Origin of the sequence: Sphingomonas cavernae, assembly GCF_003590775.1 — a bacterium.
Lineage (GTDB): Bacteria > Pseudomonadota > Alphaproteobacteria > Sphingomonadales > Sphingomonadaceae > Sphingobium_A > Sphingobium_A cavernae.
The window spans coordinates 1,133,251-1,363,936 of record NZ_QYUM01000003.1; the positions used below are offsets into that span (position 1 = coordinate 1,133,251).

213 protein-coding genes, 1 tRNA gene and 4 pseudogenes (2 of these 218 running past the window's edge) are annotated in these 230,686 nt (G+C 63.3%); 134 read left to right on the top strand and 84 right to left on the bottom strand.

The window, feature by feature from the left end; genetic code table 11:
• On the top strand, positions 1–1,487 hold the 3' portion of the coding sequence (locus D3876_RS13085; RefSeq protein WP_119762824.1) for a Ppx/GppA family phosphatase. The gene continues 25 nt to the left of window position 1, outside the view; 1,487 of the gene's 1,512 nt are visible here — the last part of the coding sequence; the start codon falls outside the window, past its left edge; the stop codon is at positions 1,485–1,487.
• Between the two features lie 238 nt (positions 1,488–1,725).
• Here the strand turns inward: D3876_RS13085 and D3876_RS13090 are convergent, their stop codons facing one another.
• Together D3876_RS13090 and rnd are read right to left on the bottom strand one after the other, a co-directional pair.
• The gene (locus D3876_RS13090) at positions 1,726–2,034 is read right to left on the bottom strand and encodes an I78 family peptidase inhibitor (RefSeq protein WP_119762826.1); all 309 of its coding nucleotides are present in this window, start codon (positions 2,032–2,034) and stop codon (positions 1,726–1,728) included.
• Between the two features lie 2 nt (positions 2,035–2,036).
• Positions 2,037–3,233 (bottom strand): ribonuclease D, encoded by a 1,197-nt coding sequence (gene rnd, locus D3876_RS13095; protein WP_119762828.1) that lies wholly within the window; start codon positions 3,231–3,233, stop codon positions 2,037–2,039.
• A 104-nt stretch (positions 3,234–3,337) separates the two neighbouring features.
• On the opposite strand from rnd, the gene aspS reads away from it, so the two are divergent.
• From aspS to ahpD, 4 genes are all read left to right on the top strand, one after another.
• The gene (aspS, locus tag D3876_RS13100) at positions 3,338–5,119 is read left to right on the top strand and encodes an aspartate--tRNA ligase (RefSeq protein WP_119762830.1); all 1,782 of its coding nucleotides are present in this window, start codon (positions 3,338–3,340) and stop codon (positions 5,117–5,119) included.
• A 137-nt stretch (positions 5,120–5,256) separates the two neighbouring features.
• A complete protein-coding gene (locus tag D3876_RS13105; protein WP_119762832.1) occupies positions 5,257–6,039 on the top strand; it encodes a polyphosphate kinase 2 family protein in 783 nt (260 codons plus the stop codon).
• Between the two features lie 208 nt (positions 6,040–6,247).
• Positions 6,248–6,793, top strand: a complete 546-nt coding sequence (locus D3876_RS13110; RefSeq protein ID WP_119762834.1) for a peroxiredoxin — start codon at positions 6,248–6,250, stop codon at positions 6,791–6,793.
• Between the two features lie 197 nt (positions 6,794–6,990).
• The gene (ahpD, locus tag D3876_RS13115; protein WP_119762836.1) at positions 6,991–7,512 is read left to right on the top strand and encodes an alkylhydroperoxidase, AhpD family; all 522 of its coding nucleotides are present in this window, start codon (positions 6,991–6,993) and stop codon (positions 7,510–7,512) included.
• 118 nt (positions 7,513–7,630) lie between these two features.
• On the opposite strand, the gene greB is transcribed toward ahpD, so the two are convergent.
• Positions 7,631–8,116 carry a transcription elongation factor GreB gene (gene greB, locus D3876_RS13120; RefSeq protein ID WP_119762838.1) on the bottom strand — a complete coding sequence of 162 codons (486 nt, stop codon included), beginning with the start codon at positions 8,114–8,116 and terminating at the stop codon, positions 7,631–7,633.
• A gap of 145 nt (positions 8,117–8,261) precedes the next feature.
• On the bottom strand, positions 8,262–10,274 hold the full coding sequence (locus tag D3876_RS13125; protein WP_119762840.1) for a lytic transglycosylase domain-containing protein: 2,013 nt from the start codon (positions 10,272–10,274) through the stop codon (positions 8,262–8,264).
• Positions 10,275–10,372: 98 nt separating this feature from the next.
• Here D3876_RS13125 and dapA point away from each other — a divergent pair, with 98 nt between their 5' ends.
• The 9 genes from dapA (at position 10,373) to D3876_RS13170 (ending at position 20,903) form a co-directional block, all read left to right on the top strand.
• Complete coding sequence (dapA, locus tag D3876_RS13130) at positions 10,373–11,248, top strand: 4-hydroxy-tetrahydrodipicolinate synthase (RefSeq protein ID WP_119762842.1); 876 nt, start codon at positions 10,373–10,375, stop codon at positions 11,246–11,248.
• Complete coding sequence (gene smpB, locus D3876_RS13135; protein ID WP_119762844.1) at positions 11,248–11,730, top strand: SsrA-binding protein SmpB; 483 nt, start codon at positions 11,248–11,250, stop codon at positions 11,728–11,730. Before dapA ends, smpB begins: the two co-directional genes overlap by 1 nt.
• Complete coding sequence (locus tag D3876_RS13140; protein WP_119762846.1) at positions 11,723–12,304, top strand: DUF2062 domain-containing protein; 582 nt, start codon at positions 11,723–11,725, stop codon at positions 12,302–12,304. The genes smpB and D3876_RS13140 overlap by 8 nt, the downstream gene beginning before the upstream one ends.
• Positions 12,305–12,383: 79 nt before the next feature.
• Entirely contained in the window at positions 12,384–14,426 is a 2,043-nt protein-coding gene (locus D3876_RS13145) for a M13 family metallopeptidase (RefSeq protein WP_119762848.1), read from the top strand.
• Between the two features lie 212 nt (positions 14,427–14,638).
• The gene (locus D3876_RS13150; protein WP_119762850.1) at positions 14,639–17,059 is read left to right on the top strand and encodes a hybrid sensor histidine kinase/response regulator; all 2,421 of its coding nucleotides are present in this window, start codon (positions 14,639–14,641) and stop codon (positions 17,057–17,059) included.
• A 76-nt stretch (positions 17,060–17,135) separates the two neighbouring features.
• Positions 17,136–17,492 carry a response regulator gene (locus D3876_RS13155; protein WP_119762852.1) on the top strand — a complete coding sequence of 119 codons (357 nt, stop codon included), beginning with the start codon at positions 17,136–17,138 and terminating at the stop codon, positions 17,490–17,492.
• Between the two features lie 193 nt (positions 17,493–17,685).
• On the top strand, positions 17,686–18,765 hold the full coding sequence (gene recA, locus D3876_RS13160; RefSeq protein ID WP_119762854.1) for a recombinase RecA: 1,080 nt from the start codon (positions 17,686–17,688) through the stop codon (positions 18,763–18,765).
• A gap of 191 nt (positions 18,766–18,956) precedes the next feature.
• On the top strand, positions 18,957–19,583 hold the full coding sequence (locus tag D3876_RS13165; protein ID WP_119763850.1) for a glutathione S-transferase family protein: 627 nt from the start codon (positions 18,957–18,959) through the stop codon (positions 19,581–19,583).
• A gap of 54 nt (positions 19,584–19,637) precedes the next feature.
• Positions 19,638–20,903, top strand: coding sequence for a dicarboxylate/amino acid:cation symporter (locus D3876_RS13170; protein ID WP_238475358.1), 1,266 nt, complete (start codon positions 19,638–19,640; stop codon positions 20,901–20,903).
• Here the strand turns inward: D3876_RS13170 and D3876_RS13175 are convergent, their stop codons facing one another.
• Entirely contained in the window at positions 20,904–22,247 is a 1,344-nt protein-coding gene (locus D3876_RS13175) for a dicarboxylate/amino acid:cation symporter (RefSeq protein WP_119762856.1), read from the bottom strand.
• Positions 22,248–22,472: 225 nt separating this feature from the next.
• Entirely contained in the window at positions 22,473–24,506 is a 2,034-nt protein-coding gene (locus D3876_RS13180) for an elongation factor G (RefSeq protein WP_119762858.1), read from the bottom strand.
• A gap of 219 nt (positions 24,507–24,725) precedes the next feature.
• On the opposite strand from D3876_RS13180, the gene alaS reads away from it, so the two are divergent.
• Positions 24,726–27,380: an alanine--tRNA ligase gene (gene alaS / locus D3876_RS13185; protein ID WP_119762860.1), complete on the top strand. Its 2,655-nt coding sequence runs from the start codon at positions 24,726–24,728 to the stop codon at positions 27,378–27,380.
• A gap of 253 nt (positions 27,381–27,633) precedes the next feature.
• On the opposite strand, the gene D3876_RS13190 is transcribed toward alaS, so the two are convergent.
• Positions 27,634–29,412, bottom strand: a complete 1,779-nt coding sequence (locus D3876_RS13190) for a cation:proton antiporter domain-containing protein (protein WP_119762862.1) — start codon at positions 29,410–29,412, stop codon at positions 27,634–27,636.
• Positions 29,413–29,654: 242 nt separating this feature from the next.
• On the opposite strand from D3876_RS13190, the gene ybaL reads away from it, so the two are divergent.
• The gene (gene ybaL, locus D3876_RS13195; protein WP_119762864.1) at positions 29,655–31,265 is read left to right on the top strand and encodes a YbaL family putative K(+) efflux transporter; all 1,611 of its coding nucleotides are present in this window, start codon (positions 29,655–29,657) and stop codon (positions 31,263–31,265) included.
• Positions 31,266–31,268: 3 nt separating this feature from the next.
• Here the strand turns inward: ybaL and D3876_RS13200 are convergent, their stop codons facing one another.
• Together D3876_RS13200 and D3876_RS13205 are read right to left on the bottom strand one after the other, a co-directional pair.
• Positions 31,269–32,879: a bifunctional GNAT family N-acetyltransferase/carbon-nitrogen hydrolase family protein gene (locus tag D3876_RS13200; RefSeq protein ID WP_238475359.1), complete on the bottom strand. Its 1,611-nt coding sequence runs from the start codon at positions 32,877–32,879 to the stop codon at positions 31,269–31,271.
• 3 nt (positions 32,880–32,882) lie between these two features.
• Positions 32,883–34,103, bottom strand: a complete 1,221-nt coding sequence (locus D3876_RS13205; protein ID WP_119762866.1) for an NADP-dependent isocitrate dehydrogenase — start codon at positions 34,101–34,103, stop codon at positions 32,883–32,885.
• A gap of 111 nt (positions 34,104–34,214) precedes the next feature.
• Between D3876_RS13205 and D3876_RS13210 the strand changes: the two genes are divergently transcribed.
• Positions 34,215–34,949, top strand: coding sequence for a phosphatidylserine decarboxylase (locus tag D3876_RS13210; RefSeq protein WP_420801962.1), 735 nt, complete (start codon positions 34,215–34,217; stop codon positions 34,947–34,949).
• Complete coding sequence (locus D3876_RS13215; protein WP_119762868.1) at positions 34,946–35,725, top strand: CDP-alcohol phosphatidyltransferase family protein; 780 nt, start codon at positions 34,946–34,948, stop codon at positions 35,723–35,725. The genes D3876_RS13210 and D3876_RS13215 overlap by 4 nt, the downstream gene beginning before the upstream one ends.
• Here the strand turns inward: D3876_RS13215 and D3876_RS13220 are convergent.
• A complete protein-coding gene (locus D3876_RS13220) occupies positions 35,685–35,930 on the bottom strand; it encodes a hypothetical protein (protein ID WP_147417659.1) in 246 nt (81 codons plus the stop codon). The genes D3876_RS13215 and D3876_RS13220 overlap by 41 nt on opposite strands.
• Positions 35,931–36,224: 294 nt before the next feature.
• Between D3876_RS13220 and rpsB the strand changes: the two genes are divergently transcribed.
• The 14 genes from rpsB (at position 36,225) to D3876_RS13290 (ending at position 49,885) form a co-directional block, all read left to right on the top strand.
• Positions 36,225–37,040, top strand: a complete 816-nt coding sequence (gene rpsB / locus D3876_RS13225; RefSeq protein ID WP_119762872.1) for a 30S ribosomal protein S2 — start codon at positions 36,225–36,227, stop codon at positions 37,038–37,040.
• 89 nt (positions 37,041–37,129) lie between these two features.
• Positions 37,130–38,056, top strand: a complete 927-nt coding sequence (gene tsf / locus D3876_RS13230; protein WP_119762874.1) for a translation elongation factor Ts — start codon at positions 37,130–37,132, stop codon at positions 38,054–38,056.
• Positions 38,057–38,203: 147 nt separating this feature from the next.
• The gene (gene pyrH, locus D3876_RS13235) at positions 38,204–38,929 is read left to right on the top strand and encodes a UMP kinase (RefSeq protein WP_119762876.1); all 726 of its coding nucleotides are present in this window, start codon (positions 38,204–38,206) and stop codon (positions 38,927–38,929) included.
• Between the two features lie 4 nt (positions 38,930–38,933).
• Positions 38,934–39,491: a ribosome recycling factor gene (frr, locus tag D3876_RS13240; protein ID WP_119762878.1), complete on the top strand. Its 558-nt coding sequence runs from the start codon at positions 38,934–38,936 to the stop codon at positions 39,489–39,491.
• Positions 39,488–40,231, top strand: coding sequence for an isoprenyl transferase (locus D3876_RS13245; protein WP_274378985.1), 744 nt, complete (start codon positions 39,488–39,490; stop codon positions 40,229–40,231). The genes frr and D3876_RS13245 overlap by 4 nt, the downstream gene beginning before the upstream one ends.
• A complete protein-coding gene (locus D3876_RS13250; protein ID WP_119762880.1) occupies positions 40,228–41,019 on the top strand; it encodes a phosphatidate cytidylyltransferase in 792 nt (263 codons plus the stop codon). Before D3876_RS13245 ends, D3876_RS13250 begins: the two co-directional genes overlap by 4 nt.
• A complete protein-coding gene (locus tag D3876_RS13255; protein ID WP_119762882.1) occupies positions 41,016–42,173 on the top strand; it encodes a 1-deoxy-D-xylulose-5-phosphate reductoisomerase in 1,158 nt (385 codons plus the stop codon). Before D3876_RS13250 ends, D3876_RS13255 begins: the two co-directional genes overlap by 4 nt.
• Complete coding sequence (gene rseP / locus D3876_RS13260; RefSeq protein ID WP_119762884.1) at positions 42,170–43,303, top strand: RIP metalloprotease RseP; 1,134 nt, start codon at positions 42,170–42,172, stop codon at positions 43,301–43,303. The genes D3876_RS13255 and rseP overlap by 4 nt, the downstream gene beginning before the upstream one ends.
• A 74-nt stretch (positions 43,304–43,377) precedes the next feature.
• Positions 43,378–46,029: an outer membrane protein assembly factor BamA gene (bamA, locus tag D3876_RS13265; RefSeq protein ID WP_420801963.1), complete on the top strand. Its 2,652-nt coding sequence runs from the start codon at positions 43,378–43,380 to the stop codon at positions 46,027–46,029.
• Positions 46,029–46,628 carry an OmpH/Skp family outer membrane protein gene (locus D3876_RS13270; RefSeq protein WP_119762888.1) on the top strand — a complete coding sequence of 200 codons (600 nt, stop codon included), beginning with the start codon at positions 46,029–46,031 and terminating at the stop codon, positions 46,626–46,628. The genes bamA and D3876_RS13270 overlap by 1 nt, the downstream gene beginning before the upstream one ends.
• 9 nt (positions 46,629–46,637) lie before the next feature.
• Entirely contained in the window at positions 46,638–47,117 is a 480-nt protein-coding gene (fabZ, locus tag D3876_RS13275) for a 3-hydroxyacyl-ACP dehydratase FabZ (protein ID WP_119762890.1), read from the top strand.
• 192 nt (positions 47,118–47,309) lie between these two features.
• On the top strand, positions 47,310–47,540 hold the full coding sequence (gene rpmE, locus D3876_RS13280; RefSeq protein ID WP_119762892.1) for a 50S ribosomal protein L31: 231 nt from the start codon (positions 47,310–47,312) through the stop codon (positions 47,538–47,540).
• Positions 47,541–47,565: 25 nt separating this feature from the next.
• Positions 47,566–48,876 carry a M20/M25/M40 family metallo-hydrolase gene (locus D3876_RS13285; RefSeq protein WP_119763860.1) on the top strand — a complete coding sequence of 437 codons (1,311 nt, stop codon included), beginning with the start codon at positions 47,566–47,568 and terminating at the stop codon, positions 48,874–48,876.
• Positions 48,877–49,027: 151 nt separating this feature from the next.
• Positions 49,028–49,885, top strand: a complete 858-nt coding sequence (locus D3876_RS13290) for a bile acid:sodium symporter family protein (RefSeq protein ID WP_119762894.1) — start codon at positions 49,028–49,030, stop codon at positions 49,883–49,885.
• Positions 49,886–49,910: 25 nt separating this feature from the next.
• On the opposite strand, the gene D3876_RS13295 is transcribed toward D3876_RS13290, so the two are convergent.
• Positions 49,911–50,909: a SphA family protein gene (locus D3876_RS13295; RefSeq protein WP_119762896.1), complete on the bottom strand. Its 999-nt coding sequence runs from the start codon at positions 50,907–50,909 to the stop codon at positions 49,911–49,913.
• Between the two features lie 329 nt (positions 50,910–51,238).
• On the opposite strand from D3876_RS13295, the gene D3876_RS13300 reads away from it, so the two are divergent.
• A complete protein-coding gene (locus D3876_RS13300; RefSeq protein WP_119762898.1) occupies positions 51,239–52,366 on the top strand; it encodes a BamA/TamA family outer membrane protein in 1,128 nt (375 codons plus the stop codon).
• Positions 52,367–52,381: 15 nt separating this feature from the next.
• Here the strand turns inward: D3876_RS13300 and D3876_RS13305 are convergent, their stop codons facing one another.
• The 4 genes from D3876_RS13305 to D3876_RS13320 are packed head-to-tail and all read right to left on the bottom strand — an operon-like array spanning position 52,382 to position 55,074.
• Positions 52,382–53,317 carry a formylglycine-generating enzyme family protein gene (locus D3876_RS13305; RefSeq protein ID WP_119763862.1) on the bottom strand — a complete coding sequence of 312 codons (936 nt, stop codon included), beginning with the start codon at positions 53,315–53,317 and terminating at the stop codon, positions 52,382–52,384.
• 53 nt (positions 53,318–53,370) lie between these two features.
• The gene (locus tag D3876_RS13310) at positions 53,371–53,865 is read right to left on the bottom strand and encodes a DUF202 domain-containing protein (RefSeq protein WP_119762900.1); all 495 of its coding nucleotides are present in this window, start codon (positions 53,863–53,865) and stop codon (positions 53,371–53,373) included.
• A 17-nt stretch (positions 53,866–53,882) separates the two neighbouring features.
• The gene (locus D3876_RS13315; protein ID WP_119762902.1) at positions 53,883–54,515 is read right to left on the bottom strand and encodes a YidH family protein; all 633 of its coding nucleotides are present in this window, start codon (positions 54,513–54,515) and stop codon (positions 53,883–53,885) included.
• Between the two features lie 13 nt (positions 54,516–54,528).
• Complete coding sequence (locus tag D3876_RS13320; protein ID WP_119762904.1) at positions 54,529–55,074, bottom strand: DUF4136 domain-containing protein; 546 nt, start codon at positions 55,072–55,074, stop codon at positions 54,529–54,531.
• 306 nt (positions 55,075–55,380) lie between these two features.
• Between D3876_RS13320 and D3876_RS13325 the strand changes: the two genes are divergently transcribed.
• From D3876_RS13325 to D3876_RS13345, 6 genes and pseudogenes are all read left to right on the top strand, one after another.
• On the top strand, positions 55,381–56,922 hold the full coding sequence (locus tag D3876_RS13325; RefSeq protein ID WP_119762906.1) for an arylsulfatase: 1,542 nt from the start codon (positions 55,381–55,383) through the stop codon (positions 56,920–56,922).
• Between the two features lie 87 nt (positions 56,923–57,009).
• Positions 57,010–57,834, top strand: coding sequence for an acid phosphatase (locus D3876_RS13330; RefSeq protein ID WP_238475360.1), 825 nt, complete (start codon positions 57,010–57,012; stop codon positions 57,832–57,834).
• Positions 57,831–58,751, top strand: a complete 921-nt coding sequence (locus D3876_RS13335) for an HAD family hydrolase (protein WP_119762908.1) — start codon at positions 57,831–57,833, stop codon at positions 58,749–58,751. Before D3876_RS13330 ends, D3876_RS13335 begins: the two co-directional genes overlap by 4 nt.
• A 67-nt stretch (positions 58,752–58,818) precedes the next feature.
• Positions 58,819–58,998 (top strand): annotated as a pseudogene (locus D3876_RS20890) (transposase); the annotation flags it as partial.
• A 29-nt stretch (positions 58,999–59,027) separates the two neighbouring features.
• The gene (locus D3876_RS13340; protein WP_238475177.1) at positions 59,028–59,600 is read left to right on the top strand and encodes an IS5 family transposase; all 573 of its coding nucleotides are present in this window, start codon (positions 59,028–59,030) and stop codon (positions 59,598–59,600) included.
• Between the two features lie 365 nt (positions 59,601–59,965).
• Positions 59,966–60,613: a response regulator gene (locus D3876_RS13345; protein ID WP_119763866.1), complete on the top strand. Its 648-nt coding sequence runs from the start codon at positions 59,966–59,968 to the stop codon at positions 60,611–60,613.
• 42 nt (positions 60,614–60,655) lie between these two features.
• Here D3876_RS13345 and D3876_RS13350 read toward each other — a convergent pair whose 3' ends face one another.
• Positions 60,656–61,309, bottom strand: a complete 654-nt coding sequence (locus tag D3876_RS13350) for a hypothetical protein (protein WP_238475361.1) — start codon at positions 61,307–61,309, stop codon at positions 60,656–60,658.
• Positions 61,310–61,319: 10 nt separating this feature from the next.
• Positions 61,320–62,099 (bottom strand): DUF2092 domain-containing protein, encoded by a 780-nt coding sequence (locus tag D3876_RS13355; protein ID WP_182912007.1) that lies wholly within the window; start codon positions 62,097–62,099, stop codon positions 61,320–61,322.
• 462 nt (positions 62,100–62,561) lie between these two features.
• On the opposite strand from D3876_RS13355, the gene D3876_RS13360 reads away from it, so the two are divergent.
• A complete protein-coding gene (locus tag D3876_RS13360) occupies positions 62,562–63,212 on the top strand; it encodes a response regulator (protein WP_119762912.1) in 651 nt (216 codons plus the stop codon).
• A 5-nt stretch (positions 63,213–63,217) separates the two neighbouring features.
• On the opposite strand, the gene D3876_RS13365 is transcribed toward D3876_RS13360, so the two are convergent.
• Both D3876_RS13365 and D3876_RS13370 read right to left on the bottom strand, forming a co-directional pair.
• Positions 63,218–64,375 (bottom strand): sensor histidine kinase, encoded by a 1,158-nt coding sequence (locus tag D3876_RS13365; protein ID WP_182912008.1) that lies wholly within the window; start codon positions 64,373–64,375, stop codon positions 63,218–63,220.
• A gap of 348 nt (positions 64,376–64,723) precedes the next feature.
• Positions 64,724–64,813 (bottom strand) — tRNA-Ser (locus D3876_RS13370).
• A 270-nt stretch (positions 64,814–65,083) separates the two neighbouring features.
• Between D3876_RS13370 and D3876_RS13375 the strand changes: the two genes are divergently transcribed.
• The 9 genes from D3876_RS13375 (at position 65,084) to D3876_RS13420 (ending at position 73,707) form a co-directional block, all read left to right on the top strand.
• Complete coding sequence (locus D3876_RS13375) at positions 65,084–66,127, top strand: lytic murein transglycosylase (RefSeq protein ID WP_119762916.1); 1,044 nt, start codon at positions 65,084–65,086, stop codon at positions 66,125–66,127.
• Complete coding sequence (locus D3876_RS13380; RefSeq protein ID WP_119762918.1) at positions 66,111–66,890, top strand: septal ring lytic transglycosylase RlpA family protein; 780 nt, start codon at positions 66,111–66,113, stop codon at positions 66,888–66,890. Before D3876_RS13375 ends, D3876_RS13380 begins: the two co-directional genes overlap by 17 nt.
• The gene (locus D3876_RS13385; RefSeq protein ID WP_119762920.1) at positions 66,887–68,047 is read left to right on the top strand and encodes a D-alanyl-D-alanine carboxypeptidase family protein; all 1,161 of its coding nucleotides are present in this window, start codon (positions 66,887–66,889) and stop codon (positions 68,045–68,047) included. The genes D3876_RS13380 and D3876_RS13385 overlap by 4 nt, the downstream gene beginning before the upstream one ends.
• A gap of 88 nt (positions 68,048–68,135) precedes the next feature.
• Positions 68,136–68,801 carry a dTMP kinase gene (tmk, locus tag D3876_RS13390; protein WP_119762922.1) on the top strand — a complete coding sequence of 222 codons (666 nt, stop codon included), beginning with the start codon at positions 68,136–68,138 and terminating at the stop codon, positions 68,799–68,801.
• Positions 68,798–69,787, top strand: coding sequence for a DNA polymerase III subunit delta' (locus D3876_RS13395; RefSeq protein ID WP_119762924.1), 990 nt, complete (start codon positions 68,798–68,800; stop codon positions 69,785–69,787). Before tmk ends, D3876_RS13395 begins: the two co-directional genes overlap by 4 nt.
• Positions 69,788–69,792: 5 nt before the next feature.
• Positions 69,793–71,364, top strand: a complete 1,572-nt coding sequence (gene metG, locus D3876_RS13400) for a methionine--tRNA ligase (RefSeq protein WP_119762926.1) — start codon at positions 69,793–69,795, stop codon at positions 71,362–71,364.
• Positions 71,365–71,490: 126 nt separating this feature from the next.
• Complete coding sequence (locus tag D3876_RS13410; RefSeq protein ID WP_119762930.1) at positions 71,491–72,267, top strand: TatD family hydrolase; 777 nt, start codon at positions 71,491–71,493, stop codon at positions 72,265–72,267.
• Positions 72,268–72,346: 79 nt separating this feature from the next.
• Positions 72,347–73,114, top strand: coding sequence for an MBL fold metallo-hydrolase (locus D3876_RS13415; protein ID WP_119762932.1), 768 nt, complete (start codon positions 72,347–72,349; stop codon positions 73,112–73,114).
• Positions 73,111–73,707, top strand: a complete 597-nt coding sequence (locus D3876_RS13420) for a retropepsin-like aspartic protease family protein (RefSeq protein ID WP_119762934.1) — start codon at positions 73,111–73,113, stop codon at positions 73,705–73,707. Before D3876_RS13415 ends, D3876_RS13420 begins: the two co-directional genes overlap by 4 nt.
• 166 nt (positions 73,708–73,873) lie before the next feature.
• On the opposite strand, the gene D3876_RS13425 is transcribed toward D3876_RS13420, so the two are convergent.
• Positions 73,874–74,719: an SDR family NAD(P)-dependent oxidoreductase gene (locus D3876_RS13425; protein ID WP_119763870.1), complete on the bottom strand. Its 846-nt coding sequence runs from the start codon at positions 74,717–74,719 to the stop codon at positions 73,874–73,876.
• A gap of 308 nt (positions 74,720–75,027) precedes the next feature.
• On the opposite strand from D3876_RS13425, the gene D3876_RS13430 reads away from it, so the two are divergent.
• The 6 genes from D3876_RS13430 (at position 75,028) to D3876_RS13455 (ending at position 83,896) form a co-directional block, all read left to right on the top strand.
• Positions 75,028–76,857, top strand: coding sequence for a flavin-containing monooxygenase (locus tag D3876_RS13430; RefSeq protein WP_119762936.1), 1,830 nt, complete (start codon positions 75,028–75,030; stop codon positions 76,855–76,857).
• Positions 76,858–77,008: 151 nt separating this feature from the next.
• A complete protein-coding gene (locus tag D3876_RS13435) occupies positions 77,009–78,424 on the top strand; it encodes an aromatic ring-hydroxylating oxygenase subunit alpha (RefSeq protein WP_119762938.1) in 1,416 nt (471 codons plus the stop codon).
• 62 nt (positions 78,425–78,486) lie between these two features.
• The gene (locus tag D3876_RS13440; protein ID WP_119762940.1) at positions 78,487–80,274 is read left to right on the top strand and encodes a thiamine pyrophosphate-binding protein; all 1,788 of its coding nucleotides are present in this window, start codon (positions 78,487–78,489) and stop codon (positions 80,272–80,274) included.
• Positions 80,275–80,426: 152 nt separating this feature from the next.
• A complete protein-coding gene (locus D3876_RS13445; RefSeq protein ID WP_119762942.1) occupies positions 80,427–81,860 on the top strand; it encodes an aldehyde dehydrogenase family protein in 1,434 nt (477 codons plus the stop codon).
• Positions 81,861–81,863: 3 nt separating this feature from the next.
• Positions 81,864–83,462 (top strand): SMP-30/gluconolactonase/LRE family protein, encoded by a 1,599-nt coding sequence (locus tag D3876_RS13450; RefSeq protein ID WP_119762944.1) that lies wholly within the window; start codon positions 81,864–81,866, stop codon positions 83,460–83,462.
• 20 nt (positions 83,463–83,482) lie between these two features.
• On the top strand, positions 83,483–83,896 hold the full coding sequence (locus tag D3876_RS13455; protein ID WP_119762946.1) for an EthD domain-containing protein: 414 nt from the start codon (positions 83,483–83,485) through the stop codon (positions 83,894–83,896).
• A 315-nt stretch (positions 83,897–84,211) separates the two neighbouring features.
• Here D3876_RS13455 and D3876_RS21255 read toward each other — a convergent pair whose 3' ends face one another.
• The 9 genes from D3876_RS21255 to D3876_RS13500 all read right to left on the bottom strand — a co-directional run bounded on the left by D3876_RS21255 (position 84,212) and on the right by D3876_RS13500 (position 91,784).
• Positions 84,212–85,138 carry a DNA cytosine methyltransferase gene (locus D3876_RS21255; protein ID WP_220475463.1) on the bottom strand — a complete coding sequence of 309 codons (927 nt, stop codon included), beginning with the start codon at positions 85,136–85,138 and terminating at the stop codon, positions 84,212–84,214.
• A gap of 4 nt (positions 85,139–85,142) precedes the next feature.
• A complete protein-coding gene (locus D3876_RS21260; protein ID WP_147417660.1) occupies positions 85,143–85,313 on the bottom strand; it encodes a Com family DNA-binding transcriptional regulator in 171 nt (56 codons plus the stop codon).
• A gap of 122 nt (positions 85,314–85,435) precedes the next feature.
• A complete protein-coding gene (locus tag D3876_RS13470; protein ID WP_182912010.1) occupies positions 85,436–85,999 on the bottom strand; it encodes a host-nuclease inhibitor Gam family protein in 564 nt (187 codons plus the stop codon).
• Complete coding sequence (locus D3876_RS13475; protein WP_119762954.1) at positions 85,996–86,766, bottom strand: hypothetical protein; 771 nt, start codon at positions 86,764–86,766, stop codon at positions 85,996–85,998. Before D3876_RS13475 ends, D3876_RS13470 begins: the two co-directional genes overlap by 4 nt.
• A gap of 10 nt (positions 86,767–86,776) precedes the next feature.
• The gene (locus D3876_RS13480) at positions 86,777–87,139 is read right to left on the bottom strand and encodes a hypothetical protein (protein WP_119762956.1); all 363 of its coding nucleotides are present in this window, start codon (positions 87,137–87,139) and stop codon (positions 86,777–86,779) included.
• Complete coding sequence (locus D3876_RS13485) at positions 87,136–87,336, bottom strand: hypothetical protein (protein ID WP_147417661.1); 201 nt, start codon at positions 87,334–87,336, stop codon at positions 87,136–87,138. The genes D3876_RS13480 and D3876_RS13485 overlap by 4 nt, the downstream gene beginning before the upstream one ends.
• A 2-nt stretch (positions 87,337–87,338) precedes the next feature.
• Positions 87,339–87,896 carry a DUF4376 domain-containing protein gene (locus D3876_RS13490; protein ID WP_119762960.1) on the bottom strand — a complete coding sequence of 186 codons (558 nt, stop codon included), beginning with the start codon at positions 87,894–87,896 and terminating at the stop codon, positions 87,339–87,341.
• Positions 87,889–90,789: a hypothetical protein gene (locus D3876_RS13495; protein ID WP_119762962.1), complete on the bottom strand. Its 2,901-nt coding sequence runs from the start codon at positions 90,787–90,789 to the stop codon at positions 87,889–87,891. The genes D3876_RS13490 and D3876_RS13495 overlap by 8 nt, the downstream gene beginning before the upstream one ends.
• A 68-nt stretch (positions 90,790–90,857) precedes the next feature.
• Entirely contained in the window at positions 90,858–91,784 is a 927-nt protein-coding gene (locus D3876_RS13500; protein WP_119762964.1) for a phage protease, read from the bottom strand.
• Positions 91,785–91,965: 181 nt separating this feature from the next.
• Here D3876_RS13500 and D3876_RS13505 point away from each other — a divergent pair, with 181 nt between their 5' ends.
• Positions 91,966–92,850 carry an NYN domain-containing protein gene (locus D3876_RS13505; protein WP_182912011.1) on the top strand — a complete coding sequence of 295 codons (885 nt, stop codon included), beginning with the start codon at positions 91,966–91,968 and terminating at the stop codon, positions 92,848–92,850.
• Here D3876_RS13505 and D3876_RS13510 read toward each other — a convergent pair.
• Both D3876_RS13510 and D3876_RS13515 read right to left on the bottom strand, forming a co-directional pair.
• The gene (locus D3876_RS13510) at positions 92,823–93,314 is read right to left on the bottom strand and encodes a phage virion morphogenesis protein (protein ID WP_182912012.1); all 492 of its coding nucleotides are present in this window, start codon (positions 93,312–93,314) and stop codon (positions 92,823–92,825) included. The genes D3876_RS13505 and D3876_RS13510 overlap by 28 nt on opposite strands.
• 70 nt (positions 93,315–93,384) lie before the next feature.
• Positions 93,385–94,656 (bottom strand): phage minor head protein, encoded by a 1,272-nt coding sequence (locus D3876_RS13515; protein WP_119762970.1) that lies wholly within the window; start codon positions 94,654–94,656, stop codon positions 93,385–93,387.
• Positions 94,657–94,813: 157 nt separating this feature from the next.
• On the opposite strand from D3876_RS13515, the gene D3876_RS13525 reads away from it, so the two are divergent.
• The 7 genes and pseudogenes from D3876_RS13525 (at position 94,814) to D3876_RS20265 (ending at position 97,980) form a co-directional block, all read left to right on the top strand.
• Positions 94,814–95,800, top strand: coding sequence for a helix-turn-helix domain-containing protein (locus D3876_RS13525; protein ID WP_147417662.1), 987 nt, complete (start codon positions 94,814–94,816; stop codon positions 95,798–95,800).
• A gap of 17 nt (positions 95,801–95,817) precedes the next feature.
• Positions 95,818–96,258, top strand: coding sequence for a hypothetical protein (locus D3876_RS13530; RefSeq protein WP_119762976.1), 441 nt, complete (start codon positions 95,818–95,820; stop codon positions 96,256–96,258).
• A 104-nt stretch (positions 96,259–96,362) separates the two neighbouring features.
• A pseudogene (locus D3876_RS20905) lies at positions 96,363–96,542 on the top strand (transposase); the annotation flags it as partial.
• Positions 96,543–96,571: 29 nt separating this feature from the next.
• Positions 96,572–97,144: an IS5 family transposase gene (locus tag D3876_RS13535; protein WP_238475177.1), complete on the top strand. Its 573-nt coding sequence runs from the start codon at positions 96,572–96,574 to the stop codon at positions 97,142–97,144.
• A 48-nt stretch (positions 97,145–97,192) separates the two neighbouring features.
• Complete coding sequence (locus D3876_RS13540; RefSeq protein WP_119762978.1) at positions 97,193–97,438, top strand: hypothetical protein; 246 nt, start codon at positions 97,193–97,195, stop codon at positions 97,436–97,438.
• The gene (locus tag D3876_RS13545; RefSeq protein WP_119762980.1) at positions 97,438–97,617 is read left to right on the top strand and encodes a hypothetical protein; all 180 of its coding nucleotides are present in this window, start codon (positions 97,438–97,440) and stop codon (positions 97,615–97,617) included. The genes D3876_RS13540 and D3876_RS13545 overlap by 1 nt, the downstream gene beginning before the upstream one ends.
• 15 nt (positions 97,618–97,632) lie before the next feature.
• On the top strand, positions 97,633–97,980 hold the full coding sequence (locus tag D3876_RS20265; protein ID WP_147417663.1) for a hypothetical protein: 348 nt from the start codon (positions 97,633–97,635) through the stop codon (positions 97,978–97,980).
• 829 nt (positions 97,981–98,809) lie between these two features.
• Here the strand turns inward: D3876_RS20265 and D3876_RS13560 are convergent.
• Together D3876_RS13560 and D3876_RS13565 are read right to left on the bottom strand one after the other, a co-directional pair.
• On the bottom strand, positions 98,810–99,298 hold the full coding sequence (locus D3876_RS13560; protein ID WP_119762986.1) for a nitroreductase/quinone reductase family protein: 489 nt from the start codon (positions 99,296–99,298) through the stop codon (positions 98,810–98,812).
• 43 nt (positions 99,299–99,341) lie between these two features.
• A complete protein-coding gene (locus D3876_RS13565; RefSeq protein WP_119763872.1) occupies positions 99,342–100,166 on the bottom strand; it encodes an IclR family transcriptional regulator in 825 nt (274 codons plus the stop codon).
• A gap of 159 nt (positions 100,167–100,325) precedes the next feature.
• Here D3876_RS13565 and D3876_RS13570 point away from each other — a divergent pair, with 159 nt between their 5' ends.
• From D3876_RS13570 to D3876_RS13585, 4 genes are all read left to right on the top strand, one after another.
• On the top strand, positions 100,326–101,891 hold the full coding sequence (locus D3876_RS13570) for an acetate--CoA ligase (RefSeq protein ID WP_119762988.1): 1,566 nt from the start codon (positions 100,326–100,328) through the stop codon (positions 101,889–101,891).
• A gap of 17 nt (positions 101,892–101,908) precedes the next feature.
• Entirely contained in the window at positions 101,909–103,060 is a 1,152-nt protein-coding gene (locus D3876_RS13575) for an FAS1-like dehydratase domain-containing protein (RefSeq protein WP_119762990.1), read from the top strand.
• Between the two features lie 137 nt (positions 103,061–103,197).
• Positions 103,198–104,412 carry a CaiB/BaiF CoA transferase family protein gene (locus D3876_RS13580; protein WP_119762992.1) on the top strand — a complete coding sequence of 405 codons (1,215 nt, stop codon included), beginning with the start codon at positions 103,198–103,200 and terminating at the stop codon, positions 104,410–104,412.
• Between the two features lie 37 nt (positions 104,413–104,449).
• A complete protein-coding gene (locus tag D3876_RS13585; protein ID WP_119762994.1) occupies positions 104,450–105,361 on the top strand; it encodes an SDR family NAD(P)-dependent oxidoreductase in 912 nt (303 codons plus the stop codon).
• Positions 105,362–105,366: 5 nt separating this feature from the next.
• On the opposite strand, the gene D3876_RS13590 is transcribed toward D3876_RS13585, so the two are convergent.
• From D3876_RS13590 to D3876_RS13620, 7 genes are all read right to left on the bottom strand, one after another.
• Positions 105,367–106,521, bottom strand: coding sequence for a sulfotransferase family protein (locus D3876_RS13590; protein ID WP_119762996.1), 1,155 nt, complete (start codon positions 106,519–106,521; stop codon positions 105,367–105,369).
• Between the two features lie 38 nt (positions 106,522–106,559).
• Positions 106,560–107,300: a 3'(2'),5'-bisphosphate nucleotidase CysQ gene (locus D3876_RS13595; protein WP_119763874.1), complete on the bottom strand. Its 741-nt coding sequence runs from the start codon at positions 107,298–107,300 to the stop codon at positions 106,560–106,562.
• An 8-nt stretch (positions 107,301–107,308) separates the two neighbouring features.
• Positions 107,309–109,255: a sulfate adenylyltransferase subunit CysN gene (cysN, locus tag D3876_RS13600; protein WP_119762998.1), complete on the bottom strand. Its 1,947-nt coding sequence runs from the start codon at positions 109,253–109,255 to the stop codon at positions 107,309–107,311.
• A gap of 163 nt (positions 109,256–109,418) precedes the next feature.
• Positions 109,419–110,324 carry a sulfate adenylyltransferase subunit CysD gene (gene cysD / locus D3876_RS13605; protein ID WP_119763000.1) on the bottom strand — a complete coding sequence of 302 codons (906 nt, stop codon included), beginning with the start codon at positions 110,322–110,324 and terminating at the stop codon, positions 109,419–109,421.
• Between the two features lie 107 nt (positions 110,325–110,431).
• A complete protein-coding gene (locus D3876_RS13610; protein ID WP_119763002.1) occupies positions 110,432–111,697 on the bottom strand; it encodes an alkyl sulfatase dimerization domain-containing protein in 1,266 nt (421 codons plus the stop codon).
• Positions 111,694–112,707, bottom strand: a complete 1,014-nt coding sequence (locus tag D3876_RS13615; protein WP_119763004.1) for a zinc-dependent alcohol dehydrogenase — start codon at positions 112,705–112,707, stop codon at positions 111,694–111,696. The genes D3876_RS13610 and D3876_RS13615 overlap by 4 nt, the downstream gene beginning before the upstream one ends.
• Before the next feature lie 17 nt (positions 112,708–112,724).
• Positions 112,725–113,546 carry an SDR family NAD(P)-dependent oxidoreductase gene (locus tag D3876_RS13620; protein WP_119763006.1) on the bottom strand — a complete coding sequence of 274 codons (822 nt, stop codon included), beginning with the start codon at positions 113,544–113,546 and terminating at the stop codon, positions 112,725–112,727.
• Between the two features lie 151 nt (positions 113,547–113,697).
• Between D3876_RS13620 and D3876_RS13625 the strand changes: the two genes are divergently transcribed.
• The 7 genes from D3876_RS13625 (at position 113,698) to D3876_RS13655 (ending at position 118,968) form a co-directional block, all read left to right on the top strand.
• Positions 113,698–114,567 (top strand): helix-turn-helix transcriptional regulator, encoded by an 870-nt coding sequence (locus D3876_RS13625; RefSeq protein ID WP_238475364.1) that lies wholly within the window; start codon positions 113,698–113,700, stop codon positions 114,565–114,567.
• A 117-nt stretch (positions 114,568–114,684) separates the two neighbouring features.
• Positions 114,685–115,836, top strand: coding sequence for a sulfotransferase family protein (locus D3876_RS13630; RefSeq protein ID WP_119763008.1), 1,152 nt, complete (start codon positions 114,685–114,687; stop codon positions 115,834–115,836).
• A gap of 3 nt (positions 115,837–115,839) precedes the next feature.
• Positions 115,840–116,307 (top strand): VOC family protein, encoded by a 468-nt coding sequence (locus D3876_RS13635; RefSeq protein ID WP_119763010.1) that lies wholly within the window; start codon positions 115,840–115,842, stop codon positions 116,305–116,307.
• Positions 116,304–117,104 (top strand): SDR family NAD(P)-dependent oxidoreductase, encoded by an 801-nt coding sequence (locus D3876_RS13640; protein WP_119763012.1) that lies wholly within the window; start codon positions 116,304–116,306, stop codon positions 117,102–117,104. The genes D3876_RS13635 and D3876_RS13640 overlap by 4 nt, the downstream gene beginning before the upstream one ends.
• Entirely contained in the window at positions 117,101–117,604 is a 504-nt protein-coding gene (locus D3876_RS13645; RefSeq protein WP_119763014.1) for a nuclear transport factor 2 family protein, read from the top strand. The genes D3876_RS13640 and D3876_RS13645 overlap by 4 nt, the downstream gene beginning before the upstream one ends.
• Positions 117,605–117,731: 127 nt before the next feature.
• Complete coding sequence (locus tag D3876_RS13650; RefSeq protein ID WP_119763878.1) at positions 117,732–118,109, top strand: VOC family protein; 378 nt, start codon at positions 117,732–117,734, stop codon at positions 118,107–118,109.
• 40 nt (positions 118,110–118,149) lie between these two features.
• Positions 118,150–118,968: an NAD(P)-dependent oxidoreductase gene (locus D3876_RS13655; RefSeq protein WP_119763016.1), complete on the top strand. Its 819-nt coding sequence runs from the start codon at positions 118,150–118,152 to the stop codon at positions 118,966–118,968.
• 4 nt (positions 118,969–118,972) lie between these two features.
• Here D3876_RS13655 and D3876_RS13660 read toward each other — a convergent pair whose 3' ends face one another.
• The 6 genes from D3876_RS13660 to D3876_RS13695 form a co-directional block, all read right to left on the bottom strand.
• The gene (locus D3876_RS13660; protein WP_119763018.1) at positions 118,973–119,305 is read right to left on the bottom strand and encodes a nuclear transport factor 2 family protein; all 333 of its coding nucleotides are present in this window, start codon (positions 119,303–119,305) and stop codon (positions 118,973–118,975) included.
• Positions 119,302–120,108 carry an SDR family NAD(P)-dependent oxidoreductase gene (locus D3876_RS13665; RefSeq protein ID WP_119763020.1) on the bottom strand — a complete coding sequence of 269 codons (807 nt, stop codon included), beginning with the start codon at positions 120,106–120,108 and terminating at the stop codon, positions 119,302–119,304. The genes D3876_RS13660 and D3876_RS13665 overlap by 4 nt, the downstream gene beginning before the upstream one ends.
• A gap of 29 nt (positions 120,109–120,137) precedes the next feature.
• Complete coding sequence (locus D3876_RS21310) at positions 120,138–121,049, bottom strand: SDR family NAD(P)-dependent oxidoreductase (RefSeq protein WP_274378986.1); 912 nt, start codon at positions 121,047–121,049, stop codon at positions 120,138–120,140.
• Positions 121,050–121,078: 29 nt separating this feature from the next.
• Entirely contained in the window at positions 121,079–121,414 is a 336-nt protein-coding gene (locus tag D3876_RS13685) for a hypothetical protein (RefSeq protein ID WP_119763880.1), read from the bottom strand.
• Entirely contained in the window at positions 121,411–122,613 is a 1,203-nt protein-coding gene (locus tag D3876_RS13690) for an aromatic ring-hydroxylating oxygenase subunit alpha (RefSeq protein ID WP_119763022.1), read from the bottom strand. The genes D3876_RS13685 and D3876_RS13690 overlap by 4 nt, the downstream gene beginning before the upstream one ends.
• An 82-nt stretch (positions 122,614–122,695) precedes the next feature.
• Positions 122,696–123,286 carry a TetR/AcrR family transcriptional regulator gene (locus tag D3876_RS13695; RefSeq protein WP_119763024.1) on the bottom strand — a complete coding sequence of 197 codons (591 nt, stop codon included), beginning with the start codon at positions 123,284–123,286 and terminating at the stop codon, positions 122,696–122,698.
• A 128-nt stretch (positions 123,287–123,414) separates the two neighbouring features.
• Between D3876_RS13695 and D3876_RS20910 the strand changes: the two are divergent.
• Positions 123,415–123,594 (top strand): annotated as a pseudogene (locus D3876_RS20910) (transposase); the annotation flags it as partial.
• A 29-nt stretch (positions 123,595–123,623) separates the two neighbouring features.
• Positions 123,624–124,196 (top strand): IS5 family transposase, encoded by a 573-nt coding sequence (locus tag D3876_RS13700; protein ID WP_238475177.1) that lies wholly within the window; start codon positions 123,624–123,626, stop codon positions 124,194–124,196.
• Here the strand turns inward: D3876_RS13700 and D3876_RS13705 are convergent.
• Complete coding sequence (locus D3876_RS13705) at positions 124,193–125,257, bottom strand: aldo/keto reductase (RefSeq protein WP_119763884.1); 1,065 nt, start codon at positions 125,255–125,257, stop codon at positions 124,193–124,195. The two genes, D3876_RS13700 and D3876_RS13705, sit on opposite strands and share 4 nt — an antisense overlap.
• 388 nt (positions 125,258–125,645) lie before the next feature.
• Here D3876_RS13705 and D3876_RS13710 point away from each other — a divergent pair, with 388 nt between their 5' ends.
• The 8 genes from D3876_RS13710 (at position 125,646) to D3876_RS13745 (ending at position 134,709) form a co-directional block, all read left to right on the top strand.
• Entirely contained in the window at positions 125,646–128,048 is a 2,403-nt protein-coding gene (locus tag D3876_RS13710; protein ID WP_238475365.1) for a TonB-dependent receptor, read from the top strand.
• Positions 128,049–128,373: 325 nt separating this feature from the next.
• Positions 128,374–129,060 carry a TetR/AcrR family transcriptional regulator gene (locus tag D3876_RS13715; protein WP_119763028.1) on the top strand — a complete coding sequence of 229 codons (687 nt, stop codon included), beginning with the start codon at positions 128,374–128,376 and terminating at the stop codon, positions 129,058–129,060.
• An 87-nt stretch (positions 129,061–129,147) separates the two neighbouring features.
• Positions 129,148–130,131: an acrylyl-CoA reductase (NADPH) gene (acuI, locus tag D3876_RS13720; RefSeq protein ID WP_119763030.1), complete on the top strand. Its 984-nt coding sequence runs from the start codon at positions 129,148–129,150 to the stop codon at positions 130,129–130,131.
• A gap of 17 nt (positions 130,132–130,148) precedes the next feature.
• Positions 130,149–131,342: an FAS1-like dehydratase domain-containing protein gene (locus D3876_RS13725; RefSeq protein ID WP_119763032.1), complete on the top strand. Its 1,194-nt coding sequence runs from the start codon at positions 130,149–130,151 to the stop codon at positions 131,340–131,342.
• A gap of 20 nt (positions 131,343–131,362) precedes the next feature.
• Complete coding sequence (locus D3876_RS13730) at positions 131,363–133,045, top strand: class I adenylate-forming enzyme family protein (RefSeq protein ID WP_119763034.1); 1,683 nt, start codon at positions 131,363–131,365, stop codon at positions 133,043–133,045.
• Positions 133,042–133,455: a nuclear transport factor 2 family protein gene (locus D3876_RS13735; RefSeq protein ID WP_119763036.1), complete on the top strand. Its 414-nt coding sequence runs from the start codon at positions 133,042–133,044 to the stop codon at positions 133,453–133,455. The genes D3876_RS13730 and D3876_RS13735 overlap by 4 nt, the downstream gene beginning before the upstream one ends.
• A 70-nt stretch (positions 133,456–133,525) precedes the next feature.
• The gene (locus D3876_RS13740) at positions 133,526–134,287 is read left to right on the top strand and encodes an SDR family NAD(P)-dependent oxidoreductase (RefSeq protein WP_119763038.1); all 762 of its coding nucleotides are present in this window, start codon (positions 133,526–133,528) and stop codon (positions 134,285–134,287) included.
• The gene (locus tag D3876_RS13745; RefSeq protein WP_119763039.1) at positions 134,284–134,709 is read left to right on the top strand and encodes a nuclear transport factor 2 family protein; all 426 of its coding nucleotides are present in this window, start codon (positions 134,284–134,286) and stop codon (positions 134,707–134,709) included. Before D3876_RS13740 ends, D3876_RS13745 begins: the two co-directional genes overlap by 4 nt.
• Here the strand turns inward: D3876_RS13745 and D3876_RS13750 are convergent.
• The gene (locus tag D3876_RS13750) at positions 134,701–135,048 is read right to left on the bottom strand and encodes a hypothetical protein (protein ID WP_238475366.1); all 348 of its coding nucleotides are present in this window, start codon (positions 135,046–135,048) and stop codon (positions 134,701–134,703) included. The genes D3876_RS13745 and D3876_RS13750 overlap by 9 nt on opposite strands.
• Before the next feature lie 97 nt (positions 135,049–135,145).
• On the opposite strand from D3876_RS13750, the gene D3876_RS13755 reads away from it, so the two are divergent.
• The 4 genes from D3876_RS13755 to D3876_RS13770 all read left to right on the top strand — a co-directional run bounded on the left by D3876_RS13755 (position 135,146) and on the right by D3876_RS13770 (position 139,040).
• The gene (locus D3876_RS13755) at positions 135,146–135,928 is read left to right on the top strand and encodes a hypothetical protein (protein WP_119763041.1); all 783 of its coding nucleotides are present in this window, start codon (positions 135,146–135,148) and stop codon (positions 135,926–135,928) included.
• Positions 135,929–136,028: 100 nt separating this feature from the next.
• Positions 136,029–136,772: an SDR family oxidoreductase gene (locus tag D3876_RS13760; protein ID WP_119763043.1), complete on the top strand. Its 744-nt coding sequence runs from the start codon at positions 136,029–136,031 to the stop codon at positions 136,770–136,772.
• Positions 136,773–136,807: 35 nt separating this feature from the next.
• Positions 136,808–138,277: an aldehyde dehydrogenase family protein gene (locus D3876_RS13765; protein ID WP_119763045.1), complete on the top strand. Its 1,470-nt coding sequence runs from the start codon at positions 136,808–136,810 to the stop codon at positions 138,275–138,277.
• Between the two features lie 16 nt (positions 138,278–138,293).
• Positions 138,294–139,040: a TetR/AcrR family transcriptional regulator gene (locus tag D3876_RS13770; protein ID WP_119763047.1), complete on the top strand. Its 747-nt coding sequence runs from the start codon at positions 138,294–138,296 to the stop codon at positions 139,038–139,040.
• A 6-nt stretch (positions 139,041–139,046) separates the two neighbouring features.
• Here the strand turns inward: D3876_RS13770 and D3876_RS13775 are convergent, their stop codons facing one another.
• Genes D3876_RS13775 through D3876_RS13790 form a run of 4 tightly spaced genes read right to left on the bottom strand, consistent with a single transcriptional unit; the run spans position 139,047 to position 143,160 of the window.
• The gene (locus tag D3876_RS13775) at positions 139,047–139,847 is read right to left on the bottom strand and encodes an enoyl-CoA hydratase/isomerase family protein (protein WP_119763049.1); all 801 of its coding nucleotides are present in this window, start codon (positions 139,845–139,847) and stop codon (positions 139,047–139,049) included.
• A gap of 9 nt (positions 139,848–139,856) precedes the next feature.
• Positions 139,857–142,064, bottom strand: coding sequence for an acyl-CoA dehydrogenase family protein (locus D3876_RS13780; protein ID WP_119763051.1), 2,208 nt, complete (start codon positions 142,062–142,064; stop codon positions 139,857–139,859).
• A gap of 17 nt (positions 142,065–142,081) precedes the next feature.
• Entirely contained in the window at positions 142,082–142,909 is an 828-nt protein-coding gene (locus D3876_RS13785; protein WP_119763053.1) for a coniferyl-alcohol dehydrogenase, read from the bottom strand.
• Positions 142,910–142,929: 20 nt separating this feature from the next.
• The gene (locus tag D3876_RS13790) at positions 142,930–143,160 is read right to left on the bottom strand and encodes a ferredoxin (RefSeq protein WP_119763055.1); all 231 of its coding nucleotides are present in this window, start codon (positions 143,158–143,160) and stop codon (positions 142,930–142,932) included.
• 297 nt (positions 143,161–143,457) lie between these two features.
• On the opposite strand from D3876_RS13790, the gene D3876_RS13795 reads away from it, so the two are divergent.
• From D3876_RS13795 to D3876_RS13815, 5 genes are read left to right on the top strand one after another with little or no spacing between them, the layout of a single operon-like run.
• On the top strand, positions 143,458–144,666 hold the full coding sequence (locus D3876_RS13795; RefSeq protein WP_238475367.1) for a cytochrome P450: 1,209 nt from the start codon (positions 143,458–143,460) through the stop codon (positions 144,664–144,666).
• A gap of 2 nt (positions 144,667–144,668) precedes the next feature.
• Positions 144,669–145,073: a Zn-ribbon domain-containing OB-fold protein gene (locus D3876_RS13800; protein WP_119763059.1), complete on the top strand. Its 405-nt coding sequence runs from the start codon at positions 144,669–144,671 to the stop codon at positions 145,071–145,073.
• Positions 145,070–146,236: a thiolase family protein gene (locus tag D3876_RS13805; protein ID WP_119763886.1), complete on the top strand. Its 1,167-nt coding sequence runs from the start codon at positions 145,070–145,072 to the stop codon at positions 146,234–146,236. Before D3876_RS13800 ends, D3876_RS13805 begins: the two co-directional genes overlap by 4 nt.
• A gap of 4 nt (positions 146,237–146,240) precedes the next feature.
• Positions 146,241–146,984: a DUF2889 domain-containing protein gene (locus tag D3876_RS13810; protein ID WP_119763061.1), complete on the top strand. Its 744-nt coding sequence runs from the start codon at positions 146,241–146,243 to the stop codon at positions 146,982–146,984.
• A gap of 46 nt (positions 146,985–147,030) precedes the next feature.
• Positions 147,031–148,347, top strand: coding sequence for an amidohydrolase family protein (locus tag D3876_RS13815; protein WP_119763063.1), 1,317 nt, complete (start codon positions 147,031–147,033; stop codon positions 148,345–148,347).
• A gap of 66 nt (positions 148,348–148,413) precedes the next feature.
• Here D3876_RS13815 and D3876_RS13820 read toward each other — a convergent pair whose 3' ends face one another.
• The 5 genes from D3876_RS13820 to D3876_RS13840 form a co-directional block, all read right to left on the bottom strand.
• Positions 148,414–149,970, bottom strand: a complete 1,557-nt coding sequence (locus D3876_RS13820) for an arylsulfatase (RefSeq protein ID WP_119763065.1) — start codon at positions 149,968–149,970, stop codon at positions 148,414–148,416.
• Positions 149,971–150,128: 158 nt separating this feature from the next.
• Positions 150,129–150,755 (bottom strand): MSMEG_1061 family FMN-dependent PPOX-type flavoprotein, encoded by a 627-nt coding sequence (locus tag D3876_RS13825; protein ID WP_119763067.1) that lies wholly within the window; start codon positions 150,753–150,755, stop codon positions 150,129–150,131.
• A 32-nt stretch (positions 150,756–150,787) separates the two neighbouring features.
• On the bottom strand, positions 150,788–152,056 hold the full coding sequence (locus D3876_RS13830; protein ID WP_119763069.1) for an amidohydrolase family protein: 1,269 nt from the start codon (positions 152,054–152,056) through the stop codon (positions 150,788–150,790).
• Positions 152,049–152,885: a helix-turn-helix domain-containing protein gene (locus D3876_RS13835; RefSeq protein WP_119763071.1), complete on the bottom strand. Its 837-nt coding sequence runs from the start codon at positions 152,883–152,885 to the stop codon at positions 152,049–152,051. The genes D3876_RS13830 and D3876_RS13835 overlap by 8 nt, the downstream gene beginning before the upstream one ends.
• Positions 152,886–153,004: 119 nt before the next feature.
• Positions 153,005–154,486: a class I adenylate-forming enzyme family protein gene (locus tag D3876_RS13840; RefSeq protein WP_238475369.1), complete on the bottom strand. Its 1,482-nt coding sequence runs from the start codon at positions 154,484–154,486 to the stop codon at positions 153,005–153,007.
• Positions 154,487–154,612: 126 nt separating this feature from the next.
• Here D3876_RS13840 and D3876_RS13845 point away from each other — a divergent pair, with 126 nt between their 5' ends.
• Positions 154,613–155,560 carry an enoyl-CoA hydratase/isomerase family protein gene (locus D3876_RS13845; protein ID WP_238475370.1) on the top strand — a complete coding sequence of 316 codons (948 nt, stop codon included), beginning with the start codon at positions 154,613–154,615 and terminating at the stop codon, positions 155,558–155,560.
• On the opposite strand, the gene D3876_RS13850 is transcribed toward D3876_RS13845, so the two are convergent.
• The 5 genes from D3876_RS13850 to D3876_RS13870 are packed head-to-tail and all read right to left on the bottom strand — an operon-like array spanning position 155,522 to position 161,138.
• Positions 155,522–156,916, bottom strand: coding sequence for an amidohydrolase family protein (locus D3876_RS13850; RefSeq protein WP_119763074.1), 1,395 nt, complete (start codon positions 156,914–156,916; stop codon positions 155,522–155,524). The two genes, D3876_RS13845 and D3876_RS13850, sit on opposite strands and share 39 nt — an antisense overlap.
• Positions 156,910–158,091 carry a CoA transferase gene (locus D3876_RS13855; RefSeq protein ID WP_238475371.1) on the bottom strand — a complete coding sequence of 394 codons (1,182 nt, stop codon included), beginning with the start codon at positions 158,089–158,091 and terminating at the stop codon, positions 156,910–156,912. Before D3876_RS13855 ends, D3876_RS13850 begins: the two co-directional genes overlap by 7 nt.
• Position 158,092: 1 nt before the next feature.
• Positions 158,093–159,589 carry a class I adenylate-forming enzyme family protein gene (locus D3876_RS13860; protein WP_119763076.1) on the bottom strand — a complete coding sequence of 499 codons (1,497 nt, stop codon included), beginning with the start codon at positions 159,587–159,589 and terminating at the stop codon, positions 158,093–158,095.
• Between the two features lie 10 nt (positions 159,590–159,599).
• A complete protein-coding gene (locus D3876_RS13865) occupies positions 159,600–159,890 on the bottom strand; it encodes a hypothetical protein (protein ID WP_119763078.1) in 291 nt (96 codons plus the stop codon).
• Between the two features lie 21 nt (positions 159,891–159,911).
• Positions 159,912–161,138, bottom strand: coding sequence for a CaiB/BaiF CoA transferase family protein (locus D3876_RS13870; protein ID WP_119763080.1), 1,227 nt, complete (start codon positions 161,136–161,138; stop codon positions 159,912–159,914).
• A 233-nt stretch (positions 161,139–161,371) separates the two neighbouring features.
• Between D3876_RS13870 and D3876_RS13875 the strand changes: the two genes are divergently transcribed.
• Entirely contained in the window at positions 161,372–162,163 is a 792-nt protein-coding gene (locus tag D3876_RS13875) for an SDR family oxidoreductase (RefSeq protein WP_119763083.1), read from the top strand.
• Positions 162,164–162,363: 200 nt separating this feature from the next.
• Positions 162,364–162,663: a hypothetical protein gene (locus tag D3876_RS13880; protein ID WP_119763085.1), complete on the top strand. Its 300-nt coding sequence runs from the start codon at positions 162,364–162,366 to the stop codon at positions 162,661–162,663.
• Between the two features lie 119 nt (positions 162,664–162,782).
• Here the strand turns inward: D3876_RS13880 and D3876_RS13885 are convergent, their stop codons facing one another.
• Positions 162,783–163,235: a MarR family winged helix-turn-helix transcriptional regulator gene (locus D3876_RS13885; RefSeq protein WP_119763087.1), complete on the bottom strand. Its 453-nt coding sequence runs from the start codon at positions 163,233–163,235 to the stop codon at positions 162,783–162,785.
• 65 nt (positions 163,236–163,300) lie between these two features.
• Positions 163,301–164,557 (bottom strand): acetyl-CoA C-acetyltransferase, encoded by a 1,257-nt coding sequence (locus D3876_RS13890; protein ID WP_119763089.1) that lies wholly within the window; start codon positions 164,555–164,557, stop codon positions 163,301–163,303.
• Between the two features lie 267 nt (positions 164,558–164,824).
• Here D3876_RS13890 and D3876_RS13895 point away from each other — a divergent pair, with 267 nt between their 5' ends.
• The 4 genes from D3876_RS13895 to D3876_RS13910 all read left to right on the top strand — a co-directional run bounded on the left by D3876_RS13895 (position 164,825) and on the right by D3876_RS13910 (position 170,925).
• On the top strand, positions 164,825–166,495 hold the full coding sequence (locus tag D3876_RS13895) for an MFS transporter (RefSeq protein ID WP_119763091.1): 1,671 nt from the start codon (positions 164,825–164,827) through the stop codon (positions 166,493–166,495).
• Between the two features lie 178 nt (positions 166,496–166,673).
• Positions 166,674–168,863 (top strand): TonB-dependent receptor, encoded by a 2,190-nt coding sequence (locus D3876_RS13900; RefSeq protein ID WP_119763093.1) that lies wholly within the window; start codon positions 166,674–166,676, stop codon positions 168,861–168,863.
• A gap of 43 nt (positions 168,864–168,906) precedes the next feature.
• On the top strand, positions 168,907–169,947 hold the full coding sequence (locus tag D3876_RS13905; RefSeq protein WP_119763095.1) for an NAD(P)H-dependent amine dehydrogenase family protein: 1,041 nt from the start codon (positions 168,907–168,909) through the stop codon (positions 169,945–169,947).
• Between the two features lie 39 nt (positions 169,948–169,986).
• The gene (locus D3876_RS13910) at positions 169,987–170,925 is read left to right on the top strand and encodes an SDR family NAD(P)-dependent oxidoreductase (RefSeq protein ID WP_119763097.1); all 939 of its coding nucleotides are present in this window, start codon (positions 169,987–169,989) and stop codon (positions 170,923–170,925) included.
• Positions 170,926–171,027: 102 nt separating this feature from the next.
• Here the strand turns inward: D3876_RS13910 and D3876_RS13915 are convergent, their stop codons facing one another.
• Genes D3876_RS13915 through D3876_RS13925 form a run of 3 tightly spaced genes read right to left on the bottom strand, consistent with a single transcriptional unit; the run spans position 171,028 to position 173,796 of the window.
• Positions 171,028–171,897, bottom strand: a complete 870-nt coding sequence (locus tag D3876_RS13915) for an SDR family NAD(P)-dependent oxidoreductase (protein ID WP_119763098.1) — start codon at positions 171,895–171,897, stop codon at positions 171,028–171,030.
• Positions 171,894–173,114, bottom strand: coding sequence for an MFS transporter (locus tag D3876_RS13920; protein WP_119763100.1), 1,221 nt, complete (start codon positions 173,112–173,114; stop codon positions 171,894–171,896). Before D3876_RS13920 ends, D3876_RS13915 begins: the two co-directional genes overlap by 4 nt.
• 22 nt (positions 173,115–173,136) lie before the next feature.
• Entirely contained in the window at positions 173,137–173,796 is a 660-nt protein-coding gene (locus D3876_RS13925) for a TetR/AcrR family transcriptional regulator (RefSeq protein WP_119763102.1), read from the bottom strand.
• A gap of 90 nt (positions 173,797–173,886) precedes the next feature.
• Here D3876_RS13925 and D3876_RS13930 point away from each other — a divergent pair, with 90 nt between their 5' ends.
• The 16 genes from D3876_RS13930 (at position 173,887) to D3876_RS14005 (ending at position 189,334) form a co-directional block, all read left to right on the top strand.
• A complete protein-coding gene (locus D3876_RS13930) occupies positions 173,887–175,239 on the top strand; it encodes a hypothetical protein (protein WP_119763892.1) in 1,353 nt (450 codons plus the stop codon).
• Positions 175,236–176,657, top strand: a complete 1,422-nt coding sequence (locus D3876_RS13935; RefSeq protein WP_119763104.1) for an acyl-CoA reductase — start codon at positions 175,236–175,238, stop codon at positions 176,655–176,657. The genes D3876_RS13930 and D3876_RS13935 overlap by 4 nt, the downstream gene beginning before the upstream one ends.
• 104 nt (positions 176,658–176,761) lie before the next feature.
• Positions 176,762–177,517 (top strand): SDR family oxidoreductase, encoded by a 756-nt coding sequence (locus tag D3876_RS13940; protein WP_119763106.1) that lies wholly within the window; start codon positions 176,762–176,764, stop codon positions 177,515–177,517.
• A gap of 72 nt (positions 177,518–177,589) precedes the next feature.
• A complete protein-coding gene (locus D3876_RS13945; protein WP_119763108.1) occupies positions 177,590–178,954 on the top strand; it encodes a spinster family MFS transporter in 1,365 nt (454 codons plus the stop codon).
• A 17-nt stretch (positions 178,955–178,971) separates the two neighbouring features.
• Positions 178,972–179,274: a DUF1330 domain-containing protein gene (locus tag D3876_RS13950; protein WP_119763110.1), complete on the top strand. Its 303-nt coding sequence runs from the start codon at positions 178,972–178,974 to the stop codon at positions 179,272–179,274.
• 15 nt (positions 179,275–179,289) lie between these two features.
• A complete protein-coding gene (locus D3876_RS13955; protein ID WP_119763112.1) occupies positions 179,290–180,006 on the top strand; it encodes an alpha/beta hydrolase in 717 nt (238 codons plus the stop codon).
• A 16-nt stretch (positions 180,007–180,022) separates the two neighbouring features.
• The gene (locus D3876_RS13960; protein ID WP_119763114.1) at positions 180,023–180,811 is read left to right on the top strand and encodes an acid phosphatase; all 789 of its coding nucleotides are present in this window, start codon (positions 180,023–180,025) and stop codon (positions 180,809–180,811) included.
• A gap of 32 nt (positions 180,812–180,843) precedes the next feature.
• Positions 180,844–181,497 carry a carboxymuconolactone decarboxylase family protein gene (locus tag D3876_RS13965; RefSeq protein WP_119763116.1) on the top strand — a complete coding sequence of 218 codons (654 nt, stop codon included), beginning with the start codon at positions 180,844–180,846 and terminating at the stop codon, positions 181,495–181,497.
• A gap of 299 nt (positions 181,498–181,796) precedes the next feature.
• Complete coding sequence (locus D3876_RS13970) at positions 181,797–183,278, top strand: TonB-dependent receptor (protein WP_220475465.1); 1,482 nt, start codon at positions 181,797–181,799, stop codon at positions 183,276–183,278.
• Complete coding sequence (locus tag D3876_RS21065) at positions 183,209–184,072, top strand: TonB-dependent receptor domain-containing protein (RefSeq protein ID WP_119763893.1); 864 nt, start codon at positions 183,209–183,211, stop codon at positions 184,070–184,072. The genes D3876_RS13970 and D3876_RS21065 overlap by 70 nt, the downstream gene beginning before the upstream one ends.
• A gap of 216 nt (positions 184,073–184,288) precedes the next feature.
• Positions 184,289–184,519 carry a biotin/lipoyl-containing protein gene (locus D3876_RS13980; protein WP_119763120.1) on the top strand — a complete coding sequence of 77 codons (231 nt, stop codon included), beginning with the start codon at positions 184,289–184,291 and terminating at the stop codon, positions 184,517–184,519.
• Between the two features lie 12 nt (positions 184,520–184,531).
• On the top strand, positions 184,532–185,635 hold the full coding sequence (locus D3876_RS13985; protein WP_119763122.1) for a Gfo/Idh/MocA family protein: 1,104 nt from the start codon (positions 184,532–184,534) through the stop codon (positions 185,633–185,635).
• 120 nt (positions 185,636–185,755) lie between these two features.
• Complete coding sequence (locus D3876_RS13990; RefSeq protein ID WP_119763124.1) at positions 185,756–186,223, top strand: MarR family winged helix-turn-helix transcriptional regulator; 468 nt, start codon at positions 185,756–185,758, stop codon at positions 186,221–186,223.
• Complete coding sequence (locus D3876_RS13995; RefSeq protein WP_238475372.1) at positions 186,223–187,299, top strand: phosphotransferase family protein; 1,077 nt, start codon at positions 186,223–186,225, stop codon at positions 187,297–187,299. The genes D3876_RS13990 and D3876_RS13995 overlap by 1 nt, the downstream gene beginning before the upstream one ends.
• A complete protein-coding gene (locus D3876_RS14000; protein WP_119763126.1) occupies positions 187,296–188,591 on the top strand; it encodes an acyl-CoA dehydrogenase family protein in 1,296 nt (431 codons plus the stop codon). Before D3876_RS13995 ends, D3876_RS14000 begins: the two co-directional genes overlap by 4 nt.
• Complete coding sequence (locus D3876_RS14005) at positions 188,588–189,334, top strand: SDR family NAD(P)-dependent oxidoreductase (protein ID WP_119763128.1); 747 nt, start codon at positions 188,588–188,590, stop codon at positions 189,332–189,334. The genes D3876_RS14000 and D3876_RS14005 overlap by 4 nt, the downstream gene beginning before the upstream one ends.
• A 43-nt stretch (positions 189,335–189,377) precedes the next feature.
• On the opposite strand, the gene D3876_RS14010 is transcribed toward D3876_RS14005, so the two are convergent.
• Positions 189,378–192,194 (bottom strand): TonB-dependent receptor, encoded by a 2,817-nt coding sequence (locus D3876_RS14010; protein ID WP_119763130.1) that lies wholly within the window; start codon positions 192,192–192,194, stop codon positions 189,378–189,380.
• A 240-nt stretch (positions 192,195–192,434) separates the two neighbouring features.
• Positions 192,435–193,502, bottom strand: coding sequence for an AraC family transcriptional regulator (locus tag D3876_RS14015; RefSeq protein WP_119763897.1), 1,068 nt, complete (start codon positions 193,500–193,502; stop codon positions 192,435–192,437).
• Positions 193,503–193,663: 161 nt separating this feature from the next.
• On the opposite strand from D3876_RS14015, the gene D3876_RS14020 reads away from it, so the two are divergent.
• The 3 genes from D3876_RS14020 to D3876_RS14030 all read left to right on the top strand — a co-directional run bounded on the left by D3876_RS14020 (position 193,664) and on the right by D3876_RS14030 (position 199,398).
• The gene (locus D3876_RS14020; RefSeq protein ID WP_119763132.1) at positions 193,664–194,641 is read left to right on the top strand and encodes an enoyl-CoA hydratase/isomerase family protein; all 978 of its coding nucleotides are present in this window, start codon (positions 193,664–193,666) and stop codon (positions 194,639–194,641) included.
• A 162-nt stretch (positions 194,642–194,803) separates the two neighbouring features.
• Positions 194,804–195,823, top strand: a complete 1,020-nt coding sequence (locus D3876_RS14025; RefSeq protein ID WP_119763134.1) for a helix-turn-helix transcriptional regulator — start codon at positions 194,804–194,806, stop codon at positions 195,821–195,823.
• 110 nt (positions 195,824–195,933) lie between these two features.
• Positions 195,934–199,398: an indolepyruvate ferredoxin oxidoreductase family protein gene (locus D3876_RS14030; protein ID WP_119763136.1), complete on the top strand. Its 3,465-nt coding sequence runs from the start codon at positions 195,934–195,936 to the stop codon at positions 199,396–199,398.
• Positions 199,399–199,413: 15 nt separating this feature from the next.
• On the opposite strand, the gene D3876_RS14035 is transcribed toward D3876_RS14030, so the two are convergent.
• Positions 199,414–200,214: an enoyl-CoA hydratase/isomerase family protein gene (locus D3876_RS14035; protein WP_119763138.1), complete on the bottom strand. Its 801-nt coding sequence runs from the start codon at positions 200,212–200,214 to the stop codon at positions 199,414–199,416.
• Between the two features lie 127 nt (positions 200,215–200,341).
• On the opposite strand from D3876_RS14035, the gene D3876_RS14040 reads away from it, so the two are divergent.
• Complete coding sequence (locus D3876_RS14040) at positions 200,342–202,021, top strand: FAD-dependent oxidoreductase (protein ID WP_119763140.1); 1,680 nt, start codon at positions 200,342–200,344, stop codon at positions 202,019–202,021.
• Positions 202,022–202,099: 78 nt separating this feature from the next.
• Here D3876_RS14040 and D3876_RS14045 read toward each other — a convergent pair whose 3' ends face one another.
• The 3 genes and pseudogenes from D3876_RS14045 to D3876_RS14050 all read right to left on the bottom strand — a co-directional run bounded on the left by D3876_RS14045 (position 202,100) and on the right by D3876_RS14050 (position 204,395).
• The gene (locus D3876_RS14045; protein WP_338014316.1) at positions 202,100–202,732 is read right to left on the bottom strand and encodes an IS5 family transposase; all 633 of its coding nucleotides are present in this window, start codon (positions 202,730–202,732) and stop codon (positions 202,100–202,102) included.
• A pseudogene (locus D3876_RS20915) lies at positions 202,702–202,911 on the bottom strand (transposase); the annotation flags it as partial. The gene D3876_RS14045 and the pseudogene D3876_RS20915, both read right to left, overlap by 31 nt.
• Before the next feature lie 476 nt (positions 202,912–203,387).
• On the bottom strand, positions 203,388–204,395 hold the full coding sequence (locus D3876_RS14050) for a zinc-dependent alcohol dehydrogenase family protein (protein ID WP_119763142.1): 1,008 nt from the start codon (positions 204,393–204,395) through the stop codon (positions 203,388–203,390).
• Positions 204,396–204,583: 188 nt separating this feature from the next.
• Between D3876_RS14050 and D3876_RS14055 the strand changes: the two genes are divergently transcribed.
• From D3876_RS14055 to D3876_RS20920, 7 genes are read left to right on the top strand one after another with little or no spacing between them, the layout of a single operon-like run.
• On the top strand, positions 204,584–205,921 hold the full coding sequence (locus tag D3876_RS14055; protein ID WP_238475373.1) for an aromatic ring-hydroxylating oxygenase subunit alpha: 1,338 nt from the start codon (positions 204,584–204,586) through the stop codon (positions 205,919–205,921).
• Positions 205,922–205,932: 11 nt separating this feature from the next.
• Entirely contained in the window at positions 205,933–207,114 is a 1,182-nt protein-coding gene (locus tag D3876_RS14060) for an FAS1-like dehydratase domain-containing protein (RefSeq protein WP_119763144.1), read from the top strand.
• Complete coding sequence (locus D3876_RS14065; protein ID WP_182912015.1) at positions 207,111–208,772, top strand: class I adenylate-forming enzyme family protein; 1,662 nt, start codon at positions 207,111–207,113, stop codon at positions 208,770–208,772. The genes D3876_RS14060 and D3876_RS14065 overlap by 4 nt, the downstream gene beginning before the upstream one ends.
• Before the next feature lie 43 nt (positions 208,773–208,815).
• Positions 208,816–209,811, top strand: a complete 996-nt coding sequence (locus D3876_RS14070; RefSeq protein WP_119763146.1) for a thiamine pyrophosphate-dependent dehydrogenase E1 component subunit alpha — start codon at positions 208,816–208,818, stop codon at positions 209,809–209,811.
• Positions 209,808–210,794 carry an alpha-ketoacid dehydrogenase subunit beta gene (locus D3876_RS14075; RefSeq protein WP_119763148.1) on the top strand — a complete coding sequence of 329 codons (987 nt, stop codon included), beginning with the start codon at positions 209,808–209,810 and terminating at the stop codon, positions 210,792–210,794. Before D3876_RS14070 ends, D3876_RS14075 begins: the two co-directional genes overlap by 4 nt.
• Positions 210,795–210,842: 48 nt before the next feature.
• Positions 210,843–211,337: an alpha/beta fold hydrolase gene (locus tag D3876_RS14080; protein ID WP_238475374.1), complete on the top strand. Its 495-nt coding sequence runs from the start codon at positions 210,843–210,845 to the stop codon at positions 211,335–211,337.
• Positions 211,303–211,530: an alpha/beta fold hydrolase gene (locus D3876_RS20920; RefSeq protein ID WP_238475375.1), complete on the top strand. Its 228-nt coding sequence runs from the start codon at positions 211,303–211,305 to the stop codon at positions 211,528–211,530. The genes D3876_RS14080 and D3876_RS20920 overlap by 35 nt, the downstream gene beginning before the upstream one ends.
• Positions 211,531–211,684: 154 nt before the next feature.
• Here D3876_RS20920 and D3876_RS14085 read toward each other — a convergent pair whose 3' ends face one another.
• The 4 genes from D3876_RS14085 to D3876_RS14100 all read right to left on the bottom strand — a co-directional run bounded on the left by D3876_RS14085 (position 211,685) and on the right by D3876_RS14100 (position 216,428).
• Positions 211,685–213,793, bottom strand: coding sequence for a PKD domain-containing protein (locus D3876_RS14085; protein WP_119763150.1), 2,109 nt, complete (start codon positions 213,791–213,793; stop codon positions 211,685–211,687).
• Positions 213,794–213,815: 22 nt separating this feature from the next.
• Entirely contained in the window at positions 213,816–214,814 is a 999-nt protein-coding gene (locus D3876_RS14090) for an acyl-CoA dehydrogenase family protein (RefSeq protein ID WP_238475376.1), read from the bottom strand.
• Positions 214,811–216,019, bottom strand: coding sequence for an acyl-CoA dehydrogenase family protein (locus D3876_RS14095; RefSeq protein ID WP_119763903.1), 1,209 nt, complete (start codon positions 216,017–216,019; stop codon positions 214,811–214,813). Before D3876_RS14095 ends, D3876_RS14090 begins: the two co-directional genes overlap by 4 nt.
• Positions 216,020–216,113: 94 nt before the next feature.
• Positions 216,114–216,428, bottom strand: coding sequence for a Rieske (2Fe-2S) protein (locus D3876_RS14100; RefSeq protein WP_119763154.1), 315 nt, complete (start codon positions 216,426–216,428; stop codon positions 216,114–216,116).
• 175 nt (positions 216,429–216,603) lie between these two features.
• On the opposite strand from D3876_RS14100, the gene D3876_RS14105 reads away from it, so the two are divergent.
• The 5 genes from D3876_RS14105 to D3876_RS14125 all read left to right on the top strand — a co-directional run bounded on the left by D3876_RS14105 (position 216,604) and on the right by D3876_RS14125 (position 221,835).
• Positions 216,604–217,068, top strand: a complete 465-nt coding sequence (locus D3876_RS14105; RefSeq protein ID WP_119763156.1) for a VOC family protein — start codon at positions 216,604–216,606, stop codon at positions 217,066–217,068.
• A 3-nt stretch (positions 217,069–217,071) separates the two neighbouring features.
• Positions 217,072–218,811, top strand: coding sequence for an FAD-dependent oxidoreductase (locus D3876_RS14110; RefSeq protein WP_119763158.1), 1,740 nt, complete (start codon positions 217,072–217,074; stop codon positions 218,809–218,811).
• On the top strand, positions 218,808–219,578 hold the full coding sequence (locus tag D3876_RS14115) for an SDR family NAD(P)-dependent oxidoreductase (protein ID WP_119763160.1): 771 nt from the start codon (positions 218,808–218,810) through the stop codon (positions 219,576–219,578). The genes D3876_RS14110 and D3876_RS14115 overlap by 4 nt, the downstream gene beginning before the upstream one ends.
• Positions 219,579–219,769: 191 nt before the next feature.
• The gene (locus tag D3876_RS14120) at positions 219,770–220,915 is read left to right on the top strand and encodes an acyl-CoA dehydrogenase family protein (protein WP_119763162.1); all 1,146 of its coding nucleotides are present in this window, start codon (positions 219,770–219,772) and stop codon (positions 220,913–220,915) included.
• Complete coding sequence (locus D3876_RS14125; protein ID WP_119763164.1) at positions 220,915–221,835, top strand: acyl-CoA dehydrogenase family protein; 921 nt, start codon at positions 220,915–220,917, stop codon at positions 221,833–221,835. Before D3876_RS14120 ends, D3876_RS14125 begins: the two co-directional genes overlap by 1 nt.
• 9 nt (positions 221,836–221,844) lie before the next feature.
• Here D3876_RS14125 and D3876_RS14130 read toward each other — a convergent pair whose 3' ends face one another.
• The 7 genes from D3876_RS14130 to D3876_RS14160 all read right to left on the bottom strand — a co-directional run bounded on the left by D3876_RS14130 (position 221,845) and on the right by D3876_RS14160 (position 229,974).
• The gene (locus tag D3876_RS14130) at positions 221,845–222,222 is read right to left on the bottom strand and encodes an EthD domain-containing protein (RefSeq protein ID WP_119763166.1); all 378 of its coding nucleotides are present in this window, start codon (positions 222,220–222,222) and stop codon (positions 221,845–221,847) included.
• 97 nt (positions 222,223–222,319) lie between these two features.
• A complete protein-coding gene (locus tag D3876_RS14135) occupies positions 222,320–223,240 on the bottom strand; it encodes a TIGR03619 family F420-dependent LLM class oxidoreductase (RefSeq protein WP_119763168.1) in 921 nt (306 codons plus the stop codon).
• A 161-nt stretch (positions 223,241–223,401) separates the two neighbouring features.
• Positions 223,402–224,610, bottom strand: coding sequence for a CaiB/BaiF CoA transferase family protein (locus D3876_RS14140; protein ID WP_119763170.1), 1,209 nt, complete (start codon positions 224,608–224,610; stop codon positions 223,402–223,404).
• Positions 224,610–225,734 carry a CaiB/BaiF CoA transferase family protein gene (locus D3876_RS14145; RefSeq protein ID WP_119763172.1) on the bottom strand — a complete coding sequence of 375 codons (1,125 nt, stop codon included), beginning with the start codon at positions 225,732–225,734 and terminating at the stop codon, positions 224,610–224,612. Before D3876_RS14145 ends, D3876_RS14140 begins: the two co-directional genes overlap by 1 nt.
• A 6-nt stretch (positions 225,735–225,740) precedes the next feature.
• Positions 225,741–227,162 carry an aromatic ring-hydroxylating oxygenase subunit alpha gene (locus D3876_RS14150; RefSeq protein ID WP_119763173.1) on the bottom strand — a complete coding sequence of 474 codons (1,422 nt, stop codon included), beginning with the start codon at positions 227,160–227,162 and terminating at the stop codon, positions 225,741–225,743.
• A complete protein-coding gene (locus D3876_RS14155) occupies positions 227,152–228,432 on the bottom strand; it encodes an amidohydrolase family protein (RefSeq protein ID WP_119763175.1) in 1,281 nt (426 codons plus the stop codon). The genes D3876_RS14150 and D3876_RS14155 overlap by 11 nt, the downstream gene beginning before the upstream one ends.
• A 138-nt stretch (positions 228,433–228,570) precedes the next feature.
• The gene (locus tag D3876_RS14160; RefSeq protein ID WP_119763177.1) at positions 228,571–229,974 is read right to left on the bottom strand and encodes an aromatic ring-hydroxylating oxygenase subunit alpha; all 1,404 of its coding nucleotides are present in this window, start codon (positions 229,972–229,974) and stop codon (positions 228,571–228,573) included.
• A 166-nt stretch (positions 229,975–230,140) separates the two neighbouring features.
• Here D3876_RS14160 and D3876_RS14165 point away from each other — a divergent pair, with 166 nt between their 5' ends.
• Both D3876_RS14165 and D3876_RS14170 read left to right on the top strand, forming a co-directional pair.
• Positions 230,141–230,470 (top strand): 2Fe-2S iron-sulfur cluster-binding protein, encoded by a 330-nt coding sequence (locus D3876_RS14165; RefSeq protein ID WP_119763179.1) that lies wholly within the window; start codon positions 230,141–230,143, stop codon positions 230,468–230,470.
• A 125-nt stretch (positions 230,471–230,595) separates the two neighbouring features.
• Positions 230,596–230,686 carry the 5' end (the start) of a cytochrome P450 gene (locus D3876_RS14170; RefSeq protein ID WP_238475378.1) on the top strand. The gene runs 1,145 nt beyond the window's last position, so only the first 91 of its 1,236 coding nucleotides appear in the window; it begins with the start codon at positions 230,596–230,598; its stop codon lies beyond the right edge, outside the window.

Here is a 230,686-nt window from a genome sequence, read left to right on the forward strand (position 1 = left end):
GTACGCGCGCACTGTCCCGTGCCGAGCAGAGCGGACGCCGCGCGATCATCGACATCGGCTCCAATTCGATCCGCCTTGTGGTCTTCGACGGGCCCGAGCGGCTGCCCGCGATCCTGTTCAACGAAAAGGTGATGGCCGGCCTCGGGCGCAACCTTTCACGCGACGGATTGATCGACGCCGCGTCGGTCGAGACGAGCGTCCGTGCGCTGCGCCGTTTCCGCCAGCTCGCGCTCGAAATGGGCGTCTCCAGCATGCGCACCGTCGCTACTGCCGCGGTGCGTGAGGCGAGGAATGCGTCCGAATTGCTCGCGCGCATCGCCGAACTCGGGATCGAGACCGAGCTGCTTTCGGGGCAGCAGGAGGCCGAGGCCGCGGGGCTCGGCGTGATCTCGGCCATCCCCGACGCAGACGGCATCGTCGGCGATCTCGGGGGTGGTAGTCTGGAGCTGATCCGCGTGCGCGACGGGGAGACGCTGGGCTCGGTCTCGCTGCCACTCGGCGTGCTGCGGCTCGCCGCAATCCGGCAAAAGGGCAAGAGCGCGCTCAAGGCGACGCTCGCCAAGATGCTCAAGAAACAGGGCTGGCTCAGTGAGGCGAAGGGGCTGCCCTTCTACATGGTTGGCGGGTCATGGCGTGCGCTCGCGCGGCTCGACATGCATCTCGCCGATTATCCGCTGCCCATTATCCATCAATATCGGATGGAGCCCGACCGGGCGCAGCACCTTGTCCGCTCGCTGGCCAAGGTCGATCGCAAGAAGCTGCAGGCGTTGCCCACGCTCAGCGCCTCGCGCATTCCGACGCTGGGCAACGCCGGCATCCTGCTCTCGGCGCTTGTGCGCGAGCTGGACAGCAATGAGCTGATCGTCTCGGCCGCGGGCTTGCGCGAAGGACTGTTGTTTCAGATGCTGGACGCCGAGCAGCGTCGCGCCGACCCGCTGATCGTCGCCGCCCGCGCCGAGGGCGTGCGCGAAGGCCGTTTTCCTGAACATGGCGACCTGCTCGAAACCTGGATCGCGCCGCTCTTTGCCGATGAAACGCCCGAGTCGGCGCGGCTGCGTCACGCCGCCTGTCTGCTCGCCGACGTCGCCTGGCGCGCCAACCCCGAATTCCGCGCCGAACGCGGACTCGAAACCGCGCTGCACGGCAATTGGGTCGGGATCGACGCCACCGGTCGCGCGATGATTGGCCAGGCGCTGGCGACAAGCTTCGGCGTTGGCGCGACGCCGCTGCAGCAACTCGCCCCGCTCGCCTCGCAGGACGCGCTCTATGAGGCGGTGATCTGGGGTCTTGCGATGCGGCTGGGCCAACGCTTCAGCGGCGGCGTCGCTGCACCCTTGCTCGCCAGTTCGATCGGGATTGAAGGCAATGCGCTCGAACTCGCGATCGATCGCAGCGAAACGAGCCTCTATGGCGAGGCGGTCGAGCGCCGCCACCGTCAGCTCGCCAATGCGCTCGGCATTTCCTATCGCATGGTCCTGAAGGACTGAGCGCGACGGGCCTTGCCCCATCCATTGCCGTCATTCCAGAAGCCGATTTTCTCCAAATCTCTGATTTGGTTAGAAAATCGAGCTATGTGGAATCCATGAACACCGAGCTCAACGGCACAGTCGCCGTGTTCATGGATTCCGGGTTCCAAGTCGAACCAGCGAAAAACCTCCGGTTTTTCGGGTTCGGCTAGGCCCCGGAATGACGGCGATTGGGCAATCGTTCACGCGCATAGACGCATCAACCGCAGCTAATCTGCGTCACCTTCTGATCGTCGTCATAGACGATCGTCAGCCGGTCGGTGCGATAGTCCATCGTCATCGCCGAACGCGGCGGCCCCCAGCGCAGCGTGCGTGCGCCGCTCGCCTTGAGTGCGGTGGCGCCAAGCTCTGCAGACACGGTCTGACCCACGAACTGCTGAAGCGCATCGCCCTTGCATGCAGCGGGCACTTCACCCACCTCACCGCCGCCGCCGTTGTCGCCGCCACTGGCGGTGGTCGTCGCGCAGCCGGCGAGCAGGGCGGGCAGGATCATCAGGGGCAGGCGCATGGTCAGCTCTCCTCGTCGTTCTCGACGCGGTCATTCTCGGCGCGGGTCATCACCAGTTTGCCGTGGCGCACGGCGAAGGCAAGCCTGCCCTCGACCAGCGCGAGCGCGTCGCTGCCGAACTGCTCGAAGCGCCAGCCCTCGAGTATCTGGAGGTTCTTGCGGTTGCCTGCCGCGAGCATTTCGAGCTCTTCGGTCCTGGCAAGCAGCCGGGGTGCCACATTGGCATCGCGCGCGCGAATCTTGAGCAGCAGCTTGAGCAGGTCGGCCACCAGCGCGCCTTCGCGGCCAAGGCCGGGCTTGCGGTCGTCGCGCGACGGCATTTCAGCCGCCGGCAACGGCTTCGCCGCTTCCAGCGCCGCCATCATTCGCGATCCGATATCATTGCCCGCCCAGCTTCCCGAAAGCCCGCGCACACGCGCCAGATCGGACTGCACCTTGGGCGGGTGCGCGGCGAGGTCGGCCAGCGTTTCGTCCTTGACGATGCGGCCGCGCGGCAGGTTCTTGTTCTGCGCCTCGCGCTCGCGCCACGCCGCCAGCGCCTTCAGTCGTCCGAGCACCTCGGGCTTGCGGCTCGGCATCTTGACGCGTTGCCACACCTCTTCGGGCTCGTTCACATAGTTGGATGGCTCGGCGATCCGTTCCATCTCCTGATCGAGCCATTCGCCGCGCCCGGTCTTGCGCAGCTTTTCGAGCATGCGCGGGAAAATCTTTGAAAGATGCGTCACGTCGCCGATCGCATATTCGATCTGGCGCTTGTCGAGCGGGCGGCGGCTCCAGTCGGTGAAGCGTGCGCCCTTGTCGAGCGTGATCCCCAGCCAGCTATCGACAAGGTTCGAATAGCCCACCTGATCGCCCTGGCCCAGCGCCATCGCCGCGATCTGCGTGTCGAACAGCGGGTGCGGCGTCTTGCCCGTCAGATTGTGGACGATCTCGATATCCTGCCCGCCCGCGTGGAAGACCTTGAGCACGTCCTCATTGTTGACGAGCAGGTTGAGCAGCGGCGTCAGGTCCATGCCGTCGGCCTTGGGGTCGATCGCAGCCGCCTCGGCTTCGTCGGCGATCTGGATCAGGCAGAGATCGGGCCAATAGCTGTTCTCGCGCATGAACTCGGTGTCGACCGCAATAAAGGGCGACCGGGACAGGCGTTCGCAGAGTTGGGCAAGCGTCTCGGAATCGGTAATCAGTGGATGGATATGCATCAAAGCCCCTTAGCGCCGACTCGCGGCTTGACAAAGCGGCTTTGCCCCTGTGTTACGCGGCCTTTGCTGGTCCGCACCACATATAATCGGAAAAGAAGAGCTTCATGCACGCCTATCGCACGCACAACTGCGCCGAATTGCGCGCTTCCCATGTCGGGGAAACCGTCCGTCTCTCCGGCTGGATTCACCGCAAACGCGATCATGGCGGGCTGCTCTTTGTCGATTTGCGCGATCATTACGGCATCACCCAGATCGTCACCGACATCGATTCGGAGGCGTTCAAGGCGATCGACGGCGCGCGCGCCGAGTCAGTCATCACGATCACGGGTGACGTGGTCGCCCGCTCGGCGGAGACGAAGAATTCCAACCTGCCGACAGGCGAGATCGAGCTGCGCGCGCGAGAGGTGACCGTCCAGTCGCAGGCGCAGGAACTGCCGCTTCCGGTCTTCGGCGATCAGGAATATCCCGAGGATATCCGCCTGAAATACCGTTTCCTCGATCTTCGCCGCGAGCGCATCCACAACAATATCGTGCTGCGTTCGAAGGTGATCGCGTCGATCCGCAAACGCATGATCGGTCAGGGCTTCACCGAGTTCCAGACGCCGATCCTGACCGCGTCCTCGCCCGAAGGAGCGCGCGACTATCTCGTGCCCAGCCGCGTCCACCCCGGCAAATTCTACGCGCTCCCGCAGGCGCCGCAGATGTTCAAGCAGCTCCTGATGGTCGCGGGCTTCGATCGCTATTTCCAGATCGCGCCCTGCTTCCGCGACGAGGATGCGCGCGCCGACCGATCGCCCGGCGAGTTCTACCAGCTCGATTTCGAGATGAGCTTCGTCACGCAGGACGACGTCTTCAACGCGATCGAGCCCGTGCTCCACGGCGTGTTCGAGGAATTCGCCAACGGCCGCAGCGTTACCCCGGCGCCGTTCCCGCGCATCCCGTACCGCGAATCGATGCTGAAATACGGCAACGACAAGCCCGATCTGCGCAACCCGATCATCATCAAGGATGTCTCCGACCATTTCGTGGGCTCGGGCTTCGGCATCTTTGCCAACATCGTCGCAGGCGGCGGTGTGATCCGCGCGATCCCGGCACCCAAGGCGGGCGAAAAGAGCCGCAAATTCTTCGACGAGATGAACGACTGGTCGCGCCAGGAGGGCTTCTCCGGGCTCGGCTATATCAACATCAAGGGCGGCGAGGCGGGCGGCCCGATCGCCAAGAATCACGGCCCCGAAGCCACCGCAAAGCTGGTCGCGGCGCTCGGCCTCGGCCCCGATGACGGCGTGTTCTTCGCCGCCGGCAAGGAAGCCGACGCCGCGAAGCTCGCGGGACTTGCGCGCACGCGCGTCGGCGAGCAGCTCGAGCTCATCGACCCCAACACATTCGAATTCTGCTGGATCGTCGATTTCCCGATGTTCGAATGGGACGAGGACAACAAGAAGGTTGATTTCAGCCACAACCCCTTCTCGATGCCGCAGGGCGAGCTCGCCGCGCTGGAGACCAAGGATCCGCTCGATATCCTCGCCTATCAGTACGACATCGTCTGCAACGGCGTCGAGCTGTCGTCGGGCGCGATCCGGAACCACAAGCCCGAGATCATGTACAAGGCGTTCGAGATCGCCGGGTACAGCAAGGAAGAGGTCGACACCAATTTCGCGGGCATGATCAACGCGTTCAAGTTCGGCGCGCCGCCGCATGGCGGCTCGGCGCCGGGCATCGACCGCATCGTCATGCTGCTCGCCGACGAGCCCAATATCCGCGAGGTCATCGTCTTCCCGATGAACCAGAAGGCCGAGGATCTGATGATGGGCGCGCCGAGCGAGGTCAGCCCCAAGCAGCTCCGCGAACTTCATATCCGCCTCGTCGAGCCGCAGCAAAAGAGCTGACCGACTGTCTCGAAACCGCACAACCGTCATGCTGAACTTGTTTCAGCATCCATGAACACGGTATCGAACGAATAGGATCAACACCGTGTTCATGGACCCTGAAACGAGTTCAGGGTGACGGAAGGAGCGCTTCGATCATGCCCATCGATCTGGCCGATTACGAAAAAGGCGAAAAGTTCGACGGCGACTATGACGAGGCGCTGAAAGCCGCGCAGGAACGGCTTTCGCAGATCCAGGCGGCCTACATCTATCGCGGTGCCCGTGCGATGCTCGTCTTCGAAGGATGGGACGCGGCGGGGAAGGGCGGTGTCATCAGCCGGCTGACCGGCGAACTCGATCCGCGCTATTTCGAGGTGTGGCCAATCCAGGCGCCGACCGTTGAGGAGAAAGAACGCCATTTCCTCTGGCGCTTCTGGCAGAGATTACCCGGCGCCTCGGACATCAACATCTTCGACCGGAGCTGGTACGGTCGCGTGCTCGTCGAGCGCGTCGAGGGCTTCGCGAGCGAGGCGGAATGGCGCCGCGGCTATGACGAGATCAACGAGTTCGAGGCGCAGCAGAAGGATTGCGGCACGACAATCGTCAAGCTGTTCCTCCACATCACCCAGGAGGAGCAGGACGATCGTATCCGCAAGCGGCTCGATCATCCGTGGAAGCGGTGGAAAACGGGGGCCGAGGATTTCCGCAACCGCGCACGGCGCGCCGACTATCTCGTCGCGATGCAGGACATGTTCGCGCGTACCGATACGCGCTGGGCGCCCTGGACGGTGTTCGACGCCAACAATAAAAAGGCCGCGCGTATCGCGATCCTCAATCATGTTGCGGACAGGCTCGCCGCGAACGTCAGCATGGATCCGCCGGCACTCGATCCGGAGGTGCTCAAGATCGCTGCGAAACAGATCGGCTATCGCGCCGACTGACCTTCCGTTTGATCGATGCACTCGATCATAGCGCGCTGAATAATCGATTGGATGATCTGCTGCGTTCGCGTTATGTGCATCTCCGTCGGGCGGTTCCGCTCGGCAAACAGCTAAAGAAAAAGATTTCAGGAGAGTGGTTTGGTCCGAACCGGTCCTAAACCGCCCTCCATGTTGCGATGCAGCCAGTTTTGAACAAGGAGAATACGAAATGGCACTTACCGTTGGCGACAAGTTCCCCGCCCTCACCGTTCCCGTCCAGCAGGGCACCTCGGCGCTTCCCGCCGGCGAGACGATCGATCTCGGCAAGACCGACGGCAAGTGGAAGGTCGTGTTCTACTGGCCCAAGGACTTCACCTTCATCTGTCCGACCGAAATCATCGGCTATGGCGAGCTGGTCAAGGATCTCGCGGATCGCGACGCCGTCCTGATCGGCGCGTCGACCGACACCGATTTCGTCCACTTCGCGTGGCGCAAGTCGGACGAACGTCTGGCGAACTGCGATTTCCCCTGGATCGCGGACAACAAGAAGGAACTGGCTGAGGCTCTGGGCATCGTCGCGAAGGAAGAGGGCGTTGCCTACCGCGCCACCTTCATCGTCGATCCGCACAATGTGATCCAGCACGTGACGGTGAACGGCCTCAACCAGGGCCGCAACCCGTCCGAGGCGATCCGCGTTCTCGACGCGCTGCAGACCGACGAGCTCTGCCCCTGCAACTGGCAGGCGGGCGAAGAGGTCCTCAAGCCGGCCGCCTGATCACGGTTCTGACCTGATCGAAAGGGGCGCGGGGTTCACACAATTCCGCGCCCTTTTTTTATGCCGGCGCTGCCGGCCAGACGCTCGGAGTACCCCGGCGAAAGCCGGGGTCCAGGAGTCACTTGCACCGAGCCCGTCACACTGGACCCCGGCTTTCGCCGGGGTACTTCAAATCAGTCTTTCAAGGAGAACACCCCATGTCGCTCAAGGAATTTGCGGAAACGCTTCCCGATTTCGCCAAGGATATCCGCCTCAACGTCGGTTCGCTGCTCAACGACGCCGCACTTGGCGACCAGCGCAAATATGGCCTGCTGCTCGCGACCGCGCACGGCACGGGCTACAAGCCGCTCGTCGACGCCGCCGAGGCCGAAGTTGAGGGCAAACTGTCGCCCGAAGCCGCCAACGCCGCGCGCGCGGCCGCCGCGATCATGGCGATGAACAACGTCTATTACCGCTTCGTCCACCTCGCTTCGAACAAGGAATATGCGACCTTGCCGGCAAAGCTGCGCATGAACGTGATCGGCAATCCGGGCATCGAGAAGGCCGATTTCGAACTCTTCAGCCTTGCCGTGTCGGCGCAGAATGGCTGCGGCATGTGCATCGACAGCCATGAAAAGGTGCTCCAGCAGCACGGCGTCAACGCGGAGACGATCCAGAGCGCCGCGCGTATCGGCGCGGTGATGACCGCGGTTGCCACGATCCATTCGGCGGTGGCCTGATCCAAACCCCTCCCGGTGTCATCCCCGCGAAAGCGGGGATCCAAGCGGTGCTTCAGCCATCGCCGCGCTTGCCAGCATTGTATGGATTCCCGCTTTCGCGGGAATGACACTGAGGGAATCAATTGGTCGGATAGCTGATCGTCAGTATCTCATATTCGCGCGGGCCTGCGGGCAGTTCCACCCGTCGGACATCGCCCACGCCCGCACCCCGCAGCGCGCGAGCGATCGGCGCATTCCAGCCGACCAGGCCCTTGCCCGCATCGGCTTCGTCATCGCCAACCAGCGTCAATATCTTTTCGCGGTCGTCCTCGTCGACGATCGTGATCGTTGCGCCGAAAAACACGCGCCCGCGATCCTCCTGCCGCGCGGGGTCGACCACCTTGGCGGCCTTCATCTTCTTCGATAGCCGGTTCAATGTCCGGTCGATCTCGCGCAGCCGCTTGCGGCCATAGATATAGTCGCCATTCTCCGAACGGTCGCCATTGCCCGCCGCCCAACTGATCGTCTCGACCAGCCTGGGTCGCTCGACCGCGAACAGTGCGTCATATTCGGCGCGCAGCCGCGCATAGCCCTGCGGCGTGATGTAATTGGGACGGTCGTTCATGAGAGCCTCATACCGTCATGCTGAACTTGTTTCAGCATCCATGAACACCACCCTTCGAGAATAATCTCCGCGGCTCGCGTTGATGGACCCTGAAACAAGCCTGTCCTGAGCTTGCCGAAGGGTTCAGGGTGACGGCGATGTTGACTTAACCCGGCGAACGCTTGCCGAGATACCATGACAGCGGCATCCGCGACCCGCGCGAACGCGCGCGATCGGGGTGCATCGCGTCGTAAACCACCGCATTCTCGAGAACGCGCTGCACATAGTTGCGCGTCTCGAACAGCGGAATCGCCTCGACCCAGTCGATGATGTCCACACTTCCCGTGCGCGGGTCGCCATTGGCGGCCAGCCATTTGTTCACATTGCCCGGCCCCGCGTTATACGCCGCAACCGCAAGCGGATAGCTGCCGCCATAATAGCTGAGCATCCGTCCGAAATAGGTCGAACCGAGCCGGATATTGTAGCTCGGATCGCGTGTCAGCGCGCCCAGATCGTAGCTCATGCCCAGCTTGCCCGCGGTCTCGCGCGCGGTGCCCGGCATCAACTGCATCAGCCCGCGCGCGCCCGCATGGCTCACGGCCTCGCGGTCGAACTGGCTTTCCTGCCGCGTGATGGCGTGGATCATCGTGAACTGCGTCTCATGCCCCGAAGGCACGCTCACCACCGGAAAGCCTGCCCTTACATAGTCATTATGGCCGTTCAGGCCGGCGCTGCGCCCGATCATCACCGCCAGATCGGGACGTCGAATCTGCGTCGCCAGTTCGGTGGCGAAATGATGATCGAGGTCGCTTTTGGCGTCGCTGGAAATGGTGCGCAGGAACAATGTCTGGTCGCGCCAGTCGTCGATCTCGCCGAGCAGCCTGGCGGCCTTGACCACGCTGCGGTTGAAGAAGGCCGAGCGTTCGGCGGCCGAGGGGGTGATCGATGCGGTCGGCGTCGGCGCGGGGATTGGACGGCCGAGCCGTTCGAGCGCGAGCTGGCCGTAAAACTGATCGGGAAAGCCCGCCGCCTGTCCGAAAAAGCCGTTGGCTTCCGCGCCGCGCCCTGCGGCCAGCGCCGCGCGTGCCGCCCAGTAATAGCCCTTGGACTGCGTCTGGGGGGAACGCGCGGCGGTTGCGTAGCGGCGGAACATCCCGATCGCGTCCGCAGGCCGACCCAGCCGCTGCATCGCGACCGTGCCCGCCAGCCAGACAAGACTGGTATAGTCGTCGCGCTCGCCGAGCGGGCGGTCGCGCACGTCGATGCCGGGCGCATAGGCGTCGTCGACGCGCGAGGCGATGCTGTAGGCGAGCTGGTATTGCCGATCGTTCGCCGCGCCGCGCGCGTTGGTCAGCAGCGTCTCGTACCATTCTTCGGCATCGAGTGGCTGTTTCGTCAGGTTTCGCGGAGAGGAGAGCAACGCGCGCGCCGATGCCACCTGGCTGGTGTTGCGCAGCCAGCCAGCGCGGTCGACGATATAGCCCGGGTCGTTGCGGTATTGCGCGTCGATCGCGCTCGCCTTTGCCGCTGCGTCGGGAGCGCGCGTCTGCATTGCGATGCGCGCGTCGAAAAACTGCCGCTTGGCCCCTGACACAAGGCTTAGCTGGCGCACCGCGCTGCTGGTGCTGCCTTCCCAGAGCAGCTTTTCCATGCGCTGGTCATGATCGGTCTGGGTGAGCGCGGACGAAAACATGCCGAGAATGCGCGCTTCGTCCTCGGGAGGCAGCGCGCCGCCCAGCCAGGCGCGGCGTGCGGCAGCGCGCGCCTCTTCCTGTTGGCCAAGCGCGGCCAGCGCCACTGCGTGGCGCGCGTTGCCCGTCGCCGTCAGCGCTGGCTGGCGCGCGAAATAGGCGTTTACCTGCTGTGGGGAATCGCGATTGGGATCGATCCGGCCCTCGGTGGTCTTGCGCATCGCGCTTTCGCCAGGCCAGCCCGGATTGGCGATGAGGAAGCTGGCGTAGGAGGAAAAGGGGAAGCTGTCGCTCTGGCGCAGCCGGTTCCACTGCACCACCGATTCGCCTACCGGATCCATCCGCGACGGCGGCTGCAGACTTGCCGCGCCCCCGCTGATCTGCGCGCGATACCAGCTCCGCTGGTCGGCGGTCAGGTTCTGGGCGATTGCGGCGCTGGAAGAAAAGAGCAGCCCTGCGGCGATCAATCGTACAACCATGCTGGACATGTTGGTGGTGCGGTCCTTATCAGGCGCGGAACATGGGGACATCCGTGACATAGCCGTATCTATGACGCGGAATGCCATCGAAATGAAGGAGTAAAGGCATGTTTTCCGGGTCGATACCGGCTCTGGCGACGCCGTTTCGCGGCGGAACGTTCGATGAGGAGAGTTTCCGCACCTTCATAGACTGGCAGATTTCCGAGGGTTCCAGGGGACTCGTCCCCTGCGGCACCACGGGCGAATCCGCGACCATGTCGATCGAGGAGCACAATCGTGTCGTCGCGGTTTGCATCGAGCATGCCGATGGGCGCGTTCCGGTGATCGCGGGCTGCGGGTCGAACGACACGATCGCAGCGCTCGAGCATATGAAGTCCGCGCAGGCCGCGGGCGCGACCGCCGCGCTCGTCGTCGCCCCCTATTACAACAAGCCCAACGCGCAAGGCGTGTACGCGCATTTCGCGTATCTCGCCGAGCGCTGCGATCTGCCGATGGTGCTCTATAACGTACCCTCACGCACGATCACCGATATCGACGTCGAGACGATGGGGCGCCTCTCCGAGATACCCAGCATCATCGGCGTGAAGGACGCCAGCGGCAATGTCGCGCGCGTCACCGCGCAGCGGCTCGCCTGCGGAACCGACTTTGTCCAGCTTTCGGGCAATGATGACATGGTGCTGGGCTTCATGGCGATGGGCGGGGCGGGCTGCATCTCGGTCACCGCAAACGTCGCGCCGCGCCTGTGTGCCGAGTTTCAGGCCGCCTGTGCATCCGGCGACTGGGACGTCGCGCTGGAACTTCAGGATCGGCTTTTTCCGCTCCATGTCGCTTTGTTCACCGATGCTTCACCGGGCCCGGTGAAATACGCGATCAATCGCCTACATAAGGATTTCACGACCGAAGTTCGCCTGCCGATGACGCCGCCCTCCGCGGCGAGCCGCGCGGCGGTGGACAAGGCCATGGAGCAACTTGGACTGATCTGATGGCCCGCCCGCGTCCCGCCAGTTTCGAGAAAGTGAAGACCGTCGCCGAGAACCGGCGCGCGCGTTACGAATATTTTCTCGAGGAATTCTTCGAGGCGGGGATCGCGCTCACCGGAACCGAGGTCAAGTCGCTGCGCTTCGGTGAGGGCTCGATCGCCGAAAGCTATGCCGAGGTGAAGGACAACGAGGTCTGGCTGGTCAACGCCAACGTCCCCGAGTTCAGCCACGGCAACCGCCACAATCACGAACCCAAGCGGCCCCGCAAGCTGCTGCTCCATGAGCGCGAGATCAACAAGCTGCGCGTCGGCGTGCAGCGCGAGGGGATGACGCTGATCCCGCTCTCGATCTTCTTCAACGGCCGCGGCCGGGCCAAAGTCGAACTCGCGCTCGCCAAGGGCAAGAAGATGCACGACAAGCGCGACACCGAGAAAGCGCGCGACTGGAAGCGCGAGCAGGGCCGCATCCTGAGGCAAAATGGCTAGGCACGAGCACGGGCTGCTCGCCTGGATCCGCAAACACACGCCGCATCGTGACGAAATGCTGAAGAGTCGGTGGCTTCGGCCGTTCGCGCACAGGATCGCGCATTCCGAACTCTGGCGCTTCACCCGGCGTTCGGTGCCGCGTGGCGTGGCGCTCGGGCTGATCGTCGGGATCTTCCTGCTGATACCGGGTGTCCAGATCATTGGCGTCGCGCTGCTGGCGCTTCCGTTTCGGGCCAACATCCCGATCGGTGTGGCGATGACCTTTCTCAGCAACCCGGCAACGACGCCCTTTCTGCTGGGCAGCTCGATCATCGTCGGCAACCGCGCCTTCGGGCTTCACGCCGACGTTGCGACCTTCATGCAACTGATCTCCGAAGGCGCTGGCATCAGCCAATGGACCGCGTGGTTTCTGTCCGACGCGGCCCCGGCGCTGCTCGCGGGGCTTTTCATCATCTCGGTGATCGCCGCCGCGGTCGGCTATGTGCTGGCGATATTCCTCTGGCGATTGTGGATCGGCGCGAAATGGCGCCGCCGCGGACACAAGCCGATCGAGCTGTCGACCAACGGCCAATAGGCTTCGACGGGCGTCGATTTGATTCCCGCGCTTCGGCGGCTAAAACTTTTGGTTTCAGTTGAAACAAGGGGAATCCTCGATGAAATCCGCGCTCTTCCTGTTGTTGGCGTCGACCACGCTCGCGGGGGCTACCGTTGCGCTCGCCGAAACCGCCGACACTGCGCCGGCCGCCGCCACCGCGGCCAAGCCTGAACTCGGCGCTTTCGGCTTCGACGAGGCGGGGATGAACCGTGCGGCAAAGCCGGGCGACGATTTCTACGAATATGCCAATGGCGCCTGGGCCAAGGCGACCCCGATCCCCTCCGACCGCTCGAATTACGGCATGTTCACGCGGCTCGACGATGTGTCGCGCGCTCGCACGCGCGAGATCCTCGACGCGGTGAAGGATGATCGGACGAGCAAGATCGGCAACGCCTATGCGGGCTTCCTCGACGAAGCCGCGATCGAGGCGAAAGGGCTCGGCCCCATCAAGCCCTGGCTCGACCAGATCAAGGGCGTGAAGACCAGGGCCGAATATGCCAGGCTCGCCGGACAGGCCGACCGCAACGGCGTCGGCGGGCCCGTTGGCGCCTTTATCGGGCAGGATGACAAGAGCCCCGAAAACTATGCGCTCACCATGTTCCAGTCGGGGCTGGGCATGCCCGACCGCGATTACTATCTGAGCACCGACAAGAAGCTCGCCGACACGCGCGCGGCCTATCTCGCGCACCTCCAAAAGGTGCTGACGCTTGCCGGAGAGCCCAACGCCGCTGCGCGCGCGCAGGCGCTGCTCGCCTTCGAGACCGAGATCGCGAAGGTCCACTGGACCAAGATCGACAGCCGCGACGCGACCAAGACCTACAACAAGATGACCGTCGCCGAGCTCGTCAGGGACGCGCCGGGCTTCGACTTTGCGGCCTATTTTCACGCCATCGGCGCGCACGTCGATTCGCTGATTGTCGCGCAGCCGAGCGCGATCAAGGGAACCGCGGCGATCGTCGCGAACGCCGACCTCGCGGTGCTCAAGGATGCGATGCTCGTTCGCACGCTCGACGGCTATTCGGACTATCTGCCCAAGGCGTTCAGCGATGAAGCCTTTGCGTTCTATGGCACCACGCTTTCGGGCACGCCGCAGATCGAGCCGCGCTGGAAGCGTGGCGTCAGCTTCGTCACCCGCGCGCTCAGCGACGAGGTCAGTCAGCTCTACGTCCAGCGCTATTTCCCGCCCGAAACCAAGGCCGCGGCCGATACTCTCGTCAAGAATGTCATCGCCGCGATGGACAAGCGCATCCAGGGGCTCGTCTGGATGGCGCCCGAGACCAAGGTCAAGGCGCGCGCCAAGCTTGCCGCCTTCAAGCCCAAGATCGGCTATCCCGACAAGTGGCGCGATTTCGCGGGGCTGGAGATCAAGCGCGACGACGCGTTGGGCAACGCCATCCGCTCGGCCAATTTCGAGCATGACTATAATGTCGGAAAGCTCGGCAAGCCGATCTATCGCTGGGAATGGGGCATGACGCCGATGGAGGTGAATGCCTATGCCAATTTCTCGATGAACGAGATCGTCTTCCCCGCCGCGATCCTTCAGCCGCCCTTCTTCGATCCGCATGCCGACCCCGCGGTCAATTATGGCGGCATCGGCGCGGTGATCGGGCACGAGATCAGCCATCATTTCGACGATCAGGGCAGCAAGTACGATGCCACCGGCACGCTCACCGACTGGTGGACCGCCGACGACGTCAAGAAGTTCAACGCGCTGACCGCGCAGCTTGTGGCGCAATATGACGCTTATGAGCCGCTTCCCGGCGAGCATGTGAAGGGCCAGCTCACCCTGGGCGAGAATATCGCCGACCTCGCCGGCCTTACCGTGGCGCATGAAGCCTATAAGGCGTCGCTTGGCGGCAAGCCGGCGCCCGTGATCGACGGCTTCACCGGCGATCAGCGCTTCTATCTGGGCTGGGCGCAGGTCTGGCGTCGCAACTACCGCGAGGCCAATCTGCGCCAGCGGCTGCTGACCGATCCGCATTCGCCCTCCGCGCAGCGCGCCTGGGTCGTGCGCAATCTCGATCCCTGGTACGGCGCATATAATCCCGATGCGTCGGCGAAGCTGTATCTGTCGCAGGATAAGCGCGTCCGCATCTGGTGAAGCCCTCAATGTGATCTTGGCGACCCAATATTTCCCGCTCATCCTGAGTAGGGGCTGAGCTTGGCGAAGACCCGTATCGAAGGAGGTCCTTCGAGATGCCATTTCGCCAAGCTCAATGGCTCCTCAGGATGAGCGGTCGTGGTTTGACGCCGCATTTGCCGAACGCCAGTGCTTGACGGCAATCGGAGCGGCGGCGAAGAGGGCAATTGCCCATGAACGCACCGCCGCTCCAAGCCCTCACCGAAGACGCTGCGCCGCGCCCGACGCCGCTTGCTCCTCATGCCGGTGACCGCTGGCTTGTGCTGATCGTCGGCGCGGCGGCGCTGTTCTCGGGGCTGCTGATCCTCTGGGCGAGCCAGAACCTCGCCATCGCTGCGGGTTTCGTGGCGACGCTCGTGCTCATTGCCACGCTGATGCTCGTCTTTCGTCGGCTGTATCCGCCGCAACAGACGGTCGTTGGGACGATCGACTGGTCGCTCACGCGCGAGGCGGCTGACAATGACAACGCTGCGGTCGCGATCACCGACAGGGCCGGGCGGCTGGTATGCGCCAACGACCTGTTCGGCGCGTGGTTTCAGGGCTTTCCGACCCCGCCCAGCCTCGCCGTCGGGCAGGCGGGCATAACGCAGCTCACCGCCGCCGGGCGCGATGCGTGGCGCGACGGCCAGGCCGATGTCGATCTCATCGAGTTCAACGGCATGCGCTTTTCCGCGCGGCTTCTTCGCTCGGGGCAGTCGGACGATCACCTGCTGTGGCGCTTCCGTCGTCACCGTACGCTCGATCTGCGCGCAGAGGCGCGGCGGCTGATCGAAGGCGAGGGTGGGGATCGCCTCGGCGAAGCCGGCATCATGATCGCGCTGGTCGGCGGCGAGGGACGCATCCGTGCGGCCAATCGTGCGTTCGTCGCCCGCGCTGCGGGCCGCGCGGACGCGCCGATCGAGGGGCGCGATTTCGTGACCCAGCTCGTCTCCGATCGCGAGGGCGTGATTCGCTTCGCCGAGGAGGGCGCAAAGGGCACCGCGCTGCGGCTGCTGCAAATGCCGCTCGAAGCCGGCGTCATCGACAGTCCGACGCTGCTCTTTCTGATCGACGATGAATATGCGGTGTCGGGGCGCATCGGTGGACCGGGTGGCACGGGCAGCCATCTCCAGACCCTGCTCTCGATGCTTCCGCTCGGCCTCGCGCTCACCGATCGCGACGGCCGGTTCCTGTTCGTCAACGACGCCTTTGCGCGCGCGGCCGGAATCGATGAAGGGACGATGCCTGTCTATCCCGGCGATCTCGTCGTCCGCGAGGACAAGGCGGCCGTCGCCGATACCGTGCGCCGCTTCGGTGCGGGGCAGCAGGCGCTTTCGGGCGATATCGCAGTCCGCCTGCGCAACAATCCGGAGGAGCCCGTCGCGCTCACCATCGCGGGCGCGCGCGGGCTTGGCGAGGCGGCGGTGCTGCTCTCGCTCAAGGACTCGAGCGAGGAATCAAAGCTCAAGCGTCAGGCCGAACAGGCAACCAAGATGCAGGCGGTCGGTCAGCTTGCGGGCGGCGTTGCGCACGACTTCAACAATATCCTGACCGCGATCATCGGGCATAGCGACCTGATGCTGATGCGCCATGCTCCCGGCGACAGCGACTATGACGACATCCAGCAGATCAAGAGCAACTCCAACCGCGCCGCGGCCCTGACGCGCCAGCTCCTCGCCTTTTCGCGCCAGCAGACATTGCGCCCGCAGGTACTCCAGCTTCCCGACGTCATTTCGGAGGTGTCGAACCTCCTCAAGCGCCTGCTTGGCGAAACCGTGATCCTCAACGTCAGCCACGGCCGCAATCTGGGTGCGGTGCGCGCCGATCCGGGCCAGCTCGAACAGGTGATCGTCAACCTCGTGGTCAACGCGCGCGATGCAATGCCCAAGGGCGGCAGCGTCACCATTCAGACTTATGCCGTCCCGGCGCGCGACGTGCGTCAGATGGGCAGCGAAATCCTGCCCATCGTCGATTATACCGCGCTCAAGATCAGCGACACCGGCACGGGGATCGCGTCCGAACTGCTCCCCAAGATTTTCGAGCCATTCTTCACCACCAAGGAAGTGGGCAAGGGAACGGGACTCGGTCTCTCGACCGTTTACGGCATCGTCAAACAGTCGGGCGGCTTCATCTTCGCCGATTCAAGGCTGGGGGAGGGGACAAGTTTCATCATCTACCTGCCCGTCCATGACGCGGAGGAAGCGGTGGAGACGGGGCCGGCGCCCAAGGTCAAGCAGGGCGAACTATGGGGCAGCGGCACCATCCTCCTCGTCGAGGATGAGGACATGGTTCGCGCGGTCGCCGAGCGTGCGCTAACGCGCCATGGCTACACCGTGCTTACAGCCAGCAATGGCGAAGATGCGCTGGAGATGTTGGCGCAGGGCGTCGAGATCGACCTGCTCATTTCCGACGTGGTGATGCCCACCATGGATGGGCCGACGATGGTGCGTCAGGCGCGCAAGACATGGCCCGATCTCAAGATCCTGTTCATGTCGGGCTATGCCGAGGAGCAGTTGCGCAAGTCGATCGACCTCGATCGCGTCGCCTTTCTTCCCAAGCCCTTTTCGGTTCATCAACTCGCCGAGGCGACGCGCGCTGCGATCGGGGCCAAATAATGCTGGCGCACGGCGAAACGATTTCCGCATCGAATAATTCGCTTTCGACGACCGCCGTCGCTGCTATTGAGGCGCCATGATAACACCCCTGCGCATTCTGATCGTCGAGGACGAGCCGCTCATCGCGATGATGCTGGAGGATTTCATAGAGGCGCTGGGGCATAAGCGCGCGGGGACCGCGGATTCGGTCGCGACTGCTCTGCCTCTCGTCGAGCGGGGCAGCTTCGATGCCGTCATTCTCGACGTAAATTTACGTGGCGGCGAGCTGTGCTGGCCCGTGGCGGACAGGCTGGTCGAAGACGGCAAGCCATATCTGCTCGCCAGCGGCGGGCAGGCCGAGGCGCTGCCCGGCGCGCACGCAACCGCGCCCGTACTCGCCAAGCCCTTCACCATGGACGGCGTCCGTGTCGCGTTGGACAGACTGGCGGGCTGATTCCGTCCCCTCTCATTGTCATTCCCGCGAAAGCGGAAATCCCGACGATTTTGGACTCCTTGTTTCTCAAAAAATGACCCGGCAGGGGCGCCGGAACATTTTTTGTTCCACTCTTGTTCCAATAGAACAAATGCTGTACGAAGCTCTCACGCGTTGAACCGGACGGGTGTTCGATCTACGAGAGGAAGCGGCCATGTCGGCACAATTGAAGCTCATCGATTCCGATAAGAAGACGGGGAATATGGACAGGCAAAAGGCTCTCGAAGCGGCACTCGCGCAAATCGACCGCGCGTTCGGAAAAGGCTCGGCAATGAAGCTGGGTTCGCGCGAGGCGATGGAGATCGAAGCGATTTCGACGGGCTCGCTCGGGCTCGACATCGCGCTCGGCATCGGCGGTTTGCCGCGCGGCCGCGTGGTCGAGGTTTACGGGCCTGAAAGCTCGGGCAAGACGACGCTTGCGCTCCATGTCATTGCAGAGGCCCAGAAAATGGGCGGCACCGCGGCTTTCGTCGATGCCGAACATGCGCTCGATCCGGTTTATGCCAAGAAGCTCGGGGTCGATATCGACGAACTGATCGTGTCGCAGCCCGATACGGGGGAACAGGCGCTCGAAATCGTCGATACGCTCGTCCGCTCCAACGCGATCGACGTGCTCGTCGTCGATTCGGTCGCCGCACTGGTGCCGCGTGCCGAGATCGAGGGCGAGATGGGCGACAGCCATGTCGGCCTGCAGGCGCGCCTGATGTCGCAATCACTGCGCAAGCTGACGGGCTCGATCAGCCGTTCGCGCTGCATCGTGATCTTCATCAACCAGCTCCGCATGAAGATCGGCGTGATGTACGGCAATCCGGAAACCACGACCGGCGGCAACGCGCTCAAATTCTACGCTTCGGTCCGTCTCGACATTCGTCGTACCGGCCAGATCAAGGACCGCGACGACATCGTCGGCAACGCGACGCGCGTGAAGGTCGTCAAGAACAAGGTCGCGCCGCCCTTCAAGCAGGTCGAATTCGACATCATGTACGGCGCGGGCATTTCCAAGGTCGGCGAGATTCTCGACCTTGGCGTCAAGGCCGGGCTCGTCGAGAAGTCGGGCGCCTGGTTCTCCTATGATTCGATCCGGATCGGGCAAGGCCGCGAGAACGCCAAGACCTATCTCAAGGAGAATGCCGAGGTGATGAACCGCCTCGAAAACGCGATCCGCGCGCGCACCGACGCGGTCGCCGAAGAGATGATGACCGGACCCGATGCGGAGGATGACGGCGAACTCTGATCGTACTTCCCGGAAAAGTGGGTACCGGTTTTCCGGCCAGGAAGTACGCATAGGCGCCGCACTTTCGCATCAAGCACCCAAAAGGCCCGTCGCGCGTCGGCGGGCCTTTTCCGTTTCAGGCGCGTGCAATTTTCTTTCACGATTCAAGGGAAAAGTGCGAACATAAGCGCGGACAGCCATGGAGAGTGCTTGTGACCATCATCGTCCACCACCTCGAAAATTCGCGATCGCAGCGCGTGCTCTGGATGCTCGAGGAGGTCGGGCTCCCTTATGAGGTCAAGCGCTACGAGCGCGACAAGAAGACGATGCTGGCGCCGCCCGAGCTCAGGAAAGTGCACCCGCTCGGCAAGTCCCCTGCCATAGAGGATGGCGATCGCATCATCGTCGAGACGGGCGCTGTCATCGAGTATCTGGTCGAGCGCGCCGACGGCAAGCTCGGTCCTCCGCCGCACCGCGACGACATTCTGCGCTACCGCCATTTTCTTCATTATGCCGAGGGTTCGCTGATGCCGCCCTTGCTCGTCATGCTCGTGATCAATCGCATGGGTATCCTCGGAAAACCGGTGCGCCCGCGCATTCAGACAATGATCGACACGCATCTCGACTGGCTCGAATCCGAGCTTTCGACGCGCGAATGGTTTGCGGGCGATGTCTTCACCGCGGCCGACGTCATGATGAGCTTTCCGCTCGAGGCAGCGCGGCAGCGCGCGGGACTTTCGAAATCGCGCCCGCATCTGACCGCCTGGCTCGACCGCATCCACGCGCGCCCGGCCTACAAGGCCGCACTCAAAAAGGGCGGGCCCTATGCATTTGCCTGAGACAAGCGGGGAACACCGCACCTAATCAACACGTTAGTCGCGGGAGGAGTATCCATGTCCCTCCAGTTGAAGATGCTGATCGGCTTCGTGATTGGCCTGACGGGCGGGCTCATCGTCCATATGGTCGCGCCCGGCGCGCCCTGGCTTGAGACATTCACTACTTACATCACCCAGCCGATCGGCCAGATCTTCCTCAGGCTGCTCTTCATGCTCGTCATACCGCTGCTCTTCTCAGCGCTGGTGATGGGCATTGCCGAGATGGGCGACATCGGCGCGCTCAAGCGGATCGGCGTCAAGACGCTCGCGATCACCGTGGTCGTGTCGACAATCGCGGTGCTTCTGGCGCTGACCGTCGTCAACCTGCTCAAGCCCGGATCGGGCGTGGACCCCGCGCTGGCGCAGATATTGCTCGCCGACGCGCGCGACGGCGCGCAGGCGATCGTCGCGGGCGGAAAGGAAGCGCCGACGGGGATCGACGCGCTGGTCAACATCATCCCCAGCAATGTCGTCACCGCGATGTCGAGCAACGACATCCTGGCAGTGATGTTCTTCGCGCTGATGTTCGGCATCGGCCTGCTGCTCGTCGAGACCCCGGCGGCGCAGCAGCTTCAGCGCGCGATCGAGGGTATTTTCGACGTGACGATGCGGCTGATCGGCATCGTCATCCGCCTCGCGCCGATCGCGGTCGCCTGTTTCATGTTCAATCTGGCCGCGATCTTCGGCTGGGACCTGCTTGCCCGGCTCGGCGCCTATGTCGGGGTCGTGTTGCTCGCGCTCGGGCTGCAGATGTTCGTCGTCTATCCGCTGATGATCAGGCTAGCCGCGGGGATGTCACCCGTCTCTTTCTTCCGCGGTATCCAGGAAGCGATGGTGATGGCCTTTTCCACCGCGTCGTCCAACGCCACGCTGCCCACCGCGCTGCGTGTCGCCGAGAACAATCTGCACCTGCCGCCACGCGTCTCGCGGTTCGTCCTCACAATCGGCGCGACCGCCAACCAGAACGGCACCGCGATGTTCGAGGGCATCACCGTCCTCTTCCTCGCGCAGTTCTTCGGGGTCGACCTGACGCTTGCGCAGCAGGCGATGGTGCTCCTCATCTGCATTCTCGGCGGGATAGGCACCGCGGGTGTTCCCGCAGGCTCGCTCCCCGTTATCGCGCTCATCCTCGGCATGGTCGGCGTACCGCCCGAAGGGATCGGGCTGGTGCTGGGCGTCGATCGTTTCCTCGACATGTGCCGCACCACGCTCAACGTCACCGGCGACCTCACGATTGCCGCGGTCGTCGCGCGCGGCGAGACGACCGAACAGCAACTTGCCTGATCAGGCGCGGAAGGAGTCGGGGGCCCTGTCTTCGGCGGCTTCAGGCGTGTGCAGGATATGGTGCGTCGAGGGCGCGTGCGGTGGCTCGATCTCGGCGGGCTCGAGCGGGTCGAGCTTGCCTTCCCACTTCGCGACGACGACGCTCGCCACCGCGTTGCCCACCACATTGGTTGCCGAACGGCCCATGTCGAGAAAGTGGTCGACCGCCAGGATCAGCAGCAGCCCGGCCTCGGGAATGTCGAACAGCGCCAGCGTTGCCGAGATCACGACAAGGCTCGCACGCGGCACGCCCGCAATGCCCTTGGACGTGATCATCAGCACCAGGAGCATCGTGATCTCCTGACCCAAAGTCAGGTCGATGCCATAGGCCTGCGCGATGAAGATCGTCGCGAAGGTCATGTAGATCATCGAGCCGTCGAGGTTGAACGAATAGCCGAGCGGGAGCACGAAACTCGCGATCTTGGGCGGCACGCCGAACCGGTCGAGCGCCTCGAGCGTACGCGGATAAGCGGCCTCGGACGAGGCGGTGGAAAAGGCGAGGATGATCGGCTCGCGGATATAGCGCAGCAGCAACCCGGTGCGCTTGCCGACGATCACGAAGGCCGCGCCGATCAGCACGATCCAGAGCACGATCATGCCGATGTAGAAGCTGCCCATGAAAAAGGCGAGGTCGCCCAGCACCGCAGGACCGCGCTCGGTGAGCGTGCCAGCGACCGCGGCGAACACCGCGAAGGGGGCGAAGCGCATCACATAGTCGGTGATCTGGAGCATGACCTGCACCAGCGCCTCGATCCCCTTGACCAGCGGCTGCCCCTTCTCGCCGACTGCGGTTAGCGCGACGCCCACGAACAGCGAAAAGACCACGATCTGCAGGATCTCGTTCTTCGCCATCGCGTCGATCATCGATGCGGGGAAGATGTGCGCCACGAACTCCTTGAGGTTGAAGCCCGCGCGCTCGACGCCGCTGGCGGCTTCGACCGGGGGGAGCGGGAAGTCGAGCCCCACGCCGGGCTGGAGGAAATTCACGAGAATGAGGCCAAGCGTCAGCGAGACGAGGCTCGCGCTCATGAACCACGCGAGCGACTTGAGGCCGACGCGGCCCAGCGCCGAAGTGTCGCCCATATGGACGATCCCGACGACCAGCGTGGAAAAGACGAGCGGCGCGATGATCATCTTGATCAGCCGCAGGAAGATGGTGGTGACGATCGAGAAATAGCCCGCGATCTCGGTCAGCCGCGCGCTGGCTTCGGGGGTGGCGTTGCCGATGGCTGCGTTGAGCCCCCAGCCACAGGCGATGCCGAGCACCAGTCCGGCAAGAATATAATAGGTCAGGCGCTTGGCCACAGGTGTCCCCCCTTCATCACTAGAGCACTTCCCGAAAAAGTGGGAACCGGTTTTTCGGCCGGGAAGTGCTCAAAATCCTGAATCGAGAGCCTTTCTTGTCCGGCAAGGCGATTCCGCCTTGCCGGGAAAGGCTCGAAGCAGCCTACCAAGAGGATTGCCGCCGCCGGGTCAAGCCGATGCTTCAACCCGGCGGACGAACGGATGGCTTGCCCGCGCAGCGCCGTGTCAGACGGCGGCGCTTGCCTTTGCGTGCTGGACGATGTGCTCGGCCAGCTTGCCGCCCAGTTCGGAGAGATGGTCGAACCGCGCCTCAAAGCTCGCCAGGCCCTGGCTCAGCGAACGCAGCTCGGCATCGAGCCCGTGCAGCTCCGCTTCGGGCAGGAGCACGTCGATCCGGTCCCAGCGCGACCAGCCCTCGCGCGGGTTGATGCCGAGTACCTGACCGCGCCGGCTCGACACCGCCGAACTCACGCGCGACGTGGCGCTTCCCGGGGTCAGGATGGCCACCTGCCAGATCGGTTCGAGCAGATAGGGCACGCACCCCGGCAGCGCCTCCGACATCGCGATCCGTCCCGCAAGGCGAAAGGCAAGTTCGGAGCTGTCGACGCTGTGAAAGGACCCGTCGATCAGCGTCACGCCGACGTCGACCACCGGAAAACCCAGCGGTCCGTGCTCCATCGCGTCGCGGACTCCAAGCTCGACCGCGGGGATCCATTGCTTGGGAATCGCGCCCCCGGTGATCTTTTCGTTGAATACGAAGCCAGCGCCGCGTTCGAGCGGGTGCACTTCGATGATGACGTCGCCATATTGGCCGTGTCCGCCCGACTGCTTCTTGTGGCGTCCCCTTTGGGTCACCGATTTCCGGATCGATTCGCGGTAGGGCACGCTTGGCCTGCGCGTGTCGACCGCCACGCCATAGCGCCGCTTGAGCTTGGCGATCGTCGCCTGAAGATGCTCGTCGTTCACCCCGCGCAGCAGCATCTCGCGTGCGCTTTCATCATGTCCCCAGCGGAGCGAGGGGTCTTCCTCGACCAGCTTGTGGAGCGCGGCCGACAGCCGGACATCATCCTTGCGATCCTGCGTCGAGATCGCAACCGCGCTGTTCATTACCGGCGCGGACGCGGTGCGCGTGGGCGCGGTCACCTTGCGCCCGATGCCGAGAAGGTCGCCGCTGTGCACCGAATCGACCTTGGCGATCGCGATCACGTCGCCGGGATCGGCGTTGCTCGTCTTGGCGGTGTTGGCGCCCTGGACAAAAAACAACCCGCCAATGCGGGTCGCTTCTCCGGCAGGGTCGATCAGTTCGCCGCCTTCGGCCAGCGGCGCGCCCCAGACCCTGGCATAGGCCAGCCTTCCCACCGGGCTGCCGTGGGAGATCTTGAGCACATAGCTGCTTGGATCGGTTGCGCCGATGCGCGCGGCGGCGGCTTCGGGCGCCGGGGCTTCGTGGCGAAGCATCTTGAGCAGCCGGCGAATCCCGAAGCCGTTCAGCGCCGATCCGAAGAGCACGGGTACCACCAGCCCTTCGCGCACCTCGCGCGCCAGATCGGCGCACACCATGTCCAGGCTGGGCGTCTGATCCGAAATGAGCTGCTCGAGCAGGTCGTCGTCATGGTCGGCGAGCTGTTCGAGCATATGGAAGCGATCTGCGGCCTCGCGGTCCGCCATGTCCGCCGGAATGTCGATGCGTTCGGATTCCTTGCCCGGCCGATAATGATAGGCGCGCTCGAGTGCGAGATCGACAAAGCCCTTCACTTTCTCGCCCTCGCGTATCGGAATCTGGCGCGCGAGCAGCGTTGCGCTGCTCATCGGCTCCAGTGCGGCGAGCAGTTCGTGGATCGAACCGCGCGCCTGGTCGATCTTGTTGACGAATATGGCGTGCGGAACGCCGAGTTCCTCGATCCGTCGCAGCACCGGTTCAACGAGCGATGCGCGTGCGGGGTCGGGGTCGATCACGATCAGCGCAAGGTCTGCGGCGCTGAGCGCGGCGTCGCCGTCGGCGGCGAAGCCGATCGACCCTGGCGTGTCGATCAGCGCAAAGCGATCTCCAAGATATTCGAGCCGGGCCAGGTTGATCTCTGTCGATCCGCCGCGCGCGCGCGCCTCCGGGCTCGCGTCGCCCGTGCTCGTACCGGCTTCCACCGCGCCTTGACGGCTGATCGCGCCGGCGGCGAACAGCAGCGCTTCCATGAGGCTTGTCTTGCCGGCTCCTGCCGGGCCGACAAGCGCCACAGCCCGGACTCCTTTCATGGTTTCCATGATGGCTCTCCTTCAGGCCGCATCCTTCCAGCCCGCGGATCAAGGCAGGACGGGACGCGGCTCTCCCGTCCGGCGGGTATTGAGGCGCAGCTTCGCCTTTTCATACTCTGCGACGATGCGCTCCGCCAGCGCTCGAAATGGGCAGTCCATGCGCATTAATCGGCGGCGAACACCAATCACGGCCTTTTCACACCGCTTCGGCTCACCTAAGTGCGTCTCATGACCTCGACCAACGACATTCGCCGCTCCTTCCTCGACTATTTCGAGGGGCAGGGCCATGCGCGCGTCCAGTCCGCGCCGCTCGTTCCGCACAACGATCCCACGCTCATGTTCGTGAACGCCGGCATGGTGCCCTTCAAGAATGTCTTCACGGGGCTGGAGAAGCGCGACTATTCGACCGCGACCTCGTCCCAGAAGTGCGTCCGCGCGGGCGGCAAGCACAATGATCTCGACAATGTCGGCTATACCGCGCGGCATCACACCTTTTTCGAGATGCTCGGCAATTTCTCGTTCGGTGATTACTTCAAGGAACAGGCGATCACGCATGCGTGGACGCTGCTGACCAAGGAATGGGGCCTTCCCGCCGACAAGCTCACCGCCACCGTCTATCACACCGATGACGAGGCGTTCGAGCTATGGAAGAAGATCGCGGGCCTGCCCGAAAGCCGGATCATCCGCATTCCGACCAAGGACAATTTCTGGGCGATGGGCGACAGCGGCCCGTGCGGTCCATGCTCCGAGATCTTCTACGATCACGGCGATCACATCTTCGGCGGCCCTCCGGGATCGCCCGATGAGGATGGCGATCGCTTCGTCGAGATCTGGAACCTCGTCTTCATGCAGTATGAGCAGGAAGACAACGAGATCGTCCGCGATCTGCCGCGTCCCTCGATCGACACGGGCATGGGGCTCGAGCGTCTCGCCGCGGTACTCCAGGGCGTCCACGACAACTACGACACCGATACCTTCAAGGCGCTGATCGCCGAGTCGGGCGAACTGACGAAGACCGCCACCACCGGCGACAATCAGGCGAGCCACCGCGTGATCGCGGACCATCTGCGCGCCTCGGGTTTTCTCGTCGCTGACGGCGTGCTGCCTGCCAATGAGGGCAGGGGCTATGTGCTCCGCCGCATCATGCGCCGCGCGATGCGCCACGCGCACTTGCTCGGCGCGAAGGAGCCCCTGATGCACCGCCTTGTCCCCGCGCTCGTCGCGGAAATGGGCGGCGCCTATCCCGAGCTCGTCCGCGCCCAGCCGCTGATCGAGGCGACGCTCCAGCAGGAAGAGACGCGGTTCCGCCAGACGCTCGCCAATGGCCTGCGCCTGCTCGATGAGGCGACGGCGGGCTTCAAGGCCGGGGACACGCTTCCCGGCGAAACCGCGTTCAAGCTCTACGATACTTTCGGATTCCCCTATGATCTGACCGAGGACGCGCTGCGCGCCCAGTCGTTGCTCGTCGACCGTGCCGGCTTCGATTCTGCGATGGCGGAACAGAAGGCCGCCGCGCGCGCCGCCTGGAAGGGCTCGGGCGACAAGGCCTCGGAAGAGGTCTGGTTCGACATTGCCGAGGAGCATGGCGGCACCGAATTCACCGGCTACACCGCGGCTGAAGGTGAGGGCGAGGTCGTCGCGATCGTCAAGGACGGCATCCGCGTCGACAAGGCCGAGCCGGGCGATGCGGTCGTGATTCTGACCAACCAGACCCCTTTCTATGGCGAGAGCGGCGGTCAGATGGGCGACGCTGGTATCATAAGCAGTGACAAAGGGTTGAAGGTCATTGTTGAAGATACGTCAAAACCGCTTGGCCGGCTTCACGCGCATCAGTCGAAGGTCGAAAGCGGCAGCATTGCGGTGGGCGACACCGTCCATCTCGCGATCGACGCCGAGCGCCGTACGCAGCTTCGTGCCAATCACTCGGCAACGCACCTGCTCCACGCGGCGCTGCGCGAATGCCTTGGCGGCCATGTGACGCAGAAGGGCAGCCTTGTCGCGCCCGATCGGCTGCGCTTCGACTTCTCGCATCCGAGTGCGCTCACCACGGTCGAGATCGCCACGATCGAGGCTGATGTGAACGCGCAGATCCGCGGCAATGAAAGCGTCTCGACGCGCCTCATGACCCCCGACGACGCGGTCGCTGCGGGCGCGCTCGCGCTGTTCGGCGAGAAATATGGCGACGAGGTGCGTGTGCTTTCGATGGGCGCCGATGCGGGCAAGACCTATTCGGTCGAGCTTTGCGGCGGCACGCACGTTCGTGCGCTCGGCGACATCGCGATCTTCAAGATCATTTCCGAGAGCGCGGTTTCGAGCGGTGTTCGCCGTATCGAGGCGCTGACCGGCGAAGGCGCACGCACCTGGCTCGTGGCGCGCGATGAACGCCTGAAGGAAGCCGCCGCTGCGCTGAAGACCGCGCCCGACGACGTGCCCGCGCGCGTCGCCGCGCTGATGGAAGAGCGCAAGCGTCTCGAACGCGAACTCGCCGATGCGAAGAAGGCGCTTGCCATGGGCGGCGGCGGTACGGCGGAAGCGGCGGGGCCCGAGCAGGTCGGCGGTTACGCGTTCCTCGGCCAGGTCGTAGAGGGCCTCGATCCCAAGGGACTGCGCGGCACGGTCGACGACATGAAGACGCGCGTTGATTCAGGGATCGCGGCGCTCGTCGCGGTCAATGACGGCCGCGCCTCGGTCGCGGTCGGCGTCACCGACGATCTGGTGGGCAGCGTGAGCGCGGTCGATCTCGTCAAAGCCGCGGTCGCGGCGCTCGGCGGGCAGGGCGGCGGCGGTCGCCCCGACATGGCGCAGGGCGGTGGTCCCGATGGGGACAAGGGCGATGAGGCGCTGGCGGCGATCCGCGACGCGCTTCAGAGCGTTCCCGCCTGATCGACACGGCGTTTTGCCGGCATCCCGGTGTAAGGCACGGAATGCACATCACGTGTCATTCCCGCGAAAGCAGGAATGACACCGGGTTCGACCCAGCCAGCGCGGCGCTACGCCAGTGCCGCCCGCATCGCGCTGTCCTACACACTTCGTTCCTGTCATTTTCCTCGCGGGCGCGATCGGTTCGGGTCCGTGGGCAGGACGAATCAACATGCGCGTTTGCGGGAAAAATGCGAAGCTAAGTGAAGTTAAGGGGCTACCCCTCGACCTCGCCCAATCGCGTCCGCCGCAGTCGCGGCTCGCGGTCCAACTCGCCCGCCTCCTTGATTTCCTTGCGGAATTCGTCGCGCTTTTCGTGGATCGATGCGATCACCGGTCCCATCGCGACGCCCATGTCGACCAGCACGGCCTCGGAGAGCTGGAGCGAGCTTTCGAGCGTTTCCGGCACCGCGTCGGTGGCACCCGCGCGGTAGAGCTCCGCGGCGTGATCGGTGTCGCGCGCACGCGCCACGATCGTCAGATCGGGGAAGCGCTTGCGAACCTGCGCTGTGATCCGCACGGTCTGGACGGGGTCGTCCATCGTAAGGATCAGCGCGCCGGCATTGCCGAGGTCGAGGCGATCGATCATGCCGGGGCGCGCAATATCGCCAAAAACGACAGGAAATCCTTCGCGTCGCGCCAACGCCACCGCGTCGATATCAGCCTCGATCGCAACCATTGGCTTGCCATGCACCTTGAGCATCTGCGCGACCAGCGAACCGACGCGTCCGAACCCGACGATGATCGCGCGGGGGCCCGCGCCTTCGGTCGCGCCGGCGACGCTCTCCTCGGTCTCTTGCAGCTCGACGCGACGCGAAACATCGCGTCCGATCCGCGCGAGCAGCGGCGTGATCGTCAGGCCCAGAGCGGTCACGATCTGCCAGAAGGCTGCGGTCGAAGGCAGGATGAGCTGCGCCTGCGCTGCAGCGGCGAGCACGATCAGCGTGGTTTCGGACGGCGAGGCCATGAGCAGTCCGGTCTCGGCGGCGACGGCGGCGCGTGCGCCCGTGAAACGCAGCAGCAACGCGGTGATGATTGTCTTCAGGAGTACGACGCCAACCACCGCGCCGGTCAGCGCCATCCAGTTGGCGGCGATAACGCGCAGATCGAGGCTCATCCCCACCGTGATCAGGAACACGCCGAGCGCCAGCCCCTTGAATGGCGCGGTCATAACCTCGACCTCGGTGTGATATTCGGTCTCTGCGATCAACAGACCCGCGAGCAGCGCACCGACGATCGGCGAAAGCCCTGCCGCCGCGGTCGCGATACTGGCGAGAATGACCACGATCATGCTGGCGGCGAGGAAGAGTTCGGGGCTCTTGGTCCGTGCTGCCTGCGCAAAAAGCCGCGGCAGCGCCAGCCGCCCGAGCACCATCATCGCGGCGATGGTGAGCCCGCCGACCCAAAGCGTACGCGCCATACCTTCAAGGCCGGCCGATTGGGCATAGGGCGCAAGCGCGCCCAGTGCGAAGATGATCGGGACCAGCGCGACGTCCTCGAACAGAAGCATCGCGAAGGCCGCGCGCCCGACGGGCGACTGGGTGCCAGTCATCGGCAACACCAGCGCAGTGGAAGAAAGCGCGAGCGCGATGCCCAGCCCCAATGCCCCAGCCCAGCTTTGCCCCATCAGGAAGAGCACGAAGCCCAGTGCGAGGCCAGAGAGCAGCAGCTCGGCCGCCCCGAGCCCGAAGACGAGCCGCCGCATCGTCCACAGCCGCTTGAACGACAGTTCCAAGCCGATCGAGAAAAGCAGCAGGATGATGCCAAGTTCCGCGAAGGGTTTGATCGACTCCGGGTTGGTGATCGTGATGTGGAACAGCCAGGGGGCACGGTCGACGAACGATCCGAGTCCGGCGGGACCGACGAGCACACCCACGAGGATGAACCCGATCACGGGGTTTACGCGGAAACGGGCAAAGGCGGGGATGACCACGCCCGCCGCGCCGAGGACCACAAGCGAATCACTGAAGGCGGGGGAGTCGATCTCAAATGCCATGCGCCATCATTGCGGCGATGCAGCATGATTTCTAGAGCACTTCCCGAAAAAGTGGGAACCGGTTTTTCGGCCTGGAAGTGCTCAAGGTATTGGGTTGAGAGCCTTTCTTATCCGGAAAGGCGATTCCGCCTTTCCGGGAAAGGCTCTGGCGCTCAGGTCATAAAAACTGCGGTTCAGGGTCGCAATATTCGCGCCTCGGCCCTAGATCATGGCGGAACTGAAAAAGGGGAGCGCAATAACGCATGCCGCATGCCACACCGCTAATCGCAATCATCGTTGGCGGGCTTGTGCTTGCGTTCATCTTCGGCGCACTTGCCTTTCGCCTGCGCCTTTCGCCGCTGGTCGGATATTTGCTGGCGGGCGTCGTAGTCGGACCATTCACGCCTGGCTATGTGGCCGATCAGCACCTGGCGAACGAACTTGCGGAACTTGGCGTGATCCTGCTGATGTTCGGCGTCGGGCTCCATTTTTCGGTCAAGGATTTGATGGCGGTCCGCAAGATCGCCATTCCCGGCGCGCTTGGGCAAATCGCGCTTGCCGTGCTGCTGGGGATGGGGCTCGCGCATCTGCTCGGCTGGTCGCTGGCAGGCGGTTTCGTCTTCGGCCTCGCGCTGTCGGTCGCAAGCACCGTTGTGCTGCTCCGCGCGCTGCAGGAGCGCCGCATCCTCGACACCGAGCGCGGGCGGATCGCGGTCGGCTGGTTGATCGTCGAGGACCTCGTCATGGTGCTGGCGCTCGTGCTTCTGCCGGCGCTGGCCAGCAATGCGGGTGGCGCGGATCTTGCCATGACGCTGCTCGTCACGATCGGCAAGGTTGTGGCGTTTGTCGCTTTCATGCTGATCGTCGGGCGACGCCTGATCCCGTGGGTGCTGCACTCCATAGCGCATGGCGGCTCGCGCGAGCTGTTCAGGCTGGCGGTGCTCGCGATCGCGCTCGGCGTGGCGTTCGGAGCTGCGATGCTGTTCGGGGTTTCCTTTGCTCTCGGAGCCTTCTTCGCGGGCATGATCCTCGCCGAATCCCCGCTCAGCCAACGCGCCGCCGAAGAAACGCTTCCGCTGCGTGATGCATTCGCGGTGCTCTTCTTCGTGTCGGTGGGCATGTTGTTCAATCCGAGCATCCTGCTCACCGACACGCTGCCGCTCGTTGCGACGGTCGCGATCATCATCTTCGGTAAGTCGATTGCGGCCTATGCGATCGTCCGCGCCTTTGGACGATCGTCGAAAACCGCGCTGACCATTGCGGCCAGCCTTGCGCAGATCGGCGAGTTTTCCTTCATTCTGGCGACGCTTGGTGCAAGCCTGGAGTTGATCCCGGCCGACGCCCGCAATCTCATCCTCGCGGGCGCGATCATCTCGATCATGCTCAATCCCTTCCTGTTCAAGCTGATTGATCGTTTGGTGGGCAAGACGGAGCCGATAGCTGAAGCCACGCTGAAAGCTCCCTCCAAGGGGCATGTGGTGCTCGTGGGCTATGGGCGCGTGGGGCGCATCGTCGGCGAAAGCCTTATGGGTTCGGGCGAGCGTTTCACCGTGATCGAGGCCGAGGATGATGTCATCGACCTTCCCGACGAGGACAAGGCGCTCGTCATCACGGGCAATGCCGCCAGCGTCGACATTCTGGAAACCGCCAAGATCGCTGATGCGCGCATGCTCTTTGTCGCCATCCCCGAAAGCTTTGAGGCGGGGCAGATCATCGAACAGGCGCGACGGCTCAACCCCGGCATCCGCATCGTGGCACGCGCGCATTCCGAGGACGAGGTTGCGCATCTCGAGAAGATGGGGGCAGATCTCGCCATCATGGGTGAAAGGGAGATCGCGCGACGTATGGTCGAGCAGGCGCGCGCGGCGGCCTGACGATCAGCCGCCCCCGGCGCCGTGCGAACCCGAGGTGGGCGGGCTGGTCGGGATGTTTCCGCCATGGCCGTGCCCGGCATCCCATTCGATATGATAGAGGTCGAAGCGCCGGTCGTTAAGATTGCGCACCGTGCCCTCGGCGCGCGCCCATGTGAGGTCAGCCAGGTTAACGTCGGAGATGGTCAGCGTTTCGACATTTTCGGTCGCCTCGGCGGCAATACCGTCGCGCGCGAAGGGGAAGTCGCAGGGCGTCAGGATGCAACTCTGCGCATACTGGATGTCCATATTGTCGACATTGGGCAGATTGCCGACATTGCCCGAGAGTACCATGAAGCACTGGTTCTCGATCGCGCGGGCCTGTGAGCAATAGCGCACGCGGAGATAGCCCTGGCGGCTGTCGGTGCAGAAGGGGACGAAGATGATCCGCGCGCCCTGATCGACGAGCCGGCGCGCAAGTTCCGGAAACTCGCTGTCGTAGCAGATGAGGACGCCGATCGGCCCGCAATCGGTCTGGATGACATCGATCGCGTCGCCACCCTTGATGTTCCACCAGTAGCGCTCGTTGGGCGTCGGGTGGATCTTCTCCTGCGCATGGGTGGAGCCGTCGCGAAGCGCGACATAGGCAACGTTCTGGATATCTCCATCGTCGGTGCGCGTGGGGTGCGAGCCGCCGATGATGTTGATGTTGTACTCGAGCGCCATGCGCGCGAGTTCCTTCTCGATCCGCGGCGTATAGGCCGTGAGGGCGTCGATCGCCTCGGCAGGCGACAGCTTTCGCGTTTCGAAGGACAGCAGGGGCAGGGTGAACAGTTCAGGAAAGACTATGAAGTCCGAGCGATAATCGGCTGCTACATCAACGAAATATTCGACGTTCCTGACGAATTCATCGAAATCGGCAACCGCGCGCGCCTGGAGCTGGCACGTGGCAAGGCGGACGCTTTCGACGTCGCGGGGGACGCGGAATTCGGGCGCTGACGTCTCATCGACATAGGGATTTCGCCACACCATGTGCGCCGCATTGCCGAGCGACTTTTTGTCCTCGGGCAGATAATTCTTCAGTACGCCGATCGGCTCGTAGCCATTGCTGAGCTGAAAGCCGATGACGGGATCACGCAGCTTTCCCTCGACGACCTTCTTCAGATAGTCCTCGGGGCCCTCGACCTTGCGACGGACGCGGGAATAACCCGGCATCCGACCGCCGAAGACTATGCCCGAAAGGTCCAGGCGCTCGGCAAGCGCCTTGCGGGCGTCGTAAAGCCGCTGGCCGATGCGAAGCCCGCGCTGCTTCGGATCGACGCACATTTCATAGCCGTAGAGCCAATTGCCGGTGGGATCGTGACGCGAGCCGAAGCCCTTGCCCGTTATCTCGTCCCAGTCATGCGGCTTGAGCGCGATCGCGCCCGATATCCGCATCGAGGCGCAATAACCGACCATCTTGCTGTTGAAGGTGGCGACGAACTGGCCTTCGGGAAAATTATTGAGCTGGCCGCGGACGACCCCGGCCGTATAGCCGGGGAGTTCGGGGTAGGCACGCGCGATGAGGCGTTGGATCGCTGGCACATCGGCCAGCTTCGCCTGCCTTACTTCAAGTCGCGTGCCGCCCGTCCGCGCCACTGATTACTTCCAGTCGCTCATCGCCTTTTCGAGGTTCAACCGGATTGCCTCGAAGAACTGTTCTGTGGTCATCCACGCCTGATCGGGGCCGATCAGGATCGCGAGGTCCTTGGTCATCGCGCCCTGCTCGACGGTCTCGACGCAGACGCGCTCGAGCGTTTCGGCAAAGCGTGTCACGTCGGGCGTGCCGTCAAACTTGCCGCGGTATTTGAGGCCACCGGTCCATGCGAAAATAGACGCGATCGGGTTGGTCGAGGTTGCCTTGCCCTGCTCGTGCATGCGGAAATGGCGGGTGACCGTGCCGTGCGCTGCCTCGGCCTCGACGCACTTGCCGTCGGGCGTCATCAGCACGGAGGTCATCAGGCCCAGCGAACCGAAGCCCTGCGCGACCTGGTCCGACTGGACGTCGCCGTCATAATTCTTGCAGGCCCAGACGAACTTGCCGCTCCACTTGAGCGCGGAAGCGACCATGTCGTCGATCAGACGGTGCTCGTAGACGATGCCGGCTTCCTTGAACTTGTCCTGGAATTCGGCCTCAAAGACTTCCTGGAAAAGGTCCTTGAAGCGGCCGTCATAGGCCTTGAGGATCGTGTTCTTGGTCGACAGATAGACGGGCCAGCCGAGGCCGAGGCCGTAGTTCATGCTGGCGCGCGCGAAGTCGCGGATCGAATCATCGAGGTTATACATCGCAAGCGCGACGCCCGACGACGGGAACTGGAAAACCTCCTCGTCGATCACCGTGCCGTCATCGCCCTCGAAGACGAGGCGGAGCTTGCCGGGGCCGGGGACGCGATAATCGGTGGCGCGATACTGGTCGCCAAAGGCGTGACGGCCGACGACGATGGGATCGGTCCAGCCCGGGATCAGGCGGGGAACGTTCTTGATGACGATCGGCTCGCGGAAGACAACGCCGCCGAGGATATTGCGGATCGTGCCGTTGGGCGACTTCCACATCTTCTTGAGGTTGAACTCCTCGACGCGAGCCTCGTCGGGCGTGATCGTCGCGCATTTGACGCCGACGCCGTATTTCTTGATGGCCTTGGCGGAATCGACGGTGATCTTGTCGTCGGTCTCGTCGCGCTTCTCGATAGAGAGGTCGTAATATTCGAGATCAATGTCCAGATAGGGAAGGATCAGGCGCTCCCGAATCCACTGCCAGATGATGCGGGTCATTTCGTCGCCGTCGATCTCGACGACGGGGGTCTTCACCTTGATCTTCGCCATGGACGCACTCTTTCTCCCGGGGATGGTTCGCGGGTGGCCTTAGGACCAGTTTGCCGGCTTATCAACCGCGCCGCCGTTGTAACTGTCGAGATCGCCGCCTAATAGGGGCGCATGACAGATCTGACAAAAGCGGAGAGCACAGCGGTCGGCGTGAAATGGCGCTGGCCGGCGGTGCATCCCGAGGGCCGCAAATTCATCCTCATCGCGGGCGCGATCACGCTGTTCCTTGCCTGGATGGCATGGGAGACGCTCGCCTGGCCGATGGCTGGCATCACCCTGTGGGTCGCGGCCTTCTTTCGCGATCCCGTGCGTTCGGTTCCGCAGGGCGAGGGGCTGATCGTCGCGCCCGCCGATGGCATGATCACCTTGATTCAGAACGTCTTGCCGCCACGCGAGATGGCCGGGCCCGACGGGCTGGGCGACGTGCCGATGACGCGCGTCTCGATTTTCATGAGCGTCTTCGACGTGCACATCAATCGCTCGCCGATCGGCGGGACCGTCAAGAACGTCGTCTATATCTCGGGCAAGTTCCTCAACGCCGATCTCGACAAGGCCAGCGAGGACAATGAGCGTCAGCACATTCTGGTCGAGGATCGCAACGGCCTGCGCATCGGCTTCACCCAGATCGCGGGGCTCGTCGCGCGGCGCATCGTACCCTTCGTCAAGCCTGGCGATATCGTCGCCGCGGGCCAGCGCATCGGCCTTATCCGTTTCGGCAGTCGCGTTGACGTGTATCTGCCCGCGGGCACTGCCCCCAGGGTAGCGCTCGGCCAGCGCATCGTGGCGGGTGAGACGATTCTCGCGGTCGTGGGCGAGGGGCAGGCGCTGGGCGCTATCCCGCAATGAACGATCCCGCCCATAGCCGCCCGCGCCGCGGCATTCCGCTGCGCGCGTTGATTCCCAATGCGGTGACCGCACTTGCGCTGTGCTGCGGCTTGACGGGAATCCGCTTCGGTATTGCGGGCGAATGGGAAAAGGCAGCAGCGGCGATCATCGTTGCGGGCTGCCTTGACGGCATCGACGGGCGGATTGCACGGCTTCTGAAAGGCGAGAGCCGCTTTGGGGCCGAACTTGATTCGCTGTCGGACGTGATTGCCTTCGGGGTTTCGCCGGCGATCATCATCTATCTCTGGTCGTTGCAGTTCCTGCCGCAGTTCGGCTGGGTTTTCGCGCTGTCGCTCGCGGTATGCTGCGCGCTCCGGCTTGCCCGCTTCAACGCCAATATCGACGTGAAAGATCAACCGCACAAATCGGCAGGTTTCCTGACCGGAGTGCCGGCGCCCGCCGGCGCCGGCCTCGCCATGCTGCCACTCTATTTCTGGCTTTGGACGGGCGAGCTGGTTTTTCGCGAAGTCTATATTGTCGCGCCCTGGCTAGCCTTTGTCGCTTTCCTGATGATTTCCAACCTTGCAACGTTCAGTTGGTCTTCGCTCCGGCTGCGGCGACACATCCGGCTTGAGGTGCTCGCGCTCGTGGGCATATTGGGTGCGGCATTGCTCTCGGCGCCATGGGCGACGCTTTCCGTCATCAGCGTGCTGTATCTGCTGGCGATCCCGTTCGGGATCCGCAGCTATGCTCGTGTCAGGCGGCAACGCGCAGCGGCGCAGGGCGCCGGGGCATAGTCACGTTGCGGATGCGCCGCGGCGCGACGCTGACGAAGTTTACCGCTCCCAGAGCATAATTTTCTTCGAGCGCAGCGGCCTTGAGCGAGCGGCCTGCCAGCGCGTGAAGGATTGCATCCGCATGACCGCGGAGCATCGCGGCGATCGTCGCGAGCGCAGCGATCAGCGTCGCCAGAAAGAGCGCGGTCGAAAGAAACTGGGCCATCGCAACCTCCAATAACTTTGCCGTGGTTATCTGCCCGCGGCTTACGCAACGCGCCGCGGGCAGATCCCGTTGGGGCTTGGGTGGATAGTAATGTTCATGTTGTGTTCTGTTGTCAAGGGTCGCGTTCCACCGACCCTGTACGTCGCAAAACGTCGACCTTGCCGAGCCTGACTTGATTTCCCCGCCCGATCCGGCTAAGCGCGCCGCCATCCCACATGGGAAGCGCACATACCGGTGCTGCGGGCTCGCCTGCGGTTCATGCTTCCCAGCGGATTAACCGGAAGGAGAAAGACTATGGCGGCACCTGTCGTCACCATGCACCAATTGCTTGAGGCCGGCGCGCATTTCGGCCACCAGACCCACCGCTGGAACCCGAAGATGAAGCCTTACATCTTCGGCGATCGCAACGGGATCCACATCATCGACCTGTCGCAGACCGTGCCGCTCTTTGCGCGCGCGCTCGATTTCGTCGACCAGACCGTCGCGCGCGGCGGCAAGGTGCTCTTCGTCGGCACCAAGCGTCAGGCGCAGGAGCCGATCGCGGAAGCAGCGCGCAAGTCGGGCCAGCATTTCGTCAATCATCGCTGGCTGGGCGGCATGCTCACCAACTGGAAGACCATCTCGCAGTCAATCAAACGCTTCAAGGCGCTCGAGGAGCAGCTTTCGGGCGATACGCACGGCCTCACCAAGAAGGAAGTGCTCCAGCTTACCCGCGAACGTGACAAGTTCGAGCTGTCGCTCGGCGGCATCCGCGACATGGGTGGCATCCCCGACGTGATGTTCGTCATCGACGCCAACAAGGAAGAGCTGGCGATCAAGGAAGCCAACACGCTTGGCATCCCCGTCGTCGCGATCCTCGATTCGAATGTTTCGCCCGACGGCATCGCCTTCCCGGTTCCCGCGAACGACGATGCGAGCCGTGCGATCCGTCTCTACTGCGACGCCATCGCGATCGCCGCCACCCGCGGCAGCCAGGGCGCGCAACAGGCCCGCGGCGTCGACATCGGTGCGCTTGAAGAGGCTCCGGTCGAGCCTGCACTCGCCGTGACCGAGGACGAGCAGGTTCCGGCCGAGGCGGCTGCCGAGGCCGAGCGCCAGACCGACGCCTGAGCATTTCGCGAAACTGCAATGCGGGCGGGGTAGGGCGCGGTCACGCGCTTGCCTCGCCCGTTTTACCATTGAACTGAAAGGAACATCTCATGGCGGAGATCACAGCCGCACTCGTGAAGGAACTGCGTGAGCGCAGCGGCGCGGGCATGATGGATTGCAAGAAGGCGCTGGCCGAAACCAATGGCGATCTGGAAGCCGCGGTTGACTGGCTGCGCACCAAGGGTCTCGCCGCCGCTGCGAAGAAGGCCGGCCGTACTGCCGCCGAAGGTCTGGTCGGCGTCGCTGTCGCCGGCACCAAGGGCGCGGCGGTTGAGGTCAACTCGGAAACCGACTTCGTCGCCAAGAACGACCAGTTCCAGGATTTCGTCCGCACCGTCGCCGGCATCGCGCTCGAAACCGGCAACGACATCGATGCGCTTGTCAATGCCGCACACCCTGCAGGCGGCACCGTCGGCGAGAAGCTGACCAGCAATATCGCCACCATCGGCGAGAACCAGAATCTGCGTCGCGCCAAGGCCGTTTCGGTCGATAAGGGTGCCGTGGTTTCCTACGTCCACAACGCTGCGGCCCCTGGCCTCGGCAAGATCGGCGTGCTCGTCGCGCTCGAGAGCGAGGCGGCTGCCGACAAGCTCGAGGCGATTGGCAAGCAGATCGCGATGCACATCGCCGCTGCCTTCCCGCTGGCGCTGAACGAGGAAGGCCTTGACGCCGATCTCGTCGAGCGTGAGCGCGCGATCGCCGCCGAAAAGGCCGCGGAATCGGGCAAGCCCGCCGAGATCGTCGCCAAGATGGTCGATGGCGCCATCGCGAAGTTCCGCAAGGAAAACGCGCTGCTCAGCCAGCTCTTCGTGATGGACAACAAGACGAAGATCGCTGACGTCGTTGCCGCTGCTGGCAAGGAAGCCGGCAGCCCGATCGTGCTGAAGGACTATGTCCGCTTCCAGCTCGGCGAGGGCATCGAGAAGAAGGAATCGGACTTCGCTGCCGAAGTCGCGGCTGCAGCCGGCGTCGCCTGATTTCTTGATCCGGAAAGAATGGCCGTCGCGATCACATCGATCGCGGCGGCCTCTTTTTTGAAGAATCGTCCCTGACGCTTGGCAGAGCCGCACGGCCTGACTAAGGTCCGCGCCACCTCCTCAACTGATATCGGATTTCTCTCGCTGATGACACGGCCGCGCTTCAATCGCATCCTCCTGAAGCTTTCCGGCGAAGTGTTGATGGGCAACAGCCAGTTCGGCATCGATCCGGACACGGTCGCGCGCGTTGCTGGCGAGATCGCGGCAGCCAAGCAGGCGGGGCACGAGCTGTGTGTGGTCGTGGGCGGAGGCAACATCTTCCGCGGACTTGCGGCCGCTGCCAAGGGCTTCGAGCGCACCAGCGCCGACTATATGGGCATGCTCGCGACCGTGATGAACGCGCTTGCCGTCCAGAATGCGCTCGAGCAGATCGGCGTCGACACGCGCGTTCAATCCGCCATCCCGATGAGCACTGTGTGCGAACCCTTCATTCGGCGGCGCGCCGAGCGGCACATGGAGAAGGGGCGGATCGTCATCTTCGCCGCGGGGACGGGCAATCCTTATTTCACGACCGACAGCGCGGCAGCGCTTCGGGCGGCCGAAATGAACTGCGACGCGTTGTTCAAGGGTACCTCCGTCGACGGCGTCTATGATGCCGATCCCAAGAAGATCAAGACAGCAAAGCGTTATGAAACAGTCACTTTCAACCGAGTTCTCTCGGATGATCTGAAGGTGATGGATGCCAGCGCAGTGGCGCTTTGCCGCGACAACAACATACCGATCGTGGTCTTCAACATCCGCGAGCAGGGCAATCTGGCCCGCGTGCTCGCCGGCGAAGGCACAGCTACGATCGTTCAGAACGAGGAAGGATGAAACCATGCCCGCTTATGACAAGGCTGATCTTGAACGCCGATTCCACGGCGCGGTGGAATCGCTGAAGCACGACCTGGGCGGTCTGCGCACGGGGCGCGCATCGACCACGTTGCTCGATCCCGTGACCGTCGAGGTCTATGGTGCGATGATGCCAATCAATCAGGTTGCTACGGTTTCGGCGCCGGAGCCGCGCATGCTGTCGGTGCAGGTATGGGACAAGAGCAACGTCGGCCCGGTCGACAAGGCGATTCGCTCGGCCGGGTTGGGACTAAACCCGATCATGGACGGCCAGACGCTGCGCCTGCCGATCCCGGACCTGACCGAGGAACGTCGCAAGGAACTCGCCAAGCTCGCAGGTCAATATGCGGAGAAGGCTCGGATTGCGGCGCGCAACGTGCGGCGTGACGGCATGGATACGCTCAAGACCGACGAGAAGAAGCACGAGATCAGCGAGGACGAGCGCAAGCGGCTCGAAACCGAAGTGCAGAAGCTGACCGACAGCACCATCGCCGAGATCGACGCGGCCGCGAGCCACAAGGAAAAGGAAATTCTCGGCCAGTGACGAAGGCCGCAACAGCGCAGCAGCCCGTGCCCGCGGGCGAGGGCCGCGCACCGCGCCATGTCGCCATTATCATGGACGGCAATGGCCGCTGGGCGAAGAAGCGGCTGCTGCCGCGCGCTGCCGGTCACCGGCAGGGCGTGGAGGCGGCGCGTCGCGTCGTCCGCGCTGCGGGCGATCTGGGGCTCGAGGTGCTGACGCTCTATGCCTTTTCCTCGGAGAATTGGCGGCGTCCGGCGACCGAGATCAGCGATCTGATGGGGCTGCTGCGCCGCTTCATCCTCAATGATATCGATGAACTGGCCGAAGCTGGCGTGCGGCTGCGCATAATCGGTGACTATCAGGCGCTCGAGCCCGACGTCGTGGCGATGATCGACAGCGCGATCGCGCGTACCGCCGCGAACACCAGGACGACGCTCGTCATCGCGCTCAACTATGGCGCGCAGCAGGAGCTTGTCCGCGCGGCGCGGAGTCTTGCTGCCGACGCGGCTGCCGGCAAGCTCGATCCTGGTGCTATCGACATCACCGATATCGACGCGCGCCTCGACACCAGCGATCTCCCGCCTCTCGACCTGCTCATCCGCACATCAGGGGAAAAACGGCTCTCCAATTTTCTTCTGTGGCAGGCGGCCTATGCCGAACTGCTGTTCGTCGACACACTCTGGCCCGATTTCGACCGCGACGCGCTTGCCGAGGCGATCGCGCATTTCGGTCAGCGTGAGCGGCGTTTCGGGGGGCTATGAGCGAACCCCCAAAGTCGGGCTGGGCCGCCGATCTTCCCCGCAGGGCACTGGTAGGCATCATTCTCGTCGCGGTGGCCGTGTTCGCGCTCGTCCAGGGCGGGATCGCGCTATGGGTGCTGACCAGCGTCATGGCGCTGCTGATGATGATGGAATGGGCGGAACTGGCCAAGGTCGACCCGAAGCTCAAGCAGCTTTCGATGTTCGCGCTCTCGGTGCCGCTGGCAATTCTTTCACCGCTCGCGGCAGGGCCCGATTTCTTCGCACTGGGACTGATCGCGGGTGCCGCCTTTTTCGTGACGATGGCGGCGCGTTCGCAGCAACTTGGGATCGGCGTTGTCTATGCGGGAATTCCGGCAGCGTCACTGCTGTTTCTGCGCGATCAGGACAACGGGCTGGTCCTCGCCTTCTGGACGCTCGCGATCGTCTGGGCGACCGACATCGGCGCCTATTTCGCGGGTCGGCTGATCGGTGGCCCCAAGCTCTGGCCCGCCGTGAGCCCGAGCAAGACCTGGGCGGGCCTTGGCGGCGGCATGGCCGCGGCGTTGCTGACGGGGCTGGCGTTTCATCACTGGGGCGCGTTGCCGCTGGGGCTCGCGCTGTCGAGCGCGGTGCTCGCGGTCGTCGCGCAAGGCGGGGACTTGTACGAGAGCGCTTTGAAGCGCAAGGCAGGCGTGAAGGACAGCGGCACCATCCTGCCCGGACATGGCGGCGTGCTCGACCGGCTTGACGGCGTTGTTCCTGTCGCGCCGATGGTTGCGGTGCTGGTGTTAACGGAAACATTGCTGTGAAGCATGTCACGATATTGGGCGCTACGGGATCGGTGGGCCGATCGACGCTCGACCTTGTCGAGCGTGCGCCTGACGAATTCCACGTTGAAGCGCTGACCGCCAATAGCGATGTCGCGGGTCTGGCTGCGGCCGCACGACGTACGCGCGCCCGGATAGCAGTGATCGCCGACGATGCGCGCTATGAAGCGCTCAAGGAGGCGCTTGCGGGCAGCGGGGTCGAGGCTGCGGCGGGCGCCAGTGCGGTCGCCGATGCAGCGGCGCGCCCTGCCGACTGGACGATGGCCGCGATCGTCGGCTGCGCAGGACTCGCGCCCGTGATGGCGGTGGTCGAGCGCGGCGGCACGGTTGCGCTCGCCAACAAGGAAGCGCTGGTTTCTGCAGGCGCGTTGATGACAAGCGCGGTCGCGGCGCACGGCGCGACGCTGCTGCCCGTTGATTCCGAGCATAATGCGATCTTCCAATGCCTGGAAGCGCACGCACTCGAGCGTGTCCGTCGGATCATCCTGACCGCGAGCGGCGGACCATTCCGCACCTGGTCGCGCGAGGCGATGGCCGTGGTCACGCCCGAGCAGGCGGTGAAGCATCCCAATTGGTCCATGGGCGCCAAGATCTCGATCGATTCGGCGACGATGATGAACAAGGGTCTCGAATTGATCGAGGCGCATCACCTCTTCCCCGTCGGCACCGACAGGCTGGAAATCGTCGTCCATCCGCAATCGGTGATCCATTCGATGGTGGAATATGTGGACGGCTCGGTGCTCGCCCAGCTTGGCACGCCCGACATGCGTACGCCGATCGCGCACAGTCTCGCCTGGCCGGAGAGGATGAAGACGCCTTGCGAAAGCCTTGATTTTGCGAAGATCGCAAGGCTCGATTTCGAGGCGCCCGATCTCGAGCGCTTCCCCGCGCTGGCGGTGGCGCGTCGCGTCGTCGACGCCAATCCTGCCAAATCGGCAATACTGAATGCCGCGAACGAAATCGCTGTCGGCGCGTTCCTGGAACGGCGGATCGGCTTTCTGGAGATCGTGCCGGTTGTCGAGGCGACGCTGGAACGGTATGACCCGCCGGTTCCGGCTGCGCTCGAGGAAGTGTTCACGATCGACCGGGAAGCGCGCATCTTCGCGCAGGAATGGATCGAGGCCAGAGCTTTTTGACGGAAAATCCCGGTATCTTGCTGACTATATTGGCGTTCGTGCTCGTCATCGGGCCGCTCGTCTTCATTCACGAACTCGGTCACTATTTCGTGGGGCGCTGGTTCGGCGTCCACGCCGAGGCATTCTCGATCGGATTCGGCCGCGAAATCTTCGGCTGGACCGACAGGCGCGGGACACGCTGGAAGGTGGGCTGGATGCCGCTGGGCGGCTATGTCCGCTTTGCCGGCGATATGAGCCCTGCCAGCGAGCCGACGGAGGAATGGAAGGCGCTTCCGCTTGGGGAGCGTTCGCGCACCTTCCAGGCCAAGCCCGTCTGGCAGCGCGCCCTGATCGTGCTTGCAGGACCCGTGACCAATTTCCTGTTCGCGCTCATCGTGCTTGCGGGCTTCGCCATGGCCTATGGGCAAAGTCAGACCCCTCCCGTGGTCGAGCGGCTCGTGGCAGGTTCTGCCGCTGAGAAAGGCGGGCTCAGGATCGGCGACAGGATTGCGGCGATCAACGGTCGCGGCATGGAGACTTTCGACGACATCGCCGGGTTCGTCCTCTATCGCCCTGATGAGCTTGTCCAAGTGGACATTGTGCGCGGTGGCGTGGCGCAGCGCGTCGCTATCGAGACCGGCGTCAGGATCGAAAAGGACCGGTTTGGCAACGCATATCGTCTTGGTGTGCTCGGCATCTACTCGCCGCAAATGGTGATCCTGCCGGTAAGCGTTCTGGAGGCGCCGGGCGTGGCGGTCGAACGGACGGGCAAAATCCTGACGACAATGGTCGACACGCTCGGCCAGGTGATCACGGGCCGTCGCTCCGCCAAAGAGCTGGGGGGCCCACTCAAGATCGCGCAGGTTTCGGGTGAACAGGCGAACCGCGGCATCGAGGACTTCATCTTCTTCGTCGCGCTGATTTCGATTAATCTGGGATTCATCAATTTGTTGCCAGTTCCCATGCTGGATGGCGGACATCTGCTCTTCTACGCGATCGAAGCGATCCGCCGGAAACCGGTGGGCGCGGCGGCGCAGGAATGGGCGTTCCGCTCGGGCCTGCTGGTGCTTCTGACGCTTATGATCTTCGTGACATTCAACGATTTGTCGTCTTTCAAGGTCTGGGAAAGGCTGTCCGGCTTGATCGGCTGAGGCTGATCGGGCAGGGCATGCTGCTATTCTGCCGCCTGAGGGGGCGGCGTGTAACTTTTTTAGGGTGGGAACGCGTGAAAGCGAATAACAAGACCAGCTTCGGCAAGCGCACCTCGGCCGCCCTGCTCGTGGGGACAGTGCTGGCGGGCCAGGCAGCGGTGGCGCAGGCGCAGCAGGCCGCGCCACAGACTGTGACGCCTCCTCGGGCGGTGCCGACAACAGGCCAACCCGCGCCGGCGCAGCCCGTGTCGCGCACGATCCGATCGATCAACGTGGTCGGCGCCCAGCGCCTCGAACCCGATACCGTCCGGTCGTATACCGCGCTGCGCGTCGGCGCGCCCTACACCAGCGAGACGATCGACCAGGCGCTCAAGGATCTGTTCGCGACCGAACTGTTCGCGGATGTCCAGATCCTCGATCCGGGCGGCAATGGCGAGCTGACCATCCAGGTTCGCGAGAACCCGGTGATCAACCGCATCATCCTCGAAGGCAACAAGCGCCTCAAGGAAGACAAGATCCGTCCCGAGATCCGGCTTGCCCCGCGCCAGATCTTCACGCGCACCAAGGCGCGCGCGGACGTTGCGCGCATCATCGAACTCTATCGCCGCCAGGGGCGCTTCGCCGCCACGGTCGAGCCCAAGATGGTCCAGCTCGACCAGAACCGCGTCGACATCGTCTTCGAGATCAACGAGGGCCCCAAGTCCAAGGTCCGCCAGATCAACATCCTCGGCAACGAGAAATTTGCCGACGGCGACCTGCGCGGCCAGATGGCGACCAAACAGTCGCGCTTTTACCGTTTCTTCAGCTCAAGCGACAGCTATGACCCAGATCGTCTGGCCTATGACCAGCAAAAGCTCCGCCAGTTCTATCTGACCGAAGGCTATGCCGATTTCCGCGTGATATCGGCGGTGGCCGAGCTGACCCCCGACAAGCGCGACTTCATCATCACCTATGTGGTGGAGGAAGGCGAACGCTACAAATTCGGCGATATCAACGTCGAGAGCGAGCTGCGCGACTTCAACTCCGATACCGTCAAGAGCCTGATCAAGATCAAGAAGGGCGACTGGTATAACGCCAAGGCGGTCGAGGACACGGTTGACGGCATTACCGAGACCGCGGGTCTGTTCGGTTACGCGTTTGCGGATGTCAGCCCCCAGTTCGACCGCGACAAAGACGCCAGGACCATGTCGCTGAACCTGAAGGTCGCGAATGCCCCGCGCGTTTATGTGGAGCGGATCGACATCAACGGGAACACGCAGACACAGGACAAGGTGGTCCGCCGAGAATTCCGCCTTGCGGAAGGCGACGCCTTCAACAGCTTCCAGGTCAAGCGCTCGCAGGACCGCATCAACTCGCTGGGCTTCTTCCAGGAAAATCTGGAGATCGAGCAAAAGCAGGGATCGGCGCCCGACCGCATCATCCTCGAAACCAATGTCGAGGAAAAATCGACCGGCGAGCTTCAGCTCTCGGCAGGTTTCTCAAGCCTTGAGCGTTTCATCATCAATGCCTCGATCACGCAGCGCAATTTCCGCGGCAAGGGCCAGTTGCTGCGCGCTGCGGTCAATTATTCGAGCTATTCCAAGTCGATCGAGCTGGGCTTCACCGAACCCTATTTCATGGACAAGAACATCGCGCTCGGCGGCGACATCTTCCGGCGCGATTACAACTCGTTCCAATATGTCGGCAACAATGACCGCAATACGACCTATGAACAGGTCTCGACGGGATTAGGCGTTCGTCTTGGCGTGCCGATCACCGAGTTCTGGCAGGGGCAGTTGCGCTACGGTCTGACGTTCGACGATGTTACGCTCGACAAGGATCTGTTCTATCGGGACACCGATAACGACGGTGATATCGAATGCGATCCCTTGCTCGCGGGCCGCTATCTGTGCGACGCGATCGGCAAGCGCACGACGTCGGCTGTGGGTTACACGCTCGCTTTCGACAATACCAACAATCGCCTGCGCCCCTCGGCGGGCCACAGACTTAGCCTGACCCAGGACTTCGCGGGTCTGGGCGGGGACGTCAAATATCTGCGGACCATCGCGCGTGGGTCCAAATATTGGAACGTGCTGGGCGGCTTCATCTTCTCGCTCAGCGCCGAGGGCGGTTATATTCATTCGCTGGAAGGGCCGCGGACCGACGATTCGGGCAATCCGATCGACCGTATCCGTTTGACCGACCGCTTCTTCCTGGGCGAGCCGCAGATCCGTGGCTTTGACATTCGCGGCGTCGGCCCGCGCATCATTCGTCGTCCGCTCGTGAAGGATGATAGTGGCAACTATGTCCCGTCGGACGACAGCAACCAACGGACCGACGACGCGTTGGGTGGCCGGGCTTACTATCTGGCGCGCGCTGAGCTCGAGATTCCGCTTGGTTCGGGCGCTCGTGAACTTGGCTTGCGGCCGTCGATCTTTGTGGACGCCGGCGCAGTGTTTGGGCTGCTCGATCCCATTCCAACCGACTTTGCGGGTAGCTGCTCGTCAACGACCCAAACGGTGGACACTGCGACCCCGGGTGTTTGCCCAACCGGATTTACATATAATGAGAACGGCTTCGACGAGGAATATTTGGGCGATACGCCCAAGCCGCGCCTTTCGGTTGGTTTCGGTGTAAACTGGAATTCGCCGTTCGGTCCCTTCCGTATCGACATCGCGAAGGCACTGCTCAAAGAACCAGGGGATGACACCAAATTGTTCACTTTCAACGTAGGGACTCAATTCTAATGACCAAGATTATCGTTACTGCAGCGCTCTCGGCGCTCGCAATCGCAACCCCGTTCGCCGCGCAGGCGCAGAAGCTCAACCCCGCGGTGATCGCGGTGGTCAACAACGAACGCGTGTTCACCGAATGCACCGCCTGCAAGGCCGCGCAAGCGCAGTTGCAGACGCAGCTCCAGCAGATCGAGCAACGCGCGCAGCAGCTCGGCCAGCCGCTCCAGACCGAGGCGCAGTCGCTTGAGGCCGCCGTCAAGGCGCTGAACGGCAAGCAGCCCGACGCGGCGATGCAGCAGCGCGCGACCGCCTTCCAGCAGAAGCAGGGTGCCGCGCAGAAGGAAATCTCGGATCGTCAGCAGACCTTTCAGCGCAACCGCGCGTTTGTCGCGCAGCAGATCCAGGCCAAGCTCAATCCGATCGTCCAGCAGGTGATGACCGCACGCGGCGCGACTGTTGCGCTCGACACGCAGGCGACGCTGGCGAGCGCGGCGTCGATCGACGTGACCAACGACGTGCTGGCGCAGCTCAACCAGCAGCTCCCCAGCGTCAGCACGACGGCGCCGGCGCCTGCGGCACAGCCCGCGCAGCCGCAGCCTCAGGGCCGCTGATCTGCGCGTATGAGCGAAGAAACGACCGAAAAGGCCGCGATCGGCCCGCTTGATATCAAGCGGGTCCTCGCGGCCTTGCCGCACCGTTATCCGATGCTGCTGGTCGACCGTGTCGAGGAGATTATCCCCGATCGGTCGATCTCCGCAATCAAGGCGGTGTCGTTCAACGAGGGCTTTTTCCAGGGGCATTTCCCCGGCCGCCCGATCATGCCCGGCGTACTGATCGTCGAGGCGCTGGCGCAGGCGGCGGGAATTCTGGCGGTCGAATCGCTCGGCCTCGCGGGTTCGGGCAAGCTCGTTTATTTCATGGCAATCGAGGGCGCGAAGTTCCGCACCCCCGTTGAGCCGGGCGTGCTGCTGCGGCTCGAGGTCGAATTCGTTCAGAAGCGCGCAAGCGTCTGCAAGTTCGCTGGACGCGCTCTGATCGACGGCAAGGTTGCCGCTGAGGCAAACTTCACCGCGATGATCGCGGACCCGCCGGCGGCATGATGTCCGCACTCGAAGTGCTCCGGCGAATGCCGGAGCCCAGTGTGACAGACCCGGTGCCTGTGACTTCTGGACCCCGGCTTTCGCCGGGGTACTCCGATGCTTCCTGCCTTGTAATTCGGCGGCCAACCGTCTAGAGCGCCGCCTTCGCATCCCCAGGCTGGTCGGAAACCAGCCAAATTCGGAGCATATGACGTGAAAAAAGGCATTCATCCCGACTACCACATGATCAAGGTCCAGATGACCGACGGCACCGTCTACGAGACGCGCTCCACCTGGGGCTCGGAAGGCGAGACGATGGCGCTCGAGATCGACCCGCTGGCACACCCGGCCTGGACCGGCGGCAACCAGCGCCTGCTCGATGCAGGTGGCCAGGTGGCGCGCTTCAACAAGCGCTTTGGCGGCCTTACGCTCGGCAAGAAGTAAGTCGGTGCGGCAGAAGCGCGGAACGATGCCCGCAAGGGTGGTCTCCGCGCTTCGCCCGTTGATCCTGTTGGCGCTGGCCGCGGCGACTCCCGTCGCGGCTGCGCCTGCTCGTGCGCCCGAAGATCGGACGATCGCGTCGATCCGCGCGCTGCCTGCATACAGGAAGGCGGCGCAGACGCTCTCAGCGCAGCATGACCGCTTTGTCGGCGAAATCATCGCGCTCACCGAAATTCCTTCGCCACCCTTTGGTGAAGCGAAGCGCGCCGCGGCGTATCGTGAAATGCTCGCCCGCCACGGCCTGACCGACATCGAGACCGATGCCGAGGGCAATGTCATGGGGCTCAGGCGCGGCACCGCGCCCGCAGGCGGCAAAGTGATCGTGGTGTCCGCGCATCTCGATACCGTCTTTCCCGCAGGCACCGATGTGAAGGTGCGCCGCGAAGGCACCAAGCTCCACGCGCCGGGCATCGGCGACGATTCGCGCGGGCTTGCGACGATGCTCGCCTGGATCCGCGCGCTTGATGCCGCGAAGATACGAACAAGGCATGACGTTCTTTTCGTCGGCACTGTCGGTGAAGAGGGGCAGGGCGACCTGCGCGGCGTCCGCCATTTCTTCACCCAGGGCAAATACAAGGACCGCGTCGCCGCCTTCTATTCGGTTGATGGCATCGATCCCGCGCAACTGACCCACGCAGCCGTGGGCTCGAAGCGCTACCGCGTCACTTTCAAAGGCCCGGGTGGTCATAGCTTCAGCGCTTTCGGAATCGTCAATCCGATGGCGGCTGCGGCGCGCGCGATCACCGATCTCTACGAAATTGTGCCCCCCGCGCAGCCTAAGACGACCTATGCCGCGGCTGTGGTAGGTGGGGGCACCTCGGTCAATTCGATCCCCGATTCGGTGTTTGTCGAATTCGACATGCGCTCCGAAAGCGCAGCGGAACTCGACGGTCTCGAAAAGCGCTTCCTTGCGACCGTCGATCGGGCGGTGGCTGCGGAGAACGCGGCGCGCTCGACGCGCGAGGGCGCGATAACCGCAGAGAAGAAGAAGATCGGGGACCGTCCTGCGGGTGTTACGTCACGCACCGCGCCGATCGTTACGTTCACCGCGGCCGCGGCGCGTGCGCAGGGCTTTTCGCCCGAATATGAAGCCTCGTCGACCGACGCCAATGTACCGATAAGCCTCGGCGTGCCGGCGATTACGATCGGCTCGGGCGGTACGGGCGAGCGCGCTCACTCGACGGATGAATATATCGACGTCGAGGCGACCGAGAGCCTGCGCGGCCTGCAGGTCGGGCTCCTCTCGCTGCTCGCTGTCGCAGGGATGGAGCGCCGCTGAAGCAACGACCGACGGTTGGCGTGATACGGATTCATGTGGGGCCGCGGCTCGCGCATCCATATATTCATCGGCCACAGTGCGGGATTTTCCCGATCTACAGAACGCCCCGCCGGGTTCATTGATAGGTGAAACGGCGACAGGGTGATGTCCGATGGAATTGATCAAGCAATTTGTCCCGATCCTGCTGACCGGCAGTCTTGCATTGCTGGTAGTCTCGATCGGTCTCGGATCGAAGCACGGTGAACTGCTCTATGTATTTCAGCGACCGGGCCTGCTGGCACGCGGCATTCTTGCGGTAAGCATCATACCGCTCGTTGCTGCGATCCTCATCGTCACGATCTTTCCGATTTCGCTTCCCGCCAAGGCGGGGATTATCCTGATGGCGATCTCGCCGGTACCGCCGCTGGTTCCGGGCAAGATGCTCAAGTTCGGGGGACGGAGCGAATATGCCTATGGTCTCTACGCCGCCATGGCATTGCTGGCGATCATCACCGTGCCGTTGCTCGGGTTGCTCGTGTCGCACTATTTCGACGTCAAAACCCAGTTTCCGATCTCGGTGGTCGCCCGCAACGTGTTTGTCGGCCTCATCGTGCCTGTTTCGATCGGTCTCATGCTCGGACGCTGGCTGGCCCCGGAATTCTCGCATCGCGTCGCGCCCATCGTGGCAAAGGTAGCGCTGGGATTGGTGTTGCTCGCCTTTGTCCCGATCCTGGCTGGCTCGTGGCCTTCGATGGTGACACTGATCGGCGATGGCACACTTGTCGCGATCATCATCGTTGTCGTCATTGCCATCGCCGGTGGCCATTTTCTGGGTGGTGAAACACTCCACGACAAGTCTACGCTCGCGTTTGCCGCAGCAATGCGCCACCCCGGCATCGCGCTTGCGCTCGCGGGCGCCAACCACCTCGACAAGCGCGTATCAGGTGCCGTGCTGCTGGTGCTGATCGTGGGCGTTGTCACGCTGATTCCGTACCAGATCATGATCAGGCGGCTGGAAGCCCGCAGCTAGTCGCGAGTGGCACTTGCGCGAGCAATCAGGGTGGGGCGCCCGCGGGCATCTTCATGCTGAGCGGCAGCGTGAGGCTCGCGAAAACCGATGCACCTTCAAGTCGGTTAGTGGCCTCGAATTCCTTCAGCACCCTGATGCGAAATGTTGCAGGGGCCTTTCCGAGCACCACGTTCGTTGCCGCGGTCACGCCCAAGCCGATGACCTCGCCCTTGAAAGCGCCGAGCCGTGCACCAGCACCGCTGTCGCCCGAAATCTGCTTGAAATAATAGCCTTGAATCCCTGCCGAAAAAGTCGGTGAAAAGGTTTTTTCGGCCGCGGCCTCAAGGTGAAATTCGTTACCGGTGTTGTAATCGGTATAGTCGTTCTTGCCGTTGAAGGTCACGCCGAGCTTGCCCGACACGTCCCATCCGGCCTTGGGGTCGTGCCAGCTCACGGCAAGCGACGCGTCGCCCGCCCAGCGGTGAAAGGCAATATTTGCAAGCTGGTCCTCGCGATAATGGCCGACGGGAATGTTCACCATTGTGCTCGCCTGGATGTGGACATTACCGGTCTTCCAGCCAAGCATGGCAGTTGCGATCGGATCGCCCAGGGTGAGTGTCGAATCGTGTCGCGATACAGCGATCTGTCCCCCGCGAGGGCCGGTGATCACCGCATTCACATCCACGATCGGAGCGCCTAGCGGTAGCGCAACGCCAAGCGCTAGCGTGCCGCCAGCGAGGTCAGTCGTCGGAACCCAGAGCGCAGTGGCGAAATCAGCGACGATGGTCGCGTCCAGGCCCGCAACGACGTTGCCGCCGATCACGAACTGCTTCCCCCCTCCGGCGCTGCCGTCATAGATATAGATCGTGTTGTCGAGATACACGCCTTCGAGCGGCGGCATGACCGCGGCGCCCGGACCACCCGAGCCGAGCAGATAAAGGCTTGCGCCGCCCTCCGAGGCATGCGCCGGGGCGACTCCCAACGCTGACACTGCACCGATCGCCGAGAAAATAAGTGTCGAAAGTCCACGTACGCGCCGCCCCATGACAACTCTCCAATCTGTTTGCACAGCTCTCGCCCCGGTTCGCACGGAAGGGGGCGCGTAATCGTCGGCTTCCTGTGCGCTGTTGACCATCGGGATAATCCCCGATTTAGGACTGGATATTCCATTGACGCCCACCGTAAGCGTCCATGGCAATGCGGGGTGCCCATGGCTGCCGTATTTTTCCCGCGGACTCAGGGCAACCCCCGCGACTTCTCGTAATTTCCCCTGATATCGCGGCTGATCGCGCAACCTATATTCGACTGTCTCCTTCGGGAGTTCGCATAGACGTCGGAGCTGATATGTGTCGTCGACGACAGCGCTTGTTGCGGATGAACCGCGCGCTTCTTGCGCTCGGCTTGATCGGCGTCACGATATGCCCGTTTCCGGCATTTGCCCTCGAACGTGAGCATCCGGTCGAAGAAATGAGCGAGGACGCGCAGGCCGCGACCAAGTCACGAAAGAAAGCCGATCTTCTCATCGTGCCGATTCCGCAATCGAGCCCGACACTGGGCTCCGGCCTGACGCTCGCGGCGGTGCTTTTCTACAATCCCAATCAGTCCAAGGATCCCTGGATCAGCGGGGCGGGCGCGATGTACACCAGCAACAAGAGCTGGGGCGTCGCGGCTTTCCACAGCATGGCGCTGTCGAAAGACAGGTTCAAGGTACTGGCGATGGCGGGCTATGCCGACATCAACGTCAATTTCTATGGCATTGGGCCCAACGCGGGCGAACGCGGCGTCTCGGTGGACATTGAGGATCGCGGCGCGCTTGCCGTGGTCCAGGGTCAGATGCGCGTCGTGAAAAACCTGCATGCCGGCGCGCGCTACGAGTTTCTCGACCTCCGATCCCGCATCAACAATCCAAATCCGGTCTTTCCCGATCTGAATATCTCCGATGCCGAGCTTCGCAGCAGGCTTTCGGGGATCGGCCCCGTCATTACCTACGATACGCGCGACAGTTCGCTGAACCCGCGCAAGGGCATTTATGCGACGGCGGTTGCGATGTTCAATCGCAAGAAGCTGGGCAGTGATTTTTCGCACGACAAGCTCCAGCTCGCCGGCAACGCCTATGTCCCTTTCGGCGATACGACCGTGCTTGCGATGCGCGGGTCGATGTGCGGGGTGTCCACGGAGGGGCCTTTCTACGACCTGTGCCTTTATGGTCAAAGCAGCGATCTCAGGGGGTATGAGACCGGCCGATTTCGCGATCGCGCCTCGTGGGCGGCACAGGCCGAGGTCCGCCAGCAACTCTGGGGGCGCTTTGGCCTGGTATTCTTTGGCGGCGTCGGAGGAATTGCCCCGAAACTGGGGGATTTGGGCGACACCAAGTTCCTGCCCTCGGTTGGTACGGGACTTAGGTACCAGGCCTCCAAGTCGACAAAGATCAACCTGAGGCTCGATGTCGCGATCGGCAAGAATTCCAATGCGCTCTACTTCGGCATCGGAGAAGCCTTCTGACGTCTGGCGGCGCCTCTACCGTTGCGGATGATCGGATGACCCGGGCCTGACGATAAGCCGAAAACCGACATGCGATGTCGACGTGTCCACGGGCTGGGCATGGCGCGCGGCAGGTCTGTATCGGCGACAATAGCTCGGCGCGCAAAGATGGGATCCACCCTTGAGGACGCGGCGCGCAATCCTGAGCGCGTCGCCTTCATCTGCGCTATCCTGCTCTGCGCCTCCGCGTGGGTTCTTGACGCCGCAACATGTTTTGCTCTGGCTTTCGCCCGATGTCTGCGACCACCAGTCCGCGGTCCATTCCCATGTATTGCCGATCATGTCCAAAAGCCCGTAGCCGTTCGCCGGATAGGCGCCGACGGGCGAGGTGCGATACCAGCCGTCCTCCAGACTATTGTCATGCGGGAAGTTGCCCTGCCAGGTGTTTGCCATGAAAGCGCCGCCCGGCGCATACTCGTCACCCCAGGCGAATTCGGTGTCCTCCAGACCACCGCGCGCGGCATATTCCCATTCGGCTTCGGTGGGGAGTTCGGCACCCGCCCAGTTGGCATAGGCCTCGACATCAGCGAGTGCCACATGGACCACGGGGTGATCTTCCATCCCCGCGACATTGCTGTCGGGGCCCGCCGGGTGGCGCCAGTCTGTGCCCGGCACATAGGACCACCACTGCGTAATTGGGCCACCGAGCGCGACGGGTGCGTCAGGCGGCGTGAAGAGCAGCGACGCGGGCACCAGATATTCGGGCAGGGCGCCCGGATAGTCAGCGGGATCGGGTGCAATCTCGGCGATCGTCACATGCCCCGTCGCCTCCACGAAGCGCGCAAAATCACGATTTGTAACGGGTGTCCGGTCAATCCAGAAACCGTCGACCGAGACGCGGCGCTTGGGCCGTTCTTCGGGATAATGGCTGTCGGAGCCCATGAAAAAGGCTCCCCCGGGGATCCAGACCATATCTTCGCGCTGTGGGTCGGGCATTGTATCGGCGGTGGTCGATTTGCTTGCCATCAGTAGGGCCCCAGACGAAAGAGAATGCTGCCAATCGCCAGTAGACCGACAATGAACAGCGCCACTGCTATCGCCGTGATCGACGATATATGGAATTGCGCAAGATGCCGGAGCAGGCCCTGTCGGAACAGCCAGTTGCGACGTTGCCGGAGGGTCTTCACCGTCTTGAGATGGTTGTAGATGCCGAGGCACAGCAGGACAAGGCCGAGCACGATCAGCGTGATGCCGAAACGGCGCGGAGCGGCGTCGCCCACGGCATCGGCAAGCTGGTTTTTCTTCAACATATTGAAGAACTGGAAGATCGTGAAGCCGAAGCTGATCAGCGAGAGCGAGGTGCGGAGCACCGCCATCAGCGTGCGATCGCTCGCCGCCTCGGTCCGCACCAGCGCCAGCGCGGTGCGGTTCGACGCAAGTTCGGTCGAAGCGCTGTCGTTGACGAGCTGGTCGTCGGCGAGCTCTTCGTCGCCCATGCCGGGGCGCGGCGTATCGGTCATGGTCTCGCCTCCATGAACTAGGACATGGCACCGAATGCGATGCTGAGAATTGCGGCCATTCCGATCAGCGCCAAAGCAATGGATGCGATCAGGGTGACCGACACCGGGTAGCGGCTTTGACCGTGGATCAATCCCTCCTCCGTCAACTCCGCTCGGCTGTTCCGCAACTCGGTTGCGAACTGGATATGCCGCCAGATGCCACCCACCATGACGAGGATGCCGACTATAATGAGCGCGATACCAAAGTTCCGCGGTGCTTCGGCACTCCGGAAGGTGCCGGCCTCGACCAGCTTCGCAAAGGCCTGGTTGATGGTGAAGCCGAATCCGATCAGCGACAATGCCGTCCGGATCACAGACATCAGTGTGCGATCCGCCGACATTCGCGTGCGCTGAATACTCATGCCCGTGCGGCGCATCGACAGTTCGGTGCGATCGCCCGACAGATCGGTCCGGTAGGTCGAAAGATCGGTGCGATATTCGGACAGGTCGGTGCGGTGCTCGGACAGCTCGGTGCGATGATGGGAAAGCCCGGTGCGGTAGTGCGAATAGGTCGTCGAGGCTTCTTCGGCGGGCAGGTTTGCGACGCTCGGGAGATCGGGCAGCGGCGTTTCTACCACTTTTTCCGGTCGTTGTGGGCGTGGAGAGGTCATGGTTGCGCCTTCCTCACTGCTTTGCCGGCGGTGGCGGAAACTTGGCGAGCACCGAGTCGACCGCGGTATCGATCGTCGCCTGATCCACCTTGCCGGGGGTAATCTGCTGCGTTGCCGTGCCGTGCCAGATCGGCTTTTTGGTTGTCGCATCGTAGATATCAACCGCGAGCGTTCCGTCGGTCACGTTGCGCACCTCGACATTGCTATAGGGGCGGGCCCAGCCATAGCGATAGCCGATCCCCCAGCCGGGGTAGAAGGTGCTGTAGGGGCCGTAATCAGATACCTCGACACGGTCACGCGCGCCCAGCGTGAAGGCGATGGCGAAATCGCCTGGCGACGCCTGCGTGTAGGAGCGCGCGGCGAGGCTGCGGTCGATCGACGCCTTCACCCGCTGGAACGCCAGCGGGTTCATGCCCTGCGGTACGCCGGTGAAGACCCAGCTATACGTGCGATACTTGCTGAAATCGGCGGTGGGGTCGTGGTCATAGTTGATCGTTGGCGTGGAAGCGCAGGCGCTGAGGACGGCAAGACCAGCCAGCAAGGGCGTACGCGATACCATCGACTTTCTCCATCTTGGTCGAAGGTCCGCATTATCGAACGTTTTTTGGTAATGACCTATCAGGGTTTTTCCCGTCTTCGGCGGGGAACACACCTGATCACGCCGCCGACGCCGAGAACCCGGCGTGCTTGCTCACGCCTGTGCGTCATCTGCGCGGCCGCTCCAGCCAAGCCGCGGCCCGGGCGCAAAGGAAGCCCGGATCACGTCGATTAAGGGCAAGTCCCCCCCCAATAGCGGGTTTGTCCCGATTGGCTCCGTCCGGACGCGCTGCAAAGCTCAACAAGGTTTCACGGATGGAGAGTCATCATGCCCAAGGGAAAACCTAACATTCTCGTGATTTGGGGCGATGATATCGGGATCAGCAACCTCAGTTGCTACAGCCGGGGGCTGATGGGTTATCAGACGCCCAATATCGATCGCATCGCCAAGGAAGGCATGATGTTCACCGACAGTTACGGTGAACAGAGCTGCACCGCTGGCCGGTCATCCTTCATCACCGGGCAAAGCGTTTATCGCACGGGTCTTTCCAAGGTCGGACGTCCGGGCGGCGAGGAAGGCCTCCAGCCCGAATCCGTGACGATCGCGGAACTGCTCAAGAATCACGGCTACACTACCGGTCAGTTCGGCAAGAACCACCTCGGCGATCTCAACAAATATCTGCCGACGGTTCATGGCTTCGACGAATTCTACGGCAATCTCTATCACCTGAATGCCGAGGAAGAGCCGGAGATGGAGGATTATTTCCCCGAGAAGGACTTCCCGGGCATCAAGAAAAAGATCGGCCCGCGTGGCGTTCTCCATTGCTTCGCGACCGACAAGGACGATCCCACCGAGCAACCGCGCTGGGGCAAGGTCGGCAAGCAGAAGATCGAGGATACCGGCCCGCTCACCAAGAAGCGGATGGAAACCTGCGACGACGATTTCGTCGAGAAGGCCAGTGCCTTCATCAAGAAGGCGAAGGAGGACGATAAGCCATTCTTCGTGTGGCTGAACACGACGCACATGCACATGTTCACCCACACCAAGCCGGAGAGCAAGGGCCAGGCCGGGCGCTGGCAGTCCAACTATCACGACACGATGATCGACCATGACAGGAATGTCGGCCAGATGCTCGACCTGCTCGACGAGCTTGGCATCGCTGAAGACACGTTCGTCATGTATTCGACTGACAACGGGCCGCACCGCAATTCGTGGCCGGATGCCGGCACCACCCCGTTCCGCAGCGAAAAGAACACCAATTGGGAAGGCGCCTTCCGCATCCCGAAACTGGTACGATGGCCGGGCAAGATCGAGGCCGGATCGGTCGCCAATGGCATCGTCCAGCATCATGACTGGCTGCCGACCTTCCTCGCCATGGCGGGCGACACCGAAGTTGTCGATAAGCTCAAGAAGGGCGGCTACGAAGCCAACGGCAAGAAGTTCAAGAACCACATCGACGGCTTCAACCTGCTGCCCTATCTGACTGGCGAGGTGAAGGAGAGCCCGCGCCAACTGTTCTTCTATTTCAGTGACGATGGCGACGTGCTCGGCGTGCGCTACGACAACTGGAAGATCGTCTTCATGGAGCAGCGCTGCAAGGGCACGATGCAGACCTGGGCCGAACCGTTCACGACGCTGCGCGTGCCCAAGCTCTTCAACCTGCGCACCGATCCTTTTGAGTATGCCGATATCACGTCGAACAGCTATTATGAGTGGTTCCTCTACCACGATTATATCCTGTTCGGTGCCTTCGGGCTGGCCGACAAGTTCGTCGCGACCTTCAAGGAATTCCCGCGCGTGCAGAAGCCGGGAAGCTTCACGATCAGCGATGCGCTCGACAAGTTGAACCAGGTCGGCGGCGCGAGTTGAGGGTGGCGGGGCGCCGTCTTCGGCGGCGCCCCGCTCCACATCAGGAGAATGACCATGCGGACCGGGAATGGAACGAAAAGGGGTTCCGTGTTCGCGGCGCTCGCGCTGCTTGCAGCGGGATCAGCGTCGCAATCGGCACCAGCGCAGGACCAGCCGGCGAGCGGTTCGGCCGCCAATCCCACGGCGGTCGACAAGATGAAGCTGCCGCCGGGGTATCTGCCGCGCGAAGCGCTGCCCGACAGTCTTGCACTGCTTCCGCCGCCGCCGGCCAAGGGATCGGCGGCGATGCAACGTGACGAGGAGGCGCGCAAGGCGGCCGACAAGCTGCGCGGCACGCCACGCTATGCGCGGGCGGCAAGCGACGCGGTGATCGGTTTTCCCCAGATCCCCGACGACTTCGCCTGTGCAATGGGCATTCCGATCGGCAAGGAGGCAACGCCAAAGCTCTATGCACTGATGGGCCGGATGCTGATCGACGTCGGCCTTTCCACCTACGGCGCCAAGAACAAATATAACCGCACCCGTCCGTTCGTCGCCCACAAGGCAGCGACCTGCTATCCCAAGGATGAGGCGCTGCTTCGCAATGACGGCTCCTACCCATCCGGCCACAGCGCGGTGGGCTGGGGGCTGGCGCTGGTGCTAGCCGAGGTCAATCCCGACCGCGCTGACGCCATCGTCCAGCGCGGCCGCGACTTCGGCCAGAGCCGCGTAGTGTGCGACGCACATTGGCAGAGCGACGTCGACGCGGGGCGCGTGATCGCCGCCGCCACGGTCGCACGGCTGCACGGCGATGCGGCGTTTCGCGCCGATCTCGACGCAGCGCGCGCCGAAGTGGCCGCAGCGCGTCAGACCGCCGCCACCGGCGAGAGTCCTGCGTGCGCGGCCGAAGCCGCATCGTTGAAGCTACCGTGAGCGCCGCGGCTCTGCCCTCGTGGAACGACGGCGTTGCCAGGGCTGCGATCCTCGATTTTGTCGCGCGGGTGACGCAGGAGGGGGGCGTCGACTTCGTGCCGCCCGCGCAGCGTATCGCGACCTTCGACAATGACGGCACGCTGTGGTGCGAGCAACCTCAACAGGTCCAGTTTTACTTCGCACGACAGCGCCTCGAGGCGCTGGTCGAAAAGGACCCCGGCCTGAAGACGCGGCAACCCTTCCAAGCCTATCTCGAGCACGACATGGCCGCGATCAAGGATCTGGGCAAGAAGGGCCTTTTCGAAGTGGCGGTCGCAGTGCACGCGGGCATGACCGAGGATGCGTTCGCCAATTATGCGCGGGGCTGGCTCGCCAAGACAAAGCATCCGAAACTTGGTCGGTTGTTCAAGGAACTCGTCTATCGACCGCAACTGGAACTGCTGGAGTATCTGCGCACCAACGGATTCAAGACCTTCATCGTCTCGGGCGGCGGGATCGACCTGATCCGGGCCTTTGCAGAGGAAGTCTATGGCATCCCGCCCGAACAGGTGATCGGTTCGAGCGTCCGGCTGCATTTCGAGATGCAGGACGGGCGTGGTGTACTGATGAAGGAGGCGGAACTCAACAGCTTCGACGATCGCGAGGTAAAGCCGGCCAATATCGGTCTCCATATCGGCCGGCGCCCGATCTTCGCCTTCGGCAATTCGGACGGGGACCTCGCCATGCTGCGTTATGTGAGAACCGGGGAAGGGCCTCGGCTCGCACTGCTGCTTCATCACGACGATGCAGCGCGCGAATTCGCCTATGACCGCGAGTTTCGGTTCAGTCCGCTGGCCGAGGCGCTCGACAAGGCGGACGAATACGGCATCACGCTCGTGAGCATGCAACGCGACTGGAAAAGGGTCTTTGACGACTAGGCGGCGTGGACGAATTGGTTGACGTGGACGGTGTGGGTTGATTCAAGGCTGCCTTTTGGAGGCAGGTTTGAGCCGGGGCGATCTGAGCGAAGCAGAATGGCGCGTTCTGAAGGGTCTGCTGCCGATCGAGCCAGAGAACCGAGGGCGCGGCCGCAGGCCTGAGCAGAATCTCTCGATAGTCAACGGCATACTCTGGCGGCTGCGCTGTGGGACTGCTTGGCGCGATGTCCCGCCAAAATACGGCAATTGGAACACGATCTACCGGCGGTTCCGTCGTTGGAGCGAGGCCGGGGTCTGGGAGGCCGTGTCGGTGACGCTTGCCGAGATCATGGCCGACACCGGACACTACAGCATCGACAGCACCACCCTTCGCGCCCATGTCTCGGCAGCGGGCGGAAAAGGGGGACTTGTCGACGCGCTCTTGGCCGCTCGCGGGGCGGGTTCACCAGTAAGCTTCACTGTCTGGCTGATGCCCGAGGACGCCCCGTCGCCTTCCACCTGACTGGTGGTGAAGCCGCCGACTGCACGGCCTATGACACGCTGATCCGCCTGCCGGACCGCGCTCCGGCGGCTCTGCTGGCCGACAAAGGCTACGACACCAACGCCATTCGCGCCGATCTCGCGAGCCGCAGCATACAGGCTGTCATCCCGGCGCGCTCCAATCGCCGAGAAAGGATCGAGCACGATCGGCAGCTCTACAGGCAGCGAAACGGCATTGAGCGAATGTTCGGCAAGCTGAAAATCAATCGTGCCGTCGCCACCCGCTACGATCAAACGCCCTCAAGTTTCCTCGGCATGGTCCATCTCGCTGCCATCCGGCTTTGGATCAAATTCGTCCACGCCGCCTAGCCCGTGACCGGTTCGGCCTGGCTGCGCGCATCAGCCGTGGCGCGCCGGGCCCGGTCCATATTGCGGCAATTGCCGGCGCGATTTGAGCCACGCTGAAAATCTATTGCAGCCGTCCCTGACCGACCATTGGGGTTTGTACCGGAGCCGGATGTCGATGAATCCGGAGGCAGCTACTCTCGGTTTGACGGATCGCGGCCGCTCGCGGCGTTCGCCGCCACGTTCCCCTACCGGATTTCCCCATGACGGCGTAGGGGTTTACCCCAATGGCCAATTTTCGATGAACGGAGGACTGTGCACAACCATGTTACCTGATGGTGTTCATTCTGGCTGATGACGTCAGCGCTACCACGGATGTGAGTGCAGCGATGGGAACTTCGACGAGAAGAATATTAGTGGCGGATGACCATGAAGTGATGCGCCGGGGTGTCAAAACCGTGCTCGAATCTCGCCCGGAATGGCACGTCGTGGCGGAAGCTGGCGACGGCCAGTCGGCTATCGCGCTTGCCCGCGAAACCCAGCCCGACATCGCGATACTGGATTACATGCTGCCGATGTCGAACGGGCTTGATCTCACGCGAATCCTCAAGCGCGAGCTGCCCCGCACGGAAGTGCTCCTCTACACGATGCACGATCGCGAGGAGCTTATCGTCGATGTGCTGCGCGCCGGGGCTCGCGGCTATGTGCTCAAGTCGGATCATGCGCAACATCTTCTCGCCGCGGTTGACGCGCTTGCGATCCACAGGCCCTATTTCTCGAGCACGATCTCCGAAACCCTGCTCGGTCGTATCCTCGAGGCTGAGGCCGAGCCGGGCAGCACGACGTTGACGCATCGCGAGCGTGAGGTCGTGCAGTTGATTGCCGAGGGCAAGATCAACAAGGAGATCGGCCATATGCTGCACATCAGCGTCAAGACAGTCGAGACGCATCGCGCGGCATCGATGAGCAAGCTCCAGTTGCGGACAACGGCCGAACTGGTGCGCTATGCGGTCAGAAACAACATTGTGCAGGCTTGACGCCGTCTCGGCCGACGAGGGGCTCCGCGCCGGCCGGACCGATCACCGCGGCGGATTCACCACGATATACTGCACCGTCGTTCCCGCATATTGAGGCTGATACCAGGTGCTTCCGCACTGATAATAGCTGAGGCCGTTGACGATGACGGTTCCGCAACTCGGCGGGATCGTCCTCGTCACCGATCCGATCACCGCTGCAGTGACCGCAACCCCGGCAGTCACCGCCGCTGCCGTCGCAAAGGGATGATCATCCCAGTCGTCGCCCCAGCCACGGTCGTAGTCGACGTCGACATTCACATCGCGATTGATGTTGGTGTTGCGGTTGATGTTGGTGTTTCGGTTGACGTTGGCGTTCCGGTTCGCAGCGCGGTTATGGTTGATATTGGCACTGGCGTCATGTCGAACCTGACGGTTTTGGCCCCCCCCACCTGCGCCCGGGCGGGTGGCCGGCCGCGCTTGCGCACCGCCGCTGGGACGGGCCCGCTGCCCACCGCCACCACTGGGACGCGAGCGGGCAGTTCCACCGCTGCCGCCCCGCCGCTGGAATTCCCAGGCCACATCGGCGTCAGGGATCACGACTGACTGGTCGACTAATGGAGGAGCCGCTATTTCCGTGGCTGATGCGGCCATCGGCGTGATCGATATGGCGAGGCAGGTTGCGAGCCCCAAAATCGAGCTTGTTGATTTGCTGATCATTGTCCTGTCCTTACTTGGCATCGACACTGCCGATTACGATCTTGCGCGCCTTTTCGGGCGGCTGGAACGCGAAGTCGGAATCCGCGACCGATGCCGCGTTGTTCCATTTCAGCAGCGCGACATATTGCGGCATGGCGGGATCCTCGGTCGAGGTGATCACCATCTTGCACGGCAGCGCTTCCGCGCCTTCGCGGATCCAGATCTGCCAGTCCACGCCTGGCTGGCGCATCGCATATTGCTGGCAGGGATAGCCGCCGATATGCTCCACGCCGACCTTGAATGCCGAGGTCAGCCTGGCCGTCAGCGTCGGATCCTGACCAAGATCGAAAAGATCGGCGAGCGGAAACTCGATATCGTATTTGTCATGCGCCTGCGTGACCATTTCCCGGATCGTCGCGGGCGCCGGAACGGTGCCCCAATAGCCGAGATTGGGCGCGAAGACCGTGAGCGTCTTGCCGTCGTAGAAGAAATCGCGCGACTTGCGGTCGGACTTCGAGCTGACGCGCAGGCGATCGGGCTTGCGTGCCTTGATCTCCACGGTGCCCGAATATTGAATTTTCTGGCCGGTGCTGAGCACTTCTTCTGTCGTGGCGTCGGCCGTCAGCGCCATGCTGTTGAGCTTGCGCAGCGACGCGCCCATCCGCTCAAGCGCTGCGATCGCTTCGGGCTCGCGAGCCGGGGCAGATGCGGGCGCCGCATTCTGCGCCGGCGGTGTCTGCGCCATCGGGCTGGACGGCGTCAACGCCACCGCTAACCCGGCGCACCATCCCATCATCTCGGACTTCCGCATGACATTCTCCAGCTTTTGGATCGGGCGTTTCAACGCGTCCAAACTGAACCTTTGCGCGGGAGATGGTATCGGGATTGTCCCCGAGAACGCGCGGGAGCAATACCCATCCGCGGTAGCGATCCATCGCGCGTCGAGCATGGTCTCAGGGTCTGCTCAACCTCAACAAATGGCTTTAATGTGCGATTTATACCGCTCATCGTGCCATCCACCGAAACGGATTTGTCGCGCATGAGGCAACCGGAGCATCGCACGCGACGAACCGCCCGCGGGTGGGGGAATTCCGGATCTGAACACCCCTTGAGCAAGGTTTTGTCCGCCATAAGCTGGGGTATTCACCTATTGCGGAAATCCCGACGCCAGCCATGATGAACCTTCGTCCGTTCGACACATGCGTAGCGCGAGGTCGACAGTGGAGAGAAGGCCAGGGTGCCAGTGGCATGCTTGGGACTCAGAGGAACTATCATGGGAAGTCCCTTGCGCAGAATACTGATCGCTGACGACCACGAGGCCATGCGACAGGGCGTGCGCAGTTTCATCGAGACGCGGCCGGGTTGGAGCGTCATCGCTGAAGCGTCAGATGGACATCAGGCGCTTCAACTGGCGCTACAGACCCGGCCCGATATCGCCATTATCGATTATTCCCTTCCGCTTCTGAACGGCCTGGAACTGACCCGCGCACTCAAGCGAGATATCCCGAACATCGAGATTCTGATCTACACGATGCATGATCGGGAAGATATTCTGATCGAAGTGCTACGCGCCGGCGCGCGCGGCTACGTCTTGAAATCGGATACTGGCCCACATTTGCTTGCCGCGGTCGAAGCGCTGGCAGTGCGGAAACCGTATTTCTCCGGGGCCGTATCCGAGACGCTGCTGGATCACTTCCTCGAAACGAGCGCGGCGTCCAGCAATGCCACGACGCTCACGCCTCGCGAACGCGAGATCGTCCAGTTGATTGCGGAGGGCAAGATCAACAAGGAAATTGCGCATATTCTGGAGCTAAGCGTCAAGACGATCGAAACGCACCGCGCGGCCGCCATGCACAAGCTCAACCTCAAGACGACAGCCGAGCTGGTGCGCTATGCCGTCAGGAACAACATTGTGCAGCCTTGATCTGCTCAATATGGGATACGTGCAGAAATGCGGGTTCCCACTGGCAGAACAATGACGTCAAGGCGCCCCCCAAGCGCTTCGATCCGCTCGCGCATCCCCACAAGCCCAACCCCTAGTTCCGCCGCGCTACGCGTCGAAGCAATGTGTTTGGGCATGCCGATGCCGTTATCCTCGATCTCGAGGATCAATTCGCGATCACCCGGCAGCAAGCGAACGCTCGTCCTGGACGCGGCCGCGTGCTTGTGCACGTTCATCAGCGCTTCTTGTGCCACGCGATACAGCGCGACTTCCGCTTCCTGATCCAGTTCCAGATGCCCGGCTTCATTACGAAATTCGATGTGAAGGCCGGCCCGTCGCCCGAACCCTTTGGCGAAATTATGGAGCGCAATCTCGATTCCAGCCGTGCCTATTTCGGGCGGATGAAGGACGTAGCTAAGCGTTCGCACCTGATGCTGTACCTGTCCGAGCGCCTCCTCGATCTTGTTGCAGGCAGATTCGATTGCTGTACCGTTTCGCGCATCTCTGAGCGCCATGAGCCCGAATTGCATCAGCGCCAGTTGTTGGGCTGTTTCGTCATGCAACTCGCGCGCGATCCGCTTGCGTTCCTCTTCCTCAGCGTGAAGCAGCGACAGGCAGTGTCGCCGTCGCTCTTCAACCATCTGATCGACGTCGGTGATCTCCGAAAACGACAGGAGCATCTCGCCGTTGTGGTCCCGGAGACGGGCGCCATTGGCGACGAAACGTCTTTTCTTGCCATCGATGATCATCGAATAGATGTGGCTTATCCGTGTCTGGCTGCCCTGGCGCAAATCGCTGAGATATTTACCTAGGATCCGGGCATCGCCGGCCAGACGTGCGCGAGCCCGGCAGGCCTCGATATAGCTGTCGCCAGGGTGAGTGATTCCACCAAGGGCGAGTCCATCGATACCCGCCTGGCGCCATGCATAATTGGTTGCAAGGATGTGTGCATCAGCGTCGAGGATTGCCGCCTGGGCTGGCATCGCTTCGAGCAACTCGCCGAAAGCTGTATGAACATCATTGCTAGGACGACGCTTTGATGTGGCTTCCAGGCTAATTTGACCTGCGGGCAGCGAAAAATCTGCAAAAGGCGGGCGAGAAATCGAAGAGACGAGCGCGTGGTTGGGGGCCGGCAAATTCGGCATGGTTAGCTCCATCGTCGTTCACCCCCCCAAGGGCGCTGACGATCGTCGGACAACTCAAAAGCCCACCCCGATGAGCCTAAGATACGTCAGCATTATTGCGACTCGATTCAGGAGATTATTTTATATTATTGAAATGTTGCTTAACTGCGTCGGTGTTTCGATATTACCCATCTAACTTAGCATTACAATTCAAAAATATACCAAAGTCTTGTCTGATTCGTTCTTTTGAACGATGGCCGTTGTTGGCAGCCCTTTCCGCTACGGCGCCTTTTTTGTTTCGCCGGTCGGTCATAGGGAGGGCTTTGGGGCCGCGTCGCTGGAAGCTTTCTATGCTGCAACACCGGTTGATGGCGGACAGGGTGGGATTCGAACCCACGGTGAGCTTGCACCCACGGCGGTTTTCAAGACCGCTGCCTTAAACCACTCGGCCACCTGTCCGTTCAGGCGAGCCCATATCCTCGACGCGTGCCGAGGGGAAGGGGGAAGCTGCGCCGGCTTTATCGTAACGCAAACGATCTTTTGTGCCTCGCCTGAGACGAAAGGGGATTCCCGCGCGGCCCCGGCTATGGCATCCATGGGGCTAGAGCACTTCCCGAAAAAGTGGGAACCGGTTTTTCGGCCGGGAAGTGCTCAAGATGTGGAGTCGAGAGCCTTTCTTGTCCGGCAAGGCGATTCCACCTTGCCGGGAAAGGCTCCAGGGGGAAGACGATGCGTTACTTTCTGTTTTCTGCCGCTCTTCTGGTTGCCGCCGCGGTGCCCCAGAGCAGCAACCTTGTGGTTACGCCCGCACTTGCGCAAGACGAGAGCGGTTTCCAGTCGTTCCTGGCCGGACTGCGCGGTCAGGCCGAGCGGCAGGGAATAAGCCGCCGGACGCTCGACAGCGTGATCCCTACGCTCAGTTACAATCCGCGCGTGATCGAACTTGACCGCGCACAGCCCGGTGGCGCGACCAACAGTCCGATCCCCGCTTTCGCACCCTATAAGGCGCGGCATGTCGATGCTGCGCGAATCAATCGCGGTCGCGCCAAGTATCAGCAGCTTCGCGGCAATCTTTCGCGGATCGAACGCGAGACGGGCGTACCCGAGGCGATCATGGTCGCGATCTATGGCCACGAAACCAATTACGGCAGCTATACCGGCGACTTCGATCTGCTGCGTGCGCTCGCAAGCCTCGCTTATGAGGGGCGCCGGCGTGATCTGTTTACCGCCGAGTTTCTGGCGGCGCTGAAGATGATCGATCAGGGTGTGCCGCGCGGTCGGCTGGTAGGGAGCTGGGCGGGCGCGACGGGCTATCCGCAATTCCTGCCTTCGATTTATCTGCGCCTCGCCAAGGATGGCGACGGCGACGGGCGCAAGGATATCTGGACCAGCGAATCCGATGCGCTCGCTTCCATCGCCAATTATTTCGTCAATGCGGGCTGGCGGCCGAATGTTCCCTGGGGCGTGGCGGTGCGCGTGCCCGCGAGGCTGGATCGCAATGCGATTCGATCGAAGCTCGTCTCTCCGCGCTGCGCCCGGGTCCATGACCGTCATAGCCAGTGGAAGACGGTCGCCGAATGGAAGGCGCTCGGGGTGACGCCGATCGGCTATCCGGTGCCGCGCGACAGCGAACTCGCATCGTTGCTTGAACCCGACGGCGCCGGACAGACCGCCTATCTGCTCACGGGCAATTATCGTGTGATCCTCGACTATAATTGCTCCAATTTCTACGCGTTGTCGGTGGGTCTGCTCGCGGATGAAGTGGCGCGCTGAAATCGCGCTTACCGCATGGCTGCCGGCGCTGCTGGCAGGGTGCGGCGCTACCGATCAGGCCGGGGCGCCGGCAGAGCCACGAAATATGGGACGGGTCGCGGCCTTCTTCCCCACGAGTTCTGTGCCCGGCATGCCCGTGAAGATGGTGCCGCACTACGAGGCGACGGGCTATGCGAGCTGGTATGGCGACGAACTTCGCGGCAGGCCGACCGCGAGCGGTGAGCCATTCGACCCCGATGCGATCAGCGCTGCGCATCCGACCTTGCCGCTGTCGAGCTATATCGAAGTGACCGCGCTCGATACCGGGCGAACAATCGTGGCGCGCGTCAACGATCGGGGGCCCTTTTCAAACAACAGGTTGGTCGACCTTTCGCACGGCGCCGCGCGCATGCTCGGCATTTCAGGAACTGGACATGCCCGCGTGCGGATACGTCGAGTCCAACCCGGTGAGACACGCGGAGCGCCGGAGCCGCGCGGACATGCATTGGCGCCGCCATCGGGACCGGCGCCCGACGGCGTACCGCGCTTTGTTCAGATCGCCGCCTTTGCCAGTCATGGGCGCGCCAACGCGATGGCTCGCCGTATCGGTGCGCGCGTTGACCGCGCCGGTACGGTGTACCGTGTCCGTTTCGGGCCGTTCGACGACCAGGCTGCGGCGAAACAGGCGTTGCGCGAGGCAGGTGTGAAGGGCTATCCCGATGCACAGATCCTGCTGGATTCCGCGCCACGACACCCACTACGCCCCATTGAAAGGCTCCGATGAAACCCTTGGTCCTTCCTTCGCTGTTCGCGCTTGCGCTTGCCGTTCCCGTGAGCGCTGCGGCGCCGCCTTATGAGACGCCTGCGCCGATCGCCTATATGGAAGACCTCTCGTCGGGCGCGGTGCTCTATGCAAAGGGCGCGGATCAGCGCATTCCGCCCGCCTCGATGGCGAAGATGATGACGGTCTATGTCGCGTTCGACATGATCAAGCGCGGTGAGCTGAAGCTCGACCAGAAGTTCATGGTCCGCCCCGAAACCTGGCGGCAATGGCACGGCCCGGCAGCGGGATCGACGATGTTTCTCGAGACCGGCGAGCAGGTGAGCGTCAAGGACCTGCTTCACGGCATCGTGACGCTGTCGGGCAACGATGCCTGTGTCGTGCTCGCCGAGGGTATTGCGGGCACCGAAGCCGCGTTCGCGCAGCGCATGAACGATGCTGCGAAGAAGCTCGGCCTGACCAACAGCCATTTCGGCAACAGCAACGGCTGGCCCGATGAGGGCGTGACCTATGTGACGGCGCGCGATCTTGCGAAGCTCGCAAAGGCGTCGATCGAGGAGTTCCCCGATCTCTACAAGGCCTTCTATAGCCAGCACGAATATACGCGCACGCTGTCCGACGGGAAGTCCATCACACAACCGAATCGCGATCCGCTGCTCGGTCGCGTAACCGGCGCCGATGGCCTCAAGACGGGCCATACCGAGGAGGCCGGTTATGGCTTCACCGGTTCGGCCATCCAGAATGGCCGCCGCATCGTCATGGTCGTGTCGGGGCTGACCAGTTTCAACGGCCGCATCGAGGAATCGGTGCGCTTCATGGACTGGGGCTTCAAGGCATGGACCGCCAAGCAGATCGTCTCGAAGGGCAAACGCGTCCAGACCGCCGAGGTCCAGCTCGGCGACGAGAACGAGGTCGGGCTGATCGCGCCGCGCGATATCGCGGTGACATTGCCCGGCGGCGCAGCGTCGAACATGAAAGTCTCGGTCGTCTATAATGGCCCGGTGAAGGCGCCTATCAAGAAGGGGCAGCACATCGCGGATCTCGTCGTGACCACGCCTGATACCCCGCCGCAGACGATGCCGCTCGTCGCTGAAAGCGATGTCGGCGAGGCCGGGTTCTTTGGCCGCGCGTGGGCAGGATTGATGTCGATCTTCGCCTAGTGCCTGATCGCCGGACAGCGTTGCCTTGTTGTCCAGGGGAAAAACCGGATAGTAGGCGCGATGCGGCATCTCACGAACATCGAAACTCATGGCTGACGGCAGGGCGGCGCGCGGGCGCTTCATCGTGGTCGAAGGCGGTGACGGATCGGGCAAGGGCGGCGTGATCGAGGCGCTGTCGGCGCGGCTGACCGCGGCCGACCACGACCTGCTCGTCACGCGCGAACCCGGTGGCACCGACGAGGGACTGAAGCTGCGCGAGCTGCTGCTTTCGGCGGAGGGCGCGGTCTGGGATCAGGGTGCCGAACTGCTGCTGATGACCGCGGCGCGCATCCAGCATGTCAAGCGGGTGATAGCGCCGGCGCTGGCGGCGGGGCGTATCGTGCTGTGCGATCGCTTTGTCGGCTCGACGCTTGCCTATCAAGGGGCTGGGCGCGGCATTTCGGAGTCCCTGATTCGGGGTCTGCACCGCGATCTTGTCGATGACCTCTGGCCCGACATCACCGTGCTGCTCGACGTCGATCCGCGGGTCGGGCTGGCGCGCAGCCGCGCAAGGCTGAGCGACGCGGAACTCGACGAAGGCCGCTTCGAGGATCTCGACATCGGCTTTCACGATCGCGTGCGCGGCGGCTTTCTCGATCAGGCGCAGCATGATGTCGAGCGCACATTGGTAATCGACGCCGCGCGCCCGGCCGATCAGGTCCGCGCCGATGCGATTACCCAGGTTCTGGCGCGGCTGGACCTGTTGCCGTCATGACGTCACTCATCGGGCATGACGCGCAAATCGCTGCCTTTTGCGAAGCGATGGCGAGCGGCAAGCTGCACCATGCGTGGCTGCTGACGGGGGCGCAGGGCATCGGCAAGGCGCGCTTCGCCGATATGGCAGCGCTGCGTCTGCTCGCCGAGGCCGCGGGTCCGCCACCGGGCGGCGAGGGGCTGTATGTGGGCCCCGATCATCCGACCGCAAAGCTGGTCGCCGCCGGCAGTCATCCCGATTTCAGACGGCTCGAGCGGCTGGCGAAGGAGAGTACGGGCGAACTCGCGCGCAACATCCCGATCGCGCAGGTGCGGACGCTCCAGGGGATGTTCGTCACGACGCCTTCGATGTCGTCGCGGCGCGTGATCGTGATCGACGCGATCGACGATCTCGAACGCGCGGCCGCCAACGCGCTGCTCAAGAATCTCGAGGAGCCGCCGGCCGATACCGTCTTCCTGCTCGTCAGCCACGCGCCGGGCCGGTTGCTGCCGACGATCCGGTCGCGATGCCGTCTGCTGCGCTTTTCCGCGCTCGACGAGGCCGCGATGGCGAACGTGCTCCGAGCTGAGCTTCCCGAGGCCGACGCCGCCGAGATCGCAGCGCTGGTCCGCGCAGGCGAGGGCTCGCCCGGGCGCGCGCTGGGCTTTGCGGGGCTCGACATTGCGGCGCTTGATGAAGCCATGGCGTTACTCGCGACCAGCGGTGATCCCGGCAACGCGACGCGGATCGCGTTGGCCAAGAGCCTTTCGCTCAAGGCCGCGCAGATGCGCTACGAGGCCTTTCTCCAGCGTGCCCCCGGCTTCATCGCGCGCGCCGCCGAACGCCGCCAGGGGCAGGCGCTCGCCGATGCGATCGCGCTGTGGGAACAATGCCGCGCGCTTGCCTCGAGCGCGGTCGGCACGTCGCTGGAGCCGCAAAGCGTGGTTTTCCAGATCGGCACGCTGATCGCCGGACTTGCCCCGAGGCGTTCTGACGCTAAAGGCTGAGGCCTATGACGCAGCAGCCTTTCTACATCACCACGGCCATCTCCTACCCCAATGGCCGCCCGCATATCGGCCATGCTTATGAAGCGATCGCGACCGATGCGATCGCGCGCTTCCAGCGGCTGATGGGTCGCGACGTGTTCTTCATGACGGGAACCGACGTCCACGGTCTGAAGATGGCGCAGACCGCGCGCGACCGCGACATTGAGCCGGGCGCCCTCGCAGATGAAATGTCCGCTTATTTCAAGGAAATGGATGACGTTCTCAACGTTTCCTATGATCGCTTCATCCAGACCAGCGAGCCCGATCATCACGCGGCCAGCCAGGCGATCTGGAAGGCGCTCGAGGCCAATGGCGACCTCTATCTCGATCGATACGAAGGCTGGTACTCGGTTCGCGACGAGGCCTTTTACGACGAGAAGGAACTCGTCGAGGGGGAGGGCGGCGAAAAGCTGTCGCCGCAGGGCACGCCCGTCACCTGGACCGCCGAGGAAAGCTGGTTCTTCCGCCTTTCCAAATATCAGGAGCCGCTGCTGAAGCACTATGCGGCGAATCCCGATTTCATTCGCCCCGAAAGCCGCCGCAACGAGGTGCTGCGCTTCGTCGAGGGCGGACTTTCCGACCTGTCGGTTTCGCGCACCAGCTTCGACTGGGGGGTGAAGGTGCCTGACAGCGAGGGCCATGTCATGTACGTCTGGCTCGACGCGCTCACCAATTACCTGACGGGCGTTGGCTATCCCGGGGATACGGCGGAGTTCCGCAAATACTGGCCCGCCGACTATCATATCATCGGCAAGGACATCGTCCGTTTCCACGCGGTCTATTGGCCCGCCTTCCTGATGTCGGCGAACATCGCGCTGCCGAAGCAGGTCTTCGGGCACGGCTTCCTGCTCAACCGCGGCGAGAAGATGTCGAAATCGCTCGGCAATGTCGTCGATCCGATCGCCTATGCCGAGCGCTTCGGCGTCGATCAGCTTCGCTATTTCCTGCTGAGCGAAGTCACTTTCGGCAATGACGGCAGCTATAGCGAGGAAGCGATCGTCACGCGTTGCAACGCCGACCTTGCCAACAGCTTCGGCAATCTCGCGCAGCGCACGCTGAGCTTCATTGCCAAGAATTGTGAAGGCAGGCTGGTCGCGGAAGGCTTTGAACCGACCGAGGACGATGTGAAACTGCTCAACGGCGTCGTCGACGCCTGCAGCGTCCAGTTCGAGCGCCATATGGGGCAGCTCGAGATATCCGCAGCGATCGAAAGCTGGATGCGTGCAGTGTTCGCCTGCAATCAATATATCGACGCGCAGGCTCCCTGGACGCTTCGCAAGACCGATCCCGCGCGCATGGCTGCGGTGCTGGCGGTGCTTTACGAGGCCATCGGCAATCTGGCGATCGCGATCCAGCCGATCCTTCCCGCCGCCACGGCGAGGCTGCTCGATCAGATGGGCGTGCCGGAGGCGGCGCGGACCTATGAGGCGGTCCGCAAGCGCGAATGGTATGGCGCGCTTGCCGCTTCGGACTTCACTTTGGCGCCGCCGAGCCCCATCTTTCCGAGGCTGGAGCTTCCCGCCGAAGAATCCGCCTGATCCTCTCCCGTCATTCCCGCGCAGGCGGGAATCCCGCTTCTTTCCGCAACTCAAGTCCTGCAAGAAAGCTGGATCCCCGCTTTCGCGGGGATGACAATGAAGGGGGGACGGCTTATCTGGCCCAGCATGTTCGTCGATAGCCACTGCCACCTGAACTATAAGGGTCTGGTCGAGGACCAGTCGGGCGTGCTCGACCGCGCGCGCGCGGCAGGCGTGGGCATGATGCTCAACATCTCGACACGCGAGCGCGAATGGGACGAGATCATCGCGACCGCCGAGCGCGAGGACGATGTCTGGGCGACCGTCGGCATCCATCCGCACGAGGCCGACCAGCATCCCGATATCGATACAGCGAAGCTCGTCAGCCGCGCGGCGCACCCCAGGGTGATCGGGATCGGCGAGACGGGCCTCGACTATTATTACGACCATTCGGACCGTGCGCAGCAGCAGAAGAGCTTTCGCGCGCATATCGCGGCATCGCGCGAGACGGGCCTGCCGCTGATCGTCCACACGCGTGACGCCGAAGATGACACTGCCGCGATCCTGCGCGACGAGATGGGAAAGGGCGCCTATCCGGGCGTCATCCACTGCTTCACAGCGAGTGGAGAATTCGCCGATATCGCGTTGGAACTCGGCCTTTATATCTCGATATCGGGTATCGTAACCTTCAAGAATGCGAAGGATCTGCAGGCAACCGCTGCACGGCTTCCCGCTGACCGCCTGCTGATCGAAACCGACTCGCCGTTCCTTGCGCCGGTGCCGCACCGCGGCAAGCCGTGTGAGCCAGGCTATGTGGCCGATACCGCGCGCTTCCTGGCCGATCTGCGCGGCGAAAGCATCGAGGCGCTTGCCGAACAGACGACGCGCAACTTCCACGCGCTCTTCGCCAAGGCCGTGGCGTGAGCATCGAGTACCCCCGCGCAGGCGGGGGTCCAGCTTCGGTTAGTGGACTCTGGGCTCCCGCCTTCGCGGGAGCGCGCAAATGAAGCTTCGGATACTGGGCTGCGGCACGTCCTCGGGCGTGCCGCGGATCGGGAATGACTGGGGCAATTGCGATCCGACCGAGCCGAAGAACCGCAGGCGGCGCGCCTCTATACTCGTCGAGAGCGCGACCACCCGCATCCTCGTCGATACCTCGCCCGATCTGCGCGAGCAGTTGCTCGACGCCGACATCGCCGATGTCGACGCGGTGATCTGGACGCACGACCATGCCGATCATTGCCACGGCATCGACGATCTGAGGCAGCTCTTCCACGCCCGCGGACGGCCGGTGAACGGTTATGCGCGGCCCGACACACTGGCATCGCTGCGCACGCGTTTCGCCTATGCCTTTGACGGCAAGGATGGTTATCCGCCGACGGTGACGGGGCATGTGCTCGAAAGCGACTGGCAGTTTGGCGATATTCGCGTCCGCGTCACCGACCAGCCGCATGGCAGCATCACCTCGGCGGGCCTGCGCTTCGACGGGCCGCAGAGTTCGATAGGATATTCCACTGATTTCAACATCCTGACGGAGGATATGGCGAATTTGTTCGAAGGCGTCGACCTCTGGGTGGTCGATGCATTGCGCCACAAGCCACATCCGACGCACCCGCATCTGGCGCAGACGCTGGAATGGATCGCAGCGCTGGCCCCCGATCGTGCGGTTCTGACTCATATGGACCAGTCGATGGATTATGCGACATTGTGCAGGGCGTTGCCCGAGGGCGTGATGGCCGCGTGGGACGGGCTGGAACTGGAGACAGGATGACCGACGATCAGAGCATCAATCTCATCTGGGGCATCGGCGCGCTGGTTCTGGTCGGGAGTTCACTTCTTGCACGGCGCCTGCCGCTGAAGAGCACGTTCAAGATCGTGCTGGGGTGGGTGGCGATCTTCGCGGCGCTTTTCGTGCTGTTCGCATTCCGACACCAGATCGGTGTCGCATGGAGCGAGATAAAGCTTTCCGCGCTCGGTCAGCATTCCGAGGCGCCGGGGGCTCCGCTCAGGATTGCGATGGCCGAGGATGGGCATTTCTGGGCCAATGGCACGATCAACGGACGACCGGTGCGCTTTCTGATAGACAGCGGCGCGACAATTACCGCGCTGTCGCGCGCCACGGCCGAGGCAGCGGGGGTCGATATCGACGATGGCGGCTTCCCGGTGGTCGTCGAAACCGCGAACGGGACGGTCGAGGCGCGTCGGGGGCGCATCGGCGTGCTGGAGGTCGGGTCCATCGTCCGGAAGGACATCGGCGCCACGGTGTCGCCCGAACTCGGCGAAATGAACCTGCTCGGCATGAATTTTCTGTCGACGCTCAAAAGCTGGCGCGTCGAGGGGACCACGCTGGTTCTTGAGCCCTGACATACCAGTTAGAGCGGATCGAATCGCCCAGGCCGCTCATCCTGAGGAGCCGTTGAGCTTGACGAAACGGCGTCTCGAAGGCGCACGGTGCTGCCCTTCGAGACGGGCCTTCGCCTTCGCTCAGTCCCTCCTCAGGATGAGCGGTTCACGCTAATTATAGCGTGCCCTAACGCTTGATGGCCGCGCGGAAATCCTCGTTCTTGAGGAAAAGCGAGGTGTTGTCCGCGCCGAGATGCGTCCATTTGAGGTTCAGGCCGCCGTCCACGAGGATCGTCTGGCCGGTGATGTAGCTGGCCAGGTCCGACAGCAGGAAGGCGATGGCGCCGGCCTGTTCCTCGGGCTGGGCACGGCGACCCATCGCGACTGCTGCGCGATCGCGCTCGGCATCGTCGTCGATATAGGCGCCTGAGCCGGGCGTGATCGTGGTGCCGGGCGCAACGGTGTTGACCCGGATATTGTCGAGCGCCAGCTCGGCCGCGAGCGTGCGCGTCGCCGCCACGACCGCCGCCTTCGCGGTGCCATAGGCGATATGATAGGGCGCGGAATTCATGCCGCTGATCGAGGAAACGCCGACGATCGAGCCCGGCAGGCCGCGCGCGCGCAGTTCACGCGCCACGGCCTGGCTCATGAAGAACATCGTCTCGAGATTCTGCGCGAACAGCGCGCGCCAGTCGGCGCGCGTCACGCGCTCCGCGCGCATCCAGGTTTCGGGCGCTGCACCGCCGGCGACGTTGGCCAGGCCGTAAAGCGTGCCCTTGGCGGCAAGCGCCGCCTCCATCACCGCCGCGACGCCCTCGTCGGTCGAAACATCGGCCTTGACCGGGACGATGGAATGGCCCTGCGCCACCAATGGCGCGATGTTCTTCTCGATCTTTTCCTCTGACCGGCCCGCGGCGATCACGGTCGCCCCTGCCTGAGTGAGCATGCGCGTGAGCGCAGTGCCGATGCCGCCCCCGGACGCACCCGTCACGATGACAATTCGTCCGTCGAAATCCATGAGCTGCTGCGTCATCGGCATCCTCGATTCTGTGATTTCAGCCTGTCTTCGGCTTTGTGCGTTCGCTCTGCCAGTTCGGCCCGCAAGGCCTCAAGCCAAAGCGTTCGATATCTTGAAACCGCGCGCGATTCATCGCTCCCGCGAAAACAGCGGCCCGCCCGGAACCTCCGCCACCTGCGCCATGTCAGCATTGTGCGTTGATTTAATTGATTAAATTCTACGAAATCGCGTCAGTCGAGCGCCGTGACCTTGCACTTTGAGAGTTGTAAATGAACAGGGCTGTTGATTATGCAGGTTCAAATAAGGAGATTACTGGAGTGGAGATGACCTGCAAGCCGACGCAGACGCCTGCGCCTGAAGAGTTCGACATCCCCTCGCTGCGGGAAAAGTACCGGCAGGAGCGCGACAAGCGCCTTCGGTCCGACCGGCAGGACCAATATGTGCCGTCGAACGCCGATGTGACGCATAGCTACGACGTCGACCCGCATATGCCGGTGACGGCGCGCGAGCCGATTTCGGAGGATCTCGACGTCGTCGTGCTGGGCGCGGGCTTCGCGGGGATCCTGGCTTCCTATCACCTAACCAAGGCGGGGGTGACCAATTTCCGCAATATCGATCACGCCGGCGACTTTGGCGGGGTCTGGTACTGGAACCGCTATCCCGGCATCCAGTGCGACAATGACGCCTATTGCTATCTGCCGCTGCTCGAAGAGACGGGCTTCATGCCGTCCAAGAAGTTCGCAGATGGCGCGGAAATCTACGAATATTGCAAGCTCATGGCGCGCAAGTTCGGCTTCCACGACAAGGCGGTGCTCCACACGCTGATCACGTCGCTGCGCTGGGACGAGGAAATCGGTCGCTGGCGCGTCGGGACGAGCCGCGGTGACGAGTTCCGCGCGCGCTTCATCATCATGGGCTGCGGCGTGCTCAACATGCCCAAGCTGCCGGGCATTCCGGGCATCGACCAGTTCAAGGGCAAACTGTTCCACTCGGCGCGCTGGGAGTATGACTATACCGGCGGCAGCTACCAGAACCCGGTGCTCGACAAGCTGGCCGACAAGCGCGTCGCGATCATCGGCACGGGCGCGACCGCGATCCAGGCGGTTCCACACCTCGCGCGCTACGCCAAGCAGCTCTACGTCATCCAGCGCACGCCCTCGACCGTCGACGAGCGCCCCAACCCGCCGACCGATCCCGATTGGGCGAAATCGCTGGAGCCGGGCTGGCAGGACGAGCGCAAGGCCAATTTCCACCGCGCGGCGATGGAATTCTTCGCGCCCGGCGAGGAAGACCAGATCTGCGACATCTGGACCGAGATCACGCGCAACCTCGCCGCCGAGCTGGCGGCCGAAGGGTGGCCCCAGCTCGCGCCCGAAGAGTTCATGGCGCGGCGCGAAGTCGTCGACTACCGCGTGATGGAGCGGCTGCGCGGCCGCGTCGAGACCATGGTCGAGGACAAGGAAACCGCGGAATCGCTAAAGCCCTGGTACCGCTTCCTGTGCAAGCGGCCGCTGTCGAGCAACGAGTTCTACGGCGTCTTCAACCAGCCCAATGTGAAGCTGATCGACGTTTCGGACACCAAGGGCCTCGAGCGGATAACCGAAAAGGGTTTCGTCGCTAACGGCATCGAGTATGAGATCGACTGCCTGATCTGCGCCAGCGGCTTCGAAGTGACCAGCGAACTCAAGCGCCGCTGGGGCATCGACGTGGTCGAGGGCAGGGGCGGCGAGTCGATCTATGATCACTGGGCCAATGGTCCCGAGACGCTGCACGGCACGATGACGCGCGGTTTCCCCAACCAGTTCTTCATCGGCTATATCCAGGGTGGACTGAACGCCAGCGTGACCGAGCAGTTCGGCCGGCAGGGCTATCACAGCGCGCATATCATCAGCGAGGCGCTGAAGCGCGGTCTGAAGGCCGTCGAGCCGACCAAGGAAGCGCAGGACGCGTATGTCCGGCACTTCCATGAAGTCGAGATGGACATGTCCCAGTTCCAGCGTGAGTGCACGCCGAGCTACTTCACCAATGAAGGTCAGGTGAAGGCGCCCTGGGCGCTGTTCCGCAGCTATGGACCCGGCTGGGGCGCGTTCCAGAAACTGCTCGAGGATTGGCGCGCGAAGGGCGATCTGGAAGGACTTGAGCTCAGGTCCTGATCGCCCGGGGGATACCGAGTCCGAGGGGTCGCCTTTCGTTTTGGCAGGGTGTTTACTTGCGCTACGAGGATCAAAAATCTGTCCAGGTGGGAAGTCGGAGCGTGCCGATGCATGCCATTGTCCGCTCGGAATCGCGTTGGAGGAGGATTCCATGAAAAAGCCGGAGCTGACTGCCACGGGCATCACTGCCGAAGACATGGATGCGGAGAAGCTGGTCACCTATCCGACCGAGGCTTTCCTTTCGCGCGACTATGCGCTGGCCGAGAAGAAGCTGCTCTGGCCGAAGATCTGGCAGATGGTCGAGCGCGAGACCGATCTGCCCGATCCCGGCGACTGGATGACGTACAACGTCGCTGACGAGTCGATCATCGTGCTGCGCAAGGACGACGGGACGCTCAAGGCGTTCCACAATGTCTGCCCGCATCGCGGCCGGCAGCTAGTCAGCACGCCCGACATGCTGCCGGGCAAAGTCCATGACGTGCGCGGCAACAACCGCAAGAAATTCGTCTGCGGCTTCCATGGCTGGACCTACGATCAGGACGGCCACAACGTCTACATCCTCGACCAGCAGGACTGGCATGGCGGCCTGACGCCCGAGATGACCTGTCTGTCCGAGGTGAAGGTCGATACCTGGGGCGGCTATATCTACATCAACATGGACCCGGATTGCGTGTCCCTGAAGGAGTGGATGGGTCGCGCCGGCGAGATCCTCGATCACTTCCAGCTCGACAAGATGCGCTACAAATGGCGCCAATGGGCGATCTATCCGTGCAACTGGAAGACGGCGATCGAGGCATTTCTCGAGCCCTATCATGTCGCGGGAACGCACACCCAGCTTCTCGCCTATGGCAATTATTACGCGCTTTCGAAGCAATATGGGCTGCACTCGGTCAGCAGCTACGACACACGTGACGCCAAGTTCCAGATGAGCGAGAGCGCGGGCACGACGCGCGCGGGCAAGGGCGAGGATCCGCGCGTCTCGACCTATGAGCTGATCCGCGAGAATTATGAGACGATCAACTACTCTGCCTCCACCGAGACGCTGGTAAAGGCGGCGAGCCGGCTGAAGGACGAACTGCCCGAGACCGCGACCGCGCAGGACTGCATCGCGCACTGGCTCGCCTCGGCAAAGAAGGACGATGCGGCGCGCGGCGTGATCTGGCCTGAAATTCCGCCCGAGATCATGACCGAGGCAGGGCTCGCCTGGGGGCTGTGGCCAAACCAGAACATCCTGCACGGCGTGACCTTCGCGCTTTGCTACCGCGTGCGGCCGTACGGCGACGATCCCAACAAATGCGTGTTCGAGAGCTATGCGCTCGAACGCTTCCCCGAGGGCGAGGAGCCGGAGACCGAGTGGGTCTATGCCGACCCGATTGCGGCGAACTGGGGTTCGATCCTCGAGCAGGATTTTTCCAACATGGAGTTCGTGCAGAAGGGCATGAAGTCGAGCGGATTCCGCGGGCCTTTGCCCAATCCGCACCAGGAGCAGAAGGTCATCAACCTGCACCGCAATCTCGCGGCCTTCATGGGCCGGGGTGCGCCACAATTGCTGCCCGATCAAGACTGATCGGGCCTTCCACTTTCGCATCGAGAGCCCCGCGTGCGGGGACGCAATATTAGAGGTAGAAGATGAGCTACGACGATCCCAAGCCGGCAACGGCAACATCAGACCTCAAGTTGAAGGCCGGCGGCACGCCCGTCTACAAGCGCATCCTCGACCTGTTTGAGGCCGAGGGGATCAAGACCTTGTTCGGCATCCCCGACCCGAACTTCGTCCATCTCTGCCTCGAAGCCGAGGCACGCGGCTGGACTGTGGTCTCGCCGCACCATGAGGCGGCGGCCGGATTCATGGCCGAAGCCGCGTCGCGCATCACCGGCAAGCCGGCCCTGTGCTTCGGCACGCTCGGGCCCGGGCTGGCGAACATGATGCCCGCGATTCAGTGCTGCAAGGTCGAGAATTCGCCGGTCATCTTCCTCGGCGGCCAGCGCGCGCGCGTCACCGAACGGCGCGTGCGCCGCGGACGCATCCAGTTCGTCCGTCAGGAGCCGATGATCGAGGACTCGGTCAAATATTCGGGCGCGATCGAATATGCCGACCAGACCGACGAAGTTATCCGCGAGGCGATCCGCGTTGCAATGTCGGGCACGCCGGGGCCGACCTATGTCGAATATCCCAGCCACATCATTCTCGAAGAGCTCGACGTGCCGGAAGTGCTCCCGCCGCACCGCTATCGCCTGACCAATCAGGGTGCCGATGGCGACCGCATCGCCGAGGCAGCGAAGCTGATCCTCGAAGCCAAGAATCCGATCCTGCTGGTCGGCCACGCGGTGCACACGACCAAGTCGGGCGCGGCGGTGAAGGAACTGGCCGAGCTGATGAACTGCCCCGTCATCCAGACCTCCGGCGGTACCTCCTATATCAAGGGCATCGAGGACCGCACCTTCCAGTACGTGTTCTCCGACGCCTCGATCGAGGCGGTGGAAGCTTCCGACTGCGTCGTCGCGCTGGCGACCGAACTGGGCGAGCCCGTGCACTTCGGCCGCTGGCGGCATTGGCATGCCGGTGAAGCCAATCGCAAATGGATCTATGTGCAGCAGGATCCCACCGCGATCGGCGTCAACCGTCCGATCGACGTGCCGCTGGTCGGCGACGTCCGCGCCGTGGTGCCGCAACTCAGCCGCGCGCTGGGCAAGGGCCGTGCGGCGGGGCCCGACCTTGCCAGGTTCATGAAGGACGGGCAGGCCGAGCTCGACAGCCTTGCCGCGGAAACGCTGACCAAGAGCGATGGCACCGGCGATGTACCGATCCATACCTCGCGCTTCATTGTCGAGGCGACCAAGGCCTTCCCCAAGGACGGCATCATGATCCGCGACGGCGGCGCATCGGTGATCTTCGGCTGGACCTATAACCAGTGCAAGCCGAACGACGTGATCTGGAACCAGAATTACGGGCATATCGGCACGGGCCTGCCCTATGCCACCGGCGCGATGCTCGCCGATATCGCAGAGACGGGCGTGACGCGCCCGGGCATGCTGGTGACGTCTGACTCGTCCTTCCTGTTCCACATCGGCGAGCTCGAGGTCGCGGTGCGCCGCAATCTGCCGCTCGTCTGCGTGGTGGCGGTCGATTTCCAGTGGGGCCTCGAAGTGGGTGTGTACAAGCGCACTTTCGGCCTTGGCACTGCCGAGACCGGCACGCACTGGAGCAACAAGGTGCGCTTCGACAAGATCGCCGAAGGGCTGGGCGCCTATGGCCAGTATGTGACCACTGCGGACGAGATCGGCCCGGCCATTGCCCGCGCTTTCGCGCATGGCGGCCCGGCGGTCATCCATGTGCCGATCGACCCCAAGGCCAATTCGGAAGAAATGCCGAAATACGACAAGTTCCGTACCTGGTACGCCGAAGGTACGCAGTAAGAAAGTTCCTCCCCAAGCTCGCTTGGGGAGGGGGACCGCTCGAAGAGCGGTGGAGGGGCCTTGCCCGACGGTGGAATTACCCCTCCACCGTGCTGTGCACGGTCCCCCTCCCCGAACAAGTTCGGGGAGGATTAAGAACGGAGAGGGATGACATGCGCGAGTATCTGAAGTTCTACATCGACGGCCGATGGGTCGACCCGGTCGAACCGAAGACGGCGGATGTCATCAACCCGGCCACCGAAGAGGCCGCGGGTCGAATTTCGCTGGGCTCGGTCGCCGATGTCGACAAGGCGGTTGCCGCCGCACGCAAGGCCTTTGCAAGCTGGTCACAGACCACGCGCGAGCAACGGCTCGATCTGCTCGGCGCGATCCAGGCCGAATATGCGAAGCGCCAGACCGAAATCGGCGATGCGATCATGGAGGAAATGGGCGCGCCCTCGTCGCTTGCCCACGGCTTTCACGTCGGTCTTGGCGCAGGCCACCTCCAGACCGCGATCGAGGTGCTGAAGGATTTCAGGTTCGACGAGCAGCACGGCGCGACGGTGATCGCCAAGGAGCCGATCGGCGTCTGCGCGCTCATCACGCCGTGGAACTGGCCGATGAACCAGACCTGCGTCAAGATCTTCCCTGCACTCGCCACCGGCAACACCATGATCCTGAAGCCGCCGCAGCTCGCGCCTTTCTCGGCGCAGATCCTTGCGGAGATCCTGCATGCGGCCGGTGTTCCTGCGGGCGTGTTCAATATGATCCAGGGCAGCGGCAGCGTTATCGGCGCCGCGCTCTCGACGCATGAGGATGTCGACATGGTCTCCTTCACCGGCTCGGAGCCGGTGGGCGTCCAGATCCAGAAGGACGCGGCGACAACGGTGAAGCGCGTCGGGCTCGAACTGGGAGGCAAGAGCCCGTTCATCGTGCTCGACGACGATCAACTCGCTACGAACGTCGCGGGCGCGACCGCAGGCATGATGGGCAATTCGGGACAGACCTGCAGCGCCGGTTCGCGGCTTCTGGTCCCGGCTTCGCGGATGGACGAGGCGATTGCAGCAGCCAGGGCCGCGGCGGAAGGTGTTACCGTAGGCGATCCCAAGGGCAATGTCGCGATGGGCCCGGTCGTCTCCAAGAGCCAGTTCAACATCATCCAGGATTATATCCGCAAGGGTCTGGAAGAGGGCGCCACGGTCGTCGCCGGCGGTCCTGGGCGTCCCGAGGGGCTGGACAAGGGCTGGTTCGTCAAGCCGACCGTCTTCGTCGGCACCAACGACATGGTCATCGCGCGCGAGGAGATCTTCGGGCCGGTGCTCGTCATCATCGGTTATGACGATGTCGATCACGCCGTCGAGATCGCCAATGACACCGAGTTCGGCCTCGCCGGATATGTCAACGGCAGCGATCTCGAGAAATGCCGCGCGGTGGCGCGCCGGATGCGGACGGGCTGGATCAGCATCAACGGCGGCTTCGACTTCCACGCGCCCTTTGGCGGCTACAAGCGCAGCGGCAATGGCCGCGAATGGGGCGAGCACGGGTTCCTTGAATATCTGGAGACCAAGTCGCTGCTCGGCTACGCGCCCGCACAGGCGGCCGAATAAGGCATGGCATCGCAGGCAAGCCGGTACGCGGCTTCGGGCTCGGCAATCGCAGCCGAGGGCTGGACGATCGAACGGCTCACGCCGCCCAGCCGCCTGTATGGCGCAAACGGGCTGACAACCGGGGCCGACGGGCGCGTCTATGTCGCGCAGGTCGGCGGCAGCCAGGTCAGCGCGATCGGCGTCGACAGCGGCGCGATCGAGACGATCAGCGCGATGGGCGGCGATATCGTCGCGCCCGACGATCTTGTCTTTGACGAAGCCGGCAACCTGTACCTGACCGAGATCACCGAAGGTCGCGTGTGTATGCGCACGCCCGACGGCAGCGTGCGCGTCATTCAGGGAGACATGCCCGTCGCCAATCCGATCACCTGGCATCAGGGCCGGCTGATCGCGGGCGAATGCCGCGTCGGCGCGCGGATCATGGAACTCAGCCTCGATGGCGGCGCCCCCCGCGTCATCGTCGACAATGTGCCGATGGCCAACGCCTTTCAGGTCGGGCCCGACGGCAAGCTCTATTTCCCGGTGATGGGGACCAACGAGATCTGGCGCGTGAGCCTCGACGGTGGCGCGCCCGAAGTCGTCGCGGGCGATCTGGGTGTGCCTGACTCGGTAAAGTTCGACAGCAAGGGACGGATCGTCACCACGCAGGTGGCGAGCGGTCAGGTGCTGAGGATCGACCCCGTCAGCGGCGCGCGCGAAGTGCTGGCCGATCTGGGGCCCGGGCTCGACAATGTCACCTTTGTTGGCGACCGGATCTTTGTTTCGAGCATTCCCGGCGAGATCACCGAGATCCTTGGCGCCGGCAAGGTCCGCCCGGTCGTTCCCCGCGCGCTGCAATGGCCGCTGGGGCTGGCGGTTGGGGCGGACGGCGCGATCTTCGTGGCGGATGGCACCTTTGGGTACACGCTTCGGCCCGGCAGCAATCTCGAACTGGCGGGGATGATCTTCTATCCCGGCTGCCCCGGTTATCTGCGTGGTGTCGCGCCCGGCGCGGTGGCCGGCGAATGGGTGGTGACGACAGGGCTCGGCGCAGTGGCGCGCTACCGGCCTGCCGCAGGCGAAAGCGATTTCCTTGCCAATGGTTACGACCAGTTGATGGGCGTCGCGGTCGCGCCGGGCGGCGCGGTGGTCTTTGCCGAATATGGCACGGGCAGGGTGCTCTCGGCCGAAGGCGGCGCTGTCAGAGAGCTGGCTAGTGGTCTCGACAAGCCGATGGGCGTCGCGATTGACGCGGATGGTACCGTCTATGTCGCCGAAGCGGGCGCGGGCAGGGTGGCAAAACTTGCGCGCGGCAAGGCCGAGACGGTGGTCGAGGGGCTTGGGCGGCCCGAAGGGCTCGCGGTGAGCGGCGGCAAGCTGTTCGTCGTCGATACGACCGCGAAGGCGCTGATCACCGTCGATGCCGCGACGGGTGCACAAAGCGCGGTCGCATCGAACCTGCCCGTTGGCGCGCCCCAGGGCGTGAAGCCAAAGTTCCTTGGCCCGATTGGCGATATGGCGGGACCGATGATCCCCTTCGCCGACGTGACTGTGGCTGCGGACGGCACGCTCTACGTCGCGGGCGATGGGGAGGGCAGCGTGCTCGAAATTCGCGCGGGCTGATTCAACGAGGAGGCAATGCGATGATCAAGCAGATCGTCTTCCTGAAAAAGCGCGACGACATGTCCATGCAGGCGTTCATGGACTATTACGAGAACCAGCACTCGCAGCTCTCAAAGAAGCTCGGCGCCAAGCCCGCGCTGCCCAATGCGCAGCGTTATGTGCGGCGCTATGTCACGCCCCAACCCAATCCGCTGACGGGTGAGGTGATCCATCCTGGCTATGACTGCATCATGGAAATCTGGTGGAACACGCGCGCGGATTTCGAGGCTGCGATGAAGGGGCTCGCCGATCCGGCGATGCTGCAGCACCGCCTTGAGGACGAGCGGAAGCTCTTCGCATCGAACAGCAACCCCGTGTGCATCGTCGAGGAGCATGACTCGCCTGTGGGGCCTGACAATCAGATCCCGAAGGTTATTCCGACGTTCGAAGGATAGGGGCGGTTCCCACCTCGATCCGGCTTCGGAGCTTCGCCGGCTTTCAAAGTTCAGGAAGGTCAGCCCTGCGGGAAAAATCCCCTCAATCAGTGCGCCCGCGCTGATCGGATTTTTCGATCAACGCTTCGCTTGTGATCTGCACGGTTCAAATAGCCATTGCCGATGTAGCGTGACAGGAGCTTCTGGAGTGTTTGACAAGACATTCTAGAGCACTGGAAAACCGATTGCGCAGCCCTAACAGGAACGGCGGGGCAGCAAAACCCCGCCGCATTGTCTCTCCGCTAAGACGCCTCTAACTCGCCGCTCAGAGCCTGCTTAGCCGTTCGCATCGAAAGCAGCTTTGAGAGTTGCCCACGCGAGCGCTGCAGCCAGACTGCAAACTCCGTTACCGGCACCTCGGGATCGGTCCACCCGATCGGCCAGCCCATCAGATGCTCGTAGAATTGCGGGTTGGAGATCAGGCCGGCCGTCGAGGATGTCGGCCCATGCTTGAAGCTCAGCAGGACCGGGGGCGAAGATGGGGATGACAGGCACTCCGGGCGGACCCCCAGCGCCTTCAGCGTCAGCCAGAGCAGCGTCCACGACCGGCTGGCCGTGTTGATCGCATACTGACCGCAACTCCCGTCGGCGATATCCAACGGCTTCGACAGATGGATCGTCGCCGGTCCTACCAGCAGCTCCGGAAAGTAACCGGCATCGCTGGCGGTCGGCGTGGGCCAAGATGAAGAGGCGGCGACGCCTGTGGCTCGCGCCTGCTTCTCGCGCCGTGAACAGTCCTGCCTTAACGCGGTAGTCCATACCTTGAAGGCATTCGACGACGTCGGCGAATCCCACATCGAGGTGGCCCTCGACGTTCTCGCAAAAGACCCAATCGGGTTCGATTTCCGAGACCACGCGCGCGACCTCGGGCCAGAGATGTCGCGGATCGGCCGAGCCGCGACGCTTGCCGGCCTGGCTGAACGGTTGGCAGGGATAACCGGCAGCGACGAGATGAACTCGGCCGCGCCACGCGAGGCCGTCAAAGGATCGCAGATCGTCCCATATAGGCGCCTGAGCCAAGGCCGCGTCCGCCATCCTCGCCACGAGAGTGGCCGAAGCATGGGTTTCCCGCTCGACGTAACCCACAGTGCGATATCTGGGCTCCGCGATATGGAGGCCGAGGTCGAGCCCACCATATCCAGCGCAGAGGGAGATACCGCGCAGATCGGCGGCGTCGGGCGTAAATTGGGTGTGTAGATCCACAAGGTCATTTCCCTTCAGCCGTTCTAGCGACGGTCGTGCTGGGGCTCACTGGCCTCATGGTGTTGATCGCGCCGCAACGGCGGCACTTGATTTCGATAGCGGCCGCGATGGCGTTTGTCTCGGCCTTGAATAACAGCGCACCGCACGAGGCGCACCTAATCGACTCCTTCATCATTGGCACCTATTCGCTTCCCCGCCGGGGCGCCCGGTGGGGGAACTGAGCACCGCCGCGGCGGTGCGAGGTGCAGGGCTTCCTTCCTGCGGCTGAGGGGCGTTGGCGCGCCCCGGCCTCCCCCTTCAAGCAGCGAGGGAGGCGTCTTCCTTGTCCATGTCGACGGGTTGCTCCGCCGCGCCGATCGCAATGAAGAATTCGTCCTTCTGCGACAGCGCGAGGCCGAGGGCCTCGAGCGCTTCGGCATGATCGTCGCTGCCGAGCAGCTTGATGATGGCCGCCTTGTCGAGGCTGTGCTGGGTCTTCACCAGCTCGGGCCGCTTCGCCCCGAACAGCTTTGCGATCATGTCCTCGGCCGACACGTCCTTGGGCAGCTTCAGGCTGGGCGGCGTGCGGCGCTCGCCCATTGTGACGCCCGCGATGTCGATCGAGCGCCGCTTGCCCTTCGTCAGCTCACCCTGGTTGGCTGCCCACCAAGCCGCGAGCTGCTTGAACAGGGGCTTCATGGCCTCTTTATGTTTGGCGAGCTCGACGGCGAGGCCGGCCTTAATCGCGGCTATCCCGGCTTCGGCGACGGCCTCGCAACGCTCCATCTCGCGCTCGAGTGCGGCATAGCGAACGACCTGTGCGGTCCCCTCCGTCAACGTCTGGGGGGCGTCGATCGTCGCCGCCTTTCTCCGTTTGCTCATACCCATTCCTCCATTCCGAATTCCCAGCGGGTCTGTATGCGGTTGCGGCGCTCGAACTGGCGCAGCTTCTCAAACAGGCCGTAGTGGATGCGATTCCTGAGCCCTGTGGTGGGCGCGGGATCCTCGACGACCAGGACGGGGCGCGACTCGCCGACATCGAGCGCGACGGCCTGCAGCCGGTCGGCTTCAGCGTCGGAGAGATCGCCGAACGTCCAGGCGAAGCCCATCTTTCTCGCGCCCTCGACCACGGCGAAGCCGCCATCGGGCAGCGGCGTCACGGTGCTGTTGTCGATCGGCCGGCGCCCGCTGCCCCATTCCTTGTTGAGCGCGGGTGTGAACGCGGCGCCGACGAGCGCGATTCCCGCCATCAACATCGGCGCGCCCGCGGGCTGCGTTATGGACAGGCGGAGATAGCGGACGTCCGTAGCAGCGCCATGCCACAGCGCATGGCTGAGTGAGGGCTGCTGCCCGGCCGCGTCGGCCGCCCTGAGCGGTCCCGACGCCTTCAGCACTGTCTCGGCGTACGCCGCAACGCCGCCCGTGATCGTCCACACGGCACCGGGCGCAGGTCCGTGGATATGCCCAAGCAAGACGGTATCGATCGAGCGCGCCGCGCCCAGGTCGATATCGATGTTGACGGCGCTACCCACTGCGATGTCGACCCAGACTTCCTTGGGCGAGCTCGTCAGCAGGTTGGCCGCCCCGGTTCCTCGTGATGCGACGATCGCCGCGATCGGGGCCGGTGGTACGATGATCAGGTTCGCCACGATGCGCCTCCTACAGCCGGCAAAGCACGGTGACGGTCGACAGACCGCGGGCGAGATCGTCCTGCGCGTCCAGAACGAACACCGCCTTGCCGGCGTCGTAACCGAGGCGGCCGATGGTGAGCGTCACCACCTGACCCTTGCGGTGTCGCCAGCGCCCCGGCAGCAGATGCTCGTCTTCGGCGAGCGGACCGCCAAGGAACGCGAGCTGGCGGGCCGCCTCGTCAACCGCGTCTGCCTTGAACGCCAGAGCCGTCATGCGCTCCGCGGTTATCGCCTGCTCCCCCCATTGCGCCGCACGTGGCGCGTCGGTCTGGATCGCCCAAAGCCCTTCGGACTGAAGCCATTGGGCAAAGACGGGATCGACGCTGCTCAAGGCACGGGCTCTGCGGGTGGCGGGGTCGGCTCGGCCGGCGTGAGGCCCATGCCGGCCAGGGCGAACATGCCGGTGCGGAACGCCATCAAGTGCGGGCCGATACGTTGGTCGACCAGCAGCAGCGGTTCCAGCGCTTCCAGTTGAGCGCGGACCTCCTCGAATTCGTCAGACGCGAGCAGGGCCTGGAGTTCTTCCATCATCATTCTCCTTCAGGAGGAACAGGCCACGCGATCGCGTCGATCGCGGCGATCGTCTCGGCCGTCTCGATCTGCGCGCGCAGCGCTTGGGCGGTGTTGTTGCAGGCGGCCGTCAGCGCATCCATCGCCTTGCCGGCCGCTATGATCTGCTCGGCGGAATGTGGGACATTGGTGTTATCAGTCATCGTCCAAAGGCGGCTGTAGGCCTGCCCTTCCGCCAACGCCGTTTGAGCAAACGGCATGGCCTCGAAAACGCGCCTGCGGCTGTCAGCATCGCTCTGCATATGGCCCAAGCCGATATCGACACCCGCGCCCTCGGCCCGCTGGCGCGCTTCCTTGATCTCGGCCCATTTCCTATCGCACGCGATGGTGAGGTCGGCCGCTTCGGCTGCTGCGGTGGTTTCGCGCGCCAGGTCGGTCAGGCACCCAGTGCAGAGGAACACGTCGCCCGATCGCAGCATCGCGAATGGAGCCACCTGACGGCTGCACCGCTCGCAGGGGTAATGTGCCGCGACCTCCAGTCCTTGCGCGATCAGCGCGTCTTCGAGCGTCTCAGCCATTTTGCGGGTTCACCCTGAGAGGAAGGAGAGGCAGGTTTCCGGGCGTCGCCGTGCTCTCGGTCGCGCCGCTGTAATAGGTGTGGCTCACGCTGGTCAGGCCGGTGAGTGTGTTGATACCCACGCCATAAGTGGAACTGATGCTGACGCCGAATTCGGTGTTCGACGCATCGAGCCCGATCGCGCTGCCGAAATTGGCGATGAACGTCTTGTCGTAGGGCTGATTGCCATCGGTGCCCGCGCCCGCATTGACCTGGACGATCGGGCCTTCGGTCCAGCTTCCGCCTGCAGGACGGAACCACGACTGGAACCTGATGTAGCCGTGATAAACCGTCTTCACCGGCCCGCCGTCGCCGATGTCAACGGTGTCGGTCTGGCGGTACATCGTGCCCGTCACGCGGAAGGAGTAATTGCCGTCATAGGCATCGCTGGCGACGGCCTTGTTAGCCTGAAAGGTGGGGCCAGTGCCGGGGCTCGTGCCCGCGCCCGTGGTCGATGTCGTCGGCGTCGCCGCTGTGCTCTTCTTGACGCGAGCAGTGAAGCCGGTGGGCGTGTGGCTCTCGGCGCGAAACACGTAGCTTTGCCCGGATGGCAGCGCAGGAAAGCCGGAAAAATCGGGCGTCAGGAGAGGAATAGTGCCGAGGGACGCGCCATAGCTGACAACCTGCCCGTCATAGACGCTGATGTTGAACGCCTGCAGCGCAACGGGGATCTTGAGCCCGCCGACATAGATGCCGCCGCCGACGTTGAGGTTGCCATAGAACGTCGCATCGCCGCCCGCGACTGCCGCCGCCTTCTTCCAAAGGCCGCCGCCCGCGGGGTTCCAAAGGCTGATCTCATCGGCCCCGAACGCCACGCTGCTCGCCCAGGACGGGCCTTGCGATGAGAAGACGAGGTTGTTCACCTCGGCGCCGACGTTGTAGATGTCGACTTGAGCGTAGTAGGTCACACTCCCTGGCGCCGCCACGACGCGGAAAACCTTGCCATTGCGGGCATACTGGACCGCGCTGCCCACGTGCCGGATCGACCACCGATCTGTCGGTTTCGCGTCGTTGAAATACGAGGCGATGAAGGTACCATTTTCATAGACTACAATCGTTGTCGCGCCGTCCTGGTGGATGCCGTAGTCCATGTTGGCCCAATAGCCCGGGTAGGCATCCGAATTCAGACCGATGAACGCCGCGGCCCCTACGCCGAAGCTGGCTTCGACATAGGCGTGATTGGTATAGCGCTGCTTGGTGTAACAGATGAACTGCCCCCAAGCGGACTCGCCGCCCACCTTCCTCACGCAACGAGGCGATATCTCCGTCGCGATCTGGACGGGGCGCACGGCGGAGAAAAGGAACATCAGATCAACGGGTACGAGGGTCGGATCGTTCGTGTTCACCCGCGCCGCCATGAACGCGGACGCGCCGGAGCTGGCGTTCAGTTCGGTCTGCCAATAGGCCTCGGTGCGCCCCTGAATTGAAGCGAGCGCCCCCGCCAGTTGCTTCACCGATGCCGCCTGAATGTCAGGATCTGAGGCAGGTCTGAGAGACACCCTATGCCATTTCAGCGTCTTGGCGTAGCGACCGGCTCCACCGGGGGAAAAGCCCTCCCAGTTGTTCATGAAGTACAGATACCCGGTCCGTGCCGCGGACAGAGTAATGTCGATCAGCTTCGAGAATCGGTAAACCTTGTTCGCGACTATTGCGCCGTCGCGGAGAACCTCTCCGTTGGTGGTCGGCTCGGCGCAAAAATCGAAGTTCCACGACTGGGCAGCACCGGTACCCGTCGCGTCGTACACCGCGAGATGCATTCCCGAGCCTTCGAAGCGGATACCCGCCACTAGCTCGACGGCAGCCTCCAATAGGTACTTGCCCGGCGCAACGGTAACGGTCTGGGTGTAACCGCTGTTTGCATTGTCGGCCGCCGAAATCTGAAGGCAGTACGGGCTCTCATAGCCAGGCTGACGAGACTTGGCGGGCGGCGCATTCCAGATGCTCCACTGCCCAGGCGTCCCGTCCGCGGCGGTGTCGGCAAACAAGGGGTTCTTGTTGATGCTGTTGCCGCCAATCTGGGCGGAAAGGATCGCGCTGCTTTGGGCAAGCGCTGCATGCGCGCCCGCTGATGCGGTGCTCGATGCGGCTGCATTGGCACTGGCATTGGCAGCCTGGCTTTCGGTGACGTCCTCGAACTCGATGAAGTCGACGTAGCCTGCAATATCCGGCGACGAGCCGGGATAGTTGACGATCGCCATCAACTTGATCCGAACGGTTCCAGGCGGGAACTTGACCCAGCTATCGTTGCCCTCACCGGTGACGATCACCTCAAACACGGGAGTCGCGCCGTTCAGGATGGTGGTCCCGGTGACCAAGCAATAGCGGTAGCTGCCAAACGCCCCGTGATTAACTGGGTTTCCGTCGACACCTATGCCGACGAAACCGACGTACATAACGGATCCGCCGCCGCCAACCGCGCGCCAGGCGCCCACACGGCAGCGAAATTTGTATTTTCGCGCCGGATCGACCTTGTATTCGGTCTTGCTGTAGATTTGGGCCTGAGCGCCTGCTTGAACCACTAGCCAACCAGTCGGGATGCCGAACTCGCTGCCCGTAGTAGTTACATGCGAAGGCCACTCGCCGCTGCCGGTGACCTGCGGCGCCCACCCGTCGAAACCAAGCTCGAAACTGCGGTTGGCCTGAGTGATCCCCTTGGCCTCATTGCCCCACTGGGCAGCGACCAGGGCACTCGAAGCCGCACCGGCCTCGGATGCATCGGCATTCGCAGCCGAAGCGGCTGCGGCGCCGGCGTAGCCGTTGGCGTTCGTCTCCGCACCCTGGGCGACGAGCTTGGCCGCCTCTGCCGCTGCGGCGCTGACGGCGGCGCTCGCTGTATCGCCATAGGTCTCCTGCAATTCCGTGACGTCGACCAGGATTTCGTCGATCCGCGCCGTCTGGGCTACGAGACCAGAGACGGGATTGTTTACCTGCCCGACGGCGTCCGCAACGTCCTCGGCGGGAATGCCAGCGACCGGCGTACCGGCAGGCGCGCCGCGTGTCGCACCGCCTTCACGCCGACGCGCTTGGCTGCGATCGCCGTATCGACGAACGCTTCGGCGCGCTCGCGCTTGCCGTCGTCGCGCAGATCATTGAGCTGCTGGGTGACGTCGACGAGCTGCGACTGCAGGGCCATGACCTTGTCGCCGCCCTTGTCGGTCACGAGCTGCTGAACACCCGCCAGCACCGCCGCGGCATCCGCAGTGGTCGCCAGACCGGCTGCCTGGGCGATCGGCGCCAGCGCCGACTGCAACGCCGCCGTTACTGCCTCGGGCGCGGCTTTACCGCCAGCCTCGAGCTTGGCCTTCAACGCCGCGATGATCGCGTCGTCGTCGGCAGCGCTGTCGAGGCCCAATGCCTCGAGCAGCCTTTCCTTAAGATCCATGTGATTGTCCTCCTGGTGAAGCGAGGTGAGGCCGACCAAATTCGGCTTGTTGGTGAGGCTGGCGCGCAGGATCCGCGTGATCACGCCGTCCTGACGATGCGAGATCACTGGCGAAACGCCGCGATAGGCCTTGTCACCGGCAAGGCGACGGCCTTCGCCCGTCCATTCGACACGGCCCCAGATGCCGTCGCTGCGATGCTGCAGCTCGACGATCCAACCGCGTGCGGGAGCGGGCTCACCCTTGGGAGCCGCGAGGTCGGTGGAATGGTTCTCGTCCAGGACGAGCTTTTCGCCGTCCTTGAGCGAGGAGGCCATGAGCTGCGTCGCATCCAGGATGCGATAGGGGCCGCGACCATCATGCGTGCGCGCGCCGTCCGCGGGCAGCAGGTGCAGCCATTCGGGAACGTCACCATCCGCGCTGAGATCGAGCGCGGCGCAGAGTGCGATATGAGGCGAACGACGGGTCATGAAGACCGTCTTGCCCGGAGCTTGGAGGGGAAAACATGCCCGCCTAGGCGGGCGGGAACGGCGCTATGCGCCCTTCGTCATTACCACATTGCCATTCCCGGTCAGCGAAATCAAACTGTGGGCACACACATTTGGGTGACCGTCCATCGCGGCATCCTGCGAAATGCGCGGAAGGGGCAGAATGTCATATATTCACGGCGGGGGCGCCGGCGTTCGAGAGAGGCAATATCTGTTTATCGACGGAGGAGCCCTGCGGAGCGCGGTCAAACAACTGTCCAAGGACGTTACGGGCGACGAGAACGAACTGACGGTTCTGTATCCTCAGTTCGCAAGCGGCGCCGACAAGGTGTTTTACTATGACGCGATTTCGGCTCAGGAACATAACGAGCCGCGCGACGCGTACGAGCGACGCGTTACCGACGAGCATGAAAAGTTCGACAAAATCCGAGCGCTGGACCGCTTTCACGTTGCGCTGGGAGAAGTGAAAGGCAAATCCCGTAACAGGCGCCAGAAGCAGGTGGACGTCAGGCTGGCGGTCGACATGCTGACGCATTCGTTCCGCCGCAACATGCAATCAGCCGTCTTGTTCGCAGGTGACGACGACTTCATTCCGTTGGTCGAAGCGCTTGTTCGCGACGGGATGACCATCACAATCTGGCATCCGCCGCAGGCTACTGAAGCCCTCCTGGGTGCTGCAGATAACCGTCGCCCCTTCACGTTGAAGGAAGCGCTGCCGATGCTCACACGAGACGGCGTAATGCCGGCTTTCCGAGTTACGTCATCGGGTTCAAACCCGTCACATCCCGGTGCCTTGGGCATATGCACTATGTGGAAGGACCAGTTTTTCACATATGCAGGCCGATGGCACGGCCAGTTGCTGCAGATGTGGCGCCAGTTGCAACTCGACGCGAATAGCTGGGAGTTCATCAACTTCCACACGCCCGATTCGTCGCTGGAACTGGCGCTTAGGATGTTCGATGTCGCGTCGGGCTGGGATATTTCCACCGATGCCGCAACACATCTTTCGGCGCCGTTTGCTCAACTATCGAGCGGCTCGCCAACATAGTCGTCGGCAATATCCACGATCTCGCGATCGTCGCGATCGGACAGCCCCAGCCAGACGCGCGCAGGAATATTGCCCCAGGGAATCGGCCGACCGCTTCTGTCCGTTCCAAACGCCCCCTTGGCCGCGCCGCCCTGCATGACGCCCGAATATTCTAGCGCCGAGCCCACCTCGACGCCGGCCCGGCTGAAGAAGTAGTGAACCTCGGTCGATAGGCGCTTTGACGGGCCAATCAGCGGCTTGGTGCGACTGCCGTCGCCGGCTGCCTTGTAACGGTCAATCGTCACCTGGCTCTTGGGTGCCCATTTGCTTCCATTGGGTGCCTCACCGATCACGAAACGCTGCTTGGTCGCGTTGACGACATACTCACCGATCTCCTGATACATCGGCGCAGGGTCATCCAGGCGTCGCTCAGCCGCCTGCAATCTATCGATGATCGGCTGTTCGTTGAACTGAACCCGAAACATGGCTATATTCCTTCCTTGAGGCGCGTGCATCGTGGCGTCGGGCTCATAACCCGAAAACGGATGTGGACGTTTAGCGCGGGGGCGCGCCTCTCTTCACATGAACATACATTGTCTTGAGCGCGAGCGTGCGACGCCCGCGGCGCACGGCAAACACGGCGTTGAACCGCTCACCGTGGATCTCGCGCACCAAGCGCACAAGCGGCTCGTTGAGGTCGGACGTGCCCGCATCCTCGATCGCGTCCGGCTTGTTGAGCAGCGTGGGCAGCACCGCATAATCCTGGGCGACGATCGCGCGCTGTCCCTGGCGCGCTTCGGTCGCGTCATCGCCATGCTGGCGGCGCACATGCTTGATGTCTGAAGGCGCGAGCGAGAAATCGAACAGATCCACGTCGGCGCCCTTCATCGTGCCGATCTCTCTGGACTGCGCGGAGCTCAGCAGGCCGAGCGTTTGGACCGGCGCGATCTCGGCAAGCTCCGCTCCGTCAATCACGCGCTGCGCGTAGCGACGCGCATCGTCGGCGGTCGACGGCAGCGAACGATAGCTGGCGGCGAGCGCGTCGCGCTGGCGTGCGGGCACGCTGTCCATGAACGCCTTGGCGATCCGGTAATCCCATTGCCGGACCTTTTCCGCCATCGCCTGGACAATCGTCGCGACGCTAGCGCCCGGCGCATAGCCCCAACCCTTGCCGATGCCGGTCGGCGCGCCCGTCTTGGGATCGATCGCATTCCAGCCTTTTGGCAATGCCTTGCCCGGCTCACCGCCCAGACGGCGCACGCCGCGCTCGCTGCGCGCGCCCACAACATAGCAGGAGCAGTTGAAGGCGGACGGTGGATAGTGTGTGCCCCAAAACGGATGAGCGGGCGGCAGCGCCAGCCCGTTCCAGCTCAGGTGAACCAGGCGCGGATGCTCCGATCCCCCATGCCTGTAGATCCAGAAGAAGAAGTTGCCTTGTTCGAGCTGCACGCGCCGGCCGGCCGAATAGCTGGTCGCGGCGTTAGTGCGATAGATCGTGCGTGTACGCCACGCTCGGCCGGCCGCCGTGTCCTCGCCGGTCCAGCCATGCCAGCCATGTTTTTCGACGATCGTGCGGAAGTCCTTGCGGAACGCGTCGAGGCTCTTGCCCTCGGCGATCGCGCGATCGACCGCCGCGCCCAGATCGGAGAGCAGGTCGGCCTTGGCCGCGCCGGCCACCATGAAGCCGGTATCGTGCTGCTCCTCCCACAGATCGTCCCAGCGCTCGGTCGGCACGAGGTTGCCGAGCTTGGCTCGAAAGAACGCCACCTGTTCGGCAAAGGGCTTCTTAAGCGCCCCTGAGACGGTGCTTGGATGTTGCTCAGGCACTCTCGTCTTCCAGGTCCGAGCGGCCGGCAGCGTGCGCCGCGGTCAGCGCGAGGCCGATCTTCGCCGCGATCGCGCTGCTGTCGAGATCGGGATAGGGGGCCCGTGGGCTCGTTGTGTGAAGGAGGCGTCATGTCTAGCGCGCCTCCGCATTTAGACGGTGCGCGGCACTGTCATTTTCGCTAACATCCGAATCTTCGGATTGCACAAACTCGGAAACCGGACGGCTGATGACAGACTGGATAGCATCCGACACGCGCTGGCTTTTGTACCCGCGCAGCAGATCGGTGACCGACTTGCCGGGCAGATTGAAGCTCCGCTCAAAGGACGCAACTGTCCGAAATCGTTTCCGAATTTCGGCTTTCACATCCTCAGGATGCATTTTTATGAGGTTCATGTGGCAAAATCCGAATTAAAATCCGAAAATACGGATAAGCCGAAAATTCGGGGCGGTCAACGTCATTTCTCGGATAATCCGGTGGGCGATCGAATTCTGCGCGCGCTGGGCGACCGTTCTCGGAAATGGCTGGCAGAAAAATCCGAAAACTCAGATAGTTCAATCAGCGACTATATCGCCAAGGGTATTGCCAAGGCCGACGCCGCCGTACGTATTGCCAAGGCGTTAGGGGTGTCTGTTGATTGGTTATTGACCGGGAATGGGCCACAGAAATCCGGATTATCGGTTATAGATGCCGAAAACGCGGATTGGGTGATGGTTCCCGAATATGACCTGCGACACATTGATGACCACGGCAAAGGCGAACCAATTGATCCCACGCCCTTTCGGCGGGACTGGCTGCACGCGATGCTGGGGGTGTCATCGGGCCTATGGCTGTCACGGCTGCTGTCGGATTTCCCTTCGGCGGGTCTGTCGAGAGGGTCGCTTGTCTTTTGCCAGGACATCCGCGCCGAGGAACTGCTGGAAGGCAACGTCTGCATATTCCGTGTCTACGGCGGGCTTGTGATCGGGCGCTTCACATTCCGACCGCCGCAGCCGGGAGCGATCGGTCATCTTGCCGCCGCCCAAGGCAGCTTGGGCGCGATCTATCCGTCTGACATGGACGTCCACAAAGAGGCGATCGGCAACAGCGACGGAGAGTACATTCCAGTCGCACGCGTCCTGGGCGCATTCATGCGGCCGATCTGAGGTCTTAGGGGGTAAGTATGGAAGAGAAAAAGCAAAAACGCGGGAGCACAGCACTGCTCGTTGGCGTTTGCGCGGGAGCCATCCTGCTGGTTGGAACGCTGGACCGCATCATTCCGAAATCGGACGAGCGGAAGCAGTACGAAGCTGACCAGGCGCGCGCGGAGCTCGTCGAGCAACAGCAGCGCGAGACGAACACTGCGGCGCGACGTGTGGCGAGCCTGCATTGCGCCAGCGCAACAGGAGAGGTTCTCCCGTTCTCGCGCCTCCTCAAGCAAACGATGCGCAACCCCGGCAGCTTCGAGCACGTCTCGACCAAGATCGGGCCCAACGAGAACGGGGTGCATGCGATCGCAATGACCTATCGCGGGTCCAACGGCTTCGGCGCGATCGACGCAGGCGTGGCAATGGGTGAGCTGCGCAACGGTGATTGCGCGGTGAAGTTGATCGCAGCGAAGTGACGCCGGTCATTTTGTTCTTGTTCTAGTTTTGTTCTAGGCGGCGTGGACGAATTGGTTGACGTGGACGGTGTGGGTTGATTCAAGGCTGCCTTTTGGAGGCAGGTTTGAGCCGGGGCGATCTGAGCGAAGCAGAATGGCGCGTTCTGAAGGGTCTGCTGCCGATCGAGCCAGAGAACCGAGGGCGCGGCCGCAGGCCTGAGCAGAATCTCTCGATAGTCAACGGCATACTCTGGCGGCTGCGCTGTGGGACTGCTTGGCGCGATGTCCCGCCAAAATACGGCAATTGGAACACGATCTACCGGCGGTTCCGTCGTTGGAGCGAGGCCGGGGTCTGGGAGGCCGTGTCGGTGACGCTTGCCGAGATCATGGCCGACACCGGACACTACAGCATCGACAGCACCACCCTTCGCGCCCATGTCTCGGCAGCGGGCGGAAAAGGGGGACTTGTCGACGCGCTCTTGGCCGCTCGCGGGGCGGGTTCACCAGTAAGCTTCACTGTCTGGCTGATGCCCGAGGACGCCCCGTCGCCTTCCACCTGACTGGTGGTGAAGCCGCCGACTGCACGGCCTATGACACGCTGATCCGCCTGCCGGACCGCGCTCCGGCGGCTCTGCTGGCCGACAAAGGCTACGACACCAACGCCATTCGCGCCGATCTCGCGAGCCGCAGCATACAGGCTGTCATCCCGGCGCGCTCCAATCGCCGAGAAAGGATCGAGCACGATCGGCAGCTCTACAGGCAGCGAAACGGCATTGAGCGAATGTTCGGCAAGCTGAAAATCAATCGTGCCGTCGCCACCCGCTACGATCAAACGCCCTCAAGTTTCCTCGGCATGGTCCATCTCGCTGCCATCCGGCTTTGGATCAAATTCGTCCACGCCGCCTAGTCTCCTTAGCCCGTCGAGTCGGTCGGCGGATCGCTACGGAGAGAGAGCATGGCCTTTTTCGACACGAACCCTTCGCGCTACACGCGGACCAAGCCGAGCTTCGCACGCTGGTTGCTGGAGCAGAAGGCACGCGACGGCGGTATCGGTGAGCTCGCACGCGCGGCCGCGACGGATCGAGGCTATCCGTCTGAAGGTGATTTCAAGGCCGTTTCGAAGCGGCTCAATGAGCTCGGCGCCACGCCTGAAATGCACATTGCCCTGGAAGAGGCCCAGATTGATTGGGCCGCCTACTGATGCGGTACCCCAATCGCTTCCGCCTCATGCTGTTCGGTCGGCCGCTCGCGCCTTGGCGCGACAGCAAGGCCGAGGCTCAACAGGACGCGCTCGACCAGTGTCTCGCCAGTCGCGACGCCTGGAGCCGTACGATCTATTTAACGGTGCCGGCCTGGATAGACGAGGCGGTGGCTCCATGAGCTATCATCGCTTCGATGACGATCAGTTGCGACACAAGGCGTTCGCTGTCTTGGAAGACGCCGTCAATCGCGGCTCCAGTGCGCCCGTGGAAAAAAAATGCTGGTATAGCATTCGCGCTTGCATGGCTCGCCAATGACTGCGCTGATCGCAGTTGCTTCGATGAGTTCTGGAAAGAACTCGAGAACCCCGAGCGTTGGCGCTCGGCCAATCTGACCCGATTGATCAACGGCATATACCTGGTGCTGGGCGTTCGGCGAGTGGTCGGCCGGATGCATCGAGGCTGGGGCGCCGGCTGTGAGCCGCCAATCGGTAGTGTGATTCCCGGCTGGAAAGCGAATCGCGAGTGGGATCAGCAGCACTGAAAATAGGTCCCACTTGCGGGCAGCGCCTGTGGTTCAACTTTTCGGCTTGGCCCGCTCTGAGGTCGGGATTTCCGCTGATTTTCCTAAGTGGGACCTCGAAATGCGGCGTTCTCCGATATCGGCCCACTTTCCCATGGGCGCGGCCCACATAAATCTATGTGCCTGGGCCCGCATCGAAGCGTCTTAGATGGTGGTTTTCCGCCGCTGAGACGTTTCTAAGACCGCCTCCGCTCACCGGCCGGCCTCTCCGAATGATCTTGTCACAGGGCTGTCTAAATCGCCCGACACTCTAGACAAAGGCCCGCCGCATGCTTTTCCCGGAGAGGCTCTCGAAATCCCACGATTTCCGCCGATGTTCCCACCAGAGATGGGCTTTCCCCGCTCGATCCCGGTTATTCCCGTCTACTCTAAATAGAAGTGTCACCTAACAGCCGACCGAGCCGTGACAGAACGGGGACGTGTAGGACAGCGGTTTATTGACCGTTTTCGACCCAATTACGGACTTGACGACCCGACATTTGTCGTCGCTACTGACGCCATGAGTGAAGGGTTCCAATGTCCTGTTTGCGGCTATCGCGACGAGAAGCTTCCGTCATATGATGATGACGAAGAGACGTGGTATCAGGAGATTTGCCCCTCCTGTGGCACGCAGTTCGGATACGACGACGCTACGATCAGCCCTACGCAGCTACGCTCCCGCTGGCTTGCTTCGGGCGCAAAATGGTGGTCCGAGGGGCGACCACCGGCCGACTTCGATGGTCGCGAACAACTCAGAAGAGCCGGGCTGCTCGACTAATTTGAGAGTCTACTTTCCACGACAACCCGCCGATCAACTGCCGAAGCGCTCTACCGTCCCGATTGCCGACAGCATCACGAGCGGGATCTGGCGTTCGGTGAATGCCTGATAGCCTTTGTAGGGCGGGAAGACGCCTTCCATGAAATCCCAAATCTTCTGACGCTCGGTCTCGGCTGGCTCGCGCCAGGTGGCGCGGAAGGCTTGCGTCGCAATCTGGAACTCCAGTTCCTTGCTTTCGCGGATGTTGAGATACCATGCGGGATGGTGGTCGGCGCCGCCTTTGGACGCGACGATCACGACCTCGCCGTCGATGTCGCCATAGATGAGCGGCGTGATCATCGTCTTGCCGCTCTTGCGGCCGACATATTTGAGCAGCAGCGTTGTTGTGAACTTGTGCCCGCCGATATCGCTGACATCGACGATATGACCTTCGGCGCCGCCCGAATCCAGATACATGCCGAGATGGTCGGTCTTCCAGTCACGCCGTGCTTCGGCGATCACTGCGCTGCTGTTATCACTCATAGCGGCCTCCCAATCAGGCACCTATAGTCCCCAGGAATGCGCGCTATGTCCAGTCCGCGGAGACGTCGCCGCAGAGCTGGTTGGACAGCGATCGCGCCGCCGATACAAGGCCATCCTGCAATTCGGGCAGGCCGCTGCGCTTCAATGCGCTGCCGATGCCGGTGGCGACGAGCGCGTGGCTGGGCTTGCCACGCGCCTTCCACACGGGCGCCGAGACGACGGTGACGCCCGAGATGTAATTGCCCTGATCGACCGCAAATCCTTGGGTGCGTGCGAGGCTCACCTGTTGCTTCCATTCCGCGAATGTCGGGGGCTCGTCCCAACGCAGCGTGCTGAAGCGCGCTTCCAGTTCGGCTTCGGAATAGTCGCCAAAGGCCGCGATGCAGCGTCCGGTTGCGCTGATGAGTGCGGGGAAGCGGCTGCCGATCTGCGTGCTCAACTGGAAGCTCTGCCCCGATTGAGAGATCGCCACCACGATCATGTGGTCGAGCCCCATGGTCTGCACGCCGAGCATGGTCGCGCCGAATGTCTGGGCGAGGCGGTCCAGCAACGGCTGGGCAAGATCGTTGAACTGGTTGCGCCTGAGCCATTGCCGGGCGAGCGTGAGCACGCCGGCTTCAAGCGCGTAGCGCTTGGTATCGGGATCGAAGGAGACAAGCTCCTCGTCCGCAAGCGCTCTCAGCACATAGAGGCAAGTGCTTGGCACAAGGCCCAATTCCCGCGCGATCGCCTGAACGCCGAGCGGGTTCTCGCTTTTGCCGAGCAGCCGAAGCACGGCCGCCGCGCGCGAAATGGCGGGGGCCTTGCTGCGCTTCACCGTCCTGGCGAGGTCCTGATCGGTCGATGCGGCGTGTTGCTGCCGGGTCATGATTGAATTGCCTCGCATCCCTGTGACGATGACTTGGTTGTTCTATATATTGAATAGCACTCTATATTTACAACAACAAGGCATCTGTGACATTGCCTTGTCTGTTCCCGGCGAACGCGCGAGTCTGTGTTCAGCGGGTAGAACGGAACTGGTGGACTGATGGCGAAGCTGACCGACTACACGCGCTATGAAGACGCCCAGGCGTATGCCAATTCGCCGGCGCTGTGGGAGCTGTTCGAGGGCGACAGGGAACGCCTCAACATCGCGCATGAGTGCATTACGCGACATGCCGATGGTTCGGGTCGAGCGGCAGTGCGGATCGCGCATGCCGATGGTCGCGACGAGATACTGAGCTTCGATGAAATCTCTGCCGGCGCCGCGCGCTTCGCGCATTGGCTCGATGCCAACGGCATTCAGCCGGGTGAACGCATCGCCTTCATGCTCGAACCGTCGCTGCCCTTCTATGTGTGCCTGTTCGGCGCGATGCAGACGGGCGCGATTTCAGTGCCGCTGTTCACGCTGTTCGGTCCCGATGCGCTGCGCCTGCGCGTCGACGACTGCAAGCCGAGCATTCTCATCACCAATGCAGAGAAGGCCGATCTGGCGCGTTCGGTGGAGGGGCCGCGGGTGATCGTCGCCGACGATGGGTTGCTCGACGAGATCGCGAAATATCCCGCGTCCTACGCGCCCAGGACCAGGGCGAATGACCTCGCGGTGTTCCAGTACACATCGGGCACGACGCGCGAATTGCCCGAAGCGGTGAAACACACGCACCGCGCGCTGGTGACGCTGATGTTCGCGGCGCTTTACGGCACGGGTATCCGGCCCGGGGACGAGTTCTTCTGCCCGTCCTCGCCCGCATGGGGGCATGGGCTGTGGCACGGCACGCTCGCGCCGCTCGGATTAGGCGTGACGACCGGAACCTTTGCCGGTCGCTTCGATCCTGTGCGGCTGATGAAGGCGCTGCAGGACTACAGGATCACCAACATGTCGGCGGCGGCCACGCACTACCGGATGATGAAGAATTCCGGGAAGGCGGGGGATTTCACCTTCTCGATCAGGAAGCTTTCCTACACCGGCGAGCCGATCGATCCGGCGACGCTGGACTTCATCGACGAGACCTTCCGCGTGCCCGCGTGCAGCATGTACGGCACCACCGAGATCGGCGTGGTGCTGGTCAACTATCCAGGCGCGGATGATCACGAGGTGAAGCCGGGCTCGCTGGGCAAGGCCGTTCCGGGCCAGACGCTTCAGGTCCAGAACCCCGACGGCGCGCCCTCTGTGCCCGGCGTGATCGGCGAGCTGATGCTGTGGCGTCGCGACCGCTGGGAGACGACCAAGGACCTCGCGAAGATCGACGAGGACGGATATTTCTATCATTGCGGCCGCGCCGACGACGTCATCATCTCCGCCGGCTGGACGATGAGCGCGGTCGAGATCGAAAACACGATGCTCAAGCACGCCGACGTCAAGGAGTGCGCAGTCATCGGCGTGCCCGATGCGACGCGCGGACTCGTGGTGAAGGCCTTCGTCGTCAGCGATCGTGCCCCAAGCGACGCGTTCGTCACCGAATTGCAGAATTTCACGCGGGAGCGGCTGGCGCAGCACGAATTCCCGCGTCTCGTCGAATTTGTGGGTGAACTCCCCAAGACGCCTGCGGGCAAGGTTCACCGCAAGGTCCTGCGCGATCGCGAAGCCGCCGCCGCGGCGGCGCTCGTCAACTGAATTTCAGGAGAAGAACAATGGCAACAGTGCTCGAAAAACCGACCAACAAGTTTCCCAAGATCACCGAAGAAGGTCTCGACGACCTGCGCAAGCGCATTGGCGTGAAGATCGAGAACACGGTGGAGCCGTGGAACTACGAAGCGAGCCGCGATGCGATCCGCCACTATGCCCACGGCATCGGCGACGACAATCCGCTGTGGTGCGATCCCGAATATGCCGCGAAGACGAAATATGGTTCGATCGTCGCGCTGCCGAGCTTCCTGTTCACCACCAGCCGGCTGATCTCGGGCTATTGCGGCGGACTTTCGGGCGTTCACGCGATGTGGGCGGGTGCCGACTGGACCTGGCACAAGCCCGTGCTGCGCAACGACACGATCAAGACCGAAGCGCACCTGAAGGATCTGGTCGAACACCAGACCAAGTTTGCCGGCCGGAGCTTCCAGCAGATCTACCATGTCGATTTCTACAACCAGAATGGCGATCTGGTCGCGGAAGGCGATAGCTGGGTGTTCCGCACCGACCGCGACGAAGCGCGCGAGCGCGGCAGCAAGTACACCGACGTCAAGGGCAAGGTCGAACCCTTCACCGACGAGCAACTCGCCGAATGGTCGAAGCTCTATGCCAATGAGGAAGTCCGTGGCGCCACGCCGCGTTATTGGGAGGACGTCAAGGAGGGCGAGCAACTGCCGCGCATGATGAAGGGGCCGATGACCGTCACCGGCTTCATCTGCTACGCGCAAGGCTGGGGCGGGCTCTACATCCGCGCCAACAAGCTGGCGTACAAGATGCAGCAGGCGCATCCGGGCCTGGGCATCAAGAACCGCTTCAACGTGCCCGATTGCCCCGAGCGCGTGCACTGGGACGAGGCGTTCGCGCTCGAGGTCGGTGCGCCCGGCGCCTATGACTACGGTCCGGAGCGCTGCTCGTGGCTCACCCACCACATCACTAACTGGATTGGTGACGACGGCTTCCTGCACAAGAGCAAGTGCCAGATCCGCCGCCACAATCCCGACGGCGACGTGATCTTCATCGACGGCACCGTGACGCGCAAGTTCGTGGAAAACGGCAAGCATTATGTCGAGATCCAGCAGACCGCCGAAACGCACCGCGGCGAGGTTTCCGCATTCGGCACGTCGATCGCCGAACTGCCGAGCCGCTCGGGCAACTGATTGCTCCTCGGCTGATCATCTGTCCCGGTCGTGTCCTCAGGGGCGCGGCCGGGATCGTCATTTTACGCAAGGGCGATGTTGACGGCCAATGGCATTGAGAATGCCGTCCGCGCGCCATACACCCGGTCGCATCGCTTATGACTGACAGTGCAACTTCTGGCTGGGGCGGCCCTCTTTCGGGGGTCCGCGTTCTCGATTTCACCCGCGTGCTGGCCGGCCCCGCCGCATCGCTGGCGCTCGCCGACCTTGGTGCGGAGATCATCAAGGTCGAGCCGCCGGGGACAGGTGACGAAACGCGCACCTTCCCGCCGATGCGGGATGGAGAGAGCCATTATTTCCTGAGCATCAACCGCGGCAAGAAGAGCATCGTCATCGACCTCAAGACCGAGGCGGGCGTCGCGCTCGCCAGGGATCTGGCGGCCAAATGCGACATACTGACCGAGAACTACCGGTCGGGCGTGATGGACCGCCTCGGCCTTGGCTATGAGACGCTCTCGGCGCTCAACCCGCGGCTGATCTACTGCGCGATTTCGGGTTTCGGGATGACCGGGCCGCTGAAGGACCGCCCGTCGTTTGACATCGTGCTTCAGGCGATGTCGGGCGCGCTCAGCGTCAATGGCGAACCCGGCGCGTTACCGTCGAAACTCGGTATTCCACTGGGCGATCTCGTCGGCGGGATCAACGGTCCGATGGGCATCCTCGCGGCGCTCTATGAGCGCAGCGTCACGGGGCGTGGGCGCCTGATCGATGTCAGCCTGATGGACGGGTTGATCGGAATGCTCGGCTATCTGGCGCAACTCGCTTTCTTCACCGGCGAAGACCCCAGGCCGCAGGGATCGCAGCACCCCAATCTGGTGCCCTATGGCATATTCCCCGCCAGCGACGGCTCGATCGTCATCGCCTGCCTGACCAACAGTTTCTGGGGACGCATCTGCGCGGCGCTTGGGATGCCCGAGCGTACGGATGATCCCCGCTTCGACACGATCGAGAAGCGGCGCGACAATCGCGCGGCGATCAACGCGATGATCTCGGAATTCACCAGTCAGCGGACCGTCGAAGAGCTTGCTGCGCTGCTCGCCGAACATCAGGTGCCACACGCGCCGATATTGGGCGTGATGGAGGCGCTGTCGCAACCACAGGCGATTGCGCGTGAGATGGTGGTGGAGACCGAGCACAAGGTGCTGGGAAAGATCCCGATCGTGAACCGCTCGATCAAGTTTCCGGGGGACACGCAGCCGGTGCCCGACGCGCCGCCCGTGCTCGGCCAGCACACGGGCGAGATACTGGAAGAGATACTCGGGCTTACGCCCGGCCAGATCGAGGCATTGCGCGCTGCACAGGTCGTCGGCTGATGCCGTTCGGGCCAACATAGTTTGAGAGGATCGCCTGATGGCTGAATTGAGATTTGACGATCGGGTCGCCGTCATCACCGGCGCGGGCAGGGGACTGGGGCGCGCCTATGCGCTGCTGCTCGCATCGCGCGGCGCGAAGGTGGTCGTCAACGATCCCGGCGTCAGCATGAAGGGCGACGGCGTCGATGCCGGCCCCGCCGAAGAGGTGGTGCAGGAAATCAGGGCGGCGGGCGGTGAGGCGATTGCCTCCACCGACAGCGTCGCAACGCCCGAGGGCGGCAAGTCTATCGTCGACGCGGCGCTCGACAGTTTCGGCCGCATCGACATCCTTATCCACAATGCAGGCATCGTTCGGCGCGGATCGTTGAAGGAGCTGTCCTGTGAGGATTTCGAGAGCGTCCTCGACGTCCACCTCCGCGGCGGCTTTCATGTCGTGCGTCCCGCGTTCCCGCGCATGTGCGCGGCGGGCTATGGCCGTATCGTCATGACCTCCTCGATCAACGGCCTCTACGGCAACGCCAATGTCGCCAATTACAGCGTGGCCAAGGCGGGCCTGATCGCGCTCTCCAATGTTGCGGCGATCGAAGGCGCGGCGGAAGGCGTCAAGAGCAACTGCATCATCCCGGCGGCGGTGACGCGAATGTCCGAAGGCGTCGACACCAGCGCCTTCCCGCCGATGGATCCCGAACTCGTGGCGCCCGCGGTGGGCTATCTGGCTCACGAAAGCTGTGCGGTGACGGGCGAATTGCTGATCGCCGCTGCGGGCCGCGTGGCGCGCGCCTATGCGGCGGAGACGCCCGGCATCTATCAACCGGGCTGGACGATCGAACAGGTGTCCGAACAGATCGAGGCGATCCGCAACACCGATCAGCGGTTGATCTTCTCGCCCGTGCCCTCAGGCCATATCGACCATCTGCGCTACAGCTTCGCGATGGCCAGCAAGGGCTAACGCGATCAGCGCCTGCAGCTAATGCCGAAGCGTTCGCAATAATCATTGAAATGGGCATGCACGCCTTCGCGCGTCAGGCCGTAATCCTCGAGCGCGTAGCTGTGCTTGCCATGCTTGCCCTGCGGGTTGCTGGCAAGGAACGCGTTCATCGCGGTTTCGGCTTCGGCGGCAAAAGGCTCGTCGAACCGCGCATAGAGCTTGCGCATCTCGCCGATCGGATCGCGCACCTGATCCTCATACTGGATGTCGTGGATCGAATCCTGCCCGTGCTTCTCGCGATGGGCGAGCATCCGCTCGATCATCAGGTCGAAGGTCTGGACAAGGCCCTTGCCGACCTCCACCGGGTCGACCTCCGCGCTGAACATCTTGCGGACATTGTAGACGAGGCTGCAGGCCGAACCGACGACATCGGCGGGGTCGCGGTGCGTCATCGCGAGCTGCGCGTCGGGATAGACGCTGGTCATGTCGTCGAGGAACAGCGGATGCCAGGGGTTCTTCAGCGTCCAGCGACCGCCATTGTTCGCCTGAAGAAGCTGGAGCAACCGCTTGTGATAGCGGAAGGCGGGCAGATAGCTGGTGTTGAAGAACCATTCCCGATAGCTCGGGATGTGCAGCACCGAGTCATAATATTGGGCGCAGAAGGACGGGGACATCGCGAACTGGCATTCGGTCGGGCTGTCGGCATCCTCATGATGGATCGCCGAGATATGCGGCGCATATTTGAGCGACATGTTGAGCCGCTCCTGCTCGGCGACATAGCGCGGATCGCTGCTGAGCTCGCCCGCGGCTGCGGGCGGGGCCGAGTTGAAGGCTTCCCAGCGCAGGAAGCAGCGGCGCGCAGGATCGGCGTTGAGCAGGTTGATGGTAAGCGTCGTGCCCGTGCGCGGCAGGCCGAAGACGAACAGCGGCTTTTCGACGGGGCGTTCGAGCAGATCGGGGTGGCTGGCGAGCCAGTCCTCGACACTCAGGCGGTTGGCGAGCGTGGCAACGATCATCCCCTCCCAGCGTGACGCCCCCGCCTCGGTCAGCTTCGCCTCGCGGTTGATGCTGTCGACGAGGACGTCGAGCCCCTCAAGGATGCCGTCATCGCCCAGATCGGAGAGCCCGGTCTGTTCGCGTGCGGCCGCCAGCAGGGCACTGGTCTCAAGCGCCATCGTCATCGTTCCTCTTTCTAGCTTCTTTTTATCGTCTGCGCGCGTCAGGCAACGGCGGGCTGCTCGCGCATGATCGTCAGCACTGGCTCGGCCCATTCGGGCCGGCAGATGAGCAGGTCGGGCATATAGCTGTCCTGCTGGTTGTAGATCAGCGGACGGCCATCGGCGCGGCTGACGTGCAGGCCGTGCGCGGCGGCGACTGCGACGGGCGCGCAACTGTCCCACTCATATTGTCCGCCGGTGTGGAGGTAGATGTCGGCCTCTCCGCGCACGATCGCCATTGCCTTTGCGCCCGCAGAGCCCATCGGAACCAGTTCGGCGCCGAGTGCCTCAGCTACCGCGACGGCTTCCGCAGCGGGCCGCGTGCGGCTGACCACCATGCGCGGGGTCGTGGCGCCCGCAGGCAGCGCCGCAGGCGCGTCGCTGCGCAACACCAGATCGAGCCCCGGCAGCGCGACCGCGCCGACCGTGGCCACGCCGTCGATCGCAAGCGCGACATGCACCGCCCAGTCGGTGCGCCCCTCGCCATATTCGCGTGTGCCGTCGACGGGATCGATGATCCACACGCGCGATCTGGCAAGCCGTGTGCCGTCGCACTGGCTCTCCTCGGAGAGCAGGCCGTCCTCGGGCCGCTGTTCACGGATCGCATGGCAGAGGAACTGGTTGGCGGTCTGATCGCCAGCCTTGCCCAGCGCCCTGGCGCTGAACAGACCGCTTTCCCGCACCTCGAGCAGCAGGCGGCCTGCGACATGCGCCAGATGCGCGGCAAGATCGGCGTCGTTCATATCCGCGTTCATTTGAGGGGCATGATTTTGCGGATGATGTGTTCGGCGGCTTGTTCGGGGGTCATCTCGACGGTGTTGACGCGGATTTCGGGGTGCTCGGGAGGCTCATAGGGGCTGTCGATGCCGGTGAAGTTCTTGAGCTGGCCCGAGCGCGCCTTTTTGTAGAGGCCCTTGACGTCGCGCGCCTCGGCGACGTTGAGCGGGGTGTCGACGAAGATCTCGATGAACTCGCCCTCGGGGAGCATCGCACGGACCAGCTCGCGTTCGGCGCGGAAAGGCGAGATGAAGGCGGTGAGCACGATCAGCCCGGCATCGGCCATCAATCTGGCGACCTCGCCGACGCGGCGGATATTCTCGATGCGGTCGGCCTCGGTGAAGCCGAGATCCTTGTTGAGCCCGTGGCGGACATTGTCGCCGTCGAGCAGGAAGGTGTGGCGGTTCATCAGGTTGAGGCTCTTTTCGACCTCATTGGCGATGGTCGACTTGCCCGAGCCCGAAAGCCCGGTGAACCACAGCACGCGCGGCGTCTGGTTCTTGAGCCGCGCATGTTCCTGGCGCGTGATGTCGGTCGGCTGCCAGTGGACATTCTGCGCGCGGCGGAGCGAGAAGTTGAGCATGCCCGCACCCACGGTGCGGTTGCTGATCTTGTCGATCAGGATGAAGCCGCCCAGCGTGCGGTTGTCGGCATAGGGCTCGAAGACGATCGCGCGGTCGGTGGCGATCTCGGCGACGCCGATCGCGTTCAATTCGAGCGTCTTGGCGGCGAGATGCTCCATCGTGTTGACGTTGACGGTGTATTTGGGCGCATGGACCGTCGCCGACACCATCTGGGTGCCGAGCTTGAGCCAATAGGAGCGCCCGACATGCAGCGCCGCATCGTCCATCCAGACGATCGTCGCCTCGAACTGGCTCGACGCCTCGGGCGGATTGTCCGCGACGGCGATGACATCGCCGCGCGAGCAATCGACCTCATCGGCAAGCGTGAGCGTGACCGACTGGCCCGCGACCGCCTCGTCGAGATCGCCATCGCCACCGGTCCCGCTTGCCGGGCCGGCTTTTCCTGGCATCGTCACGACCTTGCTGATCGTCGAGGTCTTGCCCGAGGGCAGCACGCGGATCGCGTCGCCGGGCTTGACGCTGCCGCTCGCGATCAGACCCGAAAAACCGCGAAAGTCGAGATTGGGCCGGTTGACCCACTGGACGGGCATGCGGAAGGGCTTTGCCTGATCGGAGACATTGTCGATCTCGACGCTCTCGAGATGCGCGATCAGCGCGGGGCCCTTGTACCAGGGGGTGTTGGGCGAGGGCGTGGTGGTGATGTTGTCGCCCTTGAAGCCCGAGATCGGGATCGCGGTGAAGCTCTCGATGCCGATGCTGTCGGCGAACTCGCGGTAATCCTTCACGATCGCGTCGAAGATCGCGAGATCATAATCGACCAGATCCATCTTGTTGACCGCGAGCACGATGTTGCGGATGCCGATGAGGTGCGCGAGGTAGGAATGGCGCCGCGTCTGCGTCAGCACGCCCTTGCGCGCATCGATCAGGATGACCGCAAGGTCGGCGGTCGAGGCGCCGGTGACCATGTTGCGCGTATACTGTTCATGCCCCGGCGTGTCGGCGACGATGAACTTGCGCTTTTCGGTCGCGAAGAAGCGGTAGGCGACGTCGATCGTGATGCCCTGCTCGCGCTCCGCGGCGAGCCCGTCGACGAGCAGCGCGAAGTCGATCTCCTGACCCTGCGTGCCCACGCGCTTCGAGTCCGCCTCGAGCGCTGCGAGCTGATCCTCGAAGATCATCTTCGAATCGTAGAGCAGCCGCCCGATCAGCGTCGACTTGCCGTCGTCGACCGAGCCGCAGGTGATGAAGCGCAACAGCGACTTGTTCTGGTGCTGGACGAGATAGGCGTCGATGTCCTCGGCAATGAGGGCGTCGGTCTTGTAAATGGGCTCGGTCATCACAGCCTCGTCTGGCCGGCGAATGCCGGCATGATGGTGTCTTTGGCAAGCGGCGCAAGCGATCGGGCGGGGCGCATGTCCTCCGCGCCTCCGCGTCTCCGCGCGCCCATGTTTTTCCCGCGCGGAGACGCAGAGACGCGGAGAAGGAAAGAGGAGATAGGCATCAGAAATATCCCTCCTGCTTCTTCTTCTCCATGCTGGCGTCGCCGCCATCCTTGTCGATCACGCGGCCCTGACGCTCGGAGGTGGTGGTCAGCAGCATCTCCTGGATCACCTCGGGCAGCGTCGCGGCGGTGCTCTCGACCGCGCCGGTCAAGGGATAGCAGCCGAGCGTGCGGAAACGGATCGAACGCTCGACCACCGCCTCGCCGGGTTTCAGCGGAAAGCGCTCGTCATCAACCATCAGCAGCAGCCCGTCGCGCGTCACCGTCGGGCGCGGCGCCGAGAAATAGAGCGGGACGATCGGAATGGCGTTGAGGTGGATATATTGCCAGATGTCGAGCTCGGTCCAGTTGGAGATCGGGAAGATGCGGATGCTCTCGCCTTTGGCCTTCCTGGCATTGTAGAGGTTCCACAGCTCGGGCCGCTGGTTCTTGGGATCCCAGCCGTGGCTTGCGGTGCGGAACGAGAAGATGCGCTCCTTGGCGCGGCTCTTCTCCTCGTCGCGGCGCGCGCCGCCAAAGGCCGCGTCAAAGCCATATTTGTCGAGCGCCTGCTTCAGCCCCTCGGTCTTCCACATGTCGGTGTGCAAGGGGCCATGATCGAACGGGTTGATCCCGCGCTCGATCGCCTCGGGGTTCTGATAGACGAGCAGCTCCATCCCGCTCTCCACCGCCATCCGGTCGCGAAGCGCGTACATCTCCCTGAACTTCCACGTCGTGTCGACATGCAGCAGCGGGAAGGGCGGCGGCGAGGGATAGAACGCCTTCCTCGCCAGATGCAGCATCACCGCCGAATCCTTGCCCACCGAATACAGCATCACCGGTCGCTCGGCCTCCGCCACAACCTCCCGCAAGATGTGAATGCTCTCCGCCTCAAGCCGCTCAAGATGGGTCAGGGTCTTCGACATGATATTGCACTTGCCTTCTAATTACAGAGTCCGAGTGTCACAGCCGCCCGTCACTGCCAAACGAGATAATCTATAAGATAGTAAGTACTATCTTTGTCAAAAATGATCTACCCGCCGATCTCCGCCAAGCGGCTCTCGGCGTCCGCAATTTCGGCCTTCAGCCACATGGTCTCGGAGAGATTGCTGCCACCGCTTGCCACCAGCAGATGTTCGAGCGCGGTCTTCCTGACCGCAAGCGCTCCGGCATGCGTTGGCTCTGCAGCGAGCGCGACCTCGAGCAGGTGGAGCGCCTCAAGCGGCCTGCCGCTTTCGACATGCGCGCGTGCACGCGTAGCCAGAGCGTCGGCGCCGCCCGCCAGTTCGGCCAGTTCGGCGTTCACCGCCGCGCGGGGCACGCCGTAGAGCGCGGTCGTTCCGTCGGCATAGTGGAACCAGCCGCCATTCTCTTCCCAGATGGCGCGCACCGCCCACGATGTCTTGCCATGGAACTCGCCGATCCTCAGATCCTCCGGCAAGACGATCTCACGCATCAGATCCTGCACGGTCTTGCCCGCGTTCATGCCGGCAATCGTCTCGCGCTCGAGATACGACACCGCCGCGTGCATGGTATCGAGGTCGGCGCGGATCCTGTCCGCGCCGCGGATCGGCTCGCCATGGCCCGTGATCACCAGTTCGGGCGCGAGCGCGCGGACTGCTTCGACCGAACGCAGATAGGCGCGGACGAGGCGAGGCTTGTCGCCGCGCATGGTCACGAGATTGGGCATGGCGCGCCACACCGGGCCGAACAGGTTTCCGGTAAACACGGTGCGTTCGTCGGGCATCCAGACGAACACCGAGCACAGGGTTTCGCCGCCGGGGGTCTTCACGACCTCGAAGCGCCGGCCGCCCTGTTCGAAGGCGAGGACATCGGAGACCTCGATATCGGGCACGACAACGGGCGGCTTGGGCGGCGGTCCGTCGCGCCGGGTCATCGACGCCCAGAGCTTGCCCGAGCGGCGTCCGAGGAACGGTGCCAACCGGTCGAAATAGTCGCAGGTTTCGGTAAAGCCGACGCCCGCAATCACCTGGGTATCGGCTTCCTTCTGTTCGGGCAGCGCGCCATAGTGGTCGGCATGCGCCTGCGTCAGGATGATCCGCTTGAGCGGTCCCGTGCGGTGCGGCGCGAACAGGCCCTTGTTGCGTTCGCCATTGGTGAGGAAGCCGGTGTTGACGAGCAGGTCGCCGTCGCCGGTCGTCACCAGATAGGCGTTGGAAATGTCCTTCACCATGAAGATGGTGTCGGTGATTGCCTCGGCGCCTGTCTGACCGTCGCCGGCCATCACGAGTGCGCCCAAGGGGGGCGGATTGGGTGGGGTTTGCGGTTTCGCGCTCATTTGGTCGCCCCTTCGAATTCGATCATCACCTTGGCCGATTGCGGTCTGGCTGCGATGTCCAGCCCTTCAAGCACGCGTTCAAAGGGCAGCTTGTGGCTGATGAGCGCCGCGATCTTGTCCTTCAGGCGCGGCATGGCGGCGATCACATCGGGCATTTCGGTGGGATAGCCGACCGCGGTGGTGATGGTCATCTCGGTCGTCAGCATCGGGCCGGCGGGAAGCTCGATCGGCTTCATGTAAGCGGCGGTAATGACGTGCCGTGCATGCGTCTTCGCGAGCGTCACCACATCGTGGAGGATGGATGGCGCCCCCGCCGCGTCGATATAGGCGTCGGTCAGCGACTTTTCGCGGCCGAAGACCGTCGTCGTTCCGTGGATTTCCTTGATCCGCGCGATCGCGTCTTCCTTGGCGGGGTTGATCGTATGCGCGCCGAGTGCGCGCGCGCGTTCCAGCCGTTCCTCGGCAAGATCGAGCGCGATGACGTCCTTGCAGCCGCGGTCGATCGCCCACATCACCATCCCGAGGCCGATCGGGCCGCAGCCGAAAATCACGAGCCGGTCGCCGGCCTTCGCTTCCGCCCGGTTGACGCCGTGCATGGCGACCGAAAGCGGCTCGCACATCGCTGCGACGTCATAGGGAATGCCCTCGGGGATCGGCAGCAGGCTGTCGCCCAGCCGTGCCTCACGCACCAGCAGTTCCTCGGTGAACGCGCCTTCGGGGCCGCCGCTGCCGATATAGCTCGGCGTGTTCATCGGGTTGATGATGACGGCCTGGCCGACCGCGACATTCTCGACCTCGCTGCCGACGATCATCACCTCGCCCGCGCCCTCATGGCCGAGCGCGGTGAGCTTGCCGGGACCCGGGATGCCACCATTCTTGATATAGGACAGGTCGCTGCCGCAGATGCCGCAGGCCTTCATCTTGACGACCACGTCCTTGGGGCCGGGCTGGGGCCGGTCATAGGCGTCGAGCCGGACGTCGTTGACGTCATGGATGTTGAGCAGGCGCATGGACCGTCCTCCGGCTGTCAAAAGGCGTATGGCGGGTAGATCAGGCTGCCGCCGTCGATCACGATGGTGTCGCCCGAATGGTAGCGCGAGGCGTCGCTCGCCAGATAGGCGCCGATGCCCTCGAAATCCTCGGGCGTGCCCGGGCGGTGGATCGGGGTCTTGGCAGAGAAATGCGCGTCGACCTGGGCGATGCGCGCTTTCATCTCGTCGCTCATCTCCTGGTCGGTGCCGATGCCCGTCTTGATATAGCCCGGCGCGATGGTGTTGGCGCGGATCTCGTACTTGCCGAGCTCGGCCGCCATGCCGCGCACGACCGCGCCCATGCCGCCCTTGGACGCGGCATAGTTGTTGATGCCCGCGATGCCGTGGAACATCGAAAGGCTGCCGCAATAGACGAGGCTGCCCCCGGGCTCGCCCGCCTCGGCGCGCGCGACCATCGCCTTGGCGCCCTCGCGCAGCGTGAAGAACGCGCCGTGCAGATTGACCGCGAGCAGATCGTGCCACTCGTTCGCGTCAAGGGTGAGCACCGAGCGCGAACGCGAGGCGCGGCCCGAATTGGCGAACACGCAGTCGATGCGGCCGAAATCGGCGAGGAGCTGCGCATAACCGTCGACAATGGCCTGCTCGGACGAGACGTCCACCTGATAGGCGATCACGCGTCCGGCGCCGGCGTCCTCAAGTTCCTTCCTGGCGGCGGCGTTCTTTTCTTCGTTGCGCGCCCAGATGGCGATGTCGCCACCCAGCTTGGCCACGCCGCGTGCAAAGCCCAGCCCGATGCCGCTGTTGCCGCCGGTGACAAGCGTGACCTTGCCCGTGCAATCGAAAAGACCTTTTGCCATAACTTTCCTCTCAGTCGCGCCACATGCGGGGCGATCGCGTTTATGATGTGAATGTCGGCCAGTGCCTTCTGCATCGCAATTGGACAGGCTGTCGACGACGAGCCATATTGCTGCCATAGGGCCAAAGTCGAACGGCCATGAGGCGCGAAGCGTGCAAAAGGAAACCTACGCGAAGTCGGTGTACGAGGCGGAACTGTCGGTTCCGCTGGCGACGGCCCGAATCATGCGGCTGCATCTCGACCAGCCGACCAACAGGGTTTTCCGCCGCGACGGGCACTATTGGCTCGACATGTGCCTTACGCCGCGGCCGGAAAAGGCGCGAGGCTGCTTTCGCGATCGCTGGGGCCCGCATCGCTTCGAGCGCTTGGGCGAGATTTTTCTGGTCCCGCCGGGCGAGGCCATTCACGTCCGCAGCGACCGGGGCGGGGATCAGGCCTCGATCGTCTGCGAAATCAAGGCAGAGGCCATCGACCGTTGGCTGGACGGGGGCATTCAGTGGACCGACCGGCGGCTCGAGGCGGTGCTCGACATTGCGAACCCGCATATTCGCTCCTGCCTCTTCCGGCTCGCGGAAGAGGTGAATAATCCAGGACCCGGGGGCAAAATGCTTGCCGAAATGATCGCGGGGCAACTCGCGATCGAGGTAGCGCGCTATTGTCGGGCCATTGCTGAAGGGCCGATCGCCGGCGGGCTGGCCTCCTGGCGCCTGCGCCTCATCGATGAGAAGCTCCATCAGGGCGGCGCTGCGCCTACGCTCGAGGATCTGGCGGCGCTCTGCAACATCTCGGTCCGGCAATTGACGCGCGGCTTTCGCACCAGCCGGGGCTGCTCGATTGGCGACCATATCGCGCAGACGCGAATTGAAATGGCCAAGCGACAACTCGGCTCCGACGAAAGCATCAAGGCGATCGCTTTCGGACTCGGTTTTGCATCGCCCTCGAGCTTTGCCTTCGCATTCCGACGGGCGACCGGCTCCACGCCGAGCCAGTTTCGCCAGCGCCAGTTGCGAAAGGTGCGTTGAGCGGACCTTGTGTCTGGTTGTCGATGATTTGGCTGGATAGCGAAAGTCATCCGCGTTGGCGTACCTCCTTATGGCTCGCATGATGTCTCCAAAATCAGAACATCAGGAGAGATTGCCATGAGCGCACCGCTCGTCGCCGACGCGCTGATCGAACAGGCCATGAAAGCAACGGGCCTCGACCGGTTCGATTCCGAATCCTGGCGCGAAGGGCTCGACATCCTGCTTGCCGATGCCGGTAAGACCGGCCTGTCAGAAGGCGGCCATGCCCGCATGCAGACGAGCGTTGTCGAACTGCTCTCCAACCGGCTGAAGACGACCGACTATCTGGCCAAGCGGCCCGAACTGCTCAATCGCCCGATCGAGAAGCCCGTCTTCGTTTTCGGCATCCCGCGCACGGGCACGACGCTGCTCAGCAATCTTCTGGCGTGCGACCCCGCACGGCGTTCGCCTTTGACCTGGGAAATCGACGATCCCGTGCCGCCCGCAACAGCGGCGACGCTCAAGACCGATCCGCGTGCGATTGCCCGGCTTGAGCAGGAAAAGGCGATGCTCGCCGCGCGCCCCGAAATGGGCAAATATTACCGCAACTCGGCGGTCTATCCCAATGAGTGCATCTTCTTCATGGCGCACGACTTCAAGGCACTGGCGCTGGAATCGCGGGGCAAGCTTCCCAATTACCGCGACTGGCTGTTCTCGACCGACATGACCTCGGCATACGAGTATCACAAGCGCTTCCTGCAACTGCTGCAGGCTGACGCGCCGGGCGTGTGGAACCTCAAGATGCCGAGCCACAGCCTGTGGCTGGACACGATCAGGAAAGTCTATCCCGATGCGCGGCTGATCTGGACGCACCGCGATCCCTTCACCGCGATGGGCAGCTTCTGCTCGATCATCAGCCTTGCGCATATGGGCTTCATGGGACGCGTCGACGGCGAATGGCTGGTCGAAAACTGCACCTATCAGGCCGAACTCCACGCCAACCGCATCATGGACTTCCGCGACCGTCAGGGTGAGGAGAGCATGATCGATGTCCACTATTCGGACCTCGTCTCCAATCCGATCGGAGCGATGCGCAAGCTTTATGCGTCGCTGGGCGACGATTTCACGCCCGAGGCCGAGGCCGCGATGCAAAGCTGGCTCGACGACAATCCCCAGGGCAAGTTCGGCAGGCATGAATACAAGCTCGCTCAATATGGGCTTTCGGCGGAGCAACTCGCACCCAGGTTCGAGCGCTATCTGTCCAGCTACGACGTCGCTCGGGAGGGCTGAATCATGATCACCGGACGCCATTACCAGAATGCCTATGTCACGCGGAACGTGGACAAGGCGGTGGCCAGCTTCAAGCAGCATGCGGACATCCGCAGCCTTATGGAGATCGAGGTTCCGGTTCAGCTCTGGACGCCGCAGGGCGAGGGGACGGGCGTGCAAAAGCTCGCCTTTGTCTGGGTCGAGGACCTGAACTTCGAACTTATCGAACCCAAGGACGGGGAGACGCTCGCCATCTACCGCGACGCGCTGCCCGCAGATGATAGTCTGAAATTCCACCATGTCTGCCACGTCGTCGATGATTGGGACGAGCTCATGGGCAAGGTTGAAAAGCAGCCTTTCCCGATCGTGCTGAAAGGCGGCACGCCGGGCATGCTCCAGTTCCTCTATCTCGATGCGCGTGAATGGCTGGGCCATTACATCGAATATGTCTGGATGGTACCCGAACGCTGGGCGGCAATGGGCGGGCGATGAGCCTCACCGAGCACTACGGGCCCTGGGCGGTCATCTCGGGCGCGTCCGAGGGAACGGGCCGGGCCTTCGCGCGCAAAATAGCCAGAGAAGGCATCAACTGTGTGCTGATCGCGCGCCGCGAGAGACCGCTGGCCGAGCTGGCCGACGAACTTCGCGGCGAATATGGCGTCGAGTGCGTCACCGCGGCGATCGACCTTTCCGCGCCCGATGCCAGCGACCGGGTCAAGGCGGCGGCGGGCGACCGCGAGGTCGGGCTCTATGTCAGCAATGCGGGCGCGGATCCGGAGGGGGCTCGGTTTCTCGATATCGAAGTCGATCGCTGGGTCGATCAGGTCAACCGCGGCATCGTCAACCTGATGCGCTGTTGCCATCATTTCGGCGGACAGATGCGCGGGCGGAAGCGCGGCGGGCTACTGCTGGTCGGTTCGGGTGCCTGCTATGGTGGCAGCAGCTTCATGGCGACCTATGCTGGACTCAAGGCCTTCGGCCTCAATTTCGCCGAAGGACTGTGGGCGGAATTGCGTCCGCACGGCGTCGATGTGCTTTACGCGGCCCTCGGGACGACCGACACGCCTGCCTTCCGCGCGCTGGCCGCCAGCAAGGGCCTGCCGCTTCCGCCGGGATTGGCCGACGCGCAGGAAGTAGCCGAGGTCGTGCTATCACGGCTGGCCGATGGCCCGTTGATGAACTGGGGACTTGAGGACGAGGATGCCGGGCATCTCCCCATGTCCGCCTCCGCACGCCGGACGCGCGTGCTCGCGATCGGCGAGGCGACCAAGCGGATCTTCGGCGAATGACCGACCGGGAAGCCATCACCGACCTGATCTACCGCTATTGCCGGGCGGTCGACCGGTTGGATCATGAGCTGGGCTATTCGATCTGGCACGAGGACGGCACCGCCGATTATGGCGAAGCCGTCTATCAGGGCAGCGTCCATGGCTTTGTCGACTTCGTCTGCGAACAGCATGGCAAGACGCTCGGCCACTCGCATCAGGTGACCAACATCATCCTCACCCTCGATGGCGACCGGGCCGCGAGCGAATCCTACCATATCGCCGCGCTCAGGATCATGCGGGGCGAGCAGCTCCACGAAATCTGCGTCCGCGGCCGTTATCTCGACCGATGGTCTAAGCGGAACGGACGCTGGGGCATCGACCACCGCGTCACCATTCGCGATTTCGACGACATCCGCCCGGTGACGCCTTTAAGCAACGAGGTGCGCAGCCGACGCGACCGCGACGATCCGTCATACGCAGTCCTTGCGATCGCGAATGAACCGGGTGGACGGCCCAGGTGACCCGGCTGGGTATCGAAATGCTGAGCGTCTTCGGCTGGCGCAGGCAAAGGCAGGGGTGCCCGGGATGGAAAGACTTCGTCCGGGGGTAGAGGCCGCCGGCAGTTGATTGGATAAGGGAGAAAACGAGATGTTGACCGTGGGACGTTTTGGCACGCGCGATCTGGAGCGCGCGAAGCCCTTTTACGACGCCATCGCCGAAATGCTGGGCGCGCCCCGCGTGTTCGAACGCCCGGATCTGGTGGGTTATCAGGGCGCTGAAGGCAGCATGTTGCTGGTCGGCAAGCCCTTTGCCGGTGATGCGACGGTGGGTAACGGCACACAGATGGGGCTTGCTGCGCCAAGCCGTGCGGTCGTCGATGCCGTGCACGCAAAGGCGCTTGAACTGGGCGGAAGCTGCGAGGGTACACCGGGCATCCGGGGCGACGATCCCAATGGCTTTTACGGAGCCTATTTCCGCGATCTCGACGGCAACAAGCTCACGGTCTTCCGCTACGGCCCGCCATGATTCCGGCCGCGCGGTGCGTGGATGACAAGAGGATCTTTGCATGAAAGTTGGATTTATCGGGCTGGGCAGTCTGGGCGCACCGATGGCGCGCCGGATCGCACGCAGCGGATTCCCGCTGGTCGTCCATGACGTCAGCGCGGCCGCGATGGACGCGTTCGACGAGCCGGGGGTGGAACTGGTCAGCGATCCGGTGGAGGTGGCGCGGCGCTGCGAGGCGCTCTGCGTCTGCGTCCGGATGGACAGTGATCTTGTCGATCTTGCCGGCGACGGCAAGATTTTCGCGGCGCTTGGCGAGGGTGGCCTGTTCATCGTGCATTCCACCGTAGCTCCCGAACTATGTCAGGAACTGGCCGAGCGCGCCCGGGAGCACGGCGTGGCGCTGGTCGACGCGGGGGTCTCGGGCGGAGGCCCTGCCGCGCTCAAGGGCGAGCTTTCGATATATGCGGGCGGCGGCGACGACGCGCTCGACAAGGCGCGGCCGCTGCTCGAAAGCCTTGGCAAGGTCGCATATCTGGGGCCGGTTGGGCGCGGCATGCAGGGCAAGCTGCTCAACAACCTCGTCTCTATCGCCAATTACGGCATGGCGGCGGCGATCCTAGACCTGGGTGAGAGCCTTGGATTCGACCGTGAACAATTGCGCGAAACGCTGATGGCGGGATCCGCGCAGGGATTTGCGCTGCGCGCTGTCCCGGGCCTTTTACGCCCCGAAGGCGCGGTCGCCATGCGGCAGTTGCTCGGCAAGGATGTCGACCATGCCCGCAAGCTCGCGGACAACGCCACGCCGGCAATGGCAGCGCTGGTGCGGGCGGCGGAATCGATGCTGGAGCGGCTCGATCGCGCAGCCGCCGAGGTGAAATAGCCGGTTAGCCGCGCTTGTAGATGCTGAGGCGGCGGATCCGGCCGTCCTCATCGGTCTGGAAGAAATTGGCGGTACGGCGGCTGGTGCCGTCATCCAGTCTCGCCTCGATCTCGGTCGCGACGCCGCTCTCGGAGGCAATCACGGTCCTGGGCGTCGGGCTGGGCGCCTGCATCGAGAAGAGCTGGCCATACATCGCGCGGATCGCGTCACGCCCGGCGAGTTCGCGTCCGTCGGGCAGGATCATCACGGCATCCTCGACGAAGAGCGACAGCAGCGTCTCGACGTCGCGATTGCGCATGCCGCCGAAATAGCGGTCGACCAGTTCCTGTCCCGTCATAGCAAACTCCCTCCGTCGACCGGATATACCTGCCCCGTGACGAAGCCCGCCCCATCGGAGGCGAGCCAGACGACCAGCGAGGCGACCTCTTCGGGCATCGCGACGGGGCGCCCGACCACCGTCTGGCGCGCGCGCTTCGCCATGTCCTCCACGCTGGCCCCGGCAAAGGCTTCCTTGAAGAAGCCGCTCCTGAAGCGGCTGCCTTTGCTGAAAGCGTCGGGATCGCTCGAAACCGTGCCATAGGGTGCGACGCAGTTCACGCGGATACCGTGCTGTCCTACTTCCTTCGCCAGCACTTTGGTGAAGCCGTGCACCGCGGCTTTGGCGGCGGAATAGACAGGCAGCATGTAATCGCCGACCAGTCCCGCGGTGGAACCGATATGGACGATCGCGCCGCCCCTGGCCGCGATCATGCCGGGCAGAACGGCATGCGTCATGCGCAGCACTGTGCCCAGATTGAGATCGATGTCGCCCGCCCAGGTCGCGGGATCGGAGTCCGCGAAGAAGCCCGCGCCGACATTGCCGCCGACATTGTTGACGAGCACGCCAACCGCGCCAAGCTCAAACGCCGCCTCAAGAATGCGCGAGGGCGACGCCGGGTCGGTCATGTCGGCGGGCACAAAGCGAGCGTCGGCCGCACCGCGATCCTTGCACAGGGCGACCAGCCGCTCGCCGGCTTCCAGATCGCGGCCCACGCCCACGACATTTGCACCTTCCGCGGCGAGGCCAAGCGCGATGGCGCGGCCGATATTCGCGGTTGCGCCAGTCACGATCGCAACCTTGCCTGCAAGTCCCGTGTCCACACTGCCTCTCCCGAAACGGCGCGCGCCGCTCAGACGTCGGCGGGGGCGCGGGTGATTCTCATCGCTTCACGATGTGGCGTATGGCTTGCCTCGTCACTGCCCTGAACTTCAACCGCCTGGGCGATATGCGCAAGCGACAGGCAGAGATTCATAAGACGCTGCTCGCCGGCATCGTACTCTGCGAGTGGTTTTGCATCGAGCAATGCGAGCGCCGGGACGAGCAGGGGCTTGCCCGCTTCGAAAAAGGCGCTGCGCTCTGCTTCGGTAGAAGTCGACCTGCGGTTCGCGCGATTGGCGGAGCCTTCCAGCGCCCAATTTTCGACAAAGGGCTCCAGCACCTCGAAGCCGGTGGGGAGCCGGGTCATGCCGCACATCCCGCAGTCGCCTGCTCGACCTTCCAGGATTCGACCGCATCGCGGACGCCGTTGAACAGGTGGCGACACAACGCCTCCTGCGTCTGGAAATGGATATGCTTCAAGGCGCCGCTTGAAAGCCCGCGCTGCCCGGCGGCGATCACCGCGCGGTCCTCGGCATGGATGTCGCGCGCCGTCGCCATCGCAAATTCGCGCGCGAAGCGCTCGCACTGTGCCCAGATTGAGATCGATGTCGCCCGCCCAGGTCGCGGGATCGGAGTCCGCGAAGAAGCCCGCGCCGACATTGCCGCCGACATTGTTGACGAGCACGCCAACCGCGCCAAGCTCAAACGCCGCCTCAAGAATGCGCGAGGGCGACGCCGGGTCGGTCATGTCGGCGGGCACAAAGCGAGCGTCGGCCGCACCGCGATCCTTGCACAGGGCGACCAGCCGCTCGCCGGCTTCCAGATCGCGGCCCACGCCCACGACATTTGCACCTTCCGCGGCGAGGCCAAGCGCGATGGCGCGGCCGATATTCGCGGTTGCGCCAGTCACGATCGCAACCTTGCCTGCAAGTCCCGTGTCCACACTGCCTCTCCCGAAACGGCGCGCGCCGCTCAGACGTCGGCGGGGGCGCGGGTGATTCTCATCGCTTCACGATGTGGCGTATGGCTTGCCTCGTCACTGCCCTGAACTTCAACCGCCTGGGCGATATGCGCAAGCGACAGGCAGAGATTCATAAGACGCTGCTCGCCGGCATCGTACTCTGCGAGTGGTTTTGCATCGAGCAATGCGAGCGCCGGGACGAGCAGGGGCTTGCCCGCTTCGAAAAAGGCGCTGCGCTCTGCTTCGGTAGAAGTCGACCTGCGGTTCGCGCGATTGGCGGAGCCTTCCAGCGCCCAATTTTCGACAAAGGGCTCCAGCACCTCGAAGCCGGTGGGGAGCCGGGTCATGCCGCACATCCCGCAGTCGCCTGCTCGACCTTCCAGGATTCGACCGCATCGCGGACGCCGTTGAACAGGTGGCGACACAACGCCTCCTGCGTCTGGAAATGGATATGCTTCAAGGCGCCGCTTGAAAGCCCGCGCTGCCCGGCGGCGATCACCGCGCGGTCCTCGGCATGGATGTCGCGCGCCGTCGCCATCGCAAATTCGCGCGCGAAGCGCTCGCTGGCATTACCGTCCTCGCCGACCCAGTAGATCCGGATCACGCCGCGCGAACGCGTCGCCGAGATCGGATACACGGTGTGGGAAAAGTGCTGGATCGGAGTTCCGAGCAGAAAGAAATTTGGAAAGAGCGCGAAATATTCGCGGTCATTCGGTCCACCTACGATGCCGCGCCGCATGCCCGCCTCATATCCCTTGCCGAACGCCATGCCCTGCGTCGGCTGGACTCTGGGCTCGGGGTTCGTCCAGATGGATTGCGTGCGGTGCGGGCCGTTGAAGCCATAGCGCAACGGATAGCCGAAGGGATTGTCCTGGCTCAGCGTCGCCTGCCCGGTGCGCGGATGGATAAAGCGCAGGTGGTAGTTCTCCTGGAAATTGTCGTAGGTCAGCTTCCAGTTCGCTTCGATGTCATAAACATATTCGGAAAAGGTCGTGGCCTGCGCCACCGGCAGCGTTTCTAGCCGCTCCGCGAGCCCCTGTAGCCAGTCGCGCAGGGGTGCAGGGTCCGGATCGAAGTTGATGAAGATCAGACCGGCGCAGACTTCGAGCGCAATCGACGGCAAGGCGCAGTCGGCCTTGGAGACATGAAACGCCTCAAAATCCGGCGCCGAGATCAGAGCGCCGTCCGTACCGAAGGTCCATCTGTGATAGGGGCAACTGAAGGTGGCGCGCTTGCCTTGCACATCGTCGACCAACTGCGTGCCACGGTGCGTGCAGACATTGTGGAAGGCGCGAATACCGCCATCCTTGCCGCGGACGATCAGGACGGAAGCATTCGCAAACTCCATCTCGCGGCGGATGAAGCTGCCTGACTCGGGCAGCTCGCAGACATGGCCGACCTGGATCCAGCTACGCAGGAACACGGCCTTGCGTTCGAGTTCAAACCAGTCGGCGTCGTAATAGGGGGCTGCAGGAATCGGATCCGTGCCGAGGAAGGCGACGTCCTTATTCGAGACCTGCTCGAACCCCCTGGGCGGAGCGTTCATCCTCTCTTCTCCTCACTGCTTCATGCAATCGAGGCTTCAGAGTATCGCGGCCGAAATTTTTTGCAACACATGTGTCGAAAAATTAGATTGCGTCCTCGCCTCTGGTGAGGCTCAGGTCGCGCAGCAATCGCTGTTGCTCACGGCGAAAGCGCTCCATGATCTCGGCATCACTGGCGTCGGGGCGCACCGCGTTGCGAAAGACCCGCGGGCCGATCACCGCGCCGGTGATGAGGATCGTGCAGAATATCTCGGCATCGGTGCGGCCTGTGCTTGCAAGGTCCGTCACGCCCTTCACCAGCGCATCCCACTGCGGATAACTCTCCCTGATGTCGGATCCGGAGACGAAATCCTCGATCCACAATTTGATGAGCTCGGGATTCTGCAGGACGAAGCGGCTGAGATGATCGATCCGCTCGTCCTGCGGAGCAGGGTCGTTGAAGGCCGCAACGAGTTGTTCGGAAGACCAGTGACGTACGGCGCGCAGAAGCGCGTCGCGCGTGCTGAAATGATAATAGACGGTCGTCCGGTTGATGCTCGTGGCGCGGGCGAGCGCGGCAATGGAGAGCGCATCCGCACCTTTTTCCGAGATGAGCCTGACGGCGGTTTCGATCAGCGCGCGATGCGTCTCGTCATAACCCCGGTTGGGTTTGCGGCTTTCGACAGTGTCATTCATGCATGCGACATGCCGCATCCGGGCGCGATTTGACAGTCCAGGGGTCACTTGCAGGGATTAGGCGGCGTGGACGAATTGGTTGACGTGGACGGTGTGGGTTGATTCAAGGCTGCCTTTTGGAGGCAGGTTTGAGCCGGGGCGATCTGAGCGAAGCAGAATGGCGCGTTCTGAAGGGTCTGCTGCCGATCGAGCCAGAGAACCGAGGGCGCGGCCGCAGGCCTGAGCAGAATCTCTCGATAGTCAACGGCATACTCTGGCGGCTGCGCTGTGGGACTGCTTGGCGCGATGTCCCGCCAAAATACGGCAATTGGAACACGATCTACCGGCGGTTCCGTCGTTGGAGCGAGGCCGGGGTCTGGGAGGCCGTGTCGGTGACGCTTGCCGAGATCATGGCCGACACCGGACACTACAGCATCGACAGCACCACCCTTCGCGCCCATGTCTCGGCAGCGGGCGGAAAAGGGGGACTTGTCGACGCGCTCTTGGCCGCTCGCGGGGCGGGTTCACCAGTAAGCTTCACTGTCTGGCTGATGCCCGAGGACGCCCCGTCGCCTTCCACCTGACTGGTGGTGAAGCCGCCGACTGCACGGCCTATGACACGCTGATCCGCCTGCCGGACCGCGCTCCGGCGGCTCTGCTGGCCGACAAAGGCTACGACACCAACGCCATTCGCGCCGATCTCGCGAGCCGCAGCATACAGGCTGTCATCCCGGCGCGCTCCAATCGCCGAGAAAGGATCGAGCACGATCGGCAGCTCTACAGGCAGCGAAACGGCATTGAGCGAATGTTCGGCAAGCTGAAAATCAATCGTGCCGTCGCCACCCGCTACGATCAAACGCCCTCAAGTTTCCTCGGCATGGTCCATCTCGCTGCCATCCGGCTTTGGATCAAATTCGTCCACGCCGCCTAGTAAGAACTGCGGTCGCTCGCCAGCGTGATGCCGCCGAACATCATCGACCGGGCCGGGGACGCGAGCAATTCGTGCGGAAAGCCACGCGCGATCCGGCTCGCGGCATCGAGCCGTTCGATCTGGCCTTCGTCAAACTCCACAGCCAGAGCGCCCAGATTATCCTTTAGCTGCGCAAGCGTGCGTACGCCCATCACCGGCGAGGTGACGGCCGGGTTGAGCAGCGTCCACGCGAGCGCCACCTGGGCCGGGCTGCAGCCGAGTTCCGCGGCCACCGCCCGTCCTTCCTGTGCGATCGTCAGGTTGCGGGCGTTGAGCCGGCCGGTGGCAATGTTGATGGATTTTCGCGGAGCATCCTCACCCTTGGCCGGGCCGGCGAGATCGTCCTCGCCATATTTCCCGGAAAGCACACCACCCGCGAGCGGCGACCATGGGAGCACGCCCATCCCCATCTCGCGCGCCATGGGAATGAGCTCGCGCTCGACGGTCCGCTCGGTGAGGTTGTAGCAGATTTGCAGGGCGACAAAGGGGGACCAGCCGCGAAGCCGCGCAATCTCCTGCATGCGGGCGGCCTGCCAGGCGGGAAGGTCGGAAAGGCCCGCATAGAGAATCTTGCCCTGCCGCACGAGATCGTCGAACGCGCGGACGATCTCTTCGACGGGCGTCACGAAATCCCACATGTGAAGGTAGAGCAGGTCGATATGGTCGGTGCCAAGCCGCTTGAGGCTGTCCTCGACCGAGCGGATCATGTTCTTGCGATGGTTGCCGCTCGCATTGGGATCGCCTGGGCGCATTGTGAGCGAATATTTGGTCGAAATGACCAGACCATCGCGTCGGTCCCTGATCAGTCCGGCGAGCACGGTCTCCGATCCGCCGTTGCCGTAGAAATTCGCGGTGTCGATGAAGTTGCCGCCCTGATCCACATAATAGTCGAAAATGCGCGCTGCCATCGCATCGTCGGCGCCCCAGTCCTGGCCCGTTCCGAATGTCATCGTCCCGAGTGAAAGCGGCGACACCCGAAGGCCAGAGGCGCCAAGCAACCGGTACTGATCGAGCGATATCATCCAGCATTCCTCCAGAAGTGTCATTGAACCGCCGGCGGCGCGCGGGACTGTCCAGGCCGCCGATGGATCCGCAGCGCGGGAATGGGGAAGCCCCTCATGCCGGTCAAGGCATGAGCCCGACCCAGCAATTGTCCCATAGTGTTCAAAACGCGCGAGATCGTCGCTTTGGTGGTGCGACATTCCTGCCGCACGCAAGCGAAAACCCAGACCAAACCGCCAATCGCAGTAGCGATATTGGCCGGATAGGCGGGGCGGGGGGCTTCTCCCCACGCGTTTTTCGGACATAACCACGCAACAACCAGAAGGCGCTGTCGCAAGCGTACGAAATTGCGCGGCCACACACGAGGGGAGGACCGATCCTGTGAGACACGTTTCCGCATATTCGCTGATGGGAGTCAGTCTGTTCGCGCTTATGGCGCCGGCACAGGCAATGGCTCAGGAAGCTGCGCCGCAGCAGGCCGAAGCGACGGTCGAAGAGGATGCCGGCGAACCCGTGATCATCGTGCAGGCCCGCCGCCGCGACGAGGACGTCCAGGACGTGCCCTCCGTCATCAACGCGGTTACTGCGGCAGAGATTCAGAACCTCAATTTGCGCGATTTCACCGAAGTGAAGACGCTCGCTCCGGGCCTTGAGTTGAACACCAATGCCAACGGCATTGGCGGCAACGCGCGTATGCGTGGCGTCAACTTCGACACCAATGCGAGCGGCAACAACGCGACGGTCGAATTCTACTATAATGACGCGCCGATCTCGGCAGGCGTCATCCTCCAGCAAATGTACGACATCGGGCAGATCGAAGTACAGCGCGGCCCGCAGGGGACGCTGCGCGGGCGTGCTTCGCCGTCCGGTTCGATCACCATCACCACGCGCAAGCCCGATCTCAACGAGTTCGGCGGCTTCATCGACGCAACCGCCAACGATATCGGCACCCTCAATTTCAAGGGCGGTCTGAACCTGCCGATCATCGAGGGCATCGCCGCAATCCGCGTCGCGGGCCTCTGGGACGAGAACGAGGCGGATCGCGTTCGTCCGACCACCAATGCAGTTGATGGTCGCGACCCGTTTTCGCGGACGAAGAGCGGACGCATCAGCGCGCTAATCGAACCGACCGACTGGATCCGGCTGGAGGGCAGCTACCAATATATGGACCGCGATCTGCGCTCCTATGATCAGGTGGAATCGTTCAGTGTAGTTAATCCGGCGGCTCCTCCGACCACGGATTTGCTGATCAGGGCCAAGGATCGCCTGGCGATCCAATCGGACTCGCGCCTGGTCAACCAGCGCTTCGACATCTACAACTGGCGCGCCGAATTCAGCGGCTTCGGCCAGAGGCTGATTTACCAGGGGCAACATTCCGAACAGAAACTGCATTCGGTTGAACCCCAGGATCCGGCAGTCGTTTTTCCTGGCCGGAGTGTCGCTCAGACCACCGACTCCAATGCCGTCGGGGAATCGCACGAAATCCGTCTTCAGAACGAAGAACGCGTTTTCGACATCTTCGATTATGTGATCGGTTACTTCGACAACACGCTCGATTCACCGACCGACCTGACCCGGCCAACCGCCGTTCGTTTGCCGCTCGTATTTGGTGGCGGGCTCGCCTCTGTCGTGCAGACGCCAATCAGCCGCCGGGGTGGCTCGCATGAGAAGTCGTTCTTCGGCAACCTGACGGCGCATATCGGGGAAGCGACCGAAGTTTCCGGCGGCCTGCGCCAGATCAAATACAAAGACTCCAGCCAGTTGATTGTCGGCGGTCGCTTGCTGACGGACAACAGCATGGATGACGACAAGCTCATCTACAACGCCTCGATCAAGCACAACTTCTCGCCGGACTTCCTGGTCTACGCCAGCACCGGCAGCTCGTGGCGCCCCGGTCTCGACATTGTCGGCGATTTCAGCGTCGCACAGTCCGCGCTGGAACAATCCTTCCTCCATCTTCCGCCAGAGTCCTCAAAATCCTACGAAATCGGGTTCAAGAGCACGCTGTTCGACAAGCGGATGCGCTTCAACCTCACCGCCTATCACCAGAAGTTCGAGAACTTCCCCTATCGTGTGCCGGGCAGCGGCGTGTACTTCGTAAACACTACGCCGACCGCGACGGGCCCCGTGCAGAACGTGGCATCGTTCAACTTTGTCGGAGCGGTGCCGGTAGAGGTGAACGGTGTCGAAGGTGAGCTGTCCTACGACGTCACCGATAGCTGGAATGTGGGTCTGTTCGCCAGCTACTCGCTTGGCAAGATCAAGAACGGGACCATTCCCTGCAACGATCTCAACAACGACGGTGTGCCCGATCCAACCGGCCCTGCGCCCACGCTCGCCCAGTTGCAGGCCGCGGTCGGTGCGGACAACCTCTCCGCCTGCGTGGTCAACCAGCGCGCCTCGTTCCTGCCGCCGTTCAGCGCGACGCTGCAGAGCGAATACGACATGCCGATCTCGGGCAAGCTCGACGGCTTTCTGCGTGGATTGCTCAGCTACAATGGCAAGTCGCAGGGCGATCCGACCAATGACTTCGACGATGTCGGCGACTATGCGTTGCTGAACCTCTTCGCCGGCGTCCGCGATCCGGATGGCCAGTGGGAAGTGACGCTGTTCGCGAAGAACGTGTTCAACACCGAAAAGGTGCTGACGCGGACCACTCCGCTGTTCACATCCTACCAGCAGATTACGGGCTTTACGCCGACCGGTGCGACCACCACGCCAGCGACGACCACCAGCAGCTATACGGGCATCACGATGACGCCGCCGCAGGAGTTCGGACTTAACTTCCGGTTCGCTTTCGGATCGCGTTGATCCAGCGAACTTTCGAATGAAAAGGGGGAATCGGCCGGGCAGCGTCGCTGTCTGGCCGATTGCTTTTAGCGCTGCGCATAAGCCTTTTCGTTCGCGGGAGCGATGAACGCCCCGCCTGACGCCACCAACCCGGGCCAGTTATTGACTCTGGCGACCGGGCGGGCAGGGATGTGGGCCTATCCGATGAACGGGCGTGCTTGTTCATCCGCATAAATGAACAACAGCGATGTTGATTTCTGTCGCCGCACGGTGGCACGCTTTTCAGGCGTAGCGCCATTGGCGCTATTGCGAGGGCAGGAAATCGAGGATCATTCGAGGCGCGGCGATGACAGAAACCCGGAAACGACGCTCGAGAGACCCTGCCGCGACGCGTGAGGCGATACTGGAGGCGGCGCGCACGCTGCTCGCCAAGGACGGGCCGGAAGGGATCAGCCTTTCCGAAGTCGCGCATCTTGCGGGCGTCAATCGCGGTACGGCCTACCAGCATTTCGAAACGCGCGAGAAACTTATCGAGGCGACCGCCGCCTGGGTGTCGGACAAGATGTTCCGCGCGGTATTCGGCGATCCCGAAACCATCGGCGAGCGGCGCGTCGAACTGGTCGATACAGCCGACACAACCAATCGCCTGACAAGCTTCGCGATGGACAACCCGGAGCTGTGCCGCATCTGGCTGCTCCAGTTGCTGTCTTCGCCCGAACCGACCGCCGATCCCTTCTGGCGCGAATATGCGGGGTCGCTGCAGCGATTTGCGGACACCGACCTCGCGCAGGAAGGCGTGGATGCGGAAGTGCTTTCGGTGCTGATGCTCGCGGGGGCTTTCCTATGGCCGGTTTGGGCGCGATCGCAAGCGCGCGGCGAAGGCGAGCGCCGCGCGCTTGCCCGGCGTTTCGCGAACGAGTGCCTGCGGCTGTGTATGTTCGGTTCGATGCAAAGCGAATGCTTTCCTCAAGTCGCTGAACAGCTCGGTAAAGCGCGGGGCAAGTCCGCGAAGGTCCGCGTAGTGGGCAACTAGGCGGCGAAAATCCGGACGTCGGAGAAGTCTTTCCATCGCGACCGAATTCGAGATCTCACTCAATCATCCAAAAAAGGGAACTACGTCATGTTTTCAGCCATCGTGATCGACAAGACCGACGACAAGCAGGGCGTCGCGCTGACCCAGGTCGATGAATCGCAGCTCCCCGAGGGTGAGGTGACGATCGACGTTGAATACTCGACGCTCAACTTCAAGGATGGGCTGGCGATCACGGGCAAGTCGCCCGTCGTCCGCAAGTTTCCGATGGTGCCCGGCATCGACCTGGCCGGTACGGTGCGCGAATCCAGCCATGCCGACTGGAAGGCGGGGGACAAGGTCGTGCTCAACGGCTGGGGCGTTGGTGAAGGCCATTGGGGCGGGCTGTCGCAGGTCGCGCGTCTCAAGGGCGATTGGCTTGTGCCGCTGGTTTCCGCCTTCACCGGCAAGCAGGCGATGGCGATCGGCACTGCGGGCTACACAGCGGCGCTTTGCGTCGACGCGCTGATCAAGGCGGGCGTGACGCCGGACAAGGGCGAAGTGCTGGTGACAGGCGCGACGGGCGGCGTCGGCAGCGTCGCGGTGGCGCTTTTGAAGAAGGCGGGTTTCACTGTCGCGGGCTCGACCGGCAAGGCGTCCGAAGCCGATTATCTGAAGCAGCTTGGAGCGGACAGCGTGATCGACCGCGCCGAGCTTTCGGCACAGGGCAAACCACTCCAGAAAGAACGCTGGGCGGGTGTCGTCGATTCCGTCGGCAGCTACACGCTCGCCAATGCCTGCGCGCAGACGCGCTATGGCGGCGCGGTAGCGGCCTGCGGTCTTGCGCAGGGCATGGATTTCCCCGCTTCGGTGGCACCTTTCATCCTGCGCGGCGTGAGCCTGCTCGGCGTCGACAGCGTGATGGCGCCCAAAGCGCGGCGTCTGGCAGCATGGGAGCGGCTGGCGCGTGATCTCGATCCTTCGCTGCTCGATGTGATCGCGACCGAAATCAGTCTGGGCGACGCAATCGGCGCGGCTTCCGACCTGCTCGATGGCAAGGTGCGTGGCCGTATCGTTGTCAACGTGAATAGCTAAGCCGCGGGAGAGGCGCCATGGCAACCGTGATCGAAAACGAAGTGAAGCTCGATCTTTCCGACGTCGATCACCGCGTAGGCAAACTGGTTGGCGGCGGGCAGATCCGCGATCCTTTGGCGGCGAGCGATCTGCGCCGCTGGGTGATGGCGATGGACTATCCCAATCCGGTTCACTGGGATCCCGTCTTTGCCGCCAATTCCACGTTCGGGGGATTGATCGCGCCGCAGTCGATCGCCGTCTGCATGGACTATGGCCATGGTTGCCAGCCTGCCTGCGTGGGCAAGATCGAAGGCTCTCACCTGATCTTCGGAGGTGAGGAATGGTGGTTCTATGGCGCCCGGATCCGTCCGGGCGACCATTTGACGCAGGAGCGCCGCTTCCACGACTACAAGGTGACCGACACCAAGTTCGCGGGCCCCACCATGTTCTCGCGCGGGGACACGCTGCACCGCAAACAGGACGGCTCGCTGGTCGCCAAGGCGCGGTCGACGGCGATCCGCTATCTGAAGGCCGAAGCCGAGCGGCTCGGCATGTACGATGCCATGCTGGGCACGCTCAAAAACTGGACGCCTGAGGAACTCGCCGAGGTCGATCAGGTCCGCCATGACTGGATGATGCGTTATCGTGAGGGCGTCTCTCCGCGCTGGGAAGAGGTCGGCGTCGGCGACAAACTCCAGCGCCGTGTGATTGGACCGCATACCAAGGCGAGCTTCGCGACCGAATATCGAGCCTTCATGTTCAATATCTGGGGCAGCTTCGAATGGGTGGCGCCCGAGGGTGTCGACGATCCGTGGGTCAATCAGGACCCGGGCTGGGCCGAAGGCTTCGGTTTCGACGAGGAAGGCGCGCTCATCGACCCGCGCAAGCGTGACGGCCTTTATCTCGGCCCTTCGCGCGGCCATGTCGACGACCAGAAAGCGGGCGAGGTCGGCATGAGCCGCGCCTATGGCTATGGCGCGACCATGCAGGCCTGGTGCACCGATTACATCGCTTATTGGGCGGGCAATGACGGTCTCGTCCGCTGGATCAAGTCCGACTTCCGCGGTCCGGCATTCGAGGGCGATGTCACTTATTTCGACGCCGAAGTCGTTGAGAAGCGTGAAGTCACTGAATGGGGCGTGCCGCTGGTGCGCGTGCAGCTATCGCTCTCCAATCAGGACGGCATGGTGCTGGTGAAGTCGGTGGCTGACGTCGAATTGCCGCTGGCATAAACGCAGGAGTAGGTACGGACATGTCGGCAAGACCGCTTTCGATCGTCTCGGGGCCGCCGCTTTCGGAGGAACAGGGCCTCGGCGCGCTGACATTGGGCGGCTGGCTCCGCGAAGTGACGCGGCGCTCCGGTCCGAGCGAGGCGCTTGTTCTGCATGAAGAGCGCGGCGTTACGCGCTGGACCTATGATGACCTGTGGGAACGCGCCAACGAAGTGGCCCGCGCGCTCGTGGCGTGCGGCGTGGGCAAGGGCACGCGCGTCGGCGTGCTGATGACCAACCGGCCCGAATTCCTTTCGGCGGTCTTCGGCACGGCACTTGCGGGTGGCGTCGCGACGACGCTCAGCACGTTTTCGACGGCCGCCGAAATGGAGCACCTGCTCCAGTCCTCGGCATGCTCGGTGCTGCTGCTGGAACGCCACGTCCTGAAGAAGGATTTCGCGGCGATGGTGAGCGATCTGGAGCCTGCCATTGCGGACGCAGAACCGGGCGCGCTCGCCTCGCTCAAATTCCCCTTCCTCCGCCACATCGCTTCACTGGGTGGCGGCGCAGGCATGATAGAAGACTGGGAGAGCTTCCTGACGCGTGGCGACGATGTCGCTCAGGAACTCGTTGACGCGACCGCCGCGACGGTCGCCCCCTCCGATCCGGGTGTGCTGTTCTTCTCTTCGGGGTCGACGGGGAAGCCCAAGGGCATATTGAGTGCGCATCGCGGCGTCACGCTCCAGCTTTGGCGCTGGAAGCGGTTTTACGCGGCCAGCGAGGACGTGCGCACCTGGTCGGCCAACGGCTTTTTCTGGTCGGGCAATTTCGCCATGGCCATTGGCGGCGCGCTTTCGAGCGGGGGCAGCCTCGTGCTCCAGCCCACATTCCAGGCGGAAGAGGCGCTGGCGCTGATGGATGCCGAAAAGGCGACGATGGCGGTCGCCTGGCCGCATCAATGGGCACAGCTTGAGGCCGCATCGAACTGGAACGATGTGAACCTGTCCGCGATCAAATATGTCAGCCCCAAGGTGCCGCTCGGCCGCCATCCGACCGTGAAGACCGACTGGCAGGAACCCATGGCGGCCTATGGCAATACTGAGACTTTCACGATCAGCGCGATCTTCCCCTCGGGCACGCCGGAAGAGCGCATTGAAGGCAGCCATGGCGAGGTTCTGCCGGGCAATGTCTTCAAGATCGTCGATCCGCTGACGGGCGAAATCGTGCCCATGGGGGAGCGCGGAGAGATCGCGGTGAAGGGCCCGACGTTGATGCTTGGCTATGTCGGCATCCCGCTGGACGAGACGCTGGACAGCGAAGGCTTTTTCCGGACGGGCGATGGTGGCTATCTCGACAGCACCGGCCGACTGTTCTGGGAGGGCCGCCTCAATGACATCATCAAGACCGGCGGCGCCAATGTCTCGCCCGTCGAGATTGACGGGGTGATCAAGTCCTGCCCCGGCGTGAAGGTGACGCAGACGGTCGGTGTGCCGCACGAGACGCTGGGCGAGCTCGTCGTCGGCTGCATCGTGCCGCACGAAGGCGCGACGCTTGACGAGGAAGCGGTGCGCGCTTTCGTGAAGGAGCAGCTCGCCAGCTACAAGGTGCCGCGCCGCGTCCTCTTCTTCAGCGAGGATGAGCTGAAGCTGACGGGCAGCGCCAAGATCAAGACATCGGATCTGAAGGCGCTGGTCATCAAGCGGCTGGAGGCGGAGGCGGCGTGACCGGGTTGGCCGAACAGGCGCTGGCCATCGCCAACCTGAAGGCCCGCTATTGCGCTGCTGCCGACCTCTCGGCGGCCGACCCGGGAGCCGCAAGAGACCTGTTTGCCGCCATTTTTACCGAGGATTTCGTCGGGGATTACGGCGTTCAACCGCTCAAGGGGGCGCAGGCGATCACCGATTTCCTGTGCACTGCGATTGCGGGGAACAGCGAATGGCTGATCCACATGCTGCATTCGCCCCGCATCGAGGTGGCGGGCGAAACCGCGACCGGCGACTGGACGGTGCATGTTCATCTGAAGCGACGCGCTACGGGCGCGGTTGATGTGGTCATCGGCCGCTATTCTGATGGATTTCGCCTGACGCCCGATGGCTGGCGGATCGCGACGGTCAGGTTCGAACGGCTGGAATAACGACAATCACAATGGACGGCAGAAAGTCGTCACCCACCACGCGTGGCGGACGGATTACAAGGAGTTGGAAATGGCTGATCGCTTCTCGGGCAAGACGGTGCTGGTGACCGGTGGCGCTGCCGGCCTTGGTCGGGCCTATGCGCTGGCCTTCGGGCGCGAGGGCGCGCATCTGATCCTGGCCGACATCAACGAAGACGGGATGATCGAAACCAGGGCGCTCGTCGAGGGCGTTGGCGGCTCGGCGGAGTGCCACCGCGTCGACATGTCGAGCGAGGCTGACATCAATGCGCTCGCCGGCAAGGTGCTTGGCGGCCACGAGCGGCTCGATGTCCTGATCAACAATGCGGGGCTCCATCTCGGCGAGATCGCGCGCGGCTTCTTCGGGCTGGGGCAAGCGAAGTGGCAATATTTCTTTGCGGTCAACACCATCGGTCCGATGCTGCTCGCCGAGGCGCTGCGCCCCGCGCTCGCAAAAGCCACGGGCCTCATCATCAACAAGTCGTCGATGGCCAGCTACAACCCGGCGACCGCTTATGGGATCACCAAGGCGTCGCTCAACGTCTTTACGCACGCGATGGCGCTGCAGTTCGGCAGCGACGGCATCCGCTGCGTGGCGATCGCGCCCGGACTGATGGAGACTGAGGCGGCTCGCGGCGGTGTGCAGGACGATAATTGGGAGCGGTTGAAGGGCATGCAGATGGTCAAGCGGCAGGGGACCGCGGAGGACATCGCCAATCTCGGCCTGTTCCTTGCGTCGGACGAGGGCAGTTTCATCAACAACGAGGTCATCCTGTGCGATGGCGGCAACCAGATGCGCGGGTTCAGGATATGAGCGGCGCGCCCGCCTTTGCCGACTGGCTGGAGATTGCCAATCTGAAGGCGCGCTATTGCCGGTTTCTGGACACGAAGGACTGGGATGGTTTCGCAGGCCTGTTTACCGAAGGCTTCATCCTCGACGCCACCGCGTCCGGCGGCCCGCGGATCGAGGGGCGCGATGCGGCCATAGCCAGCGTCCGCACGTCGATCGAAGCCGCGAAGACCGCACACCAGATCCATTCGCCCGAAATCGAGGTGGATGAGGACGAGGCCCGCGCCATCTGGGCGATGCAGGACCGGCTGCTCTGGCCGGGTGGCCGCACGCTGACCGGCTTTGGTCATTATCATGAGCGATATGTCCGCGAGGACGGTGTGTGGAAGATCGCGGAATCGCGCCTCACGCGGCTGAACTTAGAAATGACGCAACCGTCAGGTTGAACGCGCGCTCATCCCGGAAGGCGGCTGCTCTTTGGTCCATTCTTCTCGCTTTGCTGTCACGCTTTCGACGGTTTTCGTCCAGAAAGCGGGATTGTTGGCGAGCAGCCTGATGTCGAAGCTGTTCGAGCCCCTGAACTCCAGCACCTCGACACCCTCGGCGCCGGGCACATAGGCATAGGGGACGTCTGCGCCGACAAAGAAGCCGTCGCCGCGGCCAAGCTCTTCGGTCCCGATGCGGAGCGACCATCCGCCGGTCAGTGAGTGAGCAGACGCATTGATTGTCCGGGCGATTGTTCTTGTTTCAGCGTCGGCAAATGGTGGCGCCGGCACGATTTTCATGCTCGATAGCGGGATAGCCAAGCTGCCGGGCAGGCGTCAGCGGTACACCCCAACGCCATGCGAGCCCGCCAATGTCGGCCGATAAGAGGGAAGAGGAATGAGCCTGTACACGACCATCCATCTGCATAACGTCTCTGCGGGACGCGAGGCAGATTATGCGCAGTGGTTCGATGGCAAGCATCGCGAGGATCTCGCGCGCCTGCGCGGCTATTGTTCGGCGGATCGCTATGAGGTGACGCCCCAGCAGATCATGCCCGACATTCCCCAGCCCTGGCGCTTCATGAGCGTTTACGAATTCGACTACGCGTCGCCCGAGATCGACCTGCCGGCGCTGGGTCCGCTGCTCGCCGAGGCGCGTGATTCGGGGCTGACCGACGATTCCGCCGAAACCGAGCGCATCCACAGCTACGCCATGTATTCGGACTGGGTACCGAGCCCTAACCACCAGCAGGACAAGCCTTTTTCTGGCGTCAGCATCATCCTCGCCAATTTCGTGGCGGGGCGCGAGGCCGAGTATCACAAATGGTACAACGAGGTTCACGGGCCCGAAGTAACGCGCGTGCCCGGCAAGGTCGCGATGAAGCGCGGACGCCTGTCGTCCGTCCAGATCGAGCCCCGGCGCTACTGTCCCGGCAGCGACCTCGTCTTCTGCGCGCAGCAGACCGACGACTTGCTGTTCACCGTCAAGGATTTCAGCGCCCGTGCCCGCGGCGTCAGCCCCAGCGGCGTTGCGTTCCAGGAGCGCTCTTCGGCAGGGTCCTTCGCGCGAACGGTGCACTATTTCAGCAAGGTCAGCGGCACCGAATTCTGGCCCGGCGGCGTCGCCTATGACGGCGACCTGTCGGTCTATCCGGCCGATTTCGCGCGGCCCGCTGCGTGAGGGTTTGAACCATCGCGTACGCGATACGGTCGCCCCTTGTCGCGGGGGCGGCGGCGTGCGCAGTTAGACACAGCAATCCAATACAATTCCGGAGTTATTTGTGGCGAAGACAATTGTGATCACCGGGGCGGGCGACGGGTTGGGCCGTGCGCTGGCACGCCGCTTTGCCGCCGATGGAGAGACCGTCATCCTGCTCGGCAGGACCTTCTCGAAGGTGCAGGCGGTGGCCGAGGAAATCGGTGGTCGGCATTTCGCGGTCGAGTGCGATGTCGGCAATCCGGATTCAGTCCGCGCCGCCTTCGCGAAGATCGCTGAGCGTCACCCGAAAATCGACGTCCTGATCAACAATGCCGCGGTCTTCGAGCCCTTTACCTTGGGCGAAGTTCGGGACGATCAGCTCATGACGCAGCTCATGACCAACCTCGCCGGGCCGATCTTCTGCGCGCGCGACGCATTGCCGCTGCTGCGCGGGGGCGGCCACATCATCAACGTTAGCAGCGAGTCCGTCCCGCTCAAGATGCCGATGCTGTGGATGTATGCGGGCACCAAGGCGGGTCTGGAATTCATGTCGGGCATGTGGGCGCGCGAGCTTGAGGAAGAGGGCGTGCGCGTCACCACAGTCCAGGCCGGCCAGATGATGGACGAGACCAAGACCGGCACGAGCTGGCCGATGGAGGTCGCGATGCGGTTCATGCAGGCCAACGCGAAGGTCGGCATCAACCCCCGCGAGCGGCCAATCTCGCACTACAACTCGGTGACCGATGTGTTTCGCGCGGTGCTCGATACGCCCGCCGACCTGCACATCGGCACGGTTGCGCTCAGCGCCCATCGCCGCCCGGCTTAAAGCACGACAACGAAATTCGACAGGAAGACAAGATCATGGCTACCCTCCCCGACGCGAAGCTTTTCATCGACGGCGTGCTGCGCGACGCTGAAGGCGGAAAGACCTATGATGTGATCGGTCCTTGGACCGGTGCGCCCGTCGGCAAGGCGGCGGACGCATCGGCTTCGGACGTCGAGGCCGCGATCGTCGCCGCGCGCCGCGCCTTTGACGAATCCGACTGGTCGACCAATGTTGAAAAGCGCGTGGCCATGGTCACGAAGCTGCGCGATCTCTTCCGGGCGAACATGGATCGGCTTTCCGATCTGGCGCGCCACGAGGCTGGCGCGGCCTGGGGCGCGGTTGGCCGCGCGCATGTCGACATGGCGCTCGATGGATGGGACGATTATCTTGCTGTTTTCCCGCAAGTTAAGTGGGAAAAGGACTATGGCGGGCGCACGGGCTATGGTTTTGAAAGCCTCCGCAAAGCCGTGTACGAGCCGGTTGGGGTGGTTGCCGCGATCACACCCTGGAACGTGCCGCTCTACGTCAATGTCGGCAAGGTTGTCGCGGCACTACTTGCGGGTTGCACCGTCATCCTGAAGCCTGCGCCCAATACGCCGGGCATGGGTGCGATCTTCGGCGAGCTTGCGGCTAAAGCGGGCCTTCCGGCCGGCGTGCTCAATGTCGTGTTCGGCAGCGATCCCGCGATGGCGGGCGAAATGCTGGTGACTGATCCACGCGTCGATCTCATTTCCTTCACTGGTTCGACCGGTGTCGGCAAGCGCATCATGGAACAAGGCGCGGCGACGCTGAAGCGCGTGTTTCTAGAACTCGGCGGCAAGTCGGCCAAGATCGTCCTCGACGACGCACCAAATTTCGCAATGGAAGTGGCGACGACAATGCTCGTCTTCCACGCCGGCCAGGGCTGTGCGGTCCAGTCGCGTCTGCTGGTGCCCAGGAGCCGCTACGAGGAAGCCAAGGCGATCCTCAAGCATGCCTATGGCAATTTTGGCGACAACTGGGGCGACTTCGACAATCCGCAGCACATCATGGGGCCGGTCATCTCCGAACGGCAGCGGGAACGGGTGATGTCCTATATCGAGCTCGGCAAAGAAGAAGGCGCGACGTTGATCGCCGGTGGTAATGCCCGGCCGGACAAGGGCGGCGGCTATTTCATCGAACCCACCTGCTTCGCCGATGTGACCAACGACATGCGCATCGCTCAGGAAGAGATTTTCGGCCCGGTTCTGGTCGTCATTCCGTTCGAGGACGATGACGACGCGATCCGTATCGCCAATGAAAGCCAGTACGGCCTTTCGGGCGGCGTAGCCTCCGGAGATCTCGATCGTGCCATGCGGGTCGCAAATCGCGTCCGTTCGGGCTCGATCAGCGTCAATGGCGGCATGTGCATCGCCGGGGACTTGCCTTTTGGCGGCTACAAGGCCAGTGGCGTTGGCCGCGAATGGGGTCTTGAGGGAATCGAGGAGTTTCTCGAGACCAAGCTGATCGCATGGCGCGCAGCATAGACAGCAAGGATTGAGTTTGAGCGCGGACGCTGGAGAGGCTAAAGGCGAAGTGAAGGCGAAGGCTGCCCGAGGGCAGCCGCGCGCTTCCGCGCCGGCAAAGGCGGTCAGCCACAACCTCAACGGCCAGCGGCTTGGCCGCAAGGGGCGCGATACGCGCGAGCGCATTCTCGCCGCGACCAACGAACTCCTTGCCGGACCCGCCGATGTCCAGATTTCGCTGAGCGCAGTTGCACGCAACGCGTCGCTCGGCATGACGTCGCTCTATCTCTATTTCAACGACCTGACCGAGCTGTTGCTCGCGGTGCTTGATCCAGTGATGGCAACCGCCGAGGACGCGTATATCTCGCTCCTCCGTACGCGTTGGAATGAGGACGAGCTGGGCGCGCGCGCACAGGAATTCGTGAAGGCTTATCACACCTTCTGGGTCAAGAACTCGCGTATCCTCCACTTGCGTAACAGCATGGCCGATCACAATGACCAGCGCATGATGTTTCACCGCGTTCGCTCTGCCCAGCCGGTCATGCTTTTGCTTGTCGAGCAGATGGACGGCGATCTGTCGAAGCAGGGGTCACCGGTATTCAGCATGGCAACCGCATTGATGACCGGCCTCGAGCGCGTCGTCACGGTCACGACGGACGCCAACCTGCCGACCTTGCTTCAGTCGCCTATCGCGTTCCGCGGCAATCTTCTTGAGGCTGAATCGAGGCTGATCGAGCTCGGCATTCGCGACTACCGGGCATTGGCCGGCAAGCCCGTCGCGTAACAGCCGCTATTCCTTCTTTCCGCCAATGCCCTTGATGTAGCGCTCGACGTTTTCGAGATAGGCAGGGTTCAGCATCAGCGCGCTGTTGGCCATGCGTTCGACATGGCGCGCCATGTCCGGCCCGACTTCATTGGCAAGCTCGATCGCGACCTTGGCCGCGCCCATCTGCTCGCCATTCTGCCTGGTGAGGTGACGGCAGAAATCGAGCGCTGATTCCTCAAATCCTTCATCGGGCCGCACGTCATGGACAAGGCCCATGATCAGTGCCCGATCGGCATCGGCTTTCTGGTTGCCCATGATCAGCCAGCGTGCCCAGTGCGGGCCGCAGATACGCGTCAGGCGGCTCACGCCGTTGGAGGCGGGCAGAACGCCGAACAGGCCTTCGGGGAAGGAGAAGGACGCGCTTTTCGCGGCAAGGCGGAAGTCACAGGAAAGCGCGAGCTCAAGCCCGCCGCCCACGCAGGTCGAATGGATGGCGCAGACGATCGGCTTTTCGACATGCTCCATCTCGTCATAGATGCGGTGCATGCCGTGCAGGCCGAGCCTGTGGTTCTCGCGAATACCCGTGGCCGTGCGCGGCTGCGCATTGGGAGAACCGCTGCGCAGGTCCGCACCGGCGCAGAAGAAGCGGCCTGTAGCACGGACGAGCATGACCTTGAGCTCGGGCGTATCGCGGAAGCGGTGCAGCGCCTGCTCGAACAACTGCATCGTTTCACCCGACAGCGCATTGAGCTTGTCGGGTCGATTGAGCGTCGCGATCAGGATGCCATCCTGTTCCTCGGTCAGAAGATGCGGCTGTTCCGACATTGTGCTTCCCTAGCCCCGTGTGCGCGGCAGGCCGAGGCCGCGTTCCGCGATCATGCTGCGATGAACCTCGCTGGTGCCGCCGTAAATGGTCGATCCCTGCGCATGGCGATAGAACATGTTGATTTCGGCTGCTGCGCCCTTGCGCTTCGACAAGGATAGCGGTGCGGTGAGATCGATCAGGTCGCGGGCGTCGCTCAGGAATTTTTCGGAACTGAACATCTTCGCCATCGGCCCATAAGCATGATTGGGCTTCTTTTCCGCGATCACCCATTGCGCGCGGAAGGTGATGAGTTCCGACACCCATAGATTGGCGGCTGTACGGGCGAGGCGCACCTGGGCGGACTGATCGTCGATCAATGGTTTTCCGCGATAGCCGATCTCGCGGCACAGCGTTTCGGCCGCGTGTAGCATGGCGCGCTGATATTTCGAAAAGCCGCCGCCATGTTCCAGCTCCAGGCTGGCGCTCATCGTGCGGACGCCGCCGTCGACTTCACCCAGGCGCCAACTGTCCGGGATGTGGACGCCATCATAGAAGGTGATGTTCGTGCGTTCGTCCTGGAAGGTGTAGACGGGCTGTACCGTCACGCCATCGGCCTTCAGCGGGACGATGAACATGGTGAGGCCCTTGTGCTTGGCCACATCGGGGTTGGTGCGCGTCAGCATCAGCACATAATCGGAAAGATTGGCGCCGCTGGTGAACATCTTGGTGCCGTCGATCCGCCAGCCATTCCCATCGGGCGTCGCGCGACACTGCGCCGCGAACACGTCGGAGCCCGAGCCCGGCTCCGAATAGCCGAGGCTGCAGATCGCTTCGCCGCGCATGAGCCGGGGCAGCACCTCCTGCTTCAATTCATCGGTGCCGAAGCGGTTGATGATCAGCGCCACCATCTGCGTCACGCCGGCGGCGGGGTTGTTGTAGCCCTGCACCTCGAAGGCATCCATCGCGGCGATCTTGGCGTAGGACGAAAGGCCGCGCCCGCCGACATCCTTGGGGAGGCCGAGATAGAGGAGGTTGGATTCGGCAAGTTTCCGGTTCAGCTCGGGATTATAACCTTCCCAGCTATAGTGGAACGTCTCGCGCATCTCCGGCGTGACGTTCTTTGCGAAGAACTCCTCGATCTCGCGCGTGATTGTCCTGGCGTCCTCGCCAAGATCGAACTCGATCGGGGTCGCGCCGACATCCGGCAGCGCGGCCTGCTCGCCCGCATAGAGGCGGCGGCCGGCTTCCTCGATCAGTCGCTGCGGATCGCCCAGCACCAGCGGCCATGCCTTGGCGCGCAGGTTGAAGAGGAAGATGTCATATTCGGTGGTGAGGCCGTAGCCGCCGAAAGTATGGAGCGCCTGCGCCACGGCACGGGCAGCGGCGTCTGCGTTCCACCAGCCGGCCAGCGATATGGTGGCGCCGGCGTCCTTCGTGCCGTCGGCTATATCGCGGATCGCCTTCCACACCAGAAACTTGCCGCCGTCCACGTCGCACAGGAGATCGGCGAGCGGATGCGAGATGCCCTGGAACTCGCCGATGAACTGCCCGAACTGCTTGCGTTCGCAAGCATAAGCGGCGGCGAGCCTGAGCGCTTCGCGACCGATGCCGGCAAGACCGGCGCCGATCAGCAGTTTCCACTCTTCGATGCCTTTAACGAAGGTCGCGAGCGCGTCGTCGCCCGAGGCCAGCGTCACGCGCGGGTGCGCAGCAAGATCGATCTCGGCCAACGGCGTGCCGGCGAGATTTTCCTCGGCCTTGCGGCCTGATTCCGGAACGGAGACGAGGACGATATCATTGCCCATGCGCGCAATAACGGCTTCGGCGACGAGACCGCCGGCGACCCACTGGACAGGCTCGGCGGCGATATCGCGGAACGCGAGGCTGGCGACGGCTTCACCCGAAATGACACGGCCGAAAAGGTCCGTGGTCTGATCGCCGCCCAGTTGTGCGAGCAACCGAGCCGTCACCAGGGTTTCGGCAAGCGGTCCGGAAACGAGCGTTCGCCCGGCCTCTTCCATCAGGATAACGGCATCGAACAGGCCCAGCCCGAGCCCGCCCGCCTCTTCGGGAACGCGGATCGACAGCGCGCCGAGTTCAGCAAGCCCCGTCCAGAGCTTGGCATCGAAGCCGGAAGGGGCGGCCGCGCGGACGCGGGCCATGGAGCTGTTTTCATCGAGGAAGCGCGCGAACATGTCGCGCATCATTTCCTGATCTTCGGTCAGGTCGAAATTCATGCGCGGTGGCTCCGAGGTTACTGTGCCGCGGACGCCCGGCGCATCATGACGCTGAGGTCGACCTGGCCGGTCGCGACGCCGCCCATGAAGCCGCCGTCGACGGGGAAGACCACGCCATTGACGATGCTCGCGGGCGCGCTGTTCAGGAGGACGATGCCGCCTGCCTGTTCATCGGGCGTGGAATAACGGCCCATCGGCTGTGCGGCCGCCTCGACCACATCCTTGCCGGATGCTGCCTCAAAAGTGGCCATCATCGGCGTCTGGGTCGGTGAGGGCAGCGTGCAGTTTATGCGGATACCCTTCTTGATCAGATGGGCGCCCATGAACTGGGTCCAGACGATGACGTTTTCCTTGGAGAAGGCGTAACCCTCGCCAACCACGTCCATATGCGCTTCGCACCACTCGACCGCGGCCTGGAAGCCCTTGGTGGTCACGAATTCCATATTGGTGGGGATGCGGCGGCTCCAGCCCAGGCCGCCCGTGGAGGCGATGCTGGCGATCGCCCCGCCGGGGCCCATCAGCGGCACGACCTGTTCGGTCAGGTGCCGAAGGCCGATGAAGTTGACCTTCATCACGTCCATTGGCGGGAAGGACTGCGGCAGGCCCGCGCAGTTGAACAGCGCGTCCACCTTGCCACCGATCTTTGCGACAGCGGCTTCGATCGAAGCCGGATCGCGCAGGTCGACATTGTTGAAGGAGGCGAGGGGAAGCGTTGAATCCTTGTAATCAAGCCCATGCACTTCGGCGCCGAGCTCGACCAGCAGCCTGGCGGTCGCTTCGCCCATGCCTGAGAAGCAACCGCTTACAATGACGCGTTTGCCCTTATAGCCCAGAATGTCGTTCATTATCCTCTCCGATTAACCTGTCAGGCCTTGGCGTTTGGTGGCCATGAAATTGTGCCGTCATCTTCTTCGACGACGATGATCCGCTCGGGGCACGCGCGGGCGCCGCGCTTTGCCAGAAGCTCCATGCCTTTTTCGACGTCAAAGCCTTCAATGGCGATGTAGCCGTCGTCGTCGAGTGGAAACAGCTCTTCGGACACGGCCGCGCAGCGGGCATTCCCGACACAGCCTGCCTGTATGATCCGGATCCTCATGTCGTCTCTCTCGAATTACTGACATTCCTTAGAAAGGAGATTGGACATGCGATCAACTCGCCGAATTGCTCATCGCCGCCGCGATGCACGCGGGAACAAGGTTCTCACCCAATCGTGGCTGCGTTATCGTCCGGGGTGTTGCGCGCGGGCATTGTCTTTGTCGGAGCCACGCGCGACACGAGTTGCCAAGCTCAGGGCGTGTGCCTGTCAGGCGCACGGACACGAGGAAAAGCAGTGAGATCGGAGATCTGAATGGTACAGGCCAGCCTGAGTCCCGCAGCGCCCAAGCCGGACCACGTGTCCGATGCTCTGGTCTATGATTTCGACATCCATGCCGATCCGGAGCTGCTGGCCGATCCGCATGCGCGCATTCTCGACATGCTGCAGAGCGCGCCGCCAGTCTTCTGGACGCCGCGCAATGGCGGTGGCTGGGTCATCCTCAGCCATGCTGCGAATTATGAGGCGTCGCGCGATACCGAAACCTTCTCGAGCGAATTCGTGCCGCCGGAGCAGATGAAGGCGTTGCTCGCGTCGCTGCCGCCCGGCGCGCCGCATATTCCCCTGCCGGTTCCGATCACGCTCGATCCGCCCGAGCACACCAAATACCGCCAGCCGCTGCAAAAGGTGTTCTCGCCCAAGACGATCGCGGGGCTGCGCGACAGCATTCGCGCGCTTGCCGGGGAGCTGATCGACGCGGTCAAGGCTGACGGGCACTGCGAATTCATGTCGGCAATCGCCGAACCTCTGCCGGTCCAGGTTTTCCTCAAGATGCTTGGGCTGCCGCTCGACCGCCTTCCCGAATATCGCACGATCGTAAAGGAGCATATGGAGGCAATTGACAGCGATCGCGCGGGCTCGATGCGTCGCCTGCAGAGGATCGCGGCCGCCATGCGCGACGTTGTGCTCGACCGGAAGGAAAACCCGCAGGACGACATTATTTCGATGCTTTGGAAGATCGAAATCGATGGCCAGCCGACGACGCTTGCGGACATGGAAAATTACGGCGTGCTGCTTTTTATTGCGGGGCTGGACACGGTGATGAACGGCATGGGGCTGGCCGTGCGCGGCCTGGCCATGGATCCCGAGCTTCAGCGCAAGCTGCGCGCCGACCCCAAGCTGATCGCCGAGGCGTCGGAGGAGATGCTGCGCCGTTACACCTTCACCGTTCCCATGCGGATCGTGCGCAAGGAAGTCGAACTGGCCGGCGCGAAGATGATGCCGGGCGAGACGGTCAAGCTGTTCCTTCCTGCAGCCGATCTCGACGCGAAGGAGTTCCCGCAGCCCGACAAATATGATCTCGACCGCGAGAACAACGTCCACATCGCCTTCGGCGTCGGGCCGCACCGCTGCCTCGGTTCGCACCTCGCGCGCGTCGAGATTCAGGTGCTTTACGAGGAAGTTCTCGCGCGCCTGCCCGAATTCCGGCTCGATCCGGAGAATCCGCCCGTCTTCCACGGCGGCCATGTGATGGGGATTGAGAGCATGAATCTGGTCTGGGACGTCTGAGCATGGCCTGGCAACGCTCGCGCCCCCGCCTCGACAATGAGAACCGCGCTTTCTGGACGGGCGGCGCGGAAGGCAAGCTCAACATCATGAAGTGCAATGATTGTGGCGGATTCATCCATCCGCCACGCGAAATCTGCCGTCATTGCCAGTCGGAAAATGTTGCGCCGCATGCGGTGACGGGCACGGGCGTTGTCGATACCTACACCGTGAATCACCAGCCCTGGGCCAAGGACATGGAAGTGCCCTTCGTCATCGCGCGCGTGGCGCTGGACGACGCCCCGGGCGTCTACCTCACGACCAACATCGTGAATTGCCCCGTCGATGCCGTCGATATCGATGACCGCGTGCGCGTCGTGTTCGAGGAACAGGATGGCATATGGTTTCCCCTGTTCGAAAAGGTGGGCTGAACGTGGCGCAAGAGGCATATATCACGGGCATCGGCATGTCCGAGGTTGGCGTGCGGCTCACGCGCTCGGCGCTTGGCCTGACCCTCGATGCGGTCAAGGAAGCGATTGCGGATGCGGGGCTGACGCTCGACCAGATCGACGGTGTTGCGACTTATCCGGGCAAGATGCAAAGTTTCCTTGGCTTTTCGCCAGTCAGCTCGGATGACCTGATCGAGGTGCTCGGGCTCAAGACGCGCTGGCACATCGGCGCGGCGGAGGCGACCGCGCAGCTTGGTGCTATCACGGAGGCCGCGAATGCGGTGAAGGCGGGGCTGGCGCGCCACGTCGTCTGCTTCCGGACCGTCTATGAGGCGGCGGCGCTTGCGCGGCCCGAGGAGTTCCCGCCGCTTGAACGCCGCAAGGACGTTTCGGGTGGATCGCAATGGGTTTCGCCCTTTGGTGCCTTCTCGGCCGCCAACTGGACCGCGCAGTTCGCGATGCGCCACATGAAGCGCTACGGCCTGACGCGCGAACAACTGGCTCAGGTCGCGCTCAACGACCATGCCAATGCCGCGCTCAATCCGCGCGCGATCGTCAAGAAGCCGCTGACGATGGACGAGTATATGTCAGCGCGGCTGATCAGCACGCCCTTCTGCCTCTATGACTGCGACCGCTTCACCGACGCCTCTACCGTCGTGATCGTTTCTGCAGGCGATGCGCTCGACGAAATCAAGGCGACCCCGATCCGTATCGCGGCGAGCGCGGGTTCGGTTGAGCGCTATAGCTGGGATCAGGCCGAATGGGCGGGCGCCTATCCAACGGGGCGCGATCTCTGGAAGAATACCGACTACAAGCCGAAGGACGTGGATACGGTCCAGTTCTATGACGGCTTCGCCTTCCAGCCGATAACCTGGCTCGAAGGGCTCGGTTTCTGCGAAGTGGGCGAGGGCGGCCAGTTCATCGAGGGCGGCAAGCGCATCGCGCGCGACGGCGAGCTGCCGATGAACACCGGCGGCGGGCAGCTCGGCTGGGGCCGTCTGCACGGCTTCGGCTTTGCCTATGAGTCGGTGGTCCAGCTCCGCGGCGACGGTGGCGCGCGCCAGATTGCGGGCGATCCGAGGGTCGCGATAGCGACCTCGGGTGGCGGCCCGATGGCGGCAGCGCTGCTGCTGACCAGGGACTAGTCGCATGGTGATCGGCGAGATCGACAAGCTGCCAGGTTTCCGCCGGCGCTTCGTCGTCTCGCCCGCCGCCGACCGCGTGACCGCCGCGGTCGAGGACGATTATCACTGCATGGCCGTCACGCTGCACCATGACGAAGCCAAGGTGACGGCGGTCAGCGCGATCATGGACCGAGCGCCGTGGACGACATGTCCCGGTGCGCCCGCGGTACTCGAGGCGACCTTCACCGGCGTCGCGCTCTCTGACGTCGCCGCGCGCGGAGAAAAGCAAGCGAATTGCACACACCTTCACGACCTTGCGGTGCTCGCCGCGGCGCATGCGGGCGATAATGCGCCCATCCGCTACGACATACTCGCCTGCGACCCGATCGAGGGTCTTGTGGTCGCGGAGATCCGGCGTGACGGGACGCTCGTCCACCGGATCGAGCATCGCGACGATATCGTGACCACGCCCGCCGCGATTGCAGGCACTTCGCTGTTCAAGCTGCGCGGCTGGATTGAGTCGCTGGAAGGGACGGAGCGCGAGGCTGCACGCCTGCTCCAATGGGGCACCATCCTCGCGCATGGCCGCAACATTCCGATGGAGCGCCAATCCGACGCCAGCCGGATGCCGCCCAATTGCTACACCTTCCAGCCCGACAAGAAGGCAGTGGCGAAACGAGTCGGGAAAATTATCGACTTCGGCGAAGGATCGCTGGAGCCTCTGGACCATTTTGCTGGAGGAAGTTTCGGATCCCGCACGCTCCGGTAAGCGGGACCGCTGACAGTCATATCTGATCCGGAGCAAGGAGAGTGCGATGGAAATGAACGATATGGTGCTGATCAGCGTCGACGATCACATCTGCGAGCCGCCCACGCTTTTCGACAACCAGCTATCGGGTGACCTTCTGGCGAGCGCGCCCAGGTTCAATACCGACGCCCACGGCAAGAACTTCTGGTCCTATCAGGGCAGCATCCGTCCCTCGGTGGGCCTGAATGCGGTCGTGGGCCGTCCGTTCGAGGAATATGGCATGGAGCCGACCTCGCTCGATCAACTCCGCGAGGGTTGTTACGACGTCCACGCGCGCATCGACGACATGGATGTGAACGGCATTGCCGCCTCAATGTGCTTCGGCAACTCGATCGCCTTTGACGGCCAGACCTTCCACAAGGCGCCCGACAAGAAGCTCTCGCTCCGGCACATGCAGGCCTATAACGACTGGCACTACGACGAATGGTGCATGGCCTATCCGGGCCGCTTCATCCCCTTGGGCATTCTGCCGACCTGGGACATGGACGCCACCGTCGCCGAGCTTCATCGCATTGCCGACAAGGGCTTTCGCGCGATTGTGATGAACGAGAATCCCACGGTGCAGGGGCTGCCCAGCATCCATAACGACTATTGGGATCCGATGTTCAGGGCGATCGCGGATACGGACCTGACGATCGCGCTTCACATCGGCACGGGCAATCCTGCGCCGCACGCCTCGATGGAAACGCCGATCGAGGCGTGGATCTCGACCATGCCGCTCTCGGTCTCGCAAGGGCTTGCCGACTGGCTGCAACTCGAGGAGCTGCACCTTTATCCCAATCTGCGAATATCGATTGCGGAGGGCGGGCTTGGCTGGGTGCCCTATTTCATGGAACGCGCCGACTTCTCGAACTGGCGGCACAAGGCCTGGACCCATTCGCGCTTCCAGAACATGAAGCCGAGCGAGATGGTCAAGCGGCACTTTCTGCACTGCTTCTTCGACGACAAATACGGCCTTCAGAACCTTGAGGCTGTGGGCGAGGACAACGCCGCCTATGAATGCGACTATCCGCATTCGGATTCGCTCTGGCCCGAGACGCCCGAGCATCTCTGGGAATCGGTCAGGCACCTGACCGACGCGCAGATCGACAAGGTGACGCACGGCAACGCCATACGCTGGTTCCGCTTCGACGACTTCCTGAAGCACAACCGGCGCGAGGACATGACCGTAGGTGCCTGCCGCGCGCGGGCTACGGCGAAGCATGTCGACACCGCACCCAAATCCTCGGGCGGCGCCCGCCCGACCGAGGAAACGCGGCCGGTGACTTCGGGGGATGTCATGGAGATGTTCAGGAAGCACGCGGCTGAACGCGAAGCGGCTTGAAAATCAGGGCGCACGGGTGAATCCGTGCGCCCTGATCCTATAGAATAACCAGATCGGCGCCGCTGACTATTGGCCCGCCGTGTTCGCGTTCGCCAGTTTCGCCATCGCCTTCTCGAGCGCGACATGCACGCTCAACGTGTCTGCTGCCTGGCGCGGCGGGAAGGCCTTCAGGCTCTCGAGATGCTCCTTGATGATCGGCGCACCTGCGGTCGGCGCCCACATCTTGGCGGCGAAGAACTTGCGCCCGATATAGCCCCATTCATGGCTTTCCGGGTCCATTTTCTCCATCGGATCCATCAGCAGGTTGAAGACGTAAGGGACGCTGGGGTAGGCCTTCTCATTCCACCAGCTTCCCTCCTTCTTGACGCCGATGTGCATCTTCCACGAGCCCACGCGCACGGCCATCAGGTCGGTTTCGTCGTAATAGAAATAATGCTTGCGCGCCGACTTGTCGGTCTTGCCGGTCCAGTGATCGAGCTGGTTATAGCCATCCAGATGCACCTTGTAGGTGACACCGTTCATCTTATGGCCTTTGAGCAAGTTGTCCTTGAGGTCCGGCAGGCCCGCCGCCGCGGCTAGAGTCACGAACAGATCCTCGTGGCTTTGCAGCGCGTTGGAGGCGCTGCCGGCGGGGATTTTTCCCGGCCACTTGATCAGGCACGGGACGCGCACGCCGCCTTCCCAGGTCGTGCCTTTTTCGCCGCGGAACGGCGCATAGCCGCCATCCGGCCACAGCATCAGCTCATTGCCATTGTCGGTCGAGTAGATGACGATGGTGTCCTCCTCGAGCCCCAGCTCCTTCAGTTTGGCGAGCAATTGCCCGACCTGGTCGTCGTGCTCGAGCATCTTGGCGCGAACGACGTCTTCCTCGGCGCGGCCTTCGTCCACTGCCTTTTGCACATATTTCTGCTGTGGGTGGGAGTAGATGTGGATCGCGGTGGTGTTGAACCAGCAGAACCAGGGTTTGTCGTCCTTGCCGACGCGGTCGAGCCAATCGAGCGTCTTTTCCACCACCTCGCCGTCGAACGTCTCCATGCGCTTGCGGGTGAGCATGCCGGTATTCTCGATCTTCTGCTTGCCGCGCTTGCCGAAGACGCCGTCCTCCGTCGGATCATCCTTGTCGGTAGCCCAGGCATGAAACGTCCCGCGCGGGCCGAACGTCTTGGTGTAGTCTGGGTTCTTCTGTCCCGGATAGTCGAGCTCTTCGGGCTGCTCCTCCGCATTGAGATGATAGAGGTTGCCGAACCATTCGTCGAAACCATGGACGGTCGGGAAGAACTCGTTGCGGTCGCCGAGGTGATTCTTGCCGAACTGTGCGGTCGCGTAGCCTTCGTTTTTCAACACCTCGGCGAGCGTCGGATCTTCCTTCTGGATGCCGAGCTTGGAGCCGGGTTGTCCGATCGTGGTCATGCCGGTGCGAATGGGCAACTGGCCCATGATGAAGGCAGCGCGGCCGGCGGTGCAGCTCGGCTGGCCATAATGATCGGTGAAGATGCAGCCGTCCCTGGCGATGCTGTCGATGTTGGGCGTTCGGCCCATCATGCCGTGGGTATAGGCACCGACATTCCACATGCCGATATCATCACCCCAGATCACGAGAATATTCGGCTTTCCCTTAGGCATCGCTTTTCTCCAAAAGTCAGGCAGACCGATGGAGATTAGGCGGGGGGCGGAGCAGGGGCTATCGGGCCAAACCCTGGAGGTTGCCGGGAAAACCCCCTATATAGCAATTCAGTCGCTGACCATTGTCCGACACAGGCAGGGCCATCGCAGAACTTGGCCTAATACAGCGCGTCCTTGTAGGAATGCTCCAGCGCTGCCTCGGTCCTGCGGACAGCTTCCTCGTCGGGAACACGCTGCGACGCGAATTGGCGAGCGGCGATCGAGCGGGTTTCACCGCTCCACGCCTCGGGTTGCCACAGCTTCGACCGGATCAACGCTTTGCCGCAGTGGAAGAAGCATTCCTTCACTTCAACATAGGTGTAGAGAAGCGCGGGCTTTCCACCGACCTGCATCCGTTCGAGCACCGCCGGATCGTTGTGGAGCGTCGCCACGCCCTTCACGCGAAGCGTTTCGCGCTGGTTGGGGACGACGAAGATCAGCCCGATCTGGCCATTGTCCAGAATGTTCCTGAAGCCGAAGGTCAGCCGGTTGCCGAGGCGTTCGGGGATGAGGAGGTTGCCGTCCCCATCGATCTCGACAAAGCCTTCGGGATCACCCTTTGGCGAGACGTCGACATGCCCGTTGGCGTCGATCGTGGCGATAAAAATAAGGGGAGAACGCGCGATGAATGACTTCATCGCGCTGTTCAGTTGGGGACCCACCTTCGCCCTGACGAACTCCATCGGTTCCCCGATGACGCGCTCGAGCGAAGGCAGGTCTCTTATCCGGTAGTCATCCTGTGGCATCCTGCGACCCCACGTACAAGGTCCGCTCGCCCTCAGATGGGCAGGTTGTAGAGCTTTACCGCGTTGTCCTGCAGGACCTTCTTCTGGATCGTCCGGTCATAGCCGCCGAGCACGTCCACCAGATGCTCCTGCACGCCCGGATAGAGCGAGGTCGGGTGCGGGAAGTCGGTTTCGAACATCACCTTGTCGACGCCGATGGTCTCGAGGAGCTGCTTGGGCGCGATCTTCTCGAACCAGAAGGTGACCCAGAAATGGTCGGCGAAATATTCGAACGGCCGCTTGTGGAGCAGACCCTTCTTGATCGGCAGCATCTCGTTGAACTGGTGTTCCAGCGCTTCGAGCGCGAAAGGCACCCAGCCCGCGCCGCTTTCGATGAGCCCGATCTTGAGCTTGGGATGGCGGTCGAGACGGCCCGATACCATCCAGTTGCCGAGCGTCGCCGCGTTGCCGATCGAGAACATCGTCGCGACCACCGACAGCGTCTGCTCGAAGCCGAAGCCTTCCCAGGTCAGCGTGTTGGGATCGATCGCCGCGTTGAGGTGGAAGTTTAGCGGCGTGCCCGAAGCTTCGCACATCTCGAGGAACGGGGTCCAGTAATCGTGCATGAAGCTGGGCACGCCGACGCGCTCGGGCGTGTCGGGAAGGACGAAGCCTTTGAGGCCCATGTCGATGCAGCGCCGCGCTTCCTTTTCGAGCTCCTTCTGATCCCAAAACGGAAGGTGCGCCATGTTGAAGATGCGCTGGCCGGACACCTGCTGATATTCGGCCGAGGCATCGTTGTACATCTGCACGATGGCGAGCGCGAGTTCGGGATCGCCGAGCGACATCAGCGAACCGGCCTGAGTGACGCCCGAATTCTGGAAGCCGATCTGGGCATAGACGCCCATGTCGTCCATCGCCTGCAGCCGCTCCTTGATGCGGTGTCCACCCGGGTGCGCCTGTTCGAGCTTGGGGAAGGCGAGCCGGCCCAGCAGCTTGTTGTTATCCTTGCGGATGACGTTTCCGCCCATCGAGCCGAAATTGCGATCACCGACATACCAGCGTTCGACACCGTCGGTGTCGAGCTTCACATAGGGCACCTTGTCCTTGAACTTTGCCGGCGCGCGCGACGTGAAGAGGTCGGGCGCCTCGGTGATGTGCGTGTCGGTATCGACGATCTTGATGCCCTCGAACATCGGGTTCAGGCCACCCGATTGCGAGGCATAGTCGACTTCGCGGATCACGCCGCCTTCGGTATAACCTTCCGCCGACCAGTATTTGCGCGCGTTGCTGGCCATTTCCTTGGCGTCGTTATCAGCCATGCTTCTTCTCCAACTGGGGATGCCGGGCTGCATGGAAGAGCGGCTGTACGCTGGCGGGTGCGGCGTTTTGTTCGTCAACACACCGGGCAACCGCGTCGGTCAGGCTTCGCAGCAGCGTCGATGGGTCAATCTGCTCGGACGGCTCGTAGACAAAGCCTACGGCCAGGGGCTGGTTCTCGGGCAGGCCGGGGAGCAGGATGGCCGTCGCGTCCGCGATCGATCCGAAGCCTGCAACGCCGCTTGCATGCCCAACTTCCCGACATTGCTGGACGCACGCCGCCATGTCGGCGAATGCGAACTTCCGTTCGGGTGAAGCTTCGGCGTTGAGGCGCCGGATCATGCCGTCGCGGCGCGGCTGGGCCACGGTCGACAGCAACAGCCAGCCGGCCGCGCAGTCAGAAAGATGTTCCTGCTGGCCGCCGCAAAATCCTGCGGAACCGGATGTGCGAACGGTGCGGGTGCCGGCGCGCCAGCTATAGATCTGCGTCTTCAGCCCGACCATGCCGAACACGGCGACGCCAAGGCCCGTCTGGGCGGATAGCCGGTCGATCAGGCCCGTCAGCCGACCGTCACGGATCATGCCAGGCTGAGTTGAGCAGCCCAGCATCGCCGCGCGCGGCGTGGGCGAATAGGAGCGCGAGCACGGATCCTTGTAGAGCAGACCGAGGTCCACCAGGCTGGATAAAAGTTCCGATGTGCTCGACTGGGGCCGATCGAAGCGACGCACGATGTCCATCACCGTCGCCTGCGGATGCTCGTCGTCAAAAAACTCGAGCACCTCAATGACCCGCTTGGCAATCTTTGCCTTGTTGGACTCGACCAGGCCCATCTTCCTCTCCTTCTCTTTATGAACAGGGTTGTTCACTAGAGAGGGGGTGCCTGTCAACAAAAAATGAGGTGCTCTCGGTTTTATGATCTTGGCTGTCGCATAGCAACAGTCAGGCCCCCTCAACTGGAATCGAAAAGGCGCTGTAGCGCCGGGCGATCCGCCTTGAGCGAAGGCGTGCGGGGCAGATCCTCACAAAACAACCATTTAACGGGGATATGGGTGGCAAGAAGGTGCTTCCGCAGGTGCCCTTCCAGGTCCTCAATACGGGGTGCCGAGGCGCCTGGTTTGAGGCGAATGGCGGCTGCTGGAACCTGACCCAGCCGGTGATCAGAAATGCCTGTCACAGCAGCCTCCGAGATGCTGGGGTGCAGCATCAAGGCGCACTCGACCGACTCGGGCAGAATCTTGAAACCGCCGCGCATGATGGCTCCGTCCGCCCGGCCACGGTGAAAGAGGAAGCCGTCCTCGTCGATCAGCGCAATGTCTGACGTCCGGATCCACTCCGGCCCGATTCGCGGCGAGACGACCTCGAGCAGACCTTCGGCTCCGGGCGCCAGAACCTCGCCGGTGTCCGGATCGACGACGCGCAGTTGTGCACCCGGCATGGCGCGTCCCACCGTACCCAGCTTTGTGCGACCCCATTCCCTATGCAGTTCCGGCGTCATTGCCGCCACGGGGCCGGCGAACTCGGTTGCGCCGTAGGACAGCAGAACGGGAATGCCGTAACGGTCCTCAAAGGCCTTCTGCGCCGTCGGGTCGAGCGGGGCGGCCCCGACTCCGAGCGCCCTGATCGAGACGAGGTCTTCTTTTGGGATATTCGCATCCAGCACCAACTGGACGCATGAAGGGGGAAGGCCGGAATGGGCGGGCCGATAGCGGACGACATGATCGTGCCAGCCCTCGATCGTGAAGCGTTCCAGTAACACCACACGCTGGCCGCGGATCATCATGGGCAGGGTGGAGTAGATGCCCGAGATGTTGCCGAGCGGGAAGAAGAGCAGGAAAGGGGGTGAAGATTCGGAATTGTCGCCCTGCGTTTTCGCCAGCGGGCTCGCGAGAAAATGCTGTTCAAGCAGCCGGTAGGAGATCGCGAACTGCTTGGGCGGGCCAGTGGTGCCGCTGGTGAGAATTTCGATCTGCGGCTCCGCGGGGCCGGTGCGCTGCCCTCCAATACGCGCCTGTTCAAAGCCGGTCAGCGGCGCTGCCTGCATCCCGTTGAGGGCTATGGCGGCCAGGCCTTCCTTGCCCAGCACCTCTTGAACCTCCGGCGCGAAATCCTCTCTGTCGGCAACAACGGCGGCAGGCTGGAGCCGTTCAATGTCGCGGGCAATGCCGGCGGGCGACTGGAAGGCATAAATCATTCGGATCGTTCGTCCCTGAGCGATCAGGCCGAGCAACGCGGCGATCGAAGCAGGCCGGTTGCGGGGCACGAAGGCGACTGGCGCCTGGCCGCCGATGCCACTGGCGCCGAGCGCCGTCTGCACGGCCTCAGCCACGCGCCGGACATCTCCCCAGCTATGCCAGCGATGCTCGAATTCGATCGCCTGAAGTGCCGGCTCGCGGCGCAATGCGATGACGGCTAGTTCCTGAAGGCTGGCCACTGGATACTCCTTTTGGCCAGATACTGACGCGGCACTGGTTGCGAGGCCACAGCGCTGTGCAACGCCGCCACGATGCTTTTTCACTTGGCGATATGCGGTTGGGGCGCGGCACTTTAAGCTCGCCACGTGACGATATCCGAGTTCCTGATCGATCCGCGCATGCTTGAACTGCCATGGGTGGGTGAAATCATGCCGGTAGGCGTGATCCACCTCGATGCGGCGGTTGAGGATGTCGGACCGTTGGTGCTTCCTTCATTCCCGCTCATTGGCATAGGCGATCGCGCCCATCCACTGGCGGCGCAACTGGACGCAATTGTCGAACCGCCGATCACGCCGGAATCGCTGATCCGGAATATTTGTGAACAGCCCGCGGCGTCGGCGGTTCTGGTGCAACTGCTGCGCTTGATCGACGACCTCGATGTCGAACCATCGCTGGTGCTGGAATCGATGGCCTATGGTCTTTTGCAGGGCAGCGATGGGCACGCGGCCTGGTTGGCCTCCTGCGTGACTACCCCGCCGATGCCGCCGGGCATGGTGTTGCTTGAAAGAAGGGATGGCGTGCTCGACATCTGCCTGAAGCGGCCTGCAGCGCGCAATGCGATAGACCGGGGAATGCGTGATAGCCTGCGTGAAGCGTTCGAGCTTGCTGCGCTCGACGCTGATATCGGCCGAGTCATATTTCGTGGCGTGGGCAAGGCGTTTTCGGTGGGCGCGGATCTTGGCGAGTTCGGGACGACGCGCGACCCGGCCACGGCGCACGCGATCCGCATGCAGACGCTGCCCGCGCACGCCATCGCGCGGTGTGCGGAAAAGCTTGAGGCCCATATACAGAGGGCGTGCGTCGGTTCCGGGCTGGAAATGGCGGCGTTCGCGCGGCGAATCACTGCGAGCCCGCGCGCATGGTTTCGTTTGCCCGAATTGGCCATGGGGCTGCTTCCGGGCGCTGGCGGTTGCGTATCCGTGTCGCGGCGGATCGGACGCCAAAGGGCGGGGCTGATGATCCTGTCTGGGAAAAGGATCGGGGCGGAGACAGCGTTAGACTGGGGGCTGATTGACGCGATCGTGGACGATTGAACCGCCCACAACTGTGATGCGCACGTCGCTTGCCTGCAGCCGTGACCGCGCCTGCTCCCAGGGCCGGTCGAGCAGGCACAGATCGGCAGGCGCGCCGGGTTCGATGCGGCGCTCTTTCGCGAGGTCGAGCGGATCGGCAAGATACAGCGCAAGCGCCTCGTCCGGGCCCAGCGCCTCATCCGCGCTCATGACCACGCCAGCGGCTGTCTGGCGAGATACTGCCGCACGCATTGCCGCCCAGGGATCGCACGAACTGAACGGCGCGTCGCTGCCCGCCGCCAGCACGACTCCGGCGCGGCGGAATGCGGCGAGACGGTAGAGGAAGGCCTGGTCGCGCGTGTCGACGTCGCGCAAATATTGATCGCCGCGTTCGGCAATGAAATGCGGCTGGCTGACTGCCTGCAACCCCATCCGCGCCATCTCGGTTACCAGATGGTCGGGCGCGATACCGGCATGTTCGATCCGGTCTCCCCTGACCGGCCCCGCCGACTCCAGCGCGGCCAGTGCAAAGACGAGTTCGGTTTCGGTGGTGCAGTGAATGGCCACGGGCCTTTCCTGTTCGTGCGCGGCGCGCAGGAACAGGATGGTTTGGTCAAGGTCGGGCAGCGCGGCTTCGTGGAGGTGGAGCTTGGCCGGGCCAAGGCGCAACCTATCGTCGAATCGTCCCTCGGCGAGCGCCAGCGTTCCGGCCAGCACGGTGTGCTGAAGCAGATTTCCCGCGGCTTGCTCACCGGCAAAATGCGCGGCCATGGCCGGATCGTTGGCGGGCGACATATCGGTCAGCCCCGTCACCCCCATCACTGCCATCTCGGCGCTGACCGAAGCGAAGGCGGGTGGGGCGCTTGCAAGCGTATCGCGCAGCCAGCGGTCTTCGTCGAACAGGCGTCCCGTCCAGCGGCCCGCCTCTCGCTCAAGGCCGGGTGGAGGGGCGGAGCGCTCCAGCAGAAGCGCCAGCGCCATGCTGTTGAAGAACCACATCCGGCCCGAACGATGCTGGATGCGTATCGGGCGGTGCGGCGCCAATCGGTCCAGAAACGCGGCATCAGGCATGCCCGCCACGCTTTCGTGATAGCCGATGCCGCGCAGCCAACCGTCGCCGGGCGGCGAAAGCGCGTCGGCCAGCCCTGTTGCATCCTTCACCTCGGGCGGACCGCAGCGGACCGATGAGCGGGCCACCGCATGCGCGGCGAGATGGAGGTGGTGATCGTGAAGCCCGGGCAGCAGCGCGCCGCCGTTCGCGTCGAGCACATCCTCACCCTCGAACGGCGCAAGCGAGCCGATGGCGGCAATGGTTCCGGCGATGATCCGAACATCGGCGCGCGCCTTTCGCCAGATCTCGGCGTTGCGGATCAGCATGACCAGCAGGCCTCAAGCCATGTGGCATTGTCCTGGCCGAGCTCGGCCACCCTCCCTGCCGGGCGCAATTCGACTTCAGGGAAGGGGCGCCCGCGCGCATCCGCCCAGTTTTGCAGCGATTTTGCGAGGGCAACCTCGTCGCGCTCACGCTCGGCTGCCAAGGCTTGAGCCACGACGCCGCTCATGGAAACCACGAGCCGCGCGCCCGTGCCACGCTTGCGCTGTTCGAGAGCCCTGCGCGCGGCATAAATTCCGGTGAGCGGATCAGCGCAGGCATCACCCGCAAAGCCGACCGTGCCGCTAGCGGCAAGCAATGCCGCGCTGAGGCCGCCTGCAACGCTGCAATCGTCGCCAAAGCCCGTCCAGTTGACTGCGTCACCCGCAATGCCGTGGCCTGTGATTGTCACCCAGACGAGCCCCGGCACCTCGCGCACCAGTTGGTTCGCATCGATGCCGAGCTGAAGCAGTGCGCGCGGGCGGGCTGCCTCAATGACGATGTCCGCGCGGCGTATCAGCGCAATCAGCGCGTCGCGCTGGTCCTGTTCGCGCAGGTCGATCGCCACATTGGCCTTGTGCTGGTTCAGTCGTGCAAAAAGCGCCGGATCGCCCTGCCGCATCGTGTCTTGCCGATTGCTGCTTTCAATCTTCACCACCTCGGCGCCCGCCAGTCCCAGCAGATGCGCGGCCAGCGGTCCCGCCCAGAGCGCAGACAGATCGATGACCAGGGGCTGGCGAGGGGAGGGTGTTGCGGCCGGCCCATCGTCGCTCATCCTACAGGCAGGGCCGACCGGCTGCTCATCAAGATTGGCAATGGCGAGCCCGAGCTCGCGCCCGCGTTTCACGATTTCCGCCGCATATTCCCGCGACAGTCGCAGCGCAAGCTCTTCATCGTCGTTGGGACTGGTCGTGGCGTCGCCGAACAGTGCGGGCAGAAGCGCCCGGTCCTCCGGTCGGGCGAGGCTGAGCGCGACATGACCATCGCGCGTGTCGAGCAGTCGGCAGCCCCCGCCCGCCGAAACGCGTCCCGGCACGACAAAGTCGTTGAGTGCTGCGCGTTCGCCAAGCAATGTCGCACCTGAAAGCGCCGCGATTTCCTGCGACCCGGTCAGTGTTGCCATGGCCGCCAACTGCGCGTCCGCCGAGCCGGAAAGCGGAATGGCGGGCGCGGTTGTCACTTCACCCTGCAAACAGCTTCTTGATCTCGCGCCGCAACAGCTTGCCCATTTCGTTATAGGGCAGCGTATCGGCAAACAGTATCTTTTCGGGCACGCGAGAGGAGCGCAGGCGGGCGCGGACGAGTTCCTTTAGCTCCGCTTCGGCGGGCTGACCGTGGCCTTCGCGCACGACGATCGTGATGCCCACGGCCTCCCCCCATTCGAGCGAGGGAATAGCGACCGCAGCGACATCGGCGATCGCCGGGTGGGTCAGCAGCACATCTTCGATCTCGCCGGGGGAGATGTTCTCACCGCCACGCACGATAACATCGTCCGCGCGGCCCGACAGGAAGAGATAGCCTTCCTCGTCGATCCAGCCCGCATCGCGTGTCGGGAACCAGCCGTCGGCGTCGAGCGCGCTGCGTTCCTTATATTCGCCCGACACCTGTTCGCCGCGCACGTAGATTTCGCCGCGTTCACCTGGAGGAAGCGGCTTGCCGTCCTCGTCGCGAATCTCGATTTCGACCGTAGGAAGCGGTTTGCCGACCGATGCGAGCCGGGCGCGCACCGCTTCGTCATCGGAAGCATGTGCAGCGCGGTGCTCATCGGGCCCAAGCAGCGCGATGGTCGAGCTTGTCTCGGTCAGGCCATAGGCGTTGGTAAAGCCGGTTTCCGGGAACAGGTCGAGCGCGCGGTGGATCAGTTCCAGCGGCATCTTGCCACCACCATAGGCTACCGAGCGGAGCGAAGAAACGTCTGGTGCGGCCCGTTTGTCCATCGCTTCGATGATGCGCGAGAGCATGGTCGGCACGACGAAGGCGTTGCTTGCCCGCTCGGCGGCCGCGAGATCGAGCCAAGCCGCAGGATCGAAGGCCGGAAGCATCAGGATGCGGCGCTGGGCGTAGATGGAACTGAGCAGCGCCGCTATTCCAGCAATATGATAGGGCGGCACGCTGACGAGCGCGGCGTCCTCTTCGGGTGCCGAGGCGAACTCCACGGTTCCCAGAATATAGGACACGAGATTGGCGTGCCGAAGGATGGCTGCCTTGGGCGCAGCCGTCGTCCCGCTGGTGAAAAGCTGGATCGCAATGCCTTCGCCTTCATCGCCTTCGGTCGGCGCAGCCGTGCCGGATGCGATGGCGGCCGTGACGAACGCGCTACGGGACAGGACGCGATTGGCCTCCGACGGACAAAGCCGCTTCACGCGTTCCGTATCGCCGATGATAACCGCCGGCGTAATGCGCGCGAGCAGCGCGGACAGGTCTGCGTCGGCCAAACGATAGTTCAGCGGAACATAGGGCACTCCGGCCAGCGCGGCGCCGAACAGCGCCATGACCGCTGCCTCGCTGCTCTCATCCAGCAGGGCGACATGTTCGCAGCCGCTCTCGCGGATAAGCTTCGCGGCGCCGCGGGCGCCGGCAAGCAATTCGGCATAGCTCCAGCGTTTGCCGTCGCACACCAGGCCAATGCGGTCGGGGGCGGCATCGGCCGCCATTTCAAGAAACAGGGCGATGTTCATCGTGGCTGTGTCAGTCCGACGCCGGAAGCGGCTTGGCGTCCTTGATGCTGAGCGCGACGCCGCTGACCGCGAGCGAACCCTTGCCAGGCTTCACGCACAGCAACTCGAACGTGCCATTGGCATCGACATAGCGCTTGCCCATCAGCGTGCCGCCCGAGTGATCGGGGCTGAGTGTGTCCGGTGTTTCCGGCTTTGCATCGCCCATCGGCGCACCGCCGCACTCGATCGTGCCTTCGCCGCAGCGGATCACCATGACCTCGGTGTCGCAGACGGCGCTCTTCAATTTCGATCCGGGTTTCATTCTTTGCTTCCTTCCAGCCAATCAGGCGATGGCGCCCTTGGCCTTTAGTTCCTCGATCCGGTCCCACTCAAGGCCCAGTTCCATGAGGATCAATTCAGTATGCTCGGATGCCTGGGGCGAACGCGTCGTCTCCAGTGGCTGGCCGTCGAACTGGACGGGCCCGCGCACGAGGCGAAGCGGCTTGCCGCCATCTGCACCCTCGACCTCGATGATCATGTCGTTGGTCACGGCTTGCTGGTCAGTCAGCAAGTCCTTGAGACTCTGGATCGGCGCCCATTGTCCCTTGAGCGTCTTCAGGTGCTCACGCCAGTAAGCGAAGGGCCTGGATCCGAACGCCTTGACGAGGATGTCGCTTGCGGCGCCCGCATTTTCGATGAGCGAAGGTACGTCCTTGAAGCGTGGATCGTCGGCCGCCTCGGGCGCGCCGACATGCTCGAACGTGTCCCGGATCAGCCCGGTGGGGCTGACCATGCACAGGTTGATCGTGCCGCCATCGGACGTGTGGAAATTGCCCATGAAGGGATTGCGCAGCGATCCGCCCGAGGTGGGCATGCCGTTGCGCATGAGAATGTCGGTTTCCATCACCTGCGAGATCAGCGCGCCCGACGCCCACCACGCGGCGCTCAGCAGCGACACATCCATCTCGACGCCTTCACCCGTTTTCTCGCGGTGAAGCAGCGCGCCTGAAATGCCGCCCGCGATGAACATGCCGCCGATCGAGTCGCCAAAGGCAGGGATGCCCTGGGTGAGCGGTCCCGGCAGTTCCTCCGGAGTCATGGCGTGTGCGATGCCGCTTCTCGACCAGAAGCAGGTGCCATCGAAACCGCCAATCTCGCGCTCCGGGCCCTTGTTCCCCAGCGCGCTGCCGCGCGCATAGATGATGTTCGGGTTCACCGCGCGGATGTGCTCGACGTCGAACTTGTTCTTCTGGCGGACCTGCGGAAGATAGTTGGTCAGGAAGACGTCGGCGGTCCTGGCGAGTTCGTACAGCACTTCCTGGCCCTCGGCGGTCGATACGTCGATGCCGATGCTGCGCTTGCCGCGATTGGGATGTTCGAACAGCGTGTGTCGCAGCGGATCAAGCGTTACGCCGCCCATGTTGAGGAACCCGCGCTGCGTGTCGCCGCGCACCGGATGCTCGACCTTGATAACGTCCGCGCCCCAGTCCGCAAGGATTGCACCTGCGGCGGGCACAAAAGTGAATTGCGCCACTTCGAGTACACGCACGCCCTTCATGACCTGAGTCATAATATCCCTTCAATCCCCCTGGCGCCCTCGGGCGCGGCTAATCGGGGTGAAACCTAGAAGCTGGCGCTCGCGCCGCAACCCCGTAATGGGGCGGGATGCTGGGCTATCGCTAGCACGATGCACTATGGTGCGCCAACGCCGTGGCGATATCCTTGGCGTGCAGAAATGCGTGGGTTGAGAACCAGCGCGTCTCCGCCAATAGCCCTTTCAAAACCAGTCTCGGGAGAAACGTTGTGAAAATCGACTCTTCACTTTCCGCTGTCGTTACTGGCGGCGCGTCGGGGCTTGGATTGGCGACCGTCAGGGCGTTGCGCGAAGCCGGCGTCAAGGTCGCGATCTTCGACATCAACGAAGAGAATGGCCAGAAGATAGCCGACGAGATTGGTGCGCTGTTCTGCAAGGTCGACATCATGTCGGAAGAGAGCGCGCTCGCCGGATTTGAAAAGGCGCGCGCGGCCAATGGCCAGGAACGCGCGCTCATCCATTGCGCCGTCGTCTCCAAGGGCGGCAAAACCGTCAGCAAGGACAAGGAAACCGGCGGCTTCAAGCGCCTCTCCACCGAGGATTACGCTATTTCTGCGCAGGGTGTGCTGGTTGCGAGTTATCGCATGGCATCGATTGCGGCACTCGGTATGGCTGGACTTGAGCCCCTTGAAGACGGCGAACGTGGCACGATCGTCCTCACTTCGAGCGCAGCCGCGCAGGATGGCCAGGTCGGTCAGGTCGCCTATGGTTCGCTGAAGGCGGGTGTGAACGGCCTGGTATTGCCGATGGCGCGCGACCTGATGGATCTCGGCATTCGGGTCAATTCAATCATGCCCGGTATTTTCGCAACGCCGCCGATGCTGCGCTTCAAGGACGTGAATCCGGCAATGTGGGAGGGACTCAACAAGTCGGTTCCATTCCCCAAGCGTCTTGGCAAGCCAGAGGAGTTTGCCAGCCTCGCGCTCGAGCTGGTGCGCAACACTTATATGAATGCGCAGACCATCCGCGTTGATGGCGCAATCCGAATGCCGCCGCGCTAAGCCGCCGATCTTCCCCCACGACTGTCGAGAAGCGCCGCCCGGTAGTCCGGGCGGTTATGCTGCGATTGCGAACAGTGCATTCGCACTTGCAAAAAAAGATACTAAGCTAGCTTGACATTTTCCGATAACTAACCTAGCTTAGTGTTTATAGCACGATGCTAGAAAATTTTTTGCCCCTTTATTCGTCAAGAGGTCATCACATGAAAGCCTTCCTCAAGATCACGCTTCCCTTGTCGCTCGCCGTCGCCGCTGCGTTTCCGCAGGTTGCGCTCGCGGACGATGCCGAGCAGTCGACGCCTTCGCTCAACGTGGCGGAGTTCCAAGGCAAGATGCTCTATGGCCCCAAGGGTGAGCGCCTGGCCGCCGTCTACCGGGTCCAGGGCGATTCTGCCCAGATCATCCTCAACGGCAAGATGGTGAGCGTTCCTGCCGCGAGCCTGAGCGCCGCCAATGGCAAGCTGAGCACCAGCCTCACCAAGCGCGATCTGACCTCGCGCTAAGCCAGCGATACGATTTGGAACGGCGACAGCTCCGACCAAATCGAAAGCTCGAAAAAGAAAGGGCCGCCAAGGATTTGGCGGCCCTTTTTCGTTCGGTTCATCAGTCTCGCGGCATCTCGTCAGGATCTGCCGACATTCTCCGAAATGGCATCGAGCAGCGCGTTGAGGCGCGCCAGATCGTCTTCGTTGAAGCCCTTGAAGGCGACGTCCTCGTTCGCACGCGCGATCTCGCCTAATCTCGACGTGATCGCCTGTCCCGCTTCGGTCAGGAAGACGGCATGGGCGCGGCGATCGTCGTCCTTCGCCCGGCGTTCGAGCAGGCCGTCCGCGCAAAGACGGTCGATCAGGCGCCCTGCAGAGGCTTCCGAGATTTCCAGTGCTTTTGCGATCGTGCGTTGCGTCACGCCGGGATGACGTGCCGTTACGGCGATCACGGTCCATTGGGAGCGCGTGACACCAAGCCGGGCGACGCTCTGGTCGAAGTGTGTCCGCAGTTGTCTGGCGATGATCGACAGCTTCATCGACGCATTGCGTCGCAAATCGGTCGGATCCTCGAAAATGTCCCCGTGCATCTGCTCCCCTGTGCAGGCCATCATAGCGCCGTTACCGGGAAACAAAAGGCTGCGCAGACAGCCATTCAGACACGCTCGATGATGATCGCGGGCGCCATCCCGCCCGCCGCGCACATGGTGATCAGGCCGTAACGGCCGCCGGTGCGCTCGAGTTCGTCGAGCGCGGTGCCGATCAGGATCGCGCCGGTTGCACCGATCGGATGGCCAAGAGCGATCGCGCCGCCATTGGAGTTCAGCCTTTCGCGATCGATATCCATGTCGCGGATGAACTTCTCGGTCACCACGGCAAAGGCTTCGTTGACCTCCCAGACGTCGATATCGTCCTTGGTCAGGCCTGCCTTTTCGAGGACCTTTTTCGCCGCGGGTACGGGCGCATTGAGCATCAGCGTGGGGCAGTCGCCGACATTGGCCGTGGCGACGATACGCGCGCGAGGCTTGAGCCCCGCCGTCTTTGCATAGCTTTCAGATGCAAGCAGGATCGCCGCAGCACCATCGACGACGCCCGAGGACGTCCCCGCATGATGGAGGGGCTCGATTTTCAGCTCGGGATATTTCTGATTGATGAGTTCGCGAAAGGTTGGGCCGTCCTGTCGCGATGGCATGTCCGCAAACATGGCAAAGGCCGGCTTCAGTTGCGCCAGTTGCTCCGCAGTCGTGTCGGGCCGCGGATATTCCTCGTGATCGAGGATCACATCGCCGTCATCGTCGAGGACCGGCACGGTCGATTTGGCGAAGCGGCCTTCCTGCAGCGCAATGGCTGCGCGGCGCTGGCTTTCTGCGCCGAAGGCGTCGAGCTCTTCGCGTGTGATGCCTTCCATCGCTGCGATCGCGTCGGCGCAAACGCCCTGGTTCGATTGCGGGTGCTTGTCCTGCAGCCGCATATTGCCCGTGCCGATGCCGCCGGCTGACTTGACGCCGGCTTCGCGCAGCGACTGGCCATACCAGGTGACATAGGACATCATTTCGGTGCCGCCCGAGATCACTAGGTCTTCCATCCCCGACATGATCTGGCCGGCCGCAAGGTTGGTGGCGGTGAGGCCGCTACCGCAGAAGCGATCGAGCGTGACGCCCGATGCCTTGACGTCATAGCCCGCGTCGAGCGCCGCCATGCGGCCCATGTCGCCGCCTTGCAGACCCATCTGTGCGCTTGTGCCCCAGATAATATCGTCGACGTCGGCCGTGTTCAGATTGTTGCGGTCCTTGAGCGCCTTCAGCACGGTCGCCGCGAGATGCTGGGGGTGCATGTGCGACAGCGCGCCCTTGCCCATCTTGCCCACGCTGCGGGGGGTGCGGACGACATCAATGATATACGCCTCGGCCACTTCTCATCTCCTGCTTTGACGTGGGCGCACGGGCCCCTTTCAACCGGCTATTGCATGGCGCAAAGCCGCACGCCACTCCCTCTCCAATCGCGAGGGCGATTGATCGCTCTTGCGCGCGCGCGCGCGGCCGCTCCAGTGGCATCCAGTGGGCGGAACTCCGGCGAAAATCGTCCATGTGATCCGAACCCGCAGCAAGGTGTCTCCCGGCTTCCCACAAGCCGAAAGGGGGGATAGGAGAAAGGGCAGGGGCAATCGAAGGAGCGCGCAATGGCAGCACGAGGCGGCAGCGAAAGCGCGCGACACGGCGGTGCTTTCGAACCGCTCCGAGAGCCGGTTTTTCGCCGCATCTGGTCTGCCAGTGTCCTTTCCAATTTCGGTCAGCTTATCCTTGGCGTGGGCGCGGCGTGGGAGATGACGCGGCTGACCTCGTCCGCCAGCATGGTCGCGCTCGTCCAGACCGCGATGATGCTGCCGCTGATGCTGGTCGCGGTTCCGGCGGGCGCGGTTGCCGATATGTTCGACCGCCGGCGTATCGCGATGACCGGCCTTGGCTTTTCAATGGTCAGCGCCGCGGTCCTGACGGTGCTCGCCTTGCTGGGCCTTACCTCACCCTGGGTGCTGCTGGCCTTTTGTTCGCTGATCGGCGCGGGCGTCGCGCTCTATTCGCCGGCATGGCAGGCGTCGATCAGTGAACAGGTCGAGCCGCAGCAACTGCCCGCCGCAGTGGCCCTGGGCACGATCAGCTATAATGTCGCGCGCAGCTTCGGGCCGGCGCTGGGCGGCCTGATCGTGCTCGCCGCGGGCGCACAAGCGGCCTTCGCCATCAATGCGGTGTGCTACCTCCCGCTGTTTGTCGCCTTCTTCCTCTGGCAGCGCAAACATGTGCCCTCGCGGCTGCCGCCTGAACGGATCGACCGCGCGATCGTTTCGGGCGCGCGCTACGCGTTCCATTCGGGGCCCATCCGCACCGTGCTTCTGCGGGCTTTCCTGTTCGGGCTTGCAAGTGCTTCGGCAGCCGCGCTGGCGCCGCTGATCGCCAAGGACCTGCTGCGCGGCAATGCCAGCACTTACGGAATCCTGCTGGGTTCCAGCGGGGTGGGTGCAGTCGCCGGCGCGCTGATGGTCAACCATTTTCGCGCGATTTTCGGAACCCAGGCCACCACGGGGTTCATGGCGGTAGCGGGAGGACTCGCGCTGATGCTGGTGGGGTTCAGCCGCTCGCTGCCGCTGACATGCCTCGGCCTGCTCGTGGCCGGCGGTGCGAGCATCATCATGATCGCGCTCTTCAATATTTCGGTCCAGCTCTCTGCCCCGCGATGGGTCACGGCGCGTGCGCTTTCGCTGTTTTCATCGGCGCTCACCGGCGGCATCGCCTTTGGCGCCTGGATGTGGGGGATGGTCGCCAATAGCTGGTCGGTTGACGTGGCGATCGTTGCATCGGGCGTCGCGCTGCTGGCGATGCCACTGCTGTCCATGTTCCTGCCGCTGCCCGAGGCCAGTCACGCCGATGTCGCGCCGGTCGAGCTGTTCCATGAGCCGGAGGTTGGGCTTGCGCTCACGCCGCGATCCGGTCCGGTCGTGATCGAAATCGACTATGATGTCGATCCGGCATCGGCGCGCGACTTTTATGACGCGATGCTCCAGGTCCAGCGAACACGACTGCGCAACGGCGGATTTAACTGGTCGCTCGCGCGCGACATCGCGGACCCTTCGCTCTGGACGGAACGTTACCAGTGTCCGACCTGGGGCGATTATCTGCGGATGCGCGACAGGCACACAGCGGCCGACATGCAGGCGCAGGAACTGGCGCGCTCGTTCGACCGCAAGGCTGGCAAGGTGCGAGTCCGACGGCGTCTCGAAAGACCTTTCGGTTCGGTTCGCTGGCGCGCGGATTCGCCGGATCCGCAGCAGGACACGGTCGGCTATCTCGGTCCGTAGGAAATTGCCTGATTCGAGCTGATTACACCGGCATGATCGGGCATTGACCAATGTTCATTGATCACGGTTTTCGATGAATAGTGAAGAAAATCGAAAAAGGATGCGCGCCGTCCGCGGGCTAAGGTGCGCCCGCAATGAGAGCGCCCGGCAACGGGCGCCCAATGACGGGGAGGCATTAATGACCAGAATTCGGCTGCGCACTACAACCGCTTTTGTCGGCCTTGCCGCACTGGTGTCCTTGCTTCCTCAAGCTGCCATCGCACAGTCTGCCGATGCGGCGGCGACGGAGGATGAAGGCGACATGATCGTCGTCACCGCGCAACGCCGCTCCGAACTTTCGCGCGATGTGCCGATCGCCATCACCACGATCACCGGCGATCAGCTCACCACATCGGGCGCCACCTCGCTTTCCGACATTTCCAATGTCACGCCGGCACTGCGTTTCGACGCCGCGGCTACGTTCGTTCAGCCGACGATCCGCGGTGTTGGCACGGCCGTCACGAGCTCGGGCGGTGGCGCCAATGTCGGCATCTATGTGGATGGCTTCTACTCACCCAATCCGCTCGCCGCGGATTTCCAGCTTATGAAGCTGCGCAGCGTGCAGGTGCTGAAGGGGCCGCAGGGCACGCTCTTCGGCCGCAACACCACGGGCGGCGCGATTCTCCTCACGACAGCGGAGCCGACGTCGGACGCCAATGGCGAATTCGAAGTAAGCTATGGCCGCTTCGATACGCTGACAGTGCAGGGCTACGCCACGGGCGGCGTCATCGAGAATGTCGCGATGGATGTGGAAGGCCTGTTTCGGCGCGGCGGCGGCTTCGTCCACAACATTACGACCGGCAGCGACAGCGATGGCGAGTTCAGCAACTGGTCCATTCGTACCGGCCTCAAGGTGGACTTCACCGACAGCGTTTCGTTGCTGCTGCGCTACCAGCACACCGACAATGATGATCCGACCCTGATGAATACCAATATCTATGTAGGGGACGATATCGGCGGTGCGGGCACCAACCTACCGTCCAGCTTCTATGCCACCGATCCGGATGAAGTCGCGACATCGGGACCGAGCGAATTCCGGTTCAACGGCGATGTCGTCCAGGCGACGCTTCGGGCCGATCTCGGCTTCGGCGATCTCACGTCCTACACCCAGTATCGCGATGAAGAGTCACTGATCGTCGAGGATCTCGATCACACGGCAGCGCCGATCTTCCTTCTGCACATCCCCGTTCGGAACAAGACATTTTCGCAGGAACTGTTGCTGACCTCCAAGCCTGGCACTCCGCTTCAATGGACCACCGGCCTCTTCTATTTCAGCAACAAGGATATCTGGCGCACCCGTCTCGGCACGCCGACGCCCACCAACCCGCTGGCGAGCATCCCGATCGGTGGATCCGGCACCACAACAAAGACCTATGCCGCCTTTGCCGATCTTACCTATGAAATCACGCCGCAGCTCTTCGTGACGGCGGGTGCCCGCTACAGCCATGATGTTGTCGACGATCCCTACTACATTACGCCCTTTTCCGGCGTGCAAACCTTCGTTCCGAAGCTGAAGGACGACAAGGTCACGCCGCGTTTCGTGCTGCGCTACAAGCCCACCGAGGAATCGAGCATCTATGCGTCGTTCACCATGGGCTACAAGGCGGGCATCCTCGATGTCGGCGGTGCGACCGGCAATATCGTGAAGCCGGAAGACATCAAATCCTATGAAGTCGGCTACAAATATGCCGACGGCAATCTGTCGGCCGACGTGTCTGCCTATTATTACGACTACGATAACCTGCAGGTCTCGCTGTTCAGGGGCAATCCCCCGTCTGCGCAGATCATCAATGCGGCACGGTCGGAAATCTACGGTCTGGACGGCCAGATCAGCTACCGCTTCAACGAGCATTTCGACATCAATGTCGGCGCTGCCTACACCCATGGCCGCTACAAGCAGTTCACTGATGCGCCGATCTATACGCGCTGCACGGTTTTGGCCTGTGCGGCGCAGGGCATTTCTTTCCTGGTCATCCCGACCGATCTCAGCGACGTTACGATGCAGCGCACGCCGGAGTTCACCGGCAATCTTGGTATGCGCTACAAGACGGAGGTCGCCGGGGGCGAGCTCGCGCTCTCGGGCAACCTCTACTACACGTCGAGCTTCTTTCACGGTCCTTCCGGCATCCAGTTCAAGGAAGACGGTTATGAAGTGCTGGCGCTCCGCGCCCAGTGGACCGATCCATCGGACAAGTTCACGCTCGCCGTGTACGGCGACAATGTGACCGACAACCGCTACCGGACACAGGTGCAATACAATAATTTCGGCATCGGCAACGTGTGGAGCGCGCCGGCGACCTGGGGCGTACAGGCAGGCGTGAAGTTCTGACGTCGCCTGCTATCGATCGTTTAGTGCAGCGGAGAGAGAAGCAATGACGGATGCCAGGACCTACAAGGTTATCCAGTGGGCAACGGGCAATGTCGGCGCGCGGGCGCTGCGTACGGTCATCGAGCATCCGCAGCTCGAACTGGTCGGCCTGTGGGTGAGTTCGCCCGAAAAGGCGGGCAAGGACGCCGGCGAGCTGGCGGGTATCGCGCCTTGCGGGATCAAAGCGACCAATTCGGTCGACGATATGGTCGCCACCGACGCGGATTGCGTCCTCTATATGCGGCAAGGCACCGATATCGACGAGGTCTGCCGCCTTCTGGCTTCGGGCAAGAACATCGTCACCACGCGCGGCGACTTCCATCATCCGCGCTCGATGGACCCCGACGTTCGCGCGCGCGTCGAGCAAGCCTGTCTGGAGGGCGGCAGCTCGATCTACAGCACGGGCTCCAGTCCCGGCTTCGTGACCGAAGCGCTGGCCATTCCGCTGCTTTCGCTTTCAAGGCGGCATGAGTGCCTGACGATCGACGAATATGCCGATATGTCGACCCGAAACTCGCCCGACCTGCTGTTCAACATCATGGGCTATGGCGTCTCCCCGGGGCAGTTCGACCAGCGCAAGGTCGATTATGTGAAGCATGACTTTGCTTCATCAATGGCGCAGATCGCCGACGCCATCGGGCTCGAGGCTGATGAATGGGACGCGGTGGGCGAGATGTCGGCTGCGACGAACACGGCGGAAATCGCCGCCGGCACGATCGAGGCCGGTACCGTCGCCGCGCAGCGCATCACGATCACCGGGCTCCGCGGCGGAAAACCGGTGCTGCGCTTCCGCGCCAACTGGTATTGTTCGCGCGATATCGAGCATCCCGAATGGGAGTTGCGCGAGTCCGGCTGGCGCATTCGCGTGGAGGGTGACACGCCGCTCGACGTCAACATCACCTTCCCGGTGAAGCCCGAGGATTACGCCGCGTACACCCCGGGGCTGACGGCACACCGCGCGGTCAACGCAATCCCCGCCGTCTGCGAGGCGCCGCCCGGTATCCGGACTACCGTGGACCTGCCCCACGTGATCGCGAAATTCTGAATAGCAGGCGGAGTTGTCCCGCTTCCGGAGACACCATGCATGAGCAAAATCCGCTTTGACGGGCGCACCGTCGTCATCACCGGTGCGGGCGGAGGGCTTGGCCGCGCCTATGCGCTCGAAATCGCCGCGCGTGGCGGCGCGGTCGTGGTCAATGATCTGGGCGGATCGGTCGCCGGTGGCAGTGGCGCATCTTCTGTCATGGCTGAGGAGGTCGTGGCCGAGATCAAGGCGGCAGGCGGCGAAGCCATCGCCGATGCCAGCGACGTCGCATCAGCGCAGGGTGGGCAGGCGATGGTGCAGGCGGCGCTCGATGCGTTCGGGCGCGTCGATGCGGTCATCGCCAACGCGGGCAATATGCGCTTTGGTCCCTTCGAGGAGCTGACCGCCGACGATCTCGATGCGCTGCTGGCCGTCCATGTGCGCGGATCCTTCAATGTCGCGCAGGCCGCCTGGCCGCACATGAAGGCGCAGGGGTTCGGTCGGATCGTCTTCACCACCTCCTCGGGCGGGATGCTCGGCCTGCCGCAACTCTCTGCCTATGGCGCCGCCAAGGGCGGGGTCATGGGGCTGATGCACGGCCTTTCCGAAGAAGGCCGTCCGCACGGCATTCTCTGCAATGCGATCATGCCCAATGCAGCCAGCCGTATGGCGGCCGCCATGGGGCCGGGCACACTTGGCGAAAATCCCTGGGTCTCGACGCTCTATCCCGCCTTCGATCCGCGCTACACTGCGGGGCTGGTGGCGTTCCTCGCGCATGAAAGCTGTACCTCGACCCACGCCGTCTATTCAGCCGCGGGCGGGCGCATCGCGCGGGTTTTTGTTGGCGCGACACGCGGCTGGAACGGCCCGCTCGAAGCGCCGCCGACAGCCGAGGATGTGGCCGCGAACTTCAGTCAGATCAGTGACGATGCTCGCGGCTATGAAATTCCCGCCAATGCTTTTGACGAATTCCGCATAGTAGCGGAGGGGCGGGCCTGATTCCGACTGCGACATGTGTGCTCCGGGCCTGACCCGGAGCCCATGTCAAAAACCGCTCGGCGCCCGGATACATGGGCTCCTGCCTTCGCAGGAGCACTGACTTCAATATCCCGCCACGAGTTTCTCGCTGACCTCCCAAAGCCTGCGCGCTGCGTCGTCGTCCAGTGCGGCGGGAGCAGGGGACAACTCCTTGCGCTCGTGGAAATAGCGCCCGTTGCTCCACCCCGGTTCGTCCGCGCTCGCCAGCCAGACAAGCGTGTCGGCGGCATCCTCGGGCGTGACCGAGATCTCGCGGATCGATTCCATATAGGCCTTCATCGGCGCGTCGCAGTGGTTCGCGAAATTGCTGTCGACCACGCCCGGATGCATCACGTGCGAGACGATGCCGTCGTCCGCCACACGCCGCGCGAGTTCGCGAGCGAAGAGCACGTTGGCGAGCTTGGCATGGCAATAGGCCGCCCCGCCGACAAAGCCCTCGGCAAAGGTCAGATCGTCCCAGTTGATCTCCGGGCAATGCTCATGACCCGTGGACGACACCGCGACCACGCGCACCGCTCCCGGCGCCGATTGCGCGGCCGCCGCCCTGAGGCCCGGCATCAGCTTTTGGGTCAGCAGAAACGGCGCGAGATGGTTGCCTGCGAAGGTCGCTTCATGGCCCTCGGGGGTGATCACCCGCTCTGCACATACACCACCGGCATTGTTGAGCAGCGCGTCGATGCGGGGCGTTGCCCGCGCGATATCGTCCGCGACGCGCGCCACATCGGAGAGCAGAGACAGGTCGCCGCGGATCATGGTGAAGTCGGCATCGGGCAGTGCCCGCAATTCGGCTTCTGCCTTGGCGCAGCGGGCGGGATCGCGGCCCACGCCGATCACGCGCCAGCCCTGCTGAAGGAGTTGGCGGGCCGCCGCTTTGCCGACGCCGGCGCTTGCGCCAGTGACCACGGCCACCCGCTTTTCGGAGGTATCGCTCATGCGGTCGCTCCTTGCATCATCGGTGGACGGCGTCCCAATGTCAGGAACAGGAGAGCGCCGACCAATGTCGTGCAGGCGCTGAGCATCAGGAAGGGCGCATAGCTGTCCCATTGGCTGAGCGTATAGCTGAGCGTCAGCGCGCCAATCGCGGAGCCGCCCGCAATCGCTGCCCCCACCAGTCCCAGAACCAGGCTGAAGACGCCAAGCCCGAAGCGCCGCGACACGAGATAGGCGGCAATGTCGCCTTCCGCGCCCTGCGCCATTCCCATCAGCGCGACCGACATGGCGAGGACCAGCGTCGCGTCAAAGGGAGAGGCCATCAGCATCATGCCGATAGCGGGAGTTCCCAGTGCCAGCGCTGCGACATGATGCGGCTGTACCCGATCGAGCGACAATCCGCAGGCAAAGCGACCCGCAATGACGCCCATCGCGTAGATCGAGACGAGCCATGTCGCGGTCTGCGATGCCGCGCCGCTGTCCATCAGCACCAGCTTCATCTGCGCCGAGGCGAGGCCCTGCGGAATGTTCACCAGCACCATGCCGACGATCAGAACCCAGAAGGCCGGGTTGCCAAGGATCACGCGGTAATCGCTGCCGTGGCTTTCCGCAGGCTCATGTACGACGTGCCTTTCGCCCACATGAGCGGGGGTCATGGACACCGCCAGCAGACCGAAGGCGAGCGTTGCGACGCCAAGCACCAGATAGGCCGTCCGCCAGCCCTCCGCGTCAATCAACCAGTCGAGCATCGGTGCGAAAATAGCGCCCACCAGCGGTGGCCCCGTCATCACGATCGAGAAAGCAAGACCGCGCGCACGTTCGAAGCGCTCCGCGACGATGCGGGTGTAGACGGGCGAGGTGGTGAGTGTTCCGACGACGATCTGCAGGACGGCGATCGCGAAGAACGCTCGGATGTCGCCGGATTGAAAGGCGTAGGCGACATAGGCGATAGGGCCAGTAAGTACGCCGATCGCTGAGACGGCACGCACGCCGAACCGGTCGGTCAGGCGCCCGGTTATCGGCTGCATCACGATCATCAGAAGGCCGAAGCTGGCGAGCAAAGCGAACTGCGACCTGGCCCAGCCAAATTCGCCGATCAGTCGGGGCGCAAAGATGCTCGCGGTATAGGCGTTGAGGCCGATGCCGAAGCCGAGGCCCATCGTGGCAGCCAGGAGTGGCCGCCAATGTGTTCGCAACTCACCCCAATAGGCCGAAGCCATCCTCTTCTCCTCTATTTTTTGTTCAGCGTGGCCGGACCCCGTTGAGGAACAGGCGGACGGCAGTTCCAATCCAGTCTTCGATCTCGTCCTGGCGCATGGCCTCACCCGAGGCGAGAAGACGGACAGGGCCGCCGACCACCATGCTCATGAAGACATTGGCTGCCATTTCGGGGCGCTCTACGCAAACCGCCCCGGCGCTATCGTGTCGGCGGAACAGATCGGTGAGAAAGTCGATCACCGGCTTTGCGCCCTGCTCGTAGGACAGCGTGAAGATTTCGGGAAAGCGGTAGGATTCGGTGTTGATGACGCGCCGCAGCTTTAACCCCTCGGGCGTCATCAGTTCGGCAATGCGCGTCCGGGCAACAGCGGCGAGCGTCTGCTCGAGATCGTCGCTTACCAGTGCATGCAATGCCGCAGGCGACATCCGGGTGCGCTCGATCGCCCGCTCGACCGTCGCAAGGAACAGCGCCGCCTTGTCCTCATACCGGGCGTAAATCGTGCGCTTGGTCATGCCGACCGCGGCAGCCACGCCCTCCATCGTCGTCAGCTCGAAACCCCTGTCGAGAAACATGTCGAGCGCGATGTCCAGTAGCTCGGCCTGACGTGCCTGGGCCTGTTCGCGGGTAGGGCGGCCGGCGCGGCCTCTGGCCTCGGGGGCGATGGTTTCGATGCTTGCGTCCATGTCGGGGCTTGCGCTCTCTGCCGAATCGTGAATAATGAAACGTATCAGGTGCTATTAATGCAATCCGGCAAAACGAGCAAGGAGCAAGTGATGGGAGAGGCGGCGGATCGGCTTACCGGACTGGCGAGTTCGGACGACAGGTTCAACATCCCTTATGCGGAACTGCGCGCGCTCCAGGTCGAAGCGCTCAACGAACGATTTCAGGAGAACAAGGGCACGATCAAGCTGCTTTCCCACCGAGCCCGCGAAGCGGGGCTTTCGGAGGTGCGTTCGCTCGACGACGCGGTGCAACTGCTGTTCCCGCACACCGCGTACAAAAGCTACCCGGAAAACTGGCTGCTCGAAGAGCGCTGGGACAAGCTCACCAAGTGGCTCAGCACGATTTCGGCGCATCCCATCCGCCCGATCGACATGGAGGGCATTGCCGATGTCGATGACTGGATCGACCGGCTTCAGGCAGCCGGCCATTTCATCTCCTGCTCCAGCGGCACCACCGGAAAGTCGGCGATGCTGATCGCCTCGCAAAAGGACATGGACTGGTCGAAGACCGACACGGTCAACGTCTTTTCCTGGGGATCGGGCGTGCAGCCACGGCGTGACCGCAAGATCATGGGCCTGGCGCCGGTTGCCAAGGTGCCGAAGAACGAGGTCATCGGCGAGGCGCAGCGCGAAGCCTTTGGCGACCCGACAAAGGAGCCCTTCCATTATCCCGTGCCCGCGATCACCGTCGGTTCGCTCACGCGGATGGTCGTGCTCCGCAAGGCGATCGCCGACGGCACCGCGCGCCCCGGCGACATCGCCGAGTTCGAGCAGACCTCACGCGAACGGCAGGAGGCGATGGACCGCGCGGTCGACATCGCCGCGGACGAGATGATCGCCCACCGGCACGACAAGCTCTACATCGCGGGTATGTGGAACGCGCTCTATCAGGTCGCCAGGGCCGTCCGCGAACGCGGCTACAGCGCGAAGGACTTCGACCCCGACAATTGCATCTATATCGGCGGCGGCTTGAAGCGCGCGCAACTGCCCGAGGACTATCAGCAATTCGTCCACGAGACCTTCAACATCCCAGAAGGGCGCCACTTCCAGAATTACAGCATGCAGGAACTCAATTCGGGCATGCCCAAGTGCCGCGAGGGCAACCGCTACCATGTGCCGTCGTGGATCGTGCCGATGATCCTCAACAAGGACGGCGACGCGCTGCTGGCGCACGACTATGATGGCGAGGTGGAAGGCCGTGCCGCGTTCTTCGACCTTTCGCTCGATGGCCGCTGGGGCGGTGTGATCACCGGCGACAGGATCTCGCTCGACTACGGCCCGTGCGCCTGCGGAAATGCCGGTCCGTCGATCCGTGACAATATCGCCCGCTATGCCGACCTTGAAGGTGACGACAAGATCGGCTGCGCGGGCACCGTCGATGCTTATGTGAGAGGTGTGGCATGAACGTGATGGAAAAGAAGCCCGAGGCCGATGCCGTCGTGGAGCCGATCCGGGTCAACCATTTCGTCCGCGGCAAGCTGGTCTCGGGCGACGCGATAACGCACCGTTCGCGCGACCTTGGCGTCGATTTCGTGACGCCCGAAATTGACCTCAACGCTCTCGTCGCGCCGCGCTCCGAATTGCCGCCGCTGCTCGACGTTCCGACCAGTGAGATCATCGACTTCCTCGTCGAAGCCGGCCAGCGGATGGACTTCGAGACCAATCCCTATCTGCAGGAAGCGCTCGAGCACACCGTCAAGGTCAACCCGCTGCCGCAGCGCGTGGTCGAGAATCTGTTCCGCCGCGCCAAGCATTTCCTGACGCGCGAAGGGCTGATGTGCAGCATAGAATCCAGCTTCCTGAATCCGGCAGCGCTCGATGGCTGGATCGAACGCACCGACATGCGTGGCAACAAGGGCGCACTGCGCGCCTTCCCGCCGCGCATGGTGCACATGCTTGCGGGCAATTCACCGACGGGGTGTATCTCGTCGATCGCGCAAGGCGCGCTGGTGAAGGCGATCAACGTCTTCAAGATGCCGTCGAGCGATCCGTTCACCTGTGTCGCGATGCTGCGCACCATGGCCGATGTCGATCCCGACCATCCGGTGGTCCGTTCGATGTCCGCGGTCTATTGGCGTGGCGGCGACGAGCGGATCGAGGGCACGCTCTATCGCCCGCAATATTTCGACAAGATCGTGGCCTGGGGCGGCGGTGACGCGATCCGCAACGTCATCAAATATATCGGGCCGGGCATCCAGATGGTATCGTTCGATCCCAAAACCTCGATCTCGATGATCGGGCCTGAAGGCTTCGAATCCGCTGAACTGATTGATGAGGTGGCCGATGCCGCGGCGACCGATGTTGCGACGATGAACCAGGAGGCATGCCTCGCCAGCCGCTTCATCTTCGTCGAAGGCGAGCGGGAGGGCGTCGAGACATTCTGCGCCCGTTTGCAGGAGCGGCTCGGCGTCGATCGTGAAACCGCATCGGCGGTAGCGCATCCCCTTCCCGTGGAAGTGCGCGACGAGATCGAGATGCTCCAGCTCATGGAGGATGACTGCAAGGTCTGGGGCAAGGCGGACGGCCGTGGACTCGTGATCCTGACCGACGAACCCGTTGATTTCCATCCGAGCAACAAGACCGCGAACGTCGTTCATGTGAACTCGCTCGATGATGCGATCCGCTACGTAAATGTCGCGACGCAGACGATCGGCATGTACCCGCCCGAAAGAAAGCGGGCGATGCGCGACCGGCTGGCCAGCGCCGGCGCCCAGCGCGTGGTCCGGCTCGGCGGCGCCGCCAAGCATGTGATGGGCGGCGCGCATGACGGTATGCTTCCGCTGCAACGTTTCGTGCACTGGATGAGCGACGAGGACGCCTGAGCGATATCTGGTCGCACCGGGCACGGTTGGGGCCAAAACATTTTACAGCGACACGTCACCGCGCAATCACGTGCTGAAATATCGGCAAGTGGGAGGAGCGGATCATGACGCTGAGTCTGTCGGGCAAGGTTGCACTCGTCACGGGCGCGTCGTCGGGCATCGGCGAGGCGGCGGCGCTCGCGCTTGCGGAAGCGGGGGCGAGCGTTGCCGTCTCCGCACGGCGCGCCGACCGGCTTGCCGATCTGGTCGCACGGATCGAAGCTGCTGGCGGCAAGGCGCTGGCGCTGGCGGGCGATGTCGCGGTGGAGGCCGAAGCGACCATGGCAGTCGCGGATACGGTTGCCCGGTTGGGGCGCATCGACATCCTCGTCAATTCGGCGGGCGTCATTCAGGCGGGCGGCGTCGAAAGCCTGCCGCTGGACGAGTGGCGGCGCGTCATCGATATCAACCTGCTCGGCACGCTTTACACGTGCAAGGCCGCGATCGGCCCGATGAAGGCGCAAGGGGGTGGGGACATCATCAACATCTCCTCGACCGCAGGCCGCCGCGCCGCGGGTCTGTTCGGCCCCTATTCGACCAGCAAGTTCGGGCTCACGGGCCTTACCGAGGGGCTGCGGCAGGAGGTCGGCGGCGCCGGCATCCGCGTCGCCATCGTTGAGCCGGGCGCGACCGAGACCGAGGTCGCGGCCGGCATAGGCGATCCCACGATGCGCGCCGCGATGCAGCAGCATGTCGGCAAGGACGGGGCGATGCAGCCGTCCGACATCGCTGACGCGATTGTTTTCATTGCCTCCCTGCCTCCGCGCGCAAATGTCTCTCAAATCCTGATAAGGCCGACCATCGATACGGCAGCCATGTAGTGCGGCTGCGTTTCGGCAGGACCGGGCGCCGTTGACCAGGAGACGCTTTGGCCGGCACGAGAGGAGAGCTGCATGGCAGAAAGTATCGTTGCGGAGGATGGCCTCCGCACGGAAAGCGTCGTCCCTGCGCGGGCGGAGGATCGCCTCCCGGCTTTCCCATATCGCGCTTACGTCCTGTTTGTATCGGTGCTGGTCGGTGCGTGCAGCACGCTGGATCGGCAGATCCTTACCATGCTGGTCGAGCCCATCCGCAAGGAGTTCCAGCTAAGCGACCAGCAGGTCGGCCTGCTTACCGGGCTTGCCTTTGCGCTGGTCTATGTACTTGCCGCCATTCCGGCCGCACGGCTGGCCGACCGCTGGTCGCGGCGCGGCGTGGTCGCACTCGCGGTATCGGCATGGAGCTTCATGACCGTCGTCTGCGGTTTCGCCCAAAGCTTCGTTCAGTTGTTTCTCGCGCGCGTGGGCGTCGGGCTTGGCGAGGCGGGCGGCAGCGCACCCATACAGGCTCTGATCAGCGACTATTTTCCACAAAAACAGCGCGGTACGGCACTTTCCATTTATTTGCTGGGATCGCCGATCGGCATGGGCGTGGGGCTGGCTTTTGGCGGCTGGGCGCTTGCCGAATATGGCTGGCGCTGGGCCTTCATCCTGGCGGGCATTCCAGGGCTCATCATCGGCCCGCTCGTATATTTCACGATCCGCGAAGTGCGCGCAGGGCTGGCCGACGGCGTCAAGCAGACCTTTGCGCAGCCTCCCTTCGGCGAGACGATCCGGACGCTCTGGCGTATCCGCACGCTGCCGCTGATGATGCTTGCGGCAACCGTGCAGGCGCTGATCGGCATGGGGATGCACGCCTGGATCCCCGCCTTTATCGAGCGGTCGCATGGCCTGGGTTCGGTCGAAATAGGCGCGAAGCTGGGCGCGTTCGTCGCCACAGGCTCGATCCTCGGTCACATCTGCGGCGGGCCGCTCGCCGATATTCTTGGGCGTCGTGACATACGCTGGCATCTCTGGACGCCCGTGATCGCAGGCCTGCTGGCGGTGTGCGCGGCGGCACTCGCCTTTACGGGGCCCGTCGATTACGCTTTCCCGCTATTGGGCATTCAGGTTTTCCTGACGGGGCTGTTCGCCGCGCCGATGATCTACATCTGCACCACGCTGGCGCCGGTCTGGGCGCGCGCAACATCCGCAGCCTGCTCGATGTTCATCATCAACCTGATCGGTCTCGGTCTTGGTCCGGTGGCGATCGGCAAGCTCAGTGATCTGCTGAGGCCGAGCTATGGCGATGAATCGCTTCGCATGGCGCTGCTCTGTTCGCTCGTCGTCGTCATTCCGGCGGCGCTCTGCTTCCTGCTCGCCAGCCGCACTTACAAGGCCGATTTCGAAGCCGCCCGCATACGCCTCGGCGAGGCGTCGCTGCCCGCAATGCGCCACTGAACCGAAGGAGCAACACATTGCCCGCCTACATGATCTTCACCCGGGACGGCCCGGTGTTCGACCAGGCCGAGATGGATACCTATAGCAGCAGCAACCGCAGCCAGGCGAGTAATTTCGTTCAGAAATATGGCCTCAAGCCACTCGCCGTTTATGGCGCGATGGAGGCTTTTGAAGGCGAAGCACCGGACGGCATCATCATTCTGGAGTTCCCAAGCGCAGATGATGCGCGGGCCTGGTACAACAGCCCTGAATATCAGGCGGCGGCCGAGCATCGGAAGAAGGCAGCGAACTACCGCGCTGTGCTGGTCGAGGGAATCTAGGAGAGGGGGCGAGGAATGGCAGTTTTTGTTCTCGTGCATGGCGGTGGGCATGGCGGTTGGTGCTACCAGTTCGTCGCGCGGCGGCTTCGCGCTGAAGGCCACGAGGTCTATACGCCGTCGCTGACCGGTCTTGCCGAACGCGAGCATCTGCTCTCGCCCGACATCGATCTCGATATGCAGATCACCGATGTTGTGAAGCTGCTCCACTTCGAGGATCTGCGCGACGTCATTCTGGTCGGCCACAGCTATGGCGGCATGGTCATCACCGGCGTCGCCGACCGCGCTGCAGACCGGATCGATCATCTGGTCTATCTCGATGCGGCCAACCCGGTGAACGGCCAGTCGCTGGTCGATGTCGCCGGACCGTTGATGCTTCTTGCGCGGCAAATGGGTCGGGTCGTGGACGGGGTGGAACTGGTGCTTTTCCCGGGTAATGACCCGATGAGCTTCTATGGCGTCACTGATCCCGATCTTATCGAGTGGATGAAACCCAAGCTGACGCCGCACCCCTGGAAGTGCTTCGAACAGAAGCTGGTGCTGGACAATGAGGACGCGCTCTGGGCCATCCCCCGGTCGCACATCATTTGCACGTCCACCATCGACGGCCGCGACATCGAGGCGCTGAAGGCAACGAGCGACGGCCGCGTCTGGGACATCGATACGGGTCATGACCTGATGATCACCGAGCCGGAAGCAGTCACCGGCTATCTGCTCAAAATCGCAGCGCTTTGAACGGCGAGGGGAAATCATGAAATTTGTGATCGCGTTATCGATTGTTGCAGTAGCAGCGGCAGGTGCATCGGCAGAACAGCCGGCACAGCGGCCCGCGGGATCGATGTTGGGCAAGGGCTATCTCACACCGGGGCCGATGCCGGACAGCATTGTCCTCTCGCCCGCTCCCCCGGCGCCCGGCTCTGCGGCGGAGGCGCGTGACGTTGAGGCGGCCAAGGCTGCACTTCCGCTCAGAGGCAGCGCACGCTGGGCGTTGGCGACTACCGATGCCGATCTGTTCAGCCCCAAGTCGACAATACCGCTATCCTGCGCCGCCGGGGTCGATATCAGCCCTCAAACCACGCCGAAGCTGGAAAGGCTGCTGCGCAAGACGACGGCCGATCTCGGCCTGTCGACTGCGGCGATCAAGAAAGCGCACCAGCGCCCGCGGCCATTCATGGTCAATGGCGAGCCGACCTGCACGCCCGACTGGGAGCCGATGCTGCGCAAGGACGGCTCTTACCCATCCGGCCACAGCGCCATCGGCTATGGCTGGGGGCTGATCCTTGCCGAACTGGTGCCTGATCGTGCCGCCAAAATCGTCGCGCGCGGACGCGCGTTCGGGGACAGCCGCCGCATCTGCAACGTTCACTGGCTGAGCGATATCGAGGAAGGCCGCATCGCCGCAGCGGCGACCGTCGCGCGACTGCATTCCGATCCGGCTTTTCAGAAGGACCTGAAGGCGGCGCGTGCGGAGCTCAAGAAGGCCAAGGCACAGCCATCCAATTGCGATGCGGAAGCGCAGACGCTCAACGCCGTGCCCTGATCCACGCCGCAAGATACGAGGGAGTCGAGTAAATGAGTGATATCAAGCCACGCATCCTGCATCTGCCACGCGCGGAATGGACGGACGACGCACGCGAAGTCTTTGCCTTTTGGGGCGAGCCCAATGCGTGGGAGGAGGGCTCGAAAACCAACGTCATGATGGTGATGGCCAACCACCCCGATCTGGGCAAGGCGTACAACATCTGGGGCAAGCATCTGTTGATGTCCAACACGCTGTCGACGCGCTATCTGGAACTCGTCATCCTGCGCGTCGCCTGGCGGGTAAAGTCCGCTTATGAGTGGCACAATCATGTCGGCTACGGGTTGAATGCGGGTCTGACGCTCGATGAGATCGCGGCTATCCGCGACTATCCTGAAGGTGGCGACTGGAACGAGCAGGATGCGATCGTGCTGCGGTCCGTCGATGAACTGATCGACGACGGCACGCTGAGCGACGCGACATGGGAAACGCTCGGCAAATATTTCGACAAACGTCAGAAGATGGATCTGGTCTTTTCGATCGGTCACTATGTCATGACGAGCTGGGCGCTGTCGGCGTTCGGCGTCGACATCGAGGGTGGGGCCGACCGGATCGGTTTCGATCTCAAGACGGCGTCGGGAAAGGTGCCTGGCAAAACCTATAAGCCGGGTGAAACCGAGGATTGGACCGACAGCCGCGGCTATTGACGCCGCGGTCGGCGCTGCACGCAGAAGCTGAAGGCTGAGCCCCTGCAGTCATTGCTGCAACTTTCGAAACTCATGAAAAAAACAGCCAGTTCGCGGGCCGCTTGCGGCCGGAATGGCGTACTCGGAGCATAAATATAAAGAAATCAATATCTTGGTAAAAATGAGGGGATGGTAGCATGGCACAAAGTGTACGGTCCGTTTTTGGCTCGCGGCGCGAAAATCCCGCTGCAATCCGGCCACGACCGCGTTCCTACAACCGATCCGCCTTGCTGGTGACCTGCGCCTGCCTGATCGCGCCGATGGCGTCGTTACAAGCGCAGGAAGCGTCCGGCAGCGCCGCGGAACCGGAAGCCTCCTCTCGAGAAATCATCGTCACGGCCCGCAAGCGCGAGGAATCCGCCCTCGAAGTGCCGGTGATCGAGACCGTCCTCACCGCCGATACGATCGAGCGCGCGGCGATTACGAGTATTGACGACATCGCCAAATTCGCCCCCGGCCTGCAGGTCGGGGAGTCGGTCCTGTCGATCGGTACGCAGGTGTCGCTGCGCGGTATCGGCACAAGCGCCTTCGATCCCGGGGTGGATCAGTCGGTATCACTCAATATCGACGGATTGTCCTTCAGTCAGGGGCTTGCCTTTCAGAGCGGAACCTTCGACCTCGCCCAGATCGAGGTGCTGAAGGGTCCGCAAGCGCTTTTCTTCGGCAAAAGCAGCCCGGGCGGTGTCATATCGATCCGGACCGCCGATCCGCGCGATGATCTGGAAGTGATCGTACGGAGCGGCTACGAATTCGAGGCCAACGAGTATCGCGGCGAACTGATCCTCTCGGCGCCGATCACCGACACGCTCGGAATCCGCCTCGCCGGCATGGGCTATAATGGCGACGGCTATTTCAGGAACCGGGCGATCGGCTTGGCCGGCACCGGGGCGAAACGGCCCGACAACAGGCTGGGTGGCGGCGACGGCTTCCAGCTCCGCGGCACCGTGAAATTCGAACCGTCGTCCGCCTTCGACGCGCGGCTGAAGCTGAATTATGTCGAGGATACGAACGAATATCCGGGCGCGGTGCAATTGTCGTCCTGTCCCGAGGGCACAGCCCCCAGTGCGGGCAATCCCTTCCCGCGACCGATAGATCCTAATGACGACTGCAAGCTCGACCGGTCCATTTACCTCGTCGATCTCGACCCCGCCGCATTCCCGCTGGTGGTGAGGCGTGGTCAGCAGTTCAATGACAAGCAACAGACCTTCGGCACGCTGGAGATGAATCTGTCTCCGGTGGAAGATCTGACGCTCAGCTCGGTCACCGGCTATTACGATCTGAGCTCGACCACGCAGTTCAACACGTTCCAGACGGGCTATGCGGGTCCAGGCCTCGCCCATCAGAGTTTCTACGACCGGGCGGAATTCACGCAGGAAATCCGCCTCAATTCCGATTTTGCGGGGCCGCTGAATTTCACTGCTGGAGCGTTTTACCAGAACGCCGACGTCTCGTTGCTACAGCCGGTCTTTGGCAACCGGACCGTCCTGCCGGCATCGCGAACGACGCTGAGCAAAAGGGTCAATAATCTGGACATAGAGAGCTGGTCGATCTTCGGCCAGTTGCGCTTCCGTCCCGTCGAGACCCTGGAACTGGCGGTGGGCGGCCGTTACACCGACGAGAAACGCGGTGACGAAGTCTTCGACTTTTCACCAACGCCTTTGTCCCGCTTGCAGTGCCCGAGATTGCCTCGGATACCTTCTCTCCTGAGGTCACGGTCACCTACACGCCGACCGATGACCTGACGCTGTTTGCCTCATACAAGAAGGGGTACAAATCGGGCTCGTTCACGACTGGTCAGCTACCGCCGCCGCCTCGGCCGGGCGAGCTTCCGAACAACTCTTTCGGCGACGAGCAGATCGAGGGCGGAGAAGCCGGGGTGAAGACGCGGCTCTTCGACAGGCAGGTGACCGTGGATCTCGCGGGCTATTATTACGATGTCACGGGGCTCCAGGTCGGTGCCAATGAGGCAGACGGCCCGGGAGACCTGCCCGTCACGCGCACGGTGAATGCCGGCGCCGGGCGGATCTACGGCGCCGATTTCGAGATTTCCTGGTGGCCGCGCGATATTGACGGACTGAATCTGCATGCCGCGGTCGCCTGGAACAAATCGAAGTTCACCGAGCTTGATACCGTGCCCTGCTATGGCGGCCAGACGATTGCGCTGGGCTGCACCGAATCCCCGAACCCCGTTACCGGATTTTTCACCGCGCAGAACCTCAACGGTATTCCGTTCCTAAGGGCGCCAGAATGGCAGGCGACCTTTGGCGCCGTCTATGAAATGCCGCTGCCCGGCGGCTGGAGCCTGACGCTCTCCAACGACAACCATTATTCCTCGCGCTATCTGACGGCTCTGGGACGCCGTGCCGATTTCATTCAGGACGACTATCTCCAGGTCGACTTGCGACCTGCGCAATCGAGCTATCGGACACCGAAACGGCGAAGGCGCGAACCTATTGGTCCGTCTGGACGGATATCGGACCCGATCATGCCGGCTATTATCTCGACGAGTTGCGCAAGGTGGGCGACCTTTGGCTGATCGCGCATCGTCGCATTCGGCGCGATTGGCAGGCACCGCACAGTCTGTTCCGCGCGGCGGTTGAACGGACGCGTTAGCGGCCGGGCTTGCGCGGCCTGCGTATCGCGTCAACGATATCGGGAATGCGCGCGACCATTTCCTGATTGCTCGACGTCGTTGGCGCGATAGGCACGGGGTAAGACTACCGCATCGACTTCCAGAAGGAATCAACCGACCATGGCTACCGAAATCCTGCTTCCCAAGATCGGCTTCTCGATGACCGAGGGCCAGATCGCCGAATGGCTTGCCAGTGACGGCGCGCAAGTGACCGAGGGTGATCCGCTTTACCTGCTCGAAGCGGACAAATCGACCAACGAGGTCGAGGCGCCAGCGAGCGGTACGCTTCGCATCATCGCCGAGGCGGGCGAGATTTACGAGGTTGGCACGGTTCTCGGCACCATCGAATAGGGCTGGTCTTTCATGACTTTGCGTGTCGGCATCGTAAGCGCCGCCTGGGGCGGATTCGCGCATCTGCCCGCGTGGCGCGCGATTCCGGGCGTGGAGGTCACGGCGATCTGCACCTCGCGGCAGGAAACCGCGGAGGCCGCGGCCAGTCGGCTCGGCCTGCCGCGGGCCTTCTGGAATGCCGAGGAGATGTGTGCCGATCCGGATATCGACATCGTCGATCTCGGCACGCGACCCAGCGTCCGCAAGCCGATGGTGCTCGCGGCGCTGGCGCACGGCAAGCACGTCTATAACGCCAGTCCCCATGCGCCCGACTGGGCGGGGGCGAAAGAAATCGACTCTGCCTGGCGCGCCAGCAGCAGCGTGGGCGTGGTCGATGCCTTTTCCGAATGGGTTCCTGCCAACCGGCAGATGCTCGCGATGGTGGAGGATGGCTATGTGGGCCGCCCGCTCGGCGGCACCTGCCACTTCACCATTTCGCTGTTCAACCAGCCGATCAAGCAATTCCCCTATAACTGGTTCGGACAGGCCGGGCAGGGCGTTTCCGCGGTCCGCAACAATGGCAGCCATGCGCTCTACATGTTGCTGCGGCTGTTCGGTCCGGTCGAGGAACTGGTCGCCGACGACAGCCAGATCCTGAAGCAGTGGGTCTTCCCCGATGGCGACATCATCACGCCCGAGACGACCGATCTCGCCAATGTGATCCTCCGCTTCGCCAGCGGCCTCGTCATGCAGATGCAGATCAGTTGGAGCATGCCACTCTATTATGGCTGGCTGATCGACGTGTTCGGAGAAAAGGGCCGTCTTGTCTCCGCCTCGCCTACATTTCCCACCGCACGCGATTGTACGCTGCGCGGCGGCCAGCTCGGCGGCGTCATGGAGGTGATCGACATTCCAGACGACTTCAAGACCGTCCCCGGCATTGCTCTGGACTGGCAGAGCGAGCCGCAGCCGAGCTTCCCGATGGCGCTTTCCATGCACAATATGGTGGAGGTGATTCACGGGCGCGCGCACGGCGCACCCGATTTCGGGCAGGCGCTCGAGGTCGAACGCATTCAGGAGGCGATCCGGCTATCGAGTCTCGAACGCTGCTGGGTCCGGATTTCGGACGTGGCCTGACAACGCGCTCAGCGCACCTGAGCGTCCAGTTTTCGGGGGTTTTGAGCCGCGCTCGAAGCAATTTGCGACCGCGGTCTCATCTAATTTGACACAATTATGTCAAAATGACATGATTGGACCATGGAAAGTCGATTTGAGTCGCGAAACCCGCTGGTTGTGCTGGTCGATGAGACAAGCCGGCTTACCGCACGTCTGAAAACCGTCTTTGCCGATGTCCGGCGGTCGGTGGGGCTCGGTGATTCCGAGATGATGGTGCTCGCCGCGGTGGTCGAAGCGGAGCGTCCGCCGACGGTGCCGCAGATCGGGCGATCGCTCGGGCACCCGCGGCAACTCGTCCAGCGCGCGGCCAATGCGCTGATTGCAGAGGGGTTGATCGAAACCGCGTCCAATCCCGATCATAAGCGCGCCACGCTGCTACGCGCGACCGAGCGCGGTGTGGCGATGAAGCGCGAGGCCGACGCGCGTGCCGACGAGATCGCTCGCTCGCTGTCGGGGGCACTCGATCTCGAAGGTGCAAGGGGTGTTGCGCACGCGCTGAGCGACATTCGCCGGCAACTCGAGGCTGAACTGCGCCTCAGGGAGGATTGATGTCGAAGATCGAGCACAATCTCGACGTGCTCGCGAGCATTCCGAGCCTGACCGAATGGCTGGACGCGCATGTTCCCGAGCTTGGGAAGGGGCCGCTCAGGACCGCGCTGCTCCACGGCGGGCAGTCCAATGTCGTGCTCACGCTCGATCGCGGAGAACAGGCGATGGTGCTGCGCCGCCCGCCCGCCGTGCCGCCGCCAGGTGCCGAGAACGGCGTGTTGCGTGAGGCGCGCATCCTGACCGCGCTCAACCAGACCGATGTGCCGCATCCCGTCTGCTACGCAGCGTGTGAGGACGCTTCGGTGATCGGCGCCCCCTTTTACGTGATGGAGAAGGTGGGCGGATGGGCTCCGAATCTGCGCGATGGCAAGATCCACAACAGCCCGCCTTTCGACAAGATGCCCTATGTTTACGGCATCCCCTTCGCGATCGTTGATGGCCTGATCGCGCTGGCGAATGTCGACTATGAGGTGATCGGTCTTGATGACTATGGCCGGCCGGGCAATTTCCTCGAACGGCAGGTCGATCGCTGGGCGGGGCAGCTCGCTTCCTACAAGGACTGCTACGGCTATCAGGGCCGCGAGCTGCCAGGCTATGCCGAAACCGAGGCATGGCTGCGCGCCAATGTGCTCAAGAAGGAGGTGCGCGGCATCATCCACGGCGATGTCGGCACGCCCAACATGATGTTCCGTCCGGGTCCGCCGGCACGACTGGTAGCGATGCTAGACTGGGAGCTTTCGACGATCGGTGATCCGATGCTCGATATTGGCTGGTTCACCGGATCGATGCGCGACGAGCGCGAGCCCCATCGTGTTCAGGGAACGGGCCTCTACGATGCGTCACAGTTTCCGACCCAGCAGGAACTCGCCCGCTACTACTGCGCGGGCACGGGGCGCGACATGGCCGACTTCTACTATTTCTCGGTGCTGGCAAAGTTCAAATCGGGCTGCCTCATGGAATACAAGGTCGCGCAGGCCGAGGCGGGCCATTTGCCCAAGGAAACGGGCCGCTTTTTCGCAAACATCGTGCTCGCCTGCTTTCGGGACGCCGCAGACATGATCCGGAGGATGCCATGATCGATTTTTCCGTCGAACCTGAATTTCAGGAAAAGCTCGACTGGATGAACGCATTCGTCCGCGAGGAATGCGAGACGATGGACCTGCTCTTCCCCGGCGCCGGCACCATGTACGACATGAACAACGCCAGGGCGCGCGCGCATCTGGAGCCTCTCCGTGACCAGGTGAAGGCCAAGGGACTCTGGGCTTGTCACCTTGGTCCCCATCTCGGCGGCCCGGGCTATGGCCAGGTGAAGCTGGCGCTGATGAACGAGATCCTCGGCCGTTCGAGCTGGGCGCCGACCGTCTTCGGCACCGCCGCGCCCGATACCGGCAACAGCGAGATCCTCGCCATGTTCGGCACCGGGGACCAGAAGGCGAAATACCTCCAGCCCTTGCTCGACGGCAAGATTTGCTCGGCCTTTTCGATGACTGAGCCGCAGGGCGGCGCGGATCCCACGCACTTCACCTGCGCGGCGCGGCGCGATGGCGACGAATGGGCCATCTCGGGCGAGAAATGGTTCATCTCCAACGCCCGCTACGCCGCCTTCCACATCGTCATGGCGGTAACCAACCCCGAAAACCAGCCGCACGAGCGGATGAGCATGTTCATCGTCGATGCCCAGACCCCGGGTATCGAGATCATCCGCAATTGCGCGGTGTTCGGCGAGCCGGCCGAGGACGGCAGCCACGCCTATATCCGCTACAACGACGTGCGTGTGCCGTTGGATGCCATGCTCGGCGAGCCGGGCGGCGGCTTCCGTGTGGCGCAGGCGCGCCTGGGTGGCGGTCGCATCCACCACGCGATGCGCACCGTGGGCCGCTGCCAGCGCGCCATCGACATGATGAAGGAGCGTGCGGTCTCGCGTCAGACGCGTGGACGAAAGCTGGGCGATCACCAGTTTGTGCAGGGCGCCATCGCCGACTCGGTGATCCAACTCGAGCAGTTCCGCCTGCTGGTCCTCAAGGCCGCCTGGATGATCGACGAGGTCGAAGCAGGCCGCCTGCCGCATGGCGCCGCGCGCCAGCACATCGCGATGTGTAAAGTCGCGACCGAGGCGGTCATGCATGACATCATCGGGCGCGCGGTGCGCCTCCACGGCAGCCTTGGCCTCACTGAGGAGACTTGGCTGGCGCAGTTCTGGGCGGGCGTGCAGAGCCTGGCCTTCGCCGATGGCCCGACCGATGCGCACCGTTCGCAACTGGCGCGCAACCTGCTTCGTGACGTGACGCCCGTCGAGGGACACTTTCCCAGCGATCACACGCCCACGCGACTGTCGGAGGCGCTGCGGCGCTATCCGAGCGCGCGATGACCCCCGACCCGCTCTTCGACTTCACCGGCAAGGTGGCGCTCGTCACGGGCGGTTCGCGCGGCCTTGGGCTTGCGATCGTCAGGGCCTTCGCCGAACGTGGGGCCGATGTGATCATCGCCAGCCGCAAGCTCGACAATTGCGAGGCGGTGGCGGAGGAAATGCGGGGGCTCGGTCGCCGGGCGCTCGCCATTTCAGCGCATGTCGGCCGATGGGTCGAATGCGACCGGCTGATTGAGGAAAGCTACGCCGCCTTCGGACGGGTCGACATCCTCGTCAACAATGCGGGAATGAGCCCTCGCATGCCGAGCCATGACGTGACCGAACAACTCTTCGATTCCGTGTTGAACCTCAACTTCAAGGGGCCCTTTCGTCTCGCCAGTCAGATCGCCTGGCGCATGGCGGAAGGGGGCGGCGGCTGCATCATCAACGTTTCGTCGACAGGCGCGCTGATGCCCTTGCCCGAGGTCGCCCATTACGGTGCAGCCAAAGCGGCGCTCAACGCGATGTCAGCCAGCCTTGCCCATGAATATGCTCCAAAGGTGCGGGTCAACACGCTGTCGCCGGGCCCCTTCCTGACCGATCAGGCGAAGGATCGCGCACAACCAGGCGAGGCCGTTCCCCGCAATGCGCGCGGCGTCGCCGCCGATCCGCAGGACATCGTCACCACGGCGTTGTTCCTCGCTAGCCCGGCCTCGGTCAATGTGACGGGTGCGCTCATCCGCTGCGACGGGGGGCAGCGTTAGATCACCGAACCACGAGGACACCGGCCGGCAGGTGGCGCTGCGCCTACATTTTGAAGGTCGCCCGCGCGTAGAGATAGCGGCCAGGGAGATCATACGTCGTCGGGTCGAAATTGTTGATATCGCAGGTCACGCATCCCGGCGCCCTGGTGTCGAAGATATTGTTCACGCCCAACGCAAAGCCGAAATCCTTGTCCTCACCGACAGTCAACCGCAGTTGCACGTCGGTGTAGAAGCGGTCTTTCATGACATTTCCGCCCGTTTCGCGAAGCTTGGAAATGTAGCGGCCAGTCAGCGTGGCGCCAAAGTTTTCCATATCCCAGTCGAGGATGCCGACGGACTTCCATTTGGGGAAGCCTTGAGACGGACTGCCCTGCTCGGTCCCCTCGCGACTGATTACCTGGGTGGCCACGATTACGTCGTAGTTGAGCAGGAAGGTATTGTTCCAGGTGAAACCGAACCGGCCGGCTCCCGTCTCCCCCGAGCGATAGGTGATATTGGCGTCGATACCGTCGGTGTTTATGCCCGCGACGTTCTGGAGGATGCCAACGACCTGTGTCAGTTGACCGCCGACGCGCGTAACCAGTGCGCACGCCGCCGGATCATTGTCCACGGCGCAGTTGGTGACCGTCACCTCTGCATCGATCGCTTGAATCGCGCCCCTGATCTTGATGTCGTAATAGTTCACCTCAATCGAAAAGCCGGGGAGGAAAGAGGGGCTGATGACCCCGCCAAAGATCCAGCTCTCTGATGTTTCCGGTTCAAGGCTCTCATCGCCGCCGACCAGCACCGAAATTTGCGGGTTGGCTTGCTGATAGCTTCCATTGGCAGGAACACCGGCAGCGACGCAATTAGCGCGCACGGTGGCGTCATTCTGGAAGCGGAGCGGGGCGGTATTTCCCGCATGCGACGAACAGGGGTCGTCAAGCTGCTGGTCGAAGCGCGATTGTGTTCCGAAGAGCTCGCCGATCGAGGGTGCGCGGAAGCCCTCGGCATAGGAGGCGCGCAGGCGCAGATCCTTGATCGGCTTCCAGTTGACCCCGCCCTTGAACGTCCATGTCGAACCCGATGTCGAATAGTCGGAGAAACGCACCGCACCGGTCAGTTCGAGCAACTGGAAGAATGACTGATCAGCCAAAAGCGGCGCATTGAGTTCGGCATAGGCTTCCCACACCGAATAGCTGCCCCGCGTCGGCCGCGCGGGAATGTCGGAGCTGAAACCCGCGGCGACGACCGGGTCAGGGTCGAAGCGGCCTTTGAGATCGCGATACTCGACCCCGGCAGCTATGCCGAGATCTCCGCCCGGCAGGGTGAACAGGCTGCCCGTCACGTTGCCGGTGAAATCCCACATCTCCTGCTCGCTGCTATCGTGCTGTTCAAAGGTGACGAAATCGAGCATTCCTTGGGTGATCGAACCAGCCCCGCCAAACAGGTTGAAGGGCACGCAGGGGGACGTGCAATTCGCGATCGGACCAAGCGCCTGGCGCAGACGATCGGAGTTGATATTCCCCAGCATCGTCTGCTCAGCCTTGTTTTTGCCATAGGCGGCGTTGACGTCCCAGTACCAATTGCTCTCGCCGACATCGAATTCGCCGTCGAGCGTCGCGACCCCATAGATGGTGTCGACGGTCTGGTTGAACCGACGTGGTCCGCCCTCAACAAAGCGCCGGAAAATGAAGTCCATATTGGAGGCATCGAGGGTGACACCGAACGGGTTGAAGGGATTGGTAGCGTCGACCGTGGTCGCGTCGAGCACGGGGGTGATGCCGGCGGCCGGACCAATGCCGAATGGCAGCGGCGCCGCCCGGTTTTTGGACTTGCGCTGGTTCCAGATGCCCTTGACCGAAAAGTTGATGGCGTCCGATACCTCGTAGCGGATGTTGCCGAACACCCCGTATCGCTCGACCGGGATCTGGAGAAAGTTGAACGGCCCGAAATTGAACCGGTCGGCGGGATCGGCAAAAGGACGGAAATCTGCTGGAGTGGAAGGGCGCCCGAGCACCGGCGCGTTGAGCGTCAGGTCCTGCCCGAATATGGCGTACCGGCCATTGGGAAGGAAGCCCGAGCAGCCTCCGTCCGCACAGGTGTCTGAATAGGGCGCAGGGAAGCGGGAGATATCCCTGGCGCCGGCCGAGACACCCTCCTGCTTTACATAGTTGCCGCCGACGACGATCTGCAGCGGTCCGTCGCCGCCATTGCCCCAGCTAAGCTGGTAGTTCTGGGTGGCCCCATCGCCCCGGTCGTAGAGACCGATCTGGGCCGCAGCCATCAGGCCTTGCTGTTGTTTCTTCGTGATGATGTTGACGACACCCGCGATCGCGTCGGAGCCATAAATCGACGAAGCGCCGTCCTGCAGCACCTCGATGCGTTCGATGGCGCTTTCAGGGATCGAATTGAGGTCAGTCGAGCCGGGTACGCCGCTCGCTGACGCCCCGTTTACATAGCGGATGCCGTCGACCAGAACGAGGACACGCCGTGATCCGAGATAGCGCAGATCGATCTCGGCGGAACCCGCGCCTACGCCGCCGCCGTCGGGCGGATTGCCGAGATTGCCGCTGTTGTTGAACTTGCCGTTGAGCCCGCCACCCGAACTTGGAAGGCGTTGAAGCACGTCGTTGACCGAGTTGAGCCCGGTCTTCGCGATATCCTCCTGGTCGACGAAGACGATCGGCGCATCCTGCTCGAGCGGGCTGCGGCGGATGCGGGACCCGGTGACGATGATATCTTCGCCGGCGGACGTCCCGGCTTCCTGGCTGTCGGTGGGCACATTGGACTGCGCAGCGGCCGGCGTGTGGCCAGTGAAACCAACGGCGAGAGCGACCGATGCGCACGAAATCCAGAGATGTTGTGATTGTTTCGACATGGCTTTCCCCTGACAAAACATACGGCCCGGGATCGCAATGTCGCGTCTCGGCGCCATTGGCGGCAAGTAAAGCACTCGAAACTGCTTGCGCGAAGCGGAAACTGGGCGCGACAACATTTTCTCTCGACTTGTTGCATCGAGGTTACACGTCAATTTTTCTGTTCATGATCATGGAGCGCGCGTCAATCGATCCGAAATCGATGCCGGCCTTCCTCGGGCGAGAAACGCAGAAACGCTTTGTCAGCCGTTGCTGGAACCGCCAACGGCGCGGAACTTGCGCGGTGTCGTTCCCGTCCAGCGCTTGAAGGCACGGCCGAAGCTCGTCTGTTCGCCATAGCCCAGCCGCTCTGCCACTTCGTCGAGGGGCATGCGCGTTTGTTTGAGGTAGATCCGGGCGAGGTTTTCGCGTTGCGCCTCGACAAGGTCCGAAAAGCTGATGTCGTGCACCGCCAGCCGTGCCTGCAGCGTGCGTACGGAGAGGCCGAGCTTTTCCGCGCAGCGTTCGATCGAGCAGGTGCCGGCGGGCAGCGCGCCGCGAACATAGCTTGCGGTGCGCTCGACGATGTTGGCCCGGTTCACGAGCTTCACCCGGGCGAGATAGCCGCCGAGCAGGCGGAAAATCAGTCGGTTGGCGCTGGCGATCGGCTGGTCGAGCGCCTGCACCGGGAAGCCAATCGCATTGCGCTCGGCGCGGTTGAGGACATGACAGGCGACCAGCCCCTCAATCTCGGGCACATCGCGCGGTCGCGCATCGACGGCCAGATGAACATAGGCGGGCTTGAAACTGTTGCCGCCAACCGTTCGCAGCAGCTTCAGCATCAGCATCAGCGCCTGATAATTGGCCTGATCGTTGACGCCCATGTCTGTCCTGACGTTCCAGCGCAGTTCCGCAGTGTCGAGCCCTTCCACCAGTTCCAGATCGGCCTCGGGCGAATGGACGATGGGGATATAGTCGACAAGGCAACCCACCGCCGAACGCAGGTCGGGCGCGGCGCGGCATAGCGCGGTGACGCAACCGAACACGTCGGGGTCCTGGAGATGGGCGAGCCTCAGTCCGAACAGCGGATCGTCGAACAGCGTGCTGCAATATTCGAAGACGTCGACGACCTGCTGGCAGCCGATATGGCTGTCGGGATCGACGAGCGTGCGCGGTTCCAGCCCATGGCGTTCGAGGATGCGGTGCGCGTCGCTCCCACGAATGCGCGCATAATCCGAAAAGCCCGTCAGATTGGCGGCGCGCATCTGCCCGCTCGCGGGGATTGCGTCCAGCGGCCCTTCCAGCCCGAAGAAATATTCATGCTCGTCCACGGGCGCGCCTCTTTCAGCCTGTGGCAGGATCATCGCGGCACGCAGCCTAACGGGCAAGGGGCGTGGCGTCCATTGTCGAGGGGGCTGCGTCAAATGCCAATACGCGGGGCAGACGCTGTGGCAGCGTCGTGAACAAATATGGATTGCGACGGGAGAGGATCATGGCGGACGCAAGCGCGGCTGAGCTGAAGAAGGAAGCGGAACAGTTCGTCCGCTATGAAAAGGACAAGGTCACCAAGATCGCGACGATCACCTTCGATCGCCCGGGCAAGTCCAACACGACCACGATCGGCATGCGGCTGCTGTTCGGCGAATATGTCCACAAGGCCAATATCGACAATGATGTGAAGGTGCTCGTCATCCGCGGCGAAGGCGAGGATTTCGGCACGGGTGGGGACATTGCCGAACATGGCGACCTTTACCTCAATCCCGACGAGAATTCGAACTTTCTCGCCGATCTCGAGATCGACGATCCCGACGTTCAATATCCACCCGCGGGAAGCTTCCGCTACCTCCACGGCCTGACCGATCACTATGCCAAGGGGCGTGCGGGCAACCGCCCGCTGCAGGAATTCAAGAAGATCAGCATCGTTGAGGCCAAGGGCTATTGCTATGGCTGGCACTTCTACCAGGCGGCCGACGCCGACCTCGTCGTCTGTTCGGACGACACGCTCTTCGGCCATCCGTCCTTCCGCTATGCAGGTTGGGGACCACGGCTGTGGACCTGGCTGGAAACCATTGGCGTGCGCAAATTTTCGGAGATGTTGTTCACCGGACGACCCTTCACCGCGAAGGAAATGGCGGACAGCAATTTCGTGAACAGCGTCGTGCCACGCGACCAGCTCGAGGCGGAGACCGCGAAATACGCAAAGGCCTGTTCGATCACGCGTCCGCTCGACGTGGTGGTGGTGCAAAAGACCTTCATCGAACTCTACAAGCAGTATCGCGGCGAATATATGGGGAGCCTGCTCACCGGCTTCGTCGAAGGCGTGCTGCCCGCGATGAAGAATGATGTCGAGGACGATGTGAACCTCGGCAACGGCGTGTTCGGCAAGGGCATCAACAATGTCGTCAAGGATCGCGACCTCGCCTATCCGCCCGAATGGCGGCTGAGCCGGGGCGGGCGCGCCAAGCCCTGAACGCGCGGTGTGAGGATTGGCTGCGCGAAATGTCGATCAGCCTGCATGATCGGCATGGCGGCGTTTTCCGGGTGGACTAGCATGGACATCAGATGAGGCCGGCGACGGATCAGTCGACCCGCATGAAGACGGGTGGACGGGGTCGCGGCAGGAGAGGCAATCATGGCTGAGACACTTTTCGCGCTCGACAAGCGCAATTATCGCGAATGCCAGACCCTGTTTCGCGGGCAACGCGACCAGGAATATTACCAGGGCGATTACTGGATCGAGGACGCGAGCGTGGTCGACGTCCGCGCGGAGCGCAAGCCCGTCGGGCCAGCGTCGATCATCCTGTTGCGCTCGGCAACGCGGCTGTTCTTTCGCCGCACGCGCCAGCACATTCGCCAGGACGCCACGGATCTTTCGGTCCTCTGGTTCGTGAAGCGTGGCGGTCTGGTCATTTCCAACCAGTGCGGCAACCGCACCGCGCATCCCGGCGACTTCGTCATCACGCGTTCGATGTCGCCCTTCTTCATCGAATGCCAGCCGGACGACGCAGGGGTGCACGAAGTCCTGCACGTGACGGTGCCGACGCACATCCTGCGCGCGCATATCCCTCATGACCTGAGCACGGGGCTGTTCATGCCGATGGACCGGCGCGAACTGGTGATCGCGGAAAACATGCTCACCGATATTTTCAGGGACGACGGCCGGCTTGGGCCCGATACGGCACGGACGCTGCTCGATACCGCGTTCACCATCATCGGCCATGCCGTTCGCACGGATGAAACGGCGATGCCCGCGCGCCAGTCGGTCACCGACCGGCGGCTGGAGGATGTGCTGCGTTTCATCGAAGTGCATCTGTCCGACCCCGACCTCTCCACCGCGATGGTGTCGAAGGGCTGCGGCATTTCACCGCGCTACCTGTCGTCGCTGCTGCGTCTCAGGGGGACGACATTCTCCGAACTGGTGTGGGAGCAGCGGCTGGAAAAGGCGAAGAGCTGGCTGTCGAGTTCCAATCCGCGCGACATCTCGATCAGCGAGATCGCCTATGGCGTCGGCTTCAAGAGCGCGGCGCATTTCAGCCGCATGTTCAAGCGCGTGTTCGAGATCAATCCGCGCGAGTTCCGCGGGGGCGTCGGCGAGGAGATCGTGCACGCGGACTATCAGCGTTACACCGAGAGCGGCGGGCTGCTGCAATAGAGCGCGCAGCCGGTCAAGCCGCGTCTCCAGCGCAGGCAACGGCAATTTTCGCGACCGGGTTATAGCTGGCTGATGGCGCCCGATACTGCCCGCAGCGAAGAGAGGACGGCATGACCAAGACGGTCGTGACGCTGGACGACAAATACACGCAGGCAGACGGGCAGGTGATGCTCTCCTCGCTGCAGGGCGTAGTGCGCCTCCTGCTCGATCAGGCGCGGCGCGACCGGGCGGCGGGGCTGAACACCGCGGGCTATGTCAGCGGCTATCGCGGATCTCCGATCACCACGCTCGACGCGCAGCTCTGGGCTGCGGACAAGCTGCTCGACGCGCATGACATCCGCTTCGAGCCAGGCCTCAATGAGGAACTCGCGGCGACCTCCTTACGCGGCACGCAGCAGCTCGACTGGTTCGGTCAGCCGCGCGTGGAGGGCGTGTTCTCGCTCTGGTATGCCAAGGGCGTTGGTGTCGACCGCGCGTGCGAGGCGCTGAAGCTCGGCAATATGGAGGGCACATCGCCCCATGGCGGCGTGCTCGTTCTGGCTGGCGACGACCACGCAGCCAAATCCTCGGCATCGGCGCACCAGAGCGAACACACGCTGATCGCGGGCTTCATGCCGGTGCTCTATCCCGCGACGACCGATGAGATCTTGCAATATGGCCAGCTTGGCTGGGCGTTGTCGCGCGCGTCGGGGCTCTATACGAGCATGAAGACGATTACCGACACGCTGGATCTGACCTCGACCGTCAGGCTGCCGGCGCCGGGTTTTGCGATCGCGCAGCCCGCGCTTGACCCGGCAATCAATCTTCATATTCGGCCGGGCATGACAGCGCTTCAGATGGAGGCTCTAACGGTCGATCATCGTCTGCCCGCAGCGCAGGCCTTCGCCGTTGCAAATGCACTCGATCGGGTGACGACCGATGCGCCCACACGCAACCTCACCATCGTCAGTGCCGGAAAGGCGTGGCTCGATGTGTGCCAGGCGCTGCTCGATCTCGGGCTCGACGCCGGACGCTGCGCCGCGCTTGGCATTCGCGTCGTCAAGATCGGCATGGTCTGGCCGCTCGAACCCGATTTCGCGCGCAACGCCTGTTCGGGCAGCCGCGAAGTGCTGGTTGTGGAAGAAAAGCGTCCGCTGCTGGAGGAGCAGCTATCCTCGCTCTTCTACCGCGTGCCCGCCGATCAGCGCCCAGAGCTTGCGGGCAAGCGCACCCCGCAGGGGGCTCCATTGCTTTCATCGGTTGGCGTGCTCGATGCGGGGCGGGTGCGTCGCGCGCTGCTGAACCGGCTGGACGCGCTGGGCCTGATCGACGACGCGCTGCGGGCACAAGCCGCGCGGCTCGACACGCTGGACGCGGCGGGCAGAGACACCATGGCCGCCGCCATCCGGCCTGCCTATTTCTGCTCGGGCTGCCCGCACAACAGCTCGACCGTGGTGCCCGAGGGCAGCAGCGCGATGGGCGCGACGGGCTGCCACGGGCTTGCGGCCTATATGCCTGAGCGGCGGACGCTGCCCACCGTCGGCATGGGTTCGGAAGGCATGCCCTGGGTCGCGGCGCAAAGCTTTGTCGACACGCCGCATATGTTCCAGAATCTGGGCGACGGCACCTATACGCATTCGGGCCTGCTCACGATCCGCGCCTCGGTCGCGGCGAAGAGCAACGTCACTTTCAAGATCCTCTACAACGACGCGGTCGCGATGACCGGTGGGCAGCCCGCCGAAGGCGCATTGACACCCGAGCAGACCGTGCGCGAGCTGGTCGTCGAAGGCGTCGAGCCCGTCATACTGGTGAGCGAAGATCCTTCGCGCTTCGCGTCCAGCGCGCTGCCGGTGGGGGTGCGCGTTCTCCACCGGGATGCGCTTGATCAGGTCCAGCGCGAACTTCGTATGCTGAAGGGCACGTCCGCCATCGTCTATGAACAGACCTGCGCCAACGAAAAGCGCAGGCGCCGCAAACGCGGGGATCATCCGGATCCGGACATGCGCCTCTTCATCAACGCTGCCGTCTGCGAAGGTTGCGGGGACTGTTCAAAACAGTCCAACTGCCTCTCCATCCAGCCGGTCGAAACCGAGTTCGGCCGCAAGCGGATGATCGACCAGTCGAGCTGCAACAAGGATTTTAGCTGCATCAAAGGCTTCTGCCCGTCCTTCGTGACGATCAGCGGCGGCAGGCCTGCCAAACGCGCGCTGGATATGGAGGCGTTGTCGGAACGGCGCGCAGCATTGCCTGAACCGGTGGTCGCGGGCAGTGGCGCGGGCCACGCGATGCTGGTTACCGGCATCGGCGGCACTGGCGTGCTGACAGTCGGGGCTGTGCTTGCCATGGCGGCGCATCTGGAGGGCAAGACCGCAAAGGTGCTCGACATGACGGGCATGGCGCAGAAGGGCGGGGCGGTCACCAGCCATATCCGCATCGCGCGCGATGTCTCCGCTATTCCCTCCGCCCGGCTGGGCACGGGGCAGACCGATATGATCCTTGCCTGCGATCTGATCGTCGCGACCGCGCCCGATGTGCTGAACACGGTGCATGAAGGCACTCGGTTTCTTGGCAATGCGGATGTCGCGCCGACCGGCGAGTTCCAGACTAACGCGGCGCTGGACCTTGCGGCGACCCGCTTTCTGAAGGCGATCGAAAAGCGCATTGCGCCCGAACGCATCGAGACCGTGCGCGCTGCGGTGCTGGCGACCCGGCTGTTGGGCGATGCCATTTTCACCAACCAGATGATGGTGGGCTTTGCGGCGCAGAAGGGACTTCTGCCTGTCTCGATCGCGTCGATCGAGGAGGCGATCCGGCTCAACGGTGTTGCGGTGAAGGCCAATCTCGACGCGCTGGCACTGGGGCGGCTGGCGGCACACGATCCCGAGGGGCTTTTCGCCTTCGCCGAAACGCCGCAGCATGACGCGCCCCGACCGCAAACGCTCGCCACGATGGTGGAGAGCCGGGCCGCACATCTCACCGCCTATCAGAATGCGGCTTACGCGGGCGAATATCGCGCCTTTGTCGATGGCTTGGCGGCGGGTCTCGGGCATCTCGATGCCGAGCCGTTCCTAATCGAGGTCGCGCGGCAGCTCGCGCGGTTGATGGCCTATAAGGACGAATATGAGGTCGCCCGGCTCTACGTCGATCCCGCTTTCATGGCGGCGCTGCGCGATCAGTTCGATGGTGATTTCAGGCTTTCGGCCAATCTGGCCCCGCCGCTGATCTCACGCGTCAAGGATGCGAAAACGGGACGTCCGAAGAAGATCGAGTTCGGACCATGGATCTTCCCGCTGTTTCGCATGCTGGCGAAGCTCAAGGGCCTGCGCGGGACCATGTTCGATCCCTTCGGTTACACCGCCGAACGCCGGACGGAGCGGGCGCTGATCGACGAATATCGGGAGCTGATATCGGACGTCGCCAACCGCCTGACCGAGACGAACCTGGCAGCGGCCACCGAAATTGCAGCCGCCGCCGGCCTTGTCGCCGGCTACGGCGCGGTCAAGGAAGCAGGCGTCGCCAAGTACCGGACGCGCGTCGCGACGCTTGTGGCAGAACTCGATGCGCCCGCCGAGGCCGCCGAACCGGTCGCGGCCTGAACAATAGGAGCGCCGTCACCGGCCGGTAAAATTGGGCTTTCGCTTCTCCTTGAGCGCTGCGATCCCCTCGCGGTGATCGGCACTCCGAACGCTCACGGACTCATAGGCGATCCCGGCCTCCATCACCGCGCCCGCGATCCGCTTGAGCTCAATGTTGGTCAGCACCTTGGTCCAGCGAATGGCGTTTGGCGCGCCGTCGAGCAGGCGCTGGCAGAAGGCATCGACGGCTGCATCCAGTTCGTTCGCGGGCACGGCATAGTTGATCAGCCCGATCTCAGCCGCTTTTGATGCTGTCAGCAGCTCGCCCGTGAGCAGATATTCCTTGGCGCGCGTCAGGCCGATGCGCTGTGCCCAGATCACCGCGCCGCCATCGCCCGCGACAAGCCCGATGCCGACATGCGGGTCGCCGATCCTGGCGGTGTCGGCGGCGAAGATCACATCGCACAGAAGCGCGATGCTCGCGCCGAGCCCGACCGCGTGGCCGTTCATGCGGCAGATGACGGGCTTTTCGATGTCGAGCAGCGCAAACACGATGCGCTTTGCCTGCCGCGCCTCATGGTCGAACAGGTGCGGATTGGCGGCGTTGCGCTCCATATGCGCGATATCGCCACCCGCGGAGAAGGCCTTGCCCGCGCCGGTCAGCAGGATGACGTCCGATTCCGTATCCTTGCCCGCAAAGGCTAGTGCGTCGGGAAGCTCGTCATGAAGCTCGAGGTTCACCGCATTGAGCGCGTCGGGGCGGTTGAGCGTCACGACGAGCATCCGGCCGCGGCGCTCGAGCAGGATCGTGCGGAATTTCGGAACGTCGGCTGTCATCGGCAGAATCTCCCTGGCACCCCCTTATCACGCCGGGGCGATATGCAAATGTCGCCGGGGCGATAAGCACTTGTGCGCGCTACCCGACGGCGCTCTATTCCGGCCGGGAAGACAGGGAGAGCGGTGCATGAGCGGGTTTGACGAGACATTCGACTGGGTAGTCGTGGGCAGCGGCGCCGGGTCGATGAGTTCGGCGCTCGTCATGCGGCAGGCGGGCAAATCCGTACTGATCCTCGAAAAGTCGCGCTGGGTGGGCGGCACGACCGCGAAATCCGGCGGCGTCATCTGGGTTCCCAACAACCGTTTCCTGAAGGAAGCCGGGGACGAGGACAGCGCGCAGGCCGGCATCGACTATCTGGACGCCATATGCGCCGACATCCCCGGTTCGTCGCACGAAAAGCGCCTCACCTATGTCAACGAAGGGTCGAAAATGATCGACTTTCTTGTCGGTCAGGGCGTGGAACTGGAACGTGGCTCCGCCTCCGGCTTCTGGCCGGATTATTATGACGAAGCGCCAGGGGGCTGCAAAACCAGCCGCACGGTTGTCGCCAAGCCCTTCGACAAGAAGGAGCTGGGGCCGTGGGCGAAGAAGCTGCGCAAGGGCTTCCTGGAAGTGCCCGCCCGCCTCGAGGAAGGGATGAAGCTCGCATATGTCCGCCGGGATCCCGCGCTCAAGAAAGTGAAGCGTTCGCTGATCCTGCGCACGATCGGCACGCGGCTGACCGGCAAGCATTATGTGACTGCCGGCGCCGCGCTGCAGGGGCGGATGCTTCAGGCGTCGCTCAAGGCAGGCGTCGATATCCGCACCGAATCCCCGGTCAGCGAACTGATCGTCGAGAACGGCAAGGTCACAGGCGTCGCAACGGTGAAGGACGGCAAGCCCTGGCGCGTCGGCGGCAAGCTGGGCGTGCTCGTGAACGCGGGCGGCTTCGCGCAGAACCAGGCGATGCGCGACAAATATATGCCGGGCACGCGTGCCGAATGGTCGCAGACCAATGAGAGCGACACCGGCGACCTGCATGTCGAGATGGAACGGATCGGCGGCGTGCTCGCGCAGATGGACCAGATGGTCGGCTATCAAAGCACGCTCGCGCCCGGTTGGGAGCGAGCCTATGTCACGCCGCCCGCCCAGAGCCTGACGGGCAAGCCGCATGCGATCCTGGTCGATCAGACGGGCGTGCGCTTCATGAATGAAGGCGGGTCTTACGAGCTTTATTGCGAGACCATGCTCAAGCGGAACCAGGCGGTGCCCGCGGTGCCGAGCTGGGCGATCCTCGACCAGCAATATGCCGAATACTATCAGGTCGCCGGCAAATGGATCGACAAGAAGACGCCCAAGGGGTGGCTTGAATCGGGCTATCTGCACAAGGCCGATACGATCGAGGCGCTGGCCGCGAGCATCAAGGTCGAGCCCGCCACGCTCGCCGCGACCGTCGCGCGCTGGAACGGTTTTGTCGCGCAGGGCAAGGACGAGGATTTCCACCGTGGCGAGCGCGCCTATGACGAATGGCTCGGCGATCCCTATCACGGCCCTGTGCGCGCGCTTGGCGACATTGCGAAGGGACCGTTCTATGCGGTGCCCGTCGTGCCGGGCGACGTCTCTACCTATGGCGGCGTCGTGACCGACGCGCAGGGACGCGTGGTCAAGGCCGATGGCGCGCCGATCGAAGGGCTCTATGCAACGGGCGTTTCAAGCGCCTCGGTGATGGGCGGCGTCTATCCGGGCGCGGGCGCGAGCATCGGCCCGTCGCTCACCTTCGGCTATATCGCCGCCAAGCATGCCGCGGGGCTGGGGAACGAGTTTTAGGATTCATTCTGACGCGATCGGAAATCGCCCTTGACCTTGCCGCGATGGAGAAACGGACATTCGTTAAGTGTGCTTGCGCTAGGCGGCGTGGACGAATTTGATCCAAAGCCGGATGGCAGCGAGATGGACCATGCCGAGGAAACTTGAGGGCGTTTGATCGTAGCGGGTGGCGACGGCACGATTGATTTTCAGCTTGCCGAACATTCGCTCAATGCCGTTTCGCTGCCTGTAGAGCTGCCGATCGTGCTCGATCCTTTCTCGGCGATTGGAGCGCGCCGGGATGACAGCCTGTATGCTGCGGCTCGCGAGATCGGCGCGAATGGCGTTGGTGTCGTAGCCTTTGTCGGCCAGCAGAGCCGCCGGAGCGCGGTCCGGCAGGCGGATCAGCGTGTCATAGGCCGTGCAGTCGGCGGCTTCACCACCAGTCAGGTGGAAGGCGACGGGGCGTCCTCGGGCATCAGCCAGACAGTGAAGCTTACTGGTGAACCCGCCCCGCGAGCGGCCAAGAGCGCGTCGACAAGTCCCCCTTTTCCGCCCGCTGCCGAGACCTGGGCGCGAAGGGTGGTGCTGTCGATGCTGTAGTGTCCGGTGTCGGCCATGATCTCGGCAAGCGTCACCGACACGGCCTCCCAGACCCCGGCCTCGCTCCAACGACGGAACCGCCGGTAGATCGTGTTCCAATTGCCGTATTTTGGCGGGACATCGCGCCAAGCAGTCCCACAGCGCAGCCGCCAGAGTATGCCGTTGACTATCGAGAGATTCTGCTCAGGCCTGCGGCCGCGCCCTCGGTTCTCTGGCTCGATCGGCAGCAGACCCTTCAGAACGCGCCATTCTGCTTCGCTCAGATCGCCCCGGCTCAAACCTGCCTCCAAAAGGCAGCCTTGAATCAACCCACACCGTCCACGTCAACCAATTCGTCCACGCCGCCTAGTGCGCATCGTGGGCTTGGATAGAGCAATGGAAACCTACCGCCGCGCGTGGCTTTATACAGCTTGGATGCTTCTCGTTTTCCTCACGATGCCCATCTGGCTGTTCGGATTTCTGGCGAAGATGGGAGATGCCTACTTCCTACTCGGAGGCGTCGTTTGGCTGCTGCACGGATTGTCCGCGGTCTTGCTGTTCCGTTGCTCAGAATGCGGCACGTCTCTCTTTCGAACCAGCTCCAGCTTCATGCCCCTCTATACACCATGGCCGCACCGTTGCTGTGGGGAAACTGGCCGCGACCACCAAGGAACGTGACGACGCATTGGGGCGCTGCACGTCATAGCGTCCAACCATAGCGAATGGCGGGTATCGCGGAGCCCGTCGAAGGCCGTGAAGGTCCGGCTTTGGGTCGAAAAAGGCCGAGGCGTTGCGACCTTGCTCCCTAAAGCAGGTTGATCCCGACCTTGCCGAAGAATTGTCCGCTTTCGAGGTGGCGATAGGCGTCCTGGATGCGGGGCAAGTCATATACGACATCGACCACGGGCCGGATCGCGTGGGTCGCGCAGAAGGCTAGCATCGCTTCATGATCCGCGCGGTTGCCGACGGTGATGCGTGCGACGGGATGGCCGCCGACGTCTGCCTGGCTCCAACTGAATTTGGAGCCGAGCATGCCGATCGCGGATATCACGCCGGTGGGATTGAGCAACGATGCCGCGGTATCGATCTGGCTTGCACCGACGACATCGACGATGATGTCGACGCCCTTGCCACTCAGTTCGCTGCGAACCGCTGCGGCCCAGTCCGGGTGGGTGCGGTAATTGACTGTCACGTCCGCGCCGAGCGCCCGGGCGCGGGCGAGCTTGGCGTCGGAGGAGGAGGTGATCGCGACATGCGCGCCCGCCGCCTTGGCGAACTGGAGCGCGGCGAGCGAGACGCCGCCCGTGCCCTGGCAGAGGATCCATTCGCCGGGCCTGAGCGGGCGGTGCTGGAACAGCGCGTTCCATGCGGTCAGCCCCGCGCAGGTCATCGTCGCCGCCTCGAGATCGCCCATGCTGTCAGGGACGAGGCACAGGCTGTCGGCGGGAAAGGTCGCATATTGCCGCGCCACGCCATCGGCGCGGCCGCCGAGCATGTCCATTGTGGGTTGCGGGCCGGTGAGCCAGCCTAGCGCGAAGATCGGATTGACGCGGTCGCCGGGTTTCACGCGCGTGACGCCGTCGCCCACGGCGATCACTTCGCCAGTCGCGCAGGAGAGGGGGACGTAGTCGGGCTCCTTGGCGAGGCCCGACATCATGCCCTTGGCGATGATGATGTCGCGGAAATTGAGCGTCGCGGCCTTCAACCGGACGAGGGCTTCGCCCGCGCCAGCCTCGGGCACGTCCACCTCATGGACGTTCACACCCTCGATCCCTGCGCCGCCCACAGCGACCGCAGCCAGCATCTTCGTCATGCGCCGTCTCTCCTTTCGGCCAAAATGTGTCGATCGGTGCGCATTGCAAGCCGGCGCTTGTCTCTATCGGCGCAGCGATGTTGACCGGGCTGCAGTCGGCAATGCTGAGCCTTTCCTTGCGCCAAGCCGCTCCATAGGGAGGATATGACGTACAGGGCCGTCACGGCCCATGGAGAAGGATCGCAGCGATGGACGCGATGGCGCCGACGGAACGGCCGTTGACCGAACGCCCGGTCATCATCGGCAATGAAGCCTATGTGTCGGACGGCTATGCGCGGGCCGAAGCGGACAAGCTGTGGCCCAGGGTCTGGCAAGTTGCGTGCCGTGAGGAAGAGATCCCCGATGTCGGTGATTACGTCACCTACGACATCATGGACGATTCGATCATCGTCGTGCGTGCCGCCGAAGACAGGATCGCGGCCTATTTCAATGTCTGCCCGCATCGCGCGCGCCGGCTGACCGAGGGCTGCGGGCATGCCAGCCGTTTCGTGTGCCCCTTCCATGCCTGGAGCTGGGACAGGGACGGCAACAATGTCGGCGTCGTGCGCGGCGATGCGTGGGGCGATGCGCTCAACCCCGAGGATATCCGGCTGAAGTCGGTTCAGGTCGACACATGGGGTGGCTGGGTCTTCGTCAACATGGACCCCGACGCGATTCCGCTGCGCAACTATCTGGAACCCGCCGCGACGATGCTCGATCCGTTCGAGCTGGCGAAGATGCGCTATCGCTGGCGGCAATGGCTGCATTTTCCCTGCAACTGGAAGGTCGCGGTCGAGGCGTTCATCGAGGGCTATCATGTGCCGGGGACGCACCCGCAGCTCACGCGCTATTCACCCAAGCCGACCTGGAGCGATGCCAGGGGTATCCACGGCGTGTTCGGTTCGGCGGCGGGTCAGGGGACGGGCGGCGCGAGCGCGGGCGCTGCAGGTGCGCCCGACATGCGCGTCGGCCTCGCCGCTTCGCTCAACCAGCTCTGGGAGGAAGTGAACGCGACGACGACCGAGACGATGGTCAGGGTCGCCAACCTGCTGGTCGAGGAACTGCCGGAGGGCACGCAACCGCTCGAAGTGCAGATGCACCTGATGAAGCGGACGATCGAGGAGGATGCGAAGCGGGGCGTGATGTGGCCGAAGATCGATCCCGCGCGTTTCGCGGCGTCGGGCAATGTCTGGCACCTCTTCCCAAACACCGTCATCATCCACGGGCCGACCTTCGCGCTCTGCTATCGCGCGCGGCCCAATGGCGATGACCCTGATAGCTGCATCTTCGAGGTCTATACACTCGAGCGTTACCCGGAAGGCGAAGAACCCCGACCCGAAAACCTGCACAGGCCCGAGCCAAGCGTCGAAAACTGGCGCAAGGTGCTGACGCAGGATTTCTCGAATATGGGCGCCGTGCAGCGCGGGCTCAAATCGCGGAGCTTTTCGGGCATGCGGCCAAGTCCCGTCGAGGAGCGTGCGCTCATCAATTTTCACCGCGTGCTTGCCGATTACATGGGCACCGGCGCGCCGCAACCGCTTGATTGAAGGATAGAATAATGGCCGATCAGGAACCGGTCGTGATGGACACGAGCGATGTCGACAAGTGGGTCGGCAAGCCCGTCATCTTCGCCGAGATGTGGGACCCGTGCAACGCGACCGACATTCGCCGCTGGGTGCAGGCGCTGGACTATCCCAACCCGATCCACTGGGACGAAGAATTCGCGCGCGGTTCGAAGTTCGGCGGCATCGTCGCCCCGCAATCCTTCACCGTTGCGATGGACTATGGCCATGGCTGCCACCCGGCCTGTGTCGGCAAGGTTCCGGGCACGCACCTGATCTTCGCGGGCGAGGAATGGTGGTTCTACGGCACGCCCGTCCGCCCCGGCGACAAGCTGGTCCAGGATCGTCGCTTCGACGGCTATAGCGTCACCGACACCGCCTTTGCGGGCCCGACGATGTTCGCGCGCGGTGATACCGTGCACCGCAACCAGAATGGCACGCTGATCGCCAAGGAACGCGCGACCGCGATCCGCTATCTTGTCGAGGAAGCGAACAAGCGCGGCGTCTATGGCAGGGACAAGCGTAGCCCCAAGACTTGGACCAAGGAAGAACTGGCGGAAGTCCACAAGCTCCGCCACGAATGGATCCTCTCCAATCGCGAGGGGAAGTCGCCGCGTTTTGCCGACGTCAAGGTGGGGGACAAGCTGCCGCGCCGCGTGATCGGTCCGCATTCGGTGGTCAGCTTCGCCAATGAGTGCCGCGCGCATCGCCAGAATATCTGGGGCACCTGGCGATGGAACGCGCCCGAGGGCGTCCACGATCCAGCCAGGGAAGATGCAGGCTTCGGCGCGGACATGAGCTACGACCATGAAGCGCGCAAGATCGACCCGCGCATGGGTGACGGCCTGTATCACGGCCCCTCCTCCGGCCACATCAACGCCGAAAAGGCCGAGAATGTCGGCATGGGCGGCGCCTATGGCTATGGCGCATCGATGAACGCATGGCACCTCGACACCATCGCTTTTTGGGCGGGGCATGAAGGCTATATCTGGCATAGCAAGACGCAGTTCCGCTCGCCCGCCTTTGAAGGCGACGTGACCTATGTCGATGCCGAGGTGATCGAAAAGCTCGACATGTCGCCCTTCGGCATGCCGGTGGTGCGCGTGCAGACCGTGATGACCACGCAGCACGGCGAGCAGATCCTCAAGGGCACCGCGCAGGTGGAGCTGCCCTATTGAGTAATCCCGCCGATCCCGCCCTGTCGCTTGTCCACGGCCTCCCGCTGAACGAGGAGGCGGGGCAGGGCGCGCACACGATTCCCGGTTATCTCGAAGAGGTGCGAGCGCGCCACGGTGCGGCCGACGCCGTCATCATGCGCACGGCGCTTGGCCGAACCTGCTGGAGCTATGACGACCTCCACGCGCGTTCGGTCGAGGTGGCGAAGGCGCTGGTCGCTGCGGGTACGGCCAAGGATGCGCGCATCGGCGTGTTGATGGCCAATCGCCCGGAATATCTCTCCGCGATGTTCGGCATTGCAATGGCGGGCGGCGTGACAGTCGCGCTCAGTACCTTTTCGACGCCGGAAGAGCTCGAACATCTGATCAAGGCGTCGGCGATCGAGCTGCTGCTGTTCGATACGCGCGTGCTGAAAAAGGATTTCGCGTCCGTTCTGAAGGATATCGACCACGGGCCGTTCCTCAACCAACTGGTCCAGCTCGACAGCGTGACTGACGACGAACCCTCCGCGCCGGGCTATGAAGGCTGGGAGGCTTTCCTCGCGAGCGGCGCGGACGTGCCCGACAGCCTGATCGCGGCGCGCGCGGCGAGCGTCTCGCCGTCGGACATTGGCGGCATCTTCTTCTCCTCGGGCACGACCAGCCTGCCCAAGGGCATCGTCCACTCGCAGCGCGCCTTCGCCGTCCAGTGGTGGCGCTGGCCGCGCGTCCTTGGCATGCGCGAACCGGTGCGAAGCTGGACCGGCAACGGCCTGTTCTGGTCGGGCAATGTCAGCCTCGTCATCGCGACGTCGCTTTCGACCGGAGGTGCCGCGATCCTCCAGCCCGTCTTCGACGCGAGCGCGGCGCTCGACGTCATCGAGAAGGAGAAGGTGAGCTTCCTGACCGGCCGTCCGCATCAATGGGCGCGCGTCCAGGCCGCGCCCAACTGGCAGGGCGCCGATCTTTCCAGTCTGAAATACGTCACCAAGGGCGAGCTCATCACCGAGCATCCGACGGTCAGCACCGACTGGAAGACGCCCGGGGCGTTCGGCACGACCGAGACGATGACGATCTGCACCGCCTTCGACGCCGACACATCAGAAGAAGCTGGTGCTGGCAGCTTCGGCAGGCCGCTTCCCGGCAACATCCTGAAGATCGTCGATCCGGTGACGCGCACGATCGTGCCGCGCGGGACACGCGGCGAGATGTGCATCAAGGGGCCGACGTTGATGTCGGGCTATCTCGGCAAGACCGCCGAGCAGTGCTTCGACGACGAAGGATTCTACTGCACCGGCGATGGCGGCTATGTGGACGGCGAGGGGCGCTTCTTCTGGGAAGGCCGGCTGACCGACATGATCAAGACCGGCGGCGCCAATGTCGCGCCCGAAGAGGTCGATACGATCATCGCCAACTATCCGGGCGTGAAGCGCAGCCAGACGGTGGGTGTGCCAGACGATCTGCTTGGTGAAATGGTGGTCGCGTGCATCGTCCCCGTAGACGGCGCGGACATCGATGAGGCAGCGCTGACCGCGCATCTCAAGGAGAAACTGGCGAGCTTCAAGGTGCCGCGTAGGATCCTGTTCTTCAGCGAGGAGGAATTCGCGCTGACCGGCAACGAGAAGGCGCGCGCCGCCGATATCCGAAATATCGCCGGGGCGAGATTGACCTCCAGCGCCTGACGGCCAATTGAGTGGGGCATTCCAACGGCCATTGAGGAACCCCATGGCAGAGCTGAGCAACGCCCCCGCGCCAAGTCCGGAGACGCTGGTTGATATCTACCGGCGCATGATCCGTATCGAGCGCAATGACGACGCCATCCGCAAGACGATCCGTCTCGGGCGTCTTACCATGCCCTATTATTCGGCGCGCGGGCAGGAAGTGATTCCATCCACCGTGTCCGCGTTTCTCAACAACGACGACACGATCTGCACGATCTATCGTGGCATCCACGACATGGTCGCCAAGGACATGCCGCTGCGTCCGCTCTGGGCGGAAATCGCGGGCCGCGTCGACGGCACCTGCAAGGGCAAGGGTGGCCCGATGCACCTGACGCACCCCGAAACGGGTGTGATGGTGACCACGGGTATCGTGGGTTCGTCGATGCCGATCGCCAATGGCCTTGCCTGGGCGGCACTGCTCGATGGCAGCAAGCGCGTGACGGTCGCCTATTTCGGTGACGGCGCCTCCAATATCGGCGCGTTCCACGAATCGCTGAACCTGGCTTCGGTCTGGAAGCTGCCGGTGATTTTCGTCTGCCAGAACAACGGCTTTGCGGAGCACACCCGCTACGAGAACGGCACCGGCGTCGATTTCATCTCGAAACGTGCGGCGGGTTACGGGATGCCCGGCTACACCGTCGACGGCAACGATCCCTGGGCGATGTATGCCGCGGTGCATGAGGCTGTTGCCCGTGCGCGCGACGGCGAGGGGCCGACGCTGCTCGAATGCAAGACCTTCCGTTTCATGGGCCACGTCTTCGGCGATGACGACAAGTACATGACCAAGGAAGAAAAGGCTGAGGCGATCGCGAAGGACCCGCTGCCCGCCTTCCGCGCGCGATTGATCGCCGAAGGCCATGCCACCGAAGAGCAACTGGCGAAGATGCAGGCCGATATCGAGGCCGAAGTCGAGGACGCGCAGGAATTCGGTCTGGCGAGCGAATTCCCGTCGGTCGACGAACTCCGCCGCGATGTGTTTGCCGAGGAGATCCCCGCATGAGCGGCAAGAAGATGAATGCGCTCCAGGCCGTCAATGCGGCGCTCGCCAAGGCGATGGAGCAGGACCCCAAGGTTATTGTGTTCGGCGAAGACGTCGCCGACCGCGAGGGTGGTGGCGTGACCGGCGCGACCGCGGGCCTTTCGACGCGTTTCGGCGATGATCGCGTGAAGTCGACGCCGATTTCGGAACAGGCGATCATCGGTGCCGCCATCGGCGCTGCGCTCGGTGGCTACAAGCCCGTCGCCGAGATCATGCTGATGAACTTCACCACCGTCGCCATGGACATGATCTTCAACCATGCCGCGAAGCTGCGCTTCATGTCGGGCGGCCAGAGCCAGGTGCCGATCACCATCCGCACGCTCACCGGCGCCGGCTGGCAGACCGCGGGCCAGCATGCCGATCACCTCGAGGGCTGGTTCGCGCACACCGCGGGCATCAAGGTTGTCGCACCGTCCAACCCGGCCGAATATTACGGCCTGCTGCTCTCGTGCATTCAGGATCCCGATCCCTGCATCTTCATCGAATCCGCGGGCACGCTGTTCATCCCGGGCGAAGTGCCCGACGATCAGGCGCCGATCCCGCTGGGCAAGGCGCGCGTCGTGCAGGAAGGGACCGACGTCACCATCGTTTCCTGGTCGTCGCAGCTCGTGCGTTGCCAGCAGGCGCTGCCTGCACTGGCTGAGGCGGGGATTTCCGTCGAACTCGTCGACCTGCGAACGGTTTCGCCGTGGGACAAGGAAGCCGTGCTGGCCTCTGCGGCCAAGACGGGTCGTGTTCTGATTGCGCACGAGGCAGTCCGCAGCTTCGGCCCCGGCGCCGAAATCGCCGCGACCGTCAACGAGGAACTCTACGGCAAGCTCAAGGCGCCGGTTCGCCGGCTCGGCGCGCCCTATTCGCCTGTGCCTTTCTCCAAGCCGCTTGAGGATGCCTATATCGTCTCGCCCGAAAGGGTGGCTGAGGCGGTCAAGGGGCTGATGGCCTGACATGACCAGCCAGCCTGCCTTCGCCCTGCTGCATGGCGGCGCAGTTGGGTGTGGGAGCACACCGCCCGCGCGCTGTTGGGGTTCAGCGCGCGGGTGCTGGTACTGGATGTGCCCGGCTGTGGCACCAAGCGCGACCGGGACACGATTGCGCTCGGCGTCGAGGAAGTGGCGGACGAACTGCTCTCCGACATTGCAGCGGCGGGCATGGACGACGTGGTGCTCGTCGGTCATTCGCAGGCGGGAACGATGCTGCCCGTGCTCTGGCAGCGACAGGCCGGATCGCTCCGTAAGCTGATTTATGTGTCCTGCTGTGCGCCGTTGCCCGGCCAGAATGTGCTCGAAATGATGGGCTACGGACTTCACGGCGAAAGTCCCCACGAGGTCGGCTGGCCGCTCGATCCCGAAACGCATGGCAAGGAAGAACAGCGGCTGCTGACCCTGTGCAACGACATGGAAGAGGCGCAGGCGCGCGATTTTTTTGGGGTGCCTCGATCAGGACAGTTGGCCGATGCCCGTAACCTTCGCGGCGCATTGGAGCTATGATCACCTCACAGACGCACCCTCGACCTATGTGATCTGCGAGCGCGACGGAATCCTGCCGCCTGAATGGCAGCAACGCTTTGCACAGCGACTGCATGCGCAGCGGATCGTTCACATCGACGCGGGGCATCAGGCGATGAACACGCAGCCCGAGCTGTTGGCGGAACTGCTGATGACTGAGGCCGAGTCCCAATGACAGGTTAGAGCAGGGTACGCGAAACCGGGTTCAGTGCTCCTGCGAAGGCAGGAGCCCATCTGTCCGGGTGATTTGTCGCTTGTAGCATCGGCTCCGGGTCAAGCCCGGAGCACATACCTGGATCAGATTTAATGCGTCCCGCTAGTGGTTCGCGCTACTCCACCACCACCCGTACTCGCCCCAGATTCTGGATGCGGGCATAGGGCGTGGCGGCATCGCCATTCCGTTCTGAGGCCACGCGCAGGGCGGGGAAGTAGGTGCCCGGTTTGGTGAAGCTGTGGCTCGCCTTCAGAGTGAGGCTGGTCTTGGGCGCGCCGGGGAGTTGCGCCTTCACCGGGAAGGTTCCTTCACCCTCGAAATCCCAGTCGGCAGAGACGATCTTGCCTGTGCCGGGCGGCACATCGATCGTGGCGGAGAAACTGACGCTTTGACCCGTCTTGACCACCGCCTTCGCCCCGCCATTGACGGTGACGATCGCGACCGGCTGGATGCCTTCGCGCGTTGCGGCAGCCGCGGGGACAATGACCTGACCGTCATCGATACGATAGGCGGTGCTGGCCGGCGGCGCGACGCCCTTTTCGACCCACAATGAAAGATCGCGCAGCGCCTGCTGGAGGACGCCGAGGTAGCTCACAGTGCGGGTGGGGTCTTCCTGGCGGCTGTCGTCGCCGTGCAGCGCGTGATCGACCATCCAGATACGGAAATTATCGTTGCCCCCGGCTGCCCTGACGCGCTGGCGATACCAGTCGCCCTGCCACGGCATCGCCTCGCGATCCCATAGCGATTCCACCACGATCATCTTGCCCTGGAACTTGCCGGTCATTGGCGGCTGGCCGAACGGCTTACCCGTGGTGGCTGCGGTAAACAGCGGCCCGAGGAGCATCGGGCGTTGCGGATAGAGCGGCTTGCCATCGGCCCCGCTGAACTGGTCCCACACCGGATAGCCGGCGTCGGCCGGCGGCACCTGGTGCCAGTGATAGGTCTCGGCAGCTAGAAAGTTGCTATTGTCGACGCGGACTTGATCGCCCGCCTTGATCGTTGCGGCGACCGTTGCATCGACCACGCCGAGGATCACGATGTCGCCCTTGATCCGGCTGATCGTCAGCCGCTTGCCCGAAGCGAGGATCAGGTCGCCGCCGACGAAATAGGTGGAGGGCGGCGCGCCTGCGAGGCGGAACGCGACGACGCGCTGTGCTTCCGCGCCCTGCAAGGCCGCGAAGGCATTGTCGACATTGGACGTGCCGTCGGTGAGCCGTGTGTCGAGCTTCAGTTGCTGCGCTTCCAGCGCGGTGATCGGTGCCGCGACCTTCGTGTCATATTGCAGGCGGTAGCCGGTAAATTTTTCCGGATGATCGTGCCCCAGATAGCCCGGCTTCGTCCAGAAATCGGTAAAATAGCCGGCATCGGCCATCAACATCCCACCATAGAGCGCGGCAAAGCCGTGGATGCCCATCGTCTTGTAGCCGAACCAGGACGGCGTTGGAAAACCCATCGCGGTCACTTCGCGCAGCACCGATGCCTGATCGGGCCCGAGACCGGCATAGGGATCGCCGCTGCCGCCTGGTTCCACCGCGTCGAGTATTTGCGGGAACTTGTCGTTCAGGATGCGCATCGCCCGCATCCGCACCGAAAACATGTTGGGCGGCGCCATCGGCGATCCGAGCACATAGGGAACGACACCGTCCCACACGCCTTGTGTGTTCTCGATCGATCCGACCGTGCGGAAGCCGCCGCCGCTGCCGCCAAAGGCGTAGCCATAAGGGCGCGCCCCGCCGTACATCTGCTGCGCCACGACGCGCGAATAGCGAGCGGCGGCGGCATTGGCGCGATAGGCGGCGATGGTGAAATCGAGCGGCTTGCCCGGCTGTCCCACCATGTCGCGCCCGCCGCCATTGGTCTCGACGAAATAGGCGCCGGAGGCGATCGCGAAACCGATCTTGTTCTCCTCCCCGGCCGGCATCTTCTGTGTGAGATTTTCGTCGTCGGGCACCGGCGTGATATGCTGGAAGAAGCGGCCCTGATATTGCTGTTTTTCAGGAAGATAGAAGGAGAAGCGCGTTTCGGTGCCCTTGAATCCGCCATGGACATAGCGGTGACGGACGGGTGCGTCGCGCCATTCGTCGATGTCGATATAGGGCTCTTTGAACATCGGATCCTCCGCAGCGGTAGCAGCGAGTGGCGTCTTCTCTTCGCCCATGGCCGGCGCGGCCAGCGCCACGGATAGCGCTGTCAGGCATGCGGCGGTCACAATCCGTCTCATCATCAATCCTCCCCCGGTTTCGGGATTATGCGGCCCCTATTTCGAGAGCCCGTCTGCCTGCTTGTTCTTCCCAATGATCGGCATCGCCACCCAGCGCGCAATTGAGCATCGCCCGCTTCAGGAACAGATGACATGGATGCTCCATCGTGAGCCCGATGCCGCCATGGAGCTGGATCGCCTCCTCGGCGATCGTGCGATAGACCGTCGTTGCATGCGCCTTGAGCGCGCCCGCCTGGACGACGCTGACCGACGCCTCGGCCGCGTTGGCCCAGAACAACGCCTCCGCGGCCGAGAGCCACGTCTTCATGTCGGCGACGCGGTGCTTCAGGGCCTGGAACATCGCCAGTGGCCGGTCGAATTGTCGACGGGTGCCCAGATATTCGATGGTCATTGCAAGCACGGCCTCGGCTCCGCCAAGCGAGTCTCCGGCAAGCGCGAACAGAAGCTGTGCCTTTAGCCGCCGGGCGAGGGCGTCCGCAGCGTCGCCTTCGGCCAGCACGAGCCCGCCACCGCTCTCGCCAGGCGTGATGTCGAACAGTCGGCGAGTCTTGTCCCAGGTGTCGCGCGCGAGGATCGTGATTCCAGCCGAATCGGTCGGGACGAGCAATATTCGAGCGTCCTCCACCACGAGCACTTGGCTTGCGCGGTCTGCATCGGGGACGCAGGCGTGCAGTCCGGTTGTGCTGACGCCGGCGAGCGAGGCGGTCATCACCTCGCCACCCATTGCGCGCGTCAGCAGGTCGTCTCGCGCCGTGAGCCCATCGGCCGCGGACAGCGCCTCGATCACGAGCATCTGCGCCATGGCAGGGCCGGGAACCAGCGCACGCCCCAGCGCGGTGTGGATCACGCCTGTCGCATCGGCGCCCAGGCCTAGTCCGCCCAGATCTTCGGGCACGGCCATCATCAGCCAGCCCATTTCGGCGATCAGGTTCCAGCTTTTCTCCGCGTCGGGGGCAAGGTCGCCTTGGCCGAAGGCTTTTTCGGCTGCATCCTGCAGTTCTGCGCGGCTGACGTTCATGCTCATGCAGCGCCTCCCGCCAGCGTCCAGCCTTTGGGTTCGCGCGGCATCGCCAGCAGACGCTCCGAAATGATGTTGCGCTGGACCTCGTCGCTGCCGCCCGCAATCGTCCAGGCATAGCTGTTCATGAAGTCCGCCATCCAGTTGCCCGTCTCCATGCCGCCGCCGAAGGTGATTGGGGTGTGGTATTGGGCATCCATGCCGCCGAGCCTGAGCCCGAGCAGCGTGAATTCGCGCAGCGTGCGCGAATAGGAGAGCTTGACGAGCGAAGCATCGCCGACGCGCTCGACGCCCGCGATGCGGTTGGCAAGGAACTGGTCGGCGAGCGCGCAGGTCGCGTCCACCCTGGTCGTCAGCCGTCCGAAATCGCGCAATATGCCGACATCGTTCTCCCGGCCCGTCTCGCGGATCAGGTCGCCGATCCGCCACAGCGCACCACGCATGCGCGCGCTCAGTTCCAGCAGTGTCAGGCCGCGTTCGGAGGACAGCGTCGATTGTGCGACGGCCCAGCCCTGGCCTTCTTCGCCGAGGCGGTCTTCCACGGGTATCTCGACATTGTCGAGGAACAGCTCGGCAAATTCCTCGTCGCCGTGAATCTGGTGAATCGGCCGCGCCGTGACGCCTTTGGTCTTTAGGTCGAGGAGCAGATAGGTGAGCCCCGCCTGCTTCGCGCCTTCGGTGCTCGTGCGCACGAGGAGCAGGCACTTGTCGGCGAACTGGCCCATGGTCGACCAGAGCTTCTGTCCGTTGACGACATAGACATCGCCCTGACGTTCGGCGCGCGTCTTGACGCCCGCGAGATCGGAGCCGGCATTGGGTTCCGAAAAGCCCTGGCACCAGATCTCACCCTCAAGGATGCGCGGAATATATTGCTTCTGCTGTGCCTCGCTGCCCCATTCGAACAGGGTGCATGCGGCATGATAGGTGGACATGAAGGAAAGCAGCAGGCGCGGCGTGTCCGCACGAGCGAGCTCCTCGTAAATCACCTTCTGCTCGGCGAGGCTGCGGCCGCCGCCCGGCCATTCGGCGGGCCAGTGCGGCACGGCGTATCCGGCTTCGGCAAGCTTTGCGAACCAGCCGCGCTGCATGTCCAGAAAGGCTTCGTGGCTCGTGCAGGACTCACGCCAGCCGCGTGGCGCGTTCGCCTCCAGCCAGGCGCGCACGTCATGTCGCAGCCGTTCGAGTGCGTCGGTCAAAAACCCGGCCTCCAGAGATTCCACATCATCCATCAACGCTAGGCATCAATTCGCCGCGACGCCGCAAGGCGTCCAGCCATATATCGGCAAGGCGATGCGGCGGGCGACCCTATACCGCTATTTCTATCGTCTCGCCGGTTAAGCGCACGGGAAAGACCACGATCGGGTCCTTGGCGGGCGGATTCATGGCCTCGCCGGTTTCAAGGTCGAAGCGTGCGCCATGTGCGGGACAAGCGATCCAGCCGTTCCTGATGCGCCCGCACGCCAAGGGCTCTTCGGCATGCGAACACTGGTTCTCGACCGCGAAAATTCGGTCCTTCGTGTTGCACAACAGGATGGAGCGACCACCAACTTCCACCACCTTCACGGTGTCGGGGGCAACTTCCTCGACCTTGGCCACGGCAATAAAAATCTGTTCGCTCATCCTTGCGCCTTGCATTCCCGTTCTGCGCTTCCCTTGCGGTGGGAAGCCGCCATGCGCAATGCATGGGCTTCGTCGTGGCGCGCAAGAGCAAGCGGCTCTGCCGCGCCGGTCATTTCGCTCGGGCGGCGCGCGGCCAATACATGGGACAAGACGCGGAGAGGAGCGCAAGCGGCCGATGAGCGACAATTATTACCAGTACGCCTATGTGACGACCGACTGGAAGCGCGCGATGGAGGATATCGCCCGGACGCACGATATTGGCGGCTTCATGGAAATGCCCGAGTCCGAGTTCGATACGGGTGAGGGACGAAAGGCCGTCTGCCATTTTGCGCTGGCGTACAAGAACGACCTGCAGTTCGAGATCATCCAGCCGCTTTCGGGCAACGCCAGCGTGTATCATTGGGGCCTTCCGGAAGAAGGCTACGCCACCCGTTTCCACCATCTTGGCCGTCATTTCGAGGACCGCGCCGAGTTCGACGGTCATCTCGCGTCGGCAAAGGCGCGCTGGGCGCTGCCGATCGCCGCCGATACCCAGGGGGGCACCTATGCCTATTTCGATGCGCGCGCCGATTTCGGCCATTTCATCGAATATTTCTGTTTCCCCAAGGGCTCGCACCTCGACGCAGTGCCGAGGTTCTAGCCGATGAGCGACATTTTCGACGTCGTCGTGATCGGGTCCGGCGCTGCGGGGGCCGCGGCAGCGCTGCGCGCCGCCGAACTGGGGCTTTCTGTGCTCATCGTGGAGAAGGCGCACAAGTTCGGCGGCACATCGGCCACCTCGGGCGGGGTGATGTGGATCCCCAATCACGGGCTCGACGGCGACAGGGGCGACAGTCGCGAAGCCGCGCTCGAATATCTTGAGAGCGTCATCCAGTCGCCAGTCAATGTCGAGCGGCTGCGCGCCTATGTCGACAATGCCCCAGAAATGCTGCGTTTTCTCAAGAAAACGGGCGTGCCGGTAATGGCGGCGGCCTGGCCCGATTATTTCCCTGAAAAGCCGGGCGCGAGGTCCGATCGCTCGGTCATCGCCCCGACCTTTGACGGGCGCGAGCTGGGCGATGGGTGCTACCCGCTGATGCGCGAGCAGTATAACCGCTTCAAGCTGTTCCACCGCTACGCCATGGACCTGACCGAGACCTTCGCGCTGATGATGCGCTCGCGCGGCTGGCAGTTCACGGTCGCCCGGATGATCACGCGCTACTGGACCGACCTCTCGACGCGTCGTGCGTCGCACCGCGACCGCCGCTTCACCCAAGGGGCGGCGCTGATGGGCGCGGTCTACAAGCAGGTGTTCGCGCGCGGCGTCGAACTTCGCATGGAAACCAGGCTGGAAGAGGTGAACGTCGACAAATCCGGCACTGTGACCGGCGTGACGGTCAGCAACCATGGCCGCCGCTATGCGATCAACGCGCGACGCGGTGTCGTGCTTGCCGCTGGCGGGTTCGAGTGGAACCAGGAGCTTCGCGACCGTTTCTATTCCGTGCCGGGCCTTTCGCGCCATAGCTCGACCCCAGAGGATGCCAATCGCGGCGAGGCGCTGATCGCCGCCGAGAAGATCGGCGCTTCGGTTGAGCACACCGGGCAGGGCTGGTGGATCCCGACCATGACGCTGCCCATGCCCAAGGCGTCCAATTTCCACGAGATCCATCAGGCCGCATTCGATGTGGGGAGGCCATATAGCGTCTGCGTGAACCGCAACGGCGTGCGCTTCGTTGATGAGGCGACGGGCTATGACAGCTTCGGGCAAGCCATGGTCGACGATCATCTCAAGACCGGGGCCAACATGCCTTGCTGGCTGATCTTCGACGCGAAGTTCCGCAACAAGTTCAGCGCGGGCGGGCTGATGCCCTCGGTCCACACACCCGACTGGCGCGTGCCCGGCGATTGGTGGGATCACTATATCTACCGCGCTGACACGATCGAGGCGCTTGCCGCCAGGATCAACCTGCCCGTGGAGCCGCTCACTGAAACCGTGCGCAAGATGAATGACTATGCGCGGACGGGCGTCGATCCTGAATTCGGGCGCGGCGGCAATGTCTACGACCAGTTCTTCGGCGATCCGACGTGCACGCCCAACCCGAACCTTGGCCCCATCGACAAGGCGCCCTTCTATGCGGTGCCGATCAATAATGGCGACCTCGGCACCAAGGGCGGGCTGCGCTGCGATGCGCGGGCGCGCGTGCTCGACGGCAAAGGCAACCCGATCCCCAATCTTTATGCGGCGGGCAATTGCTCGGCGAGCCCATTCGGCGATTGCTATCCGGGCGCAGGCGGGACGATCGGGCCAGCCATGACCTTCGGCTTCGTTGCCGCCAATGACATCGCCGAGCGCACGGGAAATCAGCGTGGCCGGCAACACAATCTTCTGGAGGAAAATGCGTGAGTGAAGGGCAGGTTGCGATCGTCACGGGGGCTGCTGGCGGTATCGGTGAAGCGATCGTCCGCAAGCTCGGCGAACAGGGTGTCGCGGTCGTCGGCACCGGCCGCAACGAGGCGAAGCTCAAGGCGCTGGGCGATGCGCTCAAGGGGGCGATGCGGTTCAGCTATGTCCTTGCCGATGTGGTGGACGAGGACGCACCTAGGCGCATCGTCGACCATGCGATCAGCACCTTCGGAGGCGTGGCCTATCTGGTCAATAACGCCGGGGCGGGCGTCTGGGCGCCCGTTCATCAGACCACCGACGCGATACTTGATGAAGTAATCGGGATTTCGCTCCGCGCGCCTTTCAGGCTGTGCCGCGAAGTTCTGCCGCATATGGGCCGGGGTTCGGCCATCGTCACCATCGGTTCCACCTTCGGCCTGATGGGTGGGCTCGACGGCGGCATTTACTGCGCAGTGAAGGCGGGGCTGACCGGGCTGACGCAGACCATGGCCGCGCAATATGGCGAGCAGGGCATTCGCTCCAATATCGTCGCGCCAACGGTGGTGAAGACTCCGATGACCGAGGCCGCATGGGACTATCCCGCATTTCAGCGCATCAATCAGGGACTGACCCCATTTTACCGCGATTGCCTGCCCGACGACGTCGCAAATGCCGTTGCCTTTCTCTGTTCGGACAGGGCGGAGTTCATCAACGGGCAGGTGATCGCGGTGGACGGCGGATGGTCGACGACGCGGATGATCAATTCGCGCTTCGTGCCGCAGGAATAGCCGTCCGCCCGCGAGGAGCATAAATCATATCACCGGGGCGGTGAATTGCCGCGCGCGGGGCCGATCCCGTGTCGCGCCCTTGTTAGTACGCGCGCGAGTCCACTAACGAGCATAGAGGCGTCCGCCGCAAGGTCCGGACGCGCCGAAACTGTGTCTGGCCGGAGGCGCTCCTTTGTGGAACGAACAGCCCCATGAACTTTGAGTGGACGGAAGAAGAGAGCGCGTTTCGCAAGCGGCTGCAGGATTTCCTCGCCGCTACGCTGCCCGATGACTGGGAGCGTTTTTCGCAGCACGGCCCCGCATCGCCCGCGCTCACCGACTATGCGCGCACCTTTTGCGGCAAGCTGGCCGCCGATGGCCTGCTCACGCCGCACTGGTCCAGGGAGATAGGCGGGCAGGGGCTTGATCCATGGCATCAGACGATTCTCGCCGAGGAAATGTGGATCGCGGGCGAACCGCGCGGCGGCCAGTATATGAACGTCAACTGGGTCGGCCCGACGTTGATCAAATATGGCACGCCCGAACAGCAGGCGCGCTTCCTTCCTCCTATTACCGACGGCAAAGCCTTGTGGTGTCAGGGCTTTTCCGAGCCCGGTTCGGGATCGGACCTCGCATCTCTTCGCACGCGCGCTGTGCTGGACGGCGACAACTACCGCGTCTCGGGCCAGAAGATCTGGACCAGCTACGCGGGTCTCGCCGACACCTGTTTCCTGCTGTGCCGCACCAGCGACGATCGCAAGAAGGGCATTTCCATCCTTCTCGTGCCAATGGACACGCCGGGGATCACGGTGCGGCAAATCCCCTCGCTGATCGGCGAAGGCGACATCCATGAGGTCTTCTTCGACGATTGCGTCATTCCCGTCAGCGCGCGTCTTGGCGAAGAGGGGCAGGCGTGGGAAATCATTGGCTTTTCGCTCACCAACGAACGGCTCGGCATCCCGCGCTATTCGCTGGCCCGGGCCGTGCTCGACCGCGCGGTCGGCATTCTCAAGGAGCAGGGCGAATTCGACAGCGAAGCCGTACGGCTTGAGGCTGCGCACGCCGCTGCGCTCTGCGAGGCCGCACGGATGGCGAGCTATGCGATCGTCGACCGGCGCTGCCGCGGCGAGGCGATAGGCGCCGAGTCCAGCTCGGCGCGCTTCGCGACGGTGATGGCGGAACGCAAGGTCGCCGAGTTCATCGTCGAATATCTGCCCGGTGCACTTGTCGATGAGCATCCCTATCTGAAGATGCACCACCAGCGCGGGATCGTCGCGGGCATCGCAGCGGGGGCTGCGGAGATCCAGCTCAACATCATCGCGACTGACGTCCTCAAGCTTCCGAGGGAGCCGCGCTGATGGATCTCGCGCTTTCATCCGACCAGATCGCCATTCTCGACGCGATCGATTCACTGGCGAAGCCCTATGCCGGCGCGCCGATCCACGACGCCGGATTCGCGCTGGTCAGCGACGACCTCGACCGTGAGCTGGCCGAGGGCGGTTTTCTTGACGTGGCGTTCGATCCCGATCTCGGCGCGGTGTCCGCTGCGCTCATCGTCGAACGGCTCGCACGCCTGCCCTATGCGGTGGAGGCGGCCGTCAGTGCGCTGGTGCGGCCCTTGCTGGGCGACACGCTTTCGCGACCGATGTGCCTTGTTGAAGAGGGCAGAACGCGTCGTCCCGTGCGCTTCCTCAAGGCCGGCGCGACCGTCGTCATCGTCGGCAAGGGCACGGTATCGAGCTTCACCGTGACCGAGGCGCAGGTTCGCGCCGAGCCGGAGTCGCTCTACGGCTACCCGATGGGTACGTTACTGAGTGTGCCCGCGAACATGGCCGCTCACGACGTGTCGGCGGACGAGCTACGCACGCGCTGGCGCATCGCGCTCGCCGCCGAGGCAGCGGGGCTCCTCGCGGCCGCGCTCGACAGCACCGCCACCTATGTGACCGACCGCCAGCAATTCGGCCGGCCGCTCGCGACCTTCCAGGCGCTGCGCCACCGCCTTGCCGAGGCGCAAGTGCGCGCAAACGGCGTCTACTGGCTGGCGATGAAGGCGGCGGGCACGCTCGATGCGGGCGATGCGGCATTGGCAGCGCTTCATGCGCAGGAATCGGCGCGCGCGACGGTCTACGATTTCCACCAGTTCCTTGGTGCCATGGGCATGACGCTCGAGCACCCGCTGCACCTGTGGACCTATCGCCTCAAGGCGTTGATTGGCGAGCTCGGTGGCAGGGGCGCGCAGGGCGTCGCGGCCGCCGATGCAATATGGTGCGCAGCTTAGCAGACCGGCTTATCCGGCCAAAGCCGACTCGCATTCAACGACCGTCGCCATGCGGGTCTTCTCGCGGTCGAACAGTTGCTTTTCGTCCTCGACCACCTCGTCCGGCATGATGCTCGTCGCGAGGTAGTTTACGGTTCCGCGGAAGATGGCCTCGTCCTCGAACCACAGCTCGGTAATCACGTCGAATTGCAGCTCGTCGCTGGATCCCGTTTCGGGATTGGGTTGAGGCGTCAGAAAGCGCCGGACATATCGACTGACGCCCGATGTGTATTTGGCGCAAAGCGGCGCGTGGTGGTTCTCATAATAATCCTGGAAGGCCTCGAAGGTCATTCCCGGCCGCCGCTTCATAAAGAGCAGGATCTTGTAGGTCGTCACGCGATCCGCCATGCGCGTTATCCTCTCGTCCGTTTTGTTATGACGCAATCTGGCCACACAGTACCGGGGATGCCAGGCAACCCGGCTTGCGCAAGGAGCGACTGCGCGCTTACCCGATTTTCGGCTTGATCTCCTCGATCACCCACTGCGCATAGTCTTCATATTCGGCGATGTCGCGTACGGCGGGTATGGGGACCGAACTCATCGTCACCCCCAGTTCCTTGAGCCAGCCGAGCCGGTCGACGATCTCGGGCGCGGTCATCCCGCTCCGCGCCTTCGGGTCGTCGATGACCTTGTGCCCTTCGCCGACGCGGCTCGTTGCAAAACCGTACATCACGTCGAAGGGGCGGCCGTCATAGCCGGGCTGCGACTTGATGAAGTCGATCCGGGCGGGGATGTCCTCGGGCTTGGTGAGATAAGGCCACCAGCCGCTCGCATAACGCGCCGCGCGCTTGAGCACCGCCTCTGCCTCTCCGCCCATCCAGATCGGCGGATGCGGTTTCTGTACAGGCCTGGGCGCAAAGGCCACGTCGCGAAAGGACACGAATTCGCCTTCGAACACCGGATCGTCCTTGGTCCAAAGCTCGAGGATCGCTGCGAGATATTCGTCACACAGCCGGCCGCGCTGGTGGAAGGGGACGCCGAGCAGGTTGAATTCCTCCTCCAGCCAGCCCGCGCCGAAGGTCACCATCGCCCGGCCGCTCGACATCCAGTCAAGCGTGGCGAGCGCCTTGGCGGTGATCACGGGATGCTGCAGTGGCAGGATCGCGATCGAGGAATTGATGCGGATGCGTGTCGTAGCGCCAGCATAATAGCCCATCGCGGCATAGGCGTGAAAATGGTGCGGGCCCGACAGATCGACATGCGATTTCGGAATGAGGAAATGCTCGGGCACGCTGATCATGTCGTAACCCAGACGATCGGCCAGCTTTGCCAGTCGTGTCTGGTCCGCGCCGGTCACCGCCAGCTCCCAGGGCTGCATCGTGGCCTTGAGCTCGATAAGGCGCGGCATGCCGAAAGCGAACTTCATAGGACCTCCTACACCACGAAGTACCCCGGCGAAGGCCGGGGTCCAGAGTGACAGGGCGCAGTGTCTCCGACTCTTGGACCCCGGCCTTCGCCGGGGTACTCGGCGGATGAAACCAACCAAGTCGGATATGTTTAGACTAGCTGCACGGGCGGGAAAGTCAGTCAGTCCACTATCGCGCGGGCGATCAGGTCATCGAGCTGATCCGAAGAAAGCCCGAGCAGTTCGCGATAGACATAGTCGTTATGCTCGCCGAGCAGCGGTGCGCCGCGTTCGATTGCTGCCTCGTCAGGGGACATGCGCCAGCCAGGACCGATCACGGGCCTTGTCCCGCCGCGTGCGTCGGTGACCATGCGATATGCGCCGCTGGCCCAGAGGAAATCGTCGCTGACCAGATCGAGCGACGACATGCTCTTGAAGGCGGGAACGCCCGTCGCGCGAAGTGCTTCGGCGAGTTCGGTTGTATCGCGCGCGGCCGTGAGACCCGCCAGCGCGGCATCAAGGTCAGGGCGATTGGTCAGCCGCGCGGCAAGATTGGCAAAGCGCGCATCGTCCACCAGCGCCTCGGCACCAAGTACGCCGCACAGCGCCTGCCATTCCTCCTCGCTCGCAACGGCTATGCTCAACCATTCGCCACCGGCGCAGGGATAGCAGCCATGCGGTGCCATCTCTGGATGCGCGTTACCATCGGCCTGCGGCGCCACATTCGTCATGGCGTGGGCGAACAGGCTGTCCCCGACCATCGAGGAAAGCGTCTCCACCGCGGACACGTCGATGAACTGGCCTTCACCCGTCCGCGCGCGATGGTGAAGCGCGGCGATCGCCGCAAATGCGGCGGACGCGCCGACCGTCGAATCTCCGTAACGAATGTTCATCCCCCTCGGCGTCTCGCCCTCATGGCCGACCAGATAGCTGAGGCCGCCCAGCGCCGCGAAACATGGGGCGTAACCGGTCTGATAGCCGAGCGGACCATCGGTTCCGTACATCTTGATCGAAACCTGGATGATGTCGGGCCGGATCGCCTTCACGTCCTCATAGCTCAGCCCGAGCCGCTCCATCGCGCCGGGGCGCAGATTGTCGATCACGATGTCCGACTTCGCGATCATGTCCCTGAGCAGCGCCATGCCCTCTTCGGACTTCATATTGACCTGGACGCTCTGCACCTCCTGATTGATGCTCAGGAAATAGGGCGCACTGTCGATGTCGACGCCGCCATAGGCGCGCATTTCGTCGAGGTTGGATTTGCTTTCGACCTTGATCACCTCGGCGCCAAGAAAGGCGAGCAGCTTCCCCGCATAGGGGCCCGCCCAGACTTTGGTGATCTCGAGTACGCGCACGCCCGCGAGTGGTCCGCCACGTTCGGGAAGCGGCATCACGCGACCTCCTCCTGATCGGCACCGAGCACGGGGGCGGGGGAGGCGAGCCGGACGGGCGAGGCGCTCATGCGATAGGGCACCGTCGGATGTGCGACGCCCTCCAGCGTCTGGAAATAGCCGCGATGCCGGTACTGCGGATTGTCGGGCAGATCGGCCGCAGTGTTCACCTGCACCAGCGCGACGCCCAGCTTCTGTGCCGCTTCGGCCACGGCGTCCTTTTCCTGCGTCACGATCCAGCCGGTGAAGCCGGCGCGGAATTCGGCGACGCGGTCCGCAGTGCAGTGGAATTCCAGCCAGTCCGCGGGAAAGGCGGTGGTCCAGTCGGGGTTGCCCATCAATTGGCACAGCCCCGTCCAGTGCGCGCGTGTGGTCATGACGAGGAATACATGACCGTCCTTGCATGCGAAGGTCGCGCCCGGTCCGCCCATGTCGTAGCGTGCCCGTTCGGGCCCGGCATCCGCTTCGCCCGCAAGAATTCGGCCCAGCACGCAGTCGGCGCGCGACAACTGGACCGCAATTTCGCTGATATCGATGAACTGGCCTTTGCCGGTCTGCCGCTTGCGCCAGAGCGAGGCGGCGACGCACAGCGCGGCCTCGAGCCCAGCCTCATAATCGCTCATGAAGCGGCCCGCGCCCTTCAGCGGCGGCTTGTCGGCAGGTGTTTCGCTCGGCGTATGATAGCCCCACCCGCCCGCATTCATGACGTTGAGTGGTCGCGCAATCTGCCATTCGGCGGGCGCCTCCTGGCCAAAAGGCGTAATCGCGCAGTGGACGAGATGAGCGTGCCTGGCCGCCACTTGTTCGCGGTTCAGTCCATGCGCCTCGGCCCAGATCGGCGCGTGATCGTCGATCAGCGCGTCGGCCTTCGCGAGCAGCCGATCGAGCACCGCGCGGTCCGTCGCTTGCTCAAGGTCGAGCACCACCGACTTCTTGTTGGTGTGCAGATATTTGAACAATGTGCTTTCGCCGCGCACGAAGGGGCCCATGACGCGCGTCGGCGCACCGCCGGGGCGCTCGATCTTGATCACCTCCGCGCCGAAATCGGCGAGCAGTTTTGACGCATATTCGCCCGCAACCCGCTCGGCGATTTCGACGATTTTCAGCCCGATAAGCGCGGTCATCGTGGTTCAGCGCTTCACCGCCGAACCGGGTTTCAACGGCTCCATCGCCATATATTTGTCCACCGCGCGCTCGAAATGGCGGATGCGGATTTCCTGATAATTGCCGAGCGTCAGGCCGCGCTTGGCGCTGGCCTCTATGCCCTCCTGCTGCAGGAAGAGGTTGTCGGTGTCCTGATCGAGGATCTTGCCGAAGCCCGGATCCATGCCCTCGGCCTCGGTGAAGGACCGCTCGTCGCTCAGGATCACCACTTCCGCGGGATCGGGGCGCCTGCCGTCCCTGGGCACTGGGCGCAGGAACATCACTTCGTAGATGCAGCGCCGGTGGTTCCGCGGATCGGGGCGAAAGCGGTAGACCATCGGCAGCGATATGCCGGGGAAGAGGTAGCAACTCGGGAAGATCGTGTAGGAAAAACAGTCGAGCATTTCGGAGTCCGACACCGACGAGAGGTCGCTGCCCGTTCCCTGCTCGAACATGCCGCGGAACATGTCGGCCATGGCCTGCCGCGCGGTGCCGTTGCCCACGCTGGGGCGATCGTCCGACAGCATCGTGCCGTCGCCAACGGTGAACTGGTCGAGAATGTCCTGCTCGCTATACTTGCCCTCCAGATGCGGACTGGCGACGCCCAGCGGCGAGATGAAGCGGTTCACATGCTCGCCATAGACATCATATTGCGAATTGGCGTCGGCATTGGACGGTGCGACCTGCGGGTGCGTCACGATCACGTGATAGGCCTCCATGAAGGCCTCGACGGTCAGCTTCCAGTTGGCGGGAAAGCTCTTCTGGACATGGACGTGGACATAGCGGTCCTCGAGCCTCCATTCCCTGATGTGCGCGAGCGCCTGCGGACCGATATAGTCCTCGAGCGAGGGGGCGTCGGGATCCATGTTGATCCAGACGAAGCCGCCGAGCAGCGCGACGCGCGCCTCGGGCAGGCTGAACTTTTTCTTGTCGACGTGCGGGAAATCCCAGGGGCAGGTCATCTGCTTTAGCGTGCCGTCGACATTCCAGCTCCAGCCGTGGAAGCTGCACTTGAATTCGCTCGCGCCGCCCTCGCTCCCCGACGCGCGCAGCTTGGTGCCGCGGTGGAGGCAGGCATTGTAATAGGCGCGGATGTCGTTTTCCGCGACGCGCGTGATGATGAAGCTGTATTGGCCGATGTCATAGACGTGATAGTCGCCGACTTCGGGGATATGCTCTTCGCGGCAGGCGAACTGCCAGGTCCGCGTCCACAGCCGTTCGAACTCGCCGTCCGCATATTCGGCCGAAACGTAGCGATCGGTCGAAACGTCCTCGCTGCCCAGAAACTCGTAGGATTCGGAACGCACCCAGCCGGGCGCGGCAACCTTGTCGCGCTCGATGATATCCTGCGTGCTGATCGCCGGGCAACGCGCCTCTCCGGGCTGAAGCTTGCCGGTGTCAATGTTCATGGGTGGTCTCCGCAAGTGTGAGGGCGGGTGCGATGCTGTGGATCGCGCCGTCCTTCATGACCATTGCCAGTCTGGCCCTGTCGGTCATGATCGTGATGTCTTCGAGAGGATTGCCGTCGATGAGCAGCATGTCCGCGAGCATGCCCGGCTCCAGCGTGCCAAGATCCCCCTCATCGCGCATCGCCAGCCCGCCATTGCGCGTCGCGCAGATCAGCGCGTCCGCTGGCGAATAGCCGTAATAGTCGACGAAGAATTTGAGATCGCGCGCATTGGTGCCCTGACGGCTCCAGGCAAAACCGTAGTCGCCGCCGATCAGGTGCCGAATGCCGCGCTTCCTTAGCTCGGTGTGGGTCTTCACCGATTCATCGAGCAGACCGGGAATGCCCATATAGCCGCCGATTTCCGGCGTCAGACCGTTCGCCGACGCTTCGCCGCTGACGATGGTGTGGAACAGGCTGACCGTGGGTACGACGAACATGCGGTCCTTCGCCGCTTCCATCATGTCGAGCAGCTCTTCATCGGCATATTCGACATGGAACAGGCCGTCGACGCCCGCCTCGAGGCACGCCTTGGAGCCGCCGATCGAGCGCGTGTGCGCATTGACCTTGCGGCCATAGGCGTGCGCGGTTTCGACCGCCATGCGGATTTCCGCGAGGCTCATCGGCGTCGTGTGCGCGGGCGTGTTCGGATAGAAAGGGTCGCCCGAGACGTCGAGCTTGATATTGTCGCAGCCCTCGCGACAGGCGAAGCGCACCGCCTTGCGCATTTCCTCGGGGCCGTCGACGATCACCGACGGGCCGATGCGCGGGTTATGCTCCTTGCTTTCATCACCCATCGCGCCCGTCACGCTGATCTCGAGCGAGCCGGCGCGGATGCGTGGGCCGGGCAGGCGTCCGGCATTGACCTCATTGCGCACGGCGACACCGAGCCGCAGCTTGGCCTCGGACGCGCCATAGGCACTGGTGAAGCCGGCATCGATCAGCGCCTTGGCGCCGCGCGCGGCGGCGAAAACCTGTTCTTCGGGGGAGGGGGTGATCAGGTCTTCGGTCGCGGTGACCGCCTCGAAGGAAAGATGCGTATGACCCTCGGTCATTCCGGGCATGAGGAACCTGCCGTCAGCCTGGATTACCCTGTCGGCGCTCGGGTGCTCGCCAGCGCCCGCGGGCATCACCGCGGCAATGCGATTGCCGTCGATCAGAACGTCGCCCGCAAAAGGCGCCGCGCCGGTCGCGTCCCAGATAATCGCATTGCAGATAATTGTCGTCGCCACCGCGCAGCCTCTCACGCTTTTGTCGGCGCAAGACTAGGCTGATCGACGGTCCAGCCAAATGACTGGCAGGGAATGGGCGGTTTGCTGTGGAGGATAGCAGAAGCGGCGCCCGCCGGACGCCGCGGCTGCTTTCCTCAATCAGAAGCCGAGGTCGAGGATCTTGCCGTCGAAATTGCCGCCCAGCTTCTGATTGGCGGCCGCGAGCTTGTCCTGCGGCACACCCTTCAGATAGCCGTCGATGATCCGCTGATAGTTGCTGATCAGCCCCTCGATGTCCTTGGACAGGCGCATGAACTCGAAGCCTTCGGCGTGCATCCCCTTCTGCTGGAGCGGGATGTTCGAATAGTCCTGACGCGGAATTTCCGGGAACTGGTCGCTGTCATACGGCAGGATAACCGGCTCCATGACCGGCTCGGGCTCCTCGCCTTCGGGATACATGGTCAGCGACCATAGCTCGAACAGGCAGCTTTCGGGCCCCAGCGGACGAATGCGATAGGACGACATGCTCGAGAAGAAGGGCAGCAGGAAAAAGTGCGGGAAGATGAATTCGACCGCGTTGATCGGGTCGGATACCGCGACCGCGTTCAGATCGGGCACGGGCTCGCCCTTGGCCTGCAACTGCTTGCTGATCTGATCCTGCACGATCCCGTACCACATCGGCACCGCCTGCGCGGGGTCTTCTGGCAGTTCGACATCGAGCAACTGCCCCGCGATCTCCACTTCCTTGGGGTGCACCATGCCCGCCATGCCGTCGCTTAGCAGCCCAAGGTGCTTGAACTGCGCCTTGATATTGTCGCGCACGCTGAGATTGGGGTTGATCGGGATGCCGATGCCGCCCGTGTCCATGCCGTACATCATGTTGTAGAGCATTGGCGCGGCCTGCTGGAGCTGCGGATGCGTGCGCATGACGTGATAGCCTTCCATGAAGGCTTCCATGCCCACCTTCCAGTTGGCCGGCAGCACCGTGGCATACCACCATTCAGCACGCAGATTGCCCATGCCATGCGCTTCGAGCCGCTCCGCCACAGGGCCGATCGATTCCCGGAGCGACGGCGCATTGTCGTCCAGATTGATGAAGGCGCAGCCGCCCCAGGTCTCGACGCGGCAGGCCCGGAGCGCCAGATCGGCCTCGTCCAGTTGGCCCTCGCTGAACATGTGGCGGCCGTAGACGAAGGTGTTCTTGCCATCCATGTTCCAGCGCCAGCCGTGGAACGGGCAGATGAAGCCCTTGGTCTTGCAGTTGCCGTGCGCGCCTTCCTCGGTCAGCGGCACCCCGCGGTGACGGCAGGCATTATGGAAGGCCTTCACCCCTTCGGACGTGCGGACGACGATCACCGACTTGCCGAGGTTGGAATATTCCACCCAGTCGCCGACATTGGGGATCTGTTCAAGCCGGCAGGCCATCTGCCAGACATGCGGCCACAGGCGCTCGGTTTCGAGGCGGTAGAATTCCTCGTCATAATAGCGCTTTGAGGGGATCCGCTCAGGATCGGTAATTTCAAAAGGAACCCGTCCGCGTCCAGCGATCGTGCCGTCTGCCATAGCATGCCTCATTCGGTTTTTCTCGTTTGGCTGAGAGTCGTAAAGGCTGGGGGGTGGGGCGCAAGCGAGATCGCGTGCGGGGCTTCATCCATCGCTGCCTCGATAGTCAAATCAGATCGCCCGTCTGAGCCTTCCGTCAAATCGAGCACTCGTACATTCCTGAGGCATGGTGAAAGTTACTTTTGTCGAACCGAACGGAACCGAGCGACACGTCTCCAATGCGGAGGAAGGCCAGTCGCTCATGGAAGTGGGCAAGGCCAATGGCATCGATGGCATATTGGCCGATTGCGGCGGCGCCTGTTCGTGCGCGACCTGCCATGTTTTCGTCGATCCGCAATGGTGGGAGAGGGTGGGGCCGCCCGATGAGGTCGAGTTCGCCATGTTGGACATGGTGGCCGACGTTGCGCAGGACATGAGTCGCCTGTCCTGTCAGGTGAAGATCAACGCACAGTTGGACGGATTGCGCGTGACGGTCGCACCCGCGTCCGACTTTTAGTAGCTGGGGCCAGCGTCCCGTTCCGTGTTAGTGAGAGGAGCAATCCGATGACGTCCTGTCCGATGTCGCAAGAGGCCAAGTGTCCGATGTCGCAAGAGGATCAGGCCCTGCTTGAAAGCGGGTCGATGACCGATCCGATCATTTCCGCGCGGCCGCGGCCCTATTACGCGGCGATGCGCGAGCATGATCCGGTGCACTGGGACGAGAAGCTGGGGA

Bases quoted from the DNA above. Each gene is read 5' to 3' on its own strand.
- D3876_RS13090 (WP_119762826.1), bottom strand. From the start codon at position 2,034: ATGCGCCTGCCCCTGATGATCCTGCCCGCCCTGCTCGCCGGCTGCGCG.
- rnd (WP_119762828.1), bottom strand. From the start codon at position 3,233: ATGCATATCCATCCACTGATTACCGATTCCGAGACGCTTGCCCAACTC.
- aspS (WP_119762830.1), top strand. From the start codon at position 3,338: ATGCACGCCTATCGCACGCACAACTGCGCCGAATTGCGCGCTTCCCAT.
- D3876_RS13105 (WP_119762832.1), top strand. From the start codon at position 5,257: ATGCCCATCGATCTGGCCGATTACGAAAAAGGCGAAAAGTTCGACGGC.
- D3876_RS13110 (WP_119762834.1), top strand. From the start codon at position 6,248: ATGGCACTTACCGTTGGCGACAAGTTCCCCGCCCTCACCGTTCCCGTC.
- ahpD (WP_119762836.1), top strand. From the start codon at position 6,991: ATGTCGCTCAAGGAATTTGCGGAAACGCTTCCCGATTTCGCCAAGGAT.
- greB (WP_119762838.1), bottom strand. From the start codon at position 8,116: ATGAACGACCGTCCCAATTACATCACGCCGCAGGGCTATGCGCGGCTG.
- D3876_RS13125 (WP_119762840.1), bottom strand. From the start codon at position 10,274: ATGTCCAGCATGGTTGTACGATTGATCGCCGCAGGGCTGCTCTTTTCT.
- dapA (WP_119762842.1), top strand. From the start codon at position 10,373: ATGTTTTCCGGGTCGATACCGGCTCTGGCGACGCCGTTTCGCGGCGGA.
- smpB (WP_119762844.1), top strand. From the start codon at position 11,248: ATGGCCCGCCCGCGTCCCGCCAGTTTCGAGAAAGTGAAGACCGTCGCC.
- D3876_RS13140 (WP_119762846.1), top strand. From the start codon at position 11,723: ATGGCTAGGCACGAGCACGGGCTGCTCGCCTGGATCCGCAAACACACG.
- D3876_RS13145 (WP_119762848.1), top strand. From the start codon at position 12,384: ATGAAATCCGCGCTCTTCCTGTTGTTGGCGTCGACCACGCTCGCGGGG.
- D3876_RS13150 (WP_119762850.1), top strand. From the start codon at position 14,639: ATGAACGCACCGCCGCTCCAAGCCCTCACCGAAGACGCTGCGCCGCGC.
- D3876_RS13155 (WP_119762852.1), top strand. From the start codon at position 17,136: ATGATAACACCCCTGCGCATTCTGATCGTCGAGGACGAGCCGCTCATC.
- recA (WP_119762854.1), top strand. From the start codon at position 17,686: ATGTCGGCACAATTGAAGCTCATCGATTCCGATAAGAAGACGGGGAAT.
- D3876_RS13170 (WP_238475358.1), top strand. From the start codon at position 19,638: ATGTCCCTCCAGTTGAAGATGCTGATCGGCTTCGTGATTGGCCTGACG.
- D3876_RS13180 (WP_119762858.1), bottom strand. From the start codon at position 24,506: ATGGAAACCATGAAAGGAGTCCGGGCTGTGGCGCTTGTCGGCCCGGCA.
- alaS (WP_119762860.1), top strand. From the start codon at position 24,726: ATGACCTCGACCAACGACATTCGCCGCTCCTTCCTCGACTATTTCGAG.
- D3876_RS13190 (WP_119762862.1), bottom strand. From the start codon at position 29,412: ATGGCATTTGAGATCGACTCCCCCGCCTTCAGTGATTCGCTTGTGGTC.
- ybaL (WP_119762864.1), top strand. From the start codon at position 29,655: ATGCCGCATGCCACACCGCTAATCGCAATCATCGTTGGCGGGCTTGTG.
- D3876_RS13205 (WP_119762866.1), bottom strand. From the start codon at position 34,103: ATGGCGAAGATCAAGGTGAAGACCCCCGTCGTCGAGATCGACGGCGAC.
- D3876_RS13210 (WP_420801962.1), top strand. From the start codon at position 34,215: ATGACAGATCTGACAAAAGCGGAGAGCACAGCGGTCGGCGTGAAATGG.
- D3876_RS13215 (WP_119762868.1), top strand. From the start codon at position 34,946: ATGAACGATCCCGCCCATAGCCGCCCGCGCCGCGGCATTCCGCTGCGC.
- D3876_RS13220 (WP_147417659.1), bottom strand. From the start codon at position 35,930: ATGGCCCAGTTTCTTTCGACCGCGCTCTTTCTGGCGACGCTGATCGCT.
- rpsB (WP_119762872.1), top strand. From the start codon at position 36,225: ATGGCGGCACCTGTCGTCACCATGCACCAATTGCTTGAGGCCGGCGCG.
- tsf (WP_119762874.1), top strand. From the start codon at position 37,130: ATGGCGGAGATCACAGCCGCACTCGTGAAGGAACTGCGTGAGCGCAGC.
- pyrH (WP_119762876.1), top strand. From the start codon at position 38,204: ATGACACGGCCGCGCTTCAATCGCATCCTCCTGAAGCTTTCCGGCGAA.
- frr (WP_119762878.1), top strand. From the start codon at position 38,934: ATGCCCGCTTATGACAAGGCTGATCTTGAACGCCGATTCCACGGCGCG.
- D3876_RS13250 (WP_119762880.1), top strand. From the start codon at position 40,228: ATGAGCGAACCCCCAAAGTCGGGCTGGGCCGCCGATCTTCCCCGCAGG.
- D3876_RS13270 (WP_119762888.1), top strand. From the start codon at position 46,029: ATGACCAAGATTATCGTTACTGCAGCGCTCTCGGCGCTCGCAATCGCA.
- fabZ (WP_119762890.1), top strand. From the start codon at position 46,638: ATGAGCGAAGAAACGACCGAAAAGGCCGCGATCGGCCCGCTTGATATC.
- D3876_RS13285 (WP_119763860.1), top strand. From the start codon at position 47,566: ATGCCCGCAAGGGTGGTCTCCGCGCTTCGCCCGTTGATCCTGTTGGCG.
- D3876_RS13290 (WP_119762894.1), top strand. From the start codon at position 49,028: ATGGAATTGATCAAGCAATTTGTCCCGATCCTGCTGACCGGCAGTCTT.
- D3876_RS13295 (WP_119762896.1), bottom strand. From the start codon at position 50,909: ATGGGGCGGCGCGTACGTGGACTTTCGACACTTATTTTCTCGGCGATC.
- D3876_RS13300 (WP_119762898.1), top strand. From the start codon at position 51,239: ATGAACCGCGCGCTTCTTGCGCTCGGCTTGATCGGCGTCACGATATGC.
- D3876_RS13305 (WP_119763862.1), bottom strand. From the start codon at position 53,317: ATGGTCTGGATCCCCGGGGGAGCCTTTTTCATGGGCTCCGACAGCCAT.
- D3876_RS13310 (WP_119762900.1), bottom strand. From the start codon at position 53,865: ATGACCGATACGCCGCGCCCCGGCATGGGCGACGAAGAGCTCGCCGAC.
- D3876_RS13315 (WP_119762902.1), bottom strand. From the start codon at position 54,515: ATGACCTCTCCACGCCCACAACGACCGGAAAAAGTGGTAGAAACGCCG.
- D3876_RS13320 (WP_119762904.1), bottom strand. From the start codon at position 55,074: ATGGTATCGCGTACGCCCTTGCTGGCTGGTCTTGCCGTCCTCAGCGCC.
- D3876_RS13325 (WP_119762906.1), top strand. From the start codon at position 55,381: ATGCCCAAGGGAAAACCTAACATTCTCGTGATTTGGGGCGATGATATC.
- D3876_RS13345 (WP_119763866.1), top strand. From the start codon at position 59,966: ATGGGAACTTCGACGAGAAGAATATTAGTGGCGGATGACCATGAAGTG.
- D3876_RS13350 (WP_238475361.1), bottom strand. From the start codon at position 61,309: ATGATCAGCAAATCAACAAGCTCGATTTTGGGGCTCGCAACCTGCCTC.
- D3876_RS13355 (WP_182912007.1), bottom strand. From the start codon at position 62,099: ATGCGGAAGTCCGAGATGATGGGATGGTGCGCCGGGTTAGCGGTGGCG.
- D3876_RS13360 (WP_119762912.1), top strand. From the start codon at position 62,562: ATGGGAAGTCCCTTGCGCAGAATACTGATCGCTGACGACCACGAGGCC.
- D3876_RS13365 (WP_182912008.1), bottom strand. From the start codon at position 64,375: ATGCCGAATTTGCCGGCCCCCAACCACGCGCTCGTCTCTTCGATTTCT.
- D3876_RS13375 (WP_119762916.1), top strand. From the start codon at position 65,084: ATGCGTTACTTTCTGTTTTCTGCCGCTCTTCTGGTTGCCGCCGCGGTG.
- D3876_RS13380 (WP_119762918.1), top strand. From the start codon at position 66,111: ATGAAGTGGCGCGCTGAAATCGCGCTTACCGCATGGCTGCCGGCGCTG.
- D3876_RS13385 (WP_119762920.1), top strand. From the start codon at position 66,887: ATGAAACCCTTGGTCCTTCCTTCGCTGTTCGCGCTTGCGCTTGCCGTT.
- tmk (WP_119762922.1), top strand. From the start codon at position 68,136: ATGGCTGACGGCAGGGCGGCGCGCGGGCGCTTCATCGTGGTCGAAGGC.
- D3876_RS13395 (WP_119762924.1), top strand. From the start codon at position 68,798: ATGACGTCACTCATCGGGCATGACGCGCAAATCGCTGCCTTTTGCGAA.
- metG (WP_119762926.1), top strand. From the start codon at position 69,793: ATGACGCAGCAGCCTTTCTACATCACCACGGCCATCTCCTACCCCAAT.
- D3876_RS13410 (WP_119762930.1), top strand. From the start codon at position 71,491: ATGTTCGTCGATAGCCACTGCCACCTGAACTATAAGGGTCTGGTCGAG.
- D3876_RS13415 (WP_119762932.1), top strand. From the start codon at position 72,347: ATGAAGCTTCGGATACTGGGCTGCGGCACGTCCTCGGGCGTGCCGCGG.
- D3876_RS13420 (WP_119762934.1), top strand. From the start codon at position 73,111: ATGACCGACGATCAGAGCATCAATCTCATCTGGGGCATCGGCGCGCTG.
- D3876_RS13425 (WP_119763870.1), bottom strand. From the start codon at position 74,719: ATGACGCAGCAGCTCATGGATTTCGACGGACGAATTGTCATCGTGACG.
- D3876_RS13430 (WP_119762936.1), top strand. From the start codon at position 75,028: ATGACCTGCAAGCCGACGCAGACGCCTGCGCCTGAAGAGTTCGACATC.
- D3876_RS13435 (WP_119762938.1), top strand. From the start codon at position 77,009: ATGAAAAAGCCGGAGCTGACTGCCACGGGCATCACTGCCGAAGACATG.
- D3876_RS13440 (WP_119762940.1), top strand. From the start codon at position 78,487: ATGAGCTACGACGATCCCAAGCCGGCAACGGCAACATCAGACCTCAAG.
- D3876_RS13445 (WP_119762942.1), top strand. From the start codon at position 80,427: ATGCGCGAGTATCTGAAGTTCTACATCGACGGCCGATGGGTCGACCCG.
- D3876_RS13450 (WP_119762944.1), top strand. From the start codon at position 81,864: ATGGCATCGCAGGCAAGCCGGTACGCGGCTTCGGGCTCGGCAATCGCA.
- D3876_RS13455 (WP_119762946.1), top strand. From the start codon at position 83,483: ATGATCAAGCAGATCGTCTTCCTGAAAAAGCGCGACGACATGTCCATG.
- D3876_RS21260 (WP_147417660.1), bottom strand. From the start codon at position 85,313: ATGATGAAGGAGTCGATTAGGTGCGCCTCGTGCGGTGCGCTGTTATTC.
- D3876_RS13470 (WP_182912010.1), bottom strand. From the start codon at position 85,999: ATGAGCAAACGGAGAAAGGCGGCGACGATCGACGCCCCCCAGACGTTG.
- D3876_RS13485 (WP_147417661.1), bottom strand. From the start codon at position 87,336: ATGGAAGAACTCCAGGCCCTGCTCGCGTCTGACGAATTCGAGGAGGTC.
- D3876_RS13490 (WP_119762960.1), bottom strand. From the start codon at position 87,896: ATGGCTGAGACGCTCGAAGACGCGCTGATCGCGCAAGGACTGGAGGTC.
- D3876_RS13500 (WP_119762964.1), bottom strand. From the start codon at position 91,784: ATGACCCGTCGTTCGCCTCATATCGCACTCTGCGCCGCGCTCGATCTC.
- D3876_RS13505 (WP_182912011.1), top strand. From the start codon at position 91,966: ATGTCATATATTCACGGCGGGGGCGCCGGCGTTCGAGAGAGGCAATAT.
- D3876_RS13510 (WP_182912012.1), bottom strand. From the start codon at position 93,314: ATGTTTCGGGTTCAGTTCAACGAACAGCCGATCATCGATAGATTGCAG.
- D3876_RS13530 (WP_119762976.1), top strand. From the start codon at position 95,818: ATGGAAGAGAAAAAGCAAAAACGCGGGAGCACAGCACTGCTCGTTGGC.
- D3876_RS13540 (WP_119762978.1), top strand. From the start codon at position 97,193: ATGGCCTTTTTCGACACGAACCCTTCGCGCTACACGCGGACCAAGCCG.
- D3876_RS13545 (WP_119762980.1), top strand. From the start codon at position 97,438: ATGCGGTACCCCAATCGCTTCCGCCTCATGCTGTTCGGTCGGCCGCTC.
- D3876_RS20265 (WP_147417663.1), top strand. From the start codon at position 97,633: ATGACGATCAGTTGCGACACAAGGCGTTCGCTGTCTTGGAAGACGCCG.
- D3876_RS13560 (WP_119762986.1), bottom strand. From the start codon at position 99,298: ATGAGTGATAACAGCAGCGCAGTGATCGCCGAAGCACGGCGTGACTGG.
- D3876_RS13565 (WP_119763872.1), bottom strand. From the start codon at position 100,166: ATGACCCGGCAGCAACACGCCGCATCGACCGATCAGGACCTCGCCAGG.
- D3876_RS13570 (WP_119762988.1), top strand. From the start codon at position 100,326: ATGGCGAAGCTGACCGACTACACGCGCTATGAAGACGCCCAGGCGTAT.
- D3876_RS13575 (WP_119762990.1), top strand. From the start codon at position 101,909: ATGGCAACAGTGCTCGAAAAACCGACCAACAAGTTTCCCAAGATCACC.
- D3876_RS13580 (WP_119762992.1), top strand. From the start codon at position 103,198: ATGACTGACAGTGCAACTTCTGGCTGGGGCGGCCCTCTTTCGGGGGTC.
- D3876_RS13585 (WP_119762994.1), top strand. From the start codon at position 104,450: ATGGCTGAATTGAGATTTGACGATCGGGTCGCCGTCATCACCGGCGCG.
- D3876_RS13590 (WP_119762996.1), bottom strand. From the start codon at position 106,521: ATGACGATGGCGCTTGAGACCAGTGCCCTGCTGGCGGCCGCACGCGAA.
- D3876_RS13595 (WP_119763874.1), bottom strand. From the start codon at position 107,300: ATGAACGACGCCGATCTTGCCGCGCATCTGGCGCATGTCGCAGGCCGC.
- cysN (WP_119762998.1), bottom strand. From the start codon at position 109,255: ATGACCGAGCCCATTTACAAGACCGACGCCCTCATTGCCGAGGACATC.
- cysD (WP_119763000.1), bottom strand. From the start codon at position 110,324: ATGTCGAAGACCCTGACCCATCTTGAGCGGCTTGAGGCGGAGAGCATT.
- D3876_RS13610 (WP_119763002.1), bottom strand. From the start codon at position 111,697: ATGAGCGCGAAACCGCAAACCCCACCCAATCCGCCCCCCTTGGGCGCA.
- D3876_RS13615 (WP_119763004.1), bottom strand. From the start codon at position 112,707: ATGCGCCTGCTCAACATCCATGACGTCAACGACGTCCGGCTCGACGCC.
- D3876_RS13620 (WP_119763006.1), bottom strand. From the start codon at position 113,546: ATGGCAAAAGGTCTTTTCGATTGCACGGGCAAGGTCACGCTTGTCACC.
- D3876_RS13630 (WP_119763008.1), top strand. From the start codon at position 114,685: ATGAGCGCACCGCTCGTCGCCGACGCGCTGATCGAACAGGCCATGAAA.
- D3876_RS13635 (WP_119763010.1), top strand. From the start codon at position 115,840: ATGATCACCGGACGCCATTACCAGAATGCCTATGTCACGCGGAACGTG.
- D3876_RS13640 (WP_119763012.1), top strand. From the start codon at position 116,304: ATGAGCCTCACCGAGCACTACGGGCCCTGGGCGGTCATCTCGGGCGCG.
- D3876_RS13645 (WP_119763014.1), top strand. From the start codon at position 117,101: ATGACCGACCGGGAAGCCATCACCGACCTGATCTACCGCTATTGCCGG.
- D3876_RS13650 (WP_119763878.1), top strand. From the start codon at position 117,732: ATGTTGACCGTGGGACGTTTTGGCACGCGCGATCTGGAGCGCGCGAAG.
- D3876_RS13655 (WP_119763016.1), top strand. From the start codon at position 118,150: ATGAAAGTTGGATTTATCGGGCTGGGCAGTCTGGGCGCACCGATGGCG.
- D3876_RS13660 (WP_119763018.1), bottom strand. From the start codon at position 119,305: ATGACGGGACAGGAACTGGTCGACCGCTATTTCGGCGGCATGCGCAAT.
- D3876_RS13685 (WP_119763880.1), bottom strand. From the start codon at position 121,414: ATGACCCGGCTCCCCACCGGCTTCGAGGTGCTGGAGCCCTTTGTCGAA.
- D3876_RS13690 (WP_119763022.1), bottom strand. From the start codon at position 122,613: ATGAACGCTCCGCCCAGGGGGTTCGAGCAGGTCTCGAATAAGGACGTC.
- D3876_RS13695 (WP_119763024.1), bottom strand. From the start codon at position 123,286: ATGAATGACACTGTCGAAAGCCGCAAACCCAACCGGGGTTATGACGAG.
- D3876_RS13705 (WP_119763884.1), bottom strand. From the start codon at position 125,257: ATGATATCGCTCGATCAGTACCGGTTGCTTGGCGCCTCTGGCCTTCGG.
- D3876_RS13710 (WP_238475365.1), top strand. From the start codon at position 125,646: ATGGGAGTCAGTCTGTTCGCGCTTATGGCGCCGGCACAGGCAATGGCT.
- D3876_RS13715 (WP_119763028.1), top strand. From the start codon at position 128,374: ATGACAGAAACCCGGAAACGACGCTCGAGAGACCCTGCCGCGACGCGT.
- acuI (WP_119763030.1), top strand. From the start codon at position 129,148: ATGTTTTCAGCCATCGTGATCGACAAGACCGACGACAAGCAGGGCGTC.
- D3876_RS13725 (WP_119763032.1), top strand. From the start codon at position 130,149: ATGGCAACCGTGATCGAAAACGAAGTGAAGCTCGATCTTTCCGACGTC.
- D3876_RS13730 (WP_119763034.1), top strand. From the start codon at position 131,363: ATGTCGGCAAGACCGCTTTCGATCGTCTCGGGGCCGCCGCTTTCGGAG.
- D3876_RS13740 (WP_119763038.1), top strand. From the start codon at position 133,526: ATGGCTGATCGCTTCTCGGGCAAGACGGTGCTGGTGACCGGTGGCGCT.
- D3876_RS13745 (WP_119763039.1), top strand. From the start codon at position 134,284: ATGAGCGGCGCGCCCGCCTTTGCCGACTGGCTGGAGATTGCCAATCTG.
- D3876_RS13750 (WP_238475366.1), bottom strand. From the start codon at position 135,048: ATGAAAATCGTGCCGGCGCCACCATTTGCCGACGCTGAAACAAGAACA.
- D3876_RS13755 (WP_119763041.1), top strand. From the start codon at position 135,146: ATGAGCCTGTACACGACCATCCATCTGCATAACGTCTCTGCGGGACGC.
- D3876_RS13765 (WP_119763045.1), top strand. From the start codon at position 136,808: ATGGCTACCCTCCCCGACGCGAAGCTTTTCATCGACGGCGTGCTGCGC.
- D3876_RS13775 (WP_119763049.1), bottom strand. From the start codon at position 139,847: ATGTCGGAACAGCCGCATCTTCTGACCGAGGAACAGGATGGCATCCTG.
- D3876_RS13780 (WP_119763051.1), bottom strand. From the start codon at position 142,064: ATGAATTTCGACCTGACCGAAGATCAGGAAATGATGCGCGACATGTTC.
- D3876_RS13785 (WP_119763053.1), bottom strand. From the start codon at position 142,909: ATGAACGACATTCTGGGCTATAAGGGCAAACGCGTCATTGTAAGCGGT.
- D3876_RS13790 (WP_119763055.1), bottom strand. From the start codon at position 143,160: ATGAGGATCCGGATCATACAGGCAGGCTGTGTCGGGAATGCCCGCTGC.
- D3876_RS13800 (WP_119763059.1), top strand. From the start codon at position 144,669: ATGGCCTGGCAACGCTCGCGCCCCCGCCTCGACAATGAGAACCGCGCT.
- D3876_RS13810 (WP_119763061.1), top strand. From the start codon at position 146,241: ATGGTGATCGGCGAGATCGACAAGCTGCCAGGTTTCCGCCGGCGCTTC.
- D3876_RS13815 (WP_119763063.1), top strand. From the start codon at position 147,031: ATGGAAATGAACGATATGGTGCTGATCAGCGTCGACGATCACATCTGC.
- D3876_RS13820 (WP_119763065.1), bottom strand. From the start codon at position 149,970: ATGCCTAAGGGAAAGCCGAATATTCTCGTGATCTGGGGTGATGATATC.
- D3876_RS13825 (WP_119763067.1), bottom strand. From the start codon at position 150,755: ATGCCACAGGATGACTACCGGATAAGAGACCTGCCTTCGCTCGAGCGC.
- D3876_RS13830 (WP_119763069.1), bottom strand. From the start codon at position 152,056: ATGGCTGATAACGACGCCAAGGAAATGGCCAGCAACGCGCGCAAATAC.
- D3876_RS13835 (WP_119763071.1), bottom strand. From the start codon at position 152,885: ATGGGCCTGGTCGAGTCCAACAAGGCAAAGATTGCCAAGCGGGTCATT.
- D3876_RS13850 (WP_119763074.1), bottom strand. From the start codon at position 156,916: ATGCTGATCCGCAACGCCGAGATCTGGCGAAAGGCGCGCGCCGATGTT.
- D3876_RS13860 (WP_119763076.1), bottom strand. From the start codon at position 159,589: ATGAACATCGCCCTGTTTCTTGAAATGGCGGCCGATGCCGCCCCCGAC.
- D3876_RS13865 (WP_119763078.1), bottom strand. From the start codon at position 159,890: ATGAAACCCGGATCGAAATTGAAGAGCGCCGTCTGCGACACCGAGGTC.
- D3876_RS13870 (WP_119763080.1), bottom strand. From the start codon at position 161,138: ATGACTCAGGTCATGAAGGGCGTGCGTGTACTCGAAGTGGCGCAATTC.
- D3876_RS13880 (WP_119763085.1), top strand. From the start codon at position 162,364: ATGAAAGCCTTCCTCAAGATCACGCTTCCCTTGTCGCTCGCCGTCGCC.
- D3876_RS13885 (WP_119763087.1), bottom strand. From the start codon at position 163,235: ATGCACGGGGACATTTTCGAGGATCCGACCGATTTGCGACGCAATGCG.
- D3876_RS13895 (WP_119763091.1), top strand. From the start codon at position 164,825: ATGGCAGCACGAGGCGGCAGCGAAAGCGCGCGACACGGCGGTGCTTTC.
- D3876_RS13900 (WP_119763093.1), top strand. From the start codon at position 166,674: ATGACCAGAATTCGGCTGCGCACTACAACCGCTTTTGTCGGCCTTGCC.
- D3876_RS13905 (WP_119763095.1), top strand. From the start codon at position 168,907: ATGACGGATGCCAGGACCTACAAGGTTATCCAGTGGGCAACGGGCAAT.
- D3876_RS13910 (WP_119763097.1), top strand. From the start codon at position 169,987: ATGAGCAAAATCCGCTTTGACGGGCGCACCGTCGTCATCACCGGTGCG.
- D3876_RS13915 (WP_119763098.1), bottom strand. From the start codon at position 171,897: ATGAGCGATACCTCCGAAAAGCGGGTGGCCGTGGTCACTGGCGCAAGC.
- D3876_RS13920 (WP_119763100.1), bottom strand. From the start codon at position 173,114: ATGGCTTCGGCCTATTGGGGTGAGTTGCGAACACATTGGCGGCCACTC.
- D3876_RS13925 (WP_119763102.1), bottom strand. From the start codon at position 173,796: ATGGACGCAAGCATCGAAACCATCGCCCCCGAGGCCAGAGGCCGCGCC.
- D3876_RS13930 (WP_119763892.1), top strand. From the start codon at position 173,887: ATGGGAGAGGCGGCGGATCGGCTTACCGGACTGGCGAGTTCGGACGAC.
- D3876_RS13935 (WP_119763104.1), top strand. From the start codon at position 175,236: ATGAACGTGATGGAAAAGAAGCCCGAGGCCGATGCCGTCGTGGAGCCG.
- D3876_RS13940 (WP_119763106.1), top strand. From the start codon at position 176,762: ATGACGCTGAGTCTGTCGGGCAAGGTTGCACTCGTCACGGGCGCGTCG.
- D3876_RS13945 (WP_119763108.1), top strand. From the start codon at position 177,590: ATGGCAGAAAGTATCGTTGCGGAGGATGGCCTCCGCACGGAAAGCGTC.
- D3876_RS13955 (WP_119763112.1), top strand. From the start codon at position 179,290: ATGGCAGTTTTTGTTCTCGTGCATGGCGGTGGGCATGGCGGTTGGTGC.
- D3876_RS13960 (WP_119763114.1), top strand. From the start codon at position 180,023: ATGAAATTTGTGATCGCGTTATCGATTGTTGCAGTAGCAGCGGCAGGT.
- D3876_RS13965 (WP_119763116.1), top strand. From the start codon at position 180,844: ATGAGTGATATCAAGCCACGCATCCTGCATCTGCCACGCGCGGAATGG.
- D3876_RS13970 (WP_220475465.1), top strand. From the start codon at position 181,797: ATGGCGTCGTTACAAGCGCAGGAAGCGTCCGGCAGCGCCGCGGAACCG.
- D3876_RS13980 (WP_119763120.1), top strand. From the start codon at position 184,289: ATGGCTACCGAAATCCTGCTTCCCAAGATCGGCTTCTCGATGACCGAG.
- D3876_RS13985 (WP_119763122.1), top strand. From the start codon at position 184,532: ATGACTTTGCGTGTCGGCATCGTAAGCGCCGCCTGGGGCGGATTCGCG.
- D3876_RS13990 (WP_119763124.1), top strand. From the start codon at position 185,756: ATGGAAAGTCGATTTGAGTCGCGAAACCCGCTGGTTGTGCTGGTCGAT.
- D3876_RS13995 (WP_238475372.1), top strand. From the start codon at position 186,223: ATGTCGAAGATCGAGCACAATCTCGACGTGCTCGCGAGCATTCCGAGC.
- D3876_RS14000 (WP_119763126.1), top strand. From the start codon at position 187,296: ATGATCGATTTTTCCGTCGAACCTGAATTTCAGGAAAAGCTCGACTGG.
- D3876_RS14005 (WP_119763128.1), top strand. From the start codon at position 188,588: ATGACCCCCGACCCGCTCTTCGACTTCACCGGCAAGGTGGCGCTCGTC.
- D3876_RS14010 (WP_119763130.1), bottom strand. From the start codon at position 192,194: ATGTCGAAACAATCACAACATCTCTGGATTTCGTGCGCATCGGTCGCT.
- D3876_RS14020 (WP_119763132.1), top strand. From the start codon at position 193,664: ATGGCGGACGCAAGCGCGGCTGAGCTGAAGAAGGAAGCGGAACAGTTC.
- D3876_RS14025 (WP_119763134.1), top strand. From the start codon at position 194,804: ATGGCTGAGACACTTTTCGCGCTCGACAAGCGCAATTATCGCGAATGC.
- D3876_RS14030 (WP_119763136.1), top strand. From the start codon at position 195,934: ATGACCAAGACGGTCGTGACGCTGGACGACAAATACACGCAGGCAGAC.
- D3876_RS14035 (WP_119763138.1), bottom strand. From the start codon at position 200,214: ATGACAGCCGACGTTCCGAAATTCCGCACGATCCTGCTCGAGCGCCGC.
- D3876_RS14040 (WP_119763140.1), top strand. From the start codon at position 200,342: ATGAGCGGGTTTGACGAGACATTCGACTGGGTAGTCGTGGGCAGCGGC.
- D3876_RS14050 (WP_119763142.1), bottom strand. From the start codon at position 204,395: ATGACGAAGATGCTGGCTGCGGTCGCTGTGGGCGGCGCAGGGATCGAG.
- D3876_RS14055 (WP_238475373.1), top strand. From the start codon at position 204,584: ATGGACGCGATGGCGCCGACGGAACGGCCGTTGACCGAACGCCCGGTC.
- D3876_RS14060 (WP_119763144.1), top strand. From the start codon at position 205,933: ATGGCCGATCAGGAACCGGTCGTGATGGACACGAGCGATGTCGACAAG.
- D3876_RS14070 (WP_119763146.1), top strand. From the start codon at position 208,816: ATGGCAGAGCTGAGCAACGCCCCCGCGCCAAGTCCGGAGACGCTGGTT.
- D3876_RS14075 (WP_119763148.1), top strand. From the start codon at position 209,808: ATGAGCGGCAAGAAGATGAATGCGCTCCAGGCCGTCAATGCGGCGCTC.
- D3876_RS20920 (WP_238475375.1), top strand. From the start codon at position 211,303: ATGCCCGTAACCTTCGCGGCGCATTGGAGCTATGATCACCTCACAGAC.
- D3876_RS14085 (WP_119763150.1), bottom strand. From the start codon at position 213,793: ATGATGAGACGGATTGTGACCGCCGCATGCCTGACAGCGCTATCCGTG.
- D3876_RS14090 (WP_238475376.1), bottom strand. From the start codon at position 214,814: ATGAGCATGAACGTCAGCCGCGCAGAACTGCAGGATGCAGCCGAAAAA.
- D3876_RS14100 (WP_119763154.1), bottom strand. From the start codon at position 216,428: ATGAGCGAACAGATTTTTATTGCCGTGGCCAAGGTCGAGGAAGTTGCC.
- D3876_RS14105 (WP_119763156.1), top strand. From the start codon at position 216,604: ATGAGCGACAATTATTACCAGTACGCCTATGTGACGACCGACTGGAAG.
- D3876_RS14110 (WP_119763158.1), top strand. From the start codon at position 217,072: ATGAGCGACATTTTCGACGTCGTCGTGATCGGGTCCGGCGCTGCGGGG.
- D3876_RS14120 (WP_119763162.1), top strand. From the start codon at position 219,770: ATGAACTTTGAGTGGACGGAAGAAGAGAGCGCGTTTCGCAAGCGGCTG.
- D3876_RS14125 (WP_119763164.1), top strand. From the start codon at position 220,915: ATGGATCTCGCGCTTTCATCCGACCAGATCGCCATTCTCGACGCGATC.
- D3876_RS14130 (WP_119763166.1), bottom strand. From the start codon at position 222,222: ATGGCGGATCGCGTGACGACCTACAAGATCCTGCTCTTTATGAAGCGG.
- D3876_RS14135 (WP_119763168.1), bottom strand. From the start codon at position 223,240: ATGAAGTTCGCTTTCGGCATGCCGCGCCTTATCGAGCTCAAGGCCACG.
- D3876_RS14140 (WP_119763170.1), bottom strand. From the start codon at position 224,610: ATGCCGCTTCCCGAACGTGGCGGACCACTCGCGGGCGTGCGCGTACTC.
- D3876_RS14145 (WP_119763172.1), bottom strand. From the start codon at position 225,734: ATGACCGCGCTTATCGGGCTGAAAATCGTCGAAATCGCCGAGCGGGTT.
- D3876_RS14150 (WP_119763173.1), bottom strand. From the start codon at position 227,162: ATGAACATTGACACCGGCAAGCTTCAGCCCGGAGAGGCGCGTTGCCCG.
- D3876_RS14160 (WP_119763177.1), bottom strand. From the start codon at position 229,974: ATGGCAGACGGCACGATCGCTGGACGCGGACGGGTTCCTTTTGAAATT.
- D3876_RS14165 (WP_119763179.1), top strand. From the start codon at position 230,141: ATGGTGAAAGTTACTTTTGTCGAACCGAACGGAACCGAGCGACACGTC.